Annotated in this window: 206 protein-coding genes (1 of these 206 cut by a window edge); 106 read left to right on the forward strand and 100 right to left on the reverse strand. The window is 71.5% G+C overall.

All coding sequences use genetic code 11. The features are described from left to right. Positions 1–166 precede the first annotated feature (166 nt). Entirely contained in the window at positions 167–694 is a 528-nt protein-coding gene (locus ACRYCC_RS22625) for a 2-thiouracil desulfurase family protein (protein ID WP_433815060.1), read from the reverse strand. Between the two features lie 164 nt (positions 695–858). Here ACRYCC_RS22625 and ctaD point away from each other — a divergent pair, with 164 nt between their 5' ends. After that, positions 859–2508: an aa3-type cytochrome oxidase subunit I gene (ctaD, locus tag ACRYCC_RS22630; protein ID WP_433815062.1), complete on the forward strand. Its 1650-nt coding sequence runs from the start codon at positions 859–861 to the stop codon at positions 2506–2508. 7 nt (positions 2509–2515) lie between these two features. Here the strand turns inward: ctaD and ACRYCC_RS22635 are convergent, their stop codons facing one another. From ACRYCC_RS22635 to ACRYCC_RS22645, 3 genes are all read right to left on the reverse strand, one after another. Further along, complete coding sequence (locus ACRYCC_RS22635) at positions 2516–3337, reverse strand: SDR family NAD(P)-dependent oxidoreductase (protein WP_433815064.1); 822 nt, start codon at positions 3335–3337, stop codon at positions 2516–2518. A 104-nt stretch (positions 3338–3441) separates the two neighbouring features. Beyond that, positions 3442–4455 carry an AurF N-oxygenase family protein gene (locus ACRYCC_RS22640; protein WP_433815066.1) on the reverse strand — a complete coding sequence of 338 codons (1014 nt, stop codon included), beginning with the start codon at positions 4453–4455 and terminating at the stop codon, positions 3442–3444. Continuing rightward, positions 4455–5129, reverse strand: coding sequence for a TetR/AcrR family transcriptional regulator (locus ACRYCC_RS22645; protein WP_433815068.1), 675 nt, complete (start codon positions 5127–5129; stop codon positions 4455–4457). Before ACRYCC_RS22645 ends, ACRYCC_RS22640 begins: the two co-directional genes overlap by 1 nt. A gap of 169 nt (positions 5130–5298) precedes the next feature. On the opposite strand from ACRYCC_RS22645, the gene ACRYCC_RS22650 reads away from it, so the two are divergent. Continuing rightward, positions 5299–6507, forward strand: coding sequence for a pyridoxal phosphate-dependent aminotransferase (locus ACRYCC_RS22650; protein ID WP_433815070.1), 1209 nt, complete (start codon positions 5299–5301; stop codon positions 6505–6507). Positions 6508–6549: 42 nt separating this feature from the next. Here the strand turns inward: ACRYCC_RS22650 and ACRYCC_RS22655 are convergent, their stop codons facing one another. Continuing rightward, the gene (locus ACRYCC_RS22655) at positions 6550–8784 is read right to left on the reverse strand and encodes an ATP-dependent DNA helicase (protein ID WP_433816034.1); all 2235 of its coding nucleotides are present in this window, start codon (positions 8782–8784) and stop codon (positions 6550–6552) included. Between the two features lie 232 nt (positions 8785–9016). Between ACRYCC_RS22655 and ACRYCC_RS22660 the strand changes: the two genes are divergently transcribed. After that, positions 9017–10105: a DUF4192 domain-containing protein gene (locus ACRYCC_RS22660; protein ID WP_433815072.1), complete on the forward strand. Its 1089-nt coding sequence runs from the start codon at positions 9017–9019 to the stop codon at positions 10103–10105. Positions 10106–10215: 110 nt separating this feature from the next. Here the strand turns inward: ACRYCC_RS22660 and ACRYCC_RS22665 are convergent, their stop codons facing one another. Then, positions 10216–10584, reverse strand: a complete 369-nt coding sequence (locus tag ACRYCC_RS22665) for a hypothetical protein (protein ID WP_433815074.1) — start codon at positions 10582–10584, stop codon at positions 10216–10218. A gap of 31 nt (positions 10585–10615) precedes the next feature. Between ACRYCC_RS22665 and ACRYCC_RS22670 the strand changes: the two genes are divergently transcribed. Together ACRYCC_RS22670 and ACRYCC_RS22675 are read left to right on the forward strand one after the other, a co-directional pair. After that, complete coding sequence (locus tag ACRYCC_RS22670; protein ID WP_433815076.1) at positions 10616–11635, forward strand: polysaccharide deacetylase family protein; 1020 nt, start codon at positions 10616–10618, stop codon at positions 11633–11635. Positions 11636–11671: 36 nt separating this feature from the next. After that, positions 11672–12190 carry a DUF1707 and DUF4870 domain-containing protein gene (locus ACRYCC_RS22675; protein WP_433815077.1) on the forward strand — a complete coding sequence of 173 codons (519 nt, stop codon included), beginning with the start codon at positions 11672–11674 and terminating at the stop codon, positions 12188–12190. A 39-nt stretch (positions 12191–12229) separates the two neighbouring features. Here the strand turns inward: ACRYCC_RS22675 and ACRYCC_RS22680 are convergent, their stop codons facing one another. After that, positions 12230–12823: a pyridoxamine 5'-phosphate oxidase family protein gene (locus tag ACRYCC_RS22680; RefSeq protein WP_433815078.1), complete on the reverse strand. Its 594-nt coding sequence runs from the start codon at positions 12821–12823 to the stop codon at positions 12230–12232. An 86-nt stretch (positions 12824–12909) separates the two neighbouring features. Here ACRYCC_RS22680 and ACRYCC_RS22685 point away from each other — a divergent pair, with 86 nt between their 5' ends. Both ACRYCC_RS22685 and ACRYCC_RS22690 read left to right on the forward strand, forming a co-directional pair. Then, positions 12910–14277 (forward strand): FAD-binding oxidoreductase, encoded by a 1368-nt coding sequence (locus ACRYCC_RS22685; protein WP_433815080.1) that lies wholly within the window; start codon positions 12910–12912, stop codon positions 14275–14277. A 15-nt stretch (positions 14278–14292) separates the two neighbouring features. Further along, positions 14293–15573 (forward strand): class I SAM-dependent methyltransferase, encoded by a 1281-nt coding sequence (locus ACRYCC_RS22690; RefSeq protein ID WP_433815082.1) that lies wholly within the window; start codon positions 14293–14295, stop codon positions 15571–15573. A gap of 5 nt (positions 15574–15578) precedes the next feature. On the opposite strand, the gene ACRYCC_RS22695 is transcribed toward ACRYCC_RS22690, so the two are convergent. Next, entirely contained in the window at positions 15579–16262 is a 684-nt protein-coding gene (locus ACRYCC_RS22695) for a hypothetical protein (protein WP_433815083.1), read from the reverse strand. 252 nt (positions 16263–16514) lie between these two features. Here ACRYCC_RS22695 and ACRYCC_RS22700 point away from each other — a divergent pair, with 252 nt between their 5' ends. Further along, on the forward strand, positions 16515–18065 hold the full coding sequence (locus tag ACRYCC_RS22700; protein WP_433815085.1) for a GMC family oxidoreductase: 1551 nt from the start codon (positions 16515–16517) through the stop codon (positions 18063–18065). A gap of 98 nt (positions 18066–18163) precedes the next feature. Here ACRYCC_RS22700 and ACRYCC_RS22705 read toward each other — a convergent pair whose 3' ends face one another. Then, positions 18164–19525, reverse strand: a complete 1362-nt coding sequence (locus tag ACRYCC_RS22705; protein ID WP_433815087.1) for an aspartate aminotransferase family protein — start codon at positions 19523–19525, stop codon at positions 18164–18166. Positions 19526–19739: 214 nt separating this feature from the next. Here ACRYCC_RS22705 and ACRYCC_RS22710 point away from each other — a divergent pair, with 214 nt between their 5' ends. Together ACRYCC_RS22710 and ACRYCC_RS22715 are read left to right on the forward strand one after the other, a co-directional pair. After that, the gene (locus ACRYCC_RS22710; RefSeq protein ID WP_433815088.1) at positions 19740–20615 is read left to right on the forward strand and encodes an alpha/beta fold hydrolase; all 876 of its coding nucleotides are present in this window, start codon (positions 19740–19742) and stop codon (positions 20613–20615) included. A gap of 87 nt (positions 20616–20702) precedes the next feature. After that, the gene (locus ACRYCC_RS22715; protein ID WP_433815090.1) at positions 20703–21950 is read left to right on the forward strand and encodes a cytochrome P450; all 1248 of its coding nucleotides are present in this window, start codon (positions 20703–20705) and stop codon (positions 21948–21950) included. A gap of 74 nt (positions 21951–22024) precedes the next feature. Here ACRYCC_RS22715 and ACRYCC_RS22720 read toward each other — a convergent pair whose 3' ends face one another. Then, on the reverse strand, positions 22025–22753 hold the full coding sequence (locus tag ACRYCC_RS22720) for an SDR family oxidoreductase (protein ID WP_433815092.1): 729 nt from the start codon (positions 22751–22753) through the stop codon (positions 22025–22027). A 113-nt stretch (positions 22754–22866) separates the two neighbouring features. Here ACRYCC_RS22720 and ACRYCC_RS22725 point away from each other — a divergent pair, with 113 nt between their 5' ends. After that, positions 22867–23706, forward strand: coding sequence for a helix-turn-helix transcriptional regulator (locus ACRYCC_RS22725; RefSeq protein WP_433815094.1), 840 nt, complete (start codon positions 22867–22869; stop codon positions 23704–23706). Here the strand turns inward: ACRYCC_RS22725 and ACRYCC_RS22730 are convergent. The 4 genes from ACRYCC_RS22730 to lexA form a co-directional block, all read right to left on the reverse strand. After that, complete coding sequence (locus ACRYCC_RS22730; protein ID WP_433815096.1) at positions 23699–24496, reverse strand: hypothetical protein; 798 nt, start codon at positions 24494–24496, stop codon at positions 23699–23701. The genes ACRYCC_RS22725 and ACRYCC_RS22730 overlap by 8 nt on opposite strands. 32 nt (positions 24497–24528) lie before the next feature. Beyond that, positions 24529–26073 (reverse strand): long-chain-fatty-acid--CoA ligase, encoded by a 1545-nt coding sequence (locus tag ACRYCC_RS22735; protein ID WP_433815098.1) that lies wholly within the window; start codon positions 26071–26073, stop codon positions 24529–24531. 238 nt (positions 26074–26311) lie between these two features. Beyond that, the gene (gene leuS, locus ACRYCC_RS22740; protein ID WP_433815099.1) at positions 26312–28786 is read right to left on the reverse strand and encodes a leucine--tRNA ligase; all 2475 of its coding nucleotides are present in this window, start codon (positions 28784–28786) and stop codon (positions 26312–26314) included. 337 nt (positions 28787–29123) lie between these two features. Further along, the gene (lexA, locus tag ACRYCC_RS22745; protein ID WP_433815101.1) at positions 29124–29822 is read right to left on the reverse strand and encodes a transcriptional repressor LexA; all 699 of its coding nucleotides are present in this window, start codon (positions 29820–29822) and stop codon (positions 29124–29126) included. 200 nt (positions 29823–30022) lie between these two features. On the opposite strand from lexA, the gene ACRYCC_RS22750 reads away from it, so the two are divergent. The 3 genes from ACRYCC_RS22750 to ACRYCC_RS22760 all read left to right on the forward strand — a co-directional run bounded on the left by ACRYCC_RS22750 (position 30023) and on the right by ACRYCC_RS22760 (position 34105). Continuing rightward, positions 30023–30373, forward strand: a complete 351-nt coding sequence (locus tag ACRYCC_RS22750) for a LysM peptidoglycan-binding domain-containing protein (protein WP_433815103.1) — start codon at positions 30023–30025, stop codon at positions 30371–30373. Between the two features lie 269 nt (positions 30374–30642). Continuing rightward, entirely contained in the window at positions 30643–31101 is a 459-nt protein-coding gene (gene nrdR / locus ACRYCC_RS22755; protein WP_433815105.1) for a transcriptional regulator NrdR, read from the forward strand. 118 nt (positions 31102–31219) lie between these two features. Next, complete coding sequence (locus ACRYCC_RS22760; RefSeq protein WP_433815107.1) at positions 31220–34105, forward strand: vitamin B12-dependent ribonucleotide reductase; 2886 nt, start codon at positions 31220–31222, stop codon at positions 34103–34105. A gap of 112 nt (positions 34106–34217) precedes the next feature. Here ACRYCC_RS22760 and ACRYCC_RS22765 read toward each other — a convergent pair whose 3' ends face one another. Then, positions 34218–34826, reverse strand: coding sequence for a TetR/AcrR family transcriptional regulator (locus tag ACRYCC_RS22765; protein ID WP_433815109.1), 609 nt, complete (start codon positions 34824–34826; stop codon positions 34218–34220). 209 nt (positions 34827–35035) lie between these two features. Between ACRYCC_RS22765 and groL the strand changes: the two genes are divergently transcribed. Continuing rightward, a complete protein-coding gene (gene groL, locus ACRYCC_RS22770) occupies positions 35036–36658 on the forward strand; it encodes a chaperonin GroEL (protein ID WP_433815110.1) in 1623 nt (540 codons plus the stop codon). A 242-nt stretch (positions 36659–36900) separates the two neighbouring features. On the opposite strand, the gene ACRYCC_RS22775 is transcribed toward groL, so the two are convergent. Further along, positions 36901–37821, reverse strand: a complete 921-nt coding sequence (locus ACRYCC_RS22775) for an SDR family NAD(P)-dependent oxidoreductase (protein WP_433815112.1) — start codon at positions 37819–37821, stop codon at positions 36901–36903. 100 nt (positions 37822–37921) lie between these two features. Here ACRYCC_RS22775 and ACRYCC_RS22780 point away from each other — a divergent pair, with 100 nt between their 5' ends. After that, on the forward strand, positions 37922–38785 hold the full coding sequence (locus ACRYCC_RS22780; RefSeq protein ID WP_433815114.1) for a helix-turn-helix domain-containing protein: 864 nt from the start codon (positions 37922–37924) through the stop codon (positions 38783–38785). A 28-nt stretch (positions 38786–38813) separates the two neighbouring features. Here the strand turns inward: ACRYCC_RS22780 and ACRYCC_RS22785 are convergent, their stop codons facing one another. From ACRYCC_RS22785 to ACRYCC_RS22810, 6 genes are all read right to left on the reverse strand, one after another. Beyond that, positions 38814–39314, reverse strand: a complete 501-nt coding sequence (locus ACRYCC_RS22785) for a pyridoxamine 5'-phosphate oxidase family protein (protein ID WP_433815116.1) — start codon at positions 39312–39314, stop codon at positions 38814–38816. 46 nt (positions 39315–39360) lie between these two features. Next, positions 39361–40830 carry an MFS transporter gene (locus ACRYCC_RS22790; RefSeq protein ID WP_433815118.1) on the reverse strand — a complete coding sequence of 490 codons (1470 nt, stop codon included), beginning with the start codon at positions 40828–40830 and terminating at the stop codon, positions 39361–39363. A gap of 77 nt (positions 40831–40907) precedes the next feature. Next, positions 40908–41396, reverse strand: a complete 489-nt coding sequence (locus ACRYCC_RS22795) for a MarR family winged helix-turn-helix transcriptional regulator (RefSeq protein WP_433815120.1) — start codon at positions 41394–41396, stop codon at positions 40908–40910. Between the two features lie 89 nt (positions 41397–41485). Then, positions 41486–42004, reverse strand: coding sequence for a methylated-DNA--[protein]-cysteine S-methyltransferase (locus ACRYCC_RS22800; RefSeq protein ID WP_433815122.1), 519 nt, complete (start codon positions 42002–42004; stop codon positions 41486–41488). 35 nt (positions 42005–42039) lie between these two features. After that, the gene (locus tag ACRYCC_RS22805) at positions 42040–43512 is read right to left on the reverse strand and encodes an AlkA N-terminal domain-containing protein (protein ID WP_433815123.1); all 1473 of its coding nucleotides are present in this window, start codon (positions 43510–43512) and stop codon (positions 42040–42042) included. Positions 43513–43578: 66 nt separating this feature from the next. Then, on the reverse strand, positions 43579–44805 hold the full coding sequence (locus ACRYCC_RS22810) for a phosphodiester glycosidase family protein (RefSeq protein WP_433815125.1): 1227 nt from the start codon (positions 44803–44805) through the stop codon (positions 43579–43581). 242 nt (positions 44806–45047) lie between these two features. Between ACRYCC_RS22810 and ACRYCC_RS22815 the strand changes: the two genes are divergently transcribed. Next, positions 45048–45440, forward strand: a complete 393-nt coding sequence (locus ACRYCC_RS22815; RefSeq protein ID WP_433815127.1) for a VOC family protein — start codon at positions 45048–45050, stop codon at positions 45438–45440. Positions 45441–45452: 12 nt separating this feature from the next. Here the strand turns inward: ACRYCC_RS22815 and ACRYCC_RS22820 are convergent, their stop codons facing one another. Next, entirely contained in the window at positions 45453–46439 is a 987-nt protein-coding gene (locus ACRYCC_RS22820) for a TetR/AcrR family transcriptional regulator C-terminal domain-containing protein (protein WP_433815129.1), read from the reverse strand. Between the two features lie 236 nt (positions 46440–46675). Between ACRYCC_RS22820 and ACRYCC_RS22825 the strand changes: the two genes are divergently transcribed. From ACRYCC_RS22825 to ACRYCC_RS22835, 3 genes are read left to right on the forward strand one after another with little or no spacing between them, the layout of a single operon-like run. Then, positions 46676–47710, forward strand: coding sequence for an ATP-binding cassette domain-containing protein (locus ACRYCC_RS22825; RefSeq protein ID WP_433815131.1), 1035 nt, complete (start codon positions 46676–46678; stop codon positions 47708–47710). Next, positions 47703–48506 carry an ABC transporter permease gene (locus ACRYCC_RS22830; protein WP_433815133.1) on the forward strand — a complete coding sequence of 268 codons (804 nt, stop codon included), beginning with the start codon at positions 47703–47705 and terminating at the stop codon, positions 48504–48506. Before ACRYCC_RS22825 ends, ACRYCC_RS22830 begins: the two co-directional genes overlap by 8 nt. 47 nt (positions 48507–48553) lie before the next feature. Next, positions 48554–49663: an NAD(P)-binding domain-containing protein gene (locus ACRYCC_RS22835; RefSeq protein ID WP_433815135.1), complete on the forward strand. Its 1110-nt coding sequence runs from the start codon at positions 48554–48556 to the stop codon at positions 49661–49663. An 18-nt stretch (positions 49664–49681) separates the two neighbouring features. Here the strand turns inward: ACRYCC_RS22835 and ACRYCC_RS22840 are convergent, their stop codons facing one another. Then, positions 49682–50434: a DoxX family protein gene (locus ACRYCC_RS22840; RefSeq protein ID WP_433815137.1), complete on the reverse strand. Its 753-nt coding sequence runs from the start codon at positions 50432–50434 to the stop codon at positions 49682–49684. 214 nt (positions 50435–50648) lie between these two features. Between ACRYCC_RS22840 and ACRYCC_RS22845 the strand changes: the two genes are divergently transcribed. Then, on the forward strand, positions 50649–51992 hold the full coding sequence (locus ACRYCC_RS22845; RefSeq protein WP_433815139.1) for a TerD family protein: 1344 nt from the start codon (positions 50649–50651) through the stop codon (positions 51990–51992). An 8-nt stretch (positions 51993–52000) separates the two neighbouring features. On the opposite strand, the gene ACRYCC_RS22850 is transcribed toward ACRYCC_RS22845, so the two are convergent. Next, positions 52001–54790, reverse strand: coding sequence for a DEAD/DEAH box helicase family protein (locus ACRYCC_RS22850; protein ID WP_433815141.1), 2790 nt, complete (start codon positions 54788–54790; stop codon positions 52001–52003). A 117-nt stretch (positions 54791–54907) separates the two neighbouring features. Between ACRYCC_RS22850 and ACRYCC_RS22855 the strand changes: the two genes are divergently transcribed. The 3 genes from ACRYCC_RS22855 (at position 54908) to ACRYCC_RS22865 (ending at position 58310) form a co-directional block, all read left to right on the forward strand. Continuing rightward, entirely contained in the window at positions 54908–55828 is a 921-nt protein-coding gene (locus ACRYCC_RS22855) for a haloalkane dehalogenase (protein ID WP_433815142.1), read from the forward strand. Between the two features lie 11 nt (positions 55829–55839). Continuing rightward, complete coding sequence (rnhB, locus tag ACRYCC_RS22860) at positions 55840–56583, forward strand: ribonuclease HII (protein ID WP_433816036.1); 744 nt, start codon at positions 55840–55842, stop codon at positions 56581–56583. 317 nt (positions 56584–56900) lie between these two features. Next, on the forward strand, positions 56901–58310 hold the full coding sequence (locus ACRYCC_RS22865; RefSeq protein ID WP_433815144.1) for an HNH endonuclease: 1410 nt from the start codon (positions 56901–56903) through the stop codon (positions 58308–58310). Between the two features lie 12 nt (positions 58311–58322). On the opposite strand, the gene ACRYCC_RS22870 is transcribed toward ACRYCC_RS22865, so the two are convergent. Then, positions 58323–60743, reverse strand: coding sequence for an AAA family ATPase (locus ACRYCC_RS22870; protein WP_433815146.1), 2421 nt, complete (start codon positions 60741–60743; stop codon positions 58323–58325). Between the two features lie 166 nt (positions 60744–60909). Here ACRYCC_RS22870 and ACRYCC_RS22875 point away from each other — a divergent pair, with 166 nt between their 5' ends. The 4 genes from ACRYCC_RS22875 to ACRYCC_RS22890 are packed head-to-tail and all read left to right on the forward strand — an operon-like array spanning position 60910 to position 64414. After that, on the forward strand, positions 60910–61797 hold the full coding sequence (locus ACRYCC_RS22875) for an ABC transporter ATP-binding protein (protein WP_433815147.1): 888 nt from the start codon (positions 60910–60912) through the stop codon (positions 61795–61797). After that, positions 61797–62522, forward strand: a complete 726-nt coding sequence (locus ACRYCC_RS22880) for an ABC transporter permease (RefSeq protein ID WP_433815149.1) — start codon at positions 61797–61799, stop codon at positions 62520–62522. The genes ACRYCC_RS22875 and ACRYCC_RS22880 overlap by 1 nt, the downstream gene beginning before the upstream one ends. Positions 62523–62576: 54 nt before the next feature. Further along, positions 62577–63776, forward strand: a complete 1200-nt coding sequence (locus tag ACRYCC_RS22885) for a sensor histidine kinase (RefSeq protein WP_433815151.1) — start codon at positions 62577–62579, stop codon at positions 63774–63776. A gap of 32 nt (positions 63777–63808) precedes the next feature. Beyond that, the gene (locus ACRYCC_RS22890; protein ID WP_433815153.1) at positions 63809–64414 is read left to right on the forward strand and encodes a response regulator transcription factor; all 606 of its coding nucleotides are present in this window, start codon (positions 63809–63811) and stop codon (positions 64412–64414) included. A gap of 53 nt (positions 64415–64467) precedes the next feature. Here the strand turns inward: ACRYCC_RS22890 and ACRYCC_RS22895 are convergent, their stop codons facing one another. From ACRYCC_RS22895 to ACRYCC_RS22945, 11 genes are all read right to left on the reverse strand, one after another. Next, positions 64468–65328 (reverse strand): 5-oxoprolinase subunit C family protein, encoded by an 861-nt coding sequence (locus tag ACRYCC_RS22895; RefSeq protein ID WP_433815154.1) that lies wholly within the window; start codon positions 65326–65328, stop codon positions 64468–64470. Beyond that, positions 65325–65987, reverse strand: coding sequence for a 5-oxoprolinase subunit B family protein (locus tag ACRYCC_RS22900; RefSeq protein ID WP_433815156.1), 663 nt, complete (start codon positions 65985–65987; stop codon positions 65325–65327). Before ACRYCC_RS22900 ends, ACRYCC_RS22895 begins: the two co-directional genes overlap by 4 nt. A 37-nt stretch (positions 65988–66024) precedes the next feature. Continuing rightward, entirely contained in the window at positions 66025–66780 is a 756-nt protein-coding gene (locus ACRYCC_RS22905) for a LamB/YcsF family protein (RefSeq protein ID WP_433815158.1), read from the reverse strand. 14 nt (positions 66781–66794) lie between these two features. Then, positions 66795–67589 (reverse strand): putative hydro-lyase, encoded by a 795-nt coding sequence (locus ACRYCC_RS22910; protein WP_433815159.1) that lies wholly within the window; start codon positions 67587–67589, stop codon positions 66795–66797. 28 nt (positions 67590–67617) lie between these two features. After that, positions 67618–67983: a UCP033725 family protein gene (locus ACRYCC_RS22915; RefSeq protein WP_433816038.1), complete on the reverse strand. Its 366-nt coding sequence runs from the start codon at positions 67981–67983 to the stop codon at positions 67618–67620. After that, a complete protein-coding gene (locus ACRYCC_RS22920; RefSeq protein ID WP_433815161.1) occupies positions 67983–69830 on the reverse strand; it encodes a TY-Chap domain-containing protein in 1848 nt (615 codons plus the stop codon). Before ACRYCC_RS22920 ends, ACRYCC_RS22915 begins: the two co-directional genes overlap by 1 nt. Before the next feature lie 61 nt (positions 69831–69891). Then, positions 69892–71019, reverse strand: a complete 1128-nt coding sequence (locus ACRYCC_RS22925) for a TY-Chap domain-containing protein (protein WP_433815163.1) — start codon at positions 71017–71019, stop codon at positions 69892–69894. A gap of 124 nt (positions 71020–71143) precedes the next feature. After that, positions 71144–72616, reverse strand: a complete 1473-nt coding sequence (locus ACRYCC_RS22930; protein ID WP_433815165.1) for a hypothetical protein — start codon at positions 72614–72616, stop codon at positions 71144–71146. A gap of 267 nt (positions 72617–72883) precedes the next feature. After that, positions 72884–73105, reverse strand: coding sequence for a hypothetical protein (locus ACRYCC_RS22935; protein WP_433815167.1), 222 nt, complete (start codon positions 73103–73105; stop codon positions 72884–72886). Positions 73106–73180: 75 nt separating this feature from the next. Continuing rightward, positions 73181–73861, reverse strand: coding sequence for a cytochrome b/b6 domain-containing protein (locus ACRYCC_RS22940; protein WP_433815169.1), 681 nt, complete (start codon positions 73859–73861; stop codon positions 73181–73183). Continuing rightward, positions 73845–74564 carry a molybdopterin-dependent oxidoreductase gene (locus tag ACRYCC_RS22945; protein ID WP_433815171.1) on the reverse strand — a complete coding sequence of 240 codons (720 nt, stop codon included), beginning with the start codon at positions 74562–74564 and terminating at the stop codon, positions 73845–73847. Before ACRYCC_RS22945 ends, ACRYCC_RS22940 begins: the two co-directional genes overlap by 17 nt. 78 nt (positions 74565–74642) lie before the next feature. On the opposite strand from ACRYCC_RS22945, the gene ACRYCC_RS22950 reads away from it, so the two are divergent. The 4 genes from ACRYCC_RS22950 to ACRYCC_RS22965 all read left to right on the forward strand — a co-directional run bounded on the left by ACRYCC_RS22950 (position 74643) and on the right by ACRYCC_RS22965 (position 80797). Then, complete coding sequence (locus ACRYCC_RS22950) at positions 74643–75218, forward strand: HhH-GPD-type base excision DNA repair protein (protein ID WP_433815173.1); 576 nt, start codon at positions 74643–74645, stop codon at positions 75216–75218. A 323-nt stretch (positions 75219–75541) separates the two neighbouring features. Then, positions 75542–77653 carry a SpoIIE family protein phosphatase gene (locus tag ACRYCC_RS22955; protein ID WP_433815175.1) on the forward strand — a complete coding sequence of 704 codons (2112 nt, stop codon included), beginning with the start codon at positions 75542–75544 and terminating at the stop codon, positions 77651–77653. Positions 77654–77863: 210 nt separating this feature from the next. Beyond that, the gene (locus ACRYCC_RS22960) at positions 77864–79570 is read left to right on the forward strand and encodes an RNA polymerase sigma factor (protein ID WP_433815176.1); all 1707 of its coding nucleotides are present in this window, start codon (positions 77864–77866) and stop codon (positions 79568–79570) included. A gap of 195 nt (positions 79571–79765) precedes the next feature. Beyond that, positions 79766–80797, forward strand: coding sequence for a hypothetical protein (locus ACRYCC_RS22965; protein WP_433815178.1), 1032 nt, complete (start codon positions 79766–79768; stop codon positions 80795–80797). Positions 80798–80899: 102 nt separating this feature from the next. Here ACRYCC_RS22965 and yaaA read toward each other — a convergent pair whose 3' ends face one another. From yaaA to ACRYCC_RS22985, 4 genes are all read right to left on the reverse strand, one after another. After that, positions 80900–81682: a peroxide stress protein YaaA gene (gene yaaA, locus ACRYCC_RS22970; protein WP_433815179.1), complete on the reverse strand. Its 783-nt coding sequence runs from the start codon at positions 81680–81682 to the stop codon at positions 80900–80902. Between the two features lie 119 nt (positions 81683–81801). Then, positions 81802–82026 carry a DUF7455 domain-containing protein gene (locus ACRYCC_RS22975; protein ID WP_433815181.1) on the reverse strand — a complete coding sequence of 75 codons (225 nt, stop codon included), beginning with the start codon at positions 82024–82026 and terminating at the stop codon, positions 81802–81804. A 146-nt stretch (positions 82027–82172) separates the two neighbouring features. Next, positions 82173–83237: an ABC transporter permease gene (locus ACRYCC_RS22980; protein WP_433815182.1), complete on the reverse strand. Its 1065-nt coding sequence runs from the start codon at positions 83235–83237 to the stop codon at positions 82173–82175. Further along, the gene (locus ACRYCC_RS22985; RefSeq protein ID WP_433815183.1) at positions 83234–84136 is read right to left on the reverse strand and encodes an ABC transporter ATP-binding protein; all 903 of its coding nucleotides are present in this window, start codon (positions 84134–84136) and stop codon (positions 83234–83236) included. Before ACRYCC_RS22985 ends, ACRYCC_RS22980 begins: the two co-directional genes overlap by 4 nt. A 167-nt stretch (positions 84137–84303) precedes the next feature. Here ACRYCC_RS22985 and ACRYCC_RS22990 point away from each other — a divergent pair, with 167 nt between their 5' ends. The 4 genes from ACRYCC_RS22990 (at position 84304) to ACRYCC_RS23005 (ending at position 88733) form a co-directional block, all read left to right on the forward strand. Continuing rightward, positions 84304–86391 (forward strand): DNA gyrase/topoisomerase IV subunit B, encoded by a 2088-nt coding sequence (locus tag ACRYCC_RS22990; protein WP_433815185.1) that lies wholly within the window; start codon positions 84304–84306, stop codon positions 86389–86391. Positions 86392–86473: 82 nt separating this feature from the next. Then, on the forward strand, positions 86474–87586 hold the full coding sequence (locus ACRYCC_RS22995; protein WP_433815187.1) for a sensor histidine kinase: 1113 nt from the start codon (positions 86474–86476) through the stop codon (positions 87584–87586). Next, on the forward strand, positions 87583–88239 hold the full coding sequence (locus ACRYCC_RS23000) for a response regulator (protein ID WP_433815189.1): 657 nt from the start codon (positions 87583–87585) through the stop codon (positions 88237–88239). The genes ACRYCC_RS22995 and ACRYCC_RS23000 overlap by 4 nt, the downstream gene beginning before the upstream one ends. A gap of 152 nt (positions 88240–88391) precedes the next feature. Further along, entirely contained in the window at positions 88392–88733 is a 342-nt protein-coding gene (locus ACRYCC_RS23005; protein ID WP_433815191.1) for a hypothetical protein, read from the forward strand. 30 nt (positions 88734–88763) lie between these two features. Here ACRYCC_RS23005 and ACRYCC_RS23010 read toward each other — a convergent pair whose 3' ends face one another. After that, positions 88764–89330: a thioredoxin family protein gene (locus tag ACRYCC_RS23010; RefSeq protein ID WP_433815193.1), complete on the reverse strand. Its 567-nt coding sequence runs from the start codon at positions 89328–89330 to the stop codon at positions 88764–88766. A 110-nt stretch (positions 89331–89440) separates the two neighbouring features. Here ACRYCC_RS23010 and ACRYCC_RS23015 point away from each other — a divergent pair, with 110 nt between their 5' ends. Then, a complete protein-coding gene (locus tag ACRYCC_RS23015) occupies positions 89441–89944 on the forward strand; it encodes an LURP-one-related/scramblase family protein (RefSeq protein ID WP_433815195.1) in 504 nt (167 codons plus the stop codon). 29 nt (positions 89945–89973) lie between these two features. Continuing rightward, on the forward strand, positions 89974–90618 hold the full coding sequence (locus tag ACRYCC_RS23020; protein WP_433815196.1) for a phosphatase PAP2 family protein: 645 nt from the start codon (positions 89974–89976) through the stop codon (positions 90616–90618). On the opposite strand, the gene ACRYCC_RS23025 is transcribed toward ACRYCC_RS23020, so the two are convergent. Continuing rightward, positions 90578–90811, reverse strand: coding sequence for a hypothetical protein (locus ACRYCC_RS23025; protein WP_433815197.1), 234 nt, complete (start codon positions 90809–90811; stop codon positions 90578–90580). The genes ACRYCC_RS23020 and ACRYCC_RS23025 overlap by 41 nt on opposite strands. Beyond that, a complete protein-coding gene (locus tag ACRYCC_RS23030; protein WP_433815199.1) occupies positions 90811–91035 on the reverse strand; it encodes a hypothetical protein in 225 nt (74 codons plus the stop codon). Before ACRYCC_RS23030 ends, ACRYCC_RS23025 begins: the two co-directional genes overlap by 1 nt. A gap of 151 nt (positions 91036–91186) precedes the next feature. Between ACRYCC_RS23030 and ACRYCC_RS23035 the strand changes: the two genes are divergently transcribed. Beyond that, a complete protein-coding gene (locus ACRYCC_RS23035) occupies positions 91187–91948 on the forward strand; it encodes a helix-turn-helix domain-containing protein (RefSeq protein WP_433815201.1) in 762 nt (253 codons plus the stop codon). 63 nt (positions 91949–92011) lie between these two features. Beyond that, positions 92012–92275: a DUF397 domain-containing protein gene (locus ACRYCC_RS23040; RefSeq protein ID WP_433816039.1), complete on the forward strand. Its 264-nt coding sequence runs from the start codon at positions 92012–92014 to the stop codon at positions 92273–92275. A 20-nt stretch (positions 92276–92295) separates the two neighbouring features. Here ACRYCC_RS23040 and ACRYCC_RS23045 read toward each other — a convergent pair whose 3' ends face one another. Beyond that, on the reverse strand, positions 92296–92577 hold the full coding sequence (locus ACRYCC_RS23045; RefSeq protein WP_433815202.1) for a hypothetical protein: 282 nt from the start codon (positions 92575–92577) through the stop codon (positions 92296–92298). A gap of 754 nt (positions 92578–93331) precedes the next feature. Then, complete coding sequence (locus ACRYCC_RS23050; RefSeq protein ID WP_433815204.1) at positions 93332–95848, reverse strand: DNA gyrase/topoisomerase IV subunit A; 2517 nt, start codon at positions 95846–95848, stop codon at positions 93332–93334. A 92-nt stretch (positions 95849–95940) separates the two neighbouring features. Here ACRYCC_RS23050 and ACRYCC_RS23055 point away from each other — a divergent pair, with 92 nt between their 5' ends. The 4 genes from ACRYCC_RS23055 (at position 95941) to ACRYCC_RS23070 (ending at position 99680) form a co-directional block, all read left to right on the forward strand. Then, positions 95941–97104 (forward strand): lactate 2-monooxygenase, encoded by a 1164-nt coding sequence (locus ACRYCC_RS23055; protein ID WP_433815206.1) that lies wholly within the window; start codon positions 95941–95943, stop codon positions 97102–97104. 102 nt (positions 97105–97206) lie between these two features. Continuing rightward, positions 97207–97872: an ABC transporter ATP-binding protein gene (locus tag ACRYCC_RS23060; RefSeq protein ID WP_433815208.1), complete on the forward strand. Its 666-nt coding sequence runs from the start codon at positions 97207–97209 to the stop codon at positions 97870–97872. A gap of 102 nt (positions 97873–97974) precedes the next feature. Continuing rightward, positions 97975–99078: a sensor histidine kinase gene (locus tag ACRYCC_RS23065; protein WP_433815209.1), complete on the forward strand. Its 1104-nt coding sequence runs from the start codon at positions 97975–97977 to the stop codon at positions 99076–99078. Continuing rightward, positions 99075–99680 (forward strand): response regulator, encoded by a 606-nt coding sequence (locus tag ACRYCC_RS23070; RefSeq protein ID WP_433815210.1) that lies wholly within the window; start codon positions 99075–99077, stop codon positions 99678–99680. Before ACRYCC_RS23065 ends, ACRYCC_RS23070 begins: the two co-directional genes overlap by 4 nt. A 10-nt stretch (positions 99681–99690) precedes the next feature. Here ACRYCC_RS23070 and ACRYCC_RS23075 read toward each other — a convergent pair whose 3' ends face one another. Then, entirely contained in the window at positions 99691–100866 is a 1176-nt protein-coding gene (locus ACRYCC_RS23075) for a hypothetical protein (RefSeq protein WP_433815212.1), read from the reverse strand. A gap of 479 nt (positions 100867–101345) precedes the next feature. On the opposite strand from ACRYCC_RS23075, the gene ACRYCC_RS23080 reads away from it, so the two are divergent. The 3 genes from ACRYCC_RS23080 to ACRYCC_RS23090 all read left to right on the forward strand — a co-directional run bounded on the left by ACRYCC_RS23080 (position 101346) and on the right by ACRYCC_RS23090 (position 105196). Further along, positions 101346–102137: a hypothetical protein gene (locus ACRYCC_RS23080; RefSeq protein WP_433815213.1), complete on the forward strand. Its 792-nt coding sequence runs from the start codon at positions 101346–101348 to the stop codon at positions 102135–102137. Between the two features lie 61 nt (positions 102138–102198). After that, positions 102199–102990 (forward strand): ATP-grasp domain-containing protein, encoded by a 792-nt coding sequence (locus tag ACRYCC_RS23085; RefSeq protein ID WP_433815215.1) that lies wholly within the window; start codon positions 102199–102201, stop codon positions 102988–102990. A 67-nt stretch (positions 102991–103057) separates the two neighbouring features. Further along, a complete protein-coding gene (locus tag ACRYCC_RS23090; protein WP_433815217.1) occupies positions 103058–105196 on the forward strand; it encodes a RecQ family ATP-dependent DNA helicase in 2139 nt (712 codons plus the stop codon). 48 nt (positions 105197–105244) lie between these two features. Here ACRYCC_RS23090 and ACRYCC_RS23095 read toward each other — a convergent pair whose 3' ends face one another. Then, positions 105245–106138 (reverse strand): carbohydrate kinase family protein, encoded by an 894-nt coding sequence (locus ACRYCC_RS23095; RefSeq protein ID WP_433815218.1) that lies wholly within the window; start codon positions 106136–106138, stop codon positions 105245–105247. Between the two features lie 113 nt (positions 106139–106251). On the opposite strand from ACRYCC_RS23095, the gene ACRYCC_RS23100 reads away from it, so the two are divergent. From ACRYCC_RS23100 to ACRYCC_RS23115, 4 genes are all read left to right on the forward strand, one after another. Beyond that, positions 106252–108765, forward strand: coding sequence for a bifunctional acetate--CoA ligase family protein/GNAT family N-acetyltransferase (locus ACRYCC_RS23100; RefSeq protein WP_433815220.1), 2514 nt, complete (start codon positions 106252–106254; stop codon positions 108763–108765). Positions 108766–108855: 90 nt separating this feature from the next. After that, positions 108856–109437, forward strand: coding sequence for a DUF5998 family protein (locus ACRYCC_RS23105; protein WP_433815222.1), 582 nt, complete (start codon positions 108856–108858; stop codon positions 109435–109437). After that, positions 109434–110546, forward strand: a complete 1113-nt coding sequence (locus ACRYCC_RS23110; RefSeq protein ID WP_433815224.1) for an alkaline phosphatase family protein — start codon at positions 109434–109436, stop codon at positions 110544–110546. The genes ACRYCC_RS23105 and ACRYCC_RS23110 overlap by 4 nt, the downstream gene beginning before the upstream one ends. Positions 110547–110622: 76 nt before the next feature. Next, positions 110623–111465 (forward strand): sulfurtransferase, encoded by an 843-nt coding sequence (locus ACRYCC_RS23115; protein ID WP_433815226.1) that lies wholly within the window; start codon positions 110623–110625, stop codon positions 111463–111465. Positions 111466–111469: 4 nt separating this feature from the next. On the opposite strand, the gene ACRYCC_RS23120 is transcribed toward ACRYCC_RS23115, so the two are convergent. The 6 genes from ACRYCC_RS23120 to ACRYCC_RS23145 all read right to left on the reverse strand — a co-directional run bounded on the left by ACRYCC_RS23120 (position 111470) and on the right by ACRYCC_RS23145 (position 117819). Further along, a complete protein-coding gene (locus ACRYCC_RS23120; RefSeq protein ID WP_433815227.1) occupies positions 111470–114037 on the reverse strand; it encodes a CHAT domain-containing protein in 2568 nt (855 codons plus the stop codon). Further along, positions 114034–114468 carry a hypothetical protein gene (locus tag ACRYCC_RS23125; RefSeq protein WP_433815229.1) on the reverse strand — a complete coding sequence of 145 codons (435 nt, stop codon included), beginning with the start codon at positions 114466–114468 and terminating at the stop codon, positions 114034–114036. Before ACRYCC_RS23125 ends, ACRYCC_RS23120 begins: the two co-directional genes overlap by 4 nt. Further along, a complete protein-coding gene (locus tag ACRYCC_RS23130) occupies positions 114465–115022 on the reverse strand; it encodes an RNA polymerase sigma factor (protein ID WP_433815231.1) in 558 nt (185 codons plus the stop codon). Before ACRYCC_RS23130 ends, ACRYCC_RS23125 begins: the two co-directional genes overlap by 4 nt. A gap of 81 nt (positions 115023–115103) precedes the next feature. After that, complete coding sequence (locus ACRYCC_RS23135; RefSeq protein ID WP_433815232.1) at positions 115104–116303, reverse strand: S8 family peptidase; 1200 nt, start codon at positions 116301–116303, stop codon at positions 115104–115106. Between the two features lie 88 nt (positions 116304–116391). Beyond that, positions 116392–117090, reverse strand: coding sequence for a cache domain-containing protein (locus tag ACRYCC_RS23140; protein WP_433815233.1), 699 nt, complete (start codon positions 117088–117090; stop codon positions 116392–116394). 12 nt (positions 117091–117102) lie between these two features. Next, a complete protein-coding gene (locus ACRYCC_RS23145) occupies positions 117103–117819 on the reverse strand; it encodes a FadR/GntR family transcriptional regulator (protein ID WP_433815235.1) in 717 nt (238 codons plus the stop codon). A 74-nt stretch (positions 117820–117893) separates the two neighbouring features. Here ACRYCC_RS23145 and ACRYCC_RS23150 point away from each other — a divergent pair, with 74 nt between their 5' ends. From ACRYCC_RS23150 to ACRYCC_RS23170, 5 genes are all read left to right on the forward strand, one after another. Further along, the gene (locus tag ACRYCC_RS23150; RefSeq protein ID WP_433815237.1) at positions 117894–118910 is read left to right on the forward strand and encodes an ABC transporter ATP-binding protein; all 1017 of its coding nucleotides are present in this window, start codon (positions 117894–117896) and stop codon (positions 118908–118910) included. A gap of 38 nt (positions 118911–118948) precedes the next feature. Further along, positions 118949–120154, forward strand: coding sequence for an ABC transporter substrate-binding protein (locus tag ACRYCC_RS23155; RefSeq protein WP_433815239.1), 1206 nt, complete (start codon positions 118949–118951; stop codon positions 120152–120154). Continuing rightward, positions 120121–121050 (forward strand): ABC transporter permease, encoded by a 930-nt coding sequence (locus tag ACRYCC_RS23160; protein WP_433815241.1) that lies wholly within the window; start codon positions 120121–120123, stop codon positions 121048–121050. The genes ACRYCC_RS23155 and ACRYCC_RS23160 overlap by 34 nt, the downstream gene beginning before the upstream one ends. After that, the gene (locus tag ACRYCC_RS23165; RefSeq protein WP_433815242.1) at positions 121050–121856 is read left to right on the forward strand and encodes an ABC transporter permease; all 807 of its coding nucleotides are present in this window, start codon (positions 121050–121052) and stop codon (positions 121854–121856) included. Before ACRYCC_RS23160 ends, ACRYCC_RS23165 begins: the two co-directional genes overlap by 1 nt. 138 nt (positions 121857–121994) lie before the next feature. Next, positions 121995–122489: a DUF3145 domain-containing protein gene (locus ACRYCC_RS23170; protein ID WP_433815243.1), complete on the forward strand. Its 495-nt coding sequence runs from the start codon at positions 121995–121997 to the stop codon at positions 122487–122489. Between the two features lie 163 nt (positions 122490–122652). On the opposite strand, the gene ACRYCC_RS23175 is transcribed toward ACRYCC_RS23170, so the two are convergent. The 6 genes from ACRYCC_RS23175 to ACRYCC_RS23200 all read right to left on the reverse strand — a co-directional run bounded on the left by ACRYCC_RS23175 (position 122653) and on the right by ACRYCC_RS23200 (position 128949). Beyond that, complete coding sequence (locus tag ACRYCC_RS23175) at positions 122653–124092, reverse strand: acyl-CoA carboxylase subunit beta (protein WP_433815245.1); 1440 nt, start codon at positions 124090–124092, stop codon at positions 122653–122655. Positions 124093–124120: 28 nt separating this feature from the next. Next, positions 124121–125389 (reverse strand): beta-ketoacyl-[acyl-carrier-protein] synthase family protein, encoded by a 1269-nt coding sequence (locus tag ACRYCC_RS23180; RefSeq protein WP_433815247.1) that lies wholly within the window; start codon positions 125387–125389, stop codon positions 124121–124123. 76 nt (positions 125390–125465) lie between these two features. After that, a complete protein-coding gene (locus ACRYCC_RS23185; RefSeq protein ID WP_433815249.1) occupies positions 125466–125714 on the reverse strand; it encodes an acyl carrier protein in 249 nt (82 codons plus the stop codon). A gap of 48 nt (positions 125715–125762) precedes the next feature. After that, positions 125763–126719 (reverse strand): beta-ketoacyl-ACP synthase III, encoded by a 957-nt coding sequence (locus ACRYCC_RS23190; RefSeq protein ID WP_433816041.1) that lies wholly within the window; start codon positions 126717–126719, stop codon positions 125763–125765. A gap of 2 nt (positions 126720–126721) precedes the next feature. Further along, entirely contained in the window at positions 126722–127636 is a 915-nt protein-coding gene (locus tag ACRYCC_RS23195; RefSeq protein ID WP_433815251.1) for an ACP S-malonyltransferase, read from the reverse strand. Positions 127637–127767: 131 nt separating this feature from the next. Continuing rightward, on the reverse strand, positions 127768–128949 hold the full coding sequence (locus ACRYCC_RS23200) for a PucR family transcriptional regulator (protein WP_433815253.1): 1182 nt from the start codon (positions 128947–128949) through the stop codon (positions 127768–127770). Positions 128950–129038: 89 nt separating this feature from the next. Between ACRYCC_RS23200 and ACRYCC_RS23205 the strand changes: the two genes are divergently transcribed. Together ACRYCC_RS23205 and ACRYCC_RS23210 are read left to right on the forward strand one after the other, a co-directional pair. Next, positions 129039–130067 carry a PHP domain-containing protein gene (locus ACRYCC_RS23205; protein ID WP_433815254.1) on the forward strand — a complete coding sequence of 343 codons (1029 nt, stop codon included), beginning with the start codon at positions 129039–129041 and terminating at the stop codon, positions 130065–130067. A gap of 157 nt (positions 130068–130224) precedes the next feature. Beyond that, positions 130225–130848: an ACT domain-containing protein gene (locus tag ACRYCC_RS23210; protein ID WP_433815256.1), complete on the forward strand. Its 624-nt coding sequence runs from the start codon at positions 130225–130227 to the stop codon at positions 130846–130848. 2 nt (positions 130849–130850) lie between these two features. Here the strand turns inward: ACRYCC_RS23210 and ACRYCC_RS23215 are convergent, their stop codons facing one another. The 3 genes from ACRYCC_RS23215 to ACRYCC_RS23225 form a co-directional block, all read right to left on the reverse strand. Beyond that, on the reverse strand, positions 130851–132221 hold the full coding sequence (locus ACRYCC_RS23215; protein WP_433815257.1) for a tannase/feruloyl esterase family alpha/beta hydrolase: 1371 nt from the start codon (positions 132219–132221) through the stop codon (positions 130851–130853). A gap of 123 nt (positions 132222–132344) precedes the next feature. After that, positions 132345–133007, reverse strand: coding sequence for a 3-oxoacid CoA-transferase subunit B (locus ACRYCC_RS23220; protein WP_433815259.1), 663 nt, complete (start codon positions 133005–133007; stop codon positions 132345–132347). After that, a complete protein-coding gene (locus ACRYCC_RS23225; protein WP_433815261.1) occupies positions 133007–133768 on the reverse strand; it encodes a CoA transferase subunit A in 762 nt (253 codons plus the stop codon). The genes ACRYCC_RS23220 and ACRYCC_RS23225 overlap by 1 nt, the downstream gene beginning before the upstream one ends. A 294-nt stretch (positions 133769–134062) precedes the next feature. Between ACRYCC_RS23225 and ACRYCC_RS23230 the strand changes: the two genes are divergently transcribed. From ACRYCC_RS23230 to mmsB, 14 genes are all read left to right on the forward strand, one after another. Further along, on the forward strand, positions 134063–134821 hold the full coding sequence (locus tag ACRYCC_RS23230; RefSeq protein WP_433815263.1) for an ABC transporter ATP-binding protein: 759 nt from the start codon (positions 134063–134065) through the stop codon (positions 134819–134821). After that, on the forward strand, positions 134808–135500 hold the full coding sequence (locus ACRYCC_RS23235) for an ABC transporter ATP-binding protein (protein ID WP_433815264.1): 693 nt from the start codon (positions 134808–134810) through the stop codon (positions 135498–135500). The genes ACRYCC_RS23230 and ACRYCC_RS23235 overlap by 14 nt, the downstream gene beginning before the upstream one ends. A 32-nt stretch (positions 135501–135532) precedes the next feature. After that, complete coding sequence (locus ACRYCC_RS23240; protein ID WP_433815266.1) at positions 135533–136771, forward strand: ABC transporter substrate-binding protein; 1239 nt, start codon at positions 135533–135535, stop codon at positions 136769–136771. An 8-nt stretch (positions 136772–136779) separates the two neighbouring features. After that, entirely contained in the window at positions 136780–137643 is an 864-nt protein-coding gene (locus tag ACRYCC_RS23245) for a branched-chain amino acid ABC transporter permease (RefSeq protein WP_433815267.1), read from the forward strand. Then, positions 137640–138650, forward strand: coding sequence for a branched-chain amino acid ABC transporter permease (locus ACRYCC_RS23250; protein ID WP_433815268.1), 1011 nt, complete (start codon positions 137640–137642; stop codon positions 138648–138650). The genes ACRYCC_RS23245 and ACRYCC_RS23250 overlap by 4 nt, the downstream gene beginning before the upstream one ends. A 16-nt stretch (positions 138651–138666) precedes the next feature. Further along, positions 138667–139449 (forward strand): 3-hydroxybutyrate dehydrogenase, encoded by a 783-nt coding sequence (locus tag ACRYCC_RS23255; RefSeq protein ID WP_433815270.1) that lies wholly within the window; start codon positions 138667–138669, stop codon positions 139447–139449. Between the two features lie 11 nt (positions 139450–139460). Next, positions 139461–141338, forward strand: coding sequence for a helix-turn-helix domain-containing protein (locus ACRYCC_RS23260; RefSeq protein ID WP_433815272.1), 1878 nt, complete (start codon positions 139461–139463; stop codon positions 141336–141338). A gap of 258 nt (positions 141339–141596) precedes the next feature. Further along, the gene (locus ACRYCC_RS23265) at positions 141597–142583 is read left to right on the forward strand and encodes a LacI family DNA-binding transcriptional regulator (RefSeq protein ID WP_433815274.1); all 987 of its coding nucleotides are present in this window, start codon (positions 141597–141599) and stop codon (positions 142581–142583) included. A gap of 195 nt (positions 142584–142778) precedes the next feature. Next, positions 142779–144473 (forward strand): ribulokinase, encoded by a 1695-nt coding sequence (gene araB / locus ACRYCC_RS23270; protein WP_433815276.1) that lies wholly within the window; start codon positions 142779–142781, stop codon positions 144471–144473. Then, positions 144474–145151 carry an L-ribulose-5-phosphate 4-epimerase gene (locus ACRYCC_RS23275; RefSeq protein ID WP_433815277.1) on the forward strand — a complete coding sequence of 226 codons (678 nt, stop codon included), beginning with the start codon at positions 144474–144476 and terminating at the stop codon, positions 145149–145151. It begins immediately after the preceding gene. A gap of 28 nt (positions 145152–145179) precedes the next feature. Next, complete coding sequence (gene araA / locus ACRYCC_RS23280) at positions 145180–146697, forward strand: L-arabinose isomerase (RefSeq protein WP_433815279.1); 1518 nt, start codon at positions 145180–145182, stop codon at positions 146695–146697. Positions 146698–146777: 80 nt separating this feature from the next. Then, on the forward strand, positions 146778–147905 hold the full coding sequence (gene chvE, locus ACRYCC_RS23285; RefSeq protein WP_433815280.1) for a multiple monosaccharide ABC transporter substrate-binding protein: 1128 nt from the start codon (positions 146778–146780) through the stop codon (positions 147903–147905). A 108-nt stretch (positions 147906–148013) separates the two neighbouring features. Continuing rightward, positions 148014–149543 (forward strand): multiple monosaccharide ABC transporter ATP-binding protein, encoded by a 1530-nt coding sequence (gene mmsA, locus ACRYCC_RS23290; RefSeq protein ID WP_433815282.1) that lies wholly within the window; start codon positions 148014–148016, stop codon positions 149541–149543. A 5-nt stretch (positions 149544–149548) separates the two neighbouring features. Then, on the forward strand, positions 149549–150814 hold the full coding sequence (gene mmsB, locus ACRYCC_RS23295) for a multiple monosaccharide ABC transporter permease (protein WP_433815284.1): 1266 nt from the start codon (positions 149549–149551) through the stop codon (positions 150812–150814). A 44-nt stretch (positions 150815–150858) separates the two neighbouring features. On the opposite strand, the gene ACRYCC_RS23300 is transcribed toward mmsB, so the two are convergent. Further along, complete coding sequence (locus ACRYCC_RS23300) at positions 150859–152736, reverse strand: tetratricopeptide repeat protein (RefSeq protein WP_433815285.1); 1878 nt, start codon at positions 152734–152736, stop codon at positions 150859–150861. Between the two features lie 208 nt (positions 152737–152944). Next, a complete protein-coding gene (gene aceE / locus ACRYCC_RS23305; RefSeq protein WP_433815287.1) occupies positions 152945–155725 on the reverse strand; it encodes a pyruvate dehydrogenase (acetyl-transferring), homodimeric type in 2781 nt (926 codons plus the stop codon). Positions 155726–155923: 198 nt separating this feature from the next. Between aceE and ACRYCC_RS23310 the strand changes: the two genes are divergently transcribed. The 6 genes from ACRYCC_RS23310 (at position 155924) to ACRYCC_RS23335 (ending at position 160036) form a co-directional block, all read left to right on the forward strand. Beyond that, entirely contained in the window at positions 155924–156130 is a 207-nt protein-coding gene (locus tag ACRYCC_RS23310; protein ID WP_433815289.1) for a DUF1918 domain-containing protein, read from the forward strand. Between the two features lie 10 nt (positions 156131–156140). Next, complete coding sequence (locus ACRYCC_RS23315; RefSeq protein ID WP_433815290.1) at positions 156141–156551, forward strand: YjbQ family protein; 411 nt, start codon at positions 156141–156143, stop codon at positions 156549–156551. A gap of 139 nt (positions 156552–156690) precedes the next feature. Then, complete coding sequence (locus ACRYCC_RS23320; protein WP_433815292.1) at positions 156691–157119, forward strand: DUF3052 domain-containing protein; 429 nt, start codon at positions 156691–156693, stop codon at positions 157117–157119. Between the two features lie 180 nt (positions 157120–157299). Beyond that, positions 157300–157761 carry a peroxiredoxin gene (locus tag ACRYCC_RS23325; protein WP_433815294.1) on the forward strand — a complete coding sequence of 154 codons (462 nt, stop codon included), beginning with the start codon at positions 157300–157302 and terminating at the stop codon, positions 157759–157761. Positions 157762–157856: 95 nt separating this feature from the next. Further along, positions 157857–158174, forward strand: coding sequence for a hypothetical protein (locus ACRYCC_RS23330; protein ID WP_433815296.1), 318 nt, complete (start codon positions 157857–157859; stop codon positions 158172–158174). Between the two features lie 215 nt (positions 158175–158389). After that, positions 158390–160036 carry a VWA domain-containing protein gene (locus tag ACRYCC_RS23335; protein WP_433815298.1) on the forward strand — a complete coding sequence of 549 codons (1647 nt, stop codon included), beginning with the start codon at positions 158390–158392 and terminating at the stop codon, positions 160034–160036. Between the two features lie 10 nt (positions 160037–160046). Here ACRYCC_RS23335 and ACRYCC_RS23340 read toward each other — a convergent pair whose 3' ends face one another. Continuing rightward, entirely contained in the window at positions 160047–161195 is a 1149-nt protein-coding gene (locus ACRYCC_RS23340) for a GAF domain-containing sensor histidine kinase (protein ID WP_433815300.1), read from the reverse strand. 61 nt (positions 161196–161256) lie between these two features. Further along, positions 161257–161913, reverse strand: a complete 657-nt coding sequence (locus tag ACRYCC_RS23345) for a response regulator (protein WP_433815302.1) — start codon at positions 161911–161913, stop codon at positions 161257–161259. A 193-nt stretch (positions 161914–162106) separates the two neighbouring features. On the opposite strand from ACRYCC_RS23345, the gene ACRYCC_RS23350 reads away from it, so the two are divergent. Further along, positions 162107–163036, forward strand: coding sequence for a phosphoribulokinase (locus ACRYCC_RS23350; protein ID WP_433816043.1), 930 nt, complete (start codon positions 162107–162109; stop codon positions 163034–163036). Between the two features lie 94 nt (positions 163037–163130). On the opposite strand, the gene ACRYCC_RS23355 is transcribed toward ACRYCC_RS23350, so the two are convergent. Beyond that, positions 163131–164309, reverse strand: a complete 1179-nt coding sequence (locus tag ACRYCC_RS23355; RefSeq protein WP_433815303.1) for a saccharopine dehydrogenase family protein — start codon at positions 164307–164309, stop codon at positions 163131–163133. Between the two features lie 61 nt (positions 164310–164370). Then, positions 164371–165273 (reverse strand): LysR family transcriptional regulator, encoded by a 903-nt coding sequence (locus tag ACRYCC_RS23360; RefSeq protein WP_433815305.1) that lies wholly within the window; start codon positions 165271–165273, stop codon positions 164371–164373. A 204-nt stretch (positions 165274–165477) separates the two neighbouring features. On the opposite strand from ACRYCC_RS23360, the gene ACRYCC_RS23365 reads away from it, so the two are divergent. From ACRYCC_RS23365 to cbbX, 3 genes are all read left to right on the forward strand, one after another. Further along, complete coding sequence (locus ACRYCC_RS23365; protein ID WP_433815307.1) at positions 165478–166923, forward strand: form I ribulose bisphosphate carboxylase large subunit; 1446 nt, start codon at positions 165478–165480, stop codon at positions 166921–166923. 11 nt (positions 166924–166934) lie between these two features. After that, entirely contained in the window at positions 166935–167357 is a 423-nt protein-coding gene (locus ACRYCC_RS23370) for a ribulose bisphosphate carboxylase small subunit (protein ID WP_433815309.1), read from the forward strand. 82 nt (positions 167358–167439) lie between these two features. Further along, the gene (gene cbbX, locus ACRYCC_RS23375) at positions 167440–168435 is read left to right on the forward strand and encodes a CbbX protein (protein ID WP_433815310.1); all 996 of its coding nucleotides are present in this window, start codon (positions 167440–167442) and stop codon (positions 168433–168435) included. Positions 168436–168448: 13 nt separating this feature from the next. Here the strand turns inward: cbbX and ACRYCC_RS23380 are convergent, their stop codons facing one another. Both ACRYCC_RS23380 and ACRYCC_RS23385 read right to left on the reverse strand, forming a co-directional pair. Beyond that, positions 168449–168637 (reverse strand): DUF397 domain-containing protein, encoded by a 189-nt coding sequence (locus tag ACRYCC_RS23380; protein WP_433815312.1) that lies wholly within the window; start codon positions 168635–168637, stop codon positions 168449–168451. Next, positions 168634–169512, reverse strand: coding sequence for a helix-turn-helix domain-containing protein (locus ACRYCC_RS23385; protein ID WP_433815314.1), 879 nt, complete (start codon positions 169510–169512; stop codon positions 168634–168636). The genes ACRYCC_RS23380 and ACRYCC_RS23385 overlap by 4 nt, the downstream gene beginning before the upstream one ends. Positions 169513–170018: 506 nt before the next feature. Here ACRYCC_RS23385 and ACRYCC_RS23390 point away from each other — a divergent pair. The 3 genes from ACRYCC_RS23390 to ACRYCC_RS23400 all read left to right on the forward strand — a co-directional run bounded on the left by ACRYCC_RS23390 (position 170019) and on the right by ACRYCC_RS23400 (position 172218). Continuing rightward, positions 170019–170357: a hypothetical protein gene (locus tag ACRYCC_RS23390; RefSeq protein WP_433815316.1), complete on the forward strand. Its 339-nt coding sequence runs from the start codon at positions 170019–170021 to the stop codon at positions 170355–170357. 82 nt (positions 170358–170439) lie between these two features. After that, the gene (locus ACRYCC_RS23395) at positions 170440–170841 is read left to right on the forward strand and encodes a hypothetical protein (RefSeq protein ID WP_433815318.1); all 402 of its coding nucleotides are present in this window, start codon (positions 170440–170442) and stop codon (positions 170839–170841) included. Positions 170842–171900: 1059 nt separating this feature from the next. Then, the gene (locus ACRYCC_RS23400; RefSeq protein ID WP_433815320.1) at positions 171901–172218 is read left to right on the forward strand and encodes an ATP-binding protein; all 318 of its coding nucleotides are present in this window, start codon (positions 171901–171903) and stop codon (positions 172216–172218) included. A 151-nt stretch (positions 172219–172369) separates the two neighbouring features. On the opposite strand, the gene ACRYCC_RS23405 is transcribed toward ACRYCC_RS23400, so the two are convergent. The 3 genes from ACRYCC_RS23405 to ACRYCC_RS23415 form a co-directional block, all read right to left on the reverse strand. After that, positions 172370–174061, reverse strand: coding sequence for a permease family protein (locus ACRYCC_RS23405; protein WP_433815322.1), 1692 nt, complete (start codon positions 174059–174061; stop codon positions 172370–172372). Positions 174062–174066: 5 nt separating this feature from the next. After that, a complete protein-coding gene (locus ACRYCC_RS23410; RefSeq protein WP_433815323.1) occupies positions 174067–174744 on the reverse strand; it encodes a cysteine hydrolase family protein in 678 nt (225 codons plus the stop codon). A gap of 105 nt (positions 174745–174849) precedes the next feature. Then, on the reverse strand, positions 174850–175509 hold the full coding sequence (locus ACRYCC_RS23415) for a GntR family transcriptional regulator (protein ID WP_433815325.1): 660 nt from the start codon (positions 175507–175509) through the stop codon (positions 174850–174852). Between the two features lie 199 nt (positions 175510–175708). Between ACRYCC_RS23415 and ACRYCC_RS23420 the strand changes: the two genes are divergently transcribed. Beyond that, positions 175709–176677, forward strand: coding sequence for an alpha/beta hydrolase (locus ACRYCC_RS23420; RefSeq protein WP_433815327.1), 969 nt, complete (start codon positions 175709–175711; stop codon positions 176675–176677). Between the two features lie 9 nt (positions 176678–176686). Here ACRYCC_RS23420 and ACRYCC_RS23425 read toward each other — a convergent pair whose 3' ends face one another. Together ACRYCC_RS23425 and ACRYCC_RS23430 are read right to left on the reverse strand one after the other, a co-directional pair. Next, positions 176687–178030 (reverse strand): serine hydrolase domain-containing protein, encoded by a 1344-nt coding sequence (locus ACRYCC_RS23425; protein ID WP_433815329.1) that lies wholly within the window; start codon positions 178028–178030, stop codon positions 176687–176689. Positions 178031–178103: 73 nt separating this feature from the next. Beyond that, positions 178104–178676, reverse strand: coding sequence for a TetR/AcrR family transcriptional regulator (locus tag ACRYCC_RS23430; RefSeq protein ID WP_433815331.1), 573 nt, complete (start codon positions 178674–178676; stop codon positions 178104–178106). Between the two features lie 80 nt (positions 178677–178756). Between ACRYCC_RS23430 and ACRYCC_RS23435 the strand changes: the two genes are divergently transcribed. From ACRYCC_RS23435 to ACRYCC_RS23460, 6 genes are all read left to right on the forward strand, one after another. After that, entirely contained in the window at positions 178757–179170 is a 414-nt protein-coding gene (locus ACRYCC_RS23435; protein WP_433815333.1) for an organic hydroperoxide resistance protein, read from the forward strand. A gap of 142 nt (positions 179171–179312) precedes the next feature. Further along, complete coding sequence (locus ACRYCC_RS23440) at positions 179313–179807, forward strand: hypothetical protein (RefSeq protein ID WP_433815335.1); 495 nt, start codon at positions 179313–179315, stop codon at positions 179805–179807. Positions 179808–179955: 148 nt separating this feature from the next. Further along, positions 179956–180603, forward strand: a complete 648-nt coding sequence (locus ACRYCC_RS23445) for a hypothetical protein (RefSeq protein ID WP_433815336.1) — start codon at positions 179956–179958, stop codon at positions 180601–180603. Between the two features lie 160 nt (positions 180604–180763). Beyond that, positions 180764–184672: an ATP-dependent RNA helicase HrpA gene (hrpA, locus tag ACRYCC_RS23450; RefSeq protein ID WP_433815338.1), complete on the forward strand. Its 3909-nt coding sequence runs from the start codon at positions 180764–180766 to the stop codon at positions 184670–184672. Between the two features lie 138 nt (positions 184673–184810). Continuing rightward, complete coding sequence (locus ACRYCC_RS23455) at positions 184811–185521, forward strand: CAP domain-containing protein (RefSeq protein WP_433815340.1); 711 nt, start codon at positions 184811–184813, stop codon at positions 185519–185521. Positions 185522–185784: 263 nt separating this feature from the next. Further along, on the forward strand, positions 185785–187134 hold the full coding sequence (locus ACRYCC_RS23460) for a lipase/acyltransferase domain-containing protein (RefSeq protein WP_433815342.1): 1350 nt from the start codon (positions 185785–185787) through the stop codon (positions 187132–187134). A gap of 108 nt (positions 187135–187242) precedes the next feature. Here ACRYCC_RS23460 and ACRYCC_RS23465 read toward each other — a convergent pair whose 3' ends face one another. The 4 genes from ACRYCC_RS23465 to ACRYCC_RS23480 form a co-directional block, all read right to left on the reverse strand. Beyond that, positions 187243–190545, reverse strand: a complete 3303-nt coding sequence (locus ACRYCC_RS23465) for an error-prone DNA polymerase (RefSeq protein ID WP_433815343.1) — start codon at positions 190543–190545, stop codon at positions 187243–187245. A gap of 98 nt (positions 190546–190643) precedes the next feature. Then, positions 190644–192197 (reverse strand): DNA polymerase Y family protein, encoded by a 1554-nt coding sequence (locus tag ACRYCC_RS23470; RefSeq protein WP_433815344.1) that lies wholly within the window; start codon positions 192195–192197, stop codon positions 190644–190646. Positions 192198–192234: 37 nt separating this feature from the next. After that, a complete protein-coding gene (gene imuA' / locus ACRYCC_RS23475) occupies positions 192235–192927 on the reverse strand; it encodes a DnaE2-dependent mutagenesis accessory factor ImuA' (protein WP_433815345.1) in 693 nt (230 codons plus the stop codon). Positions 192928–193024: 97 nt separating this feature from the next. After that, entirely contained in the window at positions 193025–194146 is a 1122-nt protein-coding gene (locus tag ACRYCC_RS23480; protein WP_433815347.1) for a DUF2637 domain-containing protein, read from the reverse strand. 138 nt (positions 194147–194284) lie between these two features. On the opposite strand from ACRYCC_RS23480, the gene ACRYCC_RS23485 reads away from it, so the two are divergent. The 4 genes from ACRYCC_RS23485 (at position 194285) to ACRYCC_RS23500 (ending at position 199195) form a co-directional block, all read left to right on the forward strand. Beyond that, a complete protein-coding gene (locus tag ACRYCC_RS23485) occupies positions 194285–195058 on the forward strand; it encodes a crotonase/enoyl-CoA hydratase family protein (protein ID WP_433815349.1) in 774 nt (257 codons plus the stop codon). Positions 195059–195198: 140 nt separating this feature from the next. Beyond that, positions 195199–196224 carry a fatty acid desaturase family protein gene (locus tag ACRYCC_RS23490; RefSeq protein ID WP_433815351.1) on the forward strand — a complete coding sequence of 342 codons (1026 nt, stop codon included), beginning with the start codon at positions 195199–195201 and terminating at the stop codon, positions 196222–196224. Positions 196225–196294: 70 nt separating this feature from the next. Next, positions 196295–197908 carry a fibronectin type III domain-containing protein gene (locus ACRYCC_RS23495; protein WP_433815353.1) on the forward strand — a complete coding sequence of 538 codons (1614 nt, stop codon included), beginning with the start codon at positions 196295–196297 and terminating at the stop codon, positions 197906–197908. 177 nt (positions 197909–198085) lie between these two features. Beyond that, positions 198086–199195, forward strand: coding sequence for a VldE C-terminal domain-containing protein (locus ACRYCC_RS23500; protein ID WP_433815355.1), 1110 nt, complete (start codon positions 198086–198088; stop codon positions 199193–199195). A 118-nt stretch (positions 199196–199313) separates the two neighbouring features. Here ACRYCC_RS23500 and ACRYCC_RS23505 read toward each other — a convergent pair whose 3' ends face one another. The 7 genes from ACRYCC_RS23505 to ACRYCC_RS23535 all read right to left on the reverse strand — a co-directional run bounded on the left by ACRYCC_RS23505 (position 199314) and on the right by ACRYCC_RS23535 (position 205804). Then, positions 199314–199691 (reverse strand): cupin domain-containing protein, encoded by a 378-nt coding sequence (locus ACRYCC_RS23505; RefSeq protein ID WP_433815356.1) that lies wholly within the window; start codon positions 199689–199691, stop codon positions 199314–199316. 105 nt (positions 199692–199796) lie between these two features. Further along, the gene (locus ACRYCC_RS23510) at positions 199797–201395 is read right to left on the reverse strand and encodes a solute symporter family protein (protein ID WP_433815357.1); all 1599 of its coding nucleotides are present in this window, start codon (positions 201393–201395) and stop codon (positions 199797–199799) included. Then, positions 201392–201778, reverse strand: coding sequence for a DUF485 domain-containing protein (locus tag ACRYCC_RS23515; protein WP_433815359.1), 387 nt, complete (start codon positions 201776–201778; stop codon positions 201392–201394). Before ACRYCC_RS23515 ends, ACRYCC_RS23510 begins: the two co-directional genes overlap by 4 nt. A 148-nt stretch (positions 201779–201926) precedes the next feature. Continuing rightward, positions 201927–203426 carry a sodium/solute symporter gene (locus tag ACRYCC_RS23520; protein ID WP_433815360.1) on the reverse strand — a complete coding sequence of 500 codons (1500 nt, stop codon included), beginning with the start codon at positions 203424–203426 and terminating at the stop codon, positions 201927–201929. Continuing rightward, positions 203423–203794 carry a hypothetical protein gene (locus tag ACRYCC_RS23525; RefSeq protein ID WP_433815362.1) on the reverse strand — a complete coding sequence of 124 codons (372 nt, stop codon included), beginning with the start codon at positions 203792–203794 and terminating at the stop codon, positions 203423–203425. Before ACRYCC_RS23525 ends, ACRYCC_RS23520 begins: the two co-directional genes overlap by 4 nt. Continuing rightward, complete coding sequence (locus tag ACRYCC_RS23530) at positions 203791–204555, reverse strand: LytR/AlgR family response regulator transcription factor (protein ID WP_433815364.1); 765 nt, start codon at positions 204553–204555, stop codon at positions 203791–203793. Before ACRYCC_RS23530 ends, ACRYCC_RS23525 begins: the two co-directional genes overlap by 4 nt. Positions 204556–204625: 70 nt before the next feature. Next, complete coding sequence (locus tag ACRYCC_RS23535; RefSeq protein WP_433815366.1) at positions 204626–205804, reverse strand: sensor histidine kinase; 1179 nt, start codon at positions 205802–205804, stop codon at positions 204626–204628. Positions 205805–206005: 201 nt separating this feature from the next. Between ACRYCC_RS23535 and ACRYCC_RS23540 the strand changes: the two genes are divergently transcribed. The 3 genes from ACRYCC_RS23540 to ACRYCC_RS23550 are packed head-to-tail and all read left to right on the forward strand — an operon-like array spanning position 206006 to position 207242. Next, on the forward strand, positions 206006–206425 hold the full coding sequence (locus tag ACRYCC_RS23540; RefSeq protein WP_433815368.1) for a hypothetical protein: 420 nt from the start codon (positions 206006–206008) through the stop codon (positions 206423–206425). 2 nt (positions 206426–206427) lie between these two features. Beyond that, entirely contained in the window at positions 206428–206835 is a 408-nt protein-coding gene (locus ACRYCC_RS23545) for a hypothetical protein (RefSeq protein WP_433815370.1), read from the forward strand. A 47-nt stretch (positions 206836–206882) separates the two neighbouring features. Then, positions 206883–207242, forward strand: a complete 360-nt coding sequence (locus tag ACRYCC_RS23550; RefSeq protein ID WP_433815371.1) for a group I truncated hemoglobin — start codon at positions 206883–206885, stop codon at positions 207240–207242. On the opposite strand, the gene ACRYCC_RS23555 is transcribed toward ACRYCC_RS23550, so the two are convergent. Next, the gene (locus ACRYCC_RS23555) at positions 207239–209869 is read right to left on the reverse strand and encodes a LuxR C-terminal-related transcriptional regulator (RefSeq protein WP_433815373.1); all 2631 of its coding nucleotides are present in this window, start codon (positions 209867–209869) and stop codon (positions 207239–207241) included. The two genes, ACRYCC_RS23550 and ACRYCC_RS23555, sit on opposite strands and share 4 nt — an antisense overlap. A 170-nt stretch (positions 209870–210039) precedes the next feature. On the opposite strand from ACRYCC_RS23555, the gene ACRYCC_RS23560 reads away from it, so the two are divergent. From ACRYCC_RS23560 to ACRYCC_RS23575, 4 genes are read left to right on the forward strand one after another with little or no spacing between them, the layout of a single operon-like run. Continuing rightward, positions 210040–210801: a transporter substrate-binding domain-containing protein gene (locus tag ACRYCC_RS23560; RefSeq protein ID WP_433815374.1), complete on the forward strand. Its 762-nt coding sequence runs from the start codon at positions 210040–210042 to the stop codon at positions 210799–210801. A gap of 2 nt (positions 210802–210803) precedes the next feature. Continuing rightward, positions 210804–211631: an amino acid ABC transporter permease gene (locus ACRYCC_RS23565; protein ID WP_433815376.1), complete on the forward strand. Its 828-nt coding sequence runs from the start codon at positions 210804–210806 to the stop codon at positions 211629–211631. Then, complete coding sequence (locus tag ACRYCC_RS23570; protein ID WP_433815377.1) at positions 211628–212389, forward strand: amino acid ABC transporter ATP-binding protein; 762 nt, start codon at positions 211628–211630, stop codon at positions 212387–212389. Before ACRYCC_RS23565 ends, ACRYCC_RS23570 begins: the two co-directional genes overlap by 4 nt. Positions 212390–212413: 24 nt before the next feature. Beyond that, the gene (locus ACRYCC_RS23575; RefSeq protein ID WP_433815378.1) at positions 212414–213412 is read left to right on the forward strand and encodes a zinc-dependent alcohol dehydrogenase family protein; all 999 of its coding nucleotides are present in this window, start codon (positions 212414–212416) and stop codon (positions 213410–213412) included. Positions 213413–213445: 33 nt separating this feature from the next. Here ACRYCC_RS23575 and ACRYCC_RS23580 read toward each other — a convergent pair whose 3' ends face one another. The 4 genes from ACRYCC_RS23580 to ACRYCC_RS23595 all read right to left on the reverse strand — a co-directional run bounded on the left by ACRYCC_RS23580 (position 213446) and on the right by ACRYCC_RS23595 (position 215498). Further along, positions 213446–213679 (reverse strand): hypothetical protein, encoded by a 234-nt coding sequence (locus tag ACRYCC_RS23580; RefSeq protein WP_433815379.1) that lies wholly within the window; start codon positions 213677–213679, stop codon positions 213446–213448. Positions 213680–213809: 130 nt separating this feature from the next. Further along, entirely contained in the window at positions 213810–214253 is a 444-nt protein-coding gene (locus ACRYCC_RS23585) for a DUF2267 domain-containing protein (RefSeq protein WP_433815381.1), read from the reverse strand. Positions 214254–214291: 38 nt separating this feature from the next. Further along, the gene (locus tag ACRYCC_RS23590; RefSeq protein WP_433815383.1) at positions 214292–214732 is read right to left on the reverse strand and encodes a pyridoxamine 5'-phosphate oxidase family protein; all 441 of its coding nucleotides are present in this window, start codon (positions 214730–214732) and stop codon (positions 214292–214294) included. Positions 214733–214748: 16 nt separating this feature from the next. Continuing rightward, on the reverse strand, positions 214749–215498 hold the full coding sequence (locus ACRYCC_RS23595; RefSeq protein ID WP_433815385.1) for a response regulator transcription factor: 750 nt from the start codon (positions 215496–215498) through the stop codon (positions 214749–214751). A gap of 247 nt (positions 215499–215745) precedes the next feature. On the opposite strand from ACRYCC_RS23595, the gene ACRYCC_RS23600 reads away from it, so the two are divergent. From ACRYCC_RS23600 to ACRYCC_RS23610, 3 genes are all read left to right on the forward strand, one after another. After that, positions 215746–217404: a sensor histidine kinase gene (locus ACRYCC_RS23600; protein ID WP_433815387.1), complete on the forward strand. Its 1659-nt coding sequence runs from the start codon at positions 215746–215748 to the stop codon at positions 217402–217404. Between the two features lie 248 nt (positions 217405–217652). Then, positions 217653–218288: a helix-turn-helix domain-containing protein gene (locus ACRYCC_RS23605; protein ID WP_433815388.1), complete on the forward strand. Its 636-nt coding sequence runs from the start codon at positions 217653–217655 to the stop codon at positions 218286–218288. Positions 218289–218345: 57 nt separating this feature from the next. Further along, positions 218346–219218: a universal stress protein gene (locus tag ACRYCC_RS23610; protein WP_433815390.1), complete on the forward strand. Its 873-nt coding sequence runs from the start codon at positions 218346–218348 to the stop codon at positions 219216–219218. A 12-nt stretch (positions 219219–219230) separates the two neighbouring features. Here the strand turns inward: ACRYCC_RS23610 and ACRYCC_RS23615 are convergent, their stop codons facing one another. From ACRYCC_RS23615 to ACRYCC_RS23650, 8 genes are all read right to left on the reverse strand, one after another. Continuing rightward, the gene (locus ACRYCC_RS23615) at positions 219231–219617 is read right to left on the reverse strand and encodes a TraR/DksA family transcriptional regulator (protein ID WP_433815391.1); all 387 of its coding nucleotides are present in this window, start codon (positions 219615–219617) and stop codon (positions 219231–219233) included. Positions 219618–219741: 124 nt separating this feature from the next. Continuing rightward, positions 219742–220842, reverse strand: a complete 1101-nt coding sequence (locus ACRYCC_RS23620) for a hypothetical protein (RefSeq protein ID WP_433815393.1) — start codon at positions 220840–220842, stop codon at positions 219742–219744. A gap of 1 nt (position 220843) precedes the next feature. Then, positions 220844–222163: an MCE family protein gene (locus tag ACRYCC_RS23625; protein ID WP_433815395.1), complete on the reverse strand. Its 1320-nt coding sequence runs from the start codon at positions 222161–222163 to the stop codon at positions 220844–220846. Further along, complete coding sequence (locus ACRYCC_RS23630; protein ID WP_433815397.1) at positions 222160–223173, reverse strand: MlaD family protein; 1014 nt, start codon at positions 223171–223173, stop codon at positions 222160–222162. The genes ACRYCC_RS23625 and ACRYCC_RS23630 overlap by 4 nt, the downstream gene beginning before the upstream one ends. Next, positions 223173–224204: an MCE family protein gene (locus ACRYCC_RS23635; RefSeq protein ID WP_433815399.1), complete on the reverse strand. Its 1032-nt coding sequence runs from the start codon at positions 224202–224204 to the stop codon at positions 223173–223175. The genes ACRYCC_RS23630 and ACRYCC_RS23635 overlap by 1 nt, the downstream gene beginning before the upstream one ends. A gap of 29 nt (positions 224205–224233) precedes the next feature. Then, positions 224234–225307 carry an MCE family protein gene (locus ACRYCC_RS23640; RefSeq protein ID WP_433815401.1) on the reverse strand — a complete coding sequence of 358 codons (1074 nt, stop codon included), beginning with the start codon at positions 225305–225307 and terminating at the stop codon, positions 224234–224236. A 5-nt stretch (positions 225308–225312) separates the two neighbouring features. Continuing rightward, entirely contained in the window at positions 225313–226485 is a 1173-nt protein-coding gene (locus tag ACRYCC_RS23645) for an MCE family protein (protein ID WP_433815402.1), read from the reverse strand. Further along, a protein-coding gene (locus tag ACRYCC_RS23650; protein ID WP_433815403.1) for an MlaD family protein crosses the window boundary here: on the reverse strand, positions 226482–226894 show its 3' end. 646 nt of this gene lie beyond the right edge of the window; the window shows 413 of its 1059 coding nt (coding positions 647–1059); its start codon lies off the right edge, out of view — the gene reads right to left on this strand; the stop codon is at positions 226482–226484. The genes ACRYCC_RS23645 and ACRYCC_RS23650 overlap by 4 nt, the downstream gene beginning before the upstream one ends.

Below are 226894 nucleotides of genomic sequence, written 5' to 3' on the forward strand. Positions count from 1 at the left end.
GCCCTTCAGCGCCGATGGTACTGCACGGGAGACTGTGTGGGAGAGTAGGACACCGCCGGACACACCCTCACGAACGGCCCCCACCACACCGGTGGGGGCCGTTCGCATTCCCACACCAATACCCCCACACCATTTCCGCTTCGCAGCGGTCATATGTCTCAGGCTTTCATGCGGAGGGCTGTTCCAGGGCCTGGAGGTACTCGGCGGCCTGGGGCAGTTCTTCTTCGCTGAAGACCTTGATGCCGTGCCGGGTCAGCAGGGCGGTGGTGACGCCCGCTCCGCCCACGGAGACACCGGCGAAGTCCCCGTCGTAGATCCGGTGGTTGCCACAGGAAGGGCTGCCCTCCTTCAGGATGGCCATCCGTACGCCGTTGCGCCGCGCGGTTTCGTACGCCAGCGTGGCGCCCCGTACGAAGAACTCGGTGACGTCGGCGCCGGCGGCGGTGCGGACCTGCGCGGCACCGTTGAGCACGGCCGCGCCGTCCAGCGGAGCCGCCGTCCCGGCGGCCGGCCGGGTCCCGATCTCCGCGGGCGGGCGGGGGACGGGCAGGCCACCGGAGATCTCCGGGCAGAACGCTACTAGCCGGCCCTCCCGCCGCCAGCGAGCGAGCAACTCGTCGTCGACGTCCTTGGCGCGGCCGTCGTAGCGCACGGCATGGCCCAGCAGGCAGGCGCTGACGAGGATCCGTTCCATCCCTCCAGGCTAGTCCGCCAGGCCAATCCCCGTGATCGAGCCCACGGCCACCGCCGGGGGAGGGGGCGTTGGGGAAGGCTTGACCGCACTGGCCACAACAGGTCTTGCATGCCCCAGGGCACCCGGCGAATAGTGGAGGAATCCGCAACCACCGGGAGTCCGTGATGGTTCTGCTAGGTCGTCCACTGCCGGAGGCGCCGCCCCGGCACCGCCGGCGCGGCTCGGTCGTGGTGTCCTGGCTGACGACGACCGACCACAAGGTGATCGGCTATCTGTATCTGATCACTTCGTTCGTCTTCTTCCTGCTGGCCGGGGTGATGGCGATGGTGATCAGGGGAGAGCTGGCCCGCCCCGGCCTGCAGATCGTCAGCCGTGAGCAGTACAACCAGCTGTTCACCATGCACGGCACGGTGATGCTGCTGCTCTTCGCGACCCCGCTGTTCGTCGGCTTCACCAACGTGATCATGCCTTTGCAGATCGGCTCGCCGGATGTGGCGTTCCCGCGCCTCAACATGTTCAGCTACTGGCTGTTCCTGTTCGGCGGCCTGATCGTCTTCATGTCGTTCATCACCCCGGGTGGGGCCGCGAGCTTCGGGTGGACCGCCTATGCCCCGTTGAGCAGGGCCGCGGCCTCTCCGGGGATCGGCGGTGACCTCTGGATCATGGGCCTGGTGCTGTCCGGTTTCGGGACGATCCTGGGCGGCGTCAACTTCACCACGACGATCATCGGGATGCGGGCCCCCGGGATGACGATGTTTCGGATGCCGATCTTCACGTGGAACGCCCTGCTCACCAGCGTCCTCGTCCTGCTGGCGTTCCCGGTGCTCGCCGCGGCGCTGCTGGTCCTGGAGTCGGACCGCAGGTTCGGTTCGCACGTCTTCGACGCGAGCGCCGGCGGTGCGATGACCTGGCAGCATCTGTTCTGGTTCTTCGGCCATCCCGAGGTGTACATCATCGCGTTGCCGTTCTTCGGGATCATCACCGAGGTCATCCCGGTCTTCAGCCGTAAGCCGTTGTTCGGGTACATCGGAATGGTCGGGGCGACCATCGGGATCGCCGGCCTGTCGATGGCGGTGTGGGCCCACCACATGTTCGCCACCGGGAAGGTGATGCTGCCGTTCTTCGCCTTCATGACCTATCTGATCGCTGTGCCGACCGGGGTGAAGTTCTTCAACTGGATCGGCTCGATGTGGCGGGGCAAGCTCAGTTTCGAGTCGCCCATGCTCTTCTCCATCGGGTTCCTGGTGACGTTCCTGTTCGGTGGCCTGACGGGCGTCATCCTGGCGTCACCGCCGCTGGACTTCCACCTGAACGACTCGTACTTCGTGGTCGCGCACTTCCACTACGTGGTCTTCGGCACGGTCGTCTTCGCGATGTTCGCGGGCTTCTATTTCTGGTGGCCGAAGTTCACCGGGAAGATGCTCAACGACCGGCTCGGCAAGGTCCATTTCTGGACGCTGTTCATCGGGTTCCACACGACGTTCCTGGTCCAGCACTGGCTGGGTGCCGAGGGCATGCCGCGTCGCTACGCCGACTACTCCACGGAGTTCTCTGGGCTCAACCTGCTGTCCAGCATCGGGGCCGGGATCCTGGGGCTCTCGACGCTGTTCTTCATGTACAACGTGTACCGGACCGCGCGGCGGGCGCCCCGGGTCGCCGTCGACGACCCCTGGGGCTTCGGAAACTCGCTCGAGTGGGCGACCTCCTGCCCGCCGCCGCGGCACAACTTCAAGGCCATTCCACGCATCCGGTCCGAACGGCCGGCCTTCGACCTGCACTACCCGCGCAAGCCGCTGGAGGAGTCCTCGACCTGAGCCCCGGTCAGCCGTTCTGCTTCCGGAAGCGGTCCACGGCGAACTGGGCGGCGCGTACGGCCCCGCCCGGCGTGAACCGCATGCCCCGCCAGGCGACGCGCCCGGAGGCCGGGGCGACGATGAGCGCGTGGTTCTTGTCGATGCCGCGCATGATGTCGCGGGCCAGTTTCTCGGGCGTGTAGAACTTCGGTGAGGACTGCTGGATGTCGGAGGTGGCGTCGCCGCTCATGGTGGTCTGCGGCAGGCCCGGGTTGACGTTGGTGAGCAGCGGGGTGTCGACGAAGCCCGGGCAGATCACGCTGACCTTGACCCCGCGGCCCGCGGCCTCCGCGCGGAGCCCCAGCGAGAGGCCGACGACGGCGTGCTTGGTGGCGGTGTACGGGATCCCCATCGGCATCGGCACCAGGCCGGCCAGCGACGCGGTGTTGACGATGTGCCCGCCGCCCTGCTCCAGCATGATCGGGTAGGCGGCGTGGACGCCGTGCACCACGCCCTTGAGGTTGATGTCGATGGCGCGGTTCCAGTGGTCGAGGGTGAGTTCCTCGGCCAGGCCGCCGATGGCGATGCCCGCGTTGTTGAACACCAGGTCGAGCCGGCCATGGTCGGTCTTGACCGACTGGTAGAGCCCGGCCACCGCCTCGGCGTCCCGTACGTCCAGGGTCGTGGCGAAGGCCTTGCCCGGCCCGACCGAGTTGAGCTTCTCGGCCACCCGTTCGGTGCCCTCGGTGTTCACGTCCGACACGATCACGGTGTCGCCCCTGGCCACCAGGGAGGTGGCGATGGCCCGGCCGATGCCGGACGCGCCACCGGTCACGATCGCAATGCTCATGCTTCGCGCCTCTTCCTCGCCGCCAGGGCAGCTATTGGACGGGAGATCGAATGAACGGAGTCTACTAGCGAGTAATCCCGGCCGTGCGGGGTCCCCCGCTTCTCCTACGCGGCTTTCCGGGCGGCCCGGGGCTTGGGCTCGTCCCAGATGCCGAGCGCGCGCCAGACCTGCCTGCTGGCCGGGGTGAGGATCTCCAGTTCCGCGGCGAGGTCACGGATCTTGGCGACGCAGTTGCGGATCTCCTCCTTGGCCAGGTCGTTGCGGTAGGCGTCCCGGACGACCTCCTTGGGGATGCCGAAGTGGCGGACCATCGGGCCGGGCGGGGAGAGCATGATCCGGGCCATCACGCCGAGGATGATCGGGGTGGCGATGCCGAGGGTCCGGCGGCGCAGCGGGTGGAGCCTGGGCACCCGGTGCTTGAGGTAGTGCCGGGCGAACGAGATGTGCCGGGCCTCCTCGGCGATGTGGATCTTCATGATCGTCTCTTCCAGCGGATGCTTGATCTGGCCATCCTTGATGGTCTTGCGCTGGACGTAGTCGATCGGGTCCTCGCCGCCGAGCACGAAGACGAAGAACAGCTCGGTGCTCAGCCGGGGGATCATCGGGGCGAGCTGGGCGACCGCGTTGAGCGCCTTGGGCATGCCGCGGACCGGCAGGCCGGTCCGGTTCACGAACTCCTGGAACATCATCCCGTGATGACACTCCTCGGTCGTCTCGTGGTAGACGTACCGGAACTCCGGGCGGCCGTTGGGCAGCTTGTAGGCGTAGGTCAGCAGGCCCCGCTTGAGCAGGTTCTCGAACTGCAAACCGATCTTCATGGCGGTGGCGACCCGCCAGAGCCCGATCTGGGCCTGGATCTCGACCGGCTGGGACCGGTACCACTCGGTGGACCCGAGCCTGTCGGTCGACGGCAGGATCCAGCGCGGGTCGTTCTTGTCGACCGTGAACTCGGGGTCGTCCCAGGGGATGTCCGCGTACGCCTCCCAGTGCTTGTCGACCGAGGCCTTGTTGAGGCGGTCGATGACGCTCAGGTAGGACTTGCGGTCGGTGATCTTCTCTCGGACCTCGTCGGCGAGATCCGGCGGGACGGTCCGTGGGCTGGTCCGGGGGGTGGTCATCACGAGACTCCTTTGTCGGCCTGGGCGGAGCTGTCGTTGTGCGAGATGAGCAGGGCGGCGAAGTTCTTCAGCTGGGTCATCACCGCGGCCTGATGGCCGTGCGCGTCGTGGTCCAGCGAGTTCTGCAGGGAGAGCCCGACCAGCAGCGCGAACAGTGCGCGGATCGTGGTGTCGACGAGCTCCTCGGGCAGGGTCTCGGGGAACAGCTCCTCGAAGACCTCGCGGACGATGCGTACGACCCGTTCGTTGAGGTCTGAGCTCAGGCCCCGCAGCGTCTCGTCGGTGCGTCCGGCCAGCGCGAGCTCCAGCAGCGCCATGGCCGGCGGCCGGCGGATGGTGTCCCAGAACAGGTCGAGCGCGCCGGCGACGTTGCGCCGGTCGTCGGGCAGCGCGTCGTACGCGTCGTGGTACTCCTCGCGCAGCTTGTCCAGCAGGTGCTCCAGCGCGGCCGCGACCAGCACCATCTTGGTGGGGTAGTGATGCTGCTGGGCGCCCCGGGACACTCCGGCGCGGCGGGACACCTCCGTGGTGGAGAGCCCCGCCCAGCCGAGGTCCGCGAGGGCGCCGGCCGTCGCGTTGAGCAGCCGGGTCTGGGTCTCCGACCGGCGCTGCTCCTGCGTACGGCGGCTGCCGCCGCGCCGGTGGTGATGCCTGCGACGTCCACTGATCGACACCCCTCGACGGTACGAGCGTCACATACAAGCAAGCAAGCCTGCTTGTATGTTGCACCCGTCACAGTCGCCCGCCGCGCGGGGCGTCCCGGCCGGATTTCACGCCGAAGCGTTCGTGTCGGATCGGACGGCCTCCACCGGTCGGCGGGTGGTGCGGCACTAGGGTTGCTCCATGCAGGTCACCCAGTCGGACAAGCTCGCCACCGTCGTCTACGACATCCGGGGGCCGGTGCTGAAGCGCGCCACGCAGCTGGAGGCGACGGGACACCGGATCCTCAAACTGCACATCGGCAATCCGGCGCCGTTCGGGTTCGAGGCACCGCCGGAGATCCTCCAGGACGTCATCCTCAACCTCCCGCAGGCGCACGGGTACAGCGACTCCAAGGGCATCCTCCCGGCCCGCCGCGCGGTCGTGCAGCACTACGAGGAGCAGGGGTTCGCCCGCCTGGACGTCGAGGACGTCTTCCTGGGCAACGGCGTCTCCGAGCTGATCACGATGACCCTGCAGGCGCTGCTCAACAACGGTGACGAGGTGCTGATCCCGGCTCCGGACTACCCGCTGTGGACGGCGTCGGTCTCGCTGTCCGGCGGCGTCCCGGTGCACTACCTGTGCGACGAGCAGGCCGGCTGGATGCCCGACCTGGCCGACATCGAGGCCAGGCTCACCCCGCGCACCCGCGCCCTGGTGATCATCAACCCGAACAACCCCACCGGTGCCGTCTACTCCCGCGAGCTGCTCGAGGACCTGGTCGAGCTGGCGCGCCGTCACAACCTGGTGCTGTTCTCCGACGAGATCTACGACCGGATCCTGTACGACGGCGCGGTGCACACCTCGGTGGCGCCGCTGGCCCCCGACATCCTGTGCCTGACCTTCTCCGGGCTGTCCAAGGCCTACCGGGTCTGCGGGTTCCGCTCCGGATGGATGGTGGTCACCGGCCCGAAGGAGCACGCCAAGTCCTACATCGAGGGCCTGGAGACGCTCGCGAACATGCGGCTGTGCCCGAACGTGCCCGGACAGTACGCGATCCAGGCGGCGCTCGGCGGGCACCAGACCATCAACCAGCTGATCCTCCCCGGCGGGCGGCTGCGGGAGCAGCGCGATCGGGCGGTGCAGTTGCTCAACGCGATCCCCGGGGTGAGCTGTGTGCGGCCGCAGGGGGCGCTGTACGTCTTCCCGCGGCTCGATCCCGAGGTCTACCGCATCGACGATGACGAGCGGTTCGTCCTCGACCTGCTGGAGCAGCAGCAGATCCTGGTCATGCAGGGCACCGGGTTCAACTGGCCGCACACCGACCACTTCCGGGTCGTCACCCTGCAGCACGCCGACGATCTCGAAGAGGCCATCGGCCGCATCGGGGAGTTCCTCGCCGCGCGCCGCTGACGGACGGGCCCGGGGCGCGGGCCCGGCGACGGCGCCGGCCGGTCAGGCGGGGGTGCCGCCGATCCGGCGGAGGGCGGCGCGGACGACCTCGGGGTCGGTGGTGGCCCAGAACGGCGGCAGCGAGGCCTTGAGGAAGCCGCCGTAGCGCGCCGTCACCAGGCGTGGGTCGAGGATGGCGACCACCCCGCGGTCGTCCATCGACCGCAGGAGCCGGCCGGCTCCCTGGGCGAGCAGCAGCGCCGCCTGGGTGGCCGCGACCGCCATGAAGCCGTTGCCGCCGTGCGCGGCGACCGCCCGCTGCCGGGCCGAGGAGACCGGGTCGTCCGGGCGCGGGAACGGGATGCGGTCCATGACGACGAGCCGCAGCGACGGGCCGGGCACGTCCACGCCCTGCCACAGCGACAGTGTGCCGAACAGGCAGGTCGGCTCCGACTCGGCGAACTGCTTGACCAGCTGGGAGGTGGAGTCGTCGCCCTGGCAGAGGATGGGATGGTCGACGCGGCCCGCCAGCTCGTCCGCCGCCTGCCTGGCCGCCCGCATCGACGAGAACAGGCCGAGGGTCCGGCCGCCCGCCGCCTGGATCAGCTCGGCGAGCTCGGTGAGGTACGCCTCCGCGAGCCCGTCACGGCCCGGCTGCGGCAGGTGCTTGGCGACGTAGAGGATCCCGGCCCTGGGGTGGTCGAACGGCGACCCCACGTCGATCCCCGACCAGACGAGCTCGTCGGCCTTCTCGCCGCCCCGCTCCTTCCGCCGCTTCGCGGACTCGCCGCCCCGTGCGTCGTCCCGCCGTCCGGGCTCCGTGTCGCGGTCGTCCCGCGTCGCGGTCGTACGGCTCGTGTCGTCGTCCGGCTGCGCGGTCGTACGGCTGACGTCCGCTGACGCGTCCTGGGCCGCCGGGCTGGGCCGCGTGCCGCTCTTGCCCGTGGTCGCGGTGCCACCGGGCTCCGTGCCGCCCTTCGGGACGGTGTTCAGCGGAGGCAGCCCCCACTGCCGGGCGAGCGGCTCGAACGACCCGCCCAGGGTGAGGGTGGCCGAGGTGAGCACGGTGGTGCGCTCGTTGAACAGGGTGGTGCGCAGCAGCCCGCCGACCGCGATCGGCGCGACGTACAGCGTGGGCGGGCGGGGCCGCCGGGTGTCCTGGGGAGCCGACACGCCGGTGGGAATGTACGGCTTCTCCAGCCACACCACGTCGTGGCGGGCGGCTATCTCGGCCTCGAAGGCCTCGATCAGCCGGCCGGCCGTGTCGTGCACGTCCTCGACCGCGGAGCGGGCCGCACGCCGGGCCGCGAGGTCCCCGGGGTCGCCGTCCTTGGGGTCGGGGCCCAGGGCGCCGACGCACGCGTGGGCGGCGTCGCGGACCACGGTCAGGGTGTTGGCGAGGCCGGGGGAGAGCACGTCCAGCCGGCCGGCGTTCTGGTCCTCCAGGAACAGGGCGAGGCTCTCCGCGGCGGCCTGCAGCCGGTCGGCCACGGCCTCCTCGATCAGGCGGCCGCAGCGTTTCGCGGCCGCCTCCACCCCGGGCGCGCTCAGGTCGTCGGTCGCCACCGAGGTGACCCGGTCGACCAGCTCGTGCGCCTCGTCGACGATCACGGCATCGTGCTCGGGCAGGACCTGGAACTCCTCCAGCGCGTCGATCGCCAGCAGCGCGTGGTTGGTGACGACGATGTGGGCGTCGCCCGCCTTGGCCCGGGCCAGCTCCGCGAAACAGGTGGTGCCGTACGGGCAGCGCTGGGCGCCCAGGCACTCCTTGGCGGTGACCGACACCTGGCGCCAGGCCTGCTCGCTGACCCCCGGGATCACCTCGTCCCGGTCGCCCGTCTCGGTCTCCTCGGCCCATTCGCTGAGCCGCTTGACCTGGCGGCCGAGCACCGAGAGCGCGTTCGGGTCGAACAGTCCCTCACCCTCGGGCTCCTCGGGGGCTCCGGTCTGCACCCGGTGCAGGCACAGGTAGTTGCGTCGGCCCTTGAGGATGGCGAACTCCAGCGGCCGGCCGAGCTGCGGCTCGAGCGCCTCGGCCAGCCGGGGCAGGTCGCGGTCCACCAGCTGGCGTTGCAGCGCGATCGTGGCCGTCGACACCACGACGGTCGCCTGTTCGGCGACGGCGTGCCGGATGGCCGGGATGAGGTAGGCGAGGGACTTGCCGGTGCCGGTGCCGGCCTGGACGGCCAGGTGCTCCCCGGTCTCGAAGGAGTGCTCGACCGCCTCCGCCATGGTGACCTGGCCGGGGCGCTCCGCACCCCCGATGGCCTGTACCGCGGTGGCCAGCAGGGTGGCCATGTCCGGTATGTCGGTGTCAGAGGTGTTCAGCAGGTCAGGAGCGGGCACCCGCAGAACGCTACCGCCCGTACGCCACCACTGAGTCCAGGACGGGCCAGGCGGTGCGCGGCCACCGTGAATCCACCGTGGTCTCCGGCCTGTTCCACCGTGTGCGCAGGGACGGCCGGCGCGGTTATCCACAGGCGCGAGGACGTCTGGTCACGGCCGGTCACCGGCTGTCAGGGTCGATGCCATGAGGAACCGAAGCGACCAGGAACCCCTGGTGATCCGCAGCCCGGAAGAAGCCGTCTCCGCCGTGCCGTACATGCTCGGCTTCCACCCCGAGGACAGTCTGGTCGTGCTGGGCTACGGCGGCCCGTACGGCGCCTGCGCGCTGCGCATCGACTTACCGCGCTCGGCGGCCGGGGCGGCGGAGGTCGCCGGGCACGCCGCGGGCATGCTGACGGCCAACGAGTTCCCCGCGGCGCTGCTGGTGGGCTACGGGCGGCATGACGACGTGGCGCCGCTGCTGACGGCGGCACGCGCGGCGATGGCCGGGCACGACATCGAGGTGCGCGAGGTGCTCCGGGTCGAGCGGGGCCGCTGGTGGTCCTATACCTGCTCCGGCCCGGAGTGCTGTCCCGCGGACGGGGCGCCGTTCGACATCCGGACGACCGTGGTGGCCGCCCAGGCCACGGTGGCCGGGCAGGTGGTGCTGGCCGACCGGGCGGAGCTCGCGCGCACGGTCGCGCCGCTCGGCGGGGCGGCGCGCGGATCCCTCCAGCAGGCCACCCGCCGGGCCGAGACCCGCCTCTACCGCCGGGCCGCTGACGAGCCGGACCCGGCGGGCCTGCGGGACCGCATGATCGAGGAGGGGCTGCCCCTGGTCCGGCGGCTCCTGGAGCGAGTCGCCGATCTGCCCGCGGGTGAGCCGACCGCACGGCTCACCGAGCTGCTCGGTGACGACGAGGTCGCGTGGCTCGGCCTGCTGCTCACCCATGTCCGGGTGCGCGACGAGGCATGGGTGCGGATAGACCCCGACCACGCGGAGGTCCACGTCGGGCTCTGGCGGCACGTGATGCGGCGGGTCGAGCGACGGTACGTTCCCGCCCCCGCGTGCCTGCTGGCCTACGCCGCCTTCATGGCCGGTGACGGTGGCCTGGCCAACGTCGCGCTCGACCGGGCCGTGGACGCCGATCCGGACTACTCCATGGCGCTGCTGCTCCGCGACCTGATGCAGCTGGGGGTGCCCCCGGACAAGGCCCGGCTGCGCATGTCACCCGAGTCGCTCGCCGAGGCCTGGGAGGGCCGGTTCGCCGCCGACGCTGAGGGCCCTCCCTGACGCCGGTGCACCGCGGGTGCACCGTGCGGCAGGCGACCATGCGGGGGGACCGTGCCGGGAGGGGCCGTGGCCGACGAGTCGTGGCCCCTCCTGACGGGGTGCGCGGCGGGTCAGCGCACCGATGCGCCCGGAGTGCCGGGGTCGATGCGGCGTTCGCGGTTGCGTTCGTTCCACGCGCGCATCCGCGCGGGATACCCGGTGATCTGCACGTCGTAGATGGGCATCCCGAGGTCGCGCGCGACCTTGCCGATCACTTTGGGGGAGCCCACGCGCCGCCGGGTCCACTCGCCGTCGGACGCGACCGCGACCGCGGTGGTGTCGGTGGCGAAGGTCTCCGGCTCGACGAAGAACTCCACGCCGGTGCGGCTGCGGGCGAACGCGATGAGCGATTCGATGTCGTCGCTGTTGGCCTCACGGTCCAGTCGGGTCACCGTGGCACCGCGCCACCGGCGAATCCCGAAGCGATCCCGGAACTGCATCGGCTGATCCTGTTCTTTGTGGCGCGGGGACATGCGCGAATATGACGATAACGCCGACGACCTTGACGAAGGTTCCCGACGTCCCCGCCATACCGGGCTTATACCGCCGGTCACCAGGGAAGATTCCGGTAGGAAGGGGGTGAAGATCATGTCGGGGGGACCGAAGATCTTACGAAAGTGGGCGGGAGGCATTGCGCTGGCGACGGCGGTCGCGGCGCTGAGCCAGATGGGGGGACGGCATGGGGACGCGCCGGCGACGCCCGCCGAGGCGAAGCCGCTGCCCGAGCACCGGACCGGGCCGCAGGGCGCTCCCGCGCAGGCTGCGGCCGTGCGGGGGGCCGCCGCGCCGACGCCGCGCGCCGGGGTCCCGGCGCCCGCCGCACCGCGGCCCGGCGCCGCGCCGCCGCGGGCGATCGACTGCCGCAAGGTCAAGTGCGTCGCGCTGACGTTCGACGACGGACCGATCCCGGGCACCGCGAAGCTGCTGGGCATCCTCAAGGCGCATCAGGCCCGGGCGACCTTTTTCTTGATTGGGCAGCAAGTAGCTAAATATCCCGAAATGGTCCGTCGTGAGGTCGCCGAGGGGCACCAGATCGGCAACCACACCTGGGACCATTCCGACCTGTCGAAGCTGTCCGACGGTGCGCTGGAGTCGCAGATCTCCTGGACCCAGGACGCCCTGAAGAAGGCCTCCGGAGGGGTGACGCCGGTGCTGTTGCGGCCGCCATACGGCAGCACCAACACCCGGGTCGCGGCGATGGCCCGCAAGTACAGGCTGGCGCAGCTGACGTGGGCCGTCGATCCGATCGACTGGAAGGACCACGACTCGGCGAAGGTCGAGCGCCGGGTGGTGGACGGCACACAGCAGGACTACGTCATCCTCATGCACGACATCCAGCCGTCGACCGTCGACGCCGTGCCGAAGATTCTGGACCAGCTGAAGGCGAAGGGCTTCAACTTCGTCACGGTGGCCGAGCTCTTCGGTGCCACGCCGCCCGTCCCTGGCGAGCTGTACACCAAATTCCCGGGGACGGCTCAGGGTCTTCCCTGATACCGGTGCGGTTCGGTGCGGGAGACCATGAAAAGTATGAATCCCACGGAACTCAGGGTCTCCGACGCCGAACGCGAACCCGTCATCGACCGTCTTCAGCAGGCGTACGCGGAGGGGCGGCTCGACGATGGCGAGCTGGATCTGCGGATCCAGCTCGCCATGACGGCCAAGACCCGGGGCGACCTGGCGGCGGTCACGTACGACCTGCAGCCGCCGGCGTCGCACCCGCGACCGCACGACTCGACGTCGTTCAGCGGGCCGGTCACCGGTGAGGACCGGATGCTGGCCGCTCTCGCCCACGCCTCCGGCTACGTCACGACCTTCGTCGGCCCGCTGCTCTTCCTGCTGCTCAGCGGCAAACGGTCGGAGTACGTCCGGCGGCACGCCGCCGAGGCGCTCAACTTCCAGCTCACCGTGCTGATGGTGGTCATGGTGACCTTCGGGGTGGGGGCGTTGCTGTACGCGGTGACGTGGATCCTCGCGCTGGTCGCGGGGATCGCCGGGCTGAGCGGCCAGATGTTCCGCTATCCCTTCACTCTCCGGCTGGTCCGCTGACCGGAGGGACGCCGAGCCACCGAGCCGCCGGCGCCCGGGTCAGGAGACCACGGGGGCCGGGTGATCGGGGGCCAGGGCGGGCAGCCCGTCGATGCTGACGGCGTTGCGGGCCGGGCGGTCGGCCCACTCCGCGGCGCCGCGGCGCCCGTTGTGCTGGTCGAGCAGATCGCGCTCGCCGACGAGTTCCATCTGCGGGACCGCGTAGCCGCACGAGTCGGCGACGCGCTGCACGTCCACCACGATGATCGAGCGGACACCCGGGTGCGCGGTGCCGGCGGGGCGCACCGGATCGGCGTCGAAGAGCGGGGCGAGCCGCGCCCACTCCGCGGTGCCCGGGATCACGGCACGTCCCGTTCCGTACAGCCGGAGAATTTTGGGTGAACGCTCGAACGAGCAGAACATCACCGTGATGCGGCCGTCGTCCCGCAGGTGGGCGATGGTCTCCGCGCCCGAGCCGTACAGGTCCAGGTAGGCGACGGTGTGGTCGTCGATGACCGCGAAGGTGTCCGCATAGCCCTTCGGCGAGACGTTGACATGACCGCCGTCGCGTGGTGCCGTGGCGACGAAGAACAAGGGCTGACCCTGGATGAACCGGCGAAGCCGGTCATCGATACGTTCGTATAGCTTGCCCATGAGACACCTCCTGTGACGACCATAACGGGGTAAATGTCTGGATCAAGCATGGGATGATCGGGTTAGCTGATGGCAGGAGGGGTGCGATGGCGCAGCTTGCGGTTGTGGACGGTCATGGTCAGGCGGTCGAGGCGCTCCGGGAGTCGTACGCGGCGATCCCGCCCGGGAGCCCGGTACGACTGGCGAAGAAGACCTCCAACCTCTTCCGGTTCAGGGAGGACTCGAGCGCGCCGGGGCTGGACGTCTCCGGGTTCGACCGGGTGCTGCACGTCGATCCGGACACCCGGACCGCCGACGTCCAAGGCATGATCACCTACGAGGCGCTGGTCGACGCGACCCTCCCGTACGGGCTGATGCCGACGGTGGTGCCGCAGCTCAAGACCATCACGCTGGGCGGGGCGGTGACCGGCCTGGGCATCGAGTCCTCATCGTTCCGGCGCGGGCTGCCGCACGAGGCGGTGATCGGCATGGAGATCATCACCGGTGACGGCCGGCTGGTGACCGCCACCCGCGAGAACGAGCATCGCGAGTTGTTCTACGGTTTCCCGAACTCCTACGGCACGCTCGGCTACGCGCTGCGCCTGACGATCGAGCTCGAGCCGGTCAAGCCGTACGTGTGGCTGCGGCATGTGCGCTACTCCTCCGCGGCCGAGTGCGCGTCGGCCATCGCCGAGATCACCGCCGCCGGGTCGCACGCCGGCGAGCCCGTGGACTTCCTGGACGGCACGGTCTTCGGGCCGGACGAGCTCTACCTGACGCTCGGCACGCTGGCCGACACGGCTCCGTACACCTCGGACTACACCGGGCAGGGCATCTACTACCGCTCGATCCAGCAGCGTTCGGTGGACTTCCTGACCATCCGCGACTATTTGTGGCGCTGGGACACCGACTGGTTCTGGTGCTCGGGCGCCTTCGGCCTGAAGAACCCGACCGTCCGGCGGCTGTGGCCCGACAAGGCCAAGCGGTCCGACGTCTACCGGCGGCTGGTCGCGCTGGACAAGCGCAGCCAGTTCTCCGCACGGCTGGACCGCTGGCGGGGCAAGCCGCCACGTGAGGACGTCATCCAGGACATCGAGGTGCCGGTCGACCGGCTGCCCGAGTTCCTGGAGTTCTTCCACGACAAAGTGGGGATAAGCCCGGTGTGGCTGTGCCCGCTGGTGACCCGTGAGTCCTGGCCGCTGTACCCGCTGCCCCCCGGGGACGTGTACGTCAACGTGGGCTTCTGGGCGTCGGTGGCGTTGCCGCCGGGGAAGATTCCCGAATACCACAACCGTTTGATAGAGCGGAAGGTCGCCGCCCTCGACGGCCACAAGTCGCTGTACTCCACGTCTTTCTATTCGAAGGACGAGTTCTGGAAGCACTACGACGGGGAAACCTACGGGCGGCTCAAAGAGATGTACGACCCGGACGCGCGGCTACTTGATCTATATGACAAGTGCGTCCGGGGGCGTTGATAGAGGAGGAAGACCATGTCGCTGGCTGAGGTCTTTGAGCGCGTCGCCACTGCGGACGCGCCCGTTGAGTTCACCGCATACGACGGATCACGGGCGGGGACACCGGAGGCCGATGTCCGGTTCGACATCCGCTCGCCCTACGCCGTGTCGTACCTCATCCAGTCCCGGGGGGCACTGGGACTCGCCCGCGCCTATGTATCGGGGCACATCGATGTCTTCGGTGACATGTACACGGCGCTGGTGCGGATGTCGAGCGTGTTCGGCGCCATGACGGTGCGCGAGAAGTTCGCGGTGCTCCGCCGGGTGGCCGACGACCCGCTGCTGCGCGCCGCCGTCGTCACCAGGCTGGAACCACCGCCCCAGGAGGTCCGGGTCAACCGGCTGCCGTTCCTGGCGGGCCTGCGGCACTCCAAGCGCCGCGACGCGCAGGCGATCCATCACCACTACGACGTGTCGAACAAGTTCTACGAGTGGGTCCTGGGGCCGTCGATGGCCTACACCTGCGCGTGCTATCCCACCGAGGACGCGACGCTGGAGGAGGCGCAGTTCCACAAGTTCGACCTGGTGGCGCGGAAGCTGGCGCTGCGGCCGGGCATGCGGCTGCTGGACGTCGGGTGCGGCTGGGGCGGCATGGTGATGCACGCCGCGCGGGAGTACGGCGTGAAGGCGCTCGGGGTGACCCTGTCCAAGGAGCAGGCGGAGTGGGCGCAGAAGGCCATCGCCTCCGCCGGTCTCGCCGACCTGGCCGAGGTGCGGCACCTGGACTACCGCGACGTGCGCGAGGGGGAGTTCGACGCGATCAGCTCGATCGGCCTGACCGAGCACATCGGCCAGGCGAACCTGCCCGCGTACTTCTCGTTCCTCTACGGCAAGCTGCGTCCGGGCGGCCGGCTGCTCAACCACACCATCACCCGGCCCGACAACACCGAGGAGTCGATCCGCAAGGAGGGCTTCATCAACCGGTACGTCTTCCCGGACGGTGAGCTCGAGGGCCCCGGCTACATCATGTCCAAGATGCACGACGCGGGCTTCGAGGTACGCCACGAGGAGAACCTGCGCGAGCACTACGCCAAGACGCTCGCGGGATGGTGCCGCAACCTCGACGACCACTGGGACGAGGCGGTCGCCGAGGTCGGCGAGGGCACCGCACGGGTGTGGCGGCTCTACATGGCCGGCTGCCGGTACGGATTCGAGCGCAACTGGATCCAGCTGCACCAGATGCTCGGCGTCAAGCTCGGGCCCTCCGGTGAGTCGGGCTTCCCGCTGCGGGCGGACTGGGAGCCGCCCGCGCGCTGACCCGGTCAGGTGAGCCGGATGGTCGGGATCATGGCGTTGAACACGGTCTCGTAGCGGTCGATCTGGTCCGTCGAGAAGGTGATGGTGCAGAGCTTGCCCTTGGCGAGCGCCTGCACCTGCCTGCCCTCGATGGTCCCGGTCGCCAGCTTCAGCTCGTAGGACCAGCGCAGGGCCGGGTTGCCGTCCACCGTGACGTCGGTGACCTGGACGTTACGGCCGCCGATCTTGGCGAACTGATCCGGTCCGGCCGCCTTGAGCACGTTCAGCGAGCCCAGCCCGGTGGCCTGGCAGAACCCGTTGAGGTTGGTCGAGAAACGGTTCGAGGAATGGGCGGCGGACTCGCTGTCCACGGCGTACAGCGCGCCCGCGGTCTGGAGCTGCTTGACCTGGGCCTTGACCTGCGGATCGGTGATCCCGGCCTTCTGCAGGCTCTGCTCGATCTCGCTCGGGGACAGGTTGATGACGGTCCAGCTGTCGGGCACCCCGACGCTGATGTAGTGGTTGAGGTCATTGATCGCGTGCAGGCCCGGCGGGAGCTGCCCCGCGGCCTGGCTCGCCGCCGAGCTGGGCGCCGCCGTGACCGAAGGGGGAGCCGGCGAGGCCTTCTTCTCCGTGCCGGAGGCGCAGCCGGTGGCGGCTACCGCCAGGCTCGTACCGAGCAGACCTGCGGCGACCATACGACGAACCATGTTCGACTCTCTCCATGCTGCGGGGGTGTAGTGGCACACCTTATCGAGGGATGTGCAAGTCCTGGCACGCTCGGTCCCGAAAGGTCGGAATAGCGCGACGTCCACGTGACATGCCACACGTGGGGTACGGGCGAAAGCCATACTTCGGATCAAGAGCCGGATGTGCAGGGTTCATGGACGCCGAAGCCGCTTAGTGGTAATCCGTGACATATCGGGGCTGGCCACTCGGCCCCCGGTTCACAGGAGCCCCCCATGGCATATGACTATGTGATCGTCGGGGCCGGGTCTGCGGGGTGCGTGCTCGCCGCCCGGCTCTCCGAGGATCCGGACGTCCAGGTCGCCCTGCTCGAGGCCGGAGGCCCCGACGACAAGACCGAGATCCAGGTCCCCGCCGCCTTCCCCAAGCTGTTCAAGACCGCGTACGACTGGAACTTCGCCACCGCCAAGCAGTCGGAGCTGGAGAACCGGGAGCTGTACTGGCCGCGCGGCAAGACGCTGGGGGGCTCCTCGTCGCTCAACGCCATGATGTGGGTCCGTGGCCACCAGGCCGACTACGACGGGTGGGAGCTGCCCGGCTGGTCGTACGCGGACGTACTGCCGTACTTCAAGAAGGCCGAGCACCGCGAGGGGTCCAACGCGGGCGAGGTCTACGGCACGGAGGGGCCGCTGTGGATCTCCGAGCTGCGCGATCCCAACCCGACCACGCAGGCCTTCCTGGAGGCCTGCGCGGTGGTGGGCCTCACGCCGCTCGCCGAGCTCAACGAGCCCTCCAACGAGGGCTTCGCGCAGACGCCGGTGACGCAGAAGAAGGGCCGCCGGTGGAGCGCCGCCGACGCGTACCTGCGTCCGGCGGCCGGCCGGCCCAACCTCACCGTGGTCACGGGCGCGCACGCCAGGCGGATCGTGTTCGAGGGGTCGCGGGCCACCGGCGTGGAGTACGGCGACACCACGGTGACGGCGGCGCGCGAGGTCATCGTCGCCGCGGGGGCGATCGGGTCCCCGCAGCTGCTCATCCTCTCCGGCATCGGGGACGCCGAACAGCTGCGCGAGCTGGGCGTCGAGCCGGTCCGGGAGATGCCCGAGGTGGGGCAGCATCTCGAGGACCACCTGTCGGTGGCGGTGCTGCGGCAGTGTCCCCGCGAGGTCACGCTGGCGAGCGCCGACTCGCCGTGGAACCTCGCCCGCTGGCTGCTGCGCAAGAAGGGGCCGTTCACCTCCAACGTGGGGGAGGCGGTGGCGTTCATCCGCAGCGACCCGGCCCTGCCGGCACCGGACCTGGAGCTCATCTTCGCCCCGGTGCCGTTCATCAACCACGGCCTGGAGCCCCCGGCCGGGCACGGCATCACGGTGGGCGTCGTGCTGTTGCAGCCCGACAGCATCGGCCGGCTCTGGCTGTCCTCCACCGACCCGGCCGTCGCCCCGCAGATCGATCCCCGCTACCTGACCGGTGAGACCGACCTGCGGCGGATGATCTACGGCATCCGCAGGGCCGAGGAGCTCCTGGCGGCGGAGCCGTTCGCGCCGTACTCGGCGGAGCCGATGGAGCCGTACACGGGCGCCGACGACGACGAGACGCTCGCCCGCTACATCCGGGAGCACTCCGAGACGCTCTACCACCCGGTGGGCACCTGCCGGATGGGCACCGACGAGGACTCCGTGGTCGACCCGGAGCTGAGGGTCCGCGGGATCGAGGGCCTGCGGGTCGCCGACGCCTCGGTCATGCCGCGGATCAACCGGGGGCACACCCATGCCCCCAGCATCATGATCGGCGAAAAGGCCGCCGATCTGATCCGCCGCGCCTGACCCGCCGATCCCGCACCCCGCCCTCCGTGATCATGCAATCGTCCGACGAACGATTGCATGATCACGGAGGGGGTGGGGCTTTTGGGGGCGGGTGGGGGTTACAGCTGGGCCCAGGCTTCGGTGAGGACGCCGCGCAGGATCTGCTCGATCTCGTCGAAGTGGGACTGGTCGCAGATCAGCGGCGGGGAGAGCTGGATGACGGGGTCGCCGCGGTCGTCGGCGCGGCAGTACAGGCCCGCGTCGAACAGCGCCTTGGACAGGAAGCCGCGCAGCAGCCGCTCCGACTCGTCCTCGTCGAACGTCTCCTTGGTCACCTTGTCCTTGACCAGCTCGATGCCGTAGAAGAAGCCGTCGCCGCGGACGTCGCCCACGATGGGCAGGTCGAGCAGCTTCTCGAGGGTGGCGCGGAAGGCGCCCTCGTTGCGCCGGACGTGGCCGAGCAGGTCCTCGCGCTCGAACAGGTCGAGGTTGGCCAGCGCCACCGCGGCCGAGACGGGATGCCCGCCGAAGGTGTAGCCGTGCGCGAACGTGGTGTCGCCGTGCTTGAACGGCTCGAACAGCCGGTCGCTGGCGAGCATCGCGCCGAGCGGTGAGTAGCCCGAGGTGAGGCCCTTGGCGCTGGTGATGATGTCGGGCTGGTAGCCGAACTTCTGGCTGCCGAACATGGTGCCGAGCCGGCCGTAGGCGCAGATGACCTCGTCGGAGACCAGCAGCACGTCGTGCTTGTCGCAGATCTCGCGGACCCGCTGGAAGTAGCCGGGGGGCGGCGGGAAGCATCCGCCCGCGTTCTGCACCGGCTCCAGGAAGACCGCGGCCACGGTGTCGGGGCCCTCGAACTCGATCGCCTCGTCGATGCGGTCGGCGGCCCAGCGGCCGAAGGCCTCGGGGTCGTCGCCGTGCACCGGGGCGCGGTAGATGTTGGTGTTGGGCACCCGGAAGGTGCTGGGCACCAGCGGCTCGAAGGGGGCCTTGAGCTCCGGCAGCCCGGTGATCGACAGCGCACCGTGCGGGGTGCCGTGGTAGGCGATGGCGCGGCTGATGACCTTGTGCTTGGCCGGCTTGCCGGTGAGCTTGAAGAACTGCTTGGCCAGCTTCCAGGCGCTCTCCACGGACTCGCCGCCGCCGGAGGAGAAGAAGATCCGGTTCAGGTCGCCGGGAGCCTCGTTCGCCAGCCGCTCGGCCAGTTCCACCGCCTTGGGATGGGCGTAGGACCACAGCGGGAAGAAGGCGAGCTCGGCGGCCTGCTTGGCGGCGGCCTCGGCGAGCTCCTGGCGGCCGTGGCCGGCCTGGACGACGAAGAGCCCCGACAGCCCGTCGAGGTAGCGCTTGCCGGCGTCGTCGTAGATGTAGGCGTCGTCGCCGCGGACGATCATCGGCACCTCGCCGCCGTTCTCGTACGTCGAGTGGCGGGTGAAGTGCATCCACAGGTGGTCCCGGGCCGCGCTCTGCAGGTCGGTCATCACGTACTTCCTTGGGGGGCTGGTCGCTCGGCGCGGGAACACGCGCGCATGTCGGCTAGGCGCAAGTGATATCGTCGTTTGCTTCTGATTTCAACACTGATTCACTTGCTTGTTATGCTCCGGCCGACGATATCCGAAGTGGTGCTTTTCTGCTAGCCGTCCTGGCCGGTACCGGCACCTTCGGCCGGGCCGCCGGTCTTGTACCGTCGCGCGCATGACTGTGCTCAACTCGATCGAGGCGAACGGGCTGGAGTTCGGGTACCTGTCGGCGGGGCCGGCCGGCGGGCCACTGGCGCTGTGCCTGCACGGCTTCCCCGATTCGGCGCACACCTGGCGGCATCTGCTCCCCGCGCTGGCCGCCGAGGGCTACCACGCGGTGGCGCCGTTCATGCGCGGTTACGCGCCGACCTCGGTGCCCGCGGACGGCGCGTACCAGACGGGGGCGCTGGCGGCCGACGCCAACGCGCTGCACGAGGCCTTCGGGGCCGGTTCCGACGCCGTGCTGATCGGGCATGACTGGGGCGCGGCGGCGGTGTACGGCGCCGCGGCGCACGCTCCGCAGCGCTGGAACGCGGTGGTGGCGATGTCGGTGCCACCGCTGGCGGCGATGCTGTCCAGCTTCTTCTCCTACGACCAGCTGAAGCGGTCGTTCTACATCTTCCTGTTCCAGACCGGGCTGGCCGAGATGGCGCTCGACCGGGACTTCGTGGCGGGTCTGTGGCGGGACTGGTCCCCGGGGTACGAGGCCGCGGGCGACGTCGACCACGTCATGGAGTGCCTGGCCGCCGAGCCGAACGTCGCGGCGGCGATCGGCTACTACCGGGCCATGCTCGACACGTCACGGCACGTGGAGGCCTACGCGGCGGAGCAGGCGGCCGCCGCCGCGGTGGGGGAGCGGCCTGTCCTCTACCTGCACGGGGCCGACGACGGCTGCCTGGGCGCCGGCTCCGTCGGCGACCCGCTGGCGCACCTGCCGGCCGGGTCCCGGATGGAGATCGTCGAGGCGGCCGGCCACTTCCTCCAGCTGGAACGCCCCGCGGAGGTCAACGGACTCATCCTGGACTGGTGCCGCGACCGGCGTGCGGTGTGACGCACGACCCTGGGCCCCGGCTGGTGCGGTGGGCGGTTCCTTTGACACGATAGACACCGAATGACGTTCTAATTGGGGAGGCGAGCGATGGAGCTCGGAGTCGAGGACATCAACCTGACGGACTGGGACTTCTGGGCACGGCCGCTGCCGGAGCGGCACGCCGCGTTCAAGTCCCTCCGCGACCGGAGGGAACTGGCCTTCTTCGAGGAGCCGGACCTGGTCATCCTGCCGCAGGGGCCGGGCTACTACGCGCTGGTCTCCCATGCCGACGTCGTCGAGGCATCGCGCCGGCCGGCCGACTTCTGTTCCGGGCAGGGCGCGATCAACATCGCGGACATGCCCACGGACATGAACGAGTACTTCGGCTCGATGATCAGCATGGACGATCCGCGGCACGCCCATATCCGCCGCATCGTGTCCCGCGCCTTCTCCCCGAAGATGATCCAGCGGTTCGAGGACCAGGTGGAGACGGTCGCCGCCCAGATCGTGACCGAGATCAAGAACGGGGGCACCGGCGACTTCGTCATCGACGTCGCCGCCCGCCTGCCCCTGAAGATCATCTGCGACATGATGGGCATCCCGGAGGAGCACTACAAGACGGTCTTCGACGCCTCGAACGTCATCCTGGCCGGCAACGACCCCGAGTTCGTCCAGTCCGACGACTTCGAGCAGATGTCGGTGAGCCTGCTCATGGCCGGCCAGACGCTCAAGGACCTGGTCGAGGACCTGGGCCGGCAACGCCGTGAGCACCCGACCGACGACCTGACCTCCGCCCTCGTCAACGCCAACATCGACGGGGAGTCGCTCACCGACCAGGAGCTCGGCTCCTTCTTCATCCTGCTGGTGGTCGCCGGCAACGAGACCACCCGCAACGCCATCGCCCACGGCCTGGACCTGTTCACGGCCAACCCGGACCAGCGCGCCCTGCTGCTGGAGGACTTCGAGGCCCGGATCCCCGCCGCGGTCGAGGAGATCGTCCGTTACACCTCTCCGGTCATCTGGATGCGCCGGACCGCCACCTGCGACACGACGCTCAACGAGCACGAGATCAAGTCCGGCGACAAGCTGATCCTGTACTACTGGGCGGCCAACCGGGACGACACGGTGTTCACCGACCCGGACCGCTTCGACATCAGCCGCAACCCCAACCCGCACGTCGGGTTCGGCGGTCCCGGACCGCACTTCTGCCTCGGCGCGCACCTGGCCCGCCGTGAGATCACCGTGATGTTCCGCGAGCTGTTCACCCAGGTGCCGGGCATCCGGGCCGTCGGTGAGCCCGACCGCCTGCTCTCCAACTTCATCAACGGCATCAAGCACCTGCGCTACGAGATCTGACCGCCCCGGCCGCCGTGCCCGGCCCGGCGGCGAGCGCGGCCGGGCAGGGCACGGCGAAAGAGGGGCGGCCCCGGTCACCAGGGGGTGGGGCCCTCGTCGCTGAAGAAGCCGCCGGTGGGGCCGTCGGCACCCACCGTGGCGAGCCGTACCGCGATCACGGCGCCCTCCGCGGCGCTGCGCGGCCCGCTGTGGCCGTTGAGGTCCGTGGCGCAGTACCCGGGGGTCACGGCGTTCACCTTGATCGGGCTGTCCAGCAGTTCCTTGGCGTAGGCGACGGTCACGCCGTTGAGCGCGGTCTTGGAGCTGTTGTACGGCAGCAGGTTGATCGGGAAGTACGGCATCGAGGAGTCCAGGGCGGTGCCGAGCGAGCCGAGCTCACTCGAGACGTTGACGATGCGCGCCGCCGGGGACCGGCGCAGCAGCGGCAGCATCGCGTTGGTCACGGCGATCACGCCGAACACGTTGGTCTCGTAGTTCTCCCGCACCGTGGCGACGCTGGTCAGGCTGGGCGGCGCGAAGGTCTCGGGGGTCTGGGTGGTGACGCCGGCGTTGTTGACCAGCACGTCCAGCCGCCCAAACTCCGCCTCGATCCACGTGGCGGCGGCCTCGATCGTGCTCTGGTCGGTCACGTCGAGTCGTACGGCATGGGCGTCGGCCCCCTCGGCCCGGAGCGTGGCCACGGCGGTCGCGCCCCGCTCCGGGGAACGGGCGCCGATCAGCACCGTCCCGCCCAGCTGCCGGGCGATCTCGAAACCGATTCCCTTGTTGGCCCCGGTGATCAGGGCGATGGTGTTCGTCGTCATGCCCACCACGCTGCCCGGACTTCGACGGCGGCGGGAGAGACCCGCGCAGGCTGGGATCGGTGATACCACCCTCGCTGCGGCACGAATCCGTGAAACCAGGTCACACTGGGCGGGTGGACAGGAGAGAACTGGCGGATTTCCTCAAGAGCCGCCGCGAGCGGATCCAGCCCCAGGACGTCGGGCTCGAGGCGGGCGCGCGCAGGCGTACGCCCGGGTTGCGCCGGGAGGAGGTGGCCCGGCTGGCCGGAATGAGCGTCGACTACTACATCCGGCTGGAACAGGCCCGCGGCCCGCGGCCCTCCCGGCAGATCCTCGGCGCGCTGGCCCGGGCCCTGCGCCTGGCCGACGCCGAGCGCGAGTACGTCTACAACCTGGCGGGGGAACGTACGGCGCCGCCGCCCGGCCCGCCCCAGGAGGTGCCGGCGGGCATCATGCTCCTGCTGGACCGGCTCGACGACACCCCGGCCTACGTGCTGGACGCCAAGTACGACGTACTGGCCTGGAACGTCATGGCCGCCGCACTGATCGTCGACTTCTCGGCTCTCAAGCCCAAGGACCGCAACCCGATCCGCTGGTTCTTCCAGGACGACCCGGCGGCGGAGGACTTCGACGAGGCGCACTGGGGCTTCATCCGCGAGGCCCTCGCCGACCTGCGCGCCGCGGCGGCCCGCTACCCCGACGACCCCGGAATCCGGACCCTCGTCGCCGAGATGAGCGCGGCCAGCGGGCTGTTCGCCGGCCTGTGGGCCGAGCGCGAGGTACGGATCCGGCACGGCAGCAAGAAGACCATGCACCACCCGGTGGTCGGTGAGCTCGAACTGCACTGTGACGTGCTGCTCGTGCCCGACCGGGACCAGAAGGTCATCCTCTACACCGCCGCGCCGGGCACCCCCTCACACGAGGCACTGAAGCTGCTCGGCGTCGTCGGAGTGCAGGACATGAGCGCTACCTGACGACCTTCAGCGACTTGAGCAGCGTGGTGATGTCCGGGAGCAGCTTGTAGACCTGCTTGGCCACCGAGATCTCCATGACGGCGGGCAGCCGCCGGCCGGCGTCCACCGCGACGACGACGATCGTCCGCTCGGTGATCCCGCTGACGGAGTCGGTGAAGTTCGCCCGGTAACCCGCCAGCCAGGCCGGGCGTCCGCTCACCTTGAGCTGCTGGCCCGCGATCGGCGTGAGCTTGGCGTCGAAGATCTTCACGCTGTCCTGGGCGGTGAGCTCCGCGGCCGCGCGCAGTTTCTGCGGCCCGATGGCGGCCGGTGCCAGGTCGTCCTGCAGCGGGCCGGAGTAGGCGCCGCTCAGCCACTGGAACTTCGGCTTCTGGACGTTGTACTCCTGGCCGCCGGTGTGGCTGCCGATGCCCTTGGCCTTCCACGGTGCGCCCAGCCGGGCATAGGACAGCCCCGCGATCCGGTCGGTCACGACGCCGGTGACCTTGCTGCCCTTGCCGGCGAAGGGCCGCAGCGGGCCGGCGGGCCGCCCGGCCGGCGACCAGGTGACCGTGGAGGTCGGCGTCGGCGCGGCGGTGACCACCGGATACTCGCCCGCGTACGGATCGGGCCCGCCCTCCGCGTCGCCTCCGACCAGGACGAAGAGCAGCCCCGCGGCGACGAGTGCCGCGACGGCCACGCAGGCCACGACGACGATCAGGGCGGCGGGCCGGGTGGCCGGCGGCCCGGGTGGCAGGCCGGGCGGCCGCTGCGCGGGAGACACCGGTGGGGGAGCGGAGGAGTACGCCACGGTCGCTAGCGTACTTCCCCGCCCCCGCCCGGTCAGCGCAGTTCGCGCTTGAGGATCTTGCCGGTGGCGGTCATCGGCAGCGTGTCACGGAACTCGATGATCCGCGGGTACTTGTAGGCGGCGAAGTTCTCCTTACCCCACGCGATCAGTTCGTCCTCGGTGGTGGTGTCGCCCGGGGTCCTGATGACGTACGCCTTGATCTCCTCGCCGTGCGAGTCGTGCGGGACGCCGACCACGGCCACCAGGGAGACCGCCGGATGCGTCATGAGGACCTCTTCGAGCTCCCGCGGGTAGACGTTGAAGCCACCGCGGATGATCATGTCCTTCGAGCGGTCGACGATGTAGTAGTAGCCCTCCTCGTCCCGCCTGGCCAGGTCGCCGGTGCGGAACCAGCCGTCCTTGACGGCCTCGGCGGTGGCCTCCGGGCGCCCGTAGTAGCCCTTCATGACGTTGTGGCCGCGGATGGCGATCTCGCCCGGGCCCTCACCCTCGATCGTCTTCCAGTCGTCGTCGATCAGCTTGAGCTCGACGCCCCAGATCGGCAGCCCGATGGAGCCCGGCTTGGTGGGCCGGTCGGGCCGGTTGAAGGAGGCGACGGGGGAGGTCTCCGACAGGCCGTAGCCCTCGAGCACGTCCACCCCGAACTTGGCCTTGACCCCCTTGAGCACCTCCAGCGGCAGCGACGCGCCGCCGGCGGCCGCCACGTTGAGGGTCTCGCCGATCACCTTGACCTTCTCCGGGTCGGTGTCGTCGCTGAGCAGCGCCCAGTACATCGTGGGCACCCCGGCGAACGCGGTCACCCGCTCGCGGACCAGCAGGTCGATCACCGCCTTCGGCTCGAACCTGGGCACCAGCACCAGGGTGGCCCGGCGGTAGATGCCGACGTTCATCTGGCAGGTCTGCCCGAAGATGTGGAACAGCGGCAGCGCCACCAGGAAGGTGTCGTGCAGGGTCCGGAAGAACAGGGTGTCGGACACCATGGCGTTGACGAGCATGTTCTGGTGGCTGAGCTCGGCGCCCTTGGGCTGTCCCGTGGTGCCGCTGGTGTAGAGCACCACCGCGGTGTCGTCGGGTGCGGTCAGCGCCGGCTCGAACGCGCTCGACTGGCCGCCCAGGGCCTGCCAGAACAGCTCCGCGCCCGGGATCGGCGACTCGGTCGCGGCGGGGTTCGCGGGCAGCAGGAAGAAGTGCTCGCACTCGTCCACCTGGGTGAATCCGGCATAACCGGTCTCGCCCAGCGGCAGTTCCGGCGTGCCCTCGAAACAGAACAGCGCCTTGGCGTCGGAGTCGGCCAGGTGATAGGCGATCTCACGCGGTTTGAGCAGGACGTTGAGCGGTACGACGACCGCGCCGGCCTTCAGGATGCCGAAATAGATCATCGGGAAGTACGGCAGATTGGGCGAGGCGATCGCCACTTTGTCGCCCCGTCCGATTCCGCGGGAGGTCAGCAGGTTCGCCACCTGATTGGAGATCGCGTCGAGCGTGGCGTACGACAGCCGGATGTCGCCGAAGACCACGGCGTCACGGTCGGGTGTCTCGTGTGCCGCATCGGTGAGCAGGACGGACAGGTTGAGCATGACTCTCCTCGACGGCCGGGGCGTTACCCAATTCCACTGGTCTTACGGCCGAGTGTAGGTAAATGTTCCGGCAATCTTTGTGCAGAGTCCCGGCGTCTCGCCAGTCGTGCGCCCATCACGTTTGAAAATCGCCGTCTTCGTGCGCCACGCGCGGTTTCCGGCCACTGGAGTGCGCCAGGGGTCGGAACGAGCGCCCGGCGGATGATCATGATCACCCACCGGGCGCTCGCCCGCCGGTTCAGGCGGGGACGATGTTGACGATCTTCGGTGCGCGGACGATGACCGTGCGGACGCCCGCGCCGCCGAGCGCGGCCTGGACCTTGTCCGAGCCCAGCGCCAGCCGCTCCAGCTCGTCCGCCGCGATGTCCGGGGAGACCTCCAGCCGGTCGCGCACCTTGCCCGCGACCTGGACCACGCAGGTCACCGACTCCTGGACCAGCAGAGCCGGGTCCACCGCGGGCCAGCCGCCCTTGGCCACCGGAGCGGTGCGGCCGAGCACCTCCCACATCTCCTCGGCGGTGTAGGGCGCGAACAGCGACAGCAGCAGCGCCGTGGTCTCCGCCGCCTCCCGGACGGCGGGGTCACCGGCGCCCGGACCCGAGTCGATCGCCTTGCGGGCGGCCGACACCAGCGACATGATCCGGGCGATCGCCACGTTGAAGCGCTGCGACTCGACCAGCCGGGTGACCTCGTCGATGGTGTGGTGGGTGACCTTGCGCAGCTCCAGGTCTCCGGCGGCGGGGTCGGCGCCGGCGGCCGAGGTCACCTCGGAGGCGACCCGGTGCGCGCGGGAGAGGAACTTCATCGACGCGGCGGGGGAGACGTCCGCCCAGTCGATGTCGTCCTCCGGCGGCCCCGCGAAGATCATCGTCAGCCGTACGGCGTCCACCCCGTACGCGTCGATCTGCTGGCTCAGGTCGACCAGGTTGCCGGTGGTCTTGGACATCGCCTTGGCGTTGAGGATCACCTGACCCTGGTTGAGCAGCCGGGTGAAGGGCTCGGTGAAGTCCACCATGCCCATGTCGTACAGCACCTTGGTGAAGAACCGGCTGTACAGCAGGTGCAGGATGGCGTGCTCGACGCCGCCGGTGTACTGGTCGACCGGCATCCACCGGCGGACCTGCTCGGTGTCGAACGGGCCCTCGGTGTAGTCCGGCGAGCAGTACCGGAAGTAGTACCAGGACGAGTCCACGAAGGTGTCCATGGTGTCGGTGTCCCGCTTGGCGGCCGCACCGCACTTCGGGCAGGCCACGTTGACCCACGCCTCGGCCGCGGCCAGCGGCGACACGCCCTTGGGGGACAGGTCCGCCCCGCGCAGGTCGTCGGGCAGCCGCACCGGCAGCTGGTCGTCGGGGACCGGCACCTCACCGCACGACTCGCAGTGGATGATCGGGATCGGGGTGCCCCAGAACCGCTGCCGGGAGAGCAGCCAGTCGCGCAGCCGGTAGTTGACCGAGGAGCGGCCCAGGCCCTTGTCCGCGAGCACCTCGGTGATCCGGGGGATGGCGTCGGTCTTGGTCAGGCCGTCGATCGGGCCGGAGTTGATCAGCCGTCCCTCGCCGGCGGTGGCGACGCCGGTCTGCGCGGGGTCGTCCTCCCCGGTGTCGACCACGACCCGCACCGGCAGGCCGAACGCGCGGGCGAAGTCCAGGTCGCGCTGGTCGTGCGCGGGCACCGCCATGATCGCGCCATGCCCGTACTCGGCCAGCACGTAGTCGGACGCCCACACCGGCATGCGCTCGCCGTTGACCGGGTTGAGCGCGTAGCGGCCGAGGAAGACCCCGGTCTTCTCCCGCTCGGTGGACAGCCGCTCGATCTCGCTCTCCCGGGAGACCCGCTCCCGGTACGCCTCGAACGCCGCACGGGCCTCCGGCGCGCAGATCTCGGCGGCCAGCGGGGCGTCGGCGGCGACGACGAAGAAGGTCGCGCCGTACAGCGTGTCCGGCCTGGTCGTGTAGACGGTGACGGGCTGCTCGCGGCCCTCGATCACGAAGTCGACGTCGGCGCCCTCCGAGCGGCCGATCCAGTTGCGCTGCATCAGCAGGACGCGCTCGGGCCAGTTGCCCTCGAGCTGCGCCATGTCGTTCAGCAGGCGGTCGGCGTACTCGGTGATCTTGAAATACCACTGGGTGAGCTCGCGGCGCTCCACCACGGCCCCGCAGCGCTCGCACCTGCCGTTGACGACCTGCTCGTTGGCGAGCACCGTCTGGTCGTTGGGGCACCAGTTGACCTTGCCGCCCTTGCGGTAGGCCAGCCCGCGCTCGTAGAAACGCAGGAACAGCCACTGCGTCCACCGGTAGTACTCCGGGTCGGAGGTGTGCAGCCGCCGGGACCAGTCGAACGACGCCGCGAACCGGTGGAAGGACGCCGCCTGGGTGTCGATGTTGGCGTACGTCCACTCCGCGGGATGGGAGTTCCGCTTGATCGCGGCGTTCTCGGCGGGCAGCCCGAAGGAGTCCCAGCCGATCGGGTGCAGGACGTTGAGGCCCCGCTGGAACCAGTACCGCGAGACCACGTCGCCGATCGCGAACGCCTCGGCATGGCCCATGTGAAGGTCGCCGGAGGGGTACGGGAACATGTCCAGCGCGTAGCGGCGATCCCGCTCGTCGCCGGTGTCCTCGGTGGCCGCGAACGGGTCGAGCTCGGCCCACCGGGCCTGCCACTTGTCCTGGATCGCCCGCGGGTCGTAGTGCTCGTCGGCGGCTGTGCTCACTGCTGGGGTCCTCACCTGGTCGTACGGGACGGCGCTTGCGACGCTGTGCTCTCCCGAGGGCCGCTTTCACAGGCCGTGCCTGATCCGTGGCCTTCAAACAAAAGGGCCCCTCACGCAGGAGGGGCTGCCGCGTCGACGCGCTGGGTGGTCGGCGTCAACGCGGCGGGCTGAGAAGCCGCCGAAATCGCATACCTGAAGGGTATCGCAAACGCAAGGTTCGCCGCGTATCCCCGGGCGGGCCGGGCCAGGAGTGCGCCCGGGCCCGTCCGCGTGCGCCGTCCGGCCCGCGCGGACAGGCCGGGCGGCCCCGGACGTGCCGAGGCCGTACCCGACCTGGTCAGACCTTCCGGAGGACGGCCACCACGCGGCCGAGGACCGACGCGTCGTCGCCGGCGATCGGCTCGTAGGCCTGGTTCTGCGGGAGCAGCCAGACGTGGCCGTCCTTGCGCTTGAACGTCTTGACCGTGGCCTCGCCCTCGATCATCGCCGCCACGATGTCGCCGTTCTCCGCGACCGGCTGCTGGCGGACGACCACCCAGTCGCCGTCGGCGATGGCGACCTCGATCATCGAGTCGCCGGACACCTTCAGCAGGAAGTGCGTGCCCTCGCCGACCAGCTGCCGGGGCAGGGTGAAGATGTCCTCCACCGCCTCCTCGGCCAGGATCGGGCCACCCGCGGCGATCCGGCCCACCAGCGGGACGTACGCGGGCACGGGATGGCCCGTGGTGTCCTGGCCGCCGGCGGTCTCGTAGGACTCCGGCTCGCTGAGCACCGCCGGCTTGCCGGGCACACGCACCTCCACCGCGCGCGGGCGGTTGGGATCGCGGCGCAGGTAGCCCTTGCGCTGCAGGGTGCGGAGCTGGTGCGACACGCTGGAGGTGCTGGTCAGCCCCACCGCCTCACCGATCTCGCGCATGGAGGGGGGATAGCCGCGGCGCTGGACGGAGTCGCGGATCACCTCGAGCACCATGCGCTGCCGCTGGGTGAGCCCGCTTTCGTCCATAGGCCCATCAGGCATCTCCCGGACCTTGCTCATTGGTCGGTCTCGCCTCCTCGTCGCTGTGCGTGCGCCACTCGCTGCACTTCTGTAGTCGCACGTTATCGCGCCAACCCCAGATGATCAAACAATTGTTCGAAGAATGTACTGGCGTTTTGTCGTTGCCATGCGATAGAAATCGTACAACCGTTCGATCGAATCTGCATTCGAAGATCGAAGATTCGTGCGAGGAGGTCGCCGTGGCCACGACGCCGCACAAGCGCCGGAGCGGACGACGGGGTGGCGAGATCAGGCTGACCAGGCGGGGGCGGCTCGTGCTGGTGCTGCTGGTCGCGACGATCGTGCTGCTGGGGCTCTGGGTGACGGCCGGGCGCGGCGCCTCCGCGGGGCCGGCCCACCGGCAGGATCCGGCCGGGGCGGGCCGCCAGCGGCAGACGGTCACGGTCGGCGGCCGTGACACACTTTGGGACATCGCGGTGCGCAACCGGCCGGCGACCGATCCGCGGATCACGGTGCAGCAGATCATCGACCTCAACGCCCTGCCGGGCGCGATCATCCAGCCTGGTCAGCGGCTGGCGCTGCCCGGTTAGCGCCCCCGGGGCCCGCGACACGCGGAGCCGCGCCACTGCAGCCCCGATGTGACCAGGGTCTACCCGCGTCCCAGTGGTTTCCGCTTGCGCAGCTCTTGTGGGAGGCCTACGGTTGACCACAACATCTAGTAGTTGCACGGATGTAACTTCACCACAAGTTGTGTCCTTGTGGCGGTGCGTCAGGTAACGGCGTGTCCTGAGAGTAAAGCTTCTCCGGGCGGCGCGGCATACCCGGATGACCGGATCCGTGCGGGGGAAGGGGAAGCGCGATGCACTGTCCGTTCTGCCGTAACCCCGACAGCCGGGTCATCGACAGCCGCTCCACCGAGGACGGCGCCGCCATCCGGCGACGTCGCTCCTGCCCGGAGTGCGGCAAGCGGTTCACCACGCAGGAGAGCGTGCTGCTGATGGTGGCCAAGCGCAGCGGGGTCACGGAGCCCTTCTCCCGAGAGAAGATCATCGCCGGGGTGCGCAGAGCCTGTCAGGGCCGCCCGGTCGGTGAGGACGCGCTGGCGCAGCTCGGACAGCGGGTCGAAGAGGCGCTGCGGGCGATGGGGGCGGCCGAGATGCCGTCCCACGAGATCGGCCTGGCCATCCTCGGCCCGCTCCGGGAGCTCGACGAGGTCGCCTACCTGCGATTCGCCTCGGTCTATCGGGGCTTCGAGTCGCTGGACGACTTCGAGAAGGAGATCGCGACGTTGCGGACGGCGGCTTCCCCAGGGGAGTGAGCGCATCCGTGTTGACAACGATGTTGAACACGATCGCCCCGGCCGGCGAACCGCCGGCCGCAGGGGTGAGGTAGTCCTGGGATGTGAGCCCCGGCGGGTGGGCTCAAGAGGGGAAGTCATGACAGAGACGGTCAGCGGTTCAGCGGCCCGGAGCGGCAAGGGCGGCGTCCGGCGGGGCGGGGCCGGCGGAGCGGGCCGCAAGGGGCTGAAGATGGAGCGCATCTTCACCACACCCGGTGTGCATCCGTACGACGAGGTGACCTGGGAGCGTCGTGACGTCGTCATGACCAACTGGCGGGACGGCTCGGTCAACTTCGAGCAGCACGGGGTGGAGTTCCCCGCGTTCTGGTCGGTCAACGCGGCGAACATCGTCACCACGAAGTACTTCCGTGGCGCGGTGGGCGCACCCCAGCGGGAGTGGAGCCTCAAGCAGCTCGTCGACCGGGTCGTGCAGGTCTATGCCGACACCGGCCGGGAGAACGGCTATTTCGCCTCCGATGAGGACGCTGAGATCTTCGAGCACGAGCTGAAGTACGCCCTGGTGCACCAGGTGTTCAGTTTCAACTCGCCTGTGTGGTTCAACGTCGGTACGGCCTCGCCGCAGCAGGTCTCGGCGTGTTTCATCCTCTCCGTGGACGACACGATGGAGTCGATCCTGGAGTGGTACAAGGAAGAGGGCGTGATCTTCAAGGGTGGTTCGGGTTCGGGGGTGAACCTGTCCCGTATCCGCTCCAGCAAGGAGCTGTTGTCGTCCGGCGGCACCGCCAGCGGTCCCGTCTCCTTCATGCGCGGCGCCGACGCGTCCGCGGGCACCATCAAGTCCGGTGGTGCCACCCGGCGGGCCGCGAAGATGGTCGTGCTGGACGTCGACCACCCCGACGTGGCGGAGTTCGTGCAGACCAAGGCGCGTGAAGAGGACAAGATCCGTGCGCTCCGCGACGCCGGCTTCGACATGGACCTCGGCGGCAAGGACATCGTCAGCGTCCAGTACCAGAACGCCAACAACTCGGTGCGGGTCTCCGACGAGTTCATGCGCGCGGTGGAGACCGACGGCGAGTTCGGTCTGCGGTCCCGGCTCAGCGGTGAGGTCATCGAGACCATCCGGGCCAAGGACCTGTTCCGGTTGATGGCCCAGGCCGCCTGGGAGTGCGCCGACCCGGGCATCCAGTACGACGACACCATCAACGACTGGCACACCAGCCCGGAGTCCGGCCGGATCACGGCGAGCAACCCGTGCAGTGAGTACCTCCACCTGGACAACTCCTCCTGCAACCTCGCCTCCATCAACCTGATGAAGTTCCTGCAGGCCGACGACTCCTTCGACGTGGCCAGGTTCGTCAAGTTGACCGAGTTGATCATCACTGCGATGGACATTTCGATCACGTTCGCGGATTTCCCCACCGAGAAGATCACCGAGACCACCCGGGCCTTCCGCCAGCTGGGCATCGGCTACGCCAACCTCGGCGCCCTGCTGATGGCCAGCGGTCACGCCTACGACTCCGAGGGCGGCCGGTCGATCGCCGCCGCGATCACCTCGTTGATGACCGGGGTGGCCTACCGGCGCTCCGCCGAGCTGGCCGGCGTGGTCGGGCCGTACGACGGTTACGAGCGCAACGCCGAGCCGCACAAGCGCGTCATGCGCAAGCACGCCGCCGCCAACGACGAGATCCGCACCCTCGACGAGATCGACAAGGAGGTCCACGTCGAGGCCACCCGGCAGTGGCAGCAGTGCCTCAAGCTGGGTGAGAAGAACGGGTACCGCAACGCGCAGGCCTCCCTGCTGGCCCCGACCGGGACCATCGGCCTGATGATGGACTGCGACACCACGGGCATCGAGCCCGACCTGGCGCTGGCGAAGTTCAAGAAGCTGGTCGGCGGCGGCTCGATGCAGATCGTCAACCTCACGGTCCCGCGTGCGCTCAAGCAGCTGGGCTACCAGCAGGAGCAGATCGAGGCGATCGTCGAGTACATCGCCGTGCACGGCCACGTCATCGACGCGCCGGGTCTCAAGCCGCAGCACTACGAGGTGTTCGACTGCGCGATGGGCGAGCGGGTGATCAGCCCGATGGGCCACGTGCGGATGATGGCCGCGGTGCAGCCGTTCCTCAGCGGTGCGATCAGCAAGACCTGCAACGTGCCGGAGACCGCCACCGTCGAGGACATCGAGAAGGTGTACTTCGAGGGCTGGAAGATGGGCCTCAAGGCGCTCGCGATCTACCGCGACAACTGCAAGGTCGGCCAGCCGCTGTCGGTCGCCAAGAAGAAGGACAAGGAGGAGGAGAAAGCCGAGGCCGAACCGGTCGTGGCCGCCTCCCCGCCGGAGGTGCGGCCGGTCCGCAAGCGGCTGCCCAAGCGGCGGCCCGCGACCGTCACCCGGTTCTCGGTGGCCGGGGCCGAGGGTTACATGACGGCCTCCAGCTACCCCGGAGACGGCCTCGGTGAGGTGTTCCTCAAGCTCGGCAAGCAGGGCTCGACGCTCGCCGGGGTGATGGACGCCTTCTCCATGGCGATCTCCATCAGCCTGCAGTACGGCGTGCCGCTGGAGACCTGGGTGGAGAAGTTCACCAACATGCGGTTCGAACCGGCGGGCATGACCGACGACCCGGACATCCGGATGGCCACCTCGATGATGGACTACATCTTCCGGCGGCTGGCGCTCGACCACCTCCCATACGAGCAGCGGGCCGAGCTGGGCATCTTCACCGCCGACGAGCGTTCCCTGCAGGCCTCCGGGGAGGCTCCGGCCGCGCTGCAGGCCGAGGACGAGGTCGACCCGGAGACCCTGGCCCAGTCGGCGCCCATCGAGAAGCCCGTCGACAAGCCGGCCGAGCCCAGGGAGCTGCCCCTGGCGCCGGCACCGGCCGGATCGCCGGTGGACGTGACCGAGAGCCACCAGCGCCGGACGGCCGACGCGCCGCTCTGCATGACCTGCGGCACGAAGATGCGGCCGGCCGGCAGCTGCTACGTCTGCGAGGGCTGCGGCTCCACCAGCGGCTGCAGCTGAAACCGGGCGAAGTCGCGGTGGATGCGGCCTTCGGTCGCGTGCACGTGACGCGATGACCACCGGTCGCGAGGGGTGGCGGGCCGATCCGGCTCGCCACCCCTCGGCGTTGTGGTCACGGATCGCTCGGATCCGTGCCGGGAAGGACATGGGCGAGGGCGCGGCCGAGCACGGTGGCGAATGACTCGGTGTGGCCGGGGTCGAGCCAGTGCCGGGCCGCCACCCGTACGGCACCGGCGATCGCGGCGGCCATGACCTGGGGGTAGAGGTCGTGGGCGGGGTCGGTGCCGAGGCGCTCGGCGATCGCGGCGGCCAGAGGCTCCTCCGCCGTGGTGAAGGCCTTCAGGGCCTCCCCCTCCAGCTCGGAACTGCTCATGATCATGCGCAGGCCGACCTTGTCGGGTTCGGCGGTGCCGTAGTGCTCGATCACGGCTGCGGCGATGGCCTGGCCGAGCGGCTCGGCGGCCGGCCTGGACAGGAGCGCCTGCCCGAGACGCCGGGCCCGGTCGGATTCGACGGCGCAGATCGCCTCCTCCCGGCTGGAGAAGTAGTTGTTGTAGGTGCGGGGGGAGACCCCGGCGGCCGCGGCGATGTCGCGCACTCGTACGAGAGCGAGCCCTCCGGGGCCGTGTTCCACCGCCAGGCGCAGTGCGGCGGTGCTGATCGCTTCGCGGGTGGCCAGTTTGTGGTGGGTTCGCATGTCCACGGGCTCATCGTCGTTCACGGTCCGCAGCTTACCAATGTGATGCGTGCCCCGCACTATATGCGTGGCACGCAAGTTGTGAGTAGAGTGCGGATCGATGCCTGGCACTCATGCCCGGCACGTGCCAACACGAGGGCGTGCTGGGACGGCGAGGCCTGTCGGCAGGCAGGCAGGCCGTCCGTCGCGGGCGCCGTTCCGGCTCGCCCTTTCCCCCTGAGACGAGGAGAGCAATGGCTGCAAAGATGATCGCGTTCGACGAGGACGCGCGGCGCGGCCTCGAACGCGGCATGAACCGGCTCGCCGATGCCGTCAAGGTGACGCTCGGCCCCAAGGGCCGCAACGTCGTGCTGGAGAAGAAGTGGGGTGCGCCCACGATCACCAACGACGGTGTGTCGATCGCGAAGGAGATCGAGCTCGAGGACCCGTGGGAGAAGATCGGGGCTGAGCTGGTCAAGGAGGTCGCGAAGAAGACCGACGACGTGGCGGGCGACGGCACCACCACCGCCACCGTCCTGGCGCAGGCACTGGTCCGTGAGGGACTGCGCAACGTCGCCGCCGGAGCCAACCCGATGTCCCTCAAACGGGGGATCGAGTTCGCCGTCGAGTGTGTGAGCGAGGAGCTCTCCATGATCGCCAAGGAGGTGGAGACCAGGGAGCAGATCGCCTCCACGGCCTCCATCTCCGCCGCCGATCCCGCGATCGGGGAGATGATCGCCGAGGCGATGGACAAGGTCGGCAAGGAAGGCGTCATCACCGTCGAGGAGAGCAACACCTTCGGCCTCGAGCTCGAGCTCACCGAGGGCATGCGCTTCGACAAGGGCTACCTCGCCCCGCACTTCATGACCGATACCGCCCGGCTCGAAGCGGTGCTGGACGACCCCTACATCCTGCTGGTGGCCGCCAAGGTGTCGGCGAACAAGGATCTGCTCCCGGTGTTGGAGGCCGTCATGCGGACCGGTGACCCGCTGCTGGTCATCGCCGAAGACGTCGAAGCCGAAGCGCTCGCGACCCTGCTGGTGAACAAGGTCCATGGGGTGTTCAAGTCCGTGCCCGTCAAGGCTCCGGGTTTCGGTGACCGCCGTAGGGCCATGCTGCAGGACATCGCGGTCCTGACCGGCGGCCAGGTCGTGTCCGAGGACGTCGGGCTGAGGCTGGAGAACACCACGCTGGACATGCTCGGCCGGGCCAAGCATGTCGTGGTGACCAAGGACGAGACCACGATCGTCGATGGCGCCGGTGACCCCGGCGACATCGCGGGCCGGGTCAACGAGATCCGGTTCGAGATCGAGAACAGCGACTCGGACTACGACCGGGAGAAGCTCCAGGAGCGTCTCGCCAAGCTGGCCGGCGGGGTCGCCGTCATCAAGGCGGGGGCGGCGACCGAGGTGGAGCTGAAGGAGCGCAAGCACCGCATCGAGGACGCCGTCCGCAACGCGAAGGCCGCGGTCGAGCAGGGCATCGTGCCCGGTGGTGGCGTGGCGCTGCTGCAGGCGGGCGCCGGTGCGTTCGGCAGGATCGAGCTTGCGGGCGACGAGGCCACCGGTGCCGCGATCGTCAAGCGGGCTCTCGAGGAACCGCTCAAGCAGATCGCGATCAACGCCGGGCTGGAGGGCGGCGTCGTGGTCGAGCGGGTCCGCTCGCTCGGGCCGGGTGAGGGCCTCGACGCCGCGACCGGTGAGTACGTCGACATGTTCCGGGCCGGGATCATCGACCCGGCCAAGGTGACGCGCTCGGCGCTGCAGAACGCGGCGTCCATCGCGGCACTGTTCCTGACGACCGAGGCCGTCATCGCCGAACTGCCCGAGAAGGACAAGGCTCCGGCCGCGCCGAACGCGGGCGGTATGGACTTCTAGACCGGGCCCGTCCGATCCTCGTCAGGGCGGTCCGCCGGGGTATCAGGCGCTGGGAGCACCGCACTCCCCGAATGTGTGCGGTGCGCCAGTACGCCGAGTGCCTCCGAGGCGTGGAGGACCTGGTCGGGGCGGGGAGCCGAGAGGCAATCGGCTCCCCGCTCAAACCCACGGTCCGGGGGACACCTGACACCGGGTCCAGCAGGATCGCGGCGATCACCGCCCGCGTGGCGGCCTCGCGCGGGTCAGGACAGCAGGTCCGTCGCGGCCGTCCAGAGCCGCTCGGCGTTGCCGGGGTCCAGGGCGAAGGGAGCGACGCCGCCGCCGAACATCGGGGGTCGCTGGCTCACGACCGTCGACTCGCCGCAGTCCTCGAAGTAGCGTCCGCTCACACCGGCCAGCAGCGGTGAGGCGGCCACGAGCACCGACGTCGCCGCGCCCTGGGCGACGCTCTTGCGGCGTTCGGGTGGTGTCCGGAGCCCGCCGGTGTGCTGCTGCAGGTTGGTGGCGATGGCCCCGGGGTGCACCGCGTTGGCGATAATGCCGTCGCCGGCCCATCGCCGGCCGGCCTCCACCGCCAGCAGCACCGCGGCCGTCTTCGACTCCCCGTACGCCCCGATGGGGTCGTAGTACCGGAAGCGGTGGTCGAGATCGTCGAAGATCACCGGGCAGGGCAGGTGGGCGTTGGAGCTGAGCGAGACGATACGGGCGCCCCCGGCCCGGGCGAGCGCGTCGTGCAGTCCGACGGTCAGGGCGAAGTGCCCAAGGAAGTTGACCGCGAACTGCATCTCCCGGCCCTGCGGAGTGCGGGTGAGCTCCGGCAGCGCCATGATCCCGGCATTGTTGACGAGGATGTGGAGAGGTCCGTGCCAGGCGTCGGTGAACTCGCGGACCGAGCCGAGGTCGGCGAGGTCGAGACGGCCGACGCCGACGTCCGGGTTGCCGGTCGACTCCGAGATCAGGGCGGCGGTCCGCCGGCCCGCGTCGAGGTCGCGTACGCCCAGCACGACGGCGGCTCCGGCGGCGGCCAGGGCGCGGGCGGTCTCGGTACCGACACCCGACGAGGCTCCGGTGACCAGCGCGCGGGTGCCGGACAGGTCCACCCCGGCCAGGACCTCGTCGGCGGTCGAGGCGAATCCGAACGGTGTCTGCGACGTTTGTGTCATGGTCCGATGATGCGGCGGATCGTCACCGTCAGTAAGTCCCTGCTGACACTGGTACCCGCAGGGACAGGATGCATCGCTCACGGGGCCGTACCCTGGGGTCATGGCGACGGGCGGCGAACTCGGTGCGTACCTGCGGGTTCGCCGTGAGCGGCTGCTGCCCGAGGAGGTCGGCCTGCCCGCCGGAGGACGCCGGCGGGTGCCCGGTCTGCGGCGGGAGGAGGTGGCGCTGCTCGCCGGCATCAGCATGGAGTACTACCTGCGCCTGGAACAGGGACGCGACCGGCACCCGTCGGATCAGGTCCTCGACGGCATCGCCCGTGCCCTGCGGCTCGACGCCGACGCCGAGACCTACCTGCGTGCGCTGGCCCGGCCGGCGCGAGCCGTACGGCGCAGGCCCTCCCGGCCGGAGCGGGTCAGCGCGAGCGTGCAGAGCCTGATCGACGAGTGGACGACCACGCCCGCCCTCGTCCACGGCCGCTACATGACCACACTGGCCGCCAACTCGATGGCCGTCGCGCTCAGCCCCTTCTTCGCACCGGGTGTCAACACCCTGCGCGCGGCGTTCCTCGAGCCGGAGCTGCGGGAGTTCTACCGCGACTGGGACGAGATGACCACCAAGGCCGTCGCCTACCTGCGGTCGGTCATCGGGGCCGCCGTCGACGATCCGCGCCTGGTCGAGCTGGTCGGTGAGCTCAGCCTGCGCAGCGAGCGCTTCCGGGTGCTCTGGGCGCGCCAGGACGTGCACCAGAAGACCAGCGGGGTCACCCGCCTGCGCCACCCGCAGATCGGCTCCCTCGATCTCCACTACGAGAAGCTGGCGCTCCCCGGCGCGCCCGGTCAGATGCTGGTCACCTACCACGCCGAGCCCGGCTCCCCGTCCCACGAGCGGCTTCGGCTGCTCGCGCACCTGACCACGGCGCGACCGTCCCCCGGCCGGGCCACCGCGGCGAGCACGCCCCGGTAGCGGCCGGCGAGCGATCCGCCCACCCGGATCATCGGCCGGTGGGCACGTCGATGGCGGTGCCGTAGAGGCGGGACACCCGAAGCCTGATCACCAGGCGCCGGTCGGCGACCATGTTCTCCAGGAAGGCGGCCTCGTCCTGTGGCCGGTCGAAGGCCGGCACCATGGCGAGCAGCTCCCGCCCGGGCCCGTCCCCGGGCACGGTGCTCACCGCGGACAGCTCCGCCTCGCCCTCGGCGACGACGAACGACAGGAAGTCCGCGCTGGAGACGTACAGGCCGCTGCGGGGATCCCGCTGCAGCAGGCGCACCTTGGCGCGGTCGGCCGTCGTGCTGATACGCGCGACGCGTTCCGCCGGATCCCAGGTGTAGGCCACGGTGGACAGGTGCGGGTGGCCGTTGCGCTTGTTCACCGCCAGGGCGCCCATCTGGTGCGCGCCGAGCAGCCGCGCGAGCGCGTCATCGGTGAGGGTCAGCGCGCCGGGGCCCCGGCCCGGCTCGTAGGTGTTCTCGTCTCGCGTCGTCTCGGTCATGGAGGTCGGCTCCTCTGTCGTGGCCGGTCGCCCGGCATCGGGGTGGTCATGACGCGGTGAAGGAGGCGGGCTGCTCGCTGCCCGCCGGGGCCTGCGGCCGGGCCGCGTCCCGTGGCCGCCGCAGGACGGTGGCGGCGAGCACGAAGGCGGCGGTGAGGAGACCGGCGCCGATGCCGAAGGCGAGGTGGAAGCCGCCGGTCAGCGCCGACGCCGTGGTGTGCCCGTCGCCGAGCAGGCCTTCGGTGCGGGCGGTCGCCAGGGTGGACAGCGCGGCGACGCCGAACGCGCCGCCGACCTGCTGGGTGGTGTTGAAGAGCCCGGAGGCCACCCCGGCGTCGCGGGCATCGGCATCCGACATGCCGAGGGCGGTGAGTGCGGAGATCGCCAGGCCGAAGCCGCCCGCGAGCAGCATCGTCGGCAGCAGGTGCACGGCGTAGTCGGCGTGGACGGGCAGGCGGGTGAGCAGCCCGAGCGCCACCACCAGGAGGGCGAGCCCGGCGAGCAGCACGTTGCGCTCGCCGAAACGGGCGCTGAGCGGGGCCGAGAGGCCGAGGGACACCGCGCCGATCATGACTGCCGCCGGGAGCATCGCCAGGCCGGTTGCAGCGGCGCCGTAGCCGAGCACGTTCTGCAGGTACAGGGCGATGAGGATCTGGAACCCGAACAGGGCCGACACCATCAGGACCTGGATGAGGTTGGCGCCCGACACGTTGCGCGAGCGGAACATCCGCAGCGGGAGCAGCGGGTCGGCCGCCTTCGCCTGCCGCAGGACGAACCCGGCGAGCAGGCCGACCGCGAGGGCGCCGAAGCCCATCGTGTGCGCCGAACCCCAGCCGTGGCGGCCGGTCTCGACGATCGTGTAGACGCCGAGCATGAGCCCCGCGGTGACCAGCAGGGCGCCCAGCGCGTCGGCCCCGGCCGCGAACCCGAGCCCGCGGTCCCGCTCGAGGACCCGTACGGCCAGGGCCATCGCCGCGACGCCGATCGGCAGGTTGATGAAGAAGATCCAGTGCCAGCTGAGGGCCTCGGTGAGAACCCCGCCGACGACCTGCCCGATCGAGGCGCCGGCGGCGCCGACGAAACTGAAGGCGCCGATCGCCTTGCCGCGCTCGCGCGGGTCGGGGAACAGCGTGACGATCATGCCCAGGCTCACCGCCGAGGCCAGCGCCCCGCCGATGCCCTGGAGGAATCGCGCGGCGATCAGCATCTCCTGGCCGGTGGAGACCCCGCACAGCAGGGACGCGGCGGTGAACAGCGCCAGGCCCGCGAGGAAGACGCGCTTGCGGCTGATCAGGTCGCCGAGCCGCCCGGCCAGGAGCAGCAGGCCACCGAAAGCGATCATGTATGCGTTGACGGTCCAGGTCAGGCCGGCGGGGGAGAAGCCCAGGTCGTGCTGGATGGCGGGGAGCGCGACGGTCACGATGCTGCCGTCGAGGATGATCATCGGCATCCCGGTGCAGAGCACGGCTAGGGCCAGCCAGCGGGACCGGGGAGCGGGGATCGCGGAACGGGACATGAAGTCGTCTCCTGATTCGTGAAGCGAACAGGAGCGACTCTAGCGGATAGTTTTGTTATAGACGATCTGCTACGGAACTATTTCTTGGGCTGCCGTGCCCGCCGTACCTGCCGCTCCGACTCCACCGGCCGGGCCAGATGGCCGCCGACCAGGCGGGTGAGGGCGTCCATGAACACCTCACGCTGTCCCTCGGGGAGTGCTTCGAGCACGTCGCGGTGCACCCGGTCGGCGATCTTCGTCCCTTCCGTGACGAGCCGCTCGCCCGCCTCGGTCACCGCGATGATCCGGGCCCGGCGGTCCGTGCTCGAGGGGCGGCGCTCCGCGAGACCCGCCCGCTCCAGTTCGTCGACCGTGACGACCATCGTGGTCTTGTCCATGTCGGAGATCTCGGCGAGCTGGATCTGGGTGCGTTCCGTCTCCAGCGCGTGGAAGAGCGCGCAGTAGGCGCGCGGGGTGATCCCGATCTCGGCGAACGCGGCCGTCATCTGCGTGGCCAGCACGTGGCTGGCGTGGGACAGCAGAAAGGACAGGTCGGCGACCGTTCGGGTGGGCGCGCTCGTGGTCATGCGGACAGCCTACCCAAGCACGTCCGCAAGCAGATTATCTGCTGCTAACCCGTGAACCCGTGAACCTGTGGCGCCGAGGGACCGGCCGCTCAGAACAGGGCCGCCCCGACGACGCCTCGCTCGAAGTCGAGCAGGTGCCGCTTGGTGGCCAGGCCGCCGCCGTACCCCGTGAGGTCACCGGTGGAGCCCACCACGCGGTGGCAGGGCACGATGACGCCGATGGGGTTCTTTCCGTTGGCCAGGCCGACGGCCCGGGCGGCGGTGGGCCGCCCGATCCGGTCGGCGAGCTCGCCATAGGAGATCGTCTCGCCGTAGGGGATGTCCCGCAGGGCGGACCACACCCGCTGCTGGAACGGGGTGCCGGTGAGCAGCAGGGGCAGATCGAAGGTGGTCCGCCGTCCGTCGAAATAGGCCCGCAGCTGGCTCGCGGCCTCGGCGAACGGACCGGTGCCGGGCTCGCTGTCGAACTCCCCGAACGTCTCCTCCGGGGGCCGGTGCCGCTGCCGGTGCATGTAGAGGCCGGTCAGGGTCCCGTCGGCCGCCACCAGGGTGAGCGGGCCGACCGGGCTGTCCAGCACGGTGTGCGTCCTGTGGTGCGGCAGAGTCATCTCGAGTCCTTCGTGTGGTCCTTCGTGCGGGGCGGTCAGGCGGCGGGCAGCCGGTTGATGGGGTGGTCGCCGGTGGCCCACAGGTGCTGCACGGCGTAGGCGCGCCAGGGCCGCCAGGCGGCGGCGCGCCGGGTGAGGGCGGCGGGCGTGGCCGGGAGGCCGGTCCGGCGGGCGGCGACGCGGACCCCGAGGTCGGTGGGCAGGAACGCGTCCGGGTCGCCGAGGGCCCGCATCGCGATGGTCTCGACGGTCCACGGCCCGAGTCCCGGCAGGGCCGACAGGCGTTCGCGGGCCCGGTGCCAGTCGCCGCCGACGCCGAGGTCGATCTCGTCGGCGGCCAGGGCGGCGATCAGGCCGGTGAGCGTGGCGCGCCGGGTCCCGGGGAGGGCCAGCGCCGTCGGGTCCAGCCCGGCGAGCGCCGCCGGTCCGGGGAAGAGATGCGTGAGATCCCCGGCGGGGTCGGCGATCGGCTCGCCGTGCGCGGTGACCAGCCGGGCCGCGTGGGTGCGGGCGGCCGCGGTGGACACCTGCTGGCCGAGCACCGCCCGCACCGCGAACTCGGACGGATCGACGGTGCGAGGCACCCGGCGGCCGGGCTCCTTGAGCACCAGGGGAGCGAGCACCGGGTCGTCGCGGAGCAGGTCGTCGACGGCCACGGGGTCGGCGTCGAGGTCGAGCAGGCGCCGGCAACGGCTGATCGCGGTGGAGAGGTCGCGCAGGTCGCTGAGGCTCAGCAGGCAGCCGACGTGGTCGGGCAGCGGCCGCAGGGTGGCGATGCCGTGGCCGTGCGGCAGGCGCAGGGTGCGGCGGTACGCGCCGTCCCGCCACTCCTCGACCCCGGGCACGGCGGTCGCGGCGAGATGCCCGAACAGGTTGCCGGGGGCCAGCGGGGCACGGAACGGCAGCCGCAGCGACAGCACCCCGGGAGCGGCGGCCGGGCGGCCTCGGGCGACCCGCTCCCGGAGCCGGGTCGGGGTCATGGCGAAGACCTCCCGGACCGTGTCGTTGAAGGTCCGGATGCTGGCGAACCCGGCGGCGAACGCGACGTCGCCCATGGGCAGGGTGCTGGTCTCGATCAGCAGCCGGGCGGTCTGGGCCCGCTGGGCCCGCGCCAGGGCCAGCGGACCGGCACCGAGCTCGGCGAGCAGTTGCCGTTCGATCTGGCGCGTGCTGTAGCCGAGCCGTGCGGCCAGACCGGGCACGCCCTCACGGTCGACGACGCCATCAGCGATCATACGCATCGCGCGGGCCACGACGTCGGCGCGCACGTTCCACTCCGGAGAGCCGGGGCTGGCGTCGGGCCGGCAGCGTTTGCAGGCCCGGAACCCGGCCAGCTGGGCCGCGGCGGCACTGGGGTAGAAACGCATGTTCTCGGCCTTGGGCGGGACCACCGGGCAGCTCGGCCTGCAGTAGATCCCGGTGGTGATCACCGCGCCGAAGAACCAGCCGTCGAACCGGGCGTCCTTGGACTGCACGGCCCGGATGCACCGCTCCACGTCTTCATGCATACCGACAGCTTCGCCGGTGGCCACGCCTCCAAGCTAGCGGAAATCCGACATCATGGTGCCGGTCGCTCAGGGCCGGGCGAAGACGCCGATCCCGTTGGCGACCGCACGCTCGCGGCCGTCGGAGGGCCTGCTGTGCAGGGTCGCGGCCCGCGCGCCCGGCTCGCGCAACGTGAGGGCGGAGGAGCCGCCGCAGTCGAGGCTCACGCCGTCGTCGGCGCCCAGCCGGGCGAGCAGCGCCGACAACTCGGCACTGGTGACGCCCCCGCTCAGCTCGGACCGGCCGTCGACCACCACCAGGTACATCCGGTGCCCGTCCGGGCCGACCCCGGCGGCGGTGCGCGGCGCGCTGATCGCGGTGTCCAGGCCGGGCAGGGGCCGCCGGTCGCGCAGGATCGGAAGCCCGCCGACGGCGAACCGCAGGCGGACCGGCCCCGGCGCGGTCAGGCGATAGTCGAGGTCGACCGGGTCACCGGGTCGCAGGGCCCGCAGCGCGACGGCGCCCTGTTCGCGGCCGACGAGAACGGTCGTGCCGGGCGGGATCGGGCCGTCTCCGACCGCGTCACCGACCTGGGTCACCCGGCCGCGTGCCACCGTGACCTCGGCGGTGTCGGGGCTGCACCGGGCGCCGCGTCTGGTGTCCGTACCGCAGGTCGCCCGGATCCTCGGCATCGTGCCCCAGTCGCCGGTGAACGCCCCGATCCCGCCGACCGGCAGGGCGTACTGGTTGAGACCGCCCAGGGGGAGCACGGCCTGACCGGCCCGGACCATGCCGTCCAGGTGCAGGGTCGTCACCCGGGCCACCCGATCTTCACCCACGCCGATGACGTCCTCGGTCGAGGTGCCGGCCGGCAGTGCCGGGCCGAAGCGCTGCCCGTTCGGCACCGCGGCCTTCCGGTCGCGACCCGCCGCCACCTCCGGGCCGTTGGCCGATCCGGTCGGCCGGACGCCCGGATGGCTCTCGCTGATGTTGAAGAAGTCGCCGTTGACGCCGGCCAGCGCGTGCTGGGCGTTGACCATGGCGGTGACCGTTCTGCGGGCCGCCACCGCGGGCGGGTGCAGCAGGTCCACGTGAGTGTGCGGGTCGGCCAGGTCCACCTCCAGCAGGTGGCCGAGCGCGACGCCATGGGAGCCCCTCGTCTGGAAGCCCTTCAGCACCACCCCGGACGCGAGGGAGTGGACCCCGGTGAACCGCAGCGCGCCCGGCGGATCGGCGATCACCGGTGCGGCGCCGCTGAGCACGATCGCGGTACCCACGACGGAGGGCAGCAGGGCGGGCAGGGTCTTCCGCAGCACAGGTGGGGCCTTTCTCCGGGGGCCGTGGATCCGCCGGTCGCCCAGAGTCGGTGACCGGCCGACTGCTCAGTGTGATGGAGCGGTGGCGGGAATGCCGGTAAGCGCCGCGCCGCGGATGCCGCGTGTCGCCCGCGGCCAGGCTCCGGTGGGTCCGCGGAGATGTCCGATCCCTACAAGACCGGAAGGGCGGCGGGGGCTAGCTTGACGTGCGTGAGCACCTGCTACTCGGCGATCGGAGAGACATGAAGACCGAGCTCCATCTCATCGGCATGGTGGTCGAGGACATGGCCCGCTCCCTGGCCTTCTACCGGAGGCTGGGGCTCGACGTGCCGGCGGAGGCCGACAAGGAACCGCACGTCGAGGCGGCGCTGCCCGGCGGGCTTCGGATCGCCTGGGACACGGTGGAGACCATCCGGTCCTTCCAGCCCGGCTGGCAGCCCTCCGGTGGCGACCCGCGCATGGCGCTGGCCTTCCGGCTCGGCAGCCCGGCCGAGGTGGACGAGGCCTACGACGAACTCGTCTCGCTCGGTCACCACGGGCACAAGGCGCCGTGGGACGCGTTCTGGGGCCAGCGCTATGCCATCGTCCACGACCCGGACGGCAACGCCGTCGACCTGTTCTGCCCGAACGGCTGATCCTGAGGAGGCTCAGCGCGACCGGCCGGCGGTGCGTTCGCCGATGAGCACCGCGATGCCGTCCAGCACGCATCGCAGGCCGAAGCCGAACAGCGAGTCGAGGCTGAAATCGAGCTCGGGCCCCGCGGTGACGCGGGCGAACACCGGGAGCCTGCCGGACTCGACGAGGGCGGCGAACGCGGCCTCCTGCGACTCCATCCACTGCTCGCCGGTGACGCCGGTCTCCGCCTCCGCCTCGGCCTCCGACGCGAAGTTCACGGCGGTTCCCCGGACGTAGTTGGACATGGTCACGGCTATGTGCAGCATGGTGGCCGGGTCGAGGCCGAGACCGTCCACCGCGCTCAGGGCCCATTCGGTGTGCGACACCGCGTGGGGCAACAGCGGTGGCCGGGTGAAGGACATGAACTGCGCCAGCCATGGATGCCGGCGGTAGAGCGCCCACTGCAGCCGGGCCATGAGCTCCAGCCGGGCCTCCCAGCCCGGCGGCGGGGACGACGGGAGCGGGTCGTCGGCACAGACGGTGTCGGCCATCAGGAAGACGAGCTCGTCCTTGCCGTCCACATGGCGGTACAGGGCCATGGTGGCGACGCCGAGCTCGGCGGCGACCCGCCGCATGGACAGCGCCGCCAGCCCCTCGGCGTCGGCGACCTCGATCGCGGCGCGCACGACGCGCTCCCGGTTCAGGGTCTGGTCGGCCGTACCGGCTCCCGCGGCGTCCGGGGCGGTACGGCGCCGCGGGGTACGCCGCGCCGGGACCGGCCGGGGATCGGGGCCGGCCACCACAGTGCCCACCCCCGGCACGACCCGGACCAGCCCCTCCTGCCGCAGCGTGGTCAGGACCTTGGTGGCGGTGGCGATCGCGACCCCCCACTCCTTGGCGATCTGCCTGGTCGACGGCACCCGGTCGCCTTCCCCCAGCTCGCCGGCGGCGATCCGGTGCCGGAGCTCGGAGACGATCCGGAGATAGGGCGGTTCGGTGGACCCGACGTCCCGGTTCATGTTCGCCTCCAGTGCTCGACGCAGACCGTACTAGTGCACCGGCGCCGTGGAAAGCAGTGAGACCGCCGCGATGACGGGACAGCCGGACGGAGCCGCCTGTCACCAGGACCGTCCATGGCGATTGTGTGTACTAGTGCGGTCCGATGGTCGCCTGTACTGCTGATAAGGCTCGTGGGCAATGTGTAGCCTGTACGCATATTTGTGTACAGCGTACGCGACAGGACGAGGAGAGTCAGATGCAGAGCACGAACGTCTCCGGCGCGAGCGTGGCCGGGGCCGCCGTACCGGCGATGCCGCCCGGCCCGCCGGACGCCGGATGGGCGATCGAGGCCGGCGGTCTCGAGAAGTCCTACGGCACCGTCCGGGTGCTGGCCGGCCTGGACCTGCGGGTCGAGCGCGGCAGCGTGTTCGCGCTGCTGGGACCGAACGGAGCGGGCAAGACGACCACGGTACGCGTGCTGTCCACGCTGGTGCGCGCGGACGCCGGCCGGGCGCGGGTCGCGGGCTTCGACGTCACCGGCGACCGGCACGAGGTGCGCCGCAGGATCAGCCTGACCGGCCAGGACGTCGCGGTCGACGAACTGCAGACCGGGGCGGAGAACCTGCGCATGATGGGGCGGCTGTGCCGGCTTCCCGCCGCCGCGGCACGACGCCGGGCCACGGAACTGCTGGATCAGTTCGACCTCGCCGACGCGGGCCGGCGCAGGGTCGCGACCTACTCCGGTGGGACGCGCCGCCGGCTGGACCTCGCGGCGGGGCTGGTCGCCCGCCCCGAGGTGATGTTCCTGGACGAGCCGACGACCGGCCTGGACCCGCGCAGCCGCCAGGCGATGTGGCAGGTCATCGCCGAGCTGGCCGGAGCGGGGGTGACCGTCTTCCTGACGACGCAGTACCTCGAGGAGGCCGATCGGCTCGCCGACCGCGTCGCGGTCGTCGACGGCGGCCGGGTCGTCGCGGAGGGCACTCCCGCCGAGCTCAAGCGGCAGGTCGCCGACCAGCGGCTGGAGCTCGTCCTGCGCGACGCCGCCGCCCTCGCCGACGTCGCCCGTTCGCTGGGCGGGCGCGTGGTGCGGAGCGACCCGGCGGCCCTGACCCTCGGTGTGGCCACCGACGGCGACGCGGCCCGGGTACGGGCTCTGCTCGACGAGATCGACCCACGGCGCGACCTCGTGCGCAGGTTCGCCGTGCAGACCGCCACCCTCGACGACGTCTTCCTGGCCCTGACCGGCCACACCACCCGCCGACCCGGACAGGACACCGCCGATGTCTGATCTCGCCCTGCCCCCCGCCCCCGCGTTCGCCACGGTCCGGCCGGCCTCGGCGGTCCGGGACTCGCTGACCATGGCCGGGCGCTGTGTCCGGCTGTCCCGGCGCAACCTCGACGCGCTGCTGACCTCGCTGATACTGCCGGTCCTGCTGATGCTGATGTTCGTCTATCTCTTCGGCGGCGCCATCGACACCGGCACCAGGTACGTCACCTACGTCGTGCCGGGCGTGCTCCTGCTGTGCGCCGGGTTCGGGTCGGCGACCACGGCGGTCACCGTCAGCCAGGACCTGACCAGCGGCATCATCGACCGGTTCCGGTCGATGGACGTCGGCGGACCGGCCATCCTCGCCGGGCACGTGGCGGCCAGCGCCGTGCGCAACACCGCCTCGACCGTTCTGGTCTTCGCGGTCGCGTTCCTCATCGGGTTCCGGCCGCATGCCGGGGCGCCGGGCTGGCTCGGCGCGGCGGGCGTCCTGCTGCTGTTCATCCTCGCCGTCTCCTGGCTGGCCGCCGCGGTCGGCATCATGGCCTCGTCACCGGAGGCGGCGAACGGCTTCACGTTCCTGGTGATGTTCCTGCCCTACGCCAGCAGTGCCTTCGTCCCGATCGACACCATGCCGGCCTGGATCCATGGGTTCGCGCACCACCAGCCCTCCACGCCCGTCATCGAGACTATCCGCGGCCTGTTGCTGGGCCGGCCGGTCGGCACGAGCCCCTGGCAGGCGCTCACCTGGTGCGCGGGCATCATCCTGGTCTCGGTCGTGCTCTCCGGGGTGTTGTTCCGGCGCCGTACGGGTTGATCCGCCACGCGCCGCCCGGTGGCGGAGCGCCCACCGGGAATCCGGTCGTGTCCCGCGTGGTTGGCACCGTCGTGCAGAGGGACGTTTCCGCCCGCGAGACGGACGTGGTCGTGATCGGTGCCGGGCAGGCGGGACTGTCCAGCGCGTACTTCCTGAGCAGGGCCGGGCTGCGGCCGGACGAGGACTTCGTCGTGCTGGACCACTCCGCGCGGCCCGGCGGCGCGTGGCAGTACCGGTGGCCGTCGCTCACCCTGGGCGCCACCCACCGCATCCACGACCTGCCCGGCCTGCCCCTGGAGGACCGCGACGAGCGCCGTCCCTCGTCGGAGGTGGTCTCGGAGTACTTCGCGCGCTACGAACGCGCCTTCGACCTGCGGGTGCACCGGCCCGTGGACGTGCGGGCGGTCCGCGACGGGCCCGCCGGGCGGCTGATGGTGGAGACCCCGGCCGGCACCTGGGCGGCCAGGGCCCTCGTCAACGCCACCGGCACCTGGGACCGCCCGTTCTGGCCCCACTACCCAGGTCAGGAGTCCTTCACCGGACGTCAGCTGCACACCGCCGACTACCGCAGCCGCGAGGAGTTCGCCGGCCTGCACGTCGTGCTCGTGGGCGGCGGGGCCTCGGCCGTACAGCTGCTCATGGAGATCTCCGAGGTGGCCACCACCACCTGGGTCACCCGGCGGCCGCCGGTGTTCGACGACGGGCCGTTCGACGAGAGCCGGGGACGTGCCGTGGTGGCCCGCGTCGAGGAGCGGGTCCGCAGGGGACTCCCGCCCGGGAGCGTGATCAGCAACGCGACCGGTTACCCCGCGACCCCGCAGGTCAAGGCCGCGCAGGCGCGGGGCGTGCTGGACCGGCTCCCGATGTTCCAGCGGATCACCCCGGACGGCGTGGTCTGGGCCGACGGCCGGCGGCAGCGGGCCGACGTGATCCTGTGGTGCACCGGGTTCCGCCCCGCGATCGACCATCTGGCGCCGCTGCGGCTACGCGAACCCGGCGGCGGCATCCGGGTCGAGGGCACCCGGGTGGTGAAGGACCCCCGGGTGCAGCTGGTCGGGTACGGGCCGTCCGCCAGCACCATCGGGGCTAACCGGGCGGGACGGATGGCGATGCGGGAGATCCGGCGGCTGCTGGAGCCGGCCCGGCTGTCCGCGTGACGGTGCCCGGATCACCGGTCAGACGTTGCCGCCGGTGGGCTTGCGCGGCCTCTTCCGCCCGGCCACGAGGGTGTCGCGGCTGGTGTCCTCGACGATGTCGGCGGCCAGCCGCGGGATCTCGGTGGTGGTGTCCGCGCTCGATGCCGGGGGCTTGATCGCCGACGGCTTGGCGGCCGGGGGCTTGGCGGGCGCGGCCGCCGGCTCCGCGGCGGCGTCATGGGCGCCCGGCTCGCCCGCGCCCTGCCCGCCTGCCTGCCGCCTGCCGATGCCCAGGCGGCCCCTGGCCTGCCTGCCCGTGCTCTGCTTGTCGGTATTCTGCCTGTCGAAGGCGTGCCCGCCCGGCGACTCGGTGCGACGAGGGAAGATCCGGCTGTCGAGGGTGATGCGGCCACCGCCGCCGGTGGCGAACAGCAGGCTCGCCAGTCCCAGCACGAGGACCAGCTCGAACCCCTCCTTGGCCATGCCCTGGTCGGTGACGAACAAGCCGTGCTCGACGTTGACGAAGATGAACGCGCCCAGCATGTCGGCGAACAGCAGCAGCCCCGCGACGGGCAGGCCGAGCCCGAGGATGAGCGCGGCCCCGCCGAGCAGTTCCACGAACGTGGCGTACACCGCGGCGGCCGTCGGCACCGGCACGCCCAGAAGGTCGAAGTTGTGGGCGGTGGCGGTGACCCCTACCTGGATCTTCTGCCAGCCGTGCGCGATGAAGACGACGCCGACTCCGATCCGGGCCAGCAAGGCGGCGACGTCGTACAGCGGCCGAGTCCGCATGGCCGTTCCCTTCCCTGGGGGATGAACGCTCGTCGACGGATGATCCGATGGGGGGCGGCCCTTCGTCCAGCCGGAACTGATCGAGCGTCGTGTGACGGTGAAATATACGTCCCTTTCCTTTGACGCGGGGACCCCGCGGTTCGTTCAGTGCGCCACGGGTGCGAACGGGAGCCGAAGGCATCTAGGTTGGGATGACCTGAAGGCGGAGGGGATCATGTCGATGCAAAAGGGCGCCAACGTGCCGGTGACCGCGGCGACGGTGCGGGTCGAGCTGGGCTGGCAGGGCGGCCAGGGGGTGCCGGACGCGGACGCGTCGGCGTTGCTGCTGGTCAACGGCAAGGTGCGCACCGACGAGGACCTGGTCTTCTACAACCAGCCGGTCCATCCTTCGGCTGCGGTCAGACATGAGGGCAAGCGGAACGAGGGCACCGAGATCCGGGACGCCGTGGTGGTCGAGCTGGGCGCGGTCGAGCCCGACGTCGACACCGTGGTGATCGCGGCCTCCGCCGACGGCGGGGTGTTCCGGCAGTTCCCCGGCCTGCACATCCGGGTGCTGGACGCCGCCACCGGCGCGGAGGTGGCGCGTTTCGACAGCACGGATGCCGGTTCGGAGACCGCGTTCGTGCTCGGCGAGCTCTACCGCCGGCAGGGCGCCTGGAAGTTCCGGGCCGTGGGCCAGGGGTACGCCACCGGACTGGCCGGCCTGGCCACCGACTTCGGCATCAGCGTGGACGAACCCGCCCCGGCCCCGCAGGCGGCGCCCCCCACGCCCCCCACGCCCCCCACGTCCCCCGTGCCGCCTATGCCGTCTGCGCCACCTGTGCCGCCCGTGCCGCAGGCCATGCCGCCCGCTCCGCAGGCCATGCCACCTGTGCCGCAGGCCATGCCGCCCGCTCCGCAGGCCGCGAGCCCCGCGGCCCCGGCCGCGCCGCCGGTGCGGCTGACCAAGGTCACGCTGACCAAGCGGAACCCCTCGGTCTCGCTGACCAAACAGGGCGCGACCTCGGGCGCGATGCGGGTCAACCTCAACTGGAGCAAGCCGGACCCCGCCATCGGCCTGTTCGGCAAACGCGCGAGCCAGGGTCTCGACCTGGACCTGTGCTGTATGTGGGAGCTGCGGGACGGCACCAAGGGCATGATCGACCCGGCCGGGCGCAGTTTCGGGGACTTCGACCGCCCGCCGTTCGTACGGCTGGACGGTGACGACCGGACGGGCGCGGTGGCCACGGGGGAGAACCTCAGCATCAATCTCGGCCGCAGCGACGAGTTCCGGCGGCTGCTGGTGATCGCGCAGATCTACGACGGGGCCGACACCTTCGCCGGACTGAACGCGGTGGCCACCCTCTTCCCGCAGGGTGGGGCGCCGATCGAGATGTTCCTGGACGAGTGCGACGTCCGGGCCCGTACGGCGGCCGTGGCGCTCATCGAGAACGTGGGCGGCGAACTGGTGGTGCACCGGCTGGCCCGCTACTACCCCAACCAGGGGCGGGTGGGAGGCAAGCAGCTGATCGACCAGGAGTTCGGCTGGGGCTTCCAATGGACCACCGGCCGTAAATAGCGACCGGCTCAGTCCCACGCCACCCGGAGCAGGGTGGTGGCGGCGAACGGGTCCTCGCCCCGGTGGGTGGCCAGCACGCCCGCGCCCTGCGGTGACGCCGCGTACACCGCCGAGCCGCCGGACACCCAGGTGTTCCAGGCCCGCACGAACGCCTCCGTGCGGGTGCGGTTCTGCCCGAGGATCGACGGCACCGCGTGGTAGACGACCGCGTCGGCCTTCGCCCGGTCGCGCAGCCACGCGCGGGCGCGGCGCCGCCGGTCCTGGCCGGTACGGCTCCGTACGACATAGCGGGGCATCACGTAGCGCGGATCGGCGACGGGGGACAGCACCTCGTCCAGCGCCGTCGCGAACCGCTCGGAGGTGGCGGTGTCGACGTCGGCGAGCGCGAACCGGTAGGTCCCGTCCGGCTCCGGCCGTACCGTCACGCCCTCCGCGCCGCGCCGGGACAGTCCCGCGAAGGCCAGCCCGTCGGCCACCGCGTAGGCGAAGAGCTCGGCGGACGGCCCCGCGGCGAGCTCGTCCAGCCGGCAGGCGGCGCGGTTCTGCGGGATCCGGAGGGTGACCCACCACCCCAGCCCCAGCACGGCCACCAGCGCGGCGACAACCTGGGCCAGATGTGCCGCAAGGTGGGTGCTTCCGCCCACCACCATCCCGGCCAGGGCGAACAGCGCCGCCAGCACGGCGGCGCCTCCGGCGAACCACATCGTCTCCACCGGGTCGCCGGGGCCGCCGGTCCACGAGGTGGGGGCCGGCTGCGCGCAGCGCTCCGCGGGCACCACCTCGGGAGGACCGGGCCGGTCCCGCGTCACGACGGCCCCGCCCGCCCGGCCGGTACGGACCCGTACCGTGTGCACGAGCTCGTCCCGGAAGGGCGCGCCCAGCCGCCAGGCCGCCCGGGTCGCCGGCCGGTCCTGCGCGCGGAGCAGCATCGCCGTGTTGAGCGCGTCGAACGACTCGACCGGGGGAGGCGCGTACGGGGAGAACGACGGGTCGACGTGCGCCACCCCGGAGACGATCTCGCCGTCCGGGGTGGCGACCAGATATCCGTGATGTTTGCGGGCGAACCGGTTCCAGTCGGCCGCCCCCTTGGGGTGCCGGTCCGTCACGCAGACGACCGTCCAGGTGCTGGCCGTCTTATCCGGCCAGTCCGGGTCGAGCCGCACGGCCCTGCCCCGGGTCTGCACCACGGAGGTCGGCGTGGTCGCGGTGGTCAGATCGACGAGCGTGTTCACCCCGCGTGCGTCCCAGCCCTCGCCGAGCAGCGCCCGGGTGCCGACCAGCACCTGGCAGCGCCCCGCCTCGAAGAAGGCGGTCACCCTCGGCACCCACGTCCGCGAACTCCAGGAGCCGGTGATCAGAGCCAGGCCGTCACCGGCCGGCTCGACCGTCAGGTCCTCTCCCGCGAAGGCCCAGGCGGTCTCCTCCGCGGCCGCCACCGTACGGCCGGTGACGAGCATGGGACGCAGCGACCGGGTCCGCGGATCGGCCACCAGGTTCTGCAGCATCAGCCAGGCCGACCCGGCCTCGGCGTCCAGGACGTCGCGCAGCCGCGCGGGCAGGGTCGCGCCGGCGCGTTCGTGGTCGCACAGCACCAGGCAGCGCAGCCGGTCGCCGAGCGCGGTGGCCTCGGCCGCGGCGATCTCGACCGCGCCGTGGGTCTTGGCGGCGCTGCGGGCGAGCACCCGGTCGACCGGGGAGCGGGCGGAGCGGATGCCCCGCTTGGTGAGCTGGTAGCCGACCGCGGGCAGCGCCCGTTTGATCGCCTCGACGGCGCCGGCGTCCTTGACGTCGGTGCTGGGCAGCAGGCAGTGCCGGACGTAGTCGCCGAGCAGCGCGACCCAGTCCTCGGCGGACGGCGGGTGCCGATGCTCCTCGCGCAGCCGGGCGCCCGGCGGCAGCTCCAGCATCCCGGCGTGATGGAAGCGCAGCGCCGCCGCCGCGACCGCCGGTTCGTCCTTGGCGATCCGATGCCAGTCGACCGGCTCTCCCGCCGAGGCGGTGCGGCCGACCAGCCGGCCGTCCAGCCATTCCAGGAACGCGACCGTCGCGAAGCCCGGCTCCAGCAGATCGGTGGTCAGCTCCGCGAACCGCTCCGCCTCACCGGCGATGTAGTCGGCCTCCACCGCGGTGGGCGTGGTCAGCCAGGCCAGCTCGGTGAAAGGGGTGAGATGGCCCTGCCGGACCAGCGCCGGGACGGAGGCCCCGAGGATCGGTACCCCGAACAGCGCGTCGACCAGCCTGGCCTCCTCCGGGGTCAGCGAGGCGGGCGGGGTGGCGGTCAGCCCGATGACGAGCGCGCCGGGCAACTGGTCGAGCACCTCGGCGAGCAGCCGCCCCCACACGTCGAGCAGGTGATGGCACTCGTCCAGCACGAGGGTGAGCGGCCCCGCCGACCGCAGCGCGGCGATGAGCTCCCGTCCGTTGTCGTGCAGCCGGCGCAGCAGGCCGCGTTCCCGGCCCTCCTCGTCGCTCTCGGCGTCGGCGTCGAACACCGCCAGCGACTGATAGGTCAGGACGCTGACGTCGGCGCGCAGGTCCCGGGTGATGCCCGCGGCGCCCCCGAACCGCTCCCAGTGCGCGATCCACTGGCTCTGGATCGCCGTGTTCGGTACGAAGACGACGGTTTTGCGGCCCAGCCGGCGGGCCGCCTCCAGGCCGACCAGCGTCTTCCCCGACCCGGGCGGGAGCACCACCCAGGCGCGGCGCCGGCCCCCCGCCCAGCCGTCGTCCAGCGCGGTCAGCGCCGTGAGCTGGTACGGCCGCAGCCGACCCGGCCAGCGGGTCCCGGAGGTCGTCACAACGGACATTCTTCACGGACGGCTCGATGCGCGGGGGTGTTCTCTTGGCGCCCATCCGGCCGAGACCTTGTCCTGCCACCGGGCACGCCGGTGGGCGCGCCCTGGCATCATGGCTCGATGCGGATTCTCCGGACCCCTGCCGAGCGCTTCGAAGGCCTCCCCGACTTCCCGTACGAGCCTCGGTACGCCGACGTGCCCGACCAGGACGGCGGGACGATGCGGATGGCCTACCTCGACGAGGGCACCGGCCCGGTGGTGCTGCTCCTGCACGGCGAGCCGTCGTGGTCGTTCCTCTACCGGCACGTCCTGCGGGTGCTGGTGGACGCGGGACTGCGGGTGGTCGTGCCCGACCTGGTCGGTTTCGGCCGCTCCGACAAGCCCACCGAGATCACCGACCACACCTACGCCCGGCACATCGAATGGACCCGGTCGCTCGTCTTCGACGTGCTCGACCTGCGGGAGGTGACGCTGGTCGGACAGGACTGGGGCGGCCTGATCGGGCTGCGGCTCGCCGTCGCGAACCCCGACCGGTTCGCCCGGCTCGTCGCGGCCAACACCGGCCTGCCCACCGGCGACTTCCCCATGCCGGAGACCTGGCTGCGGTTCCGCCAGGCGGTGCGGACTTCACCGGCCTTCGACATCGCCCGCAGCATCCAGTCGGGCTGCCGGACCACACTGAGCGACGAGGTGAAGGCGGCCTACGAGGCGCCGTTCCCCGACGAGACGTTCAAGGCCGGCCCGAAGGCGATGCCGGGGCTGGTGCCCGCCGAGCCCGACGACCCCGAGGCGCCCGCCAACCGGCTGGCCTGGGACATGCTCAGGCAGTGGTCGAAGCCGGTGCTGGTGGCCTTCGGCGACCAGGACCCGATCACGGGGCCGATGGCGCCGCTCTTCGCCGAGCTGATCCCGGGCGCGCACGGCCGGGCCCATCCCACGCTGGAGGGCGCCGGGCACTTCCTGCAGGAGGACGCCGGAGAACGGCTCGGCCGGGAGATCGCCTCCTTCGTCCGGGAGACCGCCGTCCGGGAGACCGCGTGACCGAGCGCCTGCTGCCCGGACTCGACGCCGAGGCTCCCCGCGCCCGGCCCCGCCCGCAGACCGCCGGATACGAGGTCGAGGAACAGCTCGCAGCGGGCGGCGCGCTGCGGATCGCCGGGGTCGACGAGGTCGGCCGCGGCGCCTGGGCCGGACCGGTGGTCGTCTGCGCGGCGATCACCGACCTGAGCGCACCGCCCGAGCTGCCCAGGCCGGACGGGACGCCGGTTCGCCTCACCGACTCCAAGCTGCTGACCGCCCGCCACCGGCGCGCCTTCGCCGAGGTGCTGCCGGACTGGCTGGTGTCCTATGCCTTCGGCGCGGCCGGGCCCGAGGAGATCGACGAGGTCGGCATGACCAGGGCCCTGCGGCGCGCCGCCGTCCGCGCGCTGCAGACCCTTCCGCAACGGCCGGACGTGGTGCTGCTCGACGGCAACCACGACTTCATCGGCGCACCGTGGAAGGTGCGCTGCGAGATCAAGGCCGATCGGCGCTCGGTGACGGTGGCCGCCGCGTCGGTGCTGGCGAAGGTGCACCGCGACCGGCTGATGGCGGACCTCGCGCCCCGCCATCCGCGGTACGGCTTCGAGGGCAACGCCGGATATCCCTCGCCGGTTCACCAGCAGGCGCTGGCGGAGTTCGGTCCCACCCGGCACCACCGGCTGTCCTGGTCCTACCTCGATGATCTGCCGCAGTGGAGGCATCTGAGGAAGCACCGCAACCCGCTGGCCGGGGAGGGACAGCTCAGCCTCCTGTGAGGCCGGGCGTGTCTCGCACCGCGACCGGTCAGGACGGCAGCGCGGTGACGCGCGCGATCTCGGCTCGCGGCGGGGCGTCCGGCAGGTCCTCGAAGGAGGTCACCACCGCATCCGCCAGGCGAGCCCCTGCGGCCGGGTCACGGTCTCCCTGCCCGTACGTCCTCGTGCCGACAGATCCCGGCCCACCCTCTGGCCTCTCCACGCGTGTGGTTACCCTGCGCGATCGGTCGATCGCAGAGTGTGCGGAAACTGTCGGACCCCGTCGTTAGCGTTCTTCTCGGAGGCCGGATCCGGTGCGCGAAGGGAGGTGTCCCGCAGTGACGACGGAGAGCACCGCACGGGCGGGCCGCACGCCGACGTGCGAAGAGTGGGCCACGTTCGCGCCCGGTCCCGAGCTGGCCCGTCGGCTGGCCGACGCCGATCCGGCCGGGCTGTCGGACGATGAGTTGACCGCGATGCTGGGAGCGGCCCGGCGGCAGACCTCCTGGACGCAGTCGGTGGAGTTGAGAGCGGTGGCGGAGTTGTCGCGCCGCCGTGGCGCCGCCGCGAGCGGACCGGCCGGTCCGGAGACGACCAAGCGGCTCATCGACGAGGTGTCGCTGGCGTTGACGGTCTCGACCGGCGCCGCGTGGGGGCTCGTGCAGCTCGCCCGAGCCCTGGTCGAGCGGCTCCCCGAGACGCGGAAGTCACTGAGCGCGGGCCGGATCGACGCCGCCCGGGCCGCGGTGATCTGCGATGGGCTGTTCGGCACCAGCGACGAACTCGCCGCCCGCGTCGAACGGACCGTGAACGCCAAGGCTCCGGCTCTGACTCTGGTGAAACTGAAGAGGCTGGTCCGCGGGGCTCTGCTGGACGCCGACCCGGCCGCGGCCGGGAAACGCACCAGCACGGCACGCGAGGGGCGCCGGGTGATGCTGTCGCCCAACGCCTCGGGCACCAGTGATCTGACCGGCCGCGACCTGGACGCCGACGAGGCCGGCGTCATCTACCACCGGCTGACCTCCCTCGCCCGTGAGATGAAGGCCGACGGGGACGTGCGGACCATCGACGAGCTCCGCGCCGATCTGTACGCCGCCCTGCTGCGCGGCGCCCCGCTCCCCGAGGCGGCCCGGAGCCCGCGCACCGCCCCGGCCGGGAAAGACCCCGAGGACGGGCCGGAAGAGGCCGGACCGGGAGCGGGCTCCAGAGCCCGCGCCCCCGAAGACGCCGACAAGTCCGACATCTCGGCGGCGGTGGAACGGCAGATCGCGCGCGGGCTGGCCCGGGTGGCCGACCGGCACCTCCGGGGGCTGCTGACCCAGGCGAGCAGAGCCGGGCGCACCGGAAGCCGGGTGGCGCTGATCACCCAGGCCGTCCAGGCCATGACCGACGGTCTGGCGGACACCAGGAGACAGTGGTGCGGCACCGCCGGAGCGTTCCAGGCGGCCGGCCCGGGACGGCACGGCCACGAGGGTTACCGGCCCCCGGCGGCGATGCGGCGGCACGTCCGGCGACGCCATCCGACCTGTGTCTTCCCGACCTGCGACCGGCGTTCCACCGCGTGCGACGTGGACCACACGCAGCCCCATGACCAGGGCGGAGTGACCTGTGCATGCAATCTGGCCCCTTTGTGCAGATGGCATCACCAGGCGAAACAACATCACCGGTGGAGCCTGTACCAACCCTGGCCGGGCCTGCTGATCTGGGTGACACCCGCCGGCATCTGGCACATCGTCACGCCCGAGTGACCTCGCCGCGGCTCAGGCCCGGCGAGTCAGGCGGAGGGTGAGCTCGTCGCTGGCGGCACGGACGTCGTCGGCCGTCACGGTGGTCAGATCCGTCGTCGTGGCTGCGGCGCCCAGCTCGGCGACGCGCACGTCGCGGAAGGCGGCCGCCTTCTCGTACAGCGAGCGGGCGAACCGCCCGTTGCCCAACTCGTCGATCCACCCGCGTCCGCACACCCGCTGGAAGATGCCTGCCAGATGGTCGAGGGCCGCTTCGTCCCAGTGGTCGCCGCCCGCCGTCGCGATCAGCTGGGCGATCTCCAGCAGCTCGTCCGGACCGTACCCGGGGAACTCCACCCGGGCGTCGAACCTCGAGGCCAGCCCCGGGTTGGAGTGCAGAAAACGTTCCATGTCAGCGGGGTAGCCGGCCAGCACGATCACCAGCCGCTCCCGGTCGTCCTCGGCCCGTTTGAGCAGGGTCTGCACGGCCTCCGAGCCGAAGGCGTCACCGCCGGAGTAGCCGGAGCCGGCCAGCGAGTACGCCTCGTCGATGAACAGCACGCCGCCCAGGGCGGAGTCGATGACCTTGCTGGTCTTGATGGCCGTGGAGCCGAGATGGTCCCCGACCAGATCGGCGCGCTGCGCCTCGACGACCTCGGGCCGGGCCAGCAGCCCCAGCGCGGCGAAGATCCCGCCGAGCGCGCGGGCCACGGTGGTCTTGCCGGTGCCCGGCGGCCCGGTGAAGACGAAGTGCCGCATCGGCGGCTGGGCGACCAGCCCCTGTTGCGCCCGCAGCTGGGCCACCCGCAGCTGTGCGGTGATCTCGTGTACCTGCCGCTTCACCGGCGCCAGCCCGACCATCGCGTCCAGCGAGGCCAGCGCTTCGTCCAGCGTGGGGGTGTCGGCGTAGCCGCGGTAGCGTTCGGTGACCTCGGTGAAGGCCGCCTCGACGTCCTCCGCGCCGATGGTGACCAGCTCCTCCGGGGACGGCGGGTGGTCACCCTCGACGATGCGCATGTCCCGGGCCCTGGCGGCCGCCTCGGTGAGCGATCGCACGAACCGGCCGTTGCCGAGCTCGTCGACGATGCCCCGCCGCCACACGCCCTCGAAGCGGCTGTTCAGCCGGGCGCGGGCCTCGGCCGACAGCCGGTCGTCGCGCAGTTCGGTGAGCCGGTCGGCGATCTGCAGCAGCTCGGCCGGGTGATAGGACGGGAACCGCACCCGGGTGCCGAAGCGGGAGGCCAGCCCCGGGTTGGAGTCCAGGAACTCCTCCATCTGGTGCTCGTAGCCGGCCAGGATGATGACGAGGTTGTCGCGGTCGTCCTCGGCCCGTTTGAGCAGGGTCTGCACCGCCTCGTTGCCGAACCGGTCGGGCTGCCCCTCACCGGCGTTGACCAGGCCGTACGCCTCGTCGATGAACAGCACGCCGCCGAGTGCGGTGTCGACGAGCCGGTTGGTCTTGAGCGCGGTGGCACCGAGGTACTCGCCCACCAGGTCGGCGCGCTGCGCCTCGACGACGGTCGCGCTGGGCAGCAGCCCGAAGGCGTAGAAGATCTTCGCCAGTACGCGGGCGACGGTCGTCTTGCCGGTGCCCGAGGGGCCGACGAACACGAAGTGCCGCATCGGCTTCTCGGTCGGCACGCCGGCCTCGGCCCGCAGATGCGCGGCCTCGATCGTGGCGGCGATCGACCGGACCTGCCGCTTCACCGGAGCCAGGCCGATCATGCCCTCGAGCTCACCGAGCGCCTCGTCCACCGAGATCGGCGCGGGTGGCTCGGAGACGTCCTCCACCACCTCGGCACGCTGGTCATAGGCCGCCTGCGTCGCGGCGGGCACACTGGGCATGTTCGTCTGCCGGGGCGGCGGCTCCACGGGGTCCGCCTCCTGCACCCAGCCGGTCTCGTAGGCGTCGGCGGAGACCACCCGCCGGGCCTGGTCCCACCGGTAGGCGAGCAGCAGCAGCGCGGCCAGCCAGGCCGGGCCCACGTGCAACCGCGGCAACGGGCCCGCCGTGGCCGCCGCCATCAGGCCCGCCCCGGTGAGCGCCACCAGGGTCGTCCGCCAGGGCACGTAGCCGCGCAGCCGGAGCGCCACGAACGCGACGGGCAGGGCGAGCAGCGCGAGCCCCACCGCCTGGTACTCCTGCTTCGGGAACAATCTGCCCAGCGGCACGCACACCACGAGCCAGCACGCGACGACGCTGATGGTGGCCATGTTGGCGGGGGAGCGCAGGGTGAGGTCGAGCACGGCGAGCAGGATCGCGGCGAAGATCACGGTGCTGATCACCGGCCAGTCGCCCACCACCGCGGCCGTGGCGGCAAAGGCGAGGATCATCAATCCGGCCAGCCGCCGCAGACCAGGTTGAATTTTGAAATAGCGTTCCCGCGCGCGTGCGAACACGTCCCGCGCCGCGGCCCCTACCGCCGGGCGGGAACGGGAACCTCCGAACTGTCGCATCATCTGCTGTATAACCCAGGATCCTGCCCCATCGGCGGGACGAAAACCCGATCGTCGCACTAGGGACCATTTTTCATTAGTCGGCCCTCCGGCGGGACATTTGTACTGTCCAGGACCGGATTCCCGGCTCTGCCCTGCACACCAGTCCTTTTCTACCGTTCATGGCATGACACACGACGCGGTGACCTTCACCGGGGTGACCAAGGACTTCGGTGCCGTGCGCGCCGTCGACGGGCTCACCCTGGGCATCCCATGCGGCCAGACGGTCGCGCTGCTCGGCCCGAACGGCGCGGGCAAGTCGACCTCGATCAGCATGCTGCTCGGCTTGATCCCGCCCGGCACCGGCACGGTCCGGCTGTTCGGTGCCGATCCCGAGCGGGCGGTGCGGGCCGGGCGGGTCGGCGCCATGCCGCAGGACGGCCGGCTGATCCCCCGGGTCGGCGTGCGCGAGCTGGTGTCCTTCGTCCGTGGCACCTACCCCTCGCCGCCGCCGCTCGCCGAGATCCTGGAGACCGCCCGGATCGCCGACCTGGCCGGCCGCCGGGTCGACGGGCTCTCCGGCGGCCAGGCCCAGCGGGTACGGTTCGCGCTCGCACTGGCCGGCGATCCCGACCTGATCGTCCTCGACGAGCCCACCGCGGCCCTCGACGTGGAGTCACGCCGGGAGCTGTGGGCGAGCATCCGCGCCTTCGCCGCCCGTGGCCGCACCGTGCTGTTCTCCACCCACTACCTGGAGGAGGCCGACGACCACGCCGACCGGATCGTCGTCATGGGCCGTGGCCGGCTCGTCGCCGACGGGACCCCCGCCGAGATCAAGGAGCGGGTCTGCGGCCGCACGGTCAGCGTGGACACCGGCCGCTCCATCTCCGAGCTGGCGGCCCTGCCCGGCGTGGTGGCGGTGGAGATCCGCGCCGACCGGGCCCGGCTGAGCACCACGGACTCCGACGCGACGGTGATCGCGCTGGCCCGCGCCGGCGCCGTGCGGAACCTCGAGGTCACCGGCGCGGACCTGGAAGAGGCCTTCCTGACCCTGACCGCCGGGGGAGTCCGCTGATGCTCGGCTACCTGCGCCTGGAGACGCTGCGCATCCTCCGCGACGGCGGCTATCTGTTCATGAGCGTGATCTCGCCGCTCGTGATGTACCTGGTCTTCACCAACCTGAAGATGACCGGCCAGGACCACCACGACACGGCGATCTACACGATGGTCGGCATGGCGGGGTTCGGGGCGATCGGGGCCGCGCTGACCAACGGCGTCGGCATCGCCGAGGACAAGGCGCTCGGCTGGATCCGGCAACTCCGGCTGCTGCCGCTGACGCCTTTGCAGGTGGTGACCGCGCGGACCCTGTGCGCCATGGTGGTCGCGATCCCGCCGATCCTGGCGGTCTGCCTCGCCGGGGGGCTGGTCAACGGGGTCTCCCTGGGCATCGGCCGGTGGGCGGCCATCGGCGGGCTGCTGTGGATCGGCATCGCCCCGATCGCGGTGCTGGGCCTGGGCATCGGGTACCTGCTCGACGCGCAGAAGGCCCAGGCCGCGGGCGCCGTCGGCTACATGGGGCTGTCCCTGGTCGGCGGGCTGTGGTTCCCGCTCTCGGCCTTCCCGCACTGGCTGGCGTCGATCTCGCCGCTGACCCCCGTCAACCGGTACGGGGAGCTGGGGTGGCGCAGCGCCGCCGGTGCCGTCCCGTCCCTGACCGGCGTGGCGATCCTGGCCGGCTGGTCCGCCGTCTTCACCGCGCTGGCGGTGTACGCCTACCGGCGGTCCGCCGTCACGGCCTGACGACGGCCGCGGGGCCGGCCGTATCGTTGAGCGTCGAGATCTCAGGGAGCCACTGTGCGAAGGAACCGGCGGGTCCCCTCCGTCGACGTCGACCGGATGGACACCAGCGGCCCGGATCCCGGCCCGTTCTACTTCTGGCTGGTGCTCGCGGTGTGGCCGGCCCGTGACGTCATCGAGGGCGGCAGCCGGCCGGTGTGGCTCGCCGCGGCCACCCTCGTCCTCGGTGCCGCCCTCTATCTCGTCGTGATCTGGGCGGCGTTCTCCGCGCGCGTGCGGCTGCGTACCGCGGCCCTGCTGCTTGGGTTGCTGGTGGCCGTCGCGGTGGCGGCCGGCCTCGGGTTCGGTGGCCGGTGGATCACGCTGCTGCCGCTGACGGGCGTCGCCTGCGGAAGCGTCATCGGCCACCACGGCACCCGGCGGGGTGAGCTGGCGCTGACGGGCGCGGTGCTCGGTCTCTCCGGCGTCGCCGCGCTGACCGCCTGGTCTGCCGGTCGCTCCGGTGGCGACGTCTTCAGCATCTGCTACGGGACCGGCACCGCCACCCTGGTCACTGGGATCATCCTGCGGTTGTTCGCCGTGGTCTCGGTGCTCAAGCAGACCCGGGACGAGCTGGCCCGTTCCGCCGTCGCCCAGGAGCGGCTGCGCTTCGCCCGGGACCTGCACGACCTGCTGGGGCACACGCTCTCGCTGGTGGTGGTGAAGGCGCAGGCCGTGCGGCGGCTGGCCGTCCGCGACCCGGCGCTGGCCGCCGAACAGGCCGCCGACATCGAGACCGTCGGCCGGCAGGCCCTCGCCGAGGTGCGCCAGGCGGTGACCGGTTACCGGGGCCGGGGCCTGACCGCCGAGCTGGACGCCGCCCGGATGGCGCTGTCCGACGCCGGCGTCTCGCCGGTCATCCATCAGGAGGGGCCGCCGCTGCCGCCGGAGGGGGACGCGCTGCTCGGCTGGGTGGTCCGAGAGGGCGTCACCAACGTGATCAGGCACAGCCGTGCCCGGACCTGCGAGATCGATGTACGCCACCGGGCCGGCACCGTCACCGTCGAGATAGGCGACGACGGCGCCGGTCTCCGCGAGGCTCGGCCCGGACGGCGCGGCGGGACCGGGCCACAGGCGGGCCACGGGCTGGACGGGCTCAGTGAACGGATGGTGGCCGCCGGCGGCACCCTGCAGGCGGCACCGCGCCGGGGCGGCGGCTTCCGCCTGCGCGCTAGCCTGCCCATCGAACAGGCCGCCGGGACCGCGACGAAGCCCTGACCGCTCCTGGGCCGGTCGATGAGGGGAAGCGTGTGATCCGGATCTTGCTGGCCGAGGACCAGGGCATGATGCGCGGTGCCCTGGCGTTGCTGCTCGGCCTGGAAGACGACCTCGAGGTCGTCGGCCAGGTCGGGGCCGGCGACCGGGTGCTGGAGGAGGCGCTGGAGTCCCGCCCGGACGTCGCGCTGCTCGACATCGAGATGCCCGGCCGCAGCGGCCTCGACGTGGCCGTGGATCTGCGCGATGCCCTCCCGTCCTGCAAGGTCCTGATCCTCACGACGTTCGGCCGTCCCGGGTACCTGCGCCGGGCCATGGAGGCCGGGGCCGGCGGCTTCCTGGTGAAGGACGGGCCGGTCGAGGAACTGGCCGCCGCGATCCGCCGGGTCGTCGCCGGGGAGCGGGTGGTCGATCCCGCGCTGGCCGCCGCCGCGCTCTCCACCGGACCCAACCCGCTGACCGACCGGGAGCGGGACGTGCTCTCGGCAGCCGCGGACGGCTCCACGGTCGCCGACATCGCGGGGCGCCTGCACCTGTCCGAGAGCACCGTGCGCAACTATCTGTCGGCGGCGATCCACAAGACCGGCTCCCGTAACCGGATCGAGGCGGTCCGGTTCGCCCGCCACAACGGCTGGCTGTGAACCCGCCTCCCCGATCGCGTCGGCCGAGCCCGGCGTGCGGGCCCCGAGGCGGCTCAGACGGCGTGGAAGCGCAGACGCTGACCCGGGCACAGCTGGGCGGCGACCGGCAGATCGGCCGAGACCAGCACGGCGATCACCGGATAGCCGCCGGTGGTGGGATGGTCCGCCAGGAAGATGATGGGCAGCCCGTCCGGCGGGACCTGAAGGGCGCCGGCCGGCATGCCCTCGCTGGAGAGCTCGCCGTCACGGCCCCGGCCCAGCACCGGCCCTCGCAGCCGCACGCCGACCCGGTTGCTGTGCGCCGTCACCTCGTACGGCTCGTGGGTGAGCCGGACGATCGCGTCCTCGGTGAACCAGTCGTCGCGCGGCCCCGGCATGACGCGCAGCGTCGGCTCGGCGGCCAGCGGCGGCACCGGCGCCACGTCGACGCTGATGTCGCGCAGCGACGCCACCACCTGTGCGGGGCCGACGGGCAGCAGGTCACCGGGGGAGAGGGCGGGCGGTCCCAGCCCCGACAGCAGGTCGGCCGAGCGGCTGCCCAGCACGGGCTCCACCGCGAGGCCGCCGCGGACCGCGAGATAGGTGCGGACACCGGCGACCGGGGTGCCGAACCCGACCGACGCGCCGGCCCGCACATGGCAGGGTGCGTTCATGCCGAGGGCCCGGCCGCCGGCGGTCACCGTCAGCGGGGCCCCGGTCACGGCGATCCAGGCCGGCTCGCGGAACCGTAGGCAGGCGCCCCCGAACGTCAGCTCCAGGCCGGCGGCGTCCTCGGGGTTGCCGACCAGCCGGTTGGCCAGCCGCAGGCTCGGGGCATCGGCCGCCCCCGAGTGCGGCACTCCCAGATGTGCGTAGCCGGGCCGGCCCAGATCCTGCACGGTGGCCAGCGGCCCCGGACCGACCACCTCGATCATCGTGGCGCCCCTTCCCCAGGCTGGGAGGGTTCGACCGGCGGGCGCTGCGCCCGCCGAGGGCTGAAGCGGACCCGGGTGCCGGGCTGGAGCACCGATGGCGGATCGCGATGGACGTCCCAGAGCGTGAAGTCGGTCCTGCCCAGCAGCCGCCAGCCGCCGGGCGAGGCGGCGGGGTAGACCGCGGCGTAGGGTCCCGCGATCGCGACGGACCCGGCCGGCACCGCCGTGCGCGGGGTCTCCAGGCGGGGCAGGTGCAGCGCGGGATCGAGCCCGGTGAGGTAGGCGAAACCAGGAGCGAACCCCAGGTAGGCCACGGTGTACGACGCCGCCGCGTGACGTGCGATCAGCTCGTCGCGGGAGAACCCGGTCAGCGACGCCACGTCGTCGAGATCGTCGCCGTCGTAGTCCACCGGGATGGTGACCGGCGCCGTCTCCGCGGTGGCGGACTCCGGCAGCGGCAGCGCGGGCAGCGCGGCGGCCAGCCGGTCGAGATCACAGCGGCCGGGCTCGGTCAGCACCAGCACGGTGCTCGCCCCGGGCACCACGTCCACCACGCCGGGGATCCGGGCCGCTCGCACGGCGGCCTGCAACCGGTGCGCCGCCGCCTGGTCCTCGGTCTCCACCAGCACCGCCGCGTCACCGGCCCGGCGTACCCTCACGGCGTCCACCTCCCGGGCCCGGGGCGGGTACGGCGGTTCATGGCGCGAAGGGGCCGAGGGCGATCCCGGCATCGGTCAGGGCGGTGCGGACGGCGTGCGCGATCTCCACCGCCCCCGGAGTGTCGCCGTGCACGCAGATCGAACGGGCCCGCAACGTCACGGGGGTGCCGTCGATGGCGAGGACGACCCCGTCCACGGCCATCCGGACCGCCCGGGCCGCCACCTCGACCGGGTCATGGATCACCGCGCCCGGCTCGCGCCGTGACACCAGCGTCCCGGCCGGCGTGTAGGCACGGTCGGCATAGCACTCGGCCACGACGGTGAGGTCCTCGGCGGCCTCGTACACCGCGGAGCCGGGGAGGGTCAGGACCGGCAGCGCCGGGTCGTAGGCGCGCACGGCGGCGGTGACGGCCGCCGCCTGGGCCGGGTCGCGGACGATGCGGTTGTACAGCGCGCCGTGCGGCTTCACATAGCCCACCCGCCCGCCACAGACCCGGGCGATGCCGTCGAGGGCGGCCAGCTGGTACAGCACCTCGGCCGTGAGCTCCTCCGGTGCCACGTCCATCTCCCGGCGGCCGAACCCGGCCAGGTCCCGGTAGGACACCTGCGCCCCGATCGACACGCCCCGCGCCACCGCCGCCTCGCAGGTACGCCGCATGATCAGCGGATCGCCGGCGTGGAACCCGCAGGCCACGTTGGCGCTCGTCACCACGGCGAGCAGCGCCGCGTCGTCGCCGAGCGACCAGGCACCGAACCCCTCACCGAGGTCGGCGTTGATGTCGATCACGTCCATGACTCCACCCTGGCTCACCCTGCCGCCAGATCGGCGTGATCGGTGATGAACATCCGGCCCGGGGCGTGCGTGACGGCGTAGGGCACCTTGCCGGCCATGATCGCGGCCTGCGGGGTGACCCCGCACGCCCAGAAGACCGGTACGTCCCCCTCTTCCAACACCACCGGATCACCGAAGTCCGGCCGGGAGAGATCGCTGATCCCCAGTCCGGCGGGGTCTCCGACGTGCACCGGAGGGCCGTGCATCACCGGATACCGGGCGCTCACCTCGACGGCGGTGTCCACCAGCGCGGCGGGCACCGGCCGCATCGAGACCACCAGCGGACCGGCGAAGACTCCCGCGGGCCTGCACAGGCGGTCGGTGCGGTACATCGGCACGTTGCGGCCCTGTTCGACGTGCCGGATCGGCACTCCGGACGCGGCCAGCGCCGCCTCGAAGCTGAAACTGCAGCCGATGAGGAACGCCACCAGATCGTCCCGCCAGTGGTCGGTGGCGTCGGGCACCTCGGCGACCATGACCCCGTCGCTGTAGATTCGGTACGCGGGCAGATCGGTGCGCAGATCGGCCGTGCCGGCGAGCTCACCCGGGTGCGGGTCCCCCGGGTCGGTCACCGTCAGGATCGGGCACGCGTGGGGATTGCGGTAGGCGAACAGGAGGGCGTCGAAGGCGAGTTCACGCGGGACGGCGAGCAGGTTGGCCTGCGCGTACCCGCGGCACCATCCACTGGTGGTGACCGGCTGGGCGCCGGTACGGAAGAGCGCGCGAGCCTGGCTGGGGGTGAGGACGGCGGGCTGCTCGGGGAAGCTCATACCAGGCAGCATTCCCACTCGGCCGCGCTCAGATCAGATCCTCCTGTACGTCCTGCAGTTCGCTGCGGGGCGCCCACGTCTGGTAGACGCCGCGGTCGAACATGTCCAGGCCGAGCGCCTCCGCGACGGGCGCCTGGCCACCGGTGTACTCCACCCGCACCCACTCCTCGTGCTCGCCCAGCACCTGGAACGGATGGCCGTGCCAGGTGCACCGGGTCTTCACGTAGGCGAAGTGGTCGATCTCCCGGGGAGCCACCACCCGGACGTACCTGCCGGGGGCCGCCTCCAGGAACCCGTCCTCGGGGTCGCCGACGTACAGCCGGATCTGGTCGCCGTCCGGGCTGGCCTCGTACTCCCTGCCGCGCCAGCCGGCGTAGAACCCGTCGCGCATCATCACCCCTGCACCTTGATCCACCGGCGGTGGTCGGTATCGAAGTAGGCCACGAAGGCCGGGGGGCCGGAGCGGCCGATGCGGTACATCTCCGCGCCGTGCGGCAACCGCTGGCTGTCGATCTTGAACTCGGCGATCGCCTCGCTGTCGCCGGGGGCGTAGCCCGTGCCCAGGAAGGGCGGCTTCTCGATGACCCAGCCGTCGGGGACCCTCCGCATGGCCGCCTCGTCCTGCCCGCCGTAGGGCGCGCGGTAGAGCGAGCCCTTGACGACCGGCCAGCGGATCACGTGCACTTCCTCGTCCTGGTCGGAGAACGGTGAGCCCTCGTAGGTCAGGCCGAGACCGCGCACCAGCTGTTCGGGGGTCTCGAGCCGCCCGACGTCCTGGATACGGTGCACATATCCGGCCACCTGGTCGTAGGCGTTCTCCAGGTAGTGGCTCACGTGCTGGTGGGGCACGACTTTCTGCATGATCGTCGGACCGGTCTTCCGGGGCGCCGGTGCGTCCTGCGGGCCTGGTTCGGGTTCGGGCACCGGCTCCTGCCGGGGCGCGGCCGTGGCCGTGGCAGCGGGCCGGGCCGGGGCGGCGGTGGCCGGCGGCGGGTCACCGGCCGCGCGTTCCTCCTCGGCCAGCCGGTTGATGGTGTCGGAGTCGATGTAGGCCGCCGTCGGCAGCCCGGCGTTGACCGCCAGCCGCCACTCCGGCTTGGGCCAGTTCCGGGCCAGCTCCGCGAACGTCGTGCGGCGGTGGAAACCGGCCTGCCCGCGCAGGGACTGTTCCATGGCGCCGCGTGAGGTGAACGCCAGGACGTAGGTGCCGTCGTCGAAGTTGGCCGTGGCGAACCGCTCGGCCGTCGGGTCGCCGGTCGAGGGCATCACCAGGTCGGCGAGCAGCAGCAGCTGGAAATAGGAGCGCTGGTCGCCCTTCTCCCGGGCGCCGGCCAGCAGGGACTCCAGCTCGGCCTCCGGCGGTGCGGTGGCCCGTGCCGCGGCGGCGGGCTCGTGGGCGGGCTCGGGAGCGGGTGCCACGGCGGGTTCGGGAGCGGGTTGGGGAGCGAGCGGCCGGGGGCGGGCGGGCCGCGGCGGGGCGCTCGGCGGGAGCGGAGCCCCGGGGGCCGGGACGGAGGCGGTCGCGACCGAGGCCGCCTCGGCCGGGAAGGCCCCGAGCGAGGCCGCCGGGGGAGAGGCCGCCGCGGGAGAGGCCGCCGCCGGAGAGCGGCTCGGCAGGGCGGGACCCGGACCGGCGAAACCCGCATCGGCAGGACCCGCGGCCGCGGGGGTCGGCACAGGAGGGACCACGCCGGACGAGGCCGCGACGGAGGGGGCCGGACCCGGCGGGCCGGCGACGGGGGAGTCCGTGCCGGGCATCCGGCCGGTACGGGAGGCGTATCCGGTCTCGGCGGGCCGCAGCCCGAAGTAGGGCAGCTCGATCGGGCCGTTGTCGGGGCCGTTCTGGTTGGCGTGGTACTCCAGGTCGAACGGCGTGCGCACGCGGAAGACCTCGTTCAGCGCGGTCGCCATCGCGCCGGCCAGCCGGCCGACGGCGATCGCCTCGTCGGGCGTGAAGTCGTCGAACTCGGCGGGCAGCCGGACCTGCTGCCACCAGTTGAGGTGGCCGTCCTGCCCCGGCGGATGCCAGCCGATCTCGGTCAGCCGCTCCTCCTGCTCCGGCCCGAGCCGCATCGGCAGCGGCAGGAACTCGTTGCTCACCACCTCGGCCGACAACCCGTCGGAGTTGCGCATGGCCTGTACGTACGGGAAGCCACCGGGCATCTGCACGACAAGGAACGCGCTGTCCGGGAGGTGCGTCAACTCACGGGCCAGCCGCTGTACGAACTCGTTCCACTCCACTCGGCTCAATCCTCGCTCGACCGCCTACCCCCGGAACACCGTGAACGTCAGAGGGTAGCGGTCACTCGTTCAGCGGTGTCCAGGCATCGGTGACCGAAGTGCTCCAGCGTGCGCTCATCGCGTCGTAGACGGCCACGGGGGCGGCGGGCCCGGTCACGCCCAGCCGCCACAGCTGAGCGCCGTGCGGAAGGCGTACCGCGACGCCCGGGACCGGGGACTCGGCCACGACCGCGTCCACGGTGGCGGCCCGTTCCGCGGTACGGCGCATCTCGTCCAGGCGGGCGACCGTCCCGGAGTCCAGATGGATCTCGCTCGGCAGGCCCGGGTTGACGGCCAGCCCCCACGCCGGGTCCGGCCAGGCGGCGGCGATCTGCCCGAAGGTCGTCTTGCGGTACAGGCCGGTACCCGGGCGGCGCCCGGCCGCGCCCTGGGACTGCGTCATGGCCTGCACGGAGGTGAACACCAGCACGTGCGTGCGGCGATCGATCACCGCCGTGGTGAACTCGGTCAGGCCCGGATCCTCCACGGCCTGCCCGGTCGACGGCAGGACCAGCTCCGCCGCCAGCAGCAGCTCGAAGTACGACAGCTGGTCCCCGCGCTGTTTCGCGTCGCCCAGCCGGGTCTCCAGGTCCGCGCCGGCCTCCGGCCGCGGGCCCTCCGGCAGCGGCCCCTCGGGGCGCGGCTCGCCGGTCGGGGCCGGGATGGGCTCCGCCACCGGCCGGGCCACCCGCCGCTCACTGACCCGCTGGGGGTCGGCGGCGGCGATGCCGAAGTCGACCAGCTCGATCAGCCCGGTGCCGTGCCGGTGGAAGGACTCGTACACCAGGTCGGAGGGCCGCCGTACCCCCTGGACGTCCCGCAGGGCGGTGACCATCATGTCCGCCAGCCGGTCGAAGTCGGCGGCCCCGGTGGCGGGCGGCAGCTCGGTCCACCAGTTCGCCGGGGCCCAGTCCGCGGTGGGCGGCCGCCAGCCGGCCTCGCTCAGCACCTCCTCGTCGGCGGGTGTGAGCAGCAGCGGTCCCTCCAGGAAGTTGTTGCTGACCGCCTCGGCGTAGAGCCGGTCGGGTTCCCGCATCGCCTGCACGTAGTGGCGGCTCTCGTCGCGTTCCCGCACGATGAGGATGGTGTCGCGATCGAGGCCCGCCAGCTCACGGGCGAAACGCTGGGCGAACTCGGACCACTCCAACAAGATCACTCCTCAACCCGCCGGAATCTCACCGGTCCGCCCTCCGGAGGCTAGGCCCGGTGGCGCGGTAGATGCCGATAATCGCGGTCTCACGGGTCGCTCGCAAACCAGGTTCGGTCATACGGTCTCAGCCCGGCGGCGACTCGTGACGCAGCGCGTGCAGTACGGTGCGCAACGCGTCCGGATCGTCCCCGGCATGCTGCAGCGCCCCGATCAGCCGGTGCAGGATCTCATGCCGCTCGAAGCCGACGTCGAGCATCGCCTGAGCGGTCTCCCACAGCTGTGGCGGGTCGCCGTTCCAGAGTCGCACGGTCAGCCGCTCGTGCGCGGCCAGATGATCCGGATCCGCGCCGGGATGCTCGAACTGGATCAGCAGCCGCCGGTCGGTCTCGTCGGCGGGGTCGAGCGCGGACAGGTCGACGGCACCGTGCCGCCCCGACAGCCGGTGCCGGCCGGACAGGAACGGCAGCGCGAAGGCCCGCCGGGCCAGCGCCTCCAGATCGCCGTCCGGGAGCAGGCGGTCGACGAGGTCACGTTCCAAACCGAACATCGTCGAGTCACGGTAGGCCTCGGCGAACTTGCCGGTGGCGTCCCAGACCGCGTCGAGGGTGGCGCGTACGCCCTCCTCCGGCAGCGACGTGAGCCGGCCCGCCCAGCGCACCCAGGCGGCCAGCACGTGCGGCATGGCCTCCTGGTCGTCGGATGACAGCACCACCTTGCGGGGCAGCCAGTCGAGCAGGAACATCTCGCACTTGATCGGGCTCACCCGCAGCGGGCGCCCCTGGTCGTAGGAGCAGCCGAAGTCGATGATCCGGTCGGCGCAGCGGCTCGCCGCGCCCCGGTCCGACAGATCCTCGGCCTCGTCGGAGGCGAGGAACCGCGCGGCCAGGGTGGCCCGCCGATCCTGGCCGTAGGGCTGCGCGGCGGGCCGCCGGCCGCCCGGCGGCAGGGCGCGCACCCGGGCCCGCACGAACGCGTGGTACGAGCCGAACGTGTCGCTGACGGGAGGTTCGTCGGTGTCGTGGGTGACGGCCAGGGCGGTCTCCAGCAGGGCCCGGGTGGCGCCCGGCTCGAGCGTCTCGAAGCGCATCAGCGGGTTCTCGCGGCCCTCCACCCGGCAGTGCTCGAGCAGCCGGTCGACCTGTGAGGACACCCACGCGTCCCGCACCATGCCGCCCATGTTGTGGTCGACCAGGATCACCAGGGCGTGCCGCTCCTCGCCGCCGTAGGTATAGGTGCACACGATCGAGTCCTGGTCGCCGTAGACGTCCCGGGACACGTGGCACTCGGCCGGCGCGACCATCCCGACCCGGTCGGCCCAGCCGGGGCGGGCCACCCCGCGGTCCATCAGGCCCAGCGCCGCGCGCTCGGCCTTGGCCGCCTGCCGGGTGGTGCCGAGGTAGGCCATGCCGGTCAGCAGCGCCAGGGCCGCCGGGGTCCCGGCGCGGGCCGCGTGGTCGACCAGCGCCTCGCCGATGACCTCCTCGACGTCGCCCTCGTCGGCCCGCCGCCCGTACCACGATCCGAGGATCTCGCTCACTATCAGCTCGGCGTCCAGGGGGCTGCGCACGGCGAGCAGTTCGCGTGCGTGCAGCAGCATGCCGTCGAAGATCGCGGAGACCTCGTCCGACGGAGGTCGGTCGTTTCCTGTCGGAGGCTGACGACGGCTTCGCGGACTCACGGGTCCACCTTCCCAGATCCGCGCACCGCAGCGGCCCCCGGCTCCGTGGCGGGTCCGGGGGGAGTCACGGTCGTGAGGGTGAAATCCATGTTCGAAGAGTCACCCTACCGTTCCTGGACGTGGGGCGCGCTCGGCTCCCGGACGGTCTTCAGAGGGTGCTCGGAACTGTAGTCGAAGAACCTGCCGCTAGTCCGCCGATGGCGGCCGTGACTTGACCATGCCCACCAGGTGTTCCCGGGCGATCCTCTCCACGAGGGCCGGGGTGGCGTCGACGCCGAGATGCTCGACGCACACGTGGACGTCGGCGACGCAGCGTTCGACGGCCTCGGCGGGCAGCAGGACGAACTCGTCGGCCAGCCGCCGGGTCATGCCCTGTGCGCGGTCCGCGAGCGCGGGCAGCATCGTCATCGGTGATCCTTACGCCGACCCCAGCCTGCCCCCGGACTTCCGTTCCTGCCCATTCCAGCGCGTACCGCGCACGTGTCAAGACCCGTCTTTGACCGGCTCCGCCGCTGCGGCCTCCGCCGGGGCGCGTCGCTCCTGGTCGTCGAGCCATCCCGGGTGGTGACGGGCCGCCCAATCCCGGGGCACCCGGCCGGTCCACATGCCGGTCATCGCGCCCCTGTCCCGCAGCGCGTACCACAGGTGCCCCAGGAACATCACGAAGATCGCCAGGGTGAGCCAGTCGTGCACGAAGGTGGCGCCGGTGCGCCAGGCGCCCGGCCACGGGTCGGGGAAGGTGAGCATGGCGCCGGTGCCGAGCATGACCAGGATGGCGCCGGCCACGAAGGCGGCGTTCAGTTTCTGCCCGGCGTTGAACTTGCCCACCTCGATCACGCCCCGGCCGTTGCGCACCGCCCGGCGGTCCTGGGACCGCAGCCACTCCCAGTCCTGCGGCCCGAACCGGTTGAGCGCCCGCAGGTCCGCGCGGAAGGCCCGGGTCAGCCAGCCCAGCAGCATCGGCACCGGAAGCGCGAAGCCGGCCACGATGTGGATCGGCTTGATCAGGTCCCGCCGGCCGACGTAGGTGGCGATCGCCGGAATGTAGAGGCACGCCGCGGTCGCCAGACAGATGATCATCAGTAGCGCGGTGGCGTGGTGCACCGCGCGTTCGTGCCGGGTGAACCTGGCGAGCGTCCCGGGGCGGTCATGTGGTCGGAGCATCGTCACGTCCGTTCGAACGGCCCACCCAGGCGTCCACGTCATAGCCGCGGCGCTCCCAGTATCCGGGCACGACCTTGTCGGTCAGCTCGATCCGGCCGAGCCATTTGAGGGATTTGTAGCCGTACATCGGAGCGACGAAGAGCCGCACCGGGCCGCCATGATCATGGGTGACCGGCGCGCCGAGCATGGTGGTGGCCACGACGACGTCCCGGCGCCGGGCCTGGTCCATGGTGAGGGACTCGGTGTAGGCGCCGTCGAAGGAGTGGAAGCGCACGGCGGTGGCCTTCGGGTCCGCCCCGACCGCGTCCAGCAGGTCCGGCAGCGCCACCCCGGACCAGTGCACCGCGGGGACCCGCCAGCCGGTCACGCACTGGAAGTCCTTGGTGATCTCGGTCTGCGGCATCGCCTGCAGCTCGGCGAAGGTGAACGACCGGGGCCGCCCGGCCATTCCGGTCACGCTCAGCTCGTAGTCCTGCGGGGTGCGGCGCCGCACGCCGTCGACGACCGAGTAGTAGCGGAACCCGCCGGCCGCCGGGATCAGGCCGCCGACCTGGGACCCGACCGGGCCCAGCGCGCGGGTGACGGCGCTCTGGGCGCGTGCTCCCACCGCGATGCCGACCACCCCCAGGCCGACCATGCCGAGCACGACCCGCCGTCCCACCGGTGTGCCCGGCCGCTGTTCGTTGAGGTCTTCGGTGCTCACTTCTCCATTCGAGCACCTGTACGACCCTCGCGGCCATAGTCCGGGACCACCGTAAGGGTTCCGTCATAACCTGGACGCATGGCCATCAAGGTTCACCTCGCACAGCGGCCGGAGGCCGACGAACTGCTCGGGCGCGACCCGCTCGCGATCCTCACCGGGATGCTGCTGGACCAGCAGGTCCCGATGGAGTGGGCGTTCACCGGCCCTTACACGATCACGCAGCGGCTGGGGGCGACGGAGCTCGACGCCCACCAGATCGCCGCCCAGGACCCGGAGGGGTTCGCGGCGCTGCTGTCGGAGAAGCCCGCGGTCCATCGCTATCCGGGGTCGATGGCCAAGCGGGTCCAGCAGCTGTGCGCGTTCCTCGTGGAGCACTACGACGGCGACGCCGCCGCGATCTGGCGGGACGCCGCCACCGGCAAGGAGCTGCTCAAGCGGCTGAACGACCTGCCCGGGTTCGGCAGGCAGAAGGCGCAGATCTTCCTGGCCCTGCTCGGGAAGCAGTACGGCGTACGGCCGGAGGGATGGCGCGAGGCCGCCGGGGCCTACGGCGAGGAGGGGTCGCACCGTTCGGTCGCCGACATCACCGGGCCGGATTCGCTGGCGCGGGTGCGCGCGTACAAACAGGAGCAAAAGAAGGCGGCGAAGAGCTGACGCCGGAACCGGCCACCGGTACGGTCGAGGGCCAGCGCCGAGGCGGGACCGCGAACCGGTTGTGGAACCGCGGAAGCACCGAGATGATGAAAACCTGACTCCGAGCGGTGTTGTGATGGAGGAAGGAGCGCTAGCCTGCTCCTATTCACCCATAGTAATGGATACTTGCCTCGCAGTAGGGCGTCGCGGACGACCGGGAGATGCCGCGGGCTACCGGAAGATTCGGTGAGGATGGACACGGATGACCGGCGGCAGCGGGCTACGGGAAGATTCGTGAGGAAGACCCCGGGTGATCGGCGGCGAGGAGTACGGAGGTGTCGAGAATGAGCACGGAGACGTCCGTTCCGCATCCCCGGGTGTCCGGACTCGAGGCGTCCGACTCCGCGCTCTTCGCGACCTTGATCAAAGAGGCGCCCATCGCCTTCGCGTTCTTCGACACCGAGCTGAGGTGCCGCCGCGTCAACGAGACGCTCGCCGGGGTCCACGGCGCCGTCGCGGGTGACCTGATCGGGCGCCGCCCGTCCGAGATGCTGCCCGCCGACCTCGCCACGGCGATGGAGGCCGCGCTCCGCAAGGTCCTCGACGAGGACAAGTCCGTGCTGGACGCCGACCTGATCATGCGGTTGCCGGCCGGCGGGGACACCGAGAAGGACCTGCCTCCCGAGACCCGGCACTGGTCCTCGTCCTGGTTCCCCTCGCACGGCGCCGAGGGCGACATCCTCGGCGTGGCGCTGATCGCGGTGGACGTGACCGATCGCCGCCGGGCCGAGGACGTCATCCGCCGCAAGGAGGAGCGCTACCGCTCCCTGGTGGAGGCCAGCTCGCAGGTCGTCTGGGTGACCGACCCGCAGGGCCGGGTGAGCGAGGACGCGCCCGAGTGGCGGGCGATCACGGGGCAGACCTTCGACGACTACGCCGCCGGCGGCTGGCCCGCGGTGATCCATCCCGAGGACCGCGGCCGGATCGAGGCCGCCTGGCGCGAGTGCGTCGAGGCCGAGCGCACCTTCGAGACCGACTACCGGGTGCGCACCAAGACCGGCGCCTACCGGCACTACGACGTCCGCGCGGTGCCGATCCGGCGCGGCGAGGCCGTGGTCGAGTGGGTCGGCGCCAACACCGACGTCACCGGCCAGCGTGAGGCCGAGGAGATGCGCGGGCGGCTGACCGAGCAGCTGTCGGCCGCGGCGCTGCGCACCGCCCGGCTGCAGCAGGCGACGTCGATGCTGGCCGAGGCGCTCACCGTCAGCCAGGTCGTCCAGGTCATCACCGAGGTCGGCCGTTCGGCGATCGGCGCGGACCGGTCGGCGGTGGCCCTGCTGGACGACGACAAGCTCCGGCTGGAGATCATCACTCCGAGCGGCGCCTCCGATCCGGCCGACTTCGGCCGCGAGCTCTTCCAGGTCAGTGACCCCTCGGTCATGTCGGTGGCGGTGCGCGAGAGCCGGCCCTTCCTGGCGGAGAGCCCGGACGAGCTGCGGCTGCAGCTGGGCCGGGCCGAGATCGACCCCTTCCTGCAGAACACCGAGGAGCGGGCCTGGGTCGGCCTGCCGCTGCTCGCCGCCGGCGCGCCCATCGGCGCGCTGCGGTTCGCCTTCACCCGCCCCCGCGCGATCACCGAGGAGGAGCGGGTCTTCCTGGAGGCGCTCGCCGGTCAGTGCGCCCTGGCGGTGGAGCGGGCGCTGCTGTTCGAGCGCGAGCACAAGACCGCGGAGGCGCTGCAGCGTAGCCTGCTGCCCGACGTGCTGCTCCAGCTCCCGACCATGCAGCTCGCCGCGCGCTACCACCCGGCCACCCGGCACGTGCAGGTCGGCGGCGACTGGTACGACGCGTTCCGGCTGCCCGACGACCGGCTGGCCGTGGCTGTCGGCGACGTCATGGGCAAGGGCGTGCGCGCGGCCGCGGGCATGGGCCGGGTCCGCAACGCCCTGCGCGCCCTGGCGCTCAACGACCCCCGTCCGGCCGCGGTGCTCTCCGGCCTGGACCGGCTGTTCAGCGCCACCGAGGACGTCGAGCAATTCACCACCGTGGCCTACGCGGTCATCGACCCCGAGACCGGGGCCGGGGTGCTCAGCAACGCCGGTCACCCGCCGCCCCTGCTGCTGGGCCCGGACACCTCGGCCAGGCTCAGCACCGCCGAGCCCGGGACGCCGCTCGGCTGGCCCAGCCACCGTCAGCAGGCAAGTTTTTCCATCACACCCGGAAACACTGTGGTCTTCTACAGCGATGGACTTGTGGAGAATCGCAGACGTGGAGTGGACGCGGGGCTCGACGAGTTGGTCGGTGCCGCCGCGGACGCCACACCGGAGGTAGTGGGGGATCCAGAGATACTCGTGGACTTTCTGATCGATCGGATGCTCGCCGGGTATGAGCAAGACGACGATGTGACCGTACTTGCCCTACACGTTCCCCCGAAGACGATCCCGAAGACGATGTAGTCCGTACGAAGGACCACCCGGCTCCCTCTAAGGTGGTGTGTTACCGAGCAGGACTCCCCCGTACGGAATGCGCAGCCGTGCCAGAATGCTGACCTTGGTCAACGGATACGCTGCCGTTCCGCACGGGTCTGCTGGCCCCGCCTGGGCGAGGCCACCCATCCGTCAGGGCACATGGGTCAACCCAGCCACACGTTCGTTCGAGAGGTATTTGTGTCGCCTGCCAGTTCTACCTCGAAGCCGACCGAGCTGCACGAGCACGTCATCGGACAACTCATCGAGCGTGGGCGGTCTCAGGGGTACCTTGAAGCCGACGACGTACGACGTACGTTCGAGGAAGCCGAAATCCCGGTCTCCAAGGCTTCGAGCATCTTGCGGAGTCTTAGCAAGGAGGGTGTGACCGTCATGGTGAGCGCTGCCGACTCCGCGGCGCCGAAGCGTCCGCGTAAGCGCGTGACGCCGGCTCCCCCGCGGAAGACCACGACCGCCGCGGCCGCCAAGGAACAGCCCGACACCGTGACGGCGGTCGTCGATGGTGCCGCGGAGTCCGTTCCCCAGCAGTCCGAGTCGAAGTCGGCCGGGGCCAAGCGCGCCCCCGCCAAGCGCGCGGCGGCCAAGCGGCCCGCGGCCACCGCCAAGCCGGGACCGGCCAAGTCCGCGGCTGCCAAGCCCGCGGCCGGCAAGCCCGCCGCGGCCAAGTCCGGGCCCGCCAAGAAGACGGAGCCGCCCGCCAAGATGTCGGCGGACGAGCCCGAGGACGAGGAGGTCGCCGAGGTCACCGACCTCGAGGATCTCGAGGACCTCGACGTCGAGCTGGTGGAGGAGGACCCGGCCGAGGCCGGGGAGGTGGCGGAGGCCGTCCCGGCCGCCGAAGACGAGCCCGAGGCCGAGAGCGGTGACGAGGCCAAGGGGGAGGCCGTCCCCGCCGTGCCGGCCAAGGAGGACGAGTCCTTCGTCCTCACCGACGATGACGACGACGCGCCGGTCCAGCAGATCGCCTCCGCCGGCGCGACCGCCGACCCGGTCAAGGACTACCTGAAGCAGATCGGCAAGGTCCCCCTGCTCAACGCCGAGCAGGAGGTCGAGCTCGCCAAGCGCATCGAGGCGGGCCTGTTCGCCGAGGAACGGCTCGCCATCGACGGGCCCGCGATGTCCGAGGACGACCTCGAGGACTTCGAGTGGATCGCCGAGGACGGCCGCCGGGCCAAGAACCACCTGCTCGAGGCCAACCTGCGGCTCGTGGTGTCGCTGGCCAAGCGCTATACCGGCCGCGGCATGCTGTTCCTGGACCTCATCCAGGAGGGCAACCTCGGCCTGATCCGCGCGGTGGAGAAGTTCGACTACACCAAGGGTTACAAGTTCTCGACCTATGCCACCTGGTGGATCCGTCAGGCGATCACCCGGGCGATGGCCGACCAGGCCCGCACCATCCGCATCCCGGTGCACATGGTCGAAGTGATCAACAAGCTCGCTCGCGTCCAGCGGCAGATGCTCCAGGACCTCGGCCGGGAGCCGACCCCGGAGGAACTGGCCAAGGAGCTCGACATGACCCCCGAGAAGGTCGTCGAGGTCCAGAAGTACGGCCGCGAGCCCATCTCCCTGCACACCCCGCTCGGCGAGGACGGCGACAGCGAGTTCGGTGACCTCATCGAGGACTCCGAGGCCATCGTGCCGGCCGACGCGGTCAGCTTCACCCTGCTGCAGGAGCAGTTGCACTCGGTGCTGGACACCCTGAGCGAGCGCGAGGCGGGCGTGGTGTCGATGCGGTTCGGCCTGACCGACGGCCAGCCCAAGACCCTCGACGAGATCGGCAAGGTCTACGGGGTCACCCGGGAGCGGATCCGCCAGATCGAGTCCAAGACGATGTCGAAGCTGCGTCACCCGTCGCGCTCCCAGGTGCTGCGCGACTACCTGGACTGAACAGGTTCACGTAAGACCGCGGGTCCGGACAATGGTTCCGGGCCCGCTTTTGCATGTGATTCACCTACAACAAGTGTATGTGTTACCACTTTTGGTAGAACTTCTCCGGAATCGACACGCTCGCCGGTACCGCGTAACGCAACCTTTACACGAAGGTAGCGGGAGGCGTCTTGGCCCTTCCTAGGCTCCCGCGCTATGGGAGTGATGGAGGTTGACCGGGTGCACATTCCCCCGGCCGGGGCAGGGCCCCGGACGTCCGGTGTGATCCGCGGGCGTCCATGGACAGATCCGGTACTCGATGAGGCGATCGACGCCGTACGCGATCGCTACCTGAGGGTGGCCGTGGCCGCCCTCGCGGAGACTCGGCACGACCCGGAGCTGCGTTCGCTGCGGGTCGAGGCGCTGGCCAAGGCCGCCATCGGCCTGAGCCACGGGATCGAGTCGCTCCTGCAGGCCGATCCCGGCAATCCCGACCTGTGGCTCTGGCTGGGGCGGACCCGGGTGGAGGAGGCCTGGGGGATCAGGCCTGCGCCGCGCGGGCGTGCCGTGCAGGCCGCCGCCTACAAGGCGTTCTCCAAGATGATGCAGTCGGCCCGCGACCCCCTCATGCGCGCGGCCGAGCGGCTGCCCGACGACCCGGTGCCGTGGGAGAGCATGATGTGGGTCGGTCTCGCCCTGGAGTTCGAGCCCGAGGACAAGGAGATGCTCTGGCGGCAGGCCGAGCGGCGCTGCCCCACGTTGTACGGGGCGCACGTGGTCAGGGTGCTCTCGCTGTCGCCGCAGTGGGGCGGGCTGGCGGAGGCGATGTTCGACTTCGCCCGGCTGTCGATGAGCATGGCCGCCAGGGAGGACCCGAGGGCGGCCCTGATTCCGCTGGCCTATTTCGAATTCTTCGTCCAGGAACGTTCCGGGATCATCCGCGGTGCGTCCTCCTGGTTCTCCGACCAGGAGATCCGTGACGTCGAGTCCGCCGCGCGCGGGTGGTTCTCGGGCGTCGCGGGGCGCGGCGGGCCGGGCGACCCCCGGCGCCCGCGACCGCATCCCCGCACGATCGAGGCGCACAACCTGTTCGGTGCGGCGTTCCATCTCGGCGACGCGCGGCGGCCGGCCCGCCAGCACCTGAACCGCACCAACGGCCGCCCGAGCCGGTTGCCCTGGACCTACCTGGGAGGCAACGAAGTCGATCAGTACACCAAGGCGTGCCGCCAGCTCAATCTCCACGGCTGATCCTGACCGGCCGCCGCTCCCTGACCGGGGCGGCTCCCGCGCGGGAACGCGTGTGACCACGGGGGTCGCTCCGTCCTGTGCCCGGACGGCGACGGAGAGTGCCTACTCGGTGACGACGATGCCGGCCGTCCAGGTGCCATCGGCCCGCGCCGGCTCTTCCAGCTCCACGACGTGCCCCAGGTCGCTCAGCACCTTCGCCAGCTGCGACGGTGACCGCGGCTCCGCTCCGCTCACGAGGAGATCCCGGGCGATCACGCCCCGCGTGGCCTTGGCCATATGGCTCACCACGGACCGTTCGACCACACCGCCGGCGACCCGCTCCCGTACGACCCGTACCGCCACCGTCGGACCGGCCGGCCGCCACGCCGCCGCATAGGGCGCCGAGCGCATGTCCACGATCAGCCGGTCGTCGGCCTCTGCCCGCAGGTGCCGGCTCAGCGCGGGCCTCCACACGGCCGCCAGCGCGCCGAGCGGCGGCAGGCTCACCCCCATGGCCAGCCGGTAGGGCGGCACCCGGTCGTCGATGCGCAGCGCCCCCCAGAGACCGGAGAAGATCAGGATGCTCGAGGCCGCGCGCTCGCGCGCCTCCCGGTCGAGGGCGCCCAGGCCCAGGTTGTCGTACAGCACCCCGGTGTAGAGATCGGCGGCGCTCAGGGTGGGCGCTGCGCGGAGGGTACGGTTCCGTACCACCGCGTCGGCCTGGCCGGGGGAGAGCCCCAGGACCTGGCGGGCCGTCTCCTGCGGCCCTTTGCAGAGCGCGACGAGCGCTCTCAGGACGCGTCTGCGCACCGGGCCCAGCCGGGGGTGGGCGAGCGCGTCCACGTCCAGCGGCGGCCCGTCTCCGCCGGGGGCCTTGCCCTCGGACGGCGGCAAAAGGATCAGCATGGTCCCGCGGTCACTCTCCACCTGAGCACGCCGTATCGAACGCACGCGACGGCGGCCACCGTCTCCGGTGACCGCCGTCGGCGTGCTCTGCGATTATGTAGGGGTCGTTCGAGTCACCGTCAGTCGTCGACGACAGCGGTGGGGGTTTCGATCAACCGATCGGTCTCGTCATGGATGTCCGCCCCGTTAGAGCGAAGCGCCTCACTGAATTTGCGTCCGTGGTGGGCGCAGAACAGAAGGTCGCCGCCGCCCGTAAGGACTGCACGGACATACGCCTGGGCACCGCAACGGTCGCATCTGTCTGCGGCCGTCATCGGCTTGGATGGGGCAAGGGCTCCAGTCACGGCACCTTCCTCGTCTCGGGGTCGGTACTTAGGACAACATCTAACCCGACCTGGGCGTTCCCAACCTGCATACGCGTACGCCCAGAGCGGAATGCCCCAGTAAGTGACAGAAGTCACGTCAGGGCTTCTATCCCCTGGCAGTGGTATCAGGTGTCGTCCCAGCGGAACAACCTCATGGCCACCAGTGTCGCCACCAGGGCTATCCCGAGGAGCACCCCGATCTGGGGAAGGGCCGACGCGGGGCCCAGACCGCGCCCCATGACATTGAGCATGCCCTCGTTGAGGTAGCGGAGCGGTACGGCGTACGAGAGCGTCTGGAGCCAGCTGGGGGCGCTGTCGAGCGGGAAGAACGAGCCGCCCAGGAAGACCATCGGGAAAATGATCATCTGGATCAGGGTCTGGGCGGAGTCCTGGGTCTTGGCCGAGGCCCCGACCACCATCCCGATGGCCAGGAACGCCAGCACCCCGGCCAGGACGACCGGGATCGACATCCACCAGCTGCCCGCCAGTCTGAGCCCGAAGACGGGCAACTGGGCGACGGCCAGGAACACCGCCGTCTGGATCAGCGCCACGCCGAGGCTGACCGCCACCCGGGCGGCGAAGACGTTGCGGATGGGCACCGGGGACAGCTGCAGGCGGCGCAGGATGCCCTTGGTCCGCCAGGTCACCAGCGTCTGGGCGGCCCCGAACATCGCGGCCGACGACAGCGCCCAGCCCAGCATCCCCGGGGTGATGAACTGGATGGCCTTCAGCGAGGTGTCCTCGACCTGCCGGGTCGCCAGCGTGTAGGCGGGGGGCTTGCCGGTCGCCTCCAGATTGGCCCGCTCCACCAGCGAGTTGATGATCCCCTGGGCGGTGCCGGCCTTCACCCGGTCCGCCGCCGAGTAGTGCACGACCAGCTGGGCGCCCTGCTGCTCGACGGCCGCGTCGTCGTCGCCCTTGCCGACCTTCTTCAGGGCGGCGTCCCGGTCGCCGACCTTGGTGATCGTCATGACCTTGCCGATCCCGGCCGGATCCTGGGCCAGGGCCCGGTCCAGCACCGGCACCGGGCCGACCTCGAGCACCTCGATCTTCGAGGTGCTCACGCTCCCGAAGATGCCGCCGAAGACCACCAGGAACATCAGGGGGAAGAGGATCGAGAAGAACATCGCCCGCTTGTCCCGGCGGAAGCTCAGGAACATGGCATGGGCGAGGCTGCCGAGACCGCTCACGCGCGGTACTCCCGTCCGGTCAGGGTGAGGAAGACGTCCTCGAGCGTGGCGCCGCGGACCTGCAGGCCCGCCAGGGCCTCCCGCCCGGCGAGCGCCGTGATGGCCGGCGCGGGGTCGTGTGTGGTGATCGTCAACGACACGCCGTCGTCGGAGACCTGCTCCGCGGCGGGGAGCGCGCGGGCGTCGGACTCGCTGAGCGCGCCGCTGGGCAGGCTGATCCGCACGGCCGCGTTCAGCTCGCGCACCAGCGTGGCGGGCGGGCCGAGCCGCAGGATCCTGCCCGCGTCCATGATGGCCACCCGGTCGCACAGGAGCTCGGCCTCGTCCATGTAGTGCGTGGTCAGGACGACCGTGCGGCCCTCGGTGTTGATCTCCCGCAGCACGTCCCAGAGGTTGCGGCGGGCCTGCGGGTCCAGCGCCGCGCTGGGCTCGTCCAGGAAGAGCAGCTCGGGCTCGTGCACCAGCGCGCAGGCGATCGACAGCCGCTGCGCCTGGCCGCCGGACAGACGCTCCACCTGGACGTCGGCCTTGTCGGCCAGGCCCACGGTCTCCAGCATCGCGTCGGCCTTCTTCCCGGGCACCCCGTAGAGCGATCCGAAGGTCCGCAGCTGCTCCCGGGCGGTGAGCCGCTCGAAGAACGAGGTGGACTGCAGCTGGACGCCGATCCGGGGCAGGAGCGCGGGATTGCGCGGCCAGGGCGGCAGGCCCAGCACCGACACGGTCCCCTCGTCGGCCTCGCGCAGCCCCTCGATGATCTCCAGGGTGGTGGTCTTCCCGGCGCCGTTGGGGCCGAGGATGCCGAAGAACTCTCCCGCTTCGACCTGGAAGGACACGCCGTCGACCGCGTTCACCTTCCCGTATCGTTTTCGCAGGTCCTCGACCACGATCGTTTTTGACATGGCGGACACACTAGAACGGACCGGGCACACGCACACCAACCGACCGGTGGACCTCAAAGTCCACCCGGACGGCGCTCCCGGCACCGAAACGGCGAGCCTGCGGGTGAATTGTCTTCGGTCACGGGTACGCTGCCGAGCGAATGTTCTACCCCCGAGGAGCTCAACCCTTGACCGCCATGACCGCTGAAGTGGCCGCCGAAGACCCGCATGCCTATTCGGCCCGGCATCTGTCCGTGCTCGAAGGGCTGGAGGCCGTACGCAAGCGGCCCGGCATGTACATCGGGTCCACCGACAGCCGGGGCCTGGTGCACTGCCTATGGGAGATCGTCGACAACTCCGTCGACGAGGCGCTCGGCGGGCACTGCAAGCAGATCAGCGTCGTCCTGCACGCCGACGGCTCCATCGAGGTGGGAGACGACGGCCGCGGCATCCCCGTCGACATCGAGCCCAAGACCGGGCTCCCCGGTGTCGAGCTGGTCATGACCCGGCTGCACGCGGGCGGCAAGTTCGGCGGGGTCTCCTACACCGCCTCCGGTGGCCTGCACGGCGTCGGCGCCTCGGTGGTGAACGCGCTGTCCGCGCGGCTCGACGTCGAGGTGGACCGCAGCGGCCACACCCACCTGGTGAGCTTCCGGCGCGGCATGCCCGGTGAGTTCGCTGGCCAGGGCCCGGATGCCAAGTTCACCAAGAAGTCCGGCATGCGGCAGATCAAGAAGGTCGCCCGCCGGGTCACCGGCACCCGGGTGCGCTTCTGGCCGGACTTCCAGATCTTCCTGCGCGACGCCACCATCGACCAGGGCCTGGTCATGGACCGGATGCGGCAGACCGCGTTCCTGGTCCCGGGCCTGACGATCTCGGTGCGCGACGAGCGCGGCGAGGAGGTCGTCGAGGAGACCTTCCGGTTCGACGGCGGCATCAGCGAGTTCTGCTCCTACCTCGCCAAGGACGCCGAGGTCAGCGAGGTGCTCCGGCTGGAGGGCCGTGGCCACTTCACCGAGACCGTCCCGGTCCTGGACGAGCAGGGCCACCTCACGCCCACGGACGTCGCCCGCGACCTCGAGGTCGACGTGGCGCTCCGCTGGGGGACCGGCTACGACGCCACGATCCGCTCCTTCGTCAACGTGATCGCCACCCCTAAGGGCGGCACCCACGTGTCCGGCTTCGAGAAGGCCCTGGTCAGGGTCCTCAACGAGCAGCTGCGCAGTGCCCGGCTGCTGAGGGTCGGCGACGACGGCGTGCTCAAGGACGACATCATGGAGGGTCTCACCGCGGTCGTGACCGTGCGGCTTCCCGAGCCGCAGTTCGAGGGCCAGACCAAGGAGATCCTGGGCACCTCCGCCGCCACCCGCATCGTCTCCCAGGTGGTCGCACGCGAGCTCGGCGCGCTGTTCGACGCGCCCAAGCGCGGGCAGAAGCAGCAGCTGCGCGCGGTGCTGGAGAAGGTCGTCTCGGCGGCCAAGACCCGTATCGCCGCCCGCACCCAGCGCGACAACCAGCGCCGCAAGAACGCCCTGGAGAACTCCGCGCTGCCGGCCAAGCTGGTCGACTGCCGCACCACCGACGACCGCAGCGAGCTGTTCATCGTCGAGGGCGACTCGGCACTGGGCACGGCGAAGCTGGCGCGCAACTCCGAGTTCCAGGCGCTGCTGCCGATCCGGGGCAAGATCCTCAACGTGCAGAAGGCGTCCGTCGCCGACATGCTCAAGAACACCGAGTGCGCGGCGATCATCCAGGTCCTCGGGGCCGGGTCCGGGCGCACCTTCGACCTGGACGCCGCCCGTTACGGGCGCATCATCCTGATGGCGGACGCCGACGTGGACGGCAGCCACATCCGCTGCCTGCTGCTGACCCTGCTGCACCGCTACATGCGCCCGATGCTCGATGCCGGGCGCGTGTTCGCCGCGGTCCCGCCGCTGCACCGGATCCAGCTGACCAACCCCAAAAAGGGCCAGGAGAAGTACGTCTACTGCTACAGCGACGGCGAGCTGCGCAAGAAGCTCGTCGAGTTCGAGCGCAAGGGCATCCGCTGGAAGGAGCCGGTCCAGCGCTACAAGGGCCTGGGCGAGATGGACGCCGACCAGCTGGCCGAGACCACCATGGACCCCCGGCACCGCATGCTCCGCCGCATCCGGATCGAGGACGCCGAGGACGCCGCCAAGATCTTCGACCTGCTCATGGGCTCCGAGGTGGCGCCGCGCCGCGAGTTCATCACCGCCGGCGCCAGCGAGCTGGACGCCTCCCGCATCGACGCCTGAGCCCCTCCACCCCGGGGTGGAGAGCGCGAACTCCATCCCCGCGGTGGTCCCGCCCGGTCCCGGCGCGGGTTACCGTCCACGGGTGAGGTTCGTCAGTGTCACCGGCCGCGGGAGACCGCCGCTGCGCCTGCTGGGCGTCGCGGTGCTCGTCGCCTGGGCCGTCGGCGGTTATCTGGCGGGCACCCTCCAGTCGGTCTCGCACACCACCGGCAACGGCACTCGCGGCGCCGTCTGGTTGCTCAACCTGGCCGGTTTCCTGGCGGTCGCGACGGTCATCCGGGCCCGGTGCCGGCTCGGCCGGTGGGTGCCCTGGCTCCTCACCGGAGCGGTCGCGGCCGCGCTCCTGCTCCTGGTCATCGTGCCCGGCGGCCCGTCGATCGCCCTGGCCTACCTCGCGGTCGGGGTGGCCGCCGCCAGCCTGCCGCTGCGCTGGGGGGCCGGGCTGGCGGCGCTCGGGATCGCCGGTGTGCTGATGGCCGGGTACGTCACCGAGTCGCGTCTCGACATCTGGTCGGCCATCGGATTCGCGGGAGTGTTCTTCGCCGGGATGACCGCCCGGGAGCGCGACGCGCTGCGCGAGTCCCAGGCGCGCAACGAGGTGCTCGCCGACCGGGCGCACCTGGCCAGGGAGATCCACGACATCCTCGCCCACTCGCTGTCCGCCCAGATCGTGCACCTGGAGGGCGCCCGCCTCCTGCTGGCCGGAGACGGCGGCCGGGAGCAGATCCTCGAACGGGTCGAGTCGGCCCAGCGGTTGGCCAGATCGGGCCTGGAGGAGACCCGCCGGGCCCTGGCCACGCTCCGCGGCGAGATCCCGCCGCCGGAGGAGGCCCTGGCCGAGCTCGCGGAGGAGTTCCGGGCGGCGACCGGGCGGCCCTGCGACGTCGAGATCACCGGCCCCTGCCGGGAGCTGACCCCCGAGGCCCGGCTGGCGGTCGTCCGGACGGCCCAGGAGGCGCTCACCAACGTGCGCAGGCACGCCCCCGGCGCCCGCGCGCTCGTACGGCTGCGCTACCGGGACGCGGACGTGGAGCTGGACATGACCGACGACGGCGGCTCCGGGCACGCCGAGCGGTCCCCGGGGTCCGGATACGGGCTGGTCGGGATGCGCGAGCGGGCCGAGCTGATCGGTGGCACGCTGGAGTCGGGCCGGGCCGGAGGCGGATTCCGGGTGATCCTGCGAGTTCCGGCGTGACAGTGACCCGGGTGGTGGTCGCCGACGACCAGACGGTCGTACGAGAAGGTCTGGCGCTGTTGCTGGGGCTCCTGCCCGGCATCGAGGTCGTCGGGGTCGCCGGCGACGGGGAGCAGGCGATCGAGCAGGTCGCCCTGCACCGGCCCGACGTGGTGCTGATGGACCTGCGCATGCCGCGGATGGACGGAGTGGAGGCGACCCGCCGGATCCGCAGCGGCGATCCGGGCGTGCAGGTCGTGGTGCTGACCACCTACGCCGACGATGAATCGGTCTTCGCCGCCCTGCGGGCCGGCGCCCGGGGATTCCTCACCAAGGACGCCGGCGCGGAGGAGATCGCCCAGGCGATCGCGGCCGTACGGGAGGGCGAGGCCCAGCTCGACCCCTCCGTACAGCTCCGGCTGGTCGAGGCCCTCACGTCCGCCGAGCCGCCCCGGGGGCGCGGTGCCCTCCCGGACGGGCTCACCAAGCGCGAGGGGCAGGTGCTGGGGCTGATCGCGCAGGGACGCTCCAACGCGGAGATCGCCCGTGAGCTGTTCATCTCCGAGGCCACGGTGAAGACCCACATCAACAACCTGTTCGCCAAGGCCGCCCTGCGGGACCGGGCCCAGGCGGTGGCGTACGCCTTCCGGCACGGCTTCGCGTCGCCCGGGTAACGGCGGCCGCCCACGGGCCCGGGAGCGGCCAAGAGCGCACCTGGAACCGGTCAAAGCGGTGAGCCCCCGCGACGGCGCGGTCATGATGTAGTCGCCCGGTCACCGATGGGAGCGGGCCCTACGTCGCCCCTACGTCTTGGAGAGGACCCGGCGTGCACAGGACCAGAATGATGGCCGAGTATCTGCGGTCGTGCGCCCGGTGGCGGCTGGACCGCGCGGACGAGCTGGACGGCGGCGGCAACGCCCGCTCGGCCCTCGGCCTGCTGGACGCGGCCGTGTACGCCGAGAGCATGGACGACAGCGAACGGGTGGTCGTCCGGATGGTGGTCGCCGGGTGCTTCGCGCTGGGCCGGTTCAACCCCGGCACGGAGGGGGAGTGGATCATCCGCGGCTGGCACTACGACAACGGCCACGGCGGGCCCCTCGACCTCTTCGACGCCGTCGCCTCCGCCGCGGAACGCGGCCTGGTCCCGGCCCCGCGGGTCCGGGCCTGACCGGCTCGCCCGGCCCGGCCCGCGGGCCCGTCAGAAGGGGTCGTTGCCGGGCTTCCACTTGATGCCGCACCCCATGCTGGGGGTGTGCGGCTCGGGTACGGGCTCGCCCGCCAGCACCAGATCGATCGCGGCCCGCAGCGTCGCGCCGTCGGCGGGAAGATCGTTCCTCGGCCGGGCCGCGTCGAACTCGCCCCGGTAGGCGAGCCGCCGCTGCGCGTCGTACAGGAAGAAGTCCGGGGTGCAGGCGGCCTTGTAGGCCTGTGCCACCCGCTGGGTCTCGTCGATCACGTACGGGAACGTGAACCCCGCGCGCTCGGCCTGCTCGGCCAGATGAGCGGCGTCGTCGTCGGGATAGTTCACGACGTCGTTGCTGCCGACCCCGACGGTGGCGAGCCCCCGCTCCCGGTACGACGCGGTCACCGAGCCGAGACCGGCCTCGATGCGGCGTACGTAGGGGCAGTGGTTGGACAGGAAGATCACCAACAGGGCCGGTGCTCCGTCGAAATCGCTCAACGACACCTTGCGGCCGTCGATGGACGGCAGAGTGAACTCGGGTGCGGCGGTCCCCAGCGGGACCATGAACGAATTGGTCGCCATAGAAGCCATTGTGCCCGGCGCCGTTCCGGCCTCCGGCGGCACACCGGTGCATGAACCCCCTTTCCAGGGGCAAGGGGATGAATGACAGCCACCCCTGGGAAGGAACCACGGTGAAGTACCTCGTACGGGAGCGGATCTTCGGCATCGGCGACGATTTCTGGATCGAGGACGAGACCGGGCAGCGGGCCTTTTTCGTGGACGGCAAGGTGCTCCGCCTGCATCAGACCTTCGAGCTCAAGACCGGTGACGGCCAGGTCGCAGCGAAGATCCACAAGAAGGCGATCAGCCTGCGCGACACGATGGTGATCGACCGCGACGGCGACCGGCTCGCCACGGTGCGCAAGAAGCTGATCAGCCCGTTCCGGGACCGGTTCACCGTCGAGCTGGCCGACGGCCAGGAGTGGTCCATCAAGGGCAACATCCTCGACAAGGAGTACGAGATCGAGGACGAGCGCGGATCGCTCGCCGTGATCTCCCGCAAGTGGTTCCGTGTCCGCGACACCTACGCCGTCGAGGTCGCCCCGGACGCCGTCGACGTCGCACTCGTGCTCAGCGTGGCCGTCTGCGTGGACGCGCTGGCCCACGGCGACGAGGATGGCAAGGGGGACGACTGACCACCGGTCACCCGGCCCCGGCCAAGCGGATGCCGCACAGGGTCCCGCGCGGCGCGGTGTGCGTGCCGGCGGCGGCCCTGGTGGTCATCGTCACGGCCGACGTGCTCGCGCACGGCCCGCTCACCCATCTCGACCACGTCGTGCACCGCTTCGACGCCGCCCACGTCCAGGGCGTCCGGGCGACGGCCGCGGAGACGCTCGCGGCGATCGGCCAGCGCTGGGTGCTGCTGTGCTTGATCGTCCCGCTGGCCGCCGTCGCGGGCGTCCGTACCCGGTCCTGGCGGTATCCGCTGGTGAGCGCCCTCATCGTGGCCGTCCTCTCGCTGCTCCAGACGCTGCTCAAGTCGCTGATCCCGCGGACCTACCCGGTCGGCGGCAAGGACCTGCTGTTCGAGTACGGGGACGCCTACCCCTCCGGGCACACGCTCAACGCCTTCGTCCTGGTCTGGGTGGCCCTGGAACTGCTCGTGGTCGCCGCCCCGGCCCTCGCGGTGCGGCTGCCGTCCGAGCGCCGCCTCGCGCTCGCCCTGACGACGGGCCTGGTCGCGGGGATCGGCCTGACCCTCGCCGACTACCACTGGCTGACCGACGTCCTGGCCAGCTGGGGGATCGGCCCCCTCCTGCTGGTCCCGCTCATCGCCGCCCGCCCCTTCGACCGCCCGCAGCGGCCCTGACGATCGCGTCCGCGAGGCGCTGCGGGCGGTCCGCCTCCACCAGCCGCCCGCCGTCGACCGGGATGTACGCCCACCAGGTGCCGGTATGGCGGCCGTACCAGACCCGGACCCCGGGGAAACGGCCTTCCAGCAGCTCTGCCGGCCCCTCGGCGTCGAGACGGCGTGGCCGCGTCGATGGAGCGTCGGGAAGCATCACGCCTCCGTCCCCGGCGGTGCCTGGACGGGCGGGGCGGTCCTGCGCCGCGCCTGTTCGGCCAGGGCCTCGCGGAGCTCGCCGGCCGAGTCCTTGATCACGGTCGCGTCGCAGCCTTTGGCAGGTGCCCGCAGGGTGGCCGCCCAGCACACACCGTGCCGCGACAGCCAGACCAGCCAGTCCGGGAAGTCCCGCTCGATCGCGGCCGTCTCGTGGTTCTTCATGTCGTGTCCCAACGCCCCTGATCTGTGCCGGTTTTCATGACCAGAGTGCTGTCACGGCGTTACTGTCGGCTACGAACCGTTGTCCACCACAGCGCAACCACTCCAGGTGTCACGTCCACCGGGCCGGGGGTTGGCGAATCGGGAGGTGCCCGTGCCCCGTCCGCAGCGAGATCCCGACCCCGGCTCCCTCATCGGCCACTTCGGCTCGGAGCTCCGGCGCCGCCGGACCATGGCGGACCTGTCGATGGCTCAGCTCGCCGCGGCACTGGGCTGCTCCCCGCAGTGGATCGGCACCATGGAGCAGGGCGACAAGCCGCCGTCCGAAGCCTTCTCCGCCGACCTGGACACCTATTTCAAGACCGACGGAGCCTTCCACCACCTTTGGAAGTCCATCAAACGCGCGGGTCGTAATGGAGTGCTATTGCCAGGTTTTCCGAGATATGTCGAGCTTGAAGCTGATGCGGTATTCATCCGTTCTTTCGAGGTGCAGTTGGTGCCAGGCTTGTTGCAGATCGAGGCTTATGCCCGAGCGCTCATGAACGCAGCCGAGCCCGCCGCGACTCTGGAGGAACGTGTCGCCGGACGAATGGAACGTCAGGTGATCCTCCGTCAGGACGTCCCGCCGCACCCGCTGTTCGTGCTGGATGAGTCGGTTCTGCATCGACCGATCGGTGGACCGAAGGTGATGCATGAACAACTCGGCAAAATCTTGGAGTTCGCCACGTCGACGCGCGTTCAGATACGGGTTCTGCCTTATTCCACGGTCAGCTATGCGGCGATGGACGGGGCGTTCACCATGCTGGGATTCGAGCGTGACCCAGATCTGGTGTATGTCGAAGGACCGAATATCAGCCAGCGAGGACAAAGACACGGTCACCAGTTGCACGGTACGGTTCGATCTCATCATGGGTGAGGCATTGTCCCGCGCCGAGTCCACTCGAATGATCATGAGAGCGCAGGAGGACTTCGCGTGAACATGCTGGATCTTCCCGCTATGGACTGGCGTAAGAGCAACCACAGCAGTGGCCAGGGTGGAAACTGTGTCGAAGTGGCGCAAGCTCGGTGGCGTACCAGTAGTACCAGCGGTCAAGGCGGTGCTGATCGGGTCGAGGTCGCCGGGCTGCCGGGGATCATCGCGATCCGCGACTCCAAGGACCCTTACGGTCCCGTGCTGGCGTTCGACAACGCCACCTTCGGCAGGTTCGTCGCCACGATCCGTACCGGTTCCCACGAGCGCTGACGTAACTGACGTACCCGCGGTCATCCGTCAGCGGGATGGTCGCGGGCCGCGGTCGCCAGGGCTATGAACTCCCGGAACCGTGCGAACTCCGCCGAGTCCATGCTCAGCCGTACCCCGCCGATGATCTGGTCGCCGTTTCTGACGCCGAGGCGGACTTTGAACTCCTCGCCGCGCGGTTTCACGTCCACGCCGAGAAATGTCACGTGGAACCGCATGCTCTCCGGCAACCCGCGGTGGAACACCTCGAGGGTCCTGCCGTCCTGGACCAGGATGTAGTCGCCGAGCTCGAACTCCGCCGCCATGGCCCCGCTTCCAGATCACCCGTCCGACCGGAGGCCGACAGTACCTCACAGCGGGTCACAATGCTCTCGGGTCCTGTCGACCTTGATGGCCCCGCTCCGCCCTACCAGCCGTGGCTCAAGTCGAGTCCCGCCGATCGTCCCGCCGGGTCTGGTCTCCCACGGCCACGGCAAGGTCGTGATGGATGCTTCTCGCCTCCGGTCGCGGGAGGGATACTCCTTCTCGCGTTGCATTGCCCTGACCACCCCGGCGCGGCCGCAGGGGCCGCGCCCCCCGCATCGCTCGCGCGGCGTCGGCGCGGCTCCTCAATGGACCTGCCTGCCTGCCTGCCGGTCGGCCTGTCGGCCGGGGGCCGCGTATCGGTGGTCACGGCAAATGCGGTGACCAGGTGGTATCCCCCGGCCTGCTCTGGAGGCGGCGAGCGTCCACTGTGCCTTTGTCGCCTGCCTGCCTGCCTGCCGGTCTGCCGGCCTGTCGGCCGGGGGCCGCGTATCGGTGGTCACGGCAAATGCGGTGACCAGGTGGTATCCCCCGGCCTGTTCCGGGGGCGGGCGAGCGTCCACTGTGCCGAGGCCCGTGCATCTGGGTGATGGCGTTGGGGTGACGCAGGCTCACGGCGATGACATGAGGGTGGCCATGGCCGGGGGACCCGTGGCCGGTGCGGAAGGTGTCGTCGTCCGGTGAGGGTCGCGGACGTCGGGGGCGATCCGGGTGATCTGGCCGGAGCGCGGTGTCGGTGCCGCGCTCCGGCCGGGGTCACTGGTCGCTGTCGCCCTGGTCGCCGGGGATGGCGGTCAGGCCGGTGAAGGTGCCGAGGGGGCCGCCGACGGCCGCGACCGGGTTGGCGAGGCGCTCGCCGGAGCCGTCGCGGCGGCCCAGCACGGTGGGCAGCGCGACCGGCTTGCCGGTGACGGAGGCGGCCCGCACCGGTGCCGGGCCCGCCCAGCCGAGCAGCAGGACGTCCTCGCCCTTGAGGAAGCGGTGGGCCCGTACGCCTCCGGTGGCACGGCCCTTCGCCGGGTACTCGGCATAAGCCGCGATCTTGGCGGCGCCGACCTGGACGCCGGGCAGGGTGTCGGACGAGCCCGCGATGGTCACGACCAGCGACTCCTGGGAGGAGTCCACCGAGCCGAACCACACCACCTTCGCCCCGGCCGCCAGCCGGATCCCCGCCATGCCGCCCGCCCCGCGGCCCTGCGGCCGCACGTTCTCGGCGCCGAAGCGGAGCAGCTGGGCGTCGCTGGAGATGAACACCAGGTCCTGGGCCTCGGTGTCGAGCTGGACCGCGCCGACGACCTTGTCGCCTTCCTTCAAGGTGATGATCTCGAACTCGTCCCGGTTGGCGGGGAAGTCCGGGGTGACCCGCTTGACCACGCCCTGCTCGGTGCCGACCGCCAGTCCGGCGCCGAATCCGGGGCCCTCGGGGTCCAGGGTGCCGAGCCCGACCACCGTCTCATCCGGCTGCAGCGAGACGTACTCGCTGATCGGAGCACCGCCGGCCAGCGAGGGCGCGGAGGCCGAGGGCGGCATGGCGGGCAGGTCGACCACCTCGATCCTGATCATGCGCCCGGTGGAGGTGACGACGCCGACCTCCCCGCGCGTGGTCACCGTGACCACCGAGACCAGCACGTCGTGGGGCGCCCGGTCGCCGTCGGCGGGCAGCGGGGCGGCGTTGGTGGTGCGGGCCACCAGCCCGGTCGAGGACAGCAGCACCCGGCAGGGGTCGTCGGCGACCATGAGGGGCACGGCGGCGGTCTTGGTCTGGCCGGAGGACTCCAGCAGCACGGTCCGGCGCGGGTTGCCGTACTCCTTGGCGACCCCGGCGAGCTCGGTGGAGACGACCTTGCGGAGCTTGGTCTCGGACTCGAGGATCTCGGTGAGCTCGGCGATCTCGCGGGTGAGCTGCTCCTTCTCCTTGTCCAGCTCCAGCCGGTCGTAGCGGGTGAGCCGGCGCAGCGGCGTGTCCAGGATGTACTGGGCCTGGATCTCCGACAGCTCGAAGATCTGGATCAGCCGCTGCTTGGCCTGCGCGGAGTCGTCGCTCTCGCGGATGACCTGGATGACCTCGTCGATGTTGAGCAGGGCGATCAGCAGGCCGTCGATCAGGTGCAGCCGGTCCTCCCGCTTGCGCCGCCGGAAGGCGCTGCGCCGCCGGACGACGTCGATGCGGTGGTCGACGTAGACCTGGAGCAGCTCGCGCAGGCCCATGGTGCGGGGCTGGCCGTCGACGAGTGCCACGTTGTTGATGCCGAAGGTCTCCTCCATCGGCGTCAGGCGGTAGAGCTCCTCCAGCACCGCCTCGGGGTGGAAGCCGTTCTTGATCTCGATGACCAGCTGCAGCCCGGTGGTGCGGTCGGTCAGGTCCTTGAGGTCGGAGATCCCGTTGATCTTCTTCGCCTGGACCATGTCCTTGATCTTGGCGACCACGCGCTCGGGGCCCACCGTGTAGGGCAGCTCGGTGACGATGATGCCCTTGCGGCGGGGGGTGACGTTCTCGATGTGGGTGGTGGCCCGGGTGCGGAAGGTGCCGCGGCCGGTCTCGTAGGCGTCCCGGATGCCGTCCAGCCCGACGATCTTGCCGCCGGTGGGCAGGTCAGGGCCGGGCACGAACCGCATCAGGTCGTCGAGGGTGGCGTTGGGGTGGGTGAGGAGGTGGCGGGCCGCGGCGATCACTTCGCCGAGGTTGTGCGGCGCCATGTTGGTCGCCATGCCGACCGCGATGCCCGAAGCGCCGTTGACCAGCAGGTTGGGGAAGGCCGCGGGCAGCACCTCCGGCTCGGACTCCTGGCCGTCGTAGTTGGGCCGGAAGTCGACGGTGTCCTCGTCGATCGTGGCCACCATCAGCATGGCCTCGCGGGACAGCCGGGACTCGGTGTACCGCATGGCGGCGGGAAGATCGTCGCCGCCCATCGAGCCGAAGTTGCCGTGCCCGTCGACCAGCGGGATCCGCATCGACCACGGCTGGGCCTGGCGCACCATCGCGTCGTAGATGGAGGCGTCACCGTGCGGGTGGAGCTTGCCCATCACCTCGCCGACGACGCGGGCGCACTTGACGTGCCCGCGGTCGGGGCGCAGGCCCATCTCGTTCATCGAGTACAGGATCCGGCGCTGGACGGGCTTGAGCCCGTCGCGCGCGTCCGGGAGCGCCCGCTGGTAGATGACCGAGTAGGCGTATTCGAGGAAGCTGCCCCGCATTTCCTCGGAGACGTCGACGTCGATGATGTTCTCTTCGAAGTCCGGCGGGGGAGGAGCTTGAGATCCACGGCGTGCCATGTGCCTATTCTGGCCGGTGTTGCGGACAGATCGGTACGGCACGCGCCGGGTCGTACCATCACGGGTGCGGTCCACCACCCCTGAGGAGAGTCATGAGCCCGCTCGCCGACTTCCAGAACGAGATCTACCTCAACGGGCTCGCGGACCAGCGGCCTTCGCTGCCCACCGACCTCACCCGGCTGGAAGGGCTCGCCGAGCGCACCCTGCCCGCCGAGGCGTACGGCTACGTCGCCGGGTCCGCGGGGGCGGAGTCGACCGCGCGCGCCAACCGGGCCGCGTTCGAGCGCCGGCGGATCGTGCCCCGCATGCTGCGGGACGTGTCCGTACGGGATCTGTCGATGGAACTGTTCGGGACCACGCTGCCCGCCCCGGTGCTGCTCGCCCCGATCGGGGTCCAGTCCATCCTGCACCCCGACGGTGAGCTGGCCGTGGCCCGCGCGGCGGCGTCCGTCGGCCTCCCGATGGTGCTGAGCACCGCGGCGTCCCACACGATCGAGCAGGTCGCCGAGGCCGGTGGCACGGGGCCCCGCTGGTACCAGCTGTACTGGCCCAAGGACCGCGAGCTGGCCGCCAGCTTCCTCGGCCGGGCCAGGGCGGCCGGGTACACCGCGCTGGTGGTCACCCTGGACACCGTCACGCTGGCCTGGCGGCCCCGCGACCTCGACGCCGCCTACCTGCCGTTCCTGCGGGCCATCGGCACCGCCAACTACTTCTCCGACCCGGTCTTCCAGAAGGCGATCGGCGGGCCCGTCACGGCGGACAACCAGGACGCCGCGATCATGCATTGGGTGGCCAACTTCAGCGACCCTCGCCTGACCTGGGACGACCTTCCCTTCCTGCGCGAGCACTGGGACGGGCCGATCCTGCTCAAGGGCGTCCAGCACCCCGACGACGCCCGGCGCGCGGTGGAGGCGGGCATGGACGGCGTGATCGTCTCCAACCACGGCGGCCGCCAGGTGGACGGGGCGATCGCCTCGCTGGACGCGCTGCCCGGTGTCGTCGCGGCCGTCGGCGAGCGCACCCCGGTGCTGTTCGACAGCGGCGTCCGCACCGGCGCCGACGTGGTCAAGGCCCTCGCGCTGGGCGCCCGCGCCGTCCTGCTGGGGCGTCCCTACGCGTACGGGCTCGGGCTGGGCGGCGAGGCGGGCGTACGGCACGTCCTGCGCTGCCTGCTGGCCGAGACCGACCTCACCATGACCCTCGCGGGCCTCACCCGGCTGGCGGAGCTGACTCCGGAGGTGCTCCAGGGGCCGTGAGCCGGCCGTGACATCTGTCATGGGTGACCCCTGCCAACCTCACCGCCGGTTCCTGACGGCCGGCACTGCCGGATCTCCCGCTCTGCGGGGAGTCTTGATGGCATGAACACGGTTATCGAGGTACGTGATCTGTACGTCACCTTCGGCCGGCCCAGCGGCACGGTCGAGGCCGTCCGGGGGGTTTCGTTCACCGTCGCACGGGGCCGGATCCATGTGCTGCTCGGCCGGTTCGGCGCGGGCAGGACCACCGTGCTGGAGGTCGTCTCCGGCCACCGGCGGCCCACCGCCGGCGCGGTACGGGTGCGCGGCGTGGACCCCTACGCCCGGCCCGAAGCGGTGCGGACCGGCACCGTGTGGCGCGAGGGCGGCCTGTTCCCCGGGCTCACCGTGGCCGAGGTCGTCGACACCTGGCGACGCTGGACCCTCGACCCGATCACCCGGCACGAGGCCCTGTGGCAGGTGGGGCTCGGCGCCCGCGCGACGGCCCGCTTCGAGGAGCTGTCCGCCGGCGAGCGGCGCCGGCTCGACCTGGCACTCGCCCTCGTCGGCCGATCCGACGTGCTGTTCCTGGACGAGCCGATGACCGGGCTGGACCCCGAGGCCCGCCGCCAGGTGTGGGCGACCCTGCGCTCGCTGGCACGGCACGGCGTCGCCATCCTGATGACCAGCGGCGACCCGGAGGACGCCCGGCTCGCCGACCAGTTCGCGATCATGAGCGCGGGCCGGATGCTCGACCCCCGGTCGTCGCCGGGGCTCCGCGCGGCGTGACGGACCGCATACGCTGGGGACCTCCCGTACCGAACAGTAGATTAGGTCCCCAGCTTGGAGCCGACCGCCCTCCGCCCCCCGCGTAGCCCCCGGGTGCCCGGCATGCGGGTCCTGGCGACGTACGTCGTGCTGCTGACGACCTTCACGCTCGGGTCGCTGCTCGGCAGCCAGTTCTACGGGCAGGTCAACGGCCCCCACCACGATCTCGGCGCCCTCGCGGTGGGCGCGGTCGCCACGGCCGTGGTGCTCGCCGTCTATCCCCGGCTGTTGTGGGTGGCTCTCATGCGCCGGGTCGGGGTGCGGCACCGGCTGGCCGTGGCCGTCCTGGTGCTGGTCTGCTTCGGCCTGGTGCTGGCCCTCGGCCAGCAGTGGGCGATGGCCCTGACCGCCCCCGCCGGGCTGTTCGCCGTGGTCTTCTCCGCCCGTACGGGCTCGGTGGCCGCGGCGGCCATGGCCACGGCCGCGGTGACCCTCGGGCTGGTCATGGACTGGCCGGTGATACCCACGCTCTTCGTGGGCGGCTACATCCTGGCGACCACGTTCTCGGGAGCGGTGACGGTCTGGTTCTGCCATGTCGTGGAGGAGCTCCGGCAGGCGCGGGCCGAGCTGGCCGGGGCCGCCGTGGGCGAGGAACGGCTGCGGTTCGCCCGGGACCTGCACGACGTGCTCGGGCACAGCCTGCAGGCCGTCGCGCTGCGCGCCGAACTCGCCGAGCGCATGATCGATCGTGATCCGGGCCGGGTGGCGAAGGAGCTCGCCGAGATCCAGGGCATCGCGCGCGGAGCCGTCAAGGACGTCCGCGAGATCGTCCGCGGATACCGCGCCACGTCCCTGCGGACCGAGCTGGACGGCATGACGGCCGTCCTGCACGCGGCCGGCATCCGCTGCGAGACGCCGGTGATCCCGCCGGGCCTGCCCGCCCACGTGCACGAGACCTTCGGGTGGGTGGCCCGCGAGTCGGTCACCAACGTGCTGCGGCACAGCACCGCGACCTGGTGCCTGCTCATCGTCTGGGCCGATGATGGGCGCGTGCACCTGGAGATCGCCAACGACGGGGCCGGCCGCCTGCACGGGGGTGTGGCGGGCAGCGGGCTGGCCGGGCTGGCCGAACGGATCGAGAAGGTCGGCGGACGGTTCACGGCCGCCTCGGCGGGCGACGGGACCTTCCGGGTGGCCGCGCAGGTCCCACTGGAGGTGTCCGCATGATCCGAGTACTGCTGGCCGACGACCACCTGCTGATCAGAGAGGCGCTGGTGCTGCTGCTCGGCACCGAGGACGACATCGAGGTGGTCGCGGACGTCGGGCGCGGAGACCACGCGGTCGAGCGGGCCCTCGCGCTCAAGCCCGACGTGGCCGTCCTCGACATCGACATGCCGGGGATGGACGGCCTGGCGGTGGCCCAGCACCTGTCCAAGGAGCTGCCCGGCACCCGGCTGGTGATCGTCACCGGTCATGGCCGGCCCGGCAACCTGCGCCAGGCCATGGCGGCCGGCGTCCGTGGGTTCCTCGGCAAGGACACGCCGGGAGCCCGGCTCGCCCAGGTGATCCGGCAGGTCCACGAGGGGGCCCGCTACATCGACCCGCAGCTGGCCGCCGACGCCCTGGCCGCCGACGAGTGCCCGCTCACCCCCCGGGAGCTGGAGACGCTCCGGGCGGCGGCCGACGGCGCACCGGTCTCCAGGATCGCCCGTGGACTGGGGCTGTCCCAGGGGACCGTCCGCAACTATCTCTCGGCCGCCGTGACCAAGCTCGGCGTGGACAACCGGCACGCCGCGGTCAAGGCCGCCCGCGACCTCGGCTGGCTGTGATCCCGGCGGGTCAGCGCTGTTCCAGGCCGATCGCGGGGGCGTCGTCCTGCGGGTTGAGGACCATGCGCGCGGCGGAGCGGTCGAGGCAGGTCGTCCGGCCCATCTGGCGCGTGCACGGCGCGGCCGCCGCGACCCGCCCGAAGTTGGCGAGGTAGGCGGGTTCCAGCCGCCCGCCGGCGAACAGCTGCAGGATCGTCTCGTCGAAGGTGCGCAGGGCGGTCCTGGTGAAGTTGTGGCTGCCGGTCCACACCACCCTGGCATCGGCCCTGCCGTTGTAGCCGCCCTCGACGATCAGGTACTTCGAATGCACGTAGTCGTGCCGGAGGTCGGGGAAGATGTGCACCTTGACGCCGCCGTACCGGGCGCCGGCTGGCTCGGTCATGATCTCCAGCGCCCTGGTGTCGAAGGCGTCGCGGGTCATGGCCACCTCGACGTCGCAGCCCGCGTTGTCCAGCGACCACAGCAGGTGGGCGATGTCCGGGCGGCTCCACCACGCCACCGCCGCCCGGACGATCGTGCGGTGGTCGCCGGGCGTGCCGAGCGTGCGGTTGCCGGTGCAGGAGATCTTCTCGAGGAAGTTGGCGATCACGTCCGTCCGGGAGTCGATGGCGTCCTCGGGGTCCCTGCCGGCCTCGGGGAAGAAGTAGGCGCGGCCCAGCGAGCCGGCCCTCGGCCGGCGGTAGGTGAAGTAGTCGTCGTGCGGCACCCTGCGCAGGGCCGCCAGGTCGCGGTGGAAGCCCGCGTAGGCGTTGTAGGTGGTGACGTCGCCGTTCAGCGTGACGGCGTTGTTCCACGCGAACGGGCCGCTGCCCAGGGTCAGGTTGCCGGAGGTCAGGTATGTGACCTTCGAGATGCCGCCGGTGCGGGAGAACACGGCGAACTTGCTGTGGTTGATGGCCTTCCTGCGGCGGTCGCCGATGCACGCGTGCGTGGTCAGGGTCCGGTGGCCGGCCGCCCCGTGGATCTCGTACGGGCAGGTCACCAGCCACGACGGCTTGGTGGTGTCGGTGCCGAGCCCCTTCTTGAGGATGTCGTAGGCCGGGTTGGGTGCGGACGGCCTGCCGTGAACGGCCGGATAGATCACGGATGTGCCGTCGGTGACCACTTGGACGTGCACTTTGCGTTTCGGGTCTCTGGCGGCGGCCACCAGTAATTTCGCCTCGTTTGTCAGGGTGATGTCGTACATCGACAATTTGATCGTCGAACCGGGTTCGGCTTTGCGGACCAAACGGTCGAATTCATTACTGACGGCATATTTACGTGCAGCCGCGCTGCTCGTGGGGTCGTTGAACGTCACGCTCACGGGGGGTCCGGCGACCGGGCGCGCACGATGTCCGGTCGAGGCCCGGCCACCGGAGGGGAGCCCGAGAAAGGCCACCATCAGCACCACGGCGAGGGGGGCCCTCCGAAGGAAACTGCGCAGCATCGACTCTTTCCATCTCGAGGTTCGGCGGGTTCGAGAGAGCATAAAGGAACGGATCGGCGGCGGGTGGGTGCCCGCTGAATTTCGTGGTATTTGCGGCAGCGCGTAGAGTCGTGCGCCTTAAACCGATTCCGTGCCCGGGAACGCGGCGCGGTGACCGTTCGTCTCCGGTTTGCGGGGCCCGCCCGGCCGCGCCCCATGTGACCGGCGACGGAAAGGGACGCATGAGTTATCGACTGCGTATGTCCGCGGAGGTTCGGGCCTGGCTGGCGGCGTTGCGGGCCGAGGACCCCGAGGTCGCCAGGCTGGTCGGCGAGGCGGTGACCGTCTTGTTCGAGGGCGGCGCCGCGCTGGGGCCGCCTCTGGTCATGCCGCTGGAGTCCGTACTGCGCGTGGAGAACCCCGGGTGCGCGCTCGACCACGCCTACCAGCGACTGCTCGAACTGCAGCAGCGGGTCCGCCGGGGCATGAGCGAGCCGACGGCGGAGCGGGAACGGGCCATCCACTCGGCGCGGCGGCTTCAGGCGGCGGTGGACGAGTTCCGCAACCGCAAGCAGGCCGTCGCGACCGGCCACACGGCGGCTCGGGCCAAACAGGAGATCCACGCGGCGTTCGCCGTGCTCGGCGAGCCGGGGGCGGCCGGTCCGGCCGATGACCTGGCTGCCGCCCAGGCCACCGTCGACGACCTGCTGGCGACCGCCACCGCCCTCGAACGGGAGTACGGGGACGACGAGCCCTCCGACGTCCTGCACGAGCTGCGGCTGGAGAGCGAGGACCTTCGCCTGCTGTTCGGAGCCGAGTCCCCGGACACCGGGGTGCTGCTGGTCGTGGGGATGAGCCAGGACGACTGGGCGGAGTGGTACGACGAGGCGCTGCCGCTGGCCCGCGCCGACCTCGGCCTCGGCGCCGACGAGCTCACCGGCTACGGCCTCGGGGCGTTCCTGGCCGAGTACTTCCCCGGCGAGCAGGCACAGGTGCGGGCGGCGGCCGCCCGGCTGATCGAGCTGAACCGCCCCCGGCCGGCCGGCTCCTAGCCGTACGGCCGGCGGGAGCTATTCGGTCGACGCCCGGGGGCGGGACCTGGATCATCGGGGGATGGACACAGGGACGCTGGTGTTCGGCCACCGGCCGCGCGGCTCCAGCGAGGTGCTGCTCCGGGCCGCGGCGGAGCGCGGCCTGCGGGTCGTGCAGCTGACCGACGCGGTGGTGCCCGGGGAGCTGCGCGGCGGGGGTGCCGCGCTGTACTGCGGGCTCCGCCTCGCCGACCGGGTCGCGGCCGAGCTGGGGATCGGGCTGCTGGAGGCCCCGCGGGACTGGCTCGCCGCGCTTCCGCCGGAGTACACCCTGCGGGAGATCACGCTGATGCCCATCGGGCAGGCCTACGAACTGCGGCGGCCGGTGTTCGTCAAGTCGCCGAACGACAAGGGCATCACCGCCAGGGTCTACGCCGACGGCAGCAGGCTGCCCGGCCCCGACGCGGTCGATCCGGGCCTGCTGGTGCTGGTGGCCGACCTGGTGCGGTTCACCACCGAGTTCCGGCTGTACGTCTGCGACGGGGCCGTCCGTACGGGCAGCCAGTACGCCGCCGACGGCGAGGCGGAGATCGTCTCGCTCGACGGCCATCCGCGCCGTGCCTCAGTGCTCGGGTTCGCGGAGGGCCTGCTGGCGGAGCTGGGCGCCACCCTGCCGAGCGCGGTCGTCGTGGACATCGGTACGGTCCACGACCCGGTGGAGGGAGAGCACTGGGCGGTGATCGAGGCCAACGGCGCCTGGGGGAGCGGATGCTATGCCGCCGATCCGCAACGGGCCCTGGACGTGGTGCTCCGCGCCTCCTGCCCGGTCGATCTGATGAGCGCCCACGACCGCGGTTTCGTCCGGGCCCCCTGACGGGGCGGCTATCCACAGAACGGCGCTCTGGCTCCGGGAGTCCGCGGAGGCTGGTACGAAGGACACCATGAGTTCCGAGCCGCACGACGACCAGGCCCTGCGTGAGGAAGCCGAAAGCTGCCTGCGGGCGCTGGCGGGGGAGCACGCCAGGCTGCGTGCGGACCAGTGGACCGCCATCCGGGCCCTGGTCGTCGATCGGCGGCGGGCTCTGGTGGTGCAGCGCACCGGCTGGGGCAAGTCGGCCGTCTACTTCGTCGCCACCCGGCTGTTGCGCGCGCGCGGCGCCGGCCCCACCGTCATCGTGTCCCCGCTGCTGGCGCTCATGCGCAACCAGATCGAGGCCGCCGACCGGGCCGGCATCCACGCCCGCACCATCAACTCCGCCAACACCGAGGACTGGGAGCAGGTCTACGCCGGCGTGGAGGCGGGCGAGGTGGACGTGCTGCTGGTCAGCCCGGAGCGGCTCAACAACCCTGACTTCCGGGACCAGGTGCTGCCCAAACTGGCGGTGGAGGCCGGCCTGGTCGTGGTGGACGAGGCGCACTGCATCTCCGACTGGGGGCACGACTTCCGGCCCGACTACCGGCGGCTGCGCACCCTGCTGGCCGAGCTGCCGCCGGGCACCCCGGTGCTGGCCACCACCGCGACCGCCAACGCCCGGGTCACCCAGGACGTCGCCGAACAGCTCGCCGACGACCCCGCGCGGCTGCGGGCCGGCCAGGCCGGGGAGGCGCTGGTGCTGCGCGGCACCCTCGAACGCGACAGCCTGCGGCTGGCGGTCGTGCGGCTGCCCGTGGCCGAGCAGCGGCTGGCCTGGCTGGCCGAGCGGCTGGCGGAGCTGCCCGGCTCGGGGATCGTCTACACCCTGACCGTGGCCGCCGCGCACGAGGTGGCCGGCCTGCTCCGGGAGCGGGGGTACGAGGTCGCCGCCTACTCCGGGCAGACCGAGCAGGCCGAGCGGCTGCAGGCCGAGCAGGACCTCCTCGACAACAAGCTCAAGGCGCTCGTGGCCACCAGCGCGCTCGGCATGGGGTTCGACAAGCCGGACCTCGGCTTCATCGTGCATGTCGGGGCCCCGCAGTCGCCGGTCGCGTACTACCAGCAGATCGGCCGCGCGGGGCGCGGGGTGGAGCGGGCAGAGGTGATCTTGCTGCCGGGGCTGGAGGACCGCGACATCTGGGCCTACTTCGCCGGCCTGGCCTTCCCGCCGGAGCAGGTGGTCCGGACGACGCTCGGCGCCCTGGGCGACAGGCCGATGTCGACGGCCGCCATGGAGACCCAGGTGGACCTGGGCCGGAGCCGGCTGGAGATGATGCTCAAGGTCCTGGACGTCGACGGAGCGGTCCGCCGGGTCCGCGGCGGCTGGGTGGCCACCGGCCAGGCGTGGGCCTACGACCGGGAGCGCTACGCCCGGGTCGCCGCCGAGCGGGCGCACGAGCAGCAGACCATGCTGGACTACCTCGCCACCGACGGCTGCCGGATGGAGTTCCTGCGCAGGCAGCTGGACGACGCCGAGGCCACCGCCTGCGGGCGCTGTGACAACTGCACGGGCAGGCACTGGCCGGCCGAGGTCTCCGACACCGGGACCGCCCAGGCCCGGGAGCGGCTGCGCCGCCCCGGGGTCGACGTGGCGCCCCGCCGGATGTGGCCGACCGGCATGAAGGCGCTGGGCATCGCCCTGTCCGGCAAGATCGCGGCCGAGCAGCAGGCGGAGACCGGCCGCGCGCTGGGCAGGCTCACCGACATCGGCTGGGGCAACCGGCTGCGCCAGCTGTTCGCCGAGGGCGCGCCGGACGGCCCGGTGCCCGACGACGTCTTCGCCGCCGTCGTCAAGGTGCTCGCGGCCTGGGGCTGGACGGAGCGGCCCGCGGGGGTGATCACCATCGGCTCGCGGTCCCGGCCCCGGCTGGTGGAGAGCCTCGGCCGGCGGATCGCGGAGATCGGCAGGCTGCCCCATCTCGGCGAGCTCGCTCCGCAGGGGCCTCCGGTGCCGCGCCAGCACAACAGCGCCCAGCGGCTCCGGTCCGTGGGGGCCTCGCTGACCGTGCCCGAGGAGGTCGCGGCGGCCGTCGCCGCCGCCGGGGGCCCCGTTCTGCTCGTCGACGACCGGATCGACACCGGGTGGACCATGACCGTCGCGGCCAGGCTGCTCCGCCAGGCCGGAGCCCCCGCCGTGCTGCCCCTGGTCCTGGCCGTGCCCAGCTGACCGGCCGGCCGGCCGGTCAGGGGGTCATGACGGTGGTGCGTCCCGCTGCTAGAGCGCCGGGCGGGCGCCGATGTGCGCCAGGGCCTTGGCGGCGAGGGCACAGCCGGCGGCGAGCGCCTCGGCAGGCGGCTTGCCGTCCAGCCACGACGGCAGGAAACCGGCGGTGAACGCGTCACCACCGCCCGTGCCGTCGACGACCTTCTCCACCGGCTCGGCGGCGACGACGATCGGCTCGGGCCGGCCGTTGGTGTACCACAGCGCGCCGTCGGAGCCCATCTTGATGACCACCTGCGGATACCAGGCGGTGAGCACCTTGGCGGCCTGGTCGGGGTACTCCCGTCCGGTGAGCACCTCCGCCTGGTCGGAGTTGATGATCAGCAGCCGCGCGCCCTGGGTCCACTCCAGGAAGGGCTCTGCGCCCATCCGCTTGAGCGGCGAGGAGGACCCGCCGTCCACCGAGATCGACATCTGGGCCTTGCGCGCCTGCATGAGCGCGTGCATCGCGGCCTTCCGCGAGCCTTCGTTCAGCAGGGCGTAGCCCGACAGGTGCATGTGGGCGCCGGGCGAGAAGAGGTCCTGTGGGATGTCCTCGGGCAGCAGCGCCGCGTTCGCACCCGGGTCGGACAGCATCGTCCGGTCGCCCTTGTGGGTGACGAGGACGACACAGGTGCCCGTGGGCCGTTCCGCGTCCATGACGAGGCGGGCGTCGACGCCGTACCCCATCAACTCCATGTCTCGGTTTCGCCCTGCTATGTCGGACCCCCGGCGTCCGACAAAGGCGACCTCGACCCCCTCGACGGCCAGCCAGGAGGCCACGTTGGCCCCCGAGCCCCCGCCGTGCATCGTCACCGCGGCCGGTGTGTCACTCCCCTTCGCAAGGGGGTACGCGGCACGCGCAACGGCATCGGTCATGAGATCGCCGACCACGACCACGCGTGTCATGACGTCATCACCTCGATCAACACGGCCCGGTTAGGAGCTTCCGGGGCGTGTGCCGACCGTAACAGCTCCGCCCCCCTGAATAGGTCTCGAACGCGCAGCGAAACCAGGAACGGATGATTGTTGTGCTGTCTGGCCGCACAGGTCGGTGTCCTAGTCTCGGGGCTGTGGAGTATCCGGATCAATGGGAGGCCGACGTCGTGCTCGCCGACGGCGGCACGGCACATCTGCGCCCGGTCCGGGCGGACGACGCCGAACTGCTGCGCGCGTTCTATGCCCGGCTCTCGGCAGAGTCTATCTATTACCGGTTCTTCTCGCCGCATCCTCAGCTCACCGAGCGGGAGATCGAGCATTTCACCACGGTCGACCATGACGACCGGGTCGCGCTGATCGCCACGATCGGTGACGACATGGTGGCGGTCGCCCGTTACGACCGGACCGGCGACGGCGAGGCGGAGGTCGCGTTCCTGGTGGAGGACGCCCATCAGGGCCGTGGGGTGGCCAGCGTCCTGCTGGAGCACCTGGCGGCGGCGGCCCGGGAGCGCGGCCTGCGCCGGTTCACGGCCAGCGTGCTGCCCGACAACCGGCGGATGACCAAGATCTTCCGTGAGGTGGGCTACCAGGCCCAGCAGCGGTTCGAGGACGGCGTCATCGAGCTCACCCTGGACCTGACCCCGACGGAGACCTCCCTGGAGGTCATGACCGCCCGCGAACACCGGGCCGAGGCGAGGTCGATCCAGCGGCTGCTGTTCCCCCGTTCGGTGGCGGTGATCGGCGCCGGCCGGGACGCGCTCAGCGTGGGCCAGACCGTCCTGCGGCACCTGCTCAAGGGCGACTTCACCGGCCCGGTATACCCGGTGCACCCCACGGCCAAGGCGGTCGCCGGGGTCCGCGCCTACGCCACCGTCCTGGACATCCCGGACGAGGTGGACCTGGCCGTCGTGGCCGTCCGCGCGGACAGCGTGCACGAGGTGGTGGCGCAGTGCGCGAGCAAGGGCGTGCACGGGCTGGTGGTCGTCTCGTCCGGGTTCGGGGAGACCGGCGCCGAGGGCCGCGCCAGCCAGGAGGAGCTGGTACGGCTCGCGCGGGCGCACGGCATGCGGGTCGTGGGCCCCAACTGCCTGGGCATCGCCAACACCGACCGGTCCGTACGGCTGAACGCCACCCTTGCCCCGACCATGCCGGGCCGCGGGCCGGTCGGCTTCTTCTCCCAGTCCGGCGCGCTGGGCATCGCGATCCTGCAGCGGACCGCCGAGCGCGGCCTGGGCCTGTCGACCTTCGTGTCGGCCGGCAACCGGGCGGACGTGTCCGGCAACGACCTCATGCAGTACTGGGAGGAGGACCCGGCCACCACCGCCGTCCTGCTCTACCTGGAGTCGATCGGCAATCCGCGCAAGTTCACCCGGCTGGCCCGCCGGCTCGGCCGTACCAAGCCGATCGTCGCGGTCAAGAGCGGCCGCAGCACCCAGGGCGTGCCCCTCGGCCACGCCGCGCGGGCCCTCACCCTGCCCGACCACGCGGTCAGCGCGCTGTTCGCGCAGGCGGGGGTGGTGCGGGTCGAGGACCTGTCCGAGCTGTTCGACGTGGCCCAGCTGCTCGCCTACCAGCCGCTGCCCGAGGGCGACCGGATCGCCATCGTCGACAACTCCGACTCGCTGGGCCTGCTCGCCGAGGACGCCGCGACCGCCCTCGGGCTGGAGTCCGGCCGGCCGGTCAACCTGGGCCCGGAGGCGGGCCCGGCCGAGTACGAGGCCGCGCTGACCGGGGCACTCGACGACCCCGCCGTGGACGCGGTCGTGACGCTGTTCACCCCGCCGGTCATCGGGGGCGTGGACCCGGGCGTGGCGGCGGCGATCGTACGGAAGGCGGCGGCGAGCCGGAAGCCGATCGTGGCGACCTACCTCGGGGCCAAGGGCATGCCGACCGAGCTGCGCCAGCCGGGTTCCCCCGGGGGCGGGGCCCCCGCGTACGGCTCGGTGCCGTCCTACCCCGCGCCGGAGGACGCCGTGCGGGCGCTGGCCTACGTCACCCGGTACGCCGCTTGGCGGCGGCGGCCGCACGGCCCCGTCCGGGAACCGGCCGGGATCGACCGTATCCGGGCCCGGGTCCTGGTGGCGGACCTGCTCAGCGGCGCGGACGGGCCGGTGACCGCCGACGCCGGGCAGGCCGCCGAGCTGCTCGGCCACTACGGCATCACCGTCGCGGACGGAGCCGAGGGCATCCCCACCCGGATCATCACGATGGAGGACCCGTCGTTCGGCGCGGTCGTCTCGTTCGGGCTGTCCGACGTGGCCGCGGACCTGCTCGACGACCGGGCCTACCGGCTGGCCCCGCTGACCGACGCCGAGGCCGCCGAGCTGATCCGGGCCGTCCGCACCGCCCCCCTGCTGTTCGGCCACCGGGGGGCGGAGCCGGTCGACGCGGGGGCCCTGGAACGCCTGCTGCTGCGGGTCTCCCTGCTCGCCGACGATCTCCCCGAGGTGATGCGGCTGGAACTGGACCCGGTGCTGGCCCATCCCACCGGCGTCACCGTGCGGCGGGCATCGCTGCGGCTGGCCCGCCCGGTGGGCCCCCGCCCGGAGCTCGGCCCCCGCCGCCTCCCCGGATCGGTGACCCCGGCGGGCCCCTGAGCGGCCCGGAAGGGCCCTGCGCGGCAGCGGTTGCGACCGCACTGCCCGCGTATGTGCGTGCGACCCCCGGGACAGGGCAGGATGGGAGCCATGAGGGAAACCCGAGCGGCGGCAAACGGGCTGCGGACGTCGATCGAGCGCAGCGGGTACTACCCTGCGCTCGTGGCCGACGCGGTCGAGTCGGCGCTGGGCACCGAGACGGTGCTCGCCTACGTCGTCCATCACGAGGCCACCTTCGACCCGGCGATGGAGGTGCGCCGCCACGTGACGGTGCTCGTCCTGTCACCGACGAGGCTGCTGGTGTGCCATACCGACGAGCATCCGCCGACCGAGACGATGCCGCATCCGCACGCCACCACCACGACCGAGATGGTGCGCCTGGACCGGGTCCAGTCGGTGGCGGTGACCCGGGTGGTGCCCGAGCCGGCGTCGTACGTGCCCGGCATGGCGCCCACCGAGGTGGTGCTGACCATCGGCTGGGGCGCCATCGCCCATCTCGACCTGGAGCCCGCCACCTGCGGTGACGAGGCCTGCGAGGCCGACCACGGGTACACCGGCAGCGTCACCGCCGACGACCTGTCGCTGCGGGTCAGCGAGGCGGCGGACGGCGCGGAGGCGGTCACCCAGGTGCTCGCCTTCGGCCAGGCGCTGGCCGAGGCGACGACCACGTGAGCGTGCCGCCACCGGTCCCGTCGTACGGGGCCGGGGCGCTGGCCGATCTCGCCTCCTCGCTGCTGGCCACCTTCGGGCTGCCCGGCGAGACCAATGCCCTGGGCCTGCCGGAGCTGCCGCGCGCCTGCGTACTGCTCGTCGACGGGCTCGGCTGGGAGCTGCTGCGCGCCCATCCCGAGGAGACGCCGTTCCTGTCCTCGCTGGCCGGCCGGCCGCTCACCGCGGGCTTCCCGGCGACCACCGTCACCAGCCTCGGCTCCCTGTCCACCGCCGTGCCGCCCGGCGGGCACGGGCTGTTCGGCTACCAGGTCGCCAACCCCGGGACCGCCCGGCTGCTCAACTGCCTGCGCTGGGACGAGTCCGTCGACCCGGTGGAGTTCCAGCCGCACTCGACGGTCTACGAGCGGGCCAACGCGGCCGGGGTGGCCTCCAGCTACGTCGCCGCGGGGGCCTACGTCAACACCGGGTTCAACCGGGCGATCACCCGGGGCGCCCGCTACCGGCCCGCGGACGCCCTCGGCCAGCTGATCGCCCAGGCGGAGCTGGCGCTGCGGGACGGGGACCGCGCCCATGTCACCGTCTACCACTCCGATCTGGACTCCACCGGCCACCTGTACGGCGCGGGCTCCACGGCGTGGCGCCACCAGCTCCGGTTCGTGGACGATCTCGCCCGGCGCCTCGCCGAGGTGCTGCCGGCGGGCACCGGGCTGTACGTCACCGCCGACCACGGCATGGTCAACCCCGACGACAGGGTCGACGTCGACACGCTGACCGAGCTGAGGGCCGGCGTGAGCCTGCTGGGCGGGGAGGCCCGCGCCCGGCACGTGTACGCCGCGCCTGGTGCGGCCGGCGACGTGCTGGCCACCTGGCGGGAGATCCTGGGCGACCGGGCCTGGGTCTACCCCCGGGACGAGGCCGTCGCGGCCGGCTGGTTCGGCCCGGTGAAGCCGGAGCTGCTGGCGCGCATCGGCGACGTGCTGGCCGTGCCGAACACCGATCTCGCGATCGTGGCCTCCAAGGCCGAGCCGCTGGAATCGAGCCTGGTCGGGATGCACGGCTCGATGCTCCCCGCGGAGCAGCTCGTCCCGCTGCTCACCCTCGCCTCCTGACGGGCCGGCCGGGCGGCGGGGCCGGATGCGGGCACGCCCATTTCCGGTGCGGGGCTCCAGCGGTAAGACTGACAGGGTGCAGCCCCTTATCGACGCGTTCTCGCTAGCCCGACTGCTCGACGGTTCCCTGCCGGACGAGCCGCCACCGATCCTGCTGGACGTACGGTGGAATCTGACCGGCCCGCCGGGGGTCGAGGCCTACCGCCGGGGGCATCTGCCCGGTGCGGTCTTCGTCGACCTGGACCGCGAGCTGGCCGGGCCGCCGGGGCCCGGCGGACGCCATCCGCTGCCTGCGGCCGGGGCCTTCCAGGAGACGATGCGCCGGGCCGGAGTCCGCGCGGACGCCCTCGTGGTGGTCTACGACGACGCCGACTCCACCGCCGCCGCCCGGGCCTGGTGGAACCTGCGGTACTTCGGCCACCAGCGGGTGCGGGTCCTCGACGGCGGCTACCGGACCTGGGAGGCGGCGGGCCTGCCGGTCAGCACCGAGGAGCCCACCCCGGCCCCGGGCGACTTCGTGGCCAGGGCCGGCGGCATGCCGGTGCTGGACGCCGGTGGAGCGGCCGCGCTGGCCAAGGACGGTGTCCTGCTCGACGCCAGGGTCGCCGCGCGCTACCGCGGTGAGGTGGAGCCGATCGACCCGGTGGCCGGGCACATCCCGGGGGCCGTCAACGCGCCCACACTCGGCAACGTCGGGATCGACGGGCGTTTCCTGCCGCCCGAGCTGCTGCGCGACCGGTTCGCCGAGCTGGGCGCCACCGACGCGGCCGAGGTCGGGGCCTACTGCGGGTCCGGGGTGACCGCCGCGCACGAGATCCTGGCGCTGTCCGTGGCCGGGGTGCCCGCGGCGCTCTATGTCGGTTCCTGGTCCAACTGGGTCGCCGATCCCGCCAACCCGGTCGCGACCGTCGGATCCTGAGGGCTCAGCCGGTGCCGAAGCACTGGAAGCCGAGCACTCCCGGGGTGCGGGGTGCGGCGGCGAGCGCCCGGGCGGGGGACAGGCCGGTGGCGAGCAGCCGGTGGAACCTCACCATGAGGTCCCGGGCGGCGTCGTCCCGCACCGGGGTCACACTGGCGATCACGCAGGTCGTGCCGGCGGCGAGCAGCACGCTGGCCAGCCCCATGACCCCCTCGGCCCGCCCGCCGTCGCAGGCGGACAGCACCACCACCCGGGGCGGCCGCGCGAGCCCTTCGAGGTCGTGCGTCAGCAGCGGCCCGTCGGCCATCAGCAGGCCCGACAGCGACGGGTTGCCGCCGCGGAACTCCCCGTGCGCCGCCAGGTGGGCCAGCTCCGCGCCGTCGAGGGCGTCCCGTACGGTCTCCGCGGCGGCCGCGGGCCCGCACAGCACCGAGGCCCCCGGGCGGATTCCGGCGATCGCGGTGACCTCGGGCTCGGAATGCCGTAGTCCCGGCCCGGCGACGAGCACCACGGGCCCGCCGCCCCGGGCGGGCTCGGGCGGGCCGGCCTGACGGCGGGCCCGCAGCCAGGCCGCCGCGGACGGGACGACACTGACCGGGCGGCCGGCCAGCATCGGCAGCGCGGACCACGGCAGGCCGCGCAGCACCCCGGTGGGGGCCAGCACCAGCTCCCGGTCGCCGACGGCCCGGCGGAGCGGCGCCGGCAGCCGCGCCTCCAGCCTCCGGGCGGCGTCCGAGGGCTCGGCGCCGCTCCCGGGCGGGCGGGGACCGCCGGGGGAGCCGCCGCCGTGCCAGGCCAGCCGCCGCACCGCGGAGCGCAGCAGCAGGGCGTCGTGGGCCACGTCCGCGTAGCACCCCAGCGTCCAGCGCCGGCAGCGTCCCGCGACCACGGTCACCGCGTACAGGGTCTCGCCCGCCCGCACCAGCTCCACCAGGGCCCGGTCGCCGAGCGAGGCCGCCAGTGCGCGCAGCGGCCGATCGGCCCGGCCCGCCCCTGACGCGGCATCGCCGGGCGGGGTGCCCGACCGCATCCTGGTACGCGCCCGCAGTTCGGCCTCGAGCCGGAGCAGCCGGGCGGCCGTCTCCCGGGCGTCCCGCCCCGCCGCCGTCGTCGCGGTGTGCTCGGCGCCGGCCATCCGCAGCTCGGTCAGCAGCACGGCGCAGCGGGGGTCCGCCGGCGGGACCACGCGTTCCCGGGTCCGCCACATGATCGCCCGGCGCCGCTCCTCGGCCGAGAGCAGGGCACGCGCGTCCCCGGCGAGCCGCAGCCCGAGGTCCCCGAGGTCGGCGCCGAGCCGGGCCGCGTGCGCGCGCAGTTCGGGTGCGCCCAGCGCGGCGGCGTGCTCGTCGACGACCCGCAACCCGGCCCGGACCGCCGCCATGGCACCCTGCCGGTCCCCTCTGGAGTGCCGTTCCAGCGCCGTGGCGTGCCACGCGGCGGCCCGCAGCGCCGCCGGGCCGTGCCGCCGGGCCGCGCTCACCTGGTCGAGCAGGGCCGAGGCCGGGCGTCCCAGCCGCAGCGCGAGCAGCGCCGCGACGATCCTGCCGTCCGCCGCCTCCTGCGCCCAGCCGCCGCGGTCGAGCCGGTCGGCGGTCGCCACGGCGGTCTGGAAGAACACCGCGGACCGGTCTCCGGCGGCCCAGCGGGCCCGGACGAGCAGGTGCTCGGCGAGCAGCGTCCAGCCGGCGCGTCCCTGGTCGGCGAAGGCGGTCCGTGCGCGCTCCGCGGTCTCGGCGGCCTTCTCCGGATCGCCGTCGGCCAGCTCCGCCCGGGCCAGCAGCAGCAGACCGTCCGCGAGGTCCGATCCGTACCCGGCGGCGCCGATCTCCGCCAGCGCGGCGGTGATCAGCGGGCGGGCCTCGGCGGCCAGCCCGGCCGCGACGAGCGTCTGCGCGCGGTCGAGGCGGGTCTGGGCGACGCGGGCGCCGACCAGGCCGGGCTCGGCCTCGGCGTAGAGCCGCAGCGCTCGCGGCACGTCCCCGCGCTGCGACGCCACATAGGCCAGGTTGGCCCTGGCCATCGCGGCCTCGTGCCGGAGCCCGGCCCGGTCGGCCAGCTCGGCGGCCTCCGCCAGCAGGGGCTCGGCCGCGTCCAGGTCGCCGCAGGTGGCCCGGGCGAGCGCGGCGTTGATCAGCAGTCCGGGCTGGGCCTTCGCCGTCCTCGGCCGCCGGGCGATGGCCAGCGCCTCGTGCAGCCGGCCGCTCCGGGCCAGTGCGCACACCCGGTTGGCCTGCAACCGGTCGGCGTCCTCACCGCGCAGCACCGGCGCGGCCGCGTCCGCGGCGGCCAGCGCGCCGGCGAGGTCCCCGCGCGAGACCAGCATCGCCACCAGGCTCATCCGCACCTGCGCGGCCGCGTAGGTCAGACCCGCCCGCTCCGCCGTGGCCAGCGCCTCCTGCAGGTGGGCGAGGCTCTCCTCCAGCCGGCCCAGCTCCAGGCCGCTCAGCGCCGCCGCCCGCAGCGCCTCCACCCGTACGGTCGCGGCCGGCGCGTCCAGCCGGGCCAGCGCCGCCGCGTGCGCCCGCCGGGGGTCGACCGCGGCCAGCTGCAGCAGGGTGCCGTCCTCCGTCACAACCGCACCCAGCTCGTCACGATCGACGTCGCGTCGGGCAGCAGGAAGACCAGGCTGACCAGGCCGGCCGGCACGGCGGGCACCGAGAAATGACCGCTCCGGTCGGCCTGGGCGGCGACCTCGCCGTCCGGATGCCGGACCCGGATCCGGGCCGGGCCGGGCGGATCCAGCCGGCCGGCGATCTCCCGGTCGGCGCCGCTGCCGATCACCTCGATCTCCACCTCGGCGTCCGGACCGGCGAAGGTCAGCAGCCGGGAGCCGCCGCGCACGCCCGCCGCCGCGGCGTCCTGGTCGCCGGTCAGGTCGGCGAGGGCGGCGCCCGGCTCCCGGTGGGCGAACGCGGCCCGCCCGGTGGCGAGCACCTCGGCGGGCACCGGCTCCAGCCGGGCGAAGGCCTCCCGGACCCGGGCCATCAGCTCCTCCTCGGTCACAGCGCCTCCCCGAGCCGGCGGCGCAGGTCGGCCAGGCACCGGGCACGGGTCGGCCCGACGCTGCCGACCGGGATGTCCAGCGCGGCCGCCGCCTCCATGTAGGTGACCGGGGCGAGCGCGAAGAACCGCAGCACCCGGCGGCAGCGCTCCGGCATCGCCCGGATGGCCGACGCCACGTCACTGAGCCGCTCGCGTTGCACGCAGGTCCGCTCCACCCACCCGGCGGCGGGATCGGGGGCCTGGTCGGGCACGCTCCAGGCCGGCAGCTCCCGGCCCCGGCGGCGCAGGGTCCACCGGCTCTCCCGGTGGGTGGTGACCGCCAGCCAGGTGCCCACCCGGTCGGGCTCGCGCAGCTCGTCCAGCCGCTCGACCAGGCGGAGCCAGACGGTCTGCGTCACATCGGCCAGGTCGGCCGCCCCCAGATCGTACGAGCGCGCGATCGACCGGAGCAGCCCGGTGTAGCGCTCGACCAGCGCGTCCCAGGCCCCCTGGTCACCGCTCCGCGCCCTGGCCACCAGCTCGCCGGACGTGAGCTCTTCCACCTTCGGAACCACCTGCTGCCTCCTCGTGCCGCCGCCGACCGGCACCGCGGCGGCGCTCGACCGCCCCGTCACCGCATCGGCGTCGGCCTGTCGTCACGTTCTGACGTGTACTCCCAGATCGGGATGGACCGGCCCGCCCGCCGGATCGAGGATCCGATCGGCCGCCGCCGTCGCGGACAGGCCCTCGGCCGCGGCGAGCCCCGCGATCACACCGGCCACCGCGGGCGCCGCGAACGAGGTCCCGCTCCAGGTGGCGTAGCCGGCGAAGCGGTCCGGATCCACGCCGTTGACCCGGGGCCGCGGGCCGTCGAACCTGACGAAACAGCTGGTCAGCCCGACCCCCTGGGTGCAGGCGTCCACCCACCAGCCGTAGCCGGAGAACCAGGCCCGGTCGGCGCCGTCCAGGGCGGCGACGGCGATCACCGTCTTGAGCGCGGCCGGCCAGAAGGGCCGATCGCTCGCGGCGTTGCCTGCGCAGGCCACCACGACCGTGCGCCGCCGGGGCGGCCCGCCGTCCCCGCCGTCCCCGCCGGATCTGAGGGCCGCGATCGCCCGCGCGACCAGCGGGGACGGGCGGTCGTCGTAGGTGTGGCAGCCGATCGACAGGTTCACGATGTCGGCGCGCCCCCACCGCGCGAGCCAGTTCAGTGCCCGGATCATGCCGAGCTCGTCGCCGACGCCGTCTCCGCCGATCACTCGCTTGGCCCGGATCCGGGCGGCCGGTGCCCGCTGCAGGACGATCCCGGCGATGAAGGTGCCATGACCCGCCTGGGCGTCCAGCTGGTAGTCGAGGTCGGCGTCCAGCAGCTCGGTCACCTCCTCGCGCTGCTCGCGATACCAGTCGCGGGACTCGTACCAGGGATGTGCCGACAGCCCGGTGTCGAGCACCGCGACGGTCACCGGCGCCGCCGCGTCCGCCGCCCGCGGCGCCTCGACCGGAGCCGCGGCCCGGGGGAGGTCCGCCGGGCCGGACCACCACAGCGGCTGTCCGTGCACGAGGTGGTTGGGCGCGACCGACAGCCTGCGATGCCTGCCCTCCCCGCTGAGCTGCGCGGCCAGCTCGCACACGTCGACCCGGGCCGGGCCGCGCAGCCGGATCCGGGTGAGGGTCACGTGGTCGTCGCTGGAGTCCGACCATCGCCGGACCATGTCCGCCACGACGGGCAGATCGTGGTCGGCGACCAGCAACTGGTCGCGCCGGATCAGCGTCGGGCCGCCGTGCGCCGAGGTCACGACGGAGACGTCCCGGTGCCGGGCGAGCAACCGGTCCAGCCTTGCCTCCTGGTCGAACACGGAACTTAGAGTGCCCGATCCATCACCGTAGGTAACGTCATATCGCAGGATTGTGATCGGCTGGAGATTCCGGCAGCCGAGCGGCGGCTCAGGCCGGCGCGGTGACCAGTGACAGCGGCAGGTCCCCGCAGGGCCGTACGGTGAAGCCGCGGTCCCCCCGGTAGATCGCGCCGGGGGTCCACCGCGCGGTGTTGGAGGCCACCACGCGCCCGGAGGTGTTGATCACGAACGCCGGGGCGGGGATCTTCCGCAGCACCGGCACCACGGCGCTCTCGAAGCTGCGCACGAACACGTCGGCGGCGGCCACCCCGATGAAGGCGCCCGCCGAGACCACCGGCACGGAGAGCGTCAGGCTGTACTCGTCGGTGCACAGGTAGTCGACGTACGGCCCGCAGATCGTCTTCTCCGCTCCCGCCCGCGGCCCGGTGAACCAGTCCCAGTGGGTGTAGTCGTAGAAGGCGCTGCTGGCCGGGTCCAGATCGTGCAGCAACTGGACGGGGGCGCCCGCGGGACCGGCCTGCCACCACTCCAGATACCAGGCCGCGTCGGCGAGCAGGCCGGGCGCCGCGATGAACCCGATCCCGGCGATGACCATGCCGAGCCGGCCGAACAGCAGCGGCCGCAGCAGGGCGAGATCCGCTCGCACCAGGTCGCGGCCGAGGTCCCGCACCGCGCCGGCCTGCCGGGCCGAGGCCTCGCGGACCTCGTTCAGGGCGCAGAAGACGTCGTCCATGGTGTCGCGGACCCGGACGACGGCCGCGTCGATGGCCTCGGGCTCAGTGAGCATGCCGACCTCGCATCAGAGCGCCAGACGCAGTTCGATGAGGTGTTCCACGGCCTCGAGGACATGCCGCTCGGCAACGTCCCGGGCCTGGTCGCAGTCGCCGCGCTGGACGGCGTCGGCGATCGCGCGGTGCTGGGCGTGTACGCGTGCGCGGCCGCTCTGGTGCTCGTGGTCCAGCCAGATCAGCGGCCCGATGTCCGCCTGCATCCTGATCTCCTCACGGGTGAGCCGCGCCGACTGGGACGCGGCGGCCACCTCGATGTGGAAGCGGCCGTCCAGCCTGCGCAGCTGCGCGGGCGACCGGGCCCGCGACATCTCGTCGAGCGACCGCACCAGCGGGGCGACGTCCCCGGGCAGCGAACGCCGCGCGGCCAGCCGCGCGGCGGCCCCGGCGATGGCCGCGTAGTGGTCGCCCAGGTCGCGCAGTTCGTCGGCGCCGAAGGTGCGCAGCCGGGCGCTCGGATCGCCGGCCTCCGCCGGCGTCCGCACGAAGCTGCCGCCGCCGCGTCCGCGCCTGGTCCGCACGAGCCCCTGCTGCCGCAGTGCCATGAGCGCCTCGCGCAGGGTGACGGTGGAGACTCCGAGCAGGCCGGCGAGCTCGGCCTCGCTGGGCAGCTGTTCCCCGTCGGCGAGCAGGCCCAGCGCGATCGCGTCGGTGAGCCGGCGTGCGACCGCGTCAACCCGCGCGGTGCTGTCGACCGGGGAGAACACGGCACGTCGCGCTGTGTCCATGTCTCCCCTCGGTTTACGACCGTGATACCGGATTGTGCCTTGTTTTGAAACATTTAACCCCATAGGTTCTGGCCATGCCAGATGTAGCGGTGCGGCTCCGGGACCTGCGCAAGTCCTTCGGCCCGGTCGAGGCGGTCGCCGGGATCGACCTCGAGATCCATGACGGCGAGTTCTTCTCCATGCTCGGGCCCTCCGGCTCGGGCAAGACCACCGTGCTGCGCATGATCGCCGGTTTCGAGCGGCCCACCGGCGGGACCATCGAGCTGGCCGGCCGTGACGTGACCCGGCTCGCCCCCTTCGACCGGGACGTCAACACCGTCTTCCAGGACTACGCGCTCTTCCCGCACATGAACGTGCTGCAGAACGTGGAGTACGGCCTCAGGGTGAAGCGGGTGCCGCGGGCGCGGCGCCGGGAGCTGGCCGTCGAGGCGCTGCGCAGCGTACGGCTGGAGGATTTCGGGGCGCGCCGGCCCGGCGAGCTCTCCGGCGGCCAGCGGCAGCGCGTCGCGCTCGCCCGTGCCCTGGTCAACGAGCCCAGGGTGCTGCTGCTCGACGAGCCGCTCGGTGCCCTCGACCTCAAGCTCCGCGAGGAGATGCAGGTCGAGCTCAAGGCCATCCAGCGGCGGGCCGGCATCACGTTCCTGTTCGTCACCCACGACCAGGAGGAGGCGCTGACCATGAGCGACCGGGTCGCCGTCTTCGACCGGGGGCGGATCCAGCAGGTCGGTACCCCGGCCGAGGTGTACGAGCGGCCCGCGACGGCGTTCGTGGCGGGCTTCGTGGGCACCTCCAACCGGATCGGCGACGTCTGCGTACGGCCCGAGAAGATCCACCTCACCACCGAGCCGGGCACTGCCGGGCGCGACGGCGAGCGGCAGGCCGCCGGCACCGTGGCGGAGGTCGTGTACGCGGGCGCGGTGACGCGCTTCGTCGTCGATCTCGAGGACGGCGGCCGGGTGGTCGCGCTGCAGCAGAACCTGCAGACCTCCTCGATGGACGTCATGCGCTACCGGGACGCCCGCGTGCACCTCAGCTGGCGGGCCGAGCACGAGTTCCGGGTGGCCGCCGCCGAGCCCGCGCAGGCCTCCTGACAATCCCCAGCCCAGCCCGTTCCAGCAAGGAGATCCCCATGTGGTCCAAGCGCATCGCGCTCGCCACCGCCGCCGTGGCGTTCACCGGCCTGATGGCCGCCTGCGGCGGCGGCTCGTCCGGCACCAGGTCCACCACCGCCCCCGGCGGTTTCACCGTGCCCAACATCCCGGCGCTCAAGACCCTCGGGGCGGGCGAGGGCCAGGTCAACCTGGTCGCCTGGGCCGGGTACGCCGAGGACGGCTCCAACGACAAGAAGGTCGACTGGGTCCACCCGTTCGAGCAGGCCACCGGCTGCAAGGTCAACACCAAGGTCGCCGGGACCTCCGACGAGATGGTCAGCCTGATGAAGACCGGGCAGTACGACGCCGTCTCCGCGTCGGGCGACGCCTCCCTCCGGCTCATCGCCGGGGGCACCGTCGCGCCCGTCAACACCGCGCTGGTGCCCAACTACGCCGACGTGTTCCCGACCCTGAAGCTCCAGCCGTGGAACTCGGTGAACGGCACCGCCTACGGCATCCCGCACGGGCGCGGCGCCAACCTGCTCATGTGGCGCACCGACAAGGTCAAGCCCGCCCCGGACTCCTGGGCCGCCGTCTTCGCCCCGAACTCGCCGTACAAGGGCAGGGTCACCGCCTACGACTCGCCGATCTACATCGCCGACGCCGCGCTGTATCTGATGGCGACCGAGCCCCAGCTCGGCATCAAGAACCCGTACGCGCTGGACCGCAAGCAGTTCGACGCCTCGGTCGCGCTGCTCAAGGCACAGAACGCCAACATCGGCGAGTACTGGTCGGACTACACCAAGTCGGTCCAGGCCTTCAAGAGCGGCAACTCGGTGGTCGGCACCACCTGGCAGGTCATCGCCAACCTCACCCAGGCCGAGAAGGCCCCCGTGCAGGTCACCCTGCCCAAGGAGGGCTCGACCGGCTGGTCCGACACCTGGATGGTCGCGGCCAAGGCCCAGCACCCCAACTGCGCCTACAAGTGGATGGACTGGATCGTCTCGCCGAAGATCAACGCCCAGGTCGCGGAGTGGTTCGGTGAGGCGCCCGCCAACGCCAAGGCCTGCCAGGAGACCGCGGACAAGAAGTTCTGCGAGACCTACCACGCCGCCGACGAGCCGTACTTCGCCAAGGTGCACTACTGGACCACCCCGATCGGGCAGTGCCTGGACGGCCGCAAGGACGTCAAGTGCATCGACTACTCCGAGTGGACGCGCGCCTGGACGGCGATCAAGGGATGACCTCGGCCTCACCCGACCGCCCGGCGCCGGGTCTCCGGCGCCGGGCGGCCGCCCTGCTGCACCGCAGACCGGGACTGCGGCTGTCGCTGCTGCTGTCGGCCCCGCTGGCCTGGCTGCTCGTCGCCTACCTCGGCGCCCTGGCGACGATGTTCCTGACCGCGTTCTGGTCCACCGACACCTTCACCGGCCAGGTGGTCAAGGAGTTCAGCCTGCGCAACTTCCAGGACGTGGTCGGCGACGAGGTCTACCGCAGGATCGCCCTGCGCAGCATCGGCGTGGCCGCGCTGGTCACCGTGCTCGACGTGCTGATCGCCTTCCCGATGGCGTTCTTCATGGCCAAGGTCGCCAGGCCGCGGTGGCGCCCGCTCCTGGTGATCGCCATTCTCACCCCGCTGTGGGCGGCCTACCTGGTCAAGGCGTACGCCTGGCGGGTGATGCTCTCCGACGGGGGACTGGCCGACTGGGCGCTGCGGCCGCTGGGCCTGTCCGGTCCCGGGTACGGGCTGCCCGCCACGGTGCTGGTCCTGGCCTACCTCTGGCTGCCGTACATGATCCTGCCCCTGTACGCCGGGCTGGAGCGGCTGCCGGACTCGCTGCTGAACGCCTCCAGCGACCTGGGCGGCCGTACGGCTCGTACCTTCCGGTCGGTGGTGCTGCCCATGACGTTCCCGTCGCTCGTCGCCGGGTCGATCTTCACCTTCTCGCTCTCCCTCGGCGACTACATCACCGTGAAGATCGTCGGAGGTAAGAGCCAGCTGATCGGCAACGTGGTCTACGACAACATCGGCGCCGCCAACAACCTGCCGTTCGCCGCCGCGGTGGCCACCGTGCCCGTCGTGGTGATGCTCGTCTACATCGCCGCGGTCCGCCGCACCGGTGCTCTGGAGGAGCTCTGATGATCCTTTCCCGCACCGCCCGGCTGCTGCTGCGCGGCTTCATGGCGCTCGGTCTCGCCGTCATCTACGTGCCGCTGTTCGTCGTGCTGGTCAACTCCTTCAACGCCGACCGCGCGTTCGGCTGGCCGCCGTCGGGGCTGACCACGCGGTGGTGGTCGCAGGCGATGGACAACGAGGGCGCCCGGCAGGCGGTGCTCACCAGCCTCAAGGCGGGCCTGGGGGCCACGGCCCTCGCGCTGCTGCTGGGCACGATGGCGGCCCTGGCCGTGCAGCGGTACTCGTTCTTCGGCCGGGACACGGTCTCGTTGCTGGTGGTGCTGCCGATCGCGCTGCCCGGCATCGTCACCGGCATCGCGCTGAGCAACGCCTTCCAGGTGGTGCTGCAGCCGCTCGGCCTCGGCCTCGGTCTGTTCACCGTCATCGTCGGCCACGCGACGTTCTGCATCGTCACGGTCTACAACAACGCGCTGGCCCGGCTGCGGCGGATGGGCACCAGTGTGGAGGAGGCCTCGGCCGACCTCGGCGCGGACACCTTCCAGACCTTCCGGTACGTCACGTTCCCGCTGCTGCGCTCCGCACTGCTGGCCGGTGGCCTGCTGGCGTTCGCATTGTCCTTCGACGAGATCATCGTGACGACGTTCACCGCCGGGCCCGGTGTGCAGACCCTGCCGATCTGGATCTTCAACAACCTGTTCCGGCCCAACCAGGCGCCGGTGGTGAACGTGGTGGCGGCCGTGCTGATCGTGGCGTCGGTGGTTCCGATCTATCTCGCGCAGCGGCTGTCCGGTGAGGTGTCGGCGCACTGAGCGCGGTATCGGGACCGAGTCCGGCTATGGGCTGGTGCACCTCGTGTGGATGCGGCACAATAATCTGACGTCGAGATCTTCTTGGGACGTACGAGGCCGTAGGGGAAGACGAGCCTCGGTACACAACCAGGAGGTCTGGTGGCTGCACGTGGCGTTTTTTACGTCCACTCTTCACCACCTGCGCTGTGCCCACATGTCGAATGGGCCGTCGCGGGTGTTCTTGGCGTACCCGCATCTCTGGCGTGGACGGATCAGCCGGCCGCTCCGGGCACGATGCGCGCCGAGCTGTGCTGGGAGGGTCATGTCGGCATGGCCGCGAGCATGGCCTCGGCCCTGCGCAACTGGAAGCTGCTGCGCTTCGAGGTGACCGAGGACGCCACCCCCGGCTGTGACGGGGTCCGCTACAGCTGCACGCCCACCCTCGGAGTGTTCACCGGCCTCATCGGCGCCAGCGGGGACATCCTGGTGCCCGAGGACCGGCTGCGCGCCGTCATGGCCAACGCCGCCTCCGGCCGCACCACGCTCGAGCACGAGCTGGAACGGCTGCTGGGCACCCCCTGGGACCACGAGCTCGAGCCCTTCCGCCGCGCCGGCGACGGCGCCCCCGTCCGATGGCTGCACGCGGCCGGCTGATCCCCAGCCGACCCCGGCTGACCGAAACGCCCGAAGGGCCAGAAACCGAACCCCCGGCACTTCCGTGATCATGCAATCGTCCGACGAACGATTGCATGATCACGGAAGTGCCGGGGAAGCGGGAACCTGGTGTCGGTGTCGGTGTCGGTGTCGGGCAGCGGGGTCAGAGGGGGATGTTGCCGTGCGACCCTCTGGCCGGGGTGGCCTCGGCGATGGCGCGGGCGAGGCTGCTGCGGGTCGCCGACGGCTCGATGACCTGGTCGATGACACCGAGGTCGATGGCCCGCTGCAGGCCACCGGCGATCTCCTCGTGCTCGGTGGCCAGCCTGGCCTCCAGGGCCGGGCGCTCCTCCTCCGGCACAGCGGCGATCTTGCGCCGGTGCAGGACCCGTACGGCCGCGACCGCGCCCATGACCGCCACCTCGGCGGTCGGCCAGGCGAAGACCCGGGTGGCGCCGAGCGAGCGGGAGTTCATGGCGATGTACGCACCGCCGTAGGCCTTGCGGGTCACCAGCGTCACCCGGGGCACGGTGGCCTCGGCGAACGCGTGCAGCAGCTTCGCGCCGCGCCGGACGACGCCGCCGTGCTCCTGGCCGACGCCGGGGAGGTAGCCGGGGACGTCCACCAGGACGACCAGCGGTACCCCGAACGCATTGCACATCCGGACGAACCGGGCGCACTTCTCGGCGGAGAGGGAGTCCAGGCAGCCGCCGAGCCGCAACGGGTTGTTGGCGATGACGCCGACGGTGCCGCCGCCGAGACGGCCGAGCGCGGTGACGATGTTCGGCGCCCACTTGGCGTGCAGCTCCACCATCTCCGCGGGGTCGTCGACGATGTCCTTGACCAGCGGCTGCACGCTGTAGGCGCGCCTGACGTTGTCGGGCAGGATGCCACCGAGATCGACGTCCTCGACCTCGTCGGGCCGCACCCTGCTCTGGTGGCCGAGCAGCACCGCGAGCCGGCGGCCCTGCAGCAGGGCCTCGGCGTCGTCCTTGGCCACGACGTGCACCACACCGGACTTCTTCGAGTGCGGCTCGGGGCCGCCGAGCCCGGCCATGTCGATCTCTTCGCCGGTGACCGACTTCACGACGTCGGGGCCGGTGACGAAGATCTTGCCGCTCTCGGACAGGATCACGATGTCGGTGAGCGCGGGGCCGTAGGCGGCGCCGCCCGCGGCCGGGCCGAGCACCACCGAGATCTGCGGGACCACACCGGACGCACGGGTCATGGCGCTGAAGACCATCCCGACGGCGTGCAGCGACTCCACGCCCTCGGCCAGCCGGGCGCCGCCGGAGTGCCAGAGCCCGATGATCGGCAGCCGCTCGCGGATCGCGTGGTCGTAGGCGAGGACGATGGCCTCGCAGCCGGCCATGCCCATCGCGCCGCCCATGACGCGCGGGTCGCTGGCGAAGGCCACCACCGGGATGCCCTCGACGCGGCCGATGCCGGCCAGCGCGCCGCTGCCGTCGTCGGCGGTCAGAGCCCGGAAGGACCCGTCGTCGAAGAGGGCGGAGAGCCGGACCTGCGGATGACGCGGGTCGGGTGCCTCCTCCTGCTGAGCGGGGACGGGCGCCGTCGCAACCCTGTTGTCGAGCGCGGTCATACGGACTGGCTCCTTGGGTAAGGCGGCGTCAGATGGCCCGCTGAAAGACGACGGCGGTGTTGTGCCCGCCGAAGCCGAAGGAGTTGTTGAGCGCGGCGATGGGGCCGTCGGGCAGCTTGCGCGGCTCGCCGCGCACGATGTCCAGGTCCACGGCGTCGTCGAGGTCGTCGAGGTTGGCGGTGGCGGGCACCAGGCCCTCGCGCAGCGACAGCACGGTGATGAGCGACTCCAGGGCGCCCGCGCCGCCGAGCAGGTGGCCGGTCATCGACTTGGTGCCGGTGATGCAGACCTTGGCGGCCGCCTCCTCGCCCAGCGCCGCCTTGATGGCGGCGAGCTCGGCGACGTCACCCTGCGGGGTGGCGGTGGCGTGCGCGTTGATGTGCACGATGTCCTCGGGCTGGAGACCGGCGTCCTTGAGCGCGCGCCGCATCGCCTTGGCCGCACCGGACCCGGTCGGGTCGGGCTGCACGATGTCGTGGGCGTCGCCGGAGTAGCCGGCACCCGCGGCGATGCCGTGGATCGTCGCGCCGCGGGCGAGGGCGTGCTCCTCCGACTCGAAGATCATTACGGCGGCGCCCTCGCCGAGCACGAAACCGTCGCGGTTCTTGTCGTACGGGCGGGAGGCCCGCTCGGGCTCGTCGTTGCGGGTGGACATCGCCCGCATGGCCCCGAAGGAGGCCATCTGCAACGGGTGGACGCAGGACTCGGTGCCGCCGGCGATGACCACGTCGGCCCGGCCACTGCGGATCATGTCGATGGCGTAGCCGATGCCGTCGGCGCTGGAGGCGCAGGCACTGACCATGGCGTGCACTCCGGCCTGGGCGCCGAACTCGATGCCCACCATGCCCGCGGCCCCGTTGGGCATCAGCATGGGGACCGTGAACGGCGAAACCCTCGACCAGCCCTTGTCCAGGAAAACGCTGTAGCTGTTGAGCGCGGTGTGCAGACCGCCGATGCCACTGGAGACGACCACGCCCAGCCGGTCACCGTCGACGGTGTCGCCCTCGTCGTCACCGTGCGCGTAGCCCGCGTGCTTCCAGGCCTCCAGCGCGGCGATCACGGCGATGGCCTCGTTGCGGTCCATCCGGCGCAGCCGGTGCTTGGGCAGCGCCTCCTCCGGCTCCACGGCGAGCTGCGCGGCGAAACGGACAGGAAGTTCTTCCACGCCCTCCCAGACAAGGGGGCGCACACCTGAGGCGCCGGCAAGCAGAGCCGACCAGGTGGAGGCGACGTCACCACCGAGCGGCGTGGTTGCGCCAAGACCAGTAATAACCACTTTGACCTGGTTAGTGCTCATAATCTTGCTCCTTGATTACTGGGGGGCCGGAAACGGCGCGCCGTCCGCACGAGCAGTCGGCGCGCCGCAACAGCACTTAGACGGTGAGGCCCTGAACGAAGCCGATGACGTCCTTGACGGTCTTGAGGTTCCGAAGCTCGTCGTCGGGGATCTCGACGCCGAACTTGTCCTGAGCCGCCACCGCGATCTCGACCATCGACAGCGAGTCGATGTCGAGGTCGTCAATGAAGTTCTTCTCAGGGGTCACCTCGGCCGCGGGGATACCGACGATCTCCTCGACGATCTCGCCGAGGCCGGCCAGGATCTCCTGCTCGGTGGCTGCCATGTTGTTATTTCTCCTTTGTTGTAAACGTTGGCCCGGTAAACGAGGGACCTATGGGATTTGGATGACTTGCGCAGCGTAGGTGAGACCCGCGCCGAACCCGATGATGAGGGCTGGTTCGCCGGACGGGACGTCGCCACGCTCGATCATGTGCGCCAAGGCCAGTGGGATCGACGCCGCGGAGGTGTTCCCGGAGTTGACGATGTCGTCGGCGACGACGGCGTTGTCCGCGCCCAGCTTGCGGGCGATCGACTGGATGATCCGCAGGTTGGCCTGGTGCGGGACGAAGGCCGCCAGCTCGGACGGCTTCACCCCGGCACGCTCGCAGGCCGCGAGCGCCACCGGGTGCAGCGCCGTGGTGGCCCAGCGGAAGACCCCCTGGCCGTCCTGCTGCAGGAAGGAGTTGCGGTCCTTGACCTCGATCTTGGACGCGTCGGCACCGGAACTGCCCCAGACCACCGGCCCGATGGACGAGGTGTCGGAGCCGGTCACGACCGCGGCGCCGGCCCCGTCGGCGAAGATGATGCAGTTGGCCCGGTCGGTCTGGTCGACCCACTGGGACATCTTCTCCGAGCCGACCACCAGCACGTTGCGGGCCGAACCCGAGCGGACGGCGTCGCTGGCGTTGGACAGCGCGTAGCAGAAGCCCGCGCACGCCGCGTTCACGTCGTACGCGCCCGGCGCCTGGATGGCGAGCCGGTGGGCGACGGTCGCGGACACGTTGGGGACGAGCGTCTCCGCCGAGCAGGTGGCCACGATGACCAGGTCGATGTCCTCGGCGCCCAGCCCGCTGGCCGCCAGCGCCTTGCCGCCCGCCGCGACGGCCATCTCGACGACGCCCTCGTCGGGCCCGGCGATGCGCCGTTCGGCGATGCCGACCCGGCTGCGGATCCACTCGTCGTTGGTGTCGATGGTCCGGGAGAGCTCCTCGTTGGTGACCACCCTGGTGGGCTGGTAGTCGCCGAACGCCAGGATCTTGGCCCCGGCCCGGCCGTCCGCGATGCGCAGGCTCACTGCGAACCTCCGTGGTTCGCGATCAGCTCACGGGCCTTGTCCAGGTCGTCGGGGGTCTTGAGGGCCAGTGTCTCCACACCCTTGAGGTCGCGTCGTGCCAGCCCGACCAGGGTTCCGGCCGGGGGGAGTTCGATGATCGCGGTGACGCCGAGCTCCCGCATGGTCTGCATGCAGGAGTCCCAGCGGACCGGTGAGCTGACCTGGTCGACCAGGCGGGCGACGTACTCGCGGCCGTCGGTGACCACGCTGCCGTCCCGATTGGACAGCAGGGTGAGGGCCGGGTCGGCGACGGGCAGACCCGGCGCCAGCAGGGCCAGGGCCTCGACCGCGGGCGCCATGTGCTCGGTGTGGAAGGCGCCGGCCACCGACAGCGGGCGCAGCCGCGCCTTCGCGGGCGGCTCCTCGGCGAACGCCGCGAGCTGCTCCAGCGTCCCCGCGGCCACGATCTGCCCGGCGCCGTTGATGTTGGCGGGTGTGAGGCCGTGCTTGTCGATGGCGGCGAGCACCTCGTCGGCGTCACCGCCCAGCACCGCGGTCATCCCGGTCTGCGTGACCGCGGCGGCCCCGGCCATCGCCCGCCCGCGCTCGCGCACCAGCACCAGGGCGGCCTCGGGTGAGAGCACGCCGGTGATGGCGGCGGCGGCCAGCTCGCCCACGCTGTGCCCGGCGACGACGTCGGGGGTGGCGTCCAGCGCCTGCGCGGCGGCGAGCGCGGCGGCTACCAGGAGTGGCTGCGCCACCGCGGTGTCACGGATCTCCTCGGCGTCCGGAGTGGTGCCGTAGTGCACCAGGTCGAGTCCTGTGACCGCGGACCACCAGGTGAGGCGGTCGGCGACGGCGGGCAGCTCGAGCCATGGCTCGAGGAATCCGGGCGTCTGGGCACCCTGGCCGGGCGCTGCGAGGAGAATCACGCTGCCCACCTTGCCCTGTGGGGGACCTACACCTCGATGCCGGTGACGACGAAGTTTCGGCACCCGGGTTTGTACGAGCTCTACAAGGCAAGGTAGCGGCGGTCGAAGACCTTTGCGTCAGATGACCGATCTCATAACGGACGGCCGGTTTCGCTGAAGCGGCCGAGGACCAGAGAGATCCGCAGTGCGAAGGCGTCGCGGGCGTCGGTGGGGGAGAGCCCGGTCAGCTCGCTCACCCGCCGTAGCCGGTAACGGACGGTGTTGGGGTGGACGAACAGCAGCCGGGCCGTGGCCTCCAGCGACGATCCCTGCTCCAGATAGGTGGTGAGGGTGTCGAGCAGCGGCGCACCGGCGGACTGCATCGGGCCGTACACCTCCTTGGTCAGGAAGCGGCGGGCGTCGGAGTCGCCGTCCAGGGCGCGCTCGGGCAGCAGGTCCTCGGCGAGCACCGGCCGGGGCGCGTCCGGCCAGCCCGACGCGGCCTTCAGCCCGGCGAGCGCCGCCTGGGCCGACGCCGTCGCGCCGTACAGATCCGGCACCGCGGGACCGACCACGACCGGTCCCGGCCCGCACTTGGCCGCGATCGGCTGGGCCGCCTCCAGCGGGTCCTCCGCACCGCCCACGATCACGATGACGCGGTCGCCCTGCACGCCGGCCAGCACGTCCACGCGGGCCCGCCGGCCGGCGAGCTGCATCTGGTCGATGGTGATCTCGGGCTCCTCGTCCTGCGAGGTGTAGCCGGCGATGACCACGACCGGCTTGGAGGACCAGCCGAGCGCCGCGGCCCAGGAGTGCATGCCGTCGTCGACCTCGCCGCGCAGCAGCGCGTTGACGACCAGCGCCTCCAGCCGGGCGTCCCAGGCGGCCCGCGTCTCGGCGAACCGGGCGTAGACCTGCGCGGCGCCGAAGGCGACGTCGCGGGTGTAACGGAGGATCGCCTCGCGCAACTGCGCCTCGCCGCCGGGCGCGGCCAGCTCGTCCAGCCGGAGCTCGACCACGTCGATGATGACCCGCACCAGGTCGATGGTCTGCTGCAGGCGGACCGCGCGCAGCAGGTCACGGGGCGCGGTGCCGAAGACCTCGCCGGCGATCGCCGGGCGGGTGTTCTCGGCGTTCTTGAACCACTCGACGAAGGCGGCGATGCCGGCCTGGGCGACCAGGCCGATCCAGGACCGGTGGTCGGGCAGCATCCGGCGGAACCACGGCAGCCGCTCCTCCATCTGGGCCAGCACCGTCGTGCCGAACGAGCCCATGGCCTGCTCGAGGCGCTTGGTGGTCTGTTCCCGGATGGCCGCTTCCTTTGTGGTGTCCACCAGAACAGAGTGCCATCTCGGCGGGCATGCTCCAGCGTCGCGGCCGTATGTCGGTGGTCTCCGCAGATGCGGATGGGTACGGTCGGACCGTGGATCCCGTCGAGGCACTGCGCCGGATCGCGTTCCTGCTGGAGCGCGCACACGAGCCCACCTACCGGGTGCGCGCCTTCCGCAAGGCCGCCGACCTGGTGGCGTCGCTGCCGCCGGAGGAGCTCGCCGGCCATCACCGCAACGGCACCCTCACCTCACTGCCCGGCATTGGGAAGGTCACCGCGCTGGCGATCTCGGAGGCGCTCGACGGTGAGGTGCCGGTCTACCTGCGCCGGATGGAGGCGGTCGAGGGAGAGCCCGTCGACGCGGCCGCCGCGGCGCTCCGTACGGCGCTGAAGGGCGACCTGCACACCCACAGCGACTGGTCCGACGGGGGCTCGCCGATCCGCGAGATGGCCGAGACCGCGCGCTCGCTCGGGCACGACTACCTCGCTCTCACCGACCACTCGCCCCGGCTGACCGTCGCCAACGGGTTGTCGGCCGACCGGCTGTCGCGGCAGCTCGACGTGGTCGCCGAGCTCAACGCGGAGCTCGCGCCGTTCCGGATCCTCACCGGCATCGAGGTCGACATCCTCGACGACGGCTCACTCGACCAGCGGCCGGACCTGCTGGACCGGCTCGACGTGGTGGTGGCCAGCGTCCACTCGAAGCTGCGCATGGACCGGGTGGACATGACCAGGCGCATGGTCGCCGCCATCGCCGACCCGCACGTCAACGTGCTGGGCCACTGCACCGGGCGCATCGTCAAGGCCGGCGGCAGGCGGGGCGGCCTGCGGCCCGAGTCGGAGTTCGACGCCGGCCTGGTCTTCGACGCCTGCGTGGCCTACGACGTCGCCGTCGAGATCAACTCCCGGCCGGAGCGGCTCGACCCGCCCAAGCGCCTGCTGCGGCTGGCGGTCGAGGCGGGCTGCCTGTTCTCCATCGACTCCGACGCGCACGCGCCCGGCCAGCTCGACTGGCAGCCGAACGGATGCGATCGCGCGGCGCGCTGCGGTGTGCCGGCGGAGCGGGTGGTGAACACGCGCACCGCCGACGACCTGCTCGGCTGGGCGCGTGCCAAGCGCTGAGCGCGGGGCCGGCCGGAAGAAGCGCGGGCCCGGAAGAAGCACGGGGCCGGCCGGAAGAAAAATGCGAAGTCGTCTCCGCCCCGACACGTCCGGGTAACAGCACGGAAACGGAACCGGGGCAACCTGGCAGTGTTACCGGCGAGTACCGGAGGTGCCCATGATTCTGCGGGTGCGGGTCAGCCTGCCCGACCGGCCCGGGTCGCTGGGCGGTGTGGCCGGGGCGATGGGTTTCGCCGGTGCCGACATCCTCCAGGTCGTGGTCCTGGAACGCACCAAGGAACGCGCGCTCGACGACTTCATCGTCACCTGGCCGCCGGGCTCCCCGGTCAGCTCACTGTGCGACGAGCTGACCGGGCTGCAGGGTGCCCAGGTCGTCGGGGTCTGGCACATCGGCGAGGCGCCCGGGGAGTCCGACGACGTCGCACTGGTCGAGCGGCTGGCCACCGACCCGGTCACCGGCCTGGCCGCGCTGGTCGAGGCGGTCCCCGCCATCTTCAGCGCGGACTGGGCGGTGCTGCTCGACGCCGGCGCGGTCGTCGGGGAGAGCCGCCGGGTGCCCGCGCACTTCGAGCCGCCGCGGCTGCGGGGTTCGGTCCCGCAGGTGTTCACCGCTGCGGACGGGACGCGCCTGGCCGCCGTGCCGCTGGACGACGACCGGTTCCTGCTGGCGGCGCGCGGCGTCGCGCCGCCGTTCCACCCCACCGAGGTGGAACGGCTGGCGCAACTGGTGGCGGTCGCCGCCACCGTCCTGGGGGTCCGCAGTCCCAGCACCGTCGGCTGAGGTCAGCCGGTCAGCGAGCAGGTGTTGGCCAGGTCGCCGGTGGCGGGCCGGGGGAGCGTGGCGTTCGGCGGCGGGGTCCGCCCCTGCGTGGTCCAGCCCTCCAGCGCGGTGAAGGCGCTGCGGAAGCAGGGCAGGATCGGGCGCAGCAGGCCGGGGTAGGCGTCGTACAGCCCGTCGACGTGGTTGCCGCCCTCGACGCGGTAGTAGCGCTGCAGCGCGCCGCGGCCCTGCGCGCGGACCAGGCCGGCGTAGCGGTCACCGGTCTCGCCGATGGGCAGCAGCGTGTCGAGGGTGCCCTGCAGGGTGATCAGCGGCCGTCCGATGCGGCCGGTGAGCGAGATCCGCTGGACCGCCTGGTGGACGGCGCGGGGGCGCGCGGCGTAGTCGTAGTCGGCGTCGCATGCCGGGGTGCCGGAGACGCAGAACGGCGTGCCCGCCTCGGTGGCGCCGTCGTAGCCGGGGTCGAGCTCCTCCCGGTAGATCCGCTGGGTGAGGTCCCAGTAGACCTGGTCGTGGTAGGCCCACAGCGGCTCGGACCCGGCCGGGAAGCCCGCCGCGACGATGGCGTCGTGCGCCGTCGCGTCGCCGTTCGCGGCGTACGCGGGGTAGGCGCGCAGCACCGGCGGCAGGAACGTCAGCAGGTTCGGCCCCTCGGAGCGCCACAGGGTGCCCTCCCAGTCGAGACCGCCGGTGTAGAGCTCGGGCCGGTTCTCCAGCTGCCAGCGCACCAGGTAGCCGCCGTTGGAGACGCCCGCGGCGTAGGTCTGCCGGGCCGGCCGGCCGTACCGCCTGGCCACCACGGCCTTCGCGGCCCGGGTGAGCTGGGTGACCCGGGTGTTCCACTCGGCGATGGCGTCGCCGGGCCTGTCGCCGTCCTGGTAGAACTGGGCGCCGCTGTTGCCCTTGTCGGTCGCGGCGTAGGCGTAGCCCTGGGCCAGGACCGAGTCGGAGATGGTGAAGTCGTTGGCGTACTGCCGCCGGACGCCGGGGGTGCCGGCGACGACGAGGCCGCCGTTCCAGCGCTCGGGCAGCCGGATCACGAACTGGCTGTCGTGGTTCCAGCCGTGGTCGGTGTTGAAGGTGGAGTCGTCGGGGAAGTAGCCGTCGAGCTGGATGCCGGGCACTCCGCTGGGGTTGCGGGCGCCGGCGGGCTGCAGGCCCGCCCACTCGGCCGCGATCGAGTGCCCGGAGCCGACCGTCCCCGCGGTGGTCAGGTCCCCGAGGCAGGCGGAGATGAGCTTCTCCGCGCCGGGGACCTTGATCCGGTCGATGCCCGCGCAGGTCGCGGCGTGGGCGGGAGAGGCCGGTCCGAGCAGCGCCGTCCCGGTGACGATGCAGGCCGCGGTGGCCAGCAGCTTACGGATACGTGGCATGGGGGCTCCTGGGTGGGTGGGAAGGACTGCCGTCATGGTCCTGATCGGGAGTGACCCGGGCCACGTCCGCCGCTCCCACTTTCGCCGGGGCCGCCATGTCCGCCGCCGCCATATGTCCCCGCCTCACCTCACCGGCACGGGAGCGGGCGTCTCGCCGGGAAGGAGCAGGGGCGCGCCGGTGGCCGCACGGACCTCCCCGGGGGTGAGGCCGGGGGCGACCTCGGCCAGCACCAGACCGGCCGGGGTGACGTCGATGACGGCGAGATCGGTGATGATGCGGTCCACGACGCCGCGCCCGGTCAGCGGCAGCGTGCACTCCTCCACGATCTTGTGCGAACCGTCCCGGGCCAGGTGCTCCATCAGCACGATGACCCGCCGGGCGCCGTGCACGAGGTCCATCGCCCCGCCCATCCCCTTGATCATCTTCCCGGGGATCGTCCAGTTCGCGAGGTCCCCGCGGGCGGAGACCTGCATGCCGCCGAGGATCGCCGCGTCCAGCCGGCCGCCGCGGATCAGCCCGAACGACAGCGCCGAGTCGAAGAACGACGCCCCGGCCAGCGTGGTGACCGTCTCCTTGCCCGCGTTGACCAGGTCGGGATCCTCCTCGCCCTCGTAGGGGTAGGGGCCCACGCCCAGCACGCCGTTCTCGCTGTGCAGCGTCACCTCGACGCCGGCCGGCAGGAGGCCGGGCACCAGGGTGGGCAGCCCGATGCCGAGGTTGACGTAGGAGCCGTCGGTCAGCTCTCGGGCGGCGCGGGCGGCCATCTCGGTACGGGTCAGCGCCATCAGGAGGCCTCCTGTACGGGTCGGGGCGAGGTCGTCTTCTTCTCGATCCGCTTGGCGACCGGGCCCACCGGGACGACCCGGTCCACGAAGATCCCGGGCAGGTGGATCCGGTCCGGATCGAGGTGTTCCACGAGCGACTCGACCTGCGCGACCGTCACCCGGGCGGCCATCGCGGCGAGCGGGTTGAAGTTGCGCGCCGAGGAGTGGAAGACCAGGTTGCCGTGCCTGTCCCCCTCGGCCGCGTGCACGAGGGCGAAGTCGGTGGTGATCGCCTCCTCGAGGACGTACTCGCGCCGTCCGAACTCGCGTACCTCCCGCGCGGGGGAGGCCACCGCCACTCCGCCGTCCGGGCCGTACCTCCAGGGCAGGCCGCCGGTGGCGATCTGGGTGCCCACCCCGGCCGGGGTGTAGAACGCGGGGATGCCGCAGCCGCCGGCCCGCAGCCGCTCGGCGAGCGTGCCCTGGGGCACCAGCTCCACCTCGAGCTCACCGGAGAGGTACTGCCGGGCGAACTCCTTGTTCTCGCCGACGTAGGAGCTGGTCATCCGGGCGATGCGGCCATCGGCCAGCAGCACGCCCAGCCCGTGGTCGTCGACGCCGCAGTTGTTGGAGACCACGTGCAGGCCCGTCGCGCCCTGCTCGCGCAGGGCGGCGATCAGCTCCATCGGGATGCCGCACAGGCCGAACCCGCCGACGGCCAGCGACGCCCCGTCGGGAACGTCGGCGATGGCGGCCGCGACCGATGTCACCACCTTGTCCATGTGTCACCTCCGTGTGAGCGTCCGCCTGCCGGATCAGGCGAGCCGGACGAAGGGTGACCGTACGGAACCGGACGCCGCGGTTCCTACGTGGTGGCCCCACATATCCTCCCGAGCCCGCGTGTGATCCGGCCCTGAGCTGCGGTGGATGTGGGCCGGGACCGTACGGCGGGCCGTGAATGTGTGACCACGCCACATGGAACCGGCCTCGGGGCCGTCTTAGTGTTCCGCGTCACATGGCCCCGGCCCGTCAGGCCTCTCGGCCGGACGCCACCGAACGGACACAGGAGGACGCGCATGGACGGTCCTGTTCTCAGAGCACAGGGCCTGGTCAAAGAGTTCAGGGGTTTCCGCGCCGTCGACGAGGTGGACCTGGAGGTCACCGCCGGCACCGTGCACGCGCTGGTCGGGCCGAACGGGGCCGGCAAGACGACCCTGTTCAACCTGCTGACCGGGTTCCTCAAGCCCACGGCCGGGAGCATCCTGCTCGGCCACCGGGACTTGGCCGGCAAGCGCCCCGAACAGGTCGCCCGGCTGGGCGTCGCCAGGTCCTTCCAGATCACCAGCCTGTTCGCGCAGCTGACCCCGCGCGAGCACGTCGAGCTGGCACTGCAGAGCGGCACCAGCCTCGGCTGGCGGTTCTGGCGCTCGGACAGGGCGCTCGACCGGTTCGCCGGCCGGGCGATGGAACTGCTCGACCAGGTGGGCCTGGCCGGCCACGCCGGCATCGCCGCGGGCACCCTCGCCTACGGCCGCAAGCGGGCCCTGGAACTGGCCCTGGCCCTCGCCCTCGACCCCAAGGTGCTGCTGCTGGACGAGCCGACGGCGGGCATGGGCGTCGAGGACATCGAGCGGACCGTGGAGCTGGTCGGCCGGGTCCGGGAGGGCCGGACCGTCGTCATGGTCGAGCACAACATGAGCGTCGTCTCCACCCTGGCCGACCGGGTGACCGTGCTGCAGAACGGCCGCGTGCTGGTCGAGGGCCCGTACGCCGAGATCCGCCACGACCCCCGGGTCATCAGCGCCTATCTGGGAGACGCCCATGCTCACGGTTGAGAAGCTCTCCGCCTGGTACGGCGAGGCCCAGGTCCTGCGCGAGGTGTCGCTGGAGGTCGCCGAGGGCGAGATCGTCACCCTGGTCGGCCGCAACGGCGCGGGCAAGACCACGCTGCTGCGCTGCGTCATGGGCCTCCACGACCGCGCCCAGGGCAGCGTCGGCTTCCGCGGTGACGACGTCACCGGGCTGGTCACCCACCGCCGGGTACGGCGCGGGCTCGGCTACGTCCCCGACGACCGCGGCATCTACGCCACGCTCTCTGTCGAGGAGAACCTCACCCTGCCGCCGGCGGTGGGCCCGGATCCGTGGTCGCTGGAGCGGGTGTACGAGACGTTCCCCCGGTTGCGGGAGCGCCGCAAGTTCCCCGGCACCAAGCTGTCCGGCGGCGAACAGCAGATGCTCGCCCTCGCCCGGGTGCTGCGGACCGGTGCCCGGCTGCTGCTGTGCGACGAGCCCACCGAGGGGCTGTCCCCACTGATCGTCCAGCAGATCGGCGACATCCTCCGCGAGGTCAAGCGGCAGGGCGTGACGGTGCTGCTCATCGAGCAGAACGTGCACTTCGCCGCGACCGTGGCCGACCGTCACTACCTGCTCGCCGAGGGCCGCGTCGTCGAGTCCCTGGACAACGACGAGATGCGCGAACGCGAGCACGAGCTCCTCGACTACCTCGGAATCTGAACCCGCATTCGAACCCACCCAAGGAGAAGACCATGAATGCCTTCGGACGTACGGCCGTACTCGCGGTCACCGGAGCACTGCTCGCCGGCTGTGCGGGCGGACCCGGCGGGGGCGGGGGGAAGATCAGCGACGGCAAGGTCGTGCTGGGCGTGCTCAACGACCAGTCCGCGATCTACGCCGACCTGTCCGGCAAGGGCAGCGTCGAGGCCGTCAAGATGGCGGTCGCCGACTACAAGGCCAAGTACGGCGACAAGGCCGTGGCCAAGACGATCGACGTGCTCTCCGCCGACCACCAGAACAAGCCGGACATCGCCAACACCAAGGCCCAGGAGCTCTACGACCGGCAGAAGGCCGACGTGATCCTGGACGTGCCGTCGTCGGCCGCCGCGCTCGCGGTCGCCAACATCGCCAAGGCCAAGAAGAAGGTGTTCTTCGACGTCGGCGCCGCCACCACGGCGCTGGAGGGCGCGCAGTGCAACAAGTACACCTTCCACTACGGCTACAACACCTACATGCTGGCGCACGGCACCGGCGACACGGTGACCAAGGACGGCTCGAAGAACTGGTACATCGTCTACCCGGACTACGCGTTCGGCCAGGACATGAACAAGAACTTCACCACCGCGGTGAAGAGCGCCGGCGGCACCGTCATCAAGAGCGACCCCACGCCCTACCCGAACGACAACTTCTCCACGTTCCTGCTGAAGGCCCCGGGCCTCAGCCCCAAGCCGCAGGTGCTCGGCACCATGCAGGCCGGCGGTGACCTGGTCAACCTGGTGAAGCAGTACAACGAGTACAAGCTGCGCGACAAGGGCATCGGGCTCGCGGTCGGGCTGATGTTCATCACCGACATCCACTCCCTCGGCTCGGACGCGCTGGCCGGCACCAAGTTCACCGACGCGTGGTACTGGAACGCCTCGCCGGAGAACCGCGCCTGGGCCGACAAGTTCCAGGCCAAGACCGGCAAGCGGCCCACCTTCCCGAACGCCGCCAACTACTCCGCGGCCATGCAGTACCTCGAGGCGGTGCAGCGCGGCGGCACCGACAAGTCCGACACCGTGGTCAAGCAGCTCGAGGGCCTGAAGTTCAACGACCCCTTCGCGCACAACGGGACCATCCGGGCGCAGGACCACCTGCTCCTGCACGACGTGTCCCTGGCCCAGGTGAAGCCGTCCAGCGAGGTCACCGAGCCCTGGGACTACGAGAAGATCCTCAAGACCATCCCGGCCGACCAGGCCTTCCAGCCGGCCGACCCCGGCTGCAAGCTGTAGGGGCGGCCATGCTGCAACAGGCCTTCAACGGGCTGGTGGGCGGGGCGTTCTACGCCCTGCTCGCCCTCGGCCTCGCCGTCATCTTCGGCATGCTCGGCGTGGTCAACTTCGCCCACGGCGCCTTCTACATGCTGGGCGCGTTCGGGGCGTACGTCCTGCTGGACTCCTTCGGCGTGAACTTCTGGCTCGCGCTGATCCTGGTCCCGATCGTGCTGGGCCTGGGCGGGGTCGTGGTGGAACGGCTGTTCATCCGGCGGCTGGCCCCGCTCGACCCGCTCTACAACTTCCTGTTCACCTTCGGGCTCGCGCTGATCCTGCAGGACCTGGTGAAGCGGGAGTACGGGGTGCAGTCCCAGCCCTACCCGCGCCCCACCCAGCTCGCGGGCTCGATCGACCTCGGGCTGTTCTCCTACCCCGCCTACCAGGTGTTCGTGCTGGCCGTCTCGGTCCTCGTCTGCGCCGTCGTCTGGGTCGTGCTGACCCGTACCCGCGTCGGCATGATCGTCCGGGCGGCCACCGAACGGCCGGAGCTCACCCGGGCGCTCGGCATCGACGTCGCCCGGTGGGTGACCCCGGTGTTCGGGTTCGGGATCGCGCTCGCCGGCCTGGCCGGAGTGCTGGCCGCGCCGATGCGCGCGGTCAACCCGCTGATGGGCGGCGACCTGATCATCACCGTCTTCGCCGTCGTGGTGATCGGCGGGCTGGGCTCGATCTTCGGCTCGGTCGCGGCCGGGTTCGGCATCGGGCTGATCTCCGCGCTCGGCAACCTGTACGTGCCGGCGCTCTCCCAGACCCTGGTCTTCATCCTCATGGCCGTCGTGCTGCTCTGGCGCCCGGCCGGCCTGTTCGGACGAGAGGAGGCACTCCAGTGATCTTGTCCAGGCTGGCCGCACGACCCGTGCTGCTGGCGATCGGAGTCCTGGCGGCCCTCGCGCTGCCGTGGATGGTGTATCCGCCGGTCGCGATGGACATCGCCTGCTGGGCGCTGTTCGCCGCCGCCGTCGATCTGCTGCTCGGCTTCACCGGCCTGCTGTCCTTCGGGCACGCCGCCTTCTGGGGGAGCGCCGCCTACGTCTCCGGGCTCATCGCCCTGCACTCGGGGCTGCCGTTCCCGGTCGCGGTGCTCGGCGGCGCGCTGTTCGCCGCGGTGCTGGCCGTGCCGATCGGCTATCTGTCGGTACGGCTGCGCGGCATCTACTTCGCGATGGTCACCCTGGCCTTCGCCCAGATGGTCTACTTCGTGGTCAACCAGTGGCGGGACGTGACCGGCGGGGAGAACGGGCTCCAGGGGGTGCCCAGGGAGCTGTTCGGGATGGACCTGTCCGACCCGTTCATCTTCTACTACACCGGCCTGCCGCTGGTGCTGATCGGCCTGTTCGCGGTCTGGCGGATCGTCCGCTCGCCGTTCGGCCGGGTGCTGGTCTCGATCAGGGACAACCCCGCGCGGGCCCAGGCCCTGGGATACCCGGTCGACCGGTACAAGCTCCTGGCGTTCGTGCTGTCGGCGGGCCTGTCGGGACTCGCCGGCGGGCTGTTCTCGATCAGCCACGGCTTCGCCTCGCTGCAGGACGTCTACTGGACCACCTCCGGCCAGGTCGTGATGATGGTCGTGCTCGGCGGCATCGGCACGCTGTGGGGCGGCGCCCTCGGCGCGGCTCTCGTGGTCGAGCTCAACGACTACCTGGCCACCGCCGGCTTCCAGGAGATCGGCATCGTCACCGGCGGCATCTTCGTGGTCATCGTGCTGGTCTTCCGCCGCGGCATCTGGGGCACCGCCCGTGACCTGATGGAGGCCCATTCGGGTCGGCACCGACCCGCGCCGTCCGCCGTCCCACCGGCGGCCGACGGCGCGCCCGGGCGACTGAGCACACCCGCATAGGAACAGGAGCACTGCTGTGGTTTCAACGAGCGTGACCGCGCAGCCGTTGATCAACCTGGATCTGACCGGCCGCCGGGCACTGGTCACCGGCGGGGCGAGCGGGATCGGCCGGGCCTGCGCGGGACGGCTCGCCGTGGCGGGTGCGAAGGTGACCATCGTCGACGTCCGGGCCGACCTGGCCCGGACCGCGGCCGAGGAGATCGGCGGCTCCTACGTGGTCGCCGACCTCTCCGACATGGCGGTGGTCGACACGCTGGACTGCGAGGTCGACATCGTGGTGAACAACGCCGGCTTCCAGCACGTGGCGCCGGTGACCGAGTTCCCGCCGGACACCTTCGCGGAGATCCTCCGGATCATGGTGGAGACCCCGTTCCGGCTCAGCCGCCGCGCGCTGCCCGGCATGTACGAGCGCGGCTGGGGCCGGATCGTCAACCTCTCCTCGGTGCACGGGCTGCGCGCCTCCCCGTACAAGGCGGCGTACGTGACCGCCAAGCACGCGCTGGAGGGGCTCTCCAAGGTGATCGCCCTGGAGGGGGCCGAGCACGGGGTGACCTCCAACTGCGTCAACCCGGCGTACGTGCGGACACCGCTGGTGGAGCACCAGATCGCCGACCAGGCCAAGGCGCACGGGCTGGAGCCGGACCAGGTGATCGATCAGATCATGCTGGCCAGGGCGGCGATCCGGCGGCTCATCGAGCCCGACGAGGTCGCCGAGCTGGTCGCCTATCTCTGCACCCCCCAGGCCTCGATGATCACCGGCAGCTCCCTGTCGGTCGACGGCGGCTGGACAGCGCACTGACAATGGGCCCTATGACCTGCGCAGTCTTTCTCGAGCTGCTCGCCAGGGAGGCCTCCCCGGTCGAGTTCGAGGCGCCGCTGCTGGAGGCCCGCGCCGCGGGCGTCCCGGCGGAGGTGCTGGAGGAGCTCGAACGCACCAAACTGGCCGCCCTGCGGGTGCGCACGCTCCTGGAGCGCCGCGCCCGCAGGGAGGCCGAGCTGTCCGCGCTCTTCGACACCGCCGGTGACCTGGCCGCGCTGCGCGACGTCGACGCGGTGCTGGAGGCCATCGTGCGCCGGGCCCGCCGGCTGCTGCACGCCGACATCTCCTACATGACGCTCAACGACGACGAGCGCGGCGACACCTACATGCGGATCACCGACGGGTCGGTCTCGGCGGCGTTCCGCGCCCTCCGGCTGCCGATGGGGGCCGGGCTCGGCGGACTGGTCGCCCAGACGGCCACCCCGTACACCAGCGCCAGCTACCCCGACGACGAGCGCTTCCGGCACACCACCGACATCGACACCGCGGTCAAGGAGGAGGGGCTGGTCGCGATACTCGGCGTCCCCATGCGGCTGGGCACCCGGGTGATCGGCGTCCTGATGGCGGCCAACCGCAGCGCCCGGCCGTTCGCCCAGGAGGAGGTCACGCTGCTGGCCTCGCTCGCCGCGCACGCCGCGGTCGCGATCGACAACGCCCGGCTGCTGGAGGAGACCAGGACCGCGCTGGACGAGCTGAGCGCCGCCAACGAGCTGATCCAGGCCCGCAGCGCCGGGGTGGAGCGCGCGGCGCAGGCGCACGACCGCATGACCGCGCTGGTCGTCCGCGGTGGGGGAGTGGAGGACGTGGCGGCCGTCGTGATCGACGTGCTGGGCGGCGCGCTGGCGGTGCTCGACGCCGACGGCCGCCGGCTGGCCGCCGTCGGCCCCGTGGGGGAGCTGGACGAGGCCGAGGTGGCCATCGCGGCCGGTGCCTCCCGGTCGCTGGGGCGCACGGTCCAGCGCGGCGAGCTGTGGGTGACCACCATGGCGGCCGGCGCGGAGACGCTCGGCACCCTGGTGCTGCGGACCACCGGCGAGGTGTCCGCCACCGACCAGCGGATCCTGGAACGCGCCGCCCTCGTCACCGCGCTGCTGCTGCTGTTCCGGCGCAGCGTCGCCGAGGCGGAGGGCCGGGTGCGCGGCGAGCTGCTCGACGACCTGCTCACCGGCAGGGTCACCGACGCCGAGGCGCTGCGCGGCCGGGCCCGGCTGGTCGGCGTCGACCTCGCCTCCCCGCACGTGCTCGTGGTCGCCCGGCACGGCGGCGACCGGCAGCGCGCCGCGTTCTGGGCGGCCTCGCACGCGGCGGTGGAGCACGGGCTGGTGGCCGCCCGTAGTGGCGAGACCGTCCTGCTGCTGCCGGGCGGCGACCCCGGGACCACCGCGCGGCGGGTGGCCAGGGAGCTGGGCGCCTCGCTCGGCATCCCCACGACCGTGGGCGCCGCCGGGCCGGTGCGCGACACGGCCGCGGTGGCCGACGCCTACCGGGAGGCCCAGCGGTGCGCGGAGGCCCTGCTGTCGCTGGGCCGCTGCGGCGACGGGGCGAGCTCGGACGAGCTGGGCTTCGTCGGCCTGCTGATCGGCGACGGCCGGGACGTCGCGGGCTTCCTGTCCGGTGTCCTCGGCGCGGTGCTCGACTACGACGAGCGCCGCGGCACCGCCCTGGTGCAGACCCTGGAGACCTACTTCGGCGCGGGCGGCAGCCTGTCCAAGGCCGCCGAGCGCCTGCACATCCACGTCAACACCGTCACCCAGCGGCTGGACCGGGTGAGCCAGCTGCTGGGCACGGACTGGCAGGCCCCCGAGCGCGCCCTGGAGCTCCAGCTGGCCCTGCGCCTCAGCCGTCTCCGTACCGCCACCGGCGACTGAGGCGCACCGCCCGCCCGCCGGATCACCGGGAGGCGGCGGCCGTCGCGGGCTCCGGCGGCGGGGAGGGGACGCGGGCCGCCGGTCGTACATAATGCGGCTGTGGACCGGCGCACCCGGCAACGTCTCGGACTGAGCGGCTGTTATCGTTAACATAGTCCCTGGTGAAGCGCGGGAGACCGGTCCACGGCATCGTGCACGCACCCCGAGCGTGCTGCATCTTCCGAGTGAGGTTACGAAGTGGACAAGCGTGAGCCGGCGATGACCGACGTTGCGCGTCTCGCGGGGGTGTCCCACCAGACGGTGTCCCGGGTGCTCAACGGCCACCCGAACGTCCGTGAGCAGACCCGCCTCCGTGTCCGGGCGGCGATCACCGAGCTCGGCTACCGGCCCAACCGGGCGGCACGGGCGCTCGTCACCGGCCGGTCGCAGCTCCTCGGCGTGGTGGCGCAGAACACCACGCTCTACGGCCCTGCCTCCCTCCTCGCCGCGTTCGAGCTGGCGGCGGCCGAGGCGGGATTCGCCGTGAGCGTCGGCAGTGTCGCCACGCTCGATCGCCCCTCGATCTCCGAGGCGGTCGAGCGGCACCTCGACCAGCGCGTCGCGGGCATCGTGGTGATCGCGCCGGTCGCCTCGGCGAACGAGGCGCTCGCGCACATCCCCACCGGCGTGCCGCTGGTCGCCATCGACGGCGACCCCGCGAGCGCCAGCGCGCTCGTCACCGTCGACCAGGTCGCGGGCGCGAGCGAGGCCACGCGCTTCCTGCTGGACGCCGGCCACCCGACCGTCTGGCACGTGTCGGGCCCCGCCGAATGGTTCGACAGCGCCGGGCGCATCGAGGGCTGGGAACGCACGCTGCGGGCGGCGGGCGCCGAGGTGCCGCCGATCGTGGCGGCGGACTGGAGCGCGGCCTCGGGATACCAGGCCGGGCTGATGCTGGCCAGGATGCCCGAGGTCACCGCGATCTTCGCGGCCAACGACCATCTCGCGCTCGGCATCCTCCGCGCGATGAGCGAGCGGGGCAGGCGGGTGCCGGACGAGATCAGCATCGTGGGCTTCGACGATGTCCCCGAGGCCGCCTACTTCATCCCGCCGCTGACCACGATCCGGCCCGATTTCGGCGCCGTGGCGAAGGAGACGCTGTCCCTGCTGCTCGGTCAGATGGAGATCGGCCGGCCCGTGGCCGAACGCCACACCATCGCGCCCGCGCTCATCGTCCGCGACAGCGTGGCCGCGCCGCCCGGCTGACCCGCGGCGCCACCCGCCCGTCTCCGGGCGTTCTCGTTAACACGCTGTGCGCCCGCGTTACGAAAATGTTGCGGCGAGGTATTGACGAGGGGAATGTTAGCGATAACACTCGTCTACCAGGTTGCTCTGCGAGCCGCCCCGAATCCGCCCGGCTCCCGCCGGCGTAATCCCCGTCCCCGATGAAGGTGTCCACCTATGCCGATCGATCCGTCCGACGCCCTCGTGGTGGGAGTCGACTTCGGGACGCTGTCCGGACGAGCCGTGGTGGTGCGGGTCGGTGACGGCGCCGAGCTGGGCAGCGCGGTGCACGAGTACCGCCACGGCGTGATCGACCGCGTACTGCCCTCCTCCGGCGAGCGGCTGCCGCCCTCCTGGGCCCTGCAGGTCCCGTCCGACTACATCGACGTCCTGCGCACCGCGGTGCCGGCGGCGATCGAGGCGGCGGGCGCGGACCCCCGCGACGTCGTGGGAGTGGGCACCGACTTCACGGCCTGCACGATGGTGCCGACCACGGCGGAGGGGGTGCCGCTGTGCGAGCTCCCGGAGTTCGCCGCCGACCCGCACGCCTACGTCAAGCTGTGGCGTCACCACGCCGCACAGGGCCAGGCGGACCGCATCAACGCCCTCGCCGCCGAGCGCCGGGAGGCCTGGCTTCCCCGCTACGGGGGGCTGATCTCCTCGGAGTGGGAGTTCGCCAAGGGCCTGCAGGTCCTGGAGGAGGCTCCGGAGGTCTACGCGGCGATGGAGCACTTCGTCGAGGCCGCCGACTGGATCGTCTGGCAGCTGACCGGCCGGTACGTCCGCAACGCCTGCACCGCCGGGTACAAAGGGATCTACCAGGACGGCGCCTACCCGTCGGCGGACTTCCTGCGCGGCCTCAACCCCGGCTTCGAGGGGTTCGTCCGCGACAAGCTGGACCGCCAGATCGGCCGCCTCGGTGACCGGGCCGGCGGGCTGTCGGCCCGCGCCGCGGAGTGGACGGGTCTTCCCGAGGGCATCGCGGTGGCGGTCGGCAACGTCGACGCCCACGTCACCGCGCCCGCCGCGCAGGCGGTCGAGCCCGGGCAGATGGTCGCGATCATGGGCACCTCGACCTGCCACGTGGTGAACGGCACCGACATGCGCGAGGTGCCGGGGATGTGCGGCGCCGTCGACGGCGGGATCGTGCCGGGCCTGTGGGGCTACGAGGCGGGGCAGAGCGGCGTCGGCGACATCTTCGGCTGGTTCGTCGACCACTCGGTGCCCGGCGAGTACCACGAGCGGGCCCGTGAGCTCGGCATCTCCGTCCACGAGCACCTCACCGAGCTCGCCGGCCGGCAGCGGATCGGGGAGCACGGGCTGATCGCGCTCGACTGGCACAGCGGCAACCGGTCGGTGCTGGTCGACCACGAGCTCTCCGGGCTGGTGCTCGGGCAGACCCTCGCCACCCGCGCCGAGGACGTCTACCGGGCGCTGATCGAGGCGACCGCCTTCGGCACCCGGACGATCATCGACGCCTTCCACCAGGCGGGGGTGCCGGTCACCGAGCTGGTCATCGCTGGTGGTCTGCTGCGCAACGCGCTGCTGATGCAGATCTACGCCGACGTGACCGGCCTGCCGCTGTCCACCATCGGCTCCGAGCAGGGGCCGGCGCTGGGCTCGGCGATCCACGCCGCGGTGGCCGCCGGCGCCCACCCCGACATCCGTGCGGCGGCCGCGGCCATGGGCTCGGTGCGGCACGGCGTCTACCGGCCGATCCCGGAGAACGTCGAGGCCTACGAGCGGCTGTTCGCCGAGTACACCGCGCTGCACGACTACTTCGGCCGCGGCGGCAACGACGTCATGCACCGGCTCAGGGCGGGGGCGCGCGAGAGCACCTCCGCCGCCACGACACAGGAAGGCCAGGAGTAGATGTCGGTCACCTCCCACGTACGGGACACGATCAGCGGACTGCGCCGCACCGTCGCCGAGCTGCACGGCGAGCTGACGCGGTACGGGCTGGTGGCGTGGACCGCGGGCAACGTCTCCGCCCGGGTGCCCGGCGAGGACCTGATGGTCATCAAGCCGTCGGGGGTGTCCTACGACGAGCTCTCCGCCGACACCATGGTCGTCACCGATCTGCTCGGGAACCTGGTCGACGGCGACCTGTCCCCGTCGTCCGACACCGCGGCGCACGCCTACGTCTACCGGCACCGGCCGGAGACCGGCGGCGTGGTGCACACGCACTCGCCCTACGCGACGGCGTGGGCGGCACGCGGCGAGCCGATCCCGTGCGTCCTGACGATGATCGCTGACGAGTTCGGCGGCGCGATCCCGGTGGGGCCGTTCGCCCTCATCGGGGACGACTCCATCGGCCGCGGCATCGTGGAGACCCTGCGGGAGAGCCGCTCTCCGGCGGTCCTGATGCGCAACCACGGTCCCTTCACCGTCGGCGCCGACGCCCGGGCCGCCGTCAAGGCCGCCGTCCTGGTGGAGGACGTGGCCCGCACCGTCCACCTCGCACGCCAGCTCGGGCCGACCGGCGAGATCTCCCCGGCGGACGTCGACAGCCTCTACGCCCGCTACCAGAACGTCTACGGGCAGGCCTGATTCCGTGATCTCTGGAGGAGAGCACCCCATGTCATCCGTCACGAAGTCCCAGGTCTGGTTCCTGACCGGCAGCCAGCACCTGTACGGGCCGGACACGCTCGACGAGGTGGCCCATCAGTCGCAGCAGATCGGGCGGATGCTGGCCGACTCGGGCCGGATCTCCGCGGAGATCGTCTGGAAGCCCGTGCTCACCGACGCGGTCGCGATCCGCACGGTGATGCAGGAGGCCAACGCCGATCCCTCGTGCATCGGCGTGATCGCCTGGATGCACACCTTCTCGCCGGCGAAGATGTGGATCACCGGGCTGGACGTGCTGCGCAAGCCGCTGCTGCACCTGCACACCCAGCTCAACGCGGCACTGCCCTGGGCGTCCATCGACATGGACTTCATGAACCTCAACCAGGCGGCGCACGGCGACCGCGAGTTCGGGTTCATCCAGACCCGGCTCGGCGTGGCGCGCAAGACGGTGGCCGGTCACGCCTCCGACCCCGGGCTGGCCGCGCGGATCGACGACTGGGCCCGGGCGGCCGCGGGGCAGGCGCACCTGCGCGGCCTGCGGCTCGCCCGCTTCGGCGACAACATGCGTGACGTCGCGGTCACCGAGGGCGACAAGGTCGAGGCGGAGCTGCGGTTCGGCGTCTCGGTGAACACCTACGGCGTCAACGACCTGGTCGAGGTGGTCGACGCGGTCGCCGACGCCGAGGTGGACGCGCTGGTCGTCGAGTACGCCGACGCCTACCGGCTCGCGCCGGACCTGGCGCGAGGGGAGTCGCGCCACGACTCGCTGCGCTACGCCGCCCGCATCGAGCTCGGCCTGCGGCACTTCCTGACCGAGGGCGGTTTCGGGGCCTTCACCACCAACTTCCAGGACCTGGGCGGCCTGCGCCAGCTCCCCGGTCTCGCGGTGCAGCGGCTCATGGCCGAGGGGTACGGCTTCGGCGGCGAGGGCGACTGGAAGACCTCCGCGCTGCTGGCCGCGATCAAGGCCATGGGCACCGGGACCGGCCGGGGCACCTCGTTCATGGAGGACTACACCTACCACTTCGGGCCGGGCGAGCCGAAGATCCTCGGCGCGCACATGCTGGAGGTGTGCCCGAGCATCGCCGCCGCGCAGCCGTCCTGTGAGATCCATCCGCTCGGCATCGGAGACCGCGAGGATCCGGTCCGGCTGGTCTTCGACGCCGCTCCCGGCGCGGGGGTGGTGATCGGCCTGGCCGACCTGGGCGACCGCTTCCGCCTGGTGGCCAACGAGATCGAGGTCGTGCCGCCGGACGAGCCGCTGCCGAACCTGCCGGTCGCGCGGGCGGTATGGAAGCCCGCGCCCTCGCTGGGCACCTCGGCCGAGTCCTGGCTCACCGCGGGCGGCCCGCACCATACCGTGCTCACCCAGGCCGTCGGCTCGGCTACGCTGCGGGACTTCGCGCAGATGGCGCACACCGAGCTGGTGTTGATCGACGACCGCACCACCACCGCGGACTTCGATGATCGGCTGCGCTGGAACCACGCCTACCACCGGCTCGCCCAGGGCCTGCCCGGCTGGAGATGACCCGGCCGCGCCGCCTCCGGCGACCCGGCTTCCTTTCACACCGCACGTCCGTGCCGCACCCGGCATTCAAAGGAGAGAACATGAAATTCACCCGGTTGGCCGCGGTGGGTGCGACCATCGCGCTCGCCACGGCCCTGAGCGCCTGTGGCTCGTCCACCAAGTCGGTCGACGAGAAGGCCAAGCCCGGCAGCGGTAGCGGCGCGCTCGTCGGCGTCACCATGCCCACCAAGTCGTCGGAGCGGTGGATCCACGACGGCGACAACATCAAGACGGCGCTCCAGAAGCAGGGATACAAGGTCGACCTGCAGTACGCAGAGAACGACATCCCGACCCAGGTCAACCAGATCGAGAACCAGATCACGCAGGGCGCCAAGCTGCTGATCATCGCCTCGATCGACGGCACCGCCATCACCAGCCAGCTCCAGGAGGCCGCGGACAAGAAGATCCCGGTCATCGCCTACGACCGGCTGATCCGCAACAGCCCGAACGTCGACTACTACGCGACGTTCGACAACTTCAAGGTCGGCGTCGAGCAGGCCACCTCGCTGCTGGTGGGTCTCAAGCTGAAGAACGCGGACGGTTCGGACGGCACGGCCAAGGGGCCGTTCAACGTCGAGCTGTTCGCCGGGTCGCCCGACGACAACAACGCCACGTTCTTCTTCAACGGCGCCATGTCGGTGCTCAAGCCGTACCTCGACAAGGGGACGCTGGTCGTCAAGAGCCACCAGACCGACTTCAAGACCGTGGCCATCCTGCGCTGGGACCCCGCCACGGCCCAGAAGCGCATGGAGGACATCATCACCACCACCTACAAGAGTGGTGTGAAGGTCAACGGCGTCCTGTCGCCCTACGACGGCCTGTCGATCGGCATCCTGTCCGCGCTGAAGAGCAACGGCTACGGCACCGCCGGGCAGCCATATCCTGTGGTCACCGGCCAGGACGCCGAAGTGGCCTCGGTGAAGTCGATCATCGGCGGTGAGCAGTACTCCACCGTCTTCAAGGACACCCGTGAGCTCGCCGCGGTGACCGTGAAGATGGCCGACACCGTCCTCAAGGGCTCCAAGCCCGAGGTCAACAACACCAAGGACTACGACAACGGCAAGAAGGTCGTCCCGTCCTTCCTGCTCCAGCCGGTCATCGTCGACAAGACCAACTACCAGAAGCTCCTGGTGGACTCCGGCTACTACACGGCCGCCCAGCTGGGCTAGCCCCATCTCCGCACCCCGCCGCCGTCTGGGGCGGCGGCGGGGCGCGGCCCACGCCTCCGGGCACACAGGACCGACAGGGGGCACGGCACCGGTGAGGAGACTGCACGCATGACCGACGACATCCTGCGGATGAGCGGGATCACCAAGACCTTTCCCGGCGTCAAGGCGCTCCAGGAGGTCAGCCTCTCGGTGCGCCGCGGCGAGATCCACGCGATCTGCGGCGAGAACGGCGCGGGCAAGTCGACCTTGATGAAGGTGCTGTCCGGCGTCTATCCGCACGGCTCCTACGACGGGGAGATCCGCTTCGACGGCGAGCTGTGCGAGTTCTCCGGCATCCACGACAGCGAACAGCGCGGCATCGTGATCATCCACCAGGAGCTGGCGCTCTGCCAGCAGCTCTCGATCGCGGAGAACATCTTCCTCGGCAACGAGCGGTCCACCCGCGGCCTGATCGACTGGAACCGGACCAACCACGAGGCGGCGGCCCTGCTCGCCCGGGTGGGCCTGGACGAGGACCCGGTGACCCCGGTGCTCGACATCGGCGTCGGCAAGCAGCAGCTGGTCGAGATCGCCAAGGCGCTGTCGAAGAAGGTACGGCTGCTGATCCTGGACGAGCCGACCGCCGCGCTCAACGACGACGACTCCGCGCACCTGCTCGACCTGCTGCGGGGCCTGCGCGACGAGGGCATCACCTCGGTGATCATCTCGCACAAGCTCAACGAGATCGCGGAGATCGCCGACTCCATCACGATCATCCGGGACGGCCGCACGATCGAGACGCTCGACATGCGCCGCGACGAGGTGACCGAGGAGCGCATCATCTCCGGCATGGTCGGCCGCGACCTCTCCGACCGCTTCCCGCCGCACGAGCCGGACATCGGCACCGAGGTGCTGCGGATCGAGGACTGGACCGTCCACAGCCCGACCCAGCGCGACCGGGTGGTCGTCTCCGGCGCGGGCCTCACGCTGCGCCGCGGTGAGATCGTCGGGCTGGCCGGCCTCATGGGCGCGGGCCGCACCGAGCTGGCGATGAGCGTCTTCGGCCGGGCCTACGGGAAGAACATCTCGGGCCGGATCATCAAGGACGGCAAGGAGATCCACCTCCGCTCGGTCCAGGACGCGATCAGCCACGGCATCGCCTACGTCACCGAGGACCGCAAGCGCTACGGGCTCAATCTCATCGAGGACATCAAGCGCAACATCTCCGCCGTCGGCCTCGGCAAGCTGGCCAAGCGCGGAATGGTCCACGAGAACGAGGAGTACCGCGTCGCCAACGAGTTCCGCACCAGCCTGAACATCAAGGCGCCCAGCGTGCTCACCACGACGGGCACGCTCAGCGGCGGCAACCAGCAGAAGGTCGTGCTGGCCAAGTGGATCTTCACTGATCCGGACGTGCTGATCCTCGACGAGCCCACCCGCGGCATCGACGTCGGCGCCAAGTACGAGATCTATTCGATCATCAACCGGCTGGCCGAGGAGGGCAAGGCGGTCCTGCTCATCTCCTCGGAACTGCCGGAGCTGCTGGGGCTCTGCGATCGCATCTACGCCCTCTCGGAGGGCCGCATCACCGGCGAGGTCGCCCGCTCGGAAGCGACCCAGGAACGCCTCATGCAGTACATGACCAAGGGACAGGAGTAGCGTCCATGAGCAGCATCGCCTCCAGCAACGCGGAGGTCCCCGCCACCGCCGAGACGGCGCCGGGCGGGGCGCCGCCGCCGAAGAGCCGGGCAGCGCGCCGATTCACCATCAATCCCCGGCAGAGCGGGATCTACGTCGCGTTCGCGTTGATCGTGGTGTTCTTCTCGATCTTGACCGACGGTGACCTGCTCCAGCCGCAGAACATCTCGAACATCATCGTCCAGAACTCCTACATCCTGATCCTGGCGATCGGGATGATCTTGATCATCATCGGCGGGCACATCGACCTGTCCGCGGGATCGGTCGTCGCGGTCACCGGGGCGATCTGTGCCGTGCTGACGGTCAATCATCATGTGCCGTGGCCGATCGCGGTGCTGCTGACGCTGGTCGCGGGCGCACTGATCGGGGCCTGGCAGGGCTACTGGGTCGCCTACTTCGGCATTCCGGCCTTCATCGTCACGCTCGCGGGCATGCTCGTCTTCCGCGCGCTGACCCTCACCGTGCTGGGCAACCAGGGCATCGGCCCCTTCCCGGAACAGATCCGTACGCTCTCCAACGGCTTCGTCGACGGATATCTCGGCAACATCGGGCTCGGCCCGCTGGGCGGCGCGGACCTGCTCACCCTGCTGGTGGGCCTCGGCGTCGTGGCGTCCATCGCCGTCACGCAGTGGCGGGTACGGGCCGCACGCGTGGGCTACGGCCAGACCGTCGACCCGCTGCCGATCTTCCTCGTCAAGATCGCGGCCGCGGCGTTCGTCGTGCTGGCCGTGGTGGTGCAGCTGGCCCGGTTCAAGAACCTGCCGTGGGTCCTCGTGCTGCTCGCCGTACTGGTGCTGGCGTACTCGCTGATGACCAACCGGGCGGTGTTCGGCCGCCGTCTCTACGCGGTCGGCGGCAACCTCCAGGCCGCGACCCTGTCCGGCGTCAAGGTCAAGTCCGTGACGTTCTGGATCTTCGTCAACATGGGCGTGCTGGCCGCGCTCGCCGGCGTCATCTTCGCGGGCAGGCTCAACCAGGCGGGTCCCACGGCGGGCAACGCCTTCGAGCTGGACGCGATCGCGGCGGCCTTCATCGGCGGCGCCGCCGTCCAGGGCGGCGTGGGCAAGGTGGTCGGCGCCATCACCGGTGGCCTGATCATGGCGGTCATCAACAACGGCATGTCCCTGATCGGCGCCCCCAGCGAGCGCGTGATGCTCGTCAAGGGCCTCGTCCTGCTCGCCGCCGTCGCCTACGACGTGTGGACCAAGCGCCGGTCCGGCGCGTCGAGGTGAGCGCGTAGCGGCCGTACGGGGAGTCCGCAGCGGGCCGGCGACGGTCAGCCGCGGCCGAAGAGCCTGCCGAGGCGGTGGCCGGGCCTGGACTGCGCGGCGGCCGGGGGAGTGCCACCCTGTGGTTCGTCCTCCGGCGGCGCGAGCATGTCGCGTGCGAGGCCCCGTACGTCCGGGTTCATGGCCGGGGTGGCCAGCACCAGCAGGGCGAGCGAGTCCATGATCGTGACCGCCCGGGTCTGGTTCGCCTGCAGCGCGGCCATGAAGCGCCAGCCGACCAGGCTCCCGACCTCGGCCCGGGTGTCGGGGTGCACCCAGGCGGTGGCGACCAGGCCCAGCAGCGCCGCCTCGGTGATCCAGTCCTCGGGCCCGTAGGCCAGGTCGGTGAGCACTTCGCGGCGGGTGGAGTCCGGCCACGGCTGGTCGCTGTGGTGGTGGGCGATGCCCAGGCAGGCCCAGGCCTGGACCGAGCGGAGCCAGTCCGGCCAGGTGAGGTCGGCGCCCGCCGGCGGCTCCGGGGGATGCACCAGCACCCCGAGCAGATCCCCGAGCGGGAGCGCGGACAGCCGTACCGCGTCGTCGTAGGCGGCCGGCAGGTGCCGCCAGGGCCGGCCCGCCAGGGACTGGACGGACCGGGCGGCCTCGGCCGACGGCGGGGGGACCGCCGGGCGCGCCACCGTGCCGGTGTACTCCCACACGCGATGCCGTACGGCCCGCACCGGTCCGCTGGGGAACACCTCGGGGACGGTCGCCCGCAGGTCCGGGTGGGGCACGTCGGAGATGGTCACGCTGAAGTCGGCCAGGGTCCGGGAGAACGCGAGCAGCGCGCTGGGCGGCTCCGGAGCCGAGACGGTGAGCGAGCCGCCCCCCACCGGGGCCGCCTCCTTCTCCATCACCTGCTCCAGCACGTTGATCACCGACTCGCTGGGCCGCGGGAAGTGCCGCAGCCAGTACCGGCGGAAGGACTTCTCGGCCAGCACCCGGTCGGCGTGCTCGGCCTCGTGCGTGCCGCTCTCCTGGCCGCGCAGATGGTCGGCGAGCGTGACGAGGTGGTCGACGTCGCTGTCGCGGTCGAAGCGGATCCCGCAGGCGGCGACGAAGGCGCAGTCATGGCCCGGATCCTGCCGCAGCGCACGGTCGGTCCAGGCCAGCCCCTCCTCCAGCCGGCCGCGGTCGGCCAGCATCTCCGCGAGGTCGGTCATCAGGGCGGAGTTGTCCGGAGCGAGCTCCAGCGCGCCCAGCCAGGCCCGCTCGGCCTCGTCCCAGCGCTCCTGCGCCCGCAGGGCGTAGCCGAGGGCCATCCCGGCGTTCGGGGACGGCTGGATCCGGTTGGAGCGGGCGGCCAGCTCGGCCGCCTCGGCGGGCTCGCCCAGCCGCCGCACGAGCAGCGAGGCGCACCACAGCAGCCGCGCGTCGGCGGAGTGCGCGTCGGCCGCGCCGCGGGCGAGGGTGAGGTACGGGTGGAGGGCGGGCCGGAGTTCCTCGGGTACGGGATCGCTGCGGAACGAGCTCACCAGCCGCCCGAGCAGGGTGGTCACCAGGCCGGAGTCCAGCCGGCGGGGCAGCTGCGGATCGAGCACCCAGGGCACCGCCGCCCACGGCCCCGTGGGCTCGTGGCACTGGGCGGCCACCAGCAGGTCGAGCGCCTCGGCGTGCTCGCCGCGGGAGGCCAGCACATGTGCCCGGGCGACGACCGTGCCCAGGAAGGCCTGTTCGTGGAGGGGGAACAGCTCCGGCCCGCCATCGGGGCGGGCGCCGAGGTGGGCCAGCAGCTCGTGCACCTCGGGCAGGGTGGGATCGCAGGTCAGCGCGTTGGCGACGTGGGTCGCCGCGTGGGACAGCTCCCCGTCGTCCAGGGCCAGCCGTGCCATGCTCAGCTCGCCCTCGGCCTGCAACCGCGCATCGGCCATGCCCTCGTCCGCCACGCTGCCCCTCCGCACAAGTGATCGCTACAGGTCGTACCTTGCCATAACGGTCAGTCTCCGGGTGCGAAACGGCCGGTGCCCGGCGGAACCGAAAAGGGCGCTCCCTCCCCGAGAGCACTCTCTCCGTGGCACCGCCCTGGACCCCCGGAACCACGGAAGGGGGCGTTCCCCGGCGGGAACGCCCCCTCTCAGCGTGCGGCGGAACGGGTCAGGACTCGCCGCCCGCGCTGCTCTCCGCGGTCTGGACCCCGCCGGCGAACACGTCGCTGATGGAGTCCTGCAGCCGGTACTTGTCGATGGCCTGCTGCAGCGTCTCCGGCTTGACCTCGCCGCGCTTGGCCAGCCGGGTGAGCACCGCGAGGGTGATCGAGGCGGCGTCCACGTGGAAGAACCGCCGGCCCGCCGCCCGGGTGTCGGAGAAGCCGAACCCGTCGGTGCCGAGCGAGGAGTAGTCACCCGGCACCCACGAGGCGATCTGGTCCGGGACCGCGCGCATGAAGTCCGAGACCGCCACGACCGGCCCCGGCGCGTTCTCCAGCGCCTGGGTCACGTACGGCACCCGCTGGTCCCCGTCGGGGTGCAGCAGGTTCCACGAGTCGCAGGCCAGCGCCTCACGGCGCAGCTCGGTCCACGACGTGGCCGACCAGACGTCCGCCGACACGCCCCAGTCCTCGGCCAGCAGGCGCTGGGCCTCCAGCGCCCAGCGGCCCGCCACCCCGGAGGACAGGATGTGCGCCCGGGGCGAGTCCGCGGCCACCGTGGGGGCGTCCGCGTACAGGTAGAGCCCCTTGAGCAGGCCCGCCACGTCGAGGTTCTCCGGCTGGGCCGGCTGCTGGTACGGCTCGTTGTAGATCGTCAGGTAGTAGAAGATGTTCTCGCCGTCGGGGTGCTCCTCCGAGGAGCCGTACATCCGTTGCAGCGCGTCCTGCACGATGTAGGAGATCTCGAAGGCCCAGGACGGGTCGTAGTAGACGCACGCCGGGTTGGCCGAGGCCAGCAGCGGCGAGTGCCCGTCGTTGTGCTGCAGGCCCTCGCCGGTCAGCGTGGTGCGGCCCGCGGTGGCGCCGAGCAGGAATCCACGGCCCATCTGGTCGGCCAGCGCCCACATCTGGTCGCCGGTCCGCTGGAACCCGAACATCGAGTAGAAGATGTAGATCGGGATCGTGTGCTCGCCGTGCGTGGCGTACGAGGTCCCGGCGGCGATCATCGAGCCCATCGCGCCGGCCTCGGTGATGCCCTCGTGCAGGATCTGGCCCTGCTCGGACTCCTTGTAGGAGAGCATCAGCTTGCGGTCCGCGGCCTCGTACGTCTGCCCGTACGGCGAGTAGATCTTCGCCGTGGGGAACATCGCGTCCATGCCGAAGGTCCGGGCCTCGTCCGGGATGATCGGCACGAACCGGTGCCCGATCGCCTTGTCCTTCATGAGGTCCTTGAGCAGCCGGACGAAGCCCATGGTGGTGGCGACGGCCTGCTTGCCCGAGCCCTGCTTGAGCTCGGCGTAGACCTTGTCGCCGGGCAGCTTCAGCGGCTTGGCCCGGTCGACCCGCTTGGGCAGGTAGCCACCGAGGGCGGCCCTGCGCTCGCGCATGTACTGGATCTCCTCGGACTCCTCGCCCGGGTGGTAGTACGGCGGCAGGTCCGCCTCCAGCGCCGAGTCGGGGATCTCCAGGAAGAGCCGGTCGCGGAACTCCTTGAGCTCGCTCTTGGTGAGCTTCTTCATCTGGTGCGAGGACATCCGGGCCTCGAAGTCCGGCCCGAGCGTCCAGCCCTTGATGGTGTGGGTCAGGATCACCGTCGGCTGGCCCACGTGCTCACGCGCGGACTTGAAGGCCGCGTAGAGCTTGCGGTAGTCGTGCCCGCCCCGCGACAGCTTGCTCAGCTCGTCGTCGTCGAGGTGTTCCACGATCTTGCGCAGCCGGGGGTCGTCGCCGAAGAACCGGTCCCGGGTGTAGGCGCCGGGCTCCACCGAGAACGTCTGGAACTGGCCGTCCGGGGTGGTGTTCATCTTGTTGACCAGCACGCCGTCGACGTCCTTGGCCAGCAGCGGGTCCCAGTCCCGGCCCCAGATGACCTTGATCACGTTCCAGCCGGCGCCGCGGAAGTACGACTCCAGCTCCTGGATGATCTTGCCGTTGCCGCGGACCGGGCCGTCCAGCCGCTGCAGGTTGCAGTTCACGATGAAGGTGAGGTTGTCGAGCTCCTCGCGGGCGGCGACGCCGATCGCGCCCAGCGACTCCGGCTCGTCCATCTCGCCGTCGCCCAGGAACGCCCACACGTGCGAGCGCGAGGTGTCCTTGATCTCCCGGGCCAGCAGGTAGCGGTTGAACCGCGCCTGGTAGATCGAGTCGATGGCGCCGAGGCCCATCGAGACCGTGGGGAACTCCCAGAAGTCCGGCATCAGCCGCGGATGCGGATAGGACGGCAGGCCCCCACCGGGGTGGGAGATCTCCTGCCGGAAGCCGTCCAGCTGGTGCTCGCTCAGCCGGCCCTCGAGGAACGCCCGCGCGTAGATCCCCGGCGTGGCGTGGCCCTGGATGAAGACCTGGTCGCCGGACTCGCCGTGATCCTTACCGCGGAAGAAGTGGTTGAAGCCGACTTCGTACAGCGAGGCCGCCGAGGCGTAGGTGGCGATGTGGCCGCCGACGGAGAGCTCGGGCCGGTTCGCCCGCGAGACCATGATCGCGGCATTCCACCGGATGTAGGCGCGGACCCGGCGCTCGATGTGCTCGTCGCCAGGAAACCATGGTTCTCGCTCGGGCGGGATGGTATTGATGTAGTCGGTGCTGCGCAGGCTGGGAACGCCAACCTGTTGCTCACGGGCACGCTCCAGAAGCCGGAGCATGACGTAACGGGCTCGGGTGCGCCCCTCCGTCTTGATGACCGTGTCCAGCGATTCCAGCCACTCTCGGGTTTCATCGGGGTTGATGTCCGGGAGTTGGCTCGGCAGCCCGTCGCTGATGATCGAAAAGCGTTGGCGTCCGGAAGCCACGGGGTCCCCTCTGTGCCTCTCCATGTGACTGCCGCCTGTGTCCGACAGTCACCGTCTTGATGCTGACCATCGTCGTACGTATGTGCGGCTAACGCATCTCTACTGGTGAGTAACTATTTGTGCTGGTCAACAGGTATATCCGGCCCCGCTCGGTGGGCACTCTTGAAGTGAGGAGTCAACTCGTACGGAGGTTAGTTCATGCAGGCGACAGTAGGTGACCGGCTGCACGTCCACGCCAACACCGTCGGAGAGCCGGATCACAGCGGAGAGATCATCGAGGTGCACGGCGACGACGGCACCCCGCCGTACGTCGTCCGGTTCGACGATGGCCACACCCGGACGGTCTGCCCGGGCCCGGACGCGGTCGTCGAGCCCCGTTCGGTGAAAGGGGCGTCATCGGGGTAGACAGGTACCCATGAAGACCACAGTGATCCGTGTGTCGACCGGCGGACACGAGGTGGTGCACGACATCACGGCCGAATGCCGGGAGTTCACCCGTACGGCCGGCGGGGACGGGCTGCTGCACGTTTTCGTGCCGCACGCCACCGCCGGCGTGGCCCTCATCGAGCTCGGCGCGGGCAGCGATCATGACCTGCTGGCCGCGCTCCGCGAGTTGCTCCCTGCCGACGACCGGTGGCGGCATGCCCACGGCTCCCGTGGGCATGGGCGTTCACACGTCCTGCCGGCGCTGGTGCCGCCCTACGCCACTATTCCGGTCGTCGATGGGCGAATGGCCCTCGGAACCTGGCAGTCTGTGTCGATCGTGGATCTCAATGTCGACAATCCGGACCGACAGGTGCGACTCTCGTTCCTTGCGGAAAGTTGAGGGAAGTGGCCTGCTTCATTCAGAACCTGCTTAGACACTTGCGCAAGGGCCGGTCACTTGTGTGAACTGTCCGGCAAACACCGCTGCGGCGGAGGCGAGCCCCACTAGGGGGGCCGAAGATCGAAATTGGAGGACGTTCGTGAGCGCGACCGCGGGTCAGGCGCAGACAGAGCGCGGCCTGGCCGAACGGCTCGGCTTCAGGGCCAGCCAGGTGGTGCAGGAGATCGGCTGGGACGACGACTGCGATGACGAGCTGCGCAGCTCCATCGAGATCGTCACGGGAGCCGAGCTGGTCGACGAGGACTACGAGGAGGTGGTCGACGTCGTGCTGCTGTGGTGGCGCGATGACGACGGCGACCTCGTCGACGGACTCGTCGACGCACGCACGTCGCTGGCGGACGGTGGCCACATCTGGCTGCTGACGCCGAAGGCGGGCCGTGACGGCCATGTCGAACCCAGCGACATCGATGAGGCCTCGCCCACGGCGGGGCTGTCCCAGACGAGCAGCGTGAGTGCCGCCAAGGACTGGTCCGGCACCCGCCTGGTCGCCCCTAAGGCGCGCCGCTGAGCCAACGGCACTTTCCACGGGACGGCCTTCGCCGGGCAGGGGGGCCCGGCGCGCCTCCGGCCGGACGTGTCGGCCCGCCGGAGGCGTGATCAGGCTGTCCCCCCTCGGCGACCCGGGCGCCAGGCCGGAGTGGCAGACTGATGCCTGGACCATCCGCCCAGTTCAACGAAGGGACGTCACATGACGGTCGAGGTCGGTGGCAGCGCACCGGATTTCGAGTTGAAGGACCAGCACGGGACGCCGGTCAAGCTGTCGGACTTCCGCGGGAAGAAAGACGTCGTGCTCGTGTTCTACCCGCTGGCCTTCAGCGGCATCTGCACCGGTGAGCTGTGCGCGATCCGTGACGAGCTGCCCACCCTGGGCGGCGACGACGTGCAGGTGATCGCGGTGTCGGTGGACTCGATGTTCGCGCACCGTGCCTGGGGCGAGCAGGAGAACTACGAGTTCCCGCTGCTGTCGGACTTCTGGCCGCACGGCGCGGTCGCGGAATCGTACGGCGTCTTCGACGCGGACAAGGGGCTGGCAGTCCGCGGCACCTTCATCATCGACAAGCAGGGTGTCGTGCGCTGGAAGGTCGAGAACGCGATCCCCGACGCTCGTGACATCAGCGAGTACCGCAAGGCGCTCGCCGAGCTTTCCTGATCCGGGACCGGCCCGCTCCCGTCAAGGGACCGGGCCGGGGGCCGGGATCGAGAGCGGGCCCTCGACCAGGGCCGGCCGAACACGGGAGGGGCCCTATGCCCTGCTTCCGATGCGGTACCCGGCAGAGTGACCCGGTCCGCGGTGCGAGCCAGTGGAAGCGCGGCGTCCGCGCGGACCGGCAGGTGCTCGTCTGCCCGGTGTGCCAGGCGAACACCGACTGGGCGGCCGAGCTCGACGGCTGCGCCGGTTGCGGTTCGATCGCCCTGGTCTGCCGGCTGGGTGAGGTCGAGTGCCGCGACTGCGGCCATGTGCGCGGCGCGGAGCGCCCCCAGGAGGAGTCGGAGACGACGAGCTCCGAGCTCTCGGCGGAGGTGGCGGCCGCTCTCAACCGGGTGCTGAAACGCGGCTCCTGAACCCCGGCTCCTCAACCCCGGCGCCCCACCCGCCCGAAGCCGCGTTCACGGCCCGTTTCCCGAGGTGTGTCACACTGGGCCGGTACCCATGGGACGGCGCCCGCGGTGGTCTGGTTCCCCGGTCTTCATGACTTGTTCCCGTACGTTTCACGTTGCCCGGACGCCATTTTCCCGTTACCTGCCGTACGGTTCGGGTCGCCAGGCTCGCAGCAGACATGAGCCGATTCAATGACAAGAACAGAGACCATGCGCACAGGCCCCGCCTGGCGCTGAGGCGTACGGGAGCGGCGCTGATCGCCCTCCTCCTGCTCGGAGCGACCGGATGCTCGGGCTCCGGCGACGAGGCGCCTGGCGGAACGCTGAGGGTGCTGGCCGGCAGCGAGCTGGCGGATCTCAAGCCGATCCTCGACCAGGCCAGGAAGGACATCGGGGTCGCCGTCAAGCTCGACTACGTCGGCACGCTCGACGGGGTCCAGCAGGTCATCGACGGCAGGGCCGACGGCCGCTACCAGGCCATCTGGTTCTCCTCGAACCGCTACCTCAACCTGCATCCCGAGGCCGAGTCGAAGATCAAGGACTCCACCTCCACCATGGCCTCGCCGGTCGTGCTCGGCCTGCGGGCCTCGGTCGCCACCAGGCTCGGCTGGGACCGGACACCGCCGACCTGGGGGCAGATCGCGGACGCCGCCGGGGAGGGGAAGTTCGGTTACGGGATGACAAGCCCGGCCGCCTCCAACTCCGGGTTCTCCGCGCTCGTGGCCGTCGCGTCGGCGCTCGCGGGTGACCGGTCCGGGCCCGACCTCGCCGGCATCGAACGCGCGGCGCCCAAGCTGAAGCGCTTCTTCGCCGGTCAGACCCTGACCGCGGGCTCCTCCGGCTGGCTGTCGGACGCCTACGTCCGGCGGGTCGGCCAGGACCGCGAGGGCACGCTCGACGGCCTGGTGAACTACGAGTCCGTGCTGCTGGCACTCAACGCCTCGCGGCGGCTGCCGGAGCCGCTCACCCTGATCTATCCCCGCGACGGGGTGATCACCGCCGACTATCCGCTGACCCTGCTGGGCTCCGCCCCGGCCGGAGCCAAGGAGTCGTTCCGCAAGCTGACGGACTACCTGCGGCGCCCGGAGGTCCAGCGCCGGATCATGACCCAGGCCTACCGCCGCCCGGTCGTGCCGGGGGTGCAGGCCGATGCCACCCGGTTCCCGGCCACCCCGCCCGAGCTGCCGTTCCCGGACCGGCTGGAGGTCGCGGACGCGCTCGTCGGGGCCTTCTACGACCGGCTGCGCCGCCCCGCCCGCACGATCTACGTGCTGGACGTGTCCGGCTCCATGCAGGGTGAGCGGATCGAGGGGCTGCGCAGGGCCCTGGTCGGGCTGACCGGGGCCGACGGCAGCCTCACCGGCCGCTACCAGCGCTTCCACAACCGGGAGTCGGTGACGCTCATCCCGTTCAGCTCCCGGCCCAAGCCGGCGCAGTCGTACGCCGTGCCGGAGGTGCGGCCCGAGGGCGAGCTCGGCAAGATCAGGTCCTTCGCGCAGTCGCTGTCCAGCGGTGGTGGCACCGCGATCTACGACAGCCTGGGACAGGCCTTCGACCTGGTGAAGAAGGAGGCCGCCCAGAACGAGGACCGGTTCACCTCGATCGTGCTGATGACCGACGGGCAGAACACCTCCGGGACCGACTTCGCCGCCTTCCGCGCCCGCTACCCCAGCCTGCTGCAGGGGGTACCGGTCTTCACGATCCTGTTCGGCGAGGGCAGGGCCGACGAGATGGACCAGCTGGCGCAGCTCACCGGGGGCCGCACCTTCGACGCCCGCAGCCAGTCGCTCAGCGCGGTCTTCCGCGACATCCGGGGCTACCAGTGACCGCGCCCGGTCACGGCGGCACGGTGCGAGCAGGATCGCGGAGGGGGCCGGGGAGGGGCAGGACGGCGCGGACGGCCGTGCCCTCGTCGGGGCGGCTCGTCACCGTGGTCCGGCCGCCGAGCAGCTCGGCGCGTTCGGCCATGCCGCGCAGGCCGTAGGAGTCCGGGCGCCGGCCGGGCGCGAAGACGTCCGCGATGGAGAAGCCCGCGCCGTCGTCGACCACGGTGAGCACGACCCGGTCGCGTTCGAGCTCCAGCACGATGTCCAGGCAGCCGGCCGCCGCGTGCCGCAGGCAGTTGCCCACCGCCTCCTGGGCGATGCGGTAGAGCGCGGTCTGCAGGTGCCCGGGCAGCGGTGCCTCGAGCTCACCGCTGACCGCGACGGTGACGTCCAGGGACTTCTGCCGGGTGCCGGCCTCCCTGGCCAGGGTGGCCAGCGCGGCGGACAGCCCGAGATCGTCCAGCACCGGTGGCCGCAGCCCGCCGATCGCCGCGCGGGTCTCCGCCGCGGCGAGTTCGCACAGCTCCCGGGCCAGCACGATCTGGTCGTGGGCCTCCTCGTGATGGCGGGGGAGCAGCCGGGCGGCGGCGGACAGGTGGAAACCGAGGCTGGCCAGCCGCTGCGCCAGCCCGTCGTGGATCTCCCCGGCCAGCCGGGCGCGCTCGGCCTCCTGCACCTGGACGGCCTGGTCGGCGAAGCGCTCGGCCGAGTGCTCCCGCTCCCGCGCGGTCCGCAGCCGCCGGCAGGAGCACAGGACGGGGGCGAACAGCGCGGCCAGCGCCTCGGCCAGCTCCAGGTCCTGGCGCAGGCAGGGCGCGCCGGACCGCACGTCGACCACCGCGATGGTGCCGCCGTCGGGGACCCGGACGGGCAGGGTGGCGCCCCGCAGGTCGTCGTGCCTGCGAGGCCGTCCGTGCGCCGCCACCCAGCCCACCACGCCCTCGCCCAGCGCGACGGGGGCCCTTCCGCCGCATTCCAGCGCCCGGCCCTCCTCGTCGAGGACGTAGACGTCACAGAAGGTCAGGCCGGTGGCCGAGCGGACCACCAGCGACGCCAGGTCGTCGGCGAGGGCCGGCAGTTCGCGGTCCGAGCAGGCCACCGAGATGATCCGGGTGAGCAGGTCCGGGCTGCGCGTGGTCAGCAGGTCCAGCGGGCTCATCCCGGCACCGTCCCGAGGGCCCGCCCGGCGCCCGGCGTGGTGCGCGGCGCTCCCGGCCAGGTCAACGGAACAGCCCCTCGCGGAGGGCGAACGCCGTCGCCGCCGACCGGTCGGAGACCTCGAGCTTGCGGTAGAGCGCCCGCAGATGGCTTTTCACGGTCTCCTCGCTGAGCACCAGCCGGCCGGCGATCGCCCGGTTGGAGAGCCCGGCGACCAGCAGGGACAGCACCTCGCTCTCCCGCTGGGTGAGCCCGCGGTTGGCGCCCGGCCAGAACTCGCCCCGGTTGAGCCGGGCGGCGCTGGCGGCCATCCGGCCGGCCAGCGTCGGTTCGATGACCGTCTCGCCGCGCACCACCTCTTCGAGCCGGCGGACCAGCTCCAGGCCGTCGACCCGCTTGAGCAGGTACCCGCTGGCCCCGGCGCGCAGGGCCTCGAAGACGTACTGCTCGTCGTCGTACACCGACAGGAACACCACCCGCGACTCCGAGACGGAGGCGGTGAGGTTCCGGCAGAGGTCGAGACCGCTGTCGGGCCCGAGCCGTACGTCCAGCAGCACGATGTCGGGCCGCAGCGTGGTCACCAGCCGGGCCGCGTCGCGTGCGGTCCCCGCCTGTCCCACGACGCGCACCCGGCCGGCGAAACCCGCCAGCATCGCCTGCAATCCGGCCAGGATCATTTCGTGGTCATCGACGAGTACAAGCCTTACCGGTGAGCCCATTCCGGCAACATAACAATCAAAGCTACTGGCGAGTAGATCTTGGAACGGGACACAATATGAGGGCTGCCTCACCCCTTTCCCCCTGGTTATCCCCCAAGGGGGGGAGGAGGCCGATTACGGCCGGATCTAGCGTCCTCGGTGACAACAGAATCCGCTCGGCTGGAGGTCCTAGGTGTCCCATCGGATCGTGCATATGCTCCGGGCGCGCGGATCAGGCCGCCGCCCCGTCATGCTCGCCATCGCCGGGGACAGCGCGGCGGGCAAGACGACGCTGACCAGGGGGCTGGTGCAGTGTCTCGGGGCCGACCGGATGACCGCGGTCTGCGTCGACGACTACCACCGGTACGACCGTCGGGAGCGCAGGGACAAGCCGTTCACCGCCCTGCACCCGGACTGCAACCACATCGACATCATGGAGCAGCACCTTCAGCTGCTGGCCATGGGGGAGCCGATCCTCAAGCCGGTCTACGACCACTCCAGCGGTGAGCTGGTCCGGCCGGAGCTGGTGGAGCCGCGCGACTTCGTCATCGTCGAGGGGCTGCTGCCCATGCACACCAGGCTGGCCCGGGCCTGCTTCGACATCACGGTCTACCTCGACCCGCCGGAGCCGCTGCGCCACGAGTGGAAGATCGAGCGGGACTGCGCCAAGCGCGGCTACCGGCCGGAGCAGGTGCGCGACGAGCTGGCCCGCCGGGAGCCCGACAGCGCGGCCTTCATCCGCCCGCAGCGCCGGTTCGCCGACATCGTGGTGCGGTTCGCGCCGGTCGCCGGTCGCACCGACCCGCCCGGCACGCCGCTGTCGGCGGAGCTGCTGCTGCGGCCGACCATCGACCATCCCGAGCTGTCCGGCGTGCTCGATGACGCGGAGCACCGCGGCATGCACCTGCGGCTGCACCGCGACACCGACGGCCGGCCGGTGGACGCCCTGCACGTCCACGGGTACGTCTCGCCCGAGGAGTCGGAGATCGTCAAGAAGGCGATCTGGGAGCGGCTGGAGGTCTCCTCGGGCATCCCGCGGTCGCTGGGCCGGCTCACCGACGGCGCCGCCAGCGACCCGCTGGCCATCACCCAGCTGCTCCTGCTCTACCACCTGCTCAACGCCGACCGCCGTCAGGCCGCCTGACCCCCACCCGCCCGGCTCGCACAAACCCCCCACCCTCCGTGATCATGCAATCGATCGACGATTGACTGCATGATCACGGAGAGACCGGGGGTGGTCAGTCTTGGCGCAGGACCCGGAAGGTGATGCCGGCCTTCTGCAGGCGGTCGATGAGCCGATCGCCCATGGCGGCGGCGGTGGTCACCTGACCGGAGGTCTCCGGCAGGTCGTCGTGCACCAGGCACAGGGCCGCCTCGGCCAGCATCTTGGCGGTCTCGTCGTATCCGGGGTCGCCGCCGGCCACCTCGGTGACCACCCGCCTGCCACCGCCCTCACCGACGAAGCGCACGTTGAACCAGCTCTTGGCGCGCTTCTCCGGGGTGGGCCCCTCACCCGGGCTCTTGATGCGCAGCAGCAGGTCGCGGGTCGGGGGCAGCTGAGCGAGCGCGAACACCCCGGCGACGCCGGCGACCGCGCCGGCCGCGCCCACGAGATGCCTGACCGCGAGGTAGTGGCCGTAGGAGAAGTCCGGGCCGTACCGGTCGAGTGCCCGGGCCGAGCGCGTCACCACCATCGGGTCGATGGTGGGCATCGGCAGCGTCCAGGCGCCGGACGGCGGGGCGAAGCGCGACAGGCCCTTGACGACGCGCACCCGGCGCCCGGCGGGGATCGGCTCCACCCGGCGCCGGGCCAGTGCCGCCCGCGCCGTCTGCCGGGCCCTGGACATCGCGGTGATCGCGGAATGCGCGGTGCCGCCAGAGGCCGCGCCGTTGGCCCGGACGAACCCCTCGACCCGGATCGGCACGTCCTCGGGCAGCTGCAGGACGGTGAAGTACGCGCCGAGGTCGTGCGGGATCGAGTCGAACCCGCAGGCGTGCACGATCCGCGCGCCGGTCGCCCGGGCCTGCTCGTGGTGGCGGACGTACATCAGGTCGACGAACTCCGGCTCGCCGGTGAGGTCGAGGTAGTCGGTGCCCGCGGCGGCGCAGGCGGCGACCAGCGGCTCGCCGTAGGTGATGTACGGGCCGACGGTCGTGACGACCACGCGGGTGCTCTCCGCGACCGCCCGGATCGACCCGGAGTCGGCGACGTCGGCGTGCAGCAGCGGCAGGTCCTTGCAGGCGGGGTCGAACGCGGTCAGCCGCTCCCGCAGCGCGGCCAGCTTGGCCTGGTTGCGACCGGCCAGGGCCCAACGGGTCCCCTCCGGGGCGTGCTCGGCGAGGTACTCGGCGGTCAGCCCGCCGGTGAAGCCGGTCGCGCCGAACAGAACGAGGTCGTACGTGCGGTCGGCGGTCATGGTGACTCTCTCGTTCGCTGGGATGCCGAACCTGATTCTGCTCCCTTTATTGGATGGGATGTCAACCGGTCGGCCGGTGTGTCGCCCACATCACGCCGGGTCCGGCGGGGCGGCGCCAGCCGGGCGCGGTGAGCAGATGGTCGACGAAGAGCCGGGTGGTGGCGGTCGGGGCGGCGCCGGCGACGGCGTGCCAGGGCCGGTGCATCGGGGTGCCCGGCGCCTCGATGACCGCCAGCCGGCCCGCGCCGAGCTCGGCGCGCACCGCGTCGCGGGAGACCAGGGCGGCACCGAGCCCCGCGGCGGCGCCCGCGATCACCGCGCCGTTGGAGCCGAGCACCAGCCGGGGCGGCGCGGCGTCGTGCTCGGCGAGGTAGGCCTCCGCTGTCGCGCGGGTGCCGGAGCCGGGCTCGCGCAGCACCCACGGCGTGGTGTGCAGATCGAACGCCAGCTCCGGCGCGGCGACCACGACCAGATCGTTGGCGCGGGTGGCGAGGACGGTCGCGGCCACGCCCGCCGGCGGCCGGCCGCCGAGCACCAGATCCGCCTCGTGCTCGGCCAGCCGGGCCCAGATCCGGCGGCTGGGGCCGACCTCCAGGGCCAGGTCCACCTCCGGCCACCGGGACCGGAAGGCCGCGAGCAGCTCGGGCAGGACCTGGTCGGCCGCGGTGGTGACGGCGGCCAGCCGCAGCCGTCCCCGGCCCGGGTCGTCCTCGCCGCGGGCCGCCGCCCGGCCCTGCTCCAGCAGCCCGAGCACCTGCCGGGCGTACCCGGCGTACACCGTCCCGGCCGGGGTCAGGCGCACGCCCCGCCCGGCCCGCTCCACCAGCGCGACGCCGATTTCGCGGGCCAGCGCGGTCACCGCCGCGGAGACCGCCGACTCGGTCACGACGAGGCGCTCGGCCGCCGCGCGCACCGACCCGGTGTCCGCCAGCGCCACGAACGTCCGCAGCCGCCCCTCACTCACCCGCCGTCCTCCCGTCCGTCCTCGGACCCAACCTCCGTGATCATGTAATCCATCGACGATGGATTACATGATCACGGAGGTTGGTTGAGTAATCGGTTAAGAGTAACCGCAGAACTCTTGATGGACATGGCAAGTGTCGGTGCCGCAGGCTTCGGAGCGTCGGCCCGGGACGGGGCCGCCGGAGGGTTTGAGGAGCTGCTGCCGATGTCGAGCAATGGAAGCGCGAGCCGCTGGTCCGCGGGTGTGATCCCGTACGCGGAGATGGGGTACTGGCGACCGGACTACCAGCCCAAGGACAGCGACGTGCTGGCGGCCTTCCGGATCACGCCGCAGCCGGGCGTGCCGCCGGAGGAGGCCGGTGCGGCCGTCGCGGGGGAGTCCTCCACCGCGACGTGGACCGTGGTGTGGACCGACCGGCTCACCAGCTACGAGAACTACCAGGCCAAGTGCTACCGGGTGGAGCCGGTCCCGGGGCAGGAGGGGCAGTTCATCGCCTACATCGCCTACGACCTGGACCTCTTCGAGGAGGGCTCGATCGCCAACCTCACCAGCTCGATCATCGGCAACGTCTTCGGCTTCAAGGCGCTCAAGGCGCTGCGCCTGGAGGACATGCGGATCCCCACGCACTACGTCAAGACGTTCCAGGGGCCGGCGCACGGCATCGTCATGGAGCGCGAGTACCTCGCGAAGTTCGGCAGGCCGCTGCTCGGCGCGACCGTCAAGCCCAAGCTCGGCCTGAGCGCGCGCAACTACGGCCGGGTGGTCTACGAGGCGCTCAAGGGCGGCCTGGACTTCACCAAGGACGACGAGAACATCAACTCCCAGCCGTTCATGCGCTGGCGGGACCGGTTCCTGTACTGCATGGAGGGCGTCACCAAGGCGCAGGCGGCCAGCGGCGAGATCAAGGGCCACTACCTGAACGTCACCGCCGCCACGATGGAGGACATGTACGAGCGGGCGCAGTTCGCCAAGGAGCTCGGCAGCGTCATCGTCATGATCGACCTGACCGTCGGCTACACCGCCATCCAGTCCATGGCCAAATGGGCCCGGGCCAACGGGGTGCTGCTGCACCTGCACCGGGCCGGGCACTCCACCTACACCCGGCAGAAGACCCACGGCGTCAGCTTCCGGGTCATCGCCAAGTGGATGCGGCTGGCCGGGGTCGACCACATCCACGCGGGCACGGTCGTCGGCAAACTGGAGGGCGATCCCAACAGCGTCGCGGGCTTCTACGACACGCTGCGCCTGGACTCGGTGAAGGCGGACCCGGTCAAGGGCCTCTACTTCGACCAGGAGTGGGCCTCCATGCCCGGCACCATGCCGGTCGCCTCCGGCGGCATCCACGCCGGGCAGATGCACCAGCTGCTGCACTACCTGGGCGAGGACGTCATCCTGCAGTTCGGCGGCGGCACCATCGGCCACCCCATGGGCATCGCGGCCGGCGCCGCCGCCAACCGGGTCGCCCTGGAGGCGATGATCAAGGCGCGCAACGAGGGCCGCGACTTCATGCACGAGGGCCCCGACATCCTGCGCGCCGCCGCCAAGCGCAGCCGCGAGCTCGACGTCGCCCTGTCCACCTGGGGCGACATCACCTTCACCTACGAGTCCACCGACACCCCGGACGTCGTCGAGACGCCGACGAGCGTGTGAGGTCAACTGACATGCGCATCACCCAGGGCACCTTCTCCTACCTCCCCGATCTCACCGACGACGAGATCAGCGCGCAGGTCGAGTACGCGATCGGCCACGGCTGGCCGTGCTCGGTGGAGTTCACCGACGACCCGCATCCCCGGAACTCCTACTGGGAGATGTGGGGCCTGCCGATGTTCGACCTGACCGACCCCGCCGGGGTGCTGTTCGAGGTCAACGAGTGCCGCCGCGCCTACCCGGACCACTACATCCGGGTGACCGCCTACGACGCGAGCTACGGCCGGCAGACGACCGCCCTGTCGTTCATCGTGCAGCGTCCCGCGGAGGAGCCGGGGTTCCGGCTGGACCGCGAGGAGATCGGCGACCGCCAGGTCCGCTACCGGATTCATCCGTACGCCCTGGACCGCCCCGAGGGCGCGAGGTACACCACGTGAGAGCCCTGTCCATCCGCCGCGCGTCCCGATCCCGCCGGGCCGCGCGAGCGGGCGACAGCCCGAGCCGACGGCGGGGGGCCCGGTGACCGATCGCACCGGGTTCGGAATGCGGCCGGCCGTGCCGACGGCCGGGCCGGACGGCTCCCCGGCGGGAGGTCCTCGCCCAGAGGTCGCCGGGGAGCCGGTTCGCCCGCTCGGCCATGACGACCGCGTCGACCTCGCCAAGGAGCGGGCCGACGCCCAGGCCGACGAGGTGCTGGACGCGCTCGACACCGAGCTCATCGGCCTCACCCCGGTGAAGACCCGCATCCGGGAGGTCGCCGCGCTGCTGCTGGTCGACCGGGTACGGGCCCGGTTCGGCATCGAGACGGCCCGGCCGAACCTGCACATGTGCTTCACCGGCAGCCCCGGCACCGGCAAGACCACGGTCGCGGTCCGGCTGGCCGCGCTGCTGCACCGGCTGGGCTACGTCCGCAAGGGCCATCTGGTCAGCGTCACCCGCGACGACCTGGTCGGGCAGTACGTCGGGCACACCGCGCCGAAGACCAAGGAGGTCCTCAAACGGGCGATGGGCGGCGTGCTGTTCATCGACGAGGCCTACTACCTCTACAAGGCCGAGAACGAGCGCGACTACGGCCAGGAGGCCATCGAGATCCTGCTCCAGGTGATGGAGAACCAGCGCGACGACCTGGTCGTGGTGCTGGCGGGCTACAAGGACCGGATGGACTCCTTCTTCGCCTCCAACCCCGGCATGAGCTCGCGGATCGCCCACCACATCGACTTCCCCGACTACACCGGGGACGAGCTGGAGGCGATCGGGCGCCTCATGCTGGACCGCGAGGGGTACGGGCTCGCGCCCGAGACCGAGCAGGTCTTCCGCGACTACCTGGACCGGCGCCGGGGGCAGCCCCGCTTCGCCAACGCCCGCTCGGTGCGCAACGCCATCGAACGGGCCCGGCTGCGGCACGCCAGCCGGCTGGTGACCGAGAGCGGAGAGGTGGGCATCACCGAGCTGACCACCCTCAACCCGGCCGACTTCCTCGCCAGCCGCGTCTTCGACGGAGACGGCCCGCCCTGAGGGGCGCGATCGTTCAGCGACCGCGCAGGCAGTGCATGAAGGCCGCCCACTCGCCACGGGTGAACTCCAGGACGGGGCCGGTGCCGTCGGCCTTGGTGTCGCGGACGCCGATGGTGCCGTCCGCCGCCGAGGCCACCTCAACGCAGGTGTCCTCTGGCTCGCTGCGACGTGCCTTGCGCCAGTTGGAATACTTCACTGTCACGGATCGGGTCCTGCCTGATCGAGAATCTGGTCAGCGAGCTCGCTCAGCAGCGTAAGGCTGCTCACCTCAGAGAGCGATGCCTCCCATACATACTCATATCTCCGCACATGCCGAGCCACCTTGTCCGGCTCGGTCTGAAAGACATCTGTATCGGTCGTGACGGCCGCGAGGGGCGGATCGGCAGGATTGAGAAACGTGTAGAGGGCGAGTTCTGACCTCGGTATCCGCGACGTGATCATGCCAGTGACCAGTGGGAATACCCGAACCGTGAACTTGGCTTCGGTCTCGGCCATCTTGATCACATGATGAAGCTGTCTGTGCATGATCTCTGGCGGCACGCTGAAGCGACGAACACCCACCTCATCGAGGATGAGTTCGTACACCGGCCCGTCCGGATGAAAGACCGCTCGTTGCCGCTGGAGTCGGGCCTGAGCCAAGCGCTCGGCGACGTAGTCGAACGGCCCTTCCGCCTTGGCGCGTTCGATGAGGGCCCAGGTGTACTCGGGAGTCTGGAGGAGACCCGGCATGACACCGGGCTTGTACTCTCGGATGGTCCTGGCGCCGGACTCGATGTCGGCGTAGATCCGCTGGCGGTCGCCCATGGCGTCGCCGTAGGAGTCCCACCAGCCGCGCTCGGCGGCGTCGCGGGCGATCCGTACGACCTCGTGCCACTTGTCGCCGGTGACCCCCAGCACGTCGAGGATCTTCATGACGTCGGCCAGGTCAGGGCGGATATGGGCGTTCTCCAGCTTGGAGATCTTCATGCGGGACTGGTGGATGAGCCTGGACACCTGGTCGGCGGTCAGGCCGCGCTCCTCGCGGAGCGCCCGCAGCTCGGTGGCGAGCCGACGGCGTCGTACGAAGGGGCTGGTCATCGGCGACCTCCCGGGGGCGTGCGGTCGAACCCACGCTGACACAGGCCGCTGCGACTACACAACGTATAAATCGAACACGCTACGGAATCGCCCGAGGTTGAACGTTCGCCGTCGGCGCGTGCCGGCCAGGGAGTCATCCGGCTCCGTCACCGCGTCCGCGTAGCGCGGCCCGGGTGAGTGCCCCAGCGCGCTGCCGGTGCGCTCGGCCGCGACGATCTCCGTGTCGACGAGCCGGCCGACCATGGCGGCCCCCAGTGGCCGATGTCGGGACACCTGCCTTCCAATCCACTGCCGCCGCGGTGGGGGAGATGTTTTCGCATTGCTTTGCTCTGACCACCCCCACGCTGCCGGCCCGCCAGGCGCCCCGAGTCCCCGTAAAGGTGGTCGCGGCAAGGTGGCTGGTGCGGTGTGGGGCCGCGTATTGGTGGTCACGGCAAAGCAAGGCGAACAGCATCGCCTCAAACGCCCGTGCTGTCCGGCTCCGCCTGGCCGCGGGAGCCTGGGGCGTGCCGGACTCCAACGGGGGCATTTTTCACCCCTCGGAGTTCTATCGGTGGACGGCCATTCCTGGCACGACCGTCAAGACCTGGCTCGACCAGGAGGCTCTGGACATTCTCCACCTCGTGGCCGACTTGCCGGCAGGCGAGGTCATGCGCTGCTTCCTACCCGTGTACGGCATCCGAGCGCACAGCATTGATCAGCTCCTTTTCGAGATCGCTTTCTGCTTTCAATGCCACTACGCGCTCGTCCTCCGGCCGGCTCCTCGCCAAGGGAGCGACGTGATCGGGTTCGACGCCGGGAGCCGCCGCGCCAAAGACCTCCTGGCCCGGTTTCGAGCCCTCTGACGGCGGCCGCTCACACACGCCGGACTCGCTTCACCGGCCGCTGTCGACCGGGATGACGGTGGTGGCCGTTATGGTCCGGGGCATGTCTGTTCGACCGACTGATTACTGGCGGCAATCTGTCGCCGAGGAAGCCCGGCAGATCGCCTCGGGCGAGCTCGACCCGGAATGCGCGTACATGGCCGAACTCTTCCCCGAACCCATGCTGAACAGCACGGACGAAGTACTGCTGCTGTTCGAGCGTGAGCTCACGAGCCTGACCAATTCCTCCGACGAGGACATCTTCGCGGTCATCGAGCGGGTGGTGCTGGCGCTCAACAAGGTCAACGACCAGCACGACGGTGCCGCGTATGAGACCGGCGAACGTGAACAGTTGTGTGAGTACCTCGAAGAATCGCTCATCGAGACCGGCATCGATATCGACGCACTGGCAGGGCGTCGAAGCCTCACCCGCCATGAGATCACGGACGAGTGGCGCCACTGGTGACAGGCGAACGAGGCATTCCTCCGGGGCTGCTCGGCTTCTCGCCATGTCGGGGTGACGGGGCCTTCCCCGTAATACCACCGGCCCCGTCAGGCTCCGGAGACCCGGTTCTCGCCAGTTTCTGGAGACCGAGACCCGTCAGTTCCCGGAGACCGAGGTCACGGCAAGCCGCGATGGATGCCTCTCGTTCTCCCTCCAGTGGAGGGAGACCTTCGCGCGTTGCTTTGCCCTGACCACCCCGACGCTGCCAACCGGCCAGGCGACCCGAGGCCGCGTATTGGTGGTCACGGCAAAGCGGCTGAGATGGCACAAGGCCGCGTACATGTGGTCACGGCAAAGGGGGTCGAGGTGATCTGATGGCGCGTGTGGGTGGTCACGGCAAAGCGGCTGAGGTGACACAAGGCCGCGTACGTGTGGTCACGGCAAAGGGGTCGAGGGCGTTCGGGGCCGTGCATGTGTAGTCACGGCAAAGGGGTTGAGGCGGTCCAGAGCCGCGTATAGGTGGTCATGGCAATGCAACGCGAACAGCACTGCCCCCTCCAACGCCCGAGCCGGAACCCCCGAGCCGGAACCCGAGCCGGAACCCGAGCCGGAAACGGATACATGTCGACCTGGTCGGGCCGTAACCCAGAAGCAGGCCGCACCGAGGAAGGTCGCTTGGCACTCGTGCCGCCGGCCATGCGGATACCTGGCGAACGTTCGGCGCGGCCACGTCACCGGGCGGAACAACCGTGCGCCGAGCGCGGATCGGAGGCGACGTTCCCGGCGCAGGCGTGCGAATCCCCGCACCGGCCGGATTTCGGCGCACAACCCCGTGCGGCACCGGGCACGCACTGTGACGATGAGACCGCCCTCCGCAGGTGGGTGAACCGACCGCTCCAGTGAGTCCGCTGCCAAAAGTCCCTTCTCCGCGAGGTGCCCGATGTTCTCTCTCCTCCCGAATGGCCCGGGCGACGACCCGGCCCTGTGCTGGCGGCGCACCTTCGCGGGCCGCGCAGACCAGGCGCCAGCCGTACGGCAACTCGTGGCCGCACTGCTGCACGGCTGCCCGTTCCTCGCGACGTGCTGCTGGCCGCCGACGAGCTGGTGGTCAACGCGCTGCGGCACACGCGGTCCGGTGCGCCCGGCGGATCGTTCGCCGTCGAGGTCCGCCGCTGGAGCGATCCCAAGGACGGGGAGCTGGTCGCGGTCGCGGTGTCCGACCAGGGCGGTTCCCGGGAGCCGGTCGTGGTGGCGGCCGACGAGCTGGCCGAATGCGGGCGTGGCCTGCGTACGGTCTCGCTCACCGCGCGCGGCTGGGGCTGGTTCGGCAACTCGGCGGGCCGCACCGTCGCCGCCGTCTTCGCCGAGCCCGAGCCCGAGCTCGCCCTGGCGGCCTGAGCTGCGCCGCCACCGAGCCGTACAGGCGGCCGGACGCCCGGTACGGTCGCTGACGACGACGACGGCGCTGCCGGACCTGCGGGTCCTGGCCGTACGGGCCCGAAGGCGCCACGGCCGCGTGGGCCATGGCGCCTTCGGCCTCGCCGGGACGTCACGCGGGGGCGGTGGTCTCCGTCGCCGGTGTTCTGGGGGCGGGCACGGCCTCGTCCCCAGCGGAACCCGTTTCGGAGCCCGTTTCGGAAGCCGCTTCCGCGGTCGCGGGCTCACCCGCGTCCGGTTCCGGCGGCGAGGCGGGTGCGGGCTCGGCCTTGACGAACGAGAAGGCCAGGAAGATCAGCCCGGCGAAGAGATAGCCGAGCGCGATCTGGCCGTTGGCGTTCCACTCGACCTTCACGCCGTGGATGAGGCCGATGAAGGACAGCGCCGCGCCGAGCAGGGCGTAGCCCGCGGCCCACAGGAACGACCGGTCGATGACGAACGCGACGATCGAGCCGAGCACCAGCCCGGCGAGCACCGCGCCGCCGCCGAGCAGCGCCGTGCCCTCGTAGACCGTCCCCGCCGCCGCGATGTCGTCGTAGCCGACCTTGACGGCGCTGGTGCCCGCCGCCGCCAGCGCGTTGTCCATGTAGCCCTGCGCCCAGGCGGCGATGTTGGGGATGATCGCCATCACGACCGCCACCGCGTGCGCCTTCGGCACCGCCTGGAACGCCTGCGCGCCGATGAGCAGCCCGATGTAGAGCAGGATCGGCACGATCGCCGGGGTCGGCAGCACCGCGCCCAGCAGCGAGAACATGCCCAGGAAGCAGAACAGTGCGATGACCACGCCGCTGGCCAGCGAGTAACTGGTCCGGCCGCCGGCCGACTTCCAGCCCGGGTGGCCGATGTAGACGGCGGGCGGGAAGGGCGAGCCCAGGGCCGAGCCGACCACCGCGCCGAGGCCGTCGGCGAGCAGCACCGAACGCAGGTTGTAGGAGTCGCCGGCCGCTGCGGCGCTCTCCACGTTGCTCATGCCCTCGGTGAAGTTGTAGATGCCCAGCGGGATGGCCGTGGCCAGCAGCGGCGAGACCTCCTTGAGCCCGTCGATCAGCCTGCCGAGGTTGAGGGTGGGCAGGCTGACCGCGACGTCCTCGGCGGCGGCCGTGACGTCGGCGGGGTGCATGTAGCCGCCGATCCAGCCGATCGCCGTGCCGACCAGCAGCGCTGCGAGACCGACCGGGATGTTGCCCGGCAGCTTCAGGTCGGTGAAGAAGCCGATCAGGATGATCGCCAGCACGGGGAGCGCGATCCAGGCCGCCTCCCACATCTGCGCGGCGGGCCGCATGGAGATGAACGCGATCGAGATGCCGGCGAGGGTGCCGAGCATGGCCGCGCGCGGGGTGAACCGCCTGATGTACGGGCCGACGAACGCGCCGATCAGCACGATGACGCCGATGATGAAGCACCAGGCCAGCCCCGCGGCCCACGCCTTCAACGGGTCCTTGGTCGCCAGGTAGGTGGGCAGCATGATGACGAAGGTGACGATGAACATGTGCGGCACGCTCGGGCCGTACGGCATCGCGCAGACGTCGAGGCGGTTCTCGCGGCGGGCCAGCCGCCGGGCCAGGTAGGTGTAGTAGACGTTGCCGATGAGCAGCTGGATGCCCATCGCGGGCAGGATGACGCCGAAGACGTCCGACCCGGGCAGGTGCACGACGCCCAGGCAGAGGCCGCTCAGGACCAGCACGTTGACCATCACGTTGAAGCCGAGGCCGAAGAAGGCGTTGGTGTCGCCTCCCACCCACCACGGTGGCTTGAGGGATCCGGAGGGTCCGGGGGCCGGAGTCTCGGGGGCGGACACGGTCATGTCGTTCAACTCCCTGCGAGCGTCTTGAGGTAGTTCTCCGAGGGGGCGACCCAGCCGAAGATCCCGCCCTGGGCCTTGATCATGTCGAGTCCGTACCGCTGGAACTCCGCGAAGTAGGAGCCCACGCAGTCGGACAGCACCAGGCACTCGTAGCCCCGGTCGTTGGCCTCGCGGACGGTGGTGTGCACGCACACCTCGGTGGTGACGCCGGTGACGACCAGGCTGGTGATGCCCTGGTCCCGCAACAGCTCGTGCAGCCCGGTCGCGTAGAACGAGCCCTTGCCGGGCTTGTCGACGACGAGTTCGCCCGGGGCCGGGGCGAGCTCGTCGCAGATGTCGTGGCCGTACTCGCCACGGATGAGGATGCGGCCCTTCGGTCCCGGGTCGCCGATGCGCAACGAGGGGGAACCGCGGTTGAGCTTGGCCGGCGGGCAGTCCGACAGGTCGGGCAGATGCCCCTCACGGGTGTGGATGACCGTCATCCCGGCGGACCGGGTGGCGGCCAGCACCTCCGCCAGCGGCGGGATCACCTTGCGCAGCATGGCCACGTCGTTGCCGAGGGTCTCCCCGAAGCCCCCGGGCTCGACGAAGTCGCGCTGCATGTCGATGACGATCAGCGCCGTGTGTTCGGGATCGAAGCCGTAGGCGTACGGCTCGGCTTCCACGTGCAGGGGGTCCGGCATGGTCGCTCCGTCCTCTCTCGCGAGGGATCCATGCCGTCGATTGTCGACAGAAGTGTGTCGGCCAGCGCTCCGGCCTGTTACGGGCGTGTAAGAGCCCCGGTGAGGTCAGGTGAGGTAGGTGCGCGCGCCGTGCGCGGCGAGCACGTTCAGCGCGGTCTCCGGGTCACCGGTCGCGATGGCCTCGAAGAGCCGCTGGTGCCGCAGGACGCCCTGGCCGGGGGTACGCACCTCGGCCTCCCGCCGGATGTTGGTGGCCATGTAGAGCTGGAGCTTCAGGATGACGGGCTCGTAGACGAGCATCAGCTGACGGTGCCCGGCCAGCGCCACGAGCTCGATGTGGAAGCGCCGGTGCGCGGCGTTCTCGGTCGGCAGGTCGCCGGTCAGCGCCGCCTTCCGCATGGTCTCGAGCGCCTGCGAGAGCAGGTCCAGCGACCGGTCGCCGGTCAGCGGCAGGGCCGTCTGGACGGCGTGCCGCTCCAGTACGTCCCGCAGGGTGAACAGCTCGTCCACGTCGCGGCGGGACAGCTCGGCGACCCGCACTCCGCGCCGGGGCAGATGCTCGACCAGCCCCTGCTGCCCGAGCAGCCGCAGCGCCTCCCGCACCGGCGCGCGGCTGATGCCGAAGCGCCGGGTCAGCTGCTCCTCGATCAGCCGCTCACCCGGGACGAGCGTGCCGCTGAGGATCTCGTCGCGCAGCCGCCGGACCGAGAGCTCGACCAGGCTCGAGGACTCCAGTGCCCCGTGGGGTTCCACCGGTTCGGACATCCGTCTCACCTCCCCGCAAGCCCCAGTGTCGGGTCAACTCTGTCAGAGGCCGCCCGGGTCTCCGCGCGGCACCCATGCCGGGCGCCCGTTCCGGCGGGCCGGTTCTGTGAACATGGCTATTCACAGATGTGCTCCCCGCCGCTAGTGTCGCCCCGGACGGCGTACGCGACCGTACGGTGCGCGGAGGGAGCGGGTGGGCATGCGGGAACGATCTCGCCGGCAGTTCTGCCGGGCGGCGATCCTGTCGGGCGGAGCCGTGCTGGCGGGCGGGCTCGGGACCGGCACGGCGGCGGCCGCGGACGCCGTGGTGACCCGGCAGGAGTGGCTGAGCCCCAGGCTGCTCGAGCTGACCGTCTCCTCGCCCTCCATGGGCAGGACGCTGACCAACCGGCTCCTGGTCCCGCCCGGCTGGTCGGCGACGGCGCGGCGGACCTGGCCGGTGCTCTACCTCATGCACGGCGGCAACGACGACTACACCTCGTGGACCCGGATGACCGACGTCGAGGCGCTCAGCGCCGGCTCCGACGTCCTGGTCGTCATGCCCGAGTGCGGGGGGTACGGCGGCTTCACCGACTGGTGGTACGGCGGCGCGGGCGGGGCCCCCGCCTGGGAGACCTATCACCTGACCGAGATACGGCGGCTGATGGAGCGGGAGTACCGGGGGAGCCGGGCGCGGGTGGTGGCCGGCCTGTCCGGCGGCGGCTACGGAGCGCTCATCTACTCCGCGCGCCACCCCGGCATGTTCCGGTTCGCCGCCTGCTACAGCCCGATGGCCGCCACCCTGCTGCCCGGCGAACCGGCGGGCATCATGGCGGGGCTCTCCCAGCACCACGTCAACCCCTTCGACATGTGGGGCAACCCGTGGCTGGAGCCCAACGTCTGGAAGGAGCACGACCCGATCACCCAGGCGCCGCGGCTGCGCGGGCTCCCGCTGTACGTCTCGTGCGGCCGGACGGGGATCCCCGGGCCGCTCGACCCCGCCGGCGCGAAGGTCGACTCCGCCGAGATCCTGGCCTGGTACACCACCAGGGCGTTCCTCCAGCGGCTCGGGGAGCTGCGGATCCCGGTCACCACCCATCTCTACGACCTGGGCACCCACTCGTGGCCCTACTGGCAGCAGGAGCTGCACACCACCTGGCCGCGGCTCATGCGGGCGCTGCAGGGCTAGCAGCCCCCGCTAGGACACCCTGGGCGTGGCGCGCGCACCGTGGTGCACGTAGGGGGTGCCGTCCGGGAGCGTGGCGAAGACCAGGCTGCTCCACTCCGGCTCGTGCGGGCGGCGGCCGACGAACGTGGTCTCGTCCACCGGCACGAGATCCATCTCCACCGGGTCGGCCAGGTCCGCGTACGGGGTCGAGTCCGTGATCCGCAGGTGCAGTGCGCCCGCGCGGACGGAGAAGGTCAGCCGGCCGCCGGTCCGCTCGTACACGCCGGCGAAACGTGCCACGTCCACCTGCGGCGGCTCCGCCGGGGGGCCGAGCGGCGCCGGCACCCGCACCCCGTACAGCTCCGCGAACAGCTCGGTGGCCACCGCACGCTGGAGGCCGGCCGAGGGGGCGTGGTCGGCGTTGCACAGCAGCGCCGCCACGGCGTTCAGCTCAGGGACGACCCACAGGATTGCCGACTGGCCGAGGGTGTTGCCCGGGTGCAGCAGGACCCGGTGGCCGTCCCACGACGTCAGCGCCCAGCCCGGCCCCCAGTGACCGCCATAGGTGTGCGGGTTGGGGACCTCGACCTCGGGCTCGCGCATCGCGGGGAAGTGGAAGGCGCCGCCGTCGAGGTGCTCGCGCCCGAACGTCACCAGATCGCCTGCCGAGGCGCAGATCAGGCTGGTGGGCCCGAAGGAGCGCATCATCCCCCACACCGGAGTGGTCCGTGGGCCGGCGCCCCCCGGGGAGCTGAGATGACCGGTGGCGGCCCGGAACCGCAGGACGTCCTCGGGCAGCGTCCAGGTGCGGGTCAGGCCCAGCGGCTCGATGATCTGCTCGCGCAGCGCGTCGTCCCAGATCTTGCCGGTCAGCCGCTCGACGACCCTGCCGAGGATGATGAACCCCGCGTTGCAGTACGCGTGCGTGGTGCCGGGCGGAGCGACCTGCGGCAGCTCGGCGCAGGCGGCGACGTACCGTTCGATGCAGTCGTCCCCGCGGCCGGTGTCCAGGAGCAGGTCGCCGTCGAGGCCGGAGGCGTGCGACAGCAGCTGGCGGACGGTGACGTTGCGGGAGGCGTCCGCGTCGGCCACCTTGAACTCCGGCAGCACCTCGGCGACCCGGGTGTCGAGACCGAGCCGGCCCTGCCCGGCCAGCAGCATCAGCTGCGTCGCGGTCCACACCTTGGTGACCGAGCCGATCTGGAACAGTGAGCCGGGGGTCGCCGCCACGCCGGTGCCGAGGTTGAGCACCCCGGCCGCGTACTCGTGGACCTCGCCCTCGTGCAGGAACGCCAGCGCCGCACCCGGCACTCGGAAACGGTGTATCAGGAGATTCAGCCGGTCGCGCCAGCCCCCGGGATCGCGTGTCGCCATGGGGGCACGCTACGTGCCCAATTCTGGACGTTCATTGGCGAATTACACTAAACCGCTCGCAGACGGCCCGGTGTCAGCGGGCGCCGAGGCCGAGAATACGGGCCACCGAGGTACGGATACCGGCCCGGATCGCCTCCGCGTCGTCGAGGTAACTGCCGACCGTCATGCCGTCGCGCAGCACCACCAGCAGGTCGGCGGTGGGCTCGGCGTCCGGGTGCCGGGCGTCGCTCAGCAGGCCGCGCAGCAGGTCGCGGAACCACCGCCGGTGCGCGGCGATGACCACGCGCACCGGGTGGCCGGGGTCGGCGTACTCCGCCGCGGCGTTGAGGAAGGCGCAGCCCCGGAAGCCGGGACCGCACCCCATGTCGCCGATGACCTCGAAGACGGTGAAGACCTTCTCCAGCGGGGGCCTGCCGCTCGCCGAGAGCCCCTGCGCGGCCGTGCGCTGGAGGTCGCTCTGCTCCACGAGGTAGGCGCAGACGAGCGCCTCCTTGGCGGGGAAGTGGTGGTAGAAGGTCGCCTTCGCCACCCCCGCCTCGGCGATGATCCGGTCGATGCCCACGGTGTGGATGCCCTCGGCATAGAACAACCGCGCCGCGGTGTCGAGGACACGGCGGCGGGCCGGGCTGCGGAGGGCGGTGGTCATGCCTTTGACAATACCAGACAGATCTGTCTATGCTCCCCTCAGTTGGACAGACAAGTCTGTCTGGTATCGAAGGAGCGGGCATGAGCACTCTGTACACCGCGATCGCGACCGCGGCCGGCCGGGACGGCAAGGCCGTCTCCTCCGACGGCAAGCTGGAGGTCACCCTGGCCCCGCCCAAGGAGCTCGGCGGAAACGGCGCCGGCACCAACCCCGAGCAGCTCTTCGCCGCCGGCTATGCCGCCTGCTTCGCCAGCGCCCTGAACCTCGTGGCGGGCCGGAAGAAGCTCGACGTCACCGATGCCTCGGTGACCGCCGAGGTCGGCCTGGGCCCGAACGGCGACGGCGGCTTCGTGCTGTCGGTCGTGCTGCGGGCCGAGCTGCCCGACCACATCTCCGCGGAGGACGGCGAGGCACTGCTCGAGGCCACCCACCACGTGTGCCCCTACTCCAACGCCACCCGCGGCAACATCCCCGTCACCCTCGTCCGCGAATGACCGTCGCCCCTGTGCGCGGCCCCGGGCGGGTGCCCGGGGGAAACCTCCGGAGGCACCGCCGCAGGTCATGGCGTCAGCGCGCCCATCCGGCTACGTTGGGTGGTCGTTCGTTTCCATGACGTGATGACCAGGAGGCTGGTGGATGACCACGATCTCGCGCTCACGGCTGCTGGGTGGCACCGTGGCCGGGCTGGCCGCGGCGGCGACCCTGCTCGTGACGGCCGGCCCGGCCTCGGCCTGCAGCTGTCTTCCCCGCTCGGTGTGCGAGCGGGTCGCGGCCTCTGACACGGTGTTCGTGGCCACCCCGGTGAGCAGGACGGTCGCGGGCGGCACCGCGACCTACACCGTCACCGTCACGAAGGTCTACAAGGGCACCGTGGCGCCCGTCGCCTTCGTCCGGACCCCGGCCGACAGCGCGGCCTGTGGAGAGAACTTCACGCTCCGGACGCCCTACGTCATCTTCGGCCACCGCACCTCGCGGTTCTCCGTCACCACGAACCTGTGCGACGGGGACGCCCCGCGAGCATCCTTCTCCGCGGCGGACATCCGGCAGATCATCAAGTGCGCCTCCGGTCCGCACGCGGCACCGGCGCCGGCCGGTCCCGGCACCCACGCCTGTCGCCGGGCCAAGGCCTGACACCACCGCCGCCGGGTGGCGCGACCACCGGACATGGGTTTTCGGACGGTGCTATTCGGGGTTGACGTCGGCGATTGCCGCAGGTCAACGGGATCTTGTCGGTCGAAACGCCTTGTAGCCGGACTCAACAGGACCTGATACTGCCGGAATGGGACTATTTGACAAGGTGCGCAAGGGCTTCAGCGAGATGACCGGGGGAGTCGACGGCGAACTCTTCCAGATCGGCCAGCCGGGTCGCGCAGTGATCGTCAACGTACAGATGAGCGGCACGACGGTCCAGATGGGCGGGGGCCTGGTCGAGCGGGTGTGCACCTTCGTCGTCGAGGTGACGTTGAACGACGTCCCTCCGTACCAGGCGCAGGTGCGCCAGCGCGTGCCGGAGATGTGGCTGGCGCAGATCCAGCCCGGCGCGACCGTGGTGACCGCTCGCGTGCACCCCCAGGACCGGATGCGGGTGGCGCTCGACTTCAACGCCCCGCCGCCGACCGTACGGCTCGCCGCGAACGGGGACCCGACCGGCAGCGCGGCCTGGCTGCTGGCCAACGGCACACCCGCCCGCGCGGTGATCGTGCAGAACCAGCCGCTGGGCATGACCAACCCCGATGGCGTGCCGATGCACGCGTTCGTGCTGACCATCAGCCCGCAGGAGGGCATGCCGTACCAGATCCAGGTCGGCAACCCGGTGCCGCCCGAGGCGCTGCCGCTGCTCTACCCCGGGTCGAAGGTGCCGGTGAAGGTGGCGCCCGGCAACCCCAACGCCGCCGTCATCGACTGGGCCGCGGCGCTCGGCGACTGAGTCCCGTCCCGCCTCATTTGCCGTGACCACCCTGACGCGGCCCACGCGCGGCTCGGCCGCGTACCGGTGGTCACGGCAAAGCACCGGGCAGCCGCGTGCCGGTGGTCACGGCAAATTGCTTTGCCAGAGTGCCGGGGCGGTTGCCTATCCTTGACAGGCAATGACGACTCCCTTCACTGACCTGCGGGCCCGCCTGCCCGAACTCATGCTGCGCGATCAGCATCGGCTGGGCCGCCGGCTCGACGGCGTACGCGGTCTCCGCGACCCGGCGGCCAAGCGGTCCGCCACCGCCGAGATCGCCGCCGAGGTCGAGGCCGCGGAGCTGCGCGTCGCGGGCCGGCGCGCCGCCATGCCCACGGTGACCTATCCCCAGGCGCTGCCGGTCAGCCAGAAGAAGGACGAGATCCTGGCCGCGATCCGCGACCACCAGGTCGTGATCGTGGCGGGGGAGACCGGCTCCGGCAAGACCACCCAGCTACCGAAGATCTGCCTGGAGCTGGGCCGCGGCGTGCTCGGGCAGATCGGGCACACCCAGCCCAGGCGGCTGGCGGCGCGTACGGTCGCGGACCGGATCGCCGAGGAGCTCAGCACCCCGCTGGGCGAGGCCGTCGGCTACAAGGTGCGCTTCACCGACAAGTCCGGCGACGACACGCTGGTCAAGCTGATGACCGACGGCATCCTGCTGGCGGAGATCCAGCAGGATCGGCAGCTCCTGCGCTACGACACGCTCATCATCGACGAGGCCCACGAACGCAGCCTCAACATCGACTTCATTCTCGGCTACGTCCGGCAGCTGCTGCCCAGGCGGCCCGACCTCAAAGTGATCATCACGTCGGCGACCATCGACCCGGAGCGGTTCTCCCGGCACTTCGCCGACGCGCCGATCGTCGAGGTCTCCGGGCGCACCTTCCCGGTGGAGGTCCGCTACCGGCCGCTGGTCCGCGACACCGGCGCGGAGGACGACGACGACGTCGAGGAGCGCGACCAGATCCAGGCGATCTGCGACGCCGTCGACGAGCTGGGTGCCGAGAGCCGGGGCGACATCCTGGTCTTCCTCAGCGGCGAGCGGGAGATCCGCGACACCGCGGACGCCCTGCAGAAACAGAACCTGCGCGGCACCGAGGTCCTGCCGCTGTACGCGCGGCTGTCGACGGCCGACCAGCACAAGGTCTTCCAGCAGCACTCCGGGCGCCGGGTGGTGCTGGCCACCAACGTCGCCGAGACCTCGCTGACCGTGCCCGGCATCAAGTACGTCATCGACCCCGGGACGGCCCGGATCTCGCGCTACAGCCACCGGACCAAGGTGCAGCGGCTGCCCATCGAGGCGGTCTCGCAGGCCTCGGCCAACCAGCGCAAGGGCCGCTGCGGGCGGGTGTCGGAGGGTATCTGCATCCGGCTCTACTCCGAGGAGGACTTCCTCGGCCGCCCGGAGTTCACCGACCCGGAGATCCTGCGCACCAACCTCGCCTCGGTCATCCTGCAGATGACCGCCGCGGGGCTGGGCGACGTCGCCGCGTTCCCCTTCATCGACCCGCCGGACCGCCGCAACATCAAGGACGGCGTCGACCTGCTGCACGAGCTGGGCGCGCTGGACACCGCCGAGCGCGAGCAGCGCGGTCCCCGGCAGGGCGCGGGAAGGACGCGGCTCACCCCGCTGGGACGGAAGCTCGCGCAGCTCCCCGTCGATCCCCGGCTGGCCCGCATGGTGCTGGAGGCCGACCGCAACGGCTGCGTACGCGAGGTCATGGTCATCGTGGCCGCGCTGTCCATCCAGGACCCGCGGGAACGCCCGGTGGACAAGCAGCAGGCCGCCGACGAGAAGCACGCGCGCTTCCGGGACCCAGGCTCGGACTTCCTGACCTACCTCAACCTCTGGGAGTACCTCCGCGAACAGCAGCAGGAGCTCTCCTCCGGCCAGTTCCGCCGCCAGTGCAAGGCGGAGTTCCTCAACTACCTGCGGATCCGCGAGTGGCAGGACATCAACAGCCAGCTCCGGCAGGTGGCCCGCAGCCTGAACATCACGCTCAACAGCACCCCCGCCGACCCGCAGAAGATCCACACCTCGCTGCTGGTCGGGCTGCTGTCCCACATCGGGCTGATGGAACCCGACAAGAAGCGGGAGTACACCGGCGCCCGGGGCACGCGGTTCGCCGTCTTCCCCGGGTCGGCGCTGTTCAAGAAGCCGCCCCGCTGGATCATGTCGGCAGAGCTGGTGGAGACCTCCCGGCTGTGGGCCCGGATCAACGCCCGGATCGAGCCGGAGTGGATCGAGCCGCTCGCCCAGCACCTGGTCAAGCGCGCCTACAGCGAACCGCACTGGGAGAAGAACCAGGGCGCGGTGATGGCGCTGGAGAAGGTGACGCTGTACGGCGTGCCGATCGTCGCCGCGCGCAAGGTCAACTACGGCCGCGTCGACCCGGAGCTGTCCCGGGAGCTGTTCATCCGGCACGCCCTGGTCGAGGGCGACTGGGAGACCCACCACGAGTTCTTCCACGACAACCGCAGGCTCCTGGAAGAGGTCGAGGAGCTCGAGCACCGGGCCCGCCGCCGCGACATCATGGTCGACGACGAGACCCTGTTCGACTTCTACGACCAGCGCATCCCCGCCGAGGTGGTCTCCGGGCGGCACTTCGACACCTGGTGGAAGAAGACCCGCCGGGAGCAGCCGGACCTGCTCGGCTTCGAGAAGTCGATGCTGATCAACGACTCCGCCGGGGACGTCAGCGAGCGCGACTTCCCGGACCGCTGGAAACAGGGCGAGCTGGTGCTCGACCTGACCTACCAGTTCGAGCCCGGAGCCGACGCCGACGGCGTCACCGTGCACATCCCGCTGCCGGTGCTCAACCAGGTGAGTCCGGACGGTTTCGACTGGCAGATCCCGGGTCTGCGCCAGGACCTGGTGACCGCGCTCATCAGGGCCCTGCCCAAGAACCTGCGGCGCAACTTCGTCCCGGCCCCCGACTGGGCCCGGGCCCTGCTGGCCCGGGTACGGCCGCGGACGGTGCCGCTGCTGGAGGCGCTGGAGGGTGAGCTGCGCCGGCTGACCGGGGTGACGGTGCCGCGCGAGAGCTGGCAGCTGGACCAGGTGCCCGACCACCTCAAGATCACCTTTCGGGTGCTGGGGCCGAAGAACCGCGTCCTGGCCGAGGACAAGGACCTCGCCGCGCTCAAGCGGCGGCTCGCACCACAGCAGCGCGCCACCCTGGTCAAGGCCACCGGCGATCTGGAGCGCGCGGGCCTGCGCACCTGGGACTTCGGCACGCTTCCGCAGACCGTCGCGCAGGGCCGGCTCAAGGGTTTCCCGGCCCTCGCGGACGAGGGCGGCAGCGTGGCGATCCGGATGTACGGCACCGAGGCCGAGCAGCGTCAGGCGATGTGGCTGGGCACCCGCAGGCTGGTGCTGCTCAACGCCCCCTCACCGGTCAAGCAGATCCAGGGACGCCTGACCAACCAGGCCAAACTGGCGCTCAGCCACAACCCGCACGGCGGCGTGGCCGGGCTCTTCGACGACTGCGTCGCCTGCGCCGCCGACAAGCTGATCGCCGAGAACGGCGGCCCGGTCTGGGACCAGGACGCCTTCGCCAAGCTGTACGACACCGTACGGGCCGAACTGCACGACACCACGGCCGTCATCCTCGGCCGGGTCGAGCGCATCCTCAAGACCTCGCACGCCATCGACCTGCGGTTGAAGAGCACCGCCAGCCCTTCGCTGGTCCCGGCGCTGACCGACATCCGCGCCCAGCTGTCGCGCCTGATCCATCCCGGTTTCGTCACCGCCACCGGCTGGCGGCGGCTGCCGGACCTGGTCCGCTATCTGACGGCCATCGAACGCCGGCTGGACAAGCTGCCCGACGACCCGCACCGTGACCGCGAACGGATGCTGCAGGTCCAGCAGTTGCAGACGGCCTACGAACAGCTCGGCGGCAAGGTGCGGCCGGGCGAGGCCCTGGAGCAGATCCGCTGGATGCTGGAGGAACTGCGGGTCAGCTACTTCGCCCAGGCGCTCGGCACCCCGTACCCGGTGTCCGACAAGCGCATCCTCAAGGCCATGGACCAGCTCCGCCCGTAACACCTTCGCCGCCCCGCCTGTGACCGGCGTACCTCACCGTGACGCGTCCTGATGAGGGCGATTTGCTGTGCTTCAGGTGACTAATAGTGATTTAAGGGTCTAAGGTGCTTCCCGATTCGGTAAAACGTGGGAGGCATCATGTCCGGGAGGCGCAGAGGCGGTCTCGTCCTCGCCGTGAGCGCCGCCGCGGCCCTGGTCGCGGGCGGCGCGGTCGCGGTCCAGCAGGTGACGTCGGACGACGGTGCCCCGGTCTCGGCCTCCACCTCGGTGCAGCCGAGCGAGCCCTCGGCGGCCTCCGACCCGGGCGGCGGCCCCACCCCCGCCGCCACCGTCCCCTCGCCCGCGCCGGCGGCGTCCTCGCGAGCCCCCGTTCCGCATCGGGTCGGGCCGTCGAAGCCCACGGCCAAGACCTCCGCGCCGGCCACGGGCAAGAAGAAGACGACGTCGGCCGCCACGGCGACCGGCGGGATGAGCGCGCTCGAACAGCGGGTCCTGGCGCTGACCAACACCGAGCGCGGCAAGCAGGGCTGCGCGCCCCTGCGCGGTGACTCCCGGCTGGCCAACGCCGCTCGCGCGCACTCCACCGACATGGCCGTGCACAAGTACTTCGACCACAACTCCCAGGACGGCACCTCGCCCTGGACCCGGATCAAGCGAGCCGGCTACACCCAGCCCGGCGCCGAGAACATCGCCATGGGCCAGCCCACCCCGGCGGCCGTCATGCAGAGCTGGATGAACAGCCCCGGCCACCGGGCCAACATCCTCAACTGCAAGCTGAAGGCCCTCGGCGTCGGCGTCCACACCGGCTCCGGTGGTCCCTGGTGGACCCAGGACTTCGGCTGGATCTGAGTCCCCTCCGGGTCTCGCGCGATCCCGCACCGCAGCGGCGGCGGGTTCCGGTGCCGGTGAGCGTCCTGCCGCCCGGGCGGGTGTGAGGTTCTCGACGAAGTCGCCGGGCACGATCCTGCGGCTGCCGTCGTAGCCGTCCCGGCCGTCCGGCCGTACGTTGCAGCGGAACGAAGGCCATCCGTTCACCCTGCCCGGGCCGGGACCGCGATGGTACGGGGGCGTACCTGACCAGCGAGATCCACTCGTTCGGAGGAGCGAACCTGATGAGATCAGCCCGAAGGCCGTTCTGCCTGCCGGCCGCGGCCATCCTGTCCAGCGCGGTCATCGGCGTCACCGCCGCCGGTATCACCCCTGCCGGCGCCGCGTCGCCCACCCGCGCGGCCGCCGCCACGCTCCGGCCCATCGTCTTCGTCCACGGGTTCTTCGGCTCCGGCAGCCAGTGGGAGACCCAGGCCAAACGCTTCGCCGGCAACGGCTACCCGGCGGACCGCATCGAGTCCCAGGAGTACGACTCGCTCTTTCTCAACAACACCTCGGACCAGGTCTTCACCCAGCTCGACCAGCGGATCGCCCGGTTGAAGGCCCGGACCGGCGCCGACCAGGTCGACCTGGTCGGGCATTCGCTCGGCACCACGATGTCGCAGGACTACCTGAAGAGCTCGGCGTCGCGGGCGGCGAACGTCGCCCACTACGTCAACATCGACGGCGCCACCGCCACCTCCCCGCCCGGCGGTGTGCCCACCCTGGCGATCTGGGGAGAGGGCGACCAGACCCGGTCCATCACCGGTGCCACCAACGTGTACTCGCCCAACGAGTCGCACGTGCAGACGACGTCCTCCGAGGCCACGTTCACGGCGGCCTACACGTTCCTCACCGGGAAGGCGCCGGCCACCACCGAGGTCGTCCCGCAGTTCGGGCAGATCCAGCTCGCCGGGCGCGCGGTGTCGTTTCCGAGCAACGTCGGCGTGCGCAACGGCCGGCTCGACGTGTACACGGTCGATTCGGCCACCGGCCGGCGGACCGGTGCCGCGCCGGTGGCCAGCCAACCGCTCTCCGGAGACGGCTCGTTCGGCCCGTTCCCGGCCAGCGGCACCGCCTCCTACGAGTTCGCCATCTCGCACAACGGCAGCCCCCAGGTCCACCATCAGTACTTCCAGCCGTTCCGCCGCACCGACCTGGGAATCCGGCTGCTCAGCACCGATCCCGGCACCGGGGTCGACCTGCTCATCGAGCACGACCGCCGGCACGTCGCCCTGTCGATCTACCGGAACAAGGAATGGTGGGGTGACCAGGGTGCGGGCAACGACACCCTGACCGTCAACGGCACCGGCATCCTCAACTCGACGATCACCCCGCGTGCCAAGCGGGCGATCGACATCATGGCGTTCGACGCCAGGTCCGATGGGGTCTCCCATGTGACGACGACACCGGGCCTGCTCGGCGGCCTGCCCTTCATCACCGGGGTCGACCTGTACGTCCCCGCCGGGCCGGACGGCACCGTCACGCTGGAGTCCCGGCAGCGGGGCGGCGACGGCGGGACGGCCCGGCTCGCGACACCCAACTGGCCGTCGGACACCCACGTCGTCACCGCGACGTTCGACGACTACTCCTAGCCCGGCCGCGCGCACCACTCCGGCCCGGGCACGACCCGCCACCCTCGTGCCCCGGCCGGGCGCCCTCGCCGGGGCACCCGGCGAGCACGCCCGTCGTGAGCACGCACGTCAATGGAAGTTGCGGGCCTTGACCTTGCCCGGCACCGGGAGGCGGCGAAGCCGGGTGGCGCGGACGTTGGTGACGTTGTCGGCCCGTTCCAGCCGGCCGGTGATGAGCAGGGCCTGGGCGTCCAGCGCGATGCCGCGGTGGCGCTCCCACACGACGGGCGGGCAGACCACGTTGATGATCCCGGTCTCGTCCTCCAGGCTGAGGAAGACGATGCCGCCCGCGGTGGGCGGCCGCTGCCGGTGGGTGACCAGCCCGGCGACGACCACGTTGGTCTCGCCCGGGATCTCCGCCAGCCCGGCCGCCGCCACGGTGCCGTACTCGTCGAGCAGCGGCCGGACATGCGCGACGGGATGGGTGCGCGAGATGCCGGTGGCCCACAGGTCCGCGAGGGTCTCCTCGATCACGGTCATGGCGGGCAGCGCGGGTGCGACCGTGCCGGGGACGATCCCGGGAAGCTGCCCGGGCCGGACACCGGCCAGCGCGCCGGCCGCCCACAGCGCGGACCGCCGGGACAGGCCGAAACAGTCGAACGCCCCGGCGGTGGCGAGCGCCTCGAAGGCGGCCGCGGGCAGGGGGACGCGGCGGGCCAGATCCTCCATGTCGCGGTAGGGACGGCCGGCGGCGATCGTCTCGGCGACGTCCGTGCCGAGGTTGCGGATGCCGGAGAGCCCGAGGCGGATGGCGGGTTGCGGCGTGGCCGGGGCATGCGGGTGCCGGGAGTCCACCGGCAGGTGCTCTTCGAGGACGGGCAGCACGCCGCTGGCGTTGAGGTCCACGCCCCGGACCGTGACGCCGTGCCGGCGGGCGTCGGCCACCAGCGACTGCGGGCTGTAGAAGCCCATCGGCTGGTTGCGGACCAGTGCCGCGGTGAAGGCGGCCGGATAGTGCCGCTTCAGCCAGGCGCTGACATAGACCAGATGCGCGAAGCTCTGCGCGTGCGACTCGGGGAACCCGAAGCTGGAGAACCCGAGGATCTTCTCGTAGGTCTCCTCGGCCACCTCCGGCGGGATGCCGTTGGCGGCCATGCCGTCGAGGAGACGCCGCCGCAACTGCTCGATCCGCTCGGGAGCGCGCTTGGAACTCATGGCCTGGCGCAGCTGGTCGGACTCGTCCGGGGTGAAGCCGGCACAGTCCACCGCCAGCTGCATCATCTGCTCCTGGAACAGCGGCACGCCCAGCGTCCGCTCCAGCGCGTTCCTCATCAGCGGATGCGGGATCGCCGGCTCCTCGAGGCCGGCGCGGCGGCGCAGATAGGGGTGGACCGAGCCGCCCTGGATCGGGCCCGGCCGGATCAGGGCCACCTCGACGACGAGGTCGTAGAAGTCGCGCGGACGCAGCCGGGGCAGGGTCGCCATCTGCGCCCGGGACTCGATCTGGAAGACCCCGACGGTGTCGGCGTCGCACATCATCTCGTAGACCTCGTCGTCGCCGGGCGGGATCGACTGCAGGTCGTAGCGCGTGCCGTGATGCTCGGCGACCAGGTCGAACGTGTCGTGCAGGGCCGCCAGCATGCCCAGCCCCAGCAGGTCGAACTTCACCAGGCCCGCGGTGGCGCAGTCGTCCTTGTCCCACTGCAGGACGCTGCGGTCGGCCTTGCGGGCCCACTCGACCGGGCACACCTCCCCGACCGGCCGGTCGCAGATCACCATCCCGCCGGAGTGGATGCCCAGATGCCGGGGCAGCCGTTGCATCCTGCCCGCCAGTTCGGTGACCGGCCGCGGGATGTCGACCTCGCTTCCCACCGGGTCACGGGGGTCGACCTGGCGGGACCAGGCGTCCTGCTGCCCGGGGGAGTAGCCCAGCGCCTTGGCGGAGTCCCGCACGGCCATCCGCGGCCGGTAGGAGATGACGTTGGCGACCTGGGCCGTACGGTCGCGTCCGTACTTGCGGTAGACGTACTGGATGGCCTCCTCGCGGCGGCGGTGCTCGATGTCCAGGTCGATGTCCGGTGGCCCGTCCCGCCCGGGGGACAGGAACCGCTCGAAGAGCAGCCGATGGCGGACGGCGTCGACCCCGGTGATGCCGAGCGCGTAGCAGACCGCCGAGTTGGCCGCCGAGCCGCGCCCCTGGCACAGGATGTTCGCGTCCTCGCAGAAGGCCACGATGTCGTGCACGATCAGGAAGTAGCCGGGAAAACCGAGCTGCTCGATGATGTCCAGCTCCCGGGCGATCTGCGCGTACGCCCCCGGGGTCCGCTCGGCGTCCGGCGGGCCGTACCTCCGCAGTGCCCCCTCCAAGGTGAGCTTCCGCAGCAGGCCGGCCTCGGTGTGGCCCTCGGGCACCGGCCAGTCCGGCAGCCTGGGCGCCACGACCTCGAAGCCGAAGCGGCAGTCCCGGCCCAGCTCGACGGTCCGCTCTCGTACGCCGGGGAAGCGGGCCAGCCGGGCCGCCATCTCCGGACCGGACCGCAGGTGGGCGGTGCCGGTGGCGGGCAGCCAGCCGACCATCTCGTCCAGGCTGCGCCGGGAGCGCACCGAGGCCAGCGCCTGCGCCAGCCGGGCCGGCGCACCGGGGGCGGCGTAGTGCACGTTGTTGGACGCGACCACGCCCACCCCGGCCCGTCCGGCCAGCTCGAAGAGCCGGTCGTTGCGGGCGTCGTCGCCCGGCAGGCCATGGTCGATCAGCTCGACGTGGACGTTGTCACGGCCGAAGAGCCCGATGAGCCGCCGCAGCTCGGCGTCCGGGTCGCCGCCGTCCAGCGCCGCCGGCACCAGGCCCTTGCGGCAGCCGGTCAGGATCGCCCAGTGCCCGTCGTGCGCACCGGCCAGCGCCTCCAGGTCGTAGACCGGACGGCCCTTCTCCCCGCCGTTCAGCTGGGCGGTGGTGATCGCCGAGCACAGCCGGCCGTAGCCCGCCGCGTCCCGGGCCAGCACCAGCAGATGCCGGCCGTACGGGTCGGGCTCGCCGGTCTGCGGGCGGGGCAGCTCCAGGCTGAGCTCGGCACCGTAGATCGTGCCGATCCCGGCCTCCTTCGCCGCCCGGTGGAACTGGACCGCGCCGTACATCCCGTCGTGGTCGGTGATGGCCAGCGTCTCGATCCCCAGCCGTACGGCCTCGTCCACCAGCTCCTCGGGATGGCTCGCGCCGTCGAGGAAACTGAAGGAGGAGTGGCAGTGCAGCTCGGCCCACGGTGTGCCGTGCTCCCGTGGCGGCCGCCGGTCGACGCCCGGCCGCTCCGGAACGGGCGCGGCGGCCGGCTCCGGTCCGGCCGGGACACCGGCCGCCTCCCCGGGGCCCCGGCCCTTCCACGAGAGCCGGCGCTCGAACTCCCGCCACGGGATCGGCCGGTTATCCCAGCCCATCGCCGTCTCCCGCCCGGTCGGCGCCTGCTCCCGCCCGGTCGGCGCCTGCCCGCCGGGGAGCGCACCGCGGCCCGGACCCGCCGGTATGGAGCAGCCGGTCAGTCATAGACGGCCTCCGCGAACCAGTGGCCGCCCTCGACCATGAGCAGATAGGCGCGGTCGTCGCCGGTGACGACCTGGAAACGGGCCCGGCGGCGGGTGTGCTCGGGATCCCACCAGCGTTCGCTCGCCGGCCACGGCCCGGTCCAGGCGGTGACGGCCTCCGCGGGCCGGCCGGCGACGGCGACCCGCGCGGGCGGCCCGGACACCGCGCACCGGGCGCTGACGCTCACCACGGCACCGGCCGCGTCGGTGACGCTCGCCGGCAGCGGGGCGGGCGGTACGGCTGCGGGCGCGGGTGCGGGGACCCGGCCCGGCCAGGGCCCATCGGCGGCTTGACCGGGCGGGACGTCGCCGACGGGCACCCGCATGACCTGTTCGCCCGGCCCGCGGGCACCGGTCAGCACCGGACGGGTGATCGCCTGATGGCCGAGCATCGCCTGGATCCGGTCGGCCGCGCGGGCGATCCGGTCGGTCACGTCGGTCTGGCCCCACAGGGCCTCCTGGCGGCCCTCGTCGGGAACCAGCTGATCCGGGACCAGGGCGAGCGCGCAGACCCCGCCCTCGGCGCCGAGCTCCGGGGCCGGCCCCCCGGCCGCGTCCGGCGAGGTCTCGGGTCGCCAGGCCGACAGCTGCCAGCGGACCCGCTCGGTGACGGCGAGCGCGGACAGCCGCCCGTCGTGCCGCCACAGCCGCTCCTGGACCCGGCCGTCGGTGAAGGTGACCTCGACGGCGAGCCGGACGCAGGTCAGCCCCGCACCCGCCAGGCCCTCGTGCAGCCGGTCGGCGAGCCGTTTGGCCGCGAACACGACCTGGTCGGCCCGGGCGGCGGGCGGGTCGAACTCGACCTGCGCGGACAGGTCGGCGGTCGCCGTCCGCGGCGCGACCGCCCGGGGCTCCAGCCCGCAGGCCAGCCGGTGCGCCAGCGCCCCGTCGGCGCCGAACCGCCCGGCGACGTGCCCGGCGGGCAACGCGGCGAACTCTCCCAGCGTCCGGATGCCCAGGCGCACCAGCAGGTCGGTGAGTTCCGGGCGCTCCAGCACCGTCAGCGGATGAGCGGCGAGGAACTCCGCCGATCCGCCCGGCGGCACGACGACCCCGCCCTGCGCCGTGCGGGCGGCCAGGCCGGCGGCGAACAGCCCGTCGGCGATGCCCACCCCACCGTCGTGACCGGACTCCACGACGGCGTCCTGAACGAGAATGCGCAGCGCCTCCTCGCCACCGTGGAACCGGGCCGGCCCCCGCGCGGCGATGGCGCACACCCCCGGTCGTACGACCTCGACCCGCGGGGTGAGCGAGGCGACGGCCGCCGCGACCCCCTCGAACAACCGGCCCTCCGCACCGAGGTCACGCTCCCGGACCACCAGGACGGGACAGCGACGCTGCGCGTCCCGCAGCCGCTGACCCCGCTGCACGCCCGCCGCCCGCGCCGCCGCCGAGCAGGCCGCGACCCGCTCCTTCTCCAGCACGATCCCCGGGGTCGCCGCGTCGATCCCCGCCGCCGTCACCGGCCAGTCCGGACACCACAGGACCAGAGTTCTATCGGTGCTCATGGCCTCGCTCCGCTCAGTCCAGTCACCGCGCGCCTGCTCATGCGACGACATCGAGGTGGGTGGGCCTGGTGGCGGGGGGTGCGGCGGGGGTGACGAGGCCGTCGGGGCCGGGCAGCCAGATCCAGGTGTCGCGGCCCTGGGCGGCGGCGCCGCGGCCCTCGGCGACGACCCGGGTGCGGCGGCCGGTCAGCTGGCCGTGACCGTCTCCCAAGCCGGTCCATTCGCTGGTGTCCGCGCGCAGCCGCAGCTGGGCGCCCGCCCAGTCGCCGGCGACCGCCAGCACACAGCCGTGCCTGCGGGCCAGCGCGGTGAGCCGGCGCGACACGCCCGGCGCGAGCCGGTGGGGCGGCCGCACCAGGACGAGCCCGACCGCCTCGAACAGCGTGGCCAGGACGTCGGGCCAGCGATCGCCCGGCTCGTCGACCAGCAACAGCCGGGCCGGGTCCGCGCCCATCCCGGTGGCCGCCAGCACCCCGAGCTCCGGCAGCCCGACGGCGGCACACCAGCCGCCGCCCGGCGCCAGCGGATCACGGCAGGCCCCCGCGATGAGCGCCAGCCCCAGCGAGCCCGCCCCGGGGCCGTCCACGCACACCACGGTGCCGGGACGCAGGCCGCCGCCGGGCAGCACGGGACGCAACGCGGGCAGCACCGGCACGAGATCCTCCTCGGCCGGCGCGCTCAGCGGCCCCACCCGGTCCATCAGCCCGCTCACAGGCACAGCGTCGAACATGAGTTCGACCTCTGTCAAGTCCGGCCTGGTAGCGGCCCGATCAAGGCGAAAAAAAGGACCCCGAGCCGAGAGCTCGGGGTCCGGCCTTGCCGTACGGTCAGTCGGCCGGTGGCCGCCACGAGCGCGCGAGGTCGGCCAGGCTCCGGGAGTCGTACTCGATCCCCCGCTCGGTGAGCTCCTGCCCGACGAGGTCGCGGTCGCCGCCGTGCTTGGACATCAGCCGGAAGACGGCGTAGGGGAACCAGTGGTTCTCCCGGGCCTTGCGCACCTCGGCCTCGTCGATGGCGTAGCCCTCGGCCGCGAGGTCGTCACAGGTCGCGGTGACGTCGCCGTGGTGCCTGCCGAGGGTCTTCATGACGATCTGGCGCATGGTCTCGGGGTCGGGCTGCGGCCGTGGCTCCGGCTCGGGGTCGTCGTCGGGCCAGAGCGCGGCGGGGTCCCCACCGCCGGCATGCCCGTTGAGGCCGGAGCGGGCCGCGGCGGTTTGCAGCCGCTCGGCGGCCGCGTGCTTCCCGTTGGCGGGCCAGGAGATGGTCGAGGCCACGGGAGCGCGCTCGGCGGTGGTGGTGCCCGCGGCCGTGGCCACGCCCGGGGAGGCCGGCTCGCCCTCGGCCGCGGGCAGCGGCCGGGGCCGGGTGGTGCCGGGCTGCGGCTGGCCGACCAGGCGCAGCGGCATCACCGTGATGTGCTGCATGGTGACCGGGGCGATGGCGCGCTGCTCGGCGGTGGCGGCGGCCTCGGCTTCGGCCTCCGCCGCGGCCTGGTTGGCCGCCTGGGTGGCCACATAGCGATGCAACGTCCGCAACAGCACGAACAGCCCCAGCATCGACACGATGGGCGGGACCGCGGCCGTCGCCTGGTAGGAGAACTCCCGCTGGACCACATGGCCGACGTTGAAGATGAGGCTCGCCGTCCACCCCGCCAGCGCGATGAACAGGGGCAGGCAGAAGTCCAGCCAGCTCATCAGCTGCCGGCGGTGCAGGACGAAGGCGTCGAGCGCGAGCAGGAACAGCCCCAGCTCGCCGACGATGATGAACAGGTCGACCAGAAGCGGGAAGGATTCGGCCTTCCATCCGTGCAGACCGTGCTCGAGAGCCCAGTGGTACAGCCCCGCGTACGATTGGGCGAAACCGCCTCCGGTCGCCGTCAGGACCGCGGCGGCCATCAAGCTCACCGCTCCCCACCGGGTGAGGGCTCGCGCCTTGCTGGCGGCGCTCATATGGCGTGCTCCCATTAGGTTCTTCGCTGCAGAAACTCGTGCAGAGTATCCCCTCGTCACCGGTCTCGTAGGAGATTGTCCAAGATCGTAAGGTACGTGTGATATGTACCGGGAAGCCTGGGGCAGAGGAGGTCGTCCATGGACGAGCAGGCGATCCGTACCGAGCGTCACGGCCCAGTGACGACCGTCGTCATGTCCCGGCCCGGTGTCCGCAACGCGGTCGACGGCCCCACCGCCGCGGCGCTCGCCGACGCCTTCCGCGCCTTCGAGGAGGACCCGGAGGCGTCGGTCGCAGTGCTCTGGGGGGAGGGCGGCACGTTCTGCGCCGGCGCCGACCTCAAGGCGATCGGCACCGAGCGCGGCAACCGGGTCGGCGAGGACGGCGACGGCCCCATGGGCCCCACCCGGATGCGGCTGTCCAAGCCGGTGATCGCCGCCGTCAGCGGGCACGCGGTGGCGGGCGGGCTGGAGCTGGCGCTCTGGTGCGATCTGCGGGTCGCCGAGTCCGACGCCGTCTTCGGGGTGTTCTGCCGCCGCTGGGGAGTGCCCCTGATCGACGGCGGCACCGTACGCCTGCCGCGTCTCATCGGGGAGAGCCGCGCGATGGACCTCATCCTCACCGGACGCGCGGTGCCGGCGCCGGAGGCGTACGACATCGGCCTGGTGAACCGGCTCGTCCCGCCGGGCGCGGCACGGGCGGAGGCCGAGCTGCTGGCGGCGGAGATCGCCCGCTTCCCGCAGACCTGCCTGCGGTCGGACCGCATGTCGGTGCTGGACCAGGCCGGGCTGCCGGAGGGCGAGGCGATGGCCGGTGAGCTGCGGCATGGGATGACCGCCCTCGGCGAGGCGATGACCGGAGCCGCCCGGTTCGCGGGCGGCGCGGGCAGGCACGGCGACTTCTCCCAGCTCTGAGCCCGGGGACCGCGCTGATCTTGAGACCTGGGAGCTAGGTCTCGGGAGTGATACTCCATCTGGCTCCACAGTGTGGCGTCAGGAGTGGCCTTGACCACATACCGTCAGGGCACACACCCGCCCCGAAGTGGAGGAACCGTATGCCGGAAACCCTGGCCGCGCCCCGAAAAGGACCGGCCGGCAGTGATTTCACCCCCTTGGCCCAGCAGGTGAGAGCCAGCGGGCTGCTGGATCGCCGCAACGGCTACTACGCCTGCGCCATCGCCGCGAACGTGCTCGCCACCGCGGCGATCTGGGTCGGCCTGGCGCTGTTCGACTCCTGGTGGTCACTGCTGCTGGCCGTGCCGGCCGCCGCGATCTCGGCGCGCACCGGCTTTCTCGGGCACGACGCGGGTCACCGGCAGATCTCGGACTCGGCGAAGACCAGCCGCTGGCTGGGCCTCCTGCTCGGGAACCTCATGATCGGCATGAGCTACGGGTGGTGGAACGACAAGCACAACCGGCACCACGGCAACCCCAATCACCTGGACAAGGATCCCGACGTCGGCACCGGTGCCCTGGTCTTCTCCGCGGGCGAGGCCGTGGGGCGCAGGGGCGTGCTGGGCTGGCTGACCCGCCACCAGTCCGTGCTGTTCTTCCCGATGCTGCTGCTCGAGGGCCTCAGCCTCCAGGTCAACAGCATCCAGGGGCTGAAGGACCGGGGACGCAAGGACGGGACCGTCGAGGGGCTCCTGCTCGTCGTGCACGCCATCGGCTACCTGACCCTGGCCTTCACGCTGATGAGCCCGGGCAAGGCCGTGGTGTTCCTGCTGCTCCACCAGGCGCTGTTCGGCCTGCACCTGGGGATGGCCTTCGCGCCCAACCACAAGGGCATGCCGATGCCCGGACCGGGCGAGCGCTGGGACCATCTGCGCCGGCAGGTGCTCACCTCCCGCAACGTGCGCGGCAGCCGCCTGACGGACTGGTTCCTGGGCGGCCTCAACTACCAGGTCGAGCACCATCTGTTCCCCAGCATCCCGCGCCCGAACCTGCGCAAGGTCCAGCCGATGGTGCGCGAGCACTGCGCCAAGGTGGGCCTGCCGTACGTCGAGACCGGTTTGGTGGAGTCGTACCGGCTGGCGCTGCGTCATCTGCACGACGTCGCCGCTCCACTTCGGGTCGAATAGTGGCATAACGGACTGCTACCGTCCTCCGAGGCTCGATCCTGGTGTTGATCCGGGCCGATCGGGGGCCGGGATGGGCAGGGTGGGCGCCGCGGAGTTCGAGCGGATGACCATGGCAGAGCGTCACGAGCTGCTCCGTTACGGCCTGACCCGGCGAGGTTTCCTGCGCACCGCCGCCGTGGGCGCCGCCACGCTCGCGGCGGGTCCGACGCTGCTCACCCGCACCGCCGCGGCGGCGGCGCCCGTCACCGGCCGCTGGCTGGCGATGGGCGCCGATCCGTTGCGGCAGATGCGGGTGAGCTGGCAGGTGGCCGCGGCGGTCGCCCGGCCCCGGGTACGGCTCGGCACCGACACCGGCTACGGCACGGTCGTCGAGGCCGAGCTGACCCCGCTGCGGGCCCGCCTGCCCGACGGCTCGGTGCACGACCAGTTCTACGTCCGCGCCGACCTGGAGGGGCTGCGGCCCGGCACGACCTACCACTACCGGGTCGAGCACGACGGGCTGGAGGGCGCGGACGCGACCTTCGCCACCGCGCCGGCCGGCGGCTCGGCCGCCCCCTTCACCTTCACCGCCTTCGGCGACCAGGGGGTGAGCGAGGCGGCGACCGCGGTGACCGCGGCCGTCGTGCGGGAACGGCCGGCCTTCCATCTGCTGGCCGGTGACATCTCCTACGCCGAGACCGACGGCAAGGGCCTGCTCGCGCAGGCGTACAAGCCCGGGCGCTGGGATCGCTACTTCCAGCAGATCGACGCGGCGGCCAGTACGGTCCCGTGGATGGTCGCCAGCGGCAACCACGAGATGGAGCCGGTGTACGACGGCCACGGGTACGGCGGGCTGCGACGGCGTTTCGCGCTGCCGGGCAACGGCCCGCCGCAGTGCCCGGCGGTCTACACCTTCAGGTACTCCAACGTGGGCGTGGTCAGCCTGGACGCCAACGACGTGACCTACGAGCTGGCGACCAACCGGGGTTACAGCGAGGGTGCCCAGACCGAGTGGCTCCGCCGGGCGCTGGCCGGGCTGCGCGCCGACCCCGAGGTCGACTTCATCGTGGTGTTCTTCCACCAGTGCGCGTACGCGTCCTGCGTGGGGCACGGTTCCGACGCCGGGGTGCGTGCCGCCTGGACGGCGCTGTTCGACGAGTACACCGTCGACCTGGTCGTCAACGGCCACAACCACAGCTACGAGCGGACCGACCCGCTGCGCGCCGGGGCACCGGTCACGTCGGCAGCCTCCGGGTCCACGGTGTGGCCGGCCGTGCACGGCACGACGTACGTGGTGGCCGGTGGCGGCGGCATCGCCCTGGACGGGTTCCGGCCCGGCGGCACCGCGACGCTGTGGTCCGAGCCCGGCCGGCCGACGAAGGAGCAGGTCACCTGGTCGCGGGCGCGCTACCCCGGCTTCTCCTATCTGTCGGTACGGGTGCGACCGGGCGACGGCAGATCGACCATGACCGTCCGGGCGCGGCGCCCCGACGGGAGCGCGCTGGACACCGTCACGCTGGCCCGCGCCAACACCCGCCGGGCGCGGGCGAGCGCGGCGGGCTCGGCGAGCGCGGCGGGCGCGGCGGGCGCGGGAGTCTCCGGGACCGCGCTGGCCGTCGCGGGCACGGCGGCCGCCGTCACCGTCGCCGCGGGTACGGGGGCGTACCTGGCGCACCGCCGTCGCCCGGACACGGAACCATCCTGACCGGAATGCCCGGGCCGTCGCGGCGGCCGGGCCACCGTCCACTCCGGGGTCCATCCAGATCGGCCGCCCATCGTCGGCACCGCACCGGGACCTCGGCCGCCTTGTGTTCGGCGCCGGGCGGATGACATCCTCCACGTTCGGTCACAGTCCGGATCCGGTTACCTTCGGGGAGAAGGCGTGCGCACGGTCAACCGCAGATCGCCCGTGGTCATCGGTGTCGCGCTGATGCTGACGATCGCCACCGACCTCGCCGTGCTCAGCCGTCCGGGGCGGCCCGGCCCTCCGGCCGAGCCGGCCGTCCCCGCCGGGCTCTCGGTGCCGGCGGCCGCCCAGGTCGCGCCGCTGGGCAGGCGGTTCACGCCGAGCCTGCTGGTGGCCGCGAGCTCCACCCTGCCCGCCGCGGCGATCCGGCGCGTCCGGCGGGCCAAGGGGGTGGTCGCGGTCGAGGTCGTCGACGCCGCGCGCACGATGGTGGGCGGCAGGCCGGTGGGGGTGCTCGGCGTCGACCCGTCGACCTTCCGCGCCCTCACGCCGCGGCCGGTGGCCGAGTCCGACCCGCTGTGGCGGAACGTGGCCGCGGGCGACCTGGTCGTCTCGCCGTCGGTCGGGCAGGACGGGACGGCACCGCTGGGCGGTACGGTCGCGGCGGGCAGCGCGTCGCGTTCGGCGCGGGCCCGCGTCGGGGCCCTCGCGGCGATGGGGATCACCGATGTCGACGCGGTCGTCTCGCACGCCCAGGCCCGTACCCTCGGGCTGCCCGGCGGCAACGCGCTCATCGTCAGCGCGCCGCGGGCGGACCCGGCGAAGCTGCGCAGCGCCATCCGGCGCCTGGTGCCGCGCGAGGCGAAGATCGCGCCGCTGGGCCCCGCGCGGCGCAGGGCCGTGCCCGCCGGGTTCGCGCAGCCGTTGCGCGTCGCCACCGCCAGGTCACCGGTGATCGGGGACCAGGTCACCGAGCGTATGCGGGCGGTACGGACGGAGATCGACGCCCGGGTGGGCCCCTTCGTGGTGATCGGCTGCTTCCGGCCCGGTGATCCGCAGGACCACGGGACCGGCCGGGCCTGCGACTTCATGGAGAGCACGGGCGGCCAGATGCCGGCCGCCGATCGCATGGCGCACGGCGACCAGGTCGCCGCTTACACGATCGCCAACGCCGCCCGGCTCGGCGTCAAGTACGTCATCTGGCGGCAGCGGATCTGGAGTCCGGGCGGCACCTGGCGGCCGATGGGGGACCGGGGCAGCATCACCCAGAACCACTACGACCACGTGCACGTCTCGGTCTACTGACAGCGCCGGCCGCACTCCCGGACGTCCGGCCGCGTACGGAACGGGACGAGTAGGGGCCGCCGGGACTTCCGTCCCGGCGGCTGAAGGGCCGGTGTACGCGGCTCGCCGCGTGAAGTGCTCAGCCCTGGGGCTCGGCGGGTACGGCGTAGCCCGGGATGGACGGCCAGCGGACCGTCATCACCACCGACGCCTCCTCGGCGTACCAGGAGTGGTCGACGCCCTCACCCCAGACGACGTAGTCGCCCTGCTCGGCCAGCAGCACGCTGCGTCCCGGCAGTTCCACCCGGAACCGCCCGCTGATGAGGATGAGCAGGGCGGTGCGCTTCTCCCCGGCGACCCACTGGGCTCGGCGGTCGCCGGGCGGGTGGACGCCCCACTTGATCTCGACGTCCTCGCTGTGCCGGGCGTCGCCGGCCGGCTTGAAGTGCCCCAGCAGCCAGCCGCGGTCCCCCGCGGCGTCCACGCCCGCGTTGCCGACGTACACCTTCTCCGTCACGAGGGGTGACGTTAACAGGGCGCCGGCCACCAGGGGAAACGCCGCATGGGACGGCACCGCCCTCGATGACCCTGGCGGGCGGCCATCGAGGGCGATGCCGTCAGCTCATTTCTCGGCGCCGAGGCCCGTGAGCGAGCGGACCTCGATCTCCGCGTACTTGGCCGCGTTGTACTCCTTGCTGAGCACGGTGCCGAGCCAGCCGCACAGGAAGCCGAACGGGATCGAGACGAGCCCCGGGTTCTCCAGCGGGAACCAGTGGAAGTCGCTGCCGGTGAACAGCGCCTTCGGGGTTCCGGAGACCACCGGCGAGAAGATGACCAGGAACACGGCCGAGCCCAGCCCGCCGTAGATCGCCGCCACCGCGCCGGAGGTGTTGAACCGCTTCCAGAACAGGCTGTAGAGGATGGCCGGCAGGTTGCCGGACGCGGCCACCGCGAAGGCCAGCGCGACCAGGAAGGCCACGTTGAGCTTCTGGGCGAAGATCCCCAGGACGATGGCGACGGCACCGATGACCAGGGCCGCGATCCGCGCGACGAGGAGCTCCTCCTTCTCCTTGACGTCGCCCTTCTTGAATACGTGCGCGTACAGGTCGTGGGCGAACGACGAGGAGGACGCCAGCGTGAGACCGGCGACCACGGCCAGGATCGTCGCGAACGCCACTGCGGCGATCACGGCGAGCAGGATCGTGCCGCCGGTGTCCCCGAAGATGATCTGCCCGATCTTCTCCGCGAGCTGGGGAGCGGCGGTGTTGCCGGCCGGGTTGGCCTTGGCGATCTCCTTGCTGCCGACCAGGGCGGCGGCGCCGAAGCCGAGCACCAGGGTGAGCAGGTAGAACGCGCCGATGATGCCGATGCCCCAGTTGACGGACTTGCGGGCGTCGCGGGCCGTCGGGACCGTGTAGAAGCGGATGAGGATGTGCGGCAGGCCGGCGGTGCCGAGCACGAGGGCCAGACCCAGGCTGATCAGGTCGAGTTTGCCGGTGAGGCCCTGTGCCTCGGTGGCGTACCGCTGGCCGGGCTCCAGGAACGCCGCGCCCTTGCCGCTCTGCTCGGCGGCGTCGCCGAAGAGGGTGGAGAGGTTGAAGTGGAAGTGGCCGAGCACCAGGAGGGTGACCAGCGCCGCGCCGGTCAGCAGCAGGACCGCCTTGACGATCTGCACCCAGGTGGTGCCCTTCATGCCGCCGACGGTGACATAAATGATCATCAGTGCGCCGACCGCCGCGATGGTGAGCGCCTTCGCGCTGTCGCTCTCGAAACCGAACAGCAGGGCCACCAGCGCCCCCGCGCCGACCATCTGGGCGAGCAGATAGAAGATCGAGACGACGATGGTGGAGACGCCCGCCGCCGTGCGCACCGGACGCGGGCTCATCCGGAAGGCCAGCACGTCCGCCATCGTGAACTTGCCGGAGTTGCGCATCAGCTCCGCGACCAGCAGCAACGCGACCAGCCAGGCGACCAGGAAGCCGATGGAGTAGAGGAAGCCGTCGTAGCCGTACAGGGCGATGATCCCGGCGATGCCGAGGAAGGACGCGGCCGACATGTAGTCGCCGCCGATCGCCAGGCCGTTCTGCGCCGCCGAGAAGGAGCGGCCGCCGGCGTAGTAGTCGGTGGCGGTCTTGGTCTGCCTGCTGGCCCACACCGTGATCGCGAGGGTGGCCGCGACGAAGACCAGGAAGAGGATGATGGACAGCGCCTCGTTGCTCATCGGGCGTCCTCCTGGGTGTCGGCGACGGCTTCGGCGGCGGGGGTGGTGCCGGTGGTGTCGGGGGTGCCGGCGGCGTCGGCGCGCAGCTTGGCGGCCAGCGGATCGAGCTTGGCCCCGGCGTGCCGCGAGTACAGCCAGGCGATCAGGAACGTCGAGACGAACTGCAGGAGGCCCAGCACCAGGGCGATGTTGAGGTTGCCCAGCACCTTGGTGCCCATGAAGGAGTGCGCCCACCCGGACAGCACGACATAGAGGAGGTACCAGGCGAGGAACGCGACGGCCGTCGGGAAGGCGAACGCCCGGAACCTCCGGCGCAGCTCCTGGAAGTCGCTCGTCTCCTGGATCTGTTGATAATCGGTCGCCCCGTCGTGTACAGCGGTCACGCAGACCTCCCGGAGATGTGATGTGAATCACGCATACGGTAGGGGCGGATGCCGTTGGTGAGGAGAGGGCCGTCGCCCAGCCGCCGGGGCGTGCGTCCGTTCGAGCCCAGGCTGCGGCGAACGGTCGTCCGGGGGCGACGAACGGTCGTCAGGCCTTCCGGGGGCGCCAGTCACCGCGGTCGAGGTCCAGCACCTCGGGGGCGTGCAACCGCACCATCGTGCGCGCGACCCCCGCCGGGACGCGGCCCGGGGTCAGCAGCGACACGGTCACCATCACGCCGAACGCGACCGGCACGGTCCACGCCGCCGGCTGGGCCAGCAGCGCGCCGGGCCAGCCGCCCAGCGGCCCGATCACGATGGTCCCGGCCACCGCCGCGCAGGCCAGGCCGCCGCCTGCGAAGAGCCCGGCGAGCGTCCCGGCATCGGTGAGCCGCCGCCACCACACGCCCAGCACCAGCACCGGGCAGAAGGTGGAGGCCGCCACGGCGAAGGCCAGCCCGACCACGTCGGCCACGGGAAGGGCGCGGGCCGCGGTCGCCAGCAGCAGCGGCACCGTGACGGCCAGCAGCGTCGCCGCGCGGAAGGACCGCACGCCGCCGTGCAGGATGTCCTGGGCCAGGACGCCCGCGACCGACACCGTGAGGCCCGAGGAGGTGGACAGGAACGCCGCGAACGCGCCCCCCATCACCAGGGCGCCGAGCAGGTTCCCGGCCGTTCCGCCCACCATCCGGGCGGGCAGGGCCAGCACCACCGCGTCGCTGTGGCCGGTCGCGATCAGGTCCGGCGCGTACAGCCGGCCCAGGGCCCCGTAGAGCGCGGGCAGCAGGTAGAAGGCGCCCAGCAGCGACAGCACCACCAGGGTCGTCCGGCGCGCCGTCCGCCCGTCCGGGTTGGTGTAGAAGCGGACGAGCACGTGCGGCAGGCCCATGGTGCCCAGGAAGGTCGCCAGGATCAGCGAGTACGTCGCGTAGATCGGGTGGGCGCGGGAGCCCTCCAGCGGCAGCAGCCACTGCCGGTCGGTGATGCGCGGCGCGCCGTCCGTCCGCCAGGCCAGCAGCAGGAAGACGATCGGGACGGCCAGCGCGGTGAGCTTGACCCAGTACTGGAAGGCCTGCACGAAGGTGATGCTGCGCATCCCCCCGGACAGCACGTTCACGGCGATGACGACGGCGACCAGCAGCCCGCCCGCCCACACCGGCGCCCCGGTCAGGGTGTGCAGCACCAGCCCGGCGCTCTGGAACTGCGGCATCAGGTACAGCCAGCCGATGAGCACCACGAGCACGCTCGCGGCGTGCCGCACCCGCATCGACTCCAGTCGCGCCTCGGCGAAGTCCGGCAGGGTGTAGGCGCCTGAGCGCCGCAGCGGGGCGGAGACCAGCACCAGCAGGATCAGGTAGCCGCCGGTCCAGCCGACCGGAAGCCAGAGCATGTCGGCGCCGTGCACCAGGATGAGCCCGGCGATGCCCAGGAAGGAGGCGGCCGAGAGGTACTCCCCGCCGATGGCCGAGGCGTTCCACAGCGGCGACACCGCCCGGGAGGCCACGTAGAAGTCGGAGGTGGTGCGCGAGAGCCGCAGCCCGAAGGCGCCGATGAGCAGGGTCGTGACGGCGACCAGCCCCACGGCCGCGAGCCCGTACGAAGAGCTCACTGGCGGTCCACGAGATCGGCGAAGTCCCGCTCGGTGCGCTCGGCCTGCCGTACGTACCACCAGGCGCAGCCGACGAACATCGGATAGATCAGGCCGGCCAGCAGCGCCCACGGCAGCGGTACGCCCAGCAGCCGGGTCTCGCGCAGCCGGGGGGCGAGGATGAACACCAGGGGCAGCCCGCCGACCAGGCAGGCCAGCGCCGTGCAGACGAACAGCGCGAGCCGCAGCTGCGACCGTATGAGCGACCTCATGTAGACCTCGCCGAGCCGGGTCTGCTCGTCGATCTCCTGGGTGACCGGATACCGGGGCCGGGCGGCGGCCCGGGTGCGCGGGCTGGTGACGGTGACCCGCCGGGCCCGGTCGGTCACGGCCGGACCCCCCGGCGGGCCCGCCGTACGAGCAGGTCGCGCAGCTCGCGGACGTGCCGGCGGCTGACCGGCAGCTCAGCGCCCGCCACCCGTACCGTGCAGCGGCCGGAGTCCAGGCGCAGGTGCTCGATGTGGTGCAGGGAGACCAGGTGGCTGCGGTGGATCCGGACGAACCCGCTGTCGCGCCACCGCTCCTCCAGGGCGGCCAGCGGGATGCGGACGAGATGGCTGCCCGAGGCGGTGTGCAGCCGGGCGTAGTCGCCCTGGGCCTCGACGTAGTGCACCTCGGTGGCGAGGACGAACCTGGTGACGCCGGACAGCTCGACCGGCACCGACTCGGGCTCGGCGGGCTCCCCGGATCCCCCGGCTGCGTGCCCCGAGCCCCGCTCGGAGACCCGGCGGACCGCCTCCACCAGCCGCTCCGGCCGTACCGGTTTGAGCAGGTAGTCCTCGGCCTTGATCTCGAAGGCGTCGACCGCGTGGCCGTCGTAGGCCGTCACATAGACGATCTTGGGCGGGCTGGCGAACTGGGAGAGCAGCCGCCCGAGCACGATCCCGTCCAGCCCCGGCATCCGGATGTCGAGGAACACCGCGTCGACGGGATGCCCGTCGGCGAGCGCCCGGTCGAGGCAGCGCAGCGCCGCCGCGCCGTCCCGGGCGGTGCTCACCTCGTCGATGCGGGGATCGGTGCGCAGCATGTACGCCAGGTCGTCGAGGGCGGGGAGTTCATCGTCGACCGCGAGGACGTGAAGACCCGGCACCGTTCCTCCTCGACCCACCGCAAGTGAATTGTCTAGAGAGTGATGAATCGTTCCGAGGAAGTCAACGCCGTCACGTGGCCGACACCCCCGGCCGGTACTTGGGCACCCGCAGGCTGACCTTCATCCCGGCGCCGACGGCCGTCTCCACGACGAGCCCGTAGGCGTCCCCGTACACCTGGCGCAGCCGCTCGTCCACGTTGGCCAGCCCGATCCCCGCCCCGTCGGGCGCCTCGCCGGCCAGCACCCGCCGCATCCGCTCCGGGTCCATGCCGGCGCCGTCGTCCTCCACACTGATCACGCACTCGGCCCCCGCCTCCTCGGCGAGGATCGTGATCCGGCCGGGAGCGCCCTCCAGCCCGTGCCGTACGGCGTTCTCGACCAGTGGCTGCATGCACAGGAAGGGCACGGCCACCGGCAGCACCTCGGGGGCGATGCGCAGCGTGACCTGGAGCTCGTCACCGAACCGGGCCCGCTCCAGCAGCAGGTAGCGGTCGATGCTGCGCAGTTCCTCGGCGAGGGTGGTGAAGTCGCCGTGGCGGCGGAAGGAGTAGCGGGTGAAGTCGGCGAACTCCAGCAGCAGCTCGCGGGCCCGCTCCGGGTCGGTGCGCACGAACGAGGCGATCGTGGTGAGGGAGTTGTAGATGAAGTGCGGCGAGATCTGCGCGCGCAGGGCCCGGACCTCGGCCTCCATCAGCAGCGTCCGGGACCGGTCGAGCTCGGCCAGCTCGAGCTGGGCGTCGACCCAGCGGCCCACCTCCTCGGTGGCGCGCACCAGTCCCGCGGAGGACTGCGTGCCGTAGGCGGTGAGCGTCCCCACGATGCGGTCGTCGGTGGTGAGCGGCACCACGACGGCGTGCCGTATCGGGCAGTCGAGGTCGTCGCAGGCCACCACCTCCGGGCCGAGCACCCGCGTGCGCCCGCTGGTCAGCGTCTCCTCGGCGTGCCGCATGGCGGCCTCGGCGTGCGACTCGCCCGCTCCCTCCCAGGCGAGCAGCCGCTCCGCGTTGGTGATCGCCAGTGCGGCCGAGCCGAGCAGCACCCGCAGGTGCCGGGCCGCCCGTTGCGTCCCGGGGGCGGTCAGCCCGGACCGCAGCGGAGGGGCCGCCAGCGAGGCCGTGTGCAGGGTCTCGAACGTGGCCCGGTCCACCGGGCCGCCGAGATCGGTCCGCCCCTGCAGGATCCTGCGCAGGATCAGCCCCGGTGCCCCGACCAGGGTGACGACCACGAGCACCGCGACGATCGCTTCCACGCCGGACACGTTAACCGCAGGCCGCCCGGCCGCGACCGGATAGTGCCGGATAGTGCCGGATCGGCACGATGGCACCCGGGCGGACGCGGGGTGCTGAGCAACCCGGGCCGGAGATCTGAGCACTCGTTGCTCAGGTGCCCGGCAGGGGGTGCGCGGTTGACTACCGGTATCGGAACAGCCGGTCACCCGAAAGGAACGATCATGGGAATGTTCAAACAGTTCAAGGACATGGTGGGCATGGTCAACGAGGCGCCCTCGATGATCGCCGAGGCGCAGAAGCTGCAGCAGAACGCCCAGCAGCAGGCCCAGCAGGCCCAGCAGTTCCAGGCCGGCGCCGGGTTCGGCGGCTCCTACGCGGCGGTGCCGCAGGCCGCGGACGTCGCGGCGGGCGATCCGCGGCTCGCCCCGGTCGAGGGCGTGACGCTGGAGCGGTACGCCCAGGTGTCGAAGGTCGCGGCGACCCAGGGCCTCGACCAGGCGGGGCTCGCCGGGTACGTCCGGTCCCTCGGGATCGACTCGGTGGTCTGGACCCGCGCGACCGAGACCTGGAACGCCCGGTTCAAGGGCGACATGCAGCTCGCCACGCAGTTCGGCCGGCTCTACCAGCAGGCGCAGGTCTGATCATGGGATTCATCCGCTCCCTGCTCCAGATCAACCGGCAGGCCAAAGAGATCGGCAAGACCTTCGACCCGGTCCAGCAGTCCCGCAACGGCGTGCAGATGATGCGGTCGATGAACGCGCGGCTGGCCGAGCAGAACGCCGCGGGCCGGCTGGTCGCCACCGGGGTGGCGGCGACCGCCTCCCTCACCGCGGTCCGCGACACCGGCAGCCGGATCAACTCGGACCCGCTGGTCGAGCTGGATCTGCTGGTCATGGCGGCCGGCCGGCCGCCGTACCCTGTGACCCTGAGCAGCGTGGTGCCCATCACCGGGATGGGTCAGTTGCGGCCGGGCACGGCACTGGCGATCCGGGTGGATCCGCAGCGACCCGAGCAGGTGGCCGTGGTCTGGGGTCAGACCCCCACCGGCTGAGACCCCGCCGGAGACCACTCGCCGGCTGAGACCAGGAGGACCAGCGCATGAGCGTCCACGACTCGGTCGGCGGTTCGCGGGTGATCCGCACCGCGGTGGAGGTCTTCTATCGGCGCCTGCTCGCGGACCCGGGTTTCATGGCCTACTTCGACGGCGTCGACGTCACCCGGCTGGCGGCCCACCAGCGGGCCTTTCTGACCGCGGCGCTCGGCGGTCCCGACCTGTACGGGGGCCGGGACCTCGCCGCCGCCCACCGGGGGCTGCGCATCGACGACGCCGCCTTCGACGCGGTGGCCGAGCATCTGGTGACGGCGCTGCGGGATCTCGGCGTCGAGGCCGGGGTGCTGCGCCTGATCACCGATCGGATCGAGACCTTCCGCGACGACGTCGTGGAAGCCCCCGCCTAGCCGGTCCGCAGCGCGGTCGCGAGCTCGCCGCGGCTGCCGACCCCCAGTTTGGCGTAGGCGTTCTGCAGATGGTTGTTGACCGTGCGGATGGACAGCACCAGGCGGTCGGCGATCTGCTTGCTGGTCAGTGCCTGGGCGGCGAGCAGGCAGATCTCACGTTCCCGCTGGGTGAGCGGCGTCACGCCGCGTTCCACCGTCGACAGGGCCGGGGTGCGCGCGCCTTCGCAGCCGGCCACCAGGATGCTCGCGCGGGCGGTGGCGGCGGCCGCCCTGCGCGGGTCGCCGTGCCACTGCCAGGCCTGTGCCGCGGCGGTGGCCGCCTCCGCGGCGTACAGCATGGCGCCCATCGTGGCGAAGCGCTCGGCGGCGTCCTCCAGCAGGGCACCGTCGCGCTTGGCCGCGCCCCGGGCGTACACCGCCCGGGCGGTCACCAGGGGGCTGTCGCAGCGCAGCGCGAGCTCGTCGAGGCGGGCCATCACCGTGCCCGGATCGTCCATGCGGGCCACGTCGTGCAGCAGCTCCGCGCAGGCGGTGTGGCGCTGCCGGGCCGCCGCGCTCTCCGCGGCCGCGAGCAGCGTCTCCCGGGCCGCGGTGAGCTCGCCTGCGGCCGCCGCGGTCCACGCGTGGGCCTGGGCGATCATCCCGGCGGAGCCGGGGGACGCGCCGGTCTCGGCCAGCGCGGTGCGTGCGCCCTCGGCGTCGCCGAGCTGGGCCAGCGCCACGGCCAGGCAGGCGGAGGCCAGGGTCAGCAGGCCGGGCAGGTGCTGCGCGCGGGCCACGGCGATGCCGTCCCGGGCCCAGCGGGCCGCGGTCCGGGGCCGGCCCGCGGCCAGCAGCAGCTCCCCGAGCCGCCAGGCGTAGCCGCCGATGGCCTGTGGCAGGTCGTCCTCGACCCCGTGCTCCAGGGCCAGGGTCATGGTGGTGATCGCCGCCGGCAGGCGGCCCGCAGCGTGATCGACGATCGCCTCGGCCATCAGCGGTGAGCCCGCGTGCAGGTACTGCGACTCCGGGTGGGAGGGGTCCCACGGCCGGTGGCCCGCCGCGAGGACCGCGCTGGCCCGCCCGCACCTGCCGGTGGCCGCCAGCGCGTACGCCTCGGCGACGCAGTGCATCCGGGTGGGCCGCCGGCCGGGTGCCGGCGGGACCTGCGCCAGAAGTGCCAGCGCCTCGGCCGGCCGGTCGCCGAAGGCCAGTTGCATCGCGGCGAGCGCGATCAGCTCACCGTGGTACCGGAGGGGCAGCGTCCGCCGCCCGTGGTCGAGCACCTCGGCCGCCAGGTCGGGCCGGTCCACCCCCCAGGTGAGGTTGACCGCACGGGCCAGCGCGAGCCGCTGCCGGAGATCGTCGTCGGCGGTGAGGCCGGTGGCCCCCAGCAGCACCTCCTCCGCCTCCTGGAACCGGCCCCGGGCGTTGAGCGCCTCCCCGAACAGCAACCGGGCCTCGGCGCCGTCCTCCGCCTCCAGGGCGCTCCGGGCCAGCCGCTCCATCTCCGCATGGTCGTAGGCGTGCCGGGCCAGCCGGCAGGCGCGCAGCAGCAGCCGGGGATCCGCCGTGCCCGTCGCGTCCAGCCGCCAGGTCGCGACCCGCAGCGCGTCCTCGCGGCGCCGTACCCCGTTCGCCTCGACCCGGCCCACCTGGTCGAGCAGCATGCCGCGGCTGCGGATACGGGCCATCGAGCCCTGCAGGACCTGCGCGTAGACGGGGTGGGTGAGCGTCACCTCGTGGCGCCGCTGCGCCACCCGCATCTGGATCAGACCCGCCGACTCCAGCTCCTCCAGCACGGCCAGCCCGGCCGGCTCGGCCAGTTCGTCGAGGCCGAGCGGCTGGCAGAGCGCCAGCCGGTCCAGGACGGCCCGCCCGGCCTCACCGGAGCTGCGGATGCGCTCGCCGACCAGCTCCAGCAGGCGCGGGCTGCTGGGCAGCGGCCCGGTCAGCCGCCAGACGTCGGCCTCGTGCCGCAGCGTGCCGTCCTGCGCCGCGCCGAGCATGAGTTCTCGCAGGTAGAGTGGGTTTCCGCGACCGGCCAGCCAGAACTCGGCCAGGGTGGACACGCCGACCTGGCCGCCGAGCACGTCCTGGAGCAGGGCCTCCGCTCCCGGCCGGTCGAGGTCGGCGAGGTCGATCCGCAGGGCCCGGTCACCCGACCAGAGCGCCCCGAGCACATCCGGCACCGGATCCCCGGTCCGCAGTGTGGCCACCAGGAACACCGCTCCGGCACCGACGAGCTGGGTGAGAAGGACGAGTGACAGGGAATCGAGCAGCGGCAGATCGTCGACGAAGAGCAGCAGCCGGTCCGGTCCGGCCAGCTCCCGCAGGTCCTGAAGCGCCCGGTCCACCAGTGACCCGGGATCGGAGTCACCTCCGAGGCCGGACGGCAGCAGGTGGGCGAGCGCGCCCAGCGGGATCGCGGCGGCGGCCCGGCTGGCGGCCGTGCGGGCCACCCGGTGTCCCGCCTGGGCCGCCAGCTCCAGGCATTCCTCGGCGAACCGGGTCTTGCCGACACCGGGCGGCCCGTAGACGAGCAGCGCCCGGACGGTGTCACCGTCGAGGGCGTCCCGGAACAGCGTCAGTTCCATGTCTCGCGCCACCAACGGCCACCGGCCGGCGAGTCGTCCCACACCTGCCACGATGCGGAGCGTAGCGACAATGCGGGGCCGCCGTAAGGCGGGAACGCAGGTCCCACCCCCAGTGTGGTTCATGGCATAGTGCCGATGAACAGAAGATCAAACCAGGAGGAATTGTGCACAACCGGCCCAAACTGCTGCAGCGTCTAGCGATCTCTGTAGGGCTGACCGCTGTGGCGTTGACGGCGACCGCCTGTGGCGGCGGCTCGGACGCGGCCACCGTGCAAGGCGCCAAGCTGGTGAAGAAGGGTGCCCTCACCACGTGCACGCATCTTCCCTACCCGCCGTTCCAGTCCGAGCAGGGCGGCAAGGTCGTCGGCTTCGACGTGGACGTCATCGATCTGGTCGCCAAGAAGCTGGGCGTCACGCAGAAGATCATCGACACTCCGTTCGAGACCATCAAGACCGGCTCGGCGCTGAACGCGGGCAAGTGCGACGTCGCGGCGGCCGGTATGACGATCAAGGCGGACCGCGCCAAGTTCATCGACTTCTCCAAGCCGTACTTCAACGCGACCCAGGCGCTGATGGCCAAGAAGGGCCTGGGCGTCACCTCGCTCGACGACGTCAAGGCCAAGAAGCTCAAGCTCGGCTCGCAGGCCTCGACGACCGGTGAGGACTACGTGCACGGCAAGGGCCTGGACTCCACCTCGTTCAAGGACTCGGGCTCGGAGCTCAACGGCCTGCGCAGCGGCCAGGCCGACGTGATCGTCGCGGACTACCCGGTGGTGCAGGGGTGGCTGAAGGACCCGGCCAACTCCGCCTTCGAGCTGGTCGCCAGCCTCAACACCGGTGAGCAGTACGGCTTCGCCGTGCGCAAGGACCACAACCCCAAGCTCATCGCGCTGATCAACCAGGTGATCGACGACTCCAAGAAGGACGGCAGCTACAAGGCGATCTACGAGAAGTGGATCGGCCCGATGCCGGCCGGCGGCTGACCGTGGCAGAGGCACAGGTGGCGGCGCCGCGTACCCGCCTGACCCGGCGGCGCCGCCGGCAACTCAGCCTGGGCGGCCAGTACGCCCTGTTCGTCGTCGCCGTGTTGGCACTCGCCGCGCTGGCGGACTGGAGTTCGCTGAAGCAGAACTTCGCCAACCTCGACATCGCCAAGGGCCTGTTCCCGGACATCATCACCATCGGCCTGCGCAACACGCTCATCTTCACGCTGAGCGGGTTCGCCGCCGGCTTCGTGCTGGGCCTGATCATCGCGCTGATGCGGCTGTCCTCGGTGCCGCCCTACCGCTGGCTGGCGACCGCCTACATCGAGGTCTTCCGCGGGCTGCCCGCCGTCCTGATCTTCATCTTCGTCGGGGTCGGCGTACCGCTCGCGTTCGGCGGCTCGGTCCTGCCCGGCGGGGTGTACGGACAGGTCACCCTGGCCCTCGGGCTCGTCTCGGCCGCCTACATGGCGGAGACGATCAGGGCCGGCATCCAGGCGGTGCCCAAGGGGCAGATGGAGGCCGCCCGGTCGCTCGGCATGTCGTACGGCCGGGCCATGCGCTCGATCATCATCCCGCAGGCCTTCCGGATCGTGATCCCGCCGCTGACCAACGAGCTGGTCCTGCTGTTCAAGGACTCCTCGCTGGCGCTGTTCATCGGCATCTCGCTGCAGGAGCGCGATCTCGCCAAGTTCGGCCAGGACCTGGCCGGTGAGAAGGGGAACTCCACTCCGATCATCGTGGCCGGGCTGTGCTACCTGCTCATCACCATTCCGCTGGGCTACGCGGCCCGGCGGCTCGAGGCTCGGCAACGGAGGGCACAGCGGTGATCGAGATCCGCGACCTGCACAAGTCGTTCGGCTCGCTCGAGGTCCTGCGCGGCATCAACTTCCACGTCGAGCAGGGCGAGGTCGTGTGCGTCATCGGGCCGTCCGGCTCGGGCAAGTCGACCCTGCTGCGCTGCGTGAACCTGCTGGAGGAGCCGACCTCGGGCTCGGTGTCGGTGGCCGGTGTCGAGCTGACCGACCCCGAGGTCGACATCGACGCCGTACGACGCGGCATCGGCATGGTCTTCCAGCAGTTCAACCTCTTCCCGCACCTGAGCGCCCTCGGCAACGTCACCATCGCGCAGCGGAAGGTGCTGCGCCGGCCGGCCGCCGAGGCCGACAAGATCGCGCGGGACAACCTCCACCGGGTCGGCCTGGCCGACAAGATCGACGCCTATCCGGCCCAGCTGTCGGGCGGCCAGCAGCAGCGGGTCGCCATCGCCCGTGCGCTGGCCCTGGGCCCGCAGGTCATGCTCTTCGACGAGCCGACCTCCGCGCTCGACCCGGAGCTGGTCGGGGACGTGCTGGGCGTGATGCGCTCGCTGGCGCTGGAGGGCATGACCATGCTGGTCGTCACCCACGAGATGAGCTTCGCCCGTGAGGTGGCCGACCGCGTCGTGTTCATGGACGGTGGCGTGGTCGTCGAGGACGGCCCGCCGTCCCAGGTGATCACCGCGCCCAGGCACGAGCGGACCCGCACCTTCCTGTCCCGGGTGCTCGATCCCGCCGCGGCGGGCCTGGGGGAGTCCGGCGACCGCTGATCCGCCCGGCGTACCGTGGGGGTCATGCGCGCCTGGAGTGTCCTGCGGCCCGGGCCGATGGCGAGCGGCCCGCTCGGCATGGTCGAACGCGACGTCCCCGAGCCCGGCCCGGGGGAGCTGCTGGTGCGCGTCCGCGCGTGCGGCGTGTGCCGGACGGACCTGCACGTCGCGGAGGGCGACCTGCCCGTGCACCTGCCCGGGGTGACGCCCGGTCACGAGATCGTCGGTGCGGTGGCCGCGGCCGGGCCCGGCTGCCGTCACGCCCCCGGGGACCGCGTCGGGGTGGCCTGGCTGCGCAGCACCTGCGGGGCCTGCGCGTTCTGCCGCCGCGGGGCGGAGAACCTCTGCCCGCACTCGGCGTACACCGGCTGGGACGCGCACGGCGGATACGCCGGGTACACCCTCGCGCCGGACGCCTACGTCTACGACCTCCCGGCGAACCGCGACGACGTCGAGGTCGCGCCGCTGCTGTGCGCCGGGATCATCGGCTACCGGGCGCTGCGGCGGGCCGAGCCGCCGCCGGGCGGCCGGCTCGGCATCTGGGGGTTCGGCGGCTCGGCCCACCTGGCGGCACAGATCGCCATGGCCGAGGGCGCGGCCGTGCACGTCTTCACCCGGTCGGCGGCGGCGCGGTCGCTGGCACTGGAGCTCGGCGCGGCGTCGGCGGGCGACTCCTTCGACCCCGCACCGGAGCCGCTGGACTCGGCGATCGTCTTCGCGCCCGCCGGTGAGCTGGTGCCCGCCGCGCTGGAGCGGCTCGACCGCGGCGGCACCCTGGCCATCGCCGGCATCCATCTGTCGGACGTGCCGGTGCTGGACTACCAGCGGCACCTCTTCCAGGAGCGGCAGGTCCGGTCCGTGACCGCCAACACCCGCGCCGACGGCGAGGAGTTCCTCCGGCTGGCGGGCCGGCTCCCGCTCGAGATCGCCACGATGCCGTACGACTTCGCCGACGCCGGCCGGGCGCTCACCGACCTGGCCGCCGACCGGGTCAACGGCGCCGCCGTCCTGGTGATGGGCTGAGCGGGGCCGGCCGGGCGGCGTCACGGCCCCCGGTCAGCCGGCGTGCCGCCCCTTGACCTGGGCGGCGATCAGCACGTCGTGTGCCAGCCGGGCGGCCTTGGAACCGCCCTCGTCGGCGGGACCGTCCATCGGCGTGCCCTCCAGCCCGCCGGCCAGTATCTCGATCGCCTCGGCCATCGCGCTCACCTTGGACTCCAGGATGTGAATCCGTTCCTCGAGCGCCGCGCCGGAGGGATTGCCGTATCCAGGGGCGATCTGCCTCGTCATCGTGAACTCCCTGCTGGTCGCGGAGTATCCGGTGTTTCCGGACGGTGTCTCCAGAGTTCGTCCCCGGCAGACCGGCCCGTAGGGCCTTTGGTCACCGGCTTCCGGCCGTCCGGCCCTAAAACGGGGCCGGTCAGCCCTTGGCCGCCGGGACCGGGTCGTCGAGCAGGGCGCGGACCGAGGTCGGCAGCTGCCCGAACGCACGGTCGACCGTGCCCGCGGACGTGTGCCGCCGTACGCACCGGGTCACCGCGCGCAGCGGCGTCACGGCGTCGGTGGTGCGCAGGTTGGCCTCATGGATGAAACGCTCCAGATACTCGTCCGGGTCGTACTTCACCGGGACCCGGCTCGGCATCCAGCCGTCGTAGAACACTCCGCGCAGCAGTTCGGGCAGCTGCGCGGCGAAATGCGCGGCGACCTCCACCGTCAGGCGGTCGCGCAGCGTGTGCAGCCAGCCCCGGAGAGCCTGGTAGGCCGCGCGCCGGTCGGACACCTTCAGCTCCGTCGCGAGATCGTTCAGCCATCTGTTGGTCGTCTCGATGCTGTGGTCGAGGCTGTCGACGCGGGTACAGATCATGATCGTCTCCTCGGGTGGTCTGGGCGCCCGTCCTGCGCTCACTCCTGGGCGGGGGCGCGGCAGCGGTCGGGTACGGGATTGATGCGGCGCCCGGTGACGTGGCGGCACGGGATGCGGATGAAGCGGTCCCGGGGGGCGGGGTTCCACTGCTGGAGGGGCAGCCGGGCGAGCCGGGCGGTCTCGGCGGGGTCGTGCACGACGCGGGCGTGCCCGAGGATCGTGACCGTCCAGCCCGTACGGCGGACGGTGTCGAAGTCGTCGGCCTCGAAGGCGACGACGGTCTCGTGGGTGGCGGCGACGAGCGTGGAGCCGAGCGAGGTGTGCAGGATGACGTCGTCACCGTCCAGCACGAAGGTGACGGGCTGGATGGCCGGTAGCGCGCGGTCGGTGAAGACGATCCGGCCCAGCGGCACAGAGGCGAGCAGGCTCAGGCACTGCCGGCGATCGAGGACTTCGAGTCCGTGCGCGTCGAACTTCATGTGTCAAGCGTTGTCCTCACACCGCGGGGCGGTCAGGGCCGTGGGTCCCCGGCGCGATGGACTTTCGGCCCTGTCCAGGACCGGCCCGGCCCGCTCCGGCCGGCCCGGCGCCGGTGGCGCGCAGGTTCGCGGCGAACGCGGCGGCCTGGGTACGGCGGCTCATGCCCAGCTTGGTGAACAGGTTCGAGACGTAGTTCTTGACCGTCTTCTCCGCCAGGAACATCCGCTCGCCGATCTGCCGGTTGGTCAGTCCCTGGCCGATCAGCTCCAGGATCTGCCGTTCCTGGTCGGACAGCGACGCCAGCGGGTCGTCGCGGGTCTCCCGGTCGCGCAGCCGCCGCAGCATCTGCGCGGTGCTGCGCGGATCGAGCAGGGACTGGCCGGAGGCGACCGTGCGGACCGCGCTGACCAGGTCCGAGCCGTGGATCTGCTTGAGGACGTAACCGGCCGCACCGGCCATCACCGCGTCGAACAGCGCCTCCTCGTCGGAGAAGGAGGTCAGCATCAGGCAGGCCGTCCGCGGCAGGCGAGAGCGGATCTCCCGGCACACGGTCACGCCGTCGCCGTCGGGCAGGCGGACGTCGAGCACCGCCACGTCGGGCTCGGCGGCCGGTATCCGGGCGATGGCCTGCTCGGCCGTGGCCGCCTCGCCGACGATCTCCATGTCGTCCGCGGACTCCAGCAGGGCCGCCACGCCCCGCCGGACGACCTCGTGGTCGTCGAGAAGGAAGACCCGGATGGTGGTGTTCGGGACGCCGCTGTCCATAGCCAGACGCTATCCAGTGACTCACCGTGACAAAAGTCCCGATGTCCTGGGAAGAGAGGATCAACATCGGCAATTGGGGAAAACGAATCATGACGTTGCCCGGACCATACCTTCGCCCGGGCACGGCGCGCGGCCGCTGGGTAGGGGTCGGGTGAGGGCCGGTGGTCGCGTCGAGTGAGGAAATCTGGCCGGGGTGGGGACAGGCGAACGATCGGGGGACGACCGCGCACGGCTGATGCTGCCGCAGATGCGGCTCGACGACCTGCTCGACGAGCTGCGGACCCGGCTGGAGACGGTGCTGGCGACGCGGGACCGGGTGCACGCGCTGCTCGAGCGGGTCGTCTCGATCGGCAGTGATCTGGACCTGCAGACGGTGCTGTTCCGGATCACCGAGGCGGCGGCGACCCTGGCCGACGCACGGTACGGCGCCCTCGGCGTGATCAGCGACGACGGCGAGCACCTGGGGCGGTTCATCACGGTGGGCGTGACCGAGGCGGAGATCGCGGCCATCGGGCACCGGCCGCAGGGCCTCGGGGTCCTGGGCCTGCTGATCAAGGACCCGCGCGTGGTGCGGCTCGCCGACCTCTCCGCCCACCCGGCCTTCCACGGCTTTCCCCCCGGCCACCCGGCGATGCGCCGGTTCCTCGGGGTGCCCATCCGGGTACGCGACGAGCACTTCGGCAACCTCTACCTGACCGAGAAGGCCGGCGGCGGCGAGTTCGACGAGGAGGACGAGGCCGTCCTCGCCGCGCTGGCCACGGCCGCCGGCGTGGCGATCGAGAACGCCCGGCTCTACCAGGAGGCCTGCCGCCGGGAGCGGTGGCTGCAGGCCTCCGCGGAGATCTCCACGACGCTGCTGTCGGGCACCTCGCCGGGAGACGTCGTGGGCCTGGTCGCCCGCCGGGCCCGGGAGATCTGCGACGCCGACCTGGCCATGGTGGCCCTGGTACGTCCGGGGACCGGGGAGTTCACGCTGTCCGCGGCGGACGGGGCGCACGCCGGGGCCCTCCGCGACCTGCGCCGGCCCATCGACGACGCGGTCTCGGCGTCGGTCTACCGCACCGGAACGCCGCTGCTGCTGGAGGACGGCCGGGCGGCGGCCGCGAACGCCGGCCTGCCCCCTGAGGTGCCCGTCGGCCCCACGCTGATCGTCTCGCTGGGGCACGGCGGCACCGCCCTCGGAGTGCTCGCGGTGGTCAACGAGCCCGGCCGGCCGATCTTCGACGACGCCACGCTGGGGCTGCTGGAGCCGTTCGCCGCGCAGGCGGCCGTGGCCCTCGAGCTCGCCCAGCGGCGGGCCGACACCGAACGCCTCGCCCTGCTGGAGGACCGCGACCGGATCGCCAAGGAGCTGCACGACACGGTGATCCAGCGGCTGTTCGCCACCGCCATGACCCTGATGAGCGCCGTCGAGGTCACCGGCAACCCCGACGTGGCCCGGCGGATCCAGCGTTCCGTCGACGACCTGGACGACACCATCCGGCAGATCCGCTCGACGATCTTCGCTTTGCAGGTGGAATCCGACGACGAGGGCCTGCGCAGCCGGATGCACGCGATCGTGGACGCCGCGACGCCCTGTCTCGGCTTCGCGCCCTCCGTACGGCTGGACGAGCTGCTCGACACGGCGGTGTGCCCGGAGGCCGGGCAGCATCTGCTGGCCGTGCTGCGGGAGGCGCTCTCCAACGTCGGGCGGCACGCCAAGGCCCGCCGGGTGACGGTGTCCGCGGACGTCGGCGACCAGCTGGTCCTGCGGGTGGAGGACGACGGCATCGGCCTCCCGGCGACCGGACGCCGCAGCGGCCTCCGCAACCTCGCCGAGCGGGCCGAGCGCCTGGGCGGATCCTGCACGGCCCGCGCCGGGGAGACGGGCGGCACGGTACTCGTCTGGCGCATCCCCCTCCGCTGATCACCCCCGTCCGCCCTCCGGGCACCCCGGCCCCCAACCCGGCGCACCCACCCCACCCTTCCGTGATCATGCAATCGTTCGACGAACGATTGCATGATCACGGAAGGTGGCTGGGCGGAACAGTGGGGCGGGCGGGACAGAGGTCCCGCGGACGGGTGACCTCCGGCCCTGCCCGCGGCGGCGGCGCGGGCCGAAAGTGGTTGGCAGGACATCTCACCCATGGGGGAGGGGTCGCGATGGTGAACGGCGTGACGTCCCGCAGCGACCTGGGCCGCCGGGTCGCGCACAGGCGCGCGGAGCTGCGGCTCACCACCGCCCAGGTGGCCGCTCGCGCGCGGATGACGCCCGGCTACCTGGACTACGTGGAGAACCACTCGGCGAACATCAGCCCGGATGCGCTGCGCCGGCTCGCCCGTGCGCTGGAGGTCACCCCGGCGGATCTGCTCGGCGGGCACGCCGAGGTGCCACCGGGCGGTGGTGTGCCCTCGCGGCTACCGGACCTGGAGGAGCTCGGTGAGGAGGAGTGCCGCCGGCTGATCGCCCCCGGTGGCGTCGGGCGGGTGGTCTTCCCGACCGAGGCGGGACCGGCCGCGGTCCCGGTCAACTACGCCGTCGTCGACGGTGCGATCGTCTTCCGCACCATGAGCGGCGGCGAGCTGGACAGGCTCGCCGGCGAGAACGTCGGTTTCGAGGTCGACCGCTTGGACGAGGCGTTCAGCAGGGGCTGGAGCGTCCTGGTCTCCGGCCAGGCCCGGGGCGTCGGTGATCCGGGCGAGGTCATGCGCCTGCACCAGATCGTCAAGCCCTGGACGGGGGAACCCAGCGAGGCCTGCGTGCGGATCGAGCCACGCCGGATCAGCGGCAGACGGATCCACACCAACTGACCGGACCCGCGGGCACCGCGACCCGGACCCGGCCCGGCCCGGCCTAGGAGGGAACGCATGGACCACGCACGAGGCCCGGACGTGCTCGTCGGCTATGACGGGTCCGACGAGGGAGAACGCGCCGTGCACTGCGGTGTGGAGGAGGCCCGGCTGCGCCGGCGCCCGCTCACCGTCTGTCATGCCTGGGACTGGCCCTATCCGGAACCGCCCCTCGACGCCGGCATGATCGCGATCGCGCGGAAGATGGCCGAGCACGTGCTGGACAAGGGCGTCCGCAACGCGCAGCGGCGCGCACCCGGGCTGGAGGTGCGCAAATGCCTGGTCAAGGGACCGGTCGCCGCGGCGCTGCTGTACGAGGCTGCCGACACCGAGCTCATCGTGATCGGCTCGCACGGGACCGGCGGGCCGGCCGGGTCGACAGTGGGCTCCGCCGCGTTCCAGGTGCCCGCGCACGCGGTCTGCCCGGTGATCGTCCGCCGCGGGGCCGTGTCCGGTCCGGGCCGGGTGGTGATCGGAGTGGACGGTTCGCCGGCCGGTGACGCGGCGCTGGCCTTCGGCTTCGAGGAGGCGGCACTGCGCGGCTGGGAGGTCCACGCGGTCTACGGCGCCCGGGAGCCCGAAGCGGGGGAGAACACCGACATCGCGCTCTACGGCGACGTGGAGAGCCTCAGGATGTCCGCCGGGGCCCGGCTGGAGCGCCTGGTCTCTCCGTGGCGGGAGAAGTTCGGCCAGGTGCCCACCACCACCCGGCTGATGCTGGAGCCGCCTCGCCGGGCACTGCTGGAGGCGTCCGACCAGGCCGCACTGCTGGTGGTGGGCGATCACAGCCCGGGAGGCCTCCCTGGCCTGCGGCTCGGCACGGTCACCCTGGCGATGCTGCAGGACGCCGGGTGCTCGGTCGCGGTCACGCACGCCTGGCGCCCGGACTGACGGACCGCCTCGTCAGCGGCGCCTGGCCGCGCACCGGATGCAGGTCGTCGCCGCCGGGCGGGCGGCGAGCCGCTCCGGGGCGATCGGCCGCTTGCACTCCTCGCACACGCCGTAGGAGCCTTCGTCCAGCCGTTCGAGGGCCCGGTCCAGGTCATCGAGATGACCACGTGCCCGCAGGAGCAGGCCGTCGAGCTGGGACCGCTCGAACGCCAGCGTCGCCCCTTCGGGATCGTGCTCGTCGTCGACGGTCACGCCCACCGAGGACTGCACGAGGCCCTCCCAGTCACGGGTCAGCGCCGCGATCTGGTCCATCGTGCCCTCGTGCTCGGCGGTCAGGACGCGGTGGACGGCGGACTTGTCGGCCGGGGACAGGCCTGCTGTCGAAACTCGCTTGGTCACGAAGATGTCAACGACCTGTGAGGGCCGTCGCATTCCTGCCGCCCCGGTCCCGGCCGCCGTCACCCGGGCTCCGGGTGATCGGCCCGGGGGCCGGGGCGGCCGCGGGACCGCGGTGACCGGCCCGCTACTTGCCCGGTGACGGGGTGGGCGTGGCCGCCTGCAGCGGCTTGCCCTGCAGGTCGGTGTTGGTCTGCACGCCGGTGGACTCCAGCTTCGGTACGGCGCTGGCGAGCCAGACGCCGTTCTCCTTGGCCAGGCTGAACTGCAGGGTCGCGCCGACCGAGTTCTGGATGCCCCGTGAGGTGACCAGCTTGTTGTTGACCACCACGATGACCGAGGCCTTGTCGCCGGAGACGTCGCCCACGTAGACCTGTTCGATCTGGGCGGTGGAGACGTACTTGCCGGTCTCGAACAGGGTCGTCAGCGTCGCCCAGTTCGGCTTGACCGCGGCGGCGGCCGACTTGGTCATGACGGCGGCCTGCTTCTCGAGGTACCCCTTGGCGTCGTGGTAGTCGTAGGTGAACAGGGTGCTGACGATCACGCCTGCCCGCTCGGCGACCTTCTGGCGTACGGCCTGCGGGGAGGATCCGCTGCCGTACTCGCGCCACTGCACGAACGCGAAGGTGCTGACGGCGGCCAGCGCCGTGGCCAGCACGACGCTCAGGACGGCCAGCACCCGGATCCGGCGGGCGGCCCGGTCACCGGCCACCGGCCCGGCCCGCTTCCCGCCGTCCTCGGCGTCGCCGGCCTCCGGATCCGCGCTGTCCTCGGCCTCGGCGTCCGGCTCGGTCCCGGCGCCCGGCCTGCCCTTCGGCCTGGTCCTGGCCTCCGGGCCGGCCTTCGCCCCGGCCCTGCCCTTCGGCTTCGCCTCAGCCCCGGCTTCGGCTTCGGTCTCAATCTCGGTCTCGGTCTCGGTCTTCGCGTCGGTCTTCGCGCCGGTCCGCTGCGCCGGGTCGGCGTCCACGTCCGCCTCGCCCTTCGCGGGCGGCTCGTCCGCCGTCTCGTCCGCGGTGTCCGCGTCCCGCCCGGTGTCCGCGTCGGCGCCGGCGTCCGTCTCCGCCCCGGTGCTCCCGGCCGGGGCGGGCCTGCGCCGGGCCCGCCGCCGGGCCAGCCGCTCGACCAGTTCCAGCAGGTCGTCCTCGTACGCGGAGTCGAAGTCGTCGTCGGTGACCGCGGCCTGGGGGTTGTCGTCGCCGCCGGACCCCTTGGTCGTCTTGGTGGCCATGTCACTCTCCTCGGTTCTTGCGCTTGCGTACCGCCCGCAGGCGCTGGGCGACGCGGGGCCGCAGCAACGGGACCGTCCTGCTCATGACCCTGATCAGGATGGCCAGCGCGATCAGCGGGGGAATCCAGATCAGCCAGTTCAGCGCGTCGGCCGGGCCCTGCCCGGAGGTGTTCCGCACGGCCACCGAGGACGGCGACGGTGACGGCGCGGGCCCGGCGGCGGCCCGCGCGCCGCCGGTGCCCGGATTCGGGTCGGCACGGGTCGCCAGGGGCGGTACGGAGATCCCGGGGCACGACGGGATGGCCCCGACGGTCGGCAGCGGTATCGGGCTCGGGTACTCCACCGCCGGTTTGGGCTTCTGCAGAGTGATCACGAAGTCGATGTTCAGGTTGGACTTGCCGTTCACCTTCGGGGAGATCTCATTGAGGATCTTGACCAGTTGCGGGGAGGTCCGGGTCGCGTACTCCAGCGAGTCCAGCGCGGGCTGGGACAGCACGATGGGCAGGGCCGAGCTCAGCGACCGCAGCGTGCACTGGTTCGCCGGCGCGGTCGCCGCGAGGATCTGGTTGAAGCGGGCCAGCAGGTCGGGGGCGTCCTTGCGCAACTGAGCGATCTTGTCGCTGTTGCGGGCGAGGGCGCCGGTGAAGCTCGTGAGGTTGTCGAGCCCGGACCCGAGCTCGCCGTGGTGCGCGGCGAGGGTGTTGCTGACCTGGGTGAGCTCCGCGACGAGGCCGTCGAGCAGCTCGGTGTTCTCGGCGAACGTGGAGGTGATCTGCTGGCTGCTGTCGAGGATCTGCGCCAGTGACTGGGAGCGCCCGTCCCAGCCGACCGCCAGCTCGTGCGTGAAGGAGTGCAGGTCGGTGGCGTTGAGCCCCTGCACCGCCTTGTTGGCGGCGGCGAACAGGTCGCCGTAGGAGATGGCCACGCTGGTGCGCGACAGGGGGATCACCGCGCCGGGCTTCAGCGGCGGGCCGCCGGCGGCCGAGGGCGGCGGCGACAGGTCGACGTACGGCTCGCCGATCGCCGACTTGCGGCCCGCCGCCGCCGTCACGTTGCCGGGGATCTTCACGCCCTTGTCGATGGCCAGATTGGCCACGATCTTGTGGTCGCCCAGGCGGACCGACCTGATCTTCCCGACCTTGACGCCGAGGTAGGCGACGTCGAAGTTGGGCTGCAGCCCCGGCGACGACTGGAATTCGGCGCTGATCTGGTACGGCTGGGTGACCGCGTCGAACTTGATGACGTTCCGCAGCGCCCAGATGGTCATGACCACGCCGAGGACCGAGAACACGACCAGGTTGATCAGGATCCGTCTGGTCATCGCTTGGCCGCCATCATCTTGGTGAGGGCCGCCATCAGGTTGTCGGCGGACTTGTTCGAGCTCTGCCCCGTCTCCAGATCCAGGATCGGGTAGAGCAGCAGCTGGCCGTTGAAGATGGCCCTCGGCACCTTGTTCACGAAGTCCTGCATGTTGGTGATCAAGCCCGCCAGGTTGGTCTGGTCGCTGGCCAGCGTACCGATCACCGGGCCGAGCTGGGTGATCATCTGCCGAAGCTGCCGCGTACGGCCCACCAGCACGGTGTCGTTGGTGACCTTCGCCAGCTGGGTGATCTTCGAGATCGTGTCGAGCAGGCGGTACCGCTCGTCGGCGATCACTTTGGTGGCCTTCGCCAGGCCGGCCGGCAGCCGGCCGAGCTCGTCGCGGCCCTTCGCGAGGTCCCGCCCGAGCTTGGCCAGGTCGGTGACCGCGGCGTCCAGCTGAGCCCGCTGGCTGGCGAACAGCGAGAGCAGCGAGTCCGTCTGCTTGATCATCTTTGCGAGTTCCGGGCCCTTGCCGGCGAAGGCGGCCGAGCCGGCGTCCACGATGGTCGCGATGTCGTTGCCGGACAGCGCGCTCAGCAGTGGTCCAGCCTTGCCCACCACCTGCTCGAAGGCGGGCACCACGCTGGTCGAGCCGATCTGGGCGTGGTCGGCCATGAACGGGCCGGTGTTGAGACCGGCCGGCGGCGGGGTGAGCGCGACGTAGTTCTCCCCGAGCAGCGAGGTGATGGACAGCTGGGCGGTCGTGCCGACCGGGACCTTGATCCCCTTCTTGATCGACATGGTCACCCGAGCGCGGTAGTTCGCACGCGTGCCGACCACCTTGACCGCGGTGACCGTGCCGACCTGCACGTTCGAGATCTGGACGGCGTGCCCGACCACGAGGTTCTGGATGTCGGTGAAGTCCGCGGTGAGGGTCAGGCCGCCCTGCGGCGAGCCCGCGGTCTGGTACGAGCACCCCGACATCGCCGCGGTGAGGACGAGCGCCAGTACGGCGCACAGGCGTCTCATCACTTCTCCCACGGGCAGTTGGAGTACGGCTCGGGCAGGCATTTGGCCTTGGGATTGACGGTGGGCTGTTTGAGCGCGGCGGCCAGGTAGGAGCGGTAGATGTTGTTGAGCGCCAGCCGGAGGGTGAGCGCGTGGTCCTTGTGGTTGGTGGCGTTGCTGAGCATGTAGTTCAGCGGCGTGAGCGTCTTGAGGAACTCCCCGAGCTGCTGGGCGTTGCCCTTGACGACCAGGGTGATCTGGGCGATCCGGCCCAGGTCCTGGACGAGCTGCCCCTGGTAGGACTTGATGAGGACATCGCCGCGCCGCACCAGCGAGGCGAGCGCCACGATGAACGTCTCGATGTTCTGGCGCTCACTGGCCAGGTCGGCGCTGACCTGCGAGAAGCTGCTGATCAGGGTGCCCAGGGCCTTCTGCCGGCCGGCCACCACCCCGGCGATCCGGTGCAGGTTCCGCGCGACCTCGAGCAGCTGCTTGTCCTGGCCGGCGATGTTGGCGGTGAGGTCGGCGCTCTGCTGGAGCGCCGCGTTGAACGCCGCGCCGTTTCCCTGGAAGGACTGCGAGCTCTTGTGCAGGACCTTGTTGGCGGCGGCCGGATTGAAGGCCTGCAGCAGGGTGGTGAAGGCCTGCAGCGCCTGGTCCACCTCCACCGGCACCTGCGAGCGGTCGGTGTCGAGCACCGCCCCGTCGGCGAGCTTGGGGGCGCCCGGCTTCCATGACGGGGAGAAGGTCAGGGTGCGCTCCCCGATCAGGCTCAACGGCACGATGGCGGCCCGGGCGTTCGCGGGAAGCGGTATGTCGCGGTCGATGGAGGCGACCACCTTGACCTTGCCGTTGACCGGGGTGACGGAGTCGACGGTGCCGATGGGGACGCCCATGACCTGGACCTGGGACCGGGGGTAGAAGGCCACGGCCTTGGTGAAGTACACCGTGACGTGGTACTTCGACGACGAGCCACCGCCGAGTGCCGCCGGCAGCAGCGAGCAGCCGCTCAGCGCGGCCAGCGTCACCACCGCCATGACGGCGGCGAGCACCGGGCGCGGACGCCTCCTCGGTAGGGGACTCAACTGCGTCCTCCGTTCGGGGTCGGCATCACGGTCGGGACGCCCGGATACGGGTAGTTGGGGGGCAGGAAGCTGGGTTCGGGGCCGAGGAGCTGGGGCCCGATGGGGCCCAGGCCCGCGAGGCCGCCTTCCATCCAGCGTCCGTTGCCGCGGTCCTGCGACAGCTGGTTGAAGGCCGGGCCGAGCCAGGCCATCGAGATGTTGAGCGCCGGCAGGTTCTTGCCGGTCAGCGCCTGGGTGAGGATGTGCAGGTCGCTGAGCACGGTGTCGAGCTCGGTCTGGTGCCGTGTGATCACCTGGTTGAGGGTGCTCACCACCTGGCTGCCGTTGCCGAGGGTGGCGCGCAGGTCGTCGCGGCGCTGCCGCAGCGTGGTGAGCAGGGTCTGGCCGTAGGTGAGCAACTGGCTGAGCTGCTCGTCCTTGGCGGCCAGGGTCCCGGTCAGCTTCTTGCTGTTGGCGATGATGGCCTGGATCTCGGGGGCCCGCTGGTTGAGCGTGGTGCTGAGCTTGTTCAGGTTGGCCAGCATCTGGCTCAGCTGCCGGCGGTCGGGCGGGTCGATGCCCGCCGCCTGGGTGAGGATCTTGTTGACCGACTCGGTGTCCAGCCTGGTCGCCAGGTTGGTGGCCGCGTCGATGGACTGGTTGAGCGTGCTGGGGATGCTGGTCCTGGACGCGGGGATCTGCCGCCGGCTCTTGGGCAGCGAGCTCAGGTAGGGACGCGCCACCGGGCCGGACAGCTTGATGTACTGGCCGCCGAGCAGGTTGGCCGCCTCGATGTCGGCGTGGGTCTGGGTGCCGAGGTCGATGCCGTCGTCGACCCGCCAGGTGATGACGACGTCACCGCGGGAGAAGTCGGGGGTGACGCTCTTGACCTCGCCGACCCGTACCCCGGCGACCTGTACGTCGTCGCCGGCCTTCAGCCCGCCGGTCCCGGTGAACCTGCCGCTCACCGTGTAGCCGCCCTTGCCGAGGCCGAGCGTGCCGAAGGCGTAGGCGAAGATCACGGCGGCGGTCAGCGCCACGGTGCCGATGATCGCGACGAGGTGCGGATTGTGGCCCCGGTAGGTCGTCACCGGCATCATCGGCCTCCAGAGGTGACACTGCTCATGAGCAGCAGCGACGCGAGCCTGCTGAAGGTGGCCTGGTCCGCGGCGCTGACCTGCGGGCGCGCCGACGCCGAGCTCCCGCTGGGCGGTGGCGGCAGCACCTCGGTGAACGGGCACTTCTGGGTCAGCTTGACGTTCAGGCAGACCAGCGCGGTCCGCGTGAAGTGGCCGCCGGACTGGGTGGTCAGCAGGGCCTGCAGAGCCGTCGGCAGACCGGCGATGATCCCGCTGAGCACGGTGACGCGGTTGTGCGCGATCTCCATCAGATCGCGGGTGTTGCTGATGATCGTGCCGATCTGCCCGGCGTTGCCGCGGGTCACCGACTCGAGATTGCCGCTGAAGCGGCCCAGCTGTACCAGCGCGTCCGACAGCGTTCCGTTGCTGGCCGCGAACGCCTGGGTGAGCGTCTGCAGGTTCTGCACGGTCTGGGCGATCTCCAGGTCGCGCTGGGCGATCGTGTCGGTGACCGTCTTGTAGTCCTTGATCATCTGGTCGATGGTCGCGGTGCGGTCGCCGAACGTGGTGAGCAGCAGGCTCAGGTTGCCGATGATCTGGTTGATGTTGCCCTGGTTGCCGTTGAGCGCGACCGAGAAGGTGTCGAGGATCTGGTTGATCTGGTCCGGGTCGAGGCTGCCGGTCAGCGGGCCGAGGCTGTTGATCACTGCGCCGAGGTCGACGGTGGACTGGGTACGGGTGATCCGGCCCCCCGGGCCCAGGGTGTCGCCGCTCTGGCCGGGCTGCAGGTACACCTCACGCTGGCCGATGAGGTTGCGCCACCGGATGACGGCCTCGGAGTCGGTGGGCATCTCGATGGACTTGGAAACCGACAGCTTGACCTGCGCCTTGCCGAGGACGACCTTGACCTCCTCGACCCGGCCGACCGGAGCGCCGGCGACCTTGACCAGATCCCCCTCCTTCAGCCCGGCGACGTTGTCGAAGCTCGCCACGAGGCCGTAGCTGCTGCCGTAACCACTACCGATGATCTTGAAGCCCATGTAGACGGTGAGGCTGACCGTCACGATGGCGAAGGCCAGGAACCTGAGCGCGGCCTTGCGCCCCGGCCCGCGTCGCGCCCGCAGACGTGGGCGGCGCAGGTCGGCCCAGCGGCCCGGCCCGCGGTGCGCGCGGGGAGCGGCCCGGGTCATTTCCTGCCTCCGATCTTCGGGTAGGGCAGTGGCTTGGGATAGGGGTGGCAGAGGTCCAGGACGAAGGTGCAGACCGGGTCGTTGAGATAGATGTGCACCGTCTCGGTGCCGAGCAGGGTGCCGTGCGGGCCGGGGACCTGGAGGATTCCGGCGGTCTGGTTGAAGAACCCGCCGACCCCGCTGATGAGCTCGGGAGTGTTCGCCCTGCCCTGATAGGAGATGTCGAGGGCGGGCAGGAGCCGGTCGATGATCGTGCCCGGTGCCTTGGGGCTGGACGCCAGGATCGCGGAGACCCGTTGCGAGACCTGGCCGCCCTGGGTCAGCAGTGCCGACAGCCGGGCGGGGTCCTCCGACAGCACGGGGGTCAGGGTGTTGACGTCGCGGGCCAGGTTCACGATCTGCCCGCCGC

The organism is Actinomadura scrupuli (genome assembly GCF_050971785.1).
GTDB lineage: Bacteria > Actinomycetota > Actinomycetes > Streptosporangiales > Streptosporangiaceae > Actinomadura_E > Actinomadura_E scrupuli.

Bases quoted from the DNA above. Each gene is read 5' to 3' on its own strand.
- ACRYCC_RS22625 (WP_433815060.1), bottom strand. From the start codon at position 694: ATGGAACGGATCCTCGTCAGCGCCTGCCTGCTGGGCCATGCCGTGCGC.
- ctaD (WP_433815062.1), top strand. From the start codon at position 859: ATGGTTCTGCTAGGTCGTCCACTGCCGGAGGCGCCGCCCCGGCACCGC.
- ACRYCC_RS22635 (WP_433815064.1), bottom strand. From the start codon at position 3,337: ATGAGCATTGCGATCGTGACCGGTGGCGCGTCCGGCATCGGCCGGGCC.
- ACRYCC_RS22640 (WP_433815066.1), bottom strand. From the start codon at position 4,455: ATGACCACCCCCCGGACCAGCCCACGGACCGTCCCGCCGGATCTCGCC.
- ACRYCC_RS22650 (WP_433815070.1), top strand. From the start codon at position 5,299: ATGCAGGTCACCCAGTCGGACAAGCTCGCCACCGTCGTCTACGACATC.
- ACRYCC_RS22655 (WP_433816034.1), bottom strand. From the start codon at position 8,784: ATGGCCACCCTGCTGGCCACCGCGGTACAGGCCATCGGGGGTGCGGAG.
- ACRYCC_RS22660 (WP_433815072.1), top strand. From the start codon at position 9,017: ATGAGGAACCGAAGCGACCAGGAACCCCTGGTGATCCGCAGCCCGGAA.
- ACRYCC_RS22665 (WP_433815074.1), bottom strand. From the start codon at position 10,584: ATGCAGTTCCGGGATCGCTTCGGGATTCGCCGGTGGCGCGGTGCCACG.
- ACRYCC_RS22670 (WP_433815076.1), top strand. From the start codon at position 10,616: ATGCGCGAATATGACGATAACGCCGACGACCTTGACGAAGGTTCCCGA.
- ACRYCC_RS22675 (WP_433815077.1), top strand. From the start codon at position 11,672: ATGAATCCCACGGAACTCAGGGTCTCCGACGCCGAACGCGAACCCGTC.
- ACRYCC_RS22680 (WP_433815078.1), bottom strand. From the start codon at position 12,823: ATGGGCAAGCTATACGAACGTATCGATGACCGGCTTCGCCGGTTCATC.
- ACRYCC_RS22685 (WP_433815080.1), top strand. From the start codon at position 12,910: ATGGCGCAGCTTGCGGTTGTGGACGGTCATGGTCAGGCGGTCGAGGCG.
- ACRYCC_RS22690 (WP_433815082.1), top strand. From the start codon at position 14,293: ATGTCGCTGGCTGAGGTCTTTGAGCGCGTCGCCACTGCGGACGCGCCC.
- ACRYCC_RS22695 (WP_433815083.1), bottom strand. From the start codon at position 16,262: ATGGTTCGTCGTATGGTCGCCGCAGGTCTGCTCGGTACGAGCCTGGCG.
- ACRYCC_RS22700 (WP_433815085.1), top strand. From the start codon at position 16,515: ATGGCATATGACTATGTGATCGTCGGGGCCGGGTCTGCGGGGTGCGTG.
- ACRYCC_RS22705 (WP_433815087.1), bottom strand. From the start codon at position 19,525: ATGACCGACCTGCAGAGCGCGGCCCGGGACCACCTGTGGATGCACTTC.
- ACRYCC_RS22710 (WP_433815088.1), top strand. From the start codon at position 19,740: ATGACTGTGCTCAACTCGATCGAGGCGAACGGGCTGGAGTTCGGGTAC.
- ACRYCC_RS22715 (WP_433815090.1), top strand. From the start codon at position 20,703: ATGGAGCTCGGAGTCGAGGACATCAACCTGACGGACTGGGACTTCTGG.
- ACRYCC_RS22720 (WP_433815092.1), bottom strand. From the start codon at position 22,753: ATGACGACGAACACCATCGCCCTGATCACCGGGGCCAACAAGGGAATC.
- ACRYCC_RS22735 (WP_433815098.1), bottom strand. From the start codon at position 26,073: ATGCTCAACCTGTCCGTCCTGCTCACCGATGCGGCACACGAGACACCC.
- lexA (WP_433815101.1), bottom strand. From the start codon at position 29,822: ATGAGCAAGGTCCGGGAGATGCCTGATGGGCCTATGGACGAAAGCGGG.
- nrdR (WP_433815105.1), top strand. From the start codon at position 30,643: ATGCACTGTCCGTTCTGCCGTAACCCCGACAGCCGGGTCATCGACAGC.
- ACRYCC_RS22760 (WP_433815107.1), top strand. From the start codon at position 31,220: ATGACAGAGACGGTCAGCGGTTCAGCGGCCCGGAGCGGCAAGGGCGGC.
- groL (WP_433815110.1), top strand. From the start codon at position 35,036: ATGGCTGCAAAGATGATCGCGTTCGACGAGGACGCGCGGCGCGGCCTC.
- ACRYCC_RS22775 (WP_433815112.1), bottom strand. From the start codon at position 37,821: ATGACACAAACGTCGCAGACACCGTTCGGATTCGCCTCGACCGCCGAC.
- ACRYCC_RS22780 (WP_433815114.1), top strand. From the start codon at position 37,922: ATGGCGACGGGCGGCGAACTCGGTGCGTACCTGCGGGTTCGCCGTGAG.
- ACRYCC_RS22785 (WP_433815116.1), bottom strand. From the start codon at position 39,314: ATGACCGAGACGACGCGAGACGAGAACACCTACGAGCCGGGCCGGGGC.
- ACRYCC_RS22790 (WP_433815118.1), bottom strand. From the start codon at position 40,830: ATGTCCCGTTCCGCGATCCCCGCTCCCCGGTCCCGCTGGCTGGCCCTA.
- ACRYCC_RS22795 (WP_433815120.1), bottom strand. From the start codon at position 41,396: ATGACCACGAGCGCGCCCACCCGAACGGTCGCCGACCTGTCCTTTCTG.
- ACRYCC_RS22800 (WP_433815122.1), bottom strand. From the start codon at position 42,004: ATGACTCTGCCGCACCACAGGACGCACACCGTGCTGGACAGCCCGGTC.
- ACRYCC_RS22805 (WP_433815123.1), bottom strand. From the start codon at position 43,512: ATGCATGAAGACGTGGAGCGGTGCATCCGGGCCGTGCAGTCCAAGGAC.
- ACRYCC_RS22815 (WP_433815127.1), top strand. From the start codon at position 45,048: ATGAAGACCGAGCTCCATCTCATCGGCATGGTGGTCGAGGACATGGCC.
- ACRYCC_RS22820 (WP_433815129.1), bottom strand. From the start codon at position 46,439: ATGAACCGGGACGTCGGGTCCACCGAACCGCCCTATCTCCGGATCGTC.
- ACRYCC_RS22825 (WP_433815131.1), top strand. From the start codon at position 46,676: ATGCAGAGCACGAACGTCTCCGGCGCGAGCGTGGCCGGGGCCGCCGTA.
- ACRYCC_RS22830 (WP_433815133.1), top strand. From the start codon at position 47,703: ATGTCTGATCTCGCCCTGCCCCCCGCCCCCGCGTTCGCCACGGTCCGG.
- ACRYCC_RS22840 (WP_433815137.1), bottom strand. From the start codon at position 50,434: ATGCGGACTCGGCCGCTGTACGACGTCGCCGCCTTGCTGGCCCGGATC.
- ACRYCC_RS22845 (WP_433815139.1), top strand. From the start codon at position 50,649: ATGTCGATGCAAAAGGGCGCCAACGTGCCGGTGACCGCGGCGACGGTG.
- ACRYCC_RS22855 (WP_433815142.1), top strand. From the start codon at position 54,908: ATGCGGATTCTCCGGACCCCTGCCGAGCGCTTCGAAGGCCTCCCCGAC.
- ACRYCC_RS22870 (WP_433815146.1), bottom strand. From the start codon at position 60,743: ATGCGACAGTTCGGAGGTTCCCGTTCCCGCCCGGCGGTAGGGGCCGCG.
- ACRYCC_RS22875 (WP_433815147.1), top strand. From the start codon at position 60,910: ATGACACACGACGCGGTGACCTTCACCGGGGTGACCAAGGACTTCGGT.
- ACRYCC_RS22880 (WP_433815149.1), top strand. From the start codon at position 61,797: ATGCTCGGCTACCTGCGCCTGGAGACGCTGCGCATCCTCCGCGACGGC.
- ACRYCC_RS22895 (WP_433815154.1), bottom strand. From the start codon at position 65,328: ATGATCGAGGTGGTCGGTCCGGGGCCGCTGGCCACCGTGCAGGATCTG.
- ACRYCC_RS22905 (WP_433815158.1), bottom strand. From the start codon at position 66,780: ATGGACGTGATCGACATCAACGCCGACCTCGGTGAGGGGTTCGGTGCC.
- ACRYCC_RS22910 (WP_433815159.1), bottom strand. From the start codon at position 67,589: ATGAGCTTCCCCGAGCAGCCCGCCGTCCTCACCCCCAGCCAGGCTCGC.
- ACRYCC_RS22915 (WP_433816038.1), bottom strand. From the start codon at position 67,983: ATGATGCGCGACGGGTTCTACGCCGGCTGGCGCGGCAGGGAGTACGAG.
- ACRYCC_RS22930 (WP_433815165.1), bottom strand. From the start codon at position 72,616: ATGCTGCTGCACGCACGCGAACTGCTCGCCGTGCGCAGCCCCCTGGAC.
- ACRYCC_RS22935 (WP_433815167.1), bottom strand. From the start codon at position 73,105: ATGACGATGCTGCCCGCGCTCGCGGACCGCGCACAGGGCATGACCCGG.
- ACRYCC_RS22940 (WP_433815169.1), bottom strand. From the start codon at position 73,861: ATGCTCCGACCACATGACCGCCCCGGGACGCTCGCCAGGTTCACCCGG.
- ACRYCC_RS22950 (WP_433815173.1), top strand. From the start codon at position 74,643: ATGGCCATCAAGGTTCACCTCGCACAGCGGCCGGAGGCCGACGAACTG.
- ACRYCC_RS22955 (WP_433815175.1), top strand. From the start codon at position 75,542: ATGAGCACGGAGACGTCCGTTCCGCATCCCCGGGTGTCCGGACTCGAG.
- ACRYCC_RS22965 (WP_433815178.1), top strand. From the start codon at position 79,766: ATGGGAGTGATGGAGGTTGACCGGGTGCACATTCCCCCGGCCGGGGCA.
- yaaA (WP_433815179.1), bottom strand. From the start codon at position 81,682: ATGCTGATCCTTTTGCCGCCGTCCGAGGGCAAGGCCCCCGGCGGAGAC.
- ACRYCC_RS22985 (WP_433815183.1), bottom strand. From the start codon at position 84,136: ATGTCAAAAACGATCGTGGTCGAGGACCTGCGAAAACGATACGGGAAG.
- ACRYCC_RS23010 (WP_433815193.1), bottom strand. From the start codon at position 89,330: ATGGCGACCAATTCGTTCATGGTCCCGCTGGGGACCGCCGCACCCGAG.
- ACRYCC_RS23020 (WP_433815196.1), top strand. From the start codon at position 89,974: ATGCCGCACAGGGTCCCGCGCGGCGCGGTGTGCGTGCCGGCGGCGGCC.
- ACRYCC_RS23025 (WP_433815197.1), bottom strand. From the start codon at position 90,811: ATGCTTCCCGACGCTCCATCGACGCGGCCACGCCGTCTCGACGCCGAG.
- ACRYCC_RS23030 (WP_433815199.1), bottom strand. From the start codon at position 91,035: ATGAAGAACCACGAGACGGCCGCGATCGAGCGGGACTTCCCGGACTGG.
- ACRYCC_RS23040 (WP_433816039.1), top strand. From the start codon at position 92,012: ATGCTGGATCTTCCCGCTATGGACTGGCGTAAGAGCAACCACAGCAGT.
- ACRYCC_RS23045 (WP_433815202.1), bottom strand. From the start codon at position 92,577: ATGGCGGCGGAGTTCGAGCTCGGCGACTACATCCTGGTCCAGGACGGC.
- ACRYCC_RS23050 (WP_433815204.1), bottom strand. From the start codon at position 95,848: ATGGCACGCCGTGGATCTCAAGCTCCTCCCCCGCCGGACTTCGAAGAG.
- ACRYCC_RS23055 (WP_433815206.1), top strand. From the start codon at position 95,941: ATGAGCCCGCTCGCCGACTTCCAGAACGAGATCTACCTCAACGGGCTC.
- ACRYCC_RS23060 (WP_433815208.1), top strand. From the start codon at position 97,207: ATGAACACGGTTATCGAGGTACGTGATCTGTACGTCACCTTCGGCCGG.
- ACRYCC_RS23065 (WP_433815209.1), top strand. From the start codon at position 97,975: ATGCGGGTCCTGGCGACGTACGTCGTGCTGCTGACGACCTTCACGCTC.
- ACRYCC_RS23070 (WP_433815210.1), top strand. From the start codon at position 99,075: ATGATCCGAGTACTGCTGGCCGACGACCACCTGCTGATCAGAGAGGCG.
- ACRYCC_RS23075 (WP_433815212.1), bottom strand. From the start codon at position 100,866: ATGTACGACATCACCCTGACAAACGAGGCGAAATTACTGGTGGCCGCC.
- ACRYCC_RS23080 (WP_433815213.1), top strand. From the start codon at position 101,346: ATGTCCGCGGAGGTTCGGGCCTGGCTGGCGGCGTTGCGGGCCGAGGAC.
- ACRYCC_RS23085 (WP_433815215.1), top strand. From the start codon at position 102,199: ATGGACACAGGGACGCTGGTGTTCGGCCACCGGCCGCGCGGCTCCAGC.
- ACRYCC_RS23090 (WP_433815217.1), top strand. From the start codon at position 103,058: ATGAGTTCCGAGCCGCACGACGACCAGGCCCTGCGTGAGGAAGCCGAA.
- ACRYCC_RS23095 (WP_433815218.1), bottom strand. From the start codon at position 106,138: ATGACACGCGTGGTCGTGGTCGGCGATCTCATGACCGATGCCGTTGCG.
- ACRYCC_RS23100 (WP_433815220.1), top strand. From the start codon at position 106,252: ATGATTGTTGTGCTGTCTGGCCGCACAGGTCGGTGTCCTAGTCTCGGG.
- ACRYCC_RS23105 (WP_433815222.1), top strand. From the start codon at position 108,856: ATGAGGGAAACCCGAGCGGCGGCAAACGGGCTGCGGACGTCGATCGAG.
- ACRYCC_RS23140 (WP_433815233.1), bottom strand. From the start codon at position 117,090: ATGCTCACTGAGCCCGAGGCCATCGACGCGGCCGTCGTCCGGGTCCGC.
- ACRYCC_RS23145 (WP_433815235.1), bottom strand. From the start codon at position 117,819: ATGGACACAGCGCGACGTGCCGTGTTCTCCCCGGTCGACAGCACCGCG.
- ACRYCC_RS23150 (WP_433815237.1), top strand. From the start codon at position 117,894: ATGCCAGATGTAGCGGTGCGGCTCCGGGACCTGCGCAAGTCCTTCGGC.
- ACRYCC_RS23155 (WP_433815239.1), top strand. From the start codon at position 118,949: ATGTGGTCCAAGCGCATCGCGCTCGCCACCGCCGCCGTGGCGTTCACC.
- ACRYCC_RS23165 (WP_433815242.1), top strand. From the start codon at position 121,050: ATGATCCTTTCCCGCACCGCCCGGCTGCTGCTGCGCGGCTTCATGGCG.
- ACRYCC_RS23175 (WP_433815245.1), bottom strand. From the start codon at position 124,092: ATGACCGCGCTCGACAACAGGGTTGCGACGGCGCCCGTCCCCGCTCAG.
- ACRYCC_RS23180 (WP_433815247.1), bottom strand. From the start codon at position 125,389: ATGAGCACTAACCAGGTCAAAGTGGTTATTACTGGTCTTGGCGCAACC.
- ACRYCC_RS23185 (WP_433815249.1), bottom strand. From the start codon at position 125,714: ATGGCAGCCACCGAGCAGGAGATCCTGGCCGGCCTCGGCGAGATCGTC.
- ACRYCC_RS23210 (WP_433815256.1), top strand. From the start codon at position 130,225: ATGATTCTGCGGGTGCGGGTCAGCCTGCCCGACCGGCCCGGGTCGCTG.
- ACRYCC_RS23215 (WP_433815257.1), bottom strand. From the start codon at position 132,221: ATGCCACGTATCCGTAAGCTGCTGGCCACCGCGGCCTGCATCGTCACC.
- ACRYCC_RS23220 (WP_433815259.1), bottom strand. From the start codon at position 133,007: ATGGCGCTGACCCGTACCGAGATGGCCGCCCGCGCCGCCCGAGAGCTG.
- ACRYCC_RS23225 (WP_433815261.1), bottom strand. From the start codon at position 133,768: ATGGACAAGGTGGTGACATCGGTCGCGGCCGCCATCGCCGACGTTCCC.
- ACRYCC_RS23230 (WP_433815263.1), top strand. From the start codon at position 134,063: ATGGACGGTCCTGTTCTCAGAGCACAGGGCCTGGTCAAAGAGTTCAGG.
- ACRYCC_RS23235 (WP_433815264.1), top strand. From the start codon at position 134,808: ATGCTCACGGTTGAGAAGCTCTCCGCCTGGTACGGCGAGGCCCAGGTC.
- ACRYCC_RS23240 (WP_433815266.1), top strand. From the start codon at position 135,533: ATGAATGCCTTCGGACGTACGGCCGTACTCGCGGTCACCGGAGCACTG.
- ACRYCC_RS23245 (WP_433815267.1), top strand. From the start codon at position 136,780: ATGCTGCAACAGGCCTTCAACGGGCTGGTGGGCGGGGCGTTCTACGCC.
- ACRYCC_RS23260 (WP_433815272.1), top strand. From the start codon at position 139,461: ATGACCTGCGCAGTCTTTCTCGAGCTGCTCGCCAGGGAGGCCTCCCCG.
- ACRYCC_RS23265 (WP_433815274.1), top strand. From the start codon at position 141,597: ATGACCGACGTTGCGCGTCTCGCGGGGGTGTCCCACCAGACGGTGTCC.
- araB (WP_433815276.1), top strand. From the start codon at position 142,779: ATGCCGATCGATCCGTCCGACGCCCTCGTGGTGGGAGTCGACTTCGGG.
- ACRYCC_RS23275 (WP_433815277.1), top strand. From the start codon at position 144,474: ATGTCGGTCACCTCCCACGTACGGGACACGATCAGCGGACTGCGCCGC.
- araA (WP_433815279.1), top strand. From the start codon at position 145,180: ATGTCATCCGTCACGAAGTCCCAGGTCTGGTTCCTGACCGGCAGCCAG.
- chvE (WP_433815280.1), top strand. From the start codon at position 146,778: ATGAAATTCACCCGGTTGGCCGCGGTGGGTGCGACCATCGCGCTCGCC.
- mmsA (WP_433815282.1), top strand. From the start codon at position 148,014: ATGACCGACGACATCCTGCGGATGAGCGGGATCACCAAGACCTTTCCC.
- mmsB (WP_433815284.1), top strand. From the start codon at position 149,549: ATGAGCAGCATCGCCTCCAGCAACGCGGAGGTCCCCGCCACCGCCGAG.
- ACRYCC_RS23310 (WP_433815289.1), top strand. From the start codon at position 155,924: ATGCAGGCGACAGTAGGTGACCGGCTGCACGTCCACGCCAACACCGTC.
- ACRYCC_RS23315 (WP_433815290.1), top strand. From the start codon at position 156,141: ATGAAGACCACAGTGATCCGTGTGTCGACCGGCGGACACGAGGTGGTG.
- ACRYCC_RS23325 (WP_433815294.1), top strand. From the start codon at position 157,300: ATGACGGTCGAGGTCGGTGGCAGCGCACCGGATTTCGAGTTGAAGGAC.
- ACRYCC_RS23330 (WP_433815296.1), top strand. From the start codon at position 157,857: ATGCCCTGCTTCCGATGCGGTACCCGGCAGAGTGACCCGGTCCGCGGT.
- ACRYCC_RS23335 (WP_433815298.1), top strand. From the start codon at position 158,390: ATGAGCCGATTCAATGACAAGAACAGAGACCATGCGCACAGGCCCCGC.
- ACRYCC_RS23340 (WP_433815300.1), bottom strand. From the start codon at position 161,195: ATGAGCCCGCTGGACCTGCTGACCACGCGCAGCCCGGACCTGCTCACC.
- ACRYCC_RS23345 (WP_433815302.1), bottom strand. From the start codon at position 161,913: ATGGGCTCACCGGTAAGGCTTGTACTCGTCGATGACCACGAAATGATC.
- ACRYCC_RS23350 (WP_433816043.1), top strand. From the start codon at position 162,107: ATGCTCCGGGCGCGCGGATCAGGCCGCCGCCCCGTCATGCTCGCCATC.
- ACRYCC_RS23355 (WP_433815303.1), bottom strand. From the start codon at position 164,309: ATGACCGCCGACCGCACGTACGACCTCGTTCTGTTCGGCGCGACCGGC.
- ACRYCC_RS23365 (WP_433815307.1), top strand. From the start codon at position 165,478: ATGTCGAGCAATGGAAGCGCGAGCCGCTGGTCCGCGGGTGTGATCCCG.
- ACRYCC_RS23370 (WP_433815309.1), top strand. From the start codon at position 166,935: ATGCGCATCACCCAGGGCACCTTCTCCTACCTCCCCGATCTCACCGAC.
- ACRYCC_RS23385 (WP_433815314.1), bottom strand. From the start codon at position 169,512: ATGACCAGCCCCTTCGTACGACGCCGTCGGCTCGCCACCGAGCTGCGG.
- ACRYCC_RS23395 (WP_433815318.1), top strand. From the start codon at position 170,440: ATGTCTGTTCGACCGACTGATTACTGGCGGCAATCTGTCGCCGAGGAA.
- ACRYCC_RS23405 (WP_433815322.1), bottom strand. From the start codon at position 174,061: ATGACCGTGTCCGCCCCCGAGACTCCGGCCCCCGGACCCTCCGGATCC.
- ACRYCC_RS23410 (WP_433815323.1), bottom strand. From the start codon at position 174,744: ATGCCGGACCCCCTGCACGTGGAAGCCGAGCCGTACGCCTACGGCTTC.
- ACRYCC_RS23415 (WP_433815325.1), bottom strand. From the start codon at position 175,509: ATGTCCGAACCGGTGGAACCCCACGGGGCACTGGAGTCCTCGAGCCTG.
- ACRYCC_RS23420 (WP_433815327.1), top strand. From the start codon at position 175,709: ATGCGGGAACGATCTCGCCGGCAGTTCTGCCGGGCGGCGATCCTGTCG.
- ACRYCC_RS23425 (WP_433815329.1), bottom strand. From the start codon at position 178,030: ATGGCGACACGCGATCCCGGGGGCTGGCGCGACCGGCTGAATCTCCTG.
- ACRYCC_RS23430 (WP_433815331.1), bottom strand. From the start codon at position 178,676: ATGACCACCGCCCTCCGCAGCCCGGCCCGCCGCCGTGTCCTCGACACC.
- ACRYCC_RS23435 (WP_433815333.1), top strand. From the start codon at position 178,757: ATGAGCACTCTGTACACCGCGATCGCGACCGCGGCCGGCCGGGACGGC.
- ACRYCC_RS23440 (WP_433815335.1), top strand. From the start codon at position 179,313: ATGACCACGATCTCGCGCTCACGGCTGCTGGGTGGCACCGTGGCCGGG.
- ACRYCC_RS23445 (WP_433815336.1), top strand. From the start codon at position 179,956: ATGGGACTATTTGACAAGGTGCGCAAGGGCTTCAGCGAGATGACCGGG.
- hrpA (WP_433815338.1), top strand. From the start codon at position 180,764: ATGACGACTCCCTTCACTGACCTGCGGGCCCGCCTGCCCGAACTCATG.
- ACRYCC_RS23455 (WP_433815340.1), top strand. From the start codon at position 184,811: ATGTCCGGGAGGCGCAGAGGCGGTCTCGTCCTCGCCGTGAGCGCCGCC.
- ACRYCC_RS23460 (WP_433815342.1), top strand. From the start codon at position 185,785: ATGAGATCAGCCCGAAGGCCGTTCTGCCTGCCGGCCGCGGCCATCCTG.
- ACRYCC_RS23465 (WP_433815343.1), bottom strand. From the start codon at position 190,545: ATGGGCTGGGATAACCGGCCGATCCCGTGGCGGGAGTTCGAGCGCCGG.
- ACRYCC_RS23470 (WP_433815344.1), bottom strand. From the start codon at position 192,197: ATGAGCACCGATAGAACTCTGGTCCTGTGGTGTCCGGACTGGCCGGTG.
- imuA' (WP_433815345.1), bottom strand. From the start codon at position 192,927: ATGTTCGACGCTGTGCCTGTGAGCGGGCTGATGGACCGGGTGGGGCCG.
- ACRYCC_RS23480 (WP_433815347.1), bottom strand. From the start codon at position 194,146: ATGAGCGCCGCCAGCAAGGCGCGAGCCCTCACCCGGTGGGGAGCGGTG.
- ACRYCC_RS23485 (WP_433815349.1), top strand. From the start codon at position 194,285: ATGGACGAGCAGGCGATCCGTACCGAGCGTCACGGCCCAGTGACGACC.
- ACRYCC_RS23490 (WP_433815351.1), top strand. From the start codon at position 195,199: ATGCCGGAAACCCTGGCCGCGCCCCGAAAAGGACCGGCCGGCAGTGAT.
- ACRYCC_RS23495 (WP_433815353.1), top strand. From the start codon at position 196,295: ATGGGCAGGGTGGGCGCCGCGGAGTTCGAGCGGATGACCATGGCAGAG.
- ACRYCC_RS23510 (WP_433815357.1), bottom strand. From the start codon at position 201,395: ATGAGCAACGAGGCGCTGTCCATCATCCTCTTCCTGGTCTTCGTCGCG.
- ACRYCC_RS23540 (WP_433815368.1), top strand. From the start codon at position 206,006: ATGGGAATGTTCAAACAGTTCAAGGACATGGTGGGCATGGTCAACGAG.
- ACRYCC_RS23545 (WP_433815370.1), top strand. From the start codon at position 206,428: ATGGGATTCATCCGCTCCCTGCTCCAGATCAACCGGCAGGCCAAAGAG.
- ACRYCC_RS23550 (WP_433815371.1), top strand. From the start codon at position 206,883: ATGAGCGTCCACGACTCGGTCGGCGGTTCGCGGGTGATCCGCACCGCG.
- ACRYCC_RS23575 (WP_433815378.1), top strand. From the start codon at position 212,414: ATGCGCGCCTGGAGTGTCCTGCGGCCCGGGCCGATGGCGAGCGGCCCG.
- ACRYCC_RS23580 (WP_433815379.1), bottom strand. From the start codon at position 213,679: ATGACGAGGCAGATCGCCCCTGGATACGGCAATCCCTCCGGCGCGGCG.
- ACRYCC_RS23585 (WP_433815381.1), bottom strand. From the start codon at position 214,253: ATGATCTGTACCCGCGTCGACAGCCTCGACCACAGCATCGAGACGACC.
- ACRYCC_RS23590 (WP_433815383.1), bottom strand. From the start codon at position 214,732: ATGAAGTTCGACGCGCACGGACTCGAAGTCCTCGATCGCCGGCAGTGC.
- ACRYCC_RS23595 (WP_433815385.1), bottom strand. From the start codon at position 215,498: ATGGACAGCGGCGTCCCGAACACCACCATCCGGGTCTTCCTTCTCGAC.
- ACRYCC_RS23600 (WP_433815387.1), top strand. From the start codon at position 215,746: ATGCGGCTCGACGACCTGCTCGACGAGCTGCGGACCCGGCTGGAGACG.
- ACRYCC_RS23610 (WP_433815390.1), top strand. From the start codon at position 218,346: ATGGACCACGCACGAGGCCCGGACGTGCTCGTCGGCTATGACGGGTCC.
- ACRYCC_RS23620 (WP_433815393.1), bottom strand. From the start codon at position 220,842: ATGGCCACCAAGACGACCAAGGGGTCCGGCGGCGACGACAACCCCCAG.
- ACRYCC_RS23625 (WP_433815395.1), bottom strand. From the start codon at position 222,163: ATGACCAGACGGATCCTGATCAACCTGGTCGTGTTCTCGGTCCTCGGC.
- ACRYCC_RS23630 (WP_433815397.1), bottom strand. From the start codon at position 223,173: ATGAGACGCCTGTGCGCCGTACTGGCGCTCGTCCTCACCGCGGCGATG.
- ACRYCC_RS23645 (WP_433815402.1), bottom strand. From the start codon at position 226,485: ATGACCCGGGCCGCTCCCCGCGCGCACCGCGGGCCGGGCCGCTGGGCC.